Source organism: Agrobacterium sp. rho-8.1, from assembly GCF_033957725.1.
In the GTDB taxonomy this organism is placed as follows: domain Bacteria; phylum Pseudomonadota; class Alphaproteobacteria; order Rhizobiales; family Rhizobiaceae; genus Agrobacterium.
In genome coordinates, this window is record NZ_CP192789.1 from 230,686 (window position 1) to 461,371 (window position 230,686).

General features: G+C 56.5%; 213 protein-coding genes, 2 tRNA genes and 4 pseudogenes (2 of these 219 running past the window's edge). 117 read left to right on the forward strand and 102 right to left on the reverse strand.

Translation table 11 applies throughout. The annotated features are described in order from the left end of the window. The 3 genes from RMR21_RS15900 to iolG all read right to left on the reverse strand — a co-directional run. Nucleotides 1–241 carry the start of an ABC transporter permease gene (locus RMR21_RS15900; RefSeq protein WP_498670447.1) on the reverse strand. The gene continues 866 nt to the left of window position 1, outside the view, so only the first 241 of its 1,107 coding nucleotides appear in the window; its start codon is at nucleotides 239–241; its stop codon lies beyond the left edge, outside the window. Nucleotides 242–302: 61 nt separating this feature from the next. After that, a complete protein-coding gene (locus RMR21_RS15905; RefSeq protein WP_498670448.1) occupies nucleotides 303–1,226 on the reverse strand; it encodes a sugar ABC transporter substrate-binding protein in 924 nt (307 codons plus the stop codon). Nucleotides 1,227–1,371: 145 nt separating this feature from the next. Next, nucleotides 1,372–2,364, reverse strand: coding sequence for an inositol 2-dehydrogenase (gene iolG, locus RMR21_RS15910; protein WP_498670449.1), 993 nt, complete (start codon nucleotides 2,362–2,364; stop codon nucleotides 1,372–1,374). A gap of 167 nt (nucleotides 2,365–2,531) precedes the next feature. Here iolG and RMR21_RS15915 point away from each other — a divergent pair, with 167 nt between their 5' ends. The 18 genes from RMR21_RS15915 to RMR21_RS16000 all read left to right on the forward strand — a co-directional run bounded on the left by RMR21_RS15915 (nucleotide 2,532) and on the right by RMR21_RS16000 (nucleotide 22,565). Beyond that, nucleotides 2,532–3,560, forward strand: a complete 1,029-nt coding sequence (locus RMR21_RS15915; protein WP_498670450.1) for a LacI family DNA-binding transcriptional regulator — start codon at nucleotides 2,532–2,534, stop codon at nucleotides 3,558–3,560. A 264-nt stretch (nucleotides 3,561–3,824) separates the two neighbouring features. Then, on the forward strand, nucleotides 3,825–4,628 hold the full coding sequence (locus RMR21_RS15920) for a GntR family transcriptional regulator (protein ID WP_498670451.1): 804 nt from the start codon (nucleotides 3,825–3,827) through the stop codon (nucleotides 4,626–4,628). Then, complete coding sequence (locus tag RMR21_RS15925; RefSeq protein ID WP_498670452.1) at nucleotides 4,625–6,136, forward strand: ABC transporter substrate-binding protein; 1,512 nt, start codon at nucleotides 4,625–4,627, stop codon at nucleotides 6,134–6,136. The genes RMR21_RS15920 and RMR21_RS15925 overlap by 4 nt, the downstream gene beginning before the upstream one ends. An 82-nt stretch (nucleotides 6,137–6,218) precedes the next feature. Beyond that, nucleotides 6,219–7,724, forward strand: coding sequence for an ABC transporter substrate-binding protein (locus tag RMR21_RS15930; RefSeq protein WP_498670453.1), 1,506 nt, complete (start codon nucleotides 6,219–6,221; stop codon nucleotides 7,722–7,724). 13 nt (nucleotides 7,725–7,737) lie between these two features. Continuing rightward, a complete protein-coding gene (locus tag RMR21_RS15935) occupies nucleotides 7,738–8,664 on the forward strand; it encodes an ABC transporter permease (RefSeq protein WP_498670454.1) in 927 nt (308 codons plus the stop codon). After that, nucleotides 8,661–9,530, forward strand: a complete 870-nt coding sequence (locus RMR21_RS15940; RefSeq protein WP_498670455.1) for an ABC transporter permease — start codon at nucleotides 8,661–8,663, stop codon at nucleotides 9,528–9,530. Before RMR21_RS15935 ends, RMR21_RS15940 begins: the two co-directional genes overlap by 4 nt. Before the next feature lie 4 nt (nucleotides 9,531–9,534). After that, nucleotides 9,535–10,320, forward strand: coding sequence for an SDR family NAD(P)-dependent oxidoreductase (locus RMR21_RS15945; protein ID WP_498670456.1), 786 nt, complete (start codon nucleotides 9,535–9,537; stop codon nucleotides 10,318–10,320). Next, nucleotides 10,317–11,219 (forward strand): polysaccharide deacetylase family protein, encoded by a 903-nt coding sequence (locus tag RMR21_RS15950; RefSeq protein ID WP_498670457.1) that lies wholly within the window; start codon nucleotides 10,317–10,319, stop codon nucleotides 11,217–11,219. The genes RMR21_RS15945 and RMR21_RS15950 overlap by 4 nt, the downstream gene beginning before the upstream one ends. Before the next feature lie 4 nt (nucleotides 11,220–11,223). Next, nucleotides 11,224–12,789 (forward strand): gamma-glutamyltransferase family protein, encoded by a 1,566-nt coding sequence (locus RMR21_RS15955; protein ID WP_498670458.1) that lies wholly within the window; start codon nucleotides 11,224–11,226, stop codon nucleotides 12,787–12,789. Further along, nucleotides 12,789–13,787 (forward strand): ABC transporter ATP-binding protein, encoded by a 999-nt coding sequence (locus RMR21_RS15960; protein ID WP_498670459.1) that lies wholly within the window; start codon nucleotides 12,789–12,791, stop codon nucleotides 13,785–13,787. The genes RMR21_RS15955 and RMR21_RS15960 overlap by 1 nt, the downstream gene beginning before the upstream one ends. Next, nucleotides 13,784–14,767, forward strand: a complete 984-nt coding sequence (locus tag RMR21_RS15965) for an ABC transporter ATP-binding protein (protein ID WP_498670460.1) — start codon at nucleotides 13,784–13,786, stop codon at nucleotides 14,765–14,767. The genes RMR21_RS15960 and RMR21_RS15965 overlap by 4 nt, the downstream gene beginning before the upstream one ends. Before the next feature lie 12 nt (nucleotides 14,768–14,779). Continuing rightward, nucleotides 14,780–15,937, forward strand: a complete 1,158-nt coding sequence (locus tag RMR21_RS15970) for a M20 aminoacylase family protein (protein ID WP_498670461.1) — start codon at nucleotides 14,780–14,782, stop codon at nucleotides 15,935–15,937. Between the two features lie 314 nt (nucleotides 15,938–16,251). Further along, on the forward strand, nucleotides 16,252–16,881 hold the full coding sequence (locus tag RMR21_RS15975) for a hypothetical protein (RefSeq protein WP_498670462.1): 630 nt from the start codon (nucleotides 16,252–16,254) through the stop codon (nucleotides 16,879–16,881). A 223-nt stretch (nucleotides 16,882–17,104) separates the two neighbouring features. Then, a complete protein-coding gene (locus tag RMR21_RS15980; protein ID WP_498670463.1) occupies nucleotides 17,105–17,482 on the forward strand; it encodes a MarR family winged helix-turn-helix transcriptional regulator in 378 nt (125 codons plus the stop codon). Between the two features lie 42 nt (nucleotides 17,483–17,524). After that, on the forward strand, nucleotides 17,525–18,838 hold the full coding sequence (locus RMR21_RS15985) for an MFS transporter (protein ID WP_498670464.1): 1,314 nt from the start codon (nucleotides 17,525–17,527) through the stop codon (nucleotides 18,836–18,838). 23 nt (nucleotides 18,839–18,861) lie between these two features. Further along, a complete protein-coding gene (locus RMR21_RS15990) occupies nucleotides 18,862–19,872 on the forward strand; it encodes an aldo/keto reductase (protein WP_498670465.1) in 1,011 nt (336 codons plus the stop codon). Between the two features lie 3 nt (nucleotides 19,873–19,875). Continuing rightward, nucleotides 19,876–20,781, forward strand: a complete 906-nt coding sequence (locus RMR21_RS15995) for an alpha/beta hydrolase (RefSeq protein WP_498670466.1) — start codon at nucleotides 19,876–19,878, stop codon at nucleotides 20,779–20,781. Nucleotides 20,782–21,323: 542 nt separating this feature from the next. Then, a complete protein-coding gene (locus RMR21_RS16000; protein WP_498670467.1) occupies nucleotides 21,324–22,565 on the forward strand; it encodes a glucoamylase family protein in 1,242 nt (413 codons plus the stop codon). Between the two features lie 365 nt (nucleotides 22,566–22,930). On the opposite strand, the gene RMR21_RS16005 is transcribed toward RMR21_RS16000, so the two are convergent. The 5 genes from RMR21_RS16005 to RMR21_RS16025 are packed head-to-tail and all read right to left on the reverse strand — an operon-like array spanning nucleotide 22,931 to nucleotide 28,042. Further along, nucleotides 22,931–23,671 carry an ABC transporter ATP-binding protein gene (locus RMR21_RS16005; protein WP_498671727.1) on the reverse strand — a complete coding sequence of 247 codons (741 nt, stop codon included), beginning with the start codon at nucleotides 23,669–23,671 and terminating at the stop codon, nucleotides 22,931–22,933. After that, nucleotides 23,671–24,510 (reverse strand): ABC transporter ATP-binding protein, encoded by an 840-nt coding sequence (locus RMR21_RS16010; protein ID WP_498670468.1) that lies wholly within the window; start codon nucleotides 24,508–24,510, stop codon nucleotides 23,671–23,673. Before RMR21_RS16010 ends, RMR21_RS16005 begins: the two co-directional genes overlap by 1 nt. Next, the gene (locus RMR21_RS16015; RefSeq protein WP_498671729.1) at nucleotides 24,500–25,339 is read right to left on the reverse strand and encodes an ABC transporter permease; all 840 of its coding nucleotides are present in this window, start codon (nucleotides 25,337–25,339) and stop codon (nucleotides 24,500–24,502) included. The genes RMR21_RS16010 and RMR21_RS16015 overlap by 11 nt, the downstream gene beginning before the upstream one ends. 56 nt (nucleotides 25,340–25,395) lie before the next feature. Next, nucleotides 25,396–26,424 carry an ABC transporter permease gene (locus RMR21_RS16020; protein WP_498670469.1) on the reverse strand — a complete coding sequence of 343 codons (1,029 nt, stop codon included), beginning with the start codon at nucleotides 26,422–26,424 and terminating at the stop codon, nucleotides 25,396–25,398. A gap of 16 nt (nucleotides 26,425–26,440) precedes the next feature. Continuing rightward, complete coding sequence (locus RMR21_RS16025; protein WP_498670470.1) at nucleotides 26,441–28,042, reverse strand: ABC transporter substrate-binding protein; 1,602 nt, start codon at nucleotides 28,040–28,042, stop codon at nucleotides 26,441–26,443. A gap of 475 nt (nucleotides 28,043–28,517) precedes the next feature. Here RMR21_RS16025 and RMR21_RS16030 point away from each other — a divergent pair, with 475 nt between their 5' ends. Together RMR21_RS16030 and RMR21_RS16035 are read left to right on the forward strand one after the other, a co-directional pair. Continuing rightward, a complete protein-coding gene (locus tag RMR21_RS16030; protein WP_498671732.1) occupies nucleotides 28,518–29,498 on the forward strand; it encodes a mannonate dehydratase in 981 nt (326 codons plus the stop codon). A gap of 301 nt (nucleotides 29,499–29,799) precedes the next feature. Continuing rightward, nucleotides 29,800–30,981, forward strand: coding sequence for a lactonase family protein (locus RMR21_RS16035; RefSeq protein WP_498670471.1), 1,182 nt, complete (start codon nucleotides 29,800–29,802; stop codon nucleotides 30,979–30,981). A 261-nt stretch (nucleotides 30,982–31,242) separates the two neighbouring features. Here the strand turns inward: RMR21_RS16035 and RMR21_RS16040 are convergent, their stop codons facing one another. From RMR21_RS16040 to RMR21_RS16090, 11 genes are all read right to left on the reverse strand, one after another. Next, complete coding sequence (locus tag RMR21_RS16040) at nucleotides 31,243–33,744, reverse strand: ATP-binding cassette domain-containing protein (RefSeq protein WP_498670472.1); 2,502 nt, start codon at nucleotides 33,742–33,744, stop codon at nucleotides 31,243–31,245. A 72-nt stretch (nucleotides 33,745–33,816) separates the two neighbouring features. After that, entirely contained in the window at nucleotides 33,817–34,884 is a 1,068-nt protein-coding gene (locus RMR21_RS16045; RefSeq protein WP_498670473.1) for a substrate-binding domain-containing protein, read from the reverse strand. 23 nt (nucleotides 34,885–34,907) lie between these two features. Further along, on the reverse strand, nucleotides 34,908–35,903 hold the full coding sequence (locus RMR21_RS16050) for an ABC transporter permease (protein ID WP_498670474.1): 996 nt from the start codon (nucleotides 35,901–35,903) through the stop codon (nucleotides 34,908–34,910). Between the two features lie 612 nt (nucleotides 35,904–36,515). Then, nucleotides 36,516–37,577 carry a ketopantoate reductase family protein gene (locus RMR21_RS16055; protein ID WP_498670475.1) on the reverse strand — a complete coding sequence of 354 codons (1,062 nt, stop codon included), beginning with the start codon at nucleotides 37,575–37,577 and terminating at the stop codon, nucleotides 36,516–36,518. A gap of 122 nt (nucleotides 37,578–37,699) precedes the next feature. Continuing rightward, nucleotides 37,700–37,999, reverse strand: a complete 300-nt coding sequence (locus RMR21_RS16060) for a Dabb family protein (protein ID WP_498670476.1) — start codon at nucleotides 37,997–37,999, stop codon at nucleotides 37,700–37,702. A gap of 258 nt (nucleotides 38,000–38,257) precedes the next feature. Further along, complete coding sequence (locus RMR21_RS16065) at nucleotides 38,258–39,316, reverse strand: maleylacetate reductase (RefSeq protein WP_498670477.1); 1,059 nt, start codon at nucleotides 39,314–39,316, stop codon at nucleotides 38,258–38,260. A gap of 2 nt (nucleotides 39,317–39,318) precedes the next feature. After that, nucleotides 39,319–40,233 (reverse strand): intradiol ring-cleavage dioxygenase, encoded by a 915-nt coding sequence (locus tag RMR21_RS16070; RefSeq protein WP_498670478.1) that lies wholly within the window; start codon nucleotides 40,231–40,233, stop codon nucleotides 39,319–39,321. Between the two features lie 92 nt (nucleotides 40,234–40,325). Continuing rightward, nucleotides 40,326–41,309, reverse strand: a complete 984-nt coding sequence (locus RMR21_RS16075; protein WP_498670479.1) for a zinc-dependent alcohol dehydrogenase — start codon at nucleotides 41,307–41,309, stop codon at nucleotides 40,326–40,328. 13 nt (nucleotides 41,310–41,322) lie between these two features. Further along, nucleotides 41,323–42,336: a Gfo/Idh/MocA family protein gene (locus RMR21_RS16080; protein ID WP_498670480.1), complete on the reverse strand. Its 1,014-nt coding sequence runs from the start codon at nucleotides 42,334–42,336 to the stop codon at nucleotides 41,323–41,325. Next, entirely contained in the window at nucleotides 42,333–42,617 is a 285-nt protein-coding gene (locus RMR21_RS16085) for a YciI family protein (protein WP_498670481.1), read from the reverse strand. Before RMR21_RS16085 ends, RMR21_RS16080 begins: the two co-directional genes overlap by 4 nt. Nucleotides 42,618–42,757: 140 nt before the next feature. Next, nucleotides 42,758–43,831, reverse strand: coding sequence for a 2,3-butanediol dehydrogenase (locus RMR21_RS16090; RefSeq protein WP_498670482.1), 1,074 nt, complete (start codon nucleotides 43,829–43,831; stop codon nucleotides 42,758–42,760). 541 nt (nucleotides 43,832–44,372) lie between these two features. On the opposite strand from RMR21_RS16090, the gene RMR21_RS16095 reads away from it, so the two are divergent. The 13 genes from RMR21_RS16095 (at nucleotide 44,373) to RMR21_RS16155 (ending at nucleotide 59,756) form a co-directional block, all read left to right on the forward strand. Beyond that, nucleotides 44,373–45,275, forward strand: coding sequence for an NAD(P)-dependent oxidoreductase (locus tag RMR21_RS16095; RefSeq protein WP_498670483.1), 903 nt, complete (start codon nucleotides 44,373–44,375; stop codon nucleotides 45,273–45,275). Between the two features lie 74 nt (nucleotides 45,276–45,349). Beyond that, nucleotides 45,350–47,071 carry an extracellular solute-binding protein gene (locus RMR21_RS16100; protein ID WP_498670484.1) on the forward strand — a complete coding sequence of 574 codons (1,722 nt, stop codon included), beginning with the start codon at nucleotides 45,350–45,352 and terminating at the stop codon, nucleotides 47,069–47,071. A gap of 35 nt (nucleotides 47,072–47,106) precedes the next feature. After that, on the forward strand, nucleotides 47,107–47,343 hold the full coding sequence (locus RMR21_RS16105) for a hypothetical protein (protein WP_498670485.1): 237 nt from the start codon (nucleotides 47,107–47,109) through the stop codon (nucleotides 47,341–47,343). A gap of 489 nt (nucleotides 47,344–47,832) precedes the next feature. After that, entirely contained in the window at nucleotides 47,833–49,344 is a 1,512-nt protein-coding gene (locus tag RMR21_RS16110) for an ABC transporter substrate-binding protein (RefSeq protein ID WP_498671735.1), read from the forward strand. 81 nt (nucleotides 49,345–49,425) lie between these two features. Beyond that, complete coding sequence (locus RMR21_RS16115) at nucleotides 49,426–50,379, forward strand: ABC transporter permease (protein ID WP_498670486.1); 954 nt, start codon at nucleotides 49,426–49,428, stop codon at nucleotides 50,377–50,379. Nucleotides 50,380–50,382: 3 nt separating this feature from the next. Continuing rightward, a complete protein-coding gene (locus tag RMR21_RS16120) occupies nucleotides 50,383–51,291 on the forward strand; it encodes an ABC transporter permease (protein ID WP_498670487.1) in 909 nt (302 codons plus the stop codon). Next, nucleotides 51,288–52,367 carry an ABC transporter ATP-binding protein gene (locus RMR21_RS16125; RefSeq protein WP_498670488.1) on the forward strand — a complete coding sequence of 360 codons (1,080 nt, stop codon included), beginning with the start codon at nucleotides 51,288–51,290 and terminating at the stop codon, nucleotides 52,365–52,367. The genes RMR21_RS16120 and RMR21_RS16125 overlap by 4 nt, the downstream gene beginning before the upstream one ends. A gap of 2 nt (nucleotides 52,368–52,369) precedes the next feature. Then, entirely contained in the window at nucleotides 52,370–53,341 is a 972-nt protein-coding gene (locus tag RMR21_RS16130) for an ABC transporter ATP-binding protein (protein ID WP_498670489.1), read from the forward strand. A 71-nt stretch (nucleotides 53,342–53,412) separates the two neighbouring features. Beyond that, the gene (locus RMR21_RS16135; RefSeq protein WP_498670490.1) at nucleotides 53,413–54,081 is read left to right on the forward strand and encodes an aspartate/glutamate racemase family protein; all 669 of its coding nucleotides are present in this window, start codon (nucleotides 53,413–53,415) and stop codon (nucleotides 54,079–54,081) included. A gap of 143 nt (nucleotides 54,082–54,224) precedes the next feature. Further along, a complete protein-coding gene (locus RMR21_RS16140) occupies nucleotides 54,225–55,067 on the forward strand; it encodes a MurR/RpiR family transcriptional regulator (protein WP_498671738.1) in 843 nt (280 codons plus the stop codon). A gap of 874 nt (nucleotides 55,068–55,941) precedes the next feature. Beyond that, nucleotides 55,942–57,291 (forward strand): APC family permease, encoded by a 1,350-nt coding sequence (locus RMR21_RS16145; protein WP_498670491.1) that lies wholly within the window; start codon nucleotides 55,942–55,944, stop codon nucleotides 57,289–57,291. A 267-nt stretch (nucleotides 57,292–57,558) separates the two neighbouring features. Further along, nucleotides 57,559–58,218: a hypothetical protein gene (locus tag RMR21_RS16150; RefSeq protein ID WP_498670492.1), complete on the forward strand. Its 660-nt coding sequence runs from the start codon at nucleotides 57,559–57,561 to the stop codon at nucleotides 58,216–58,218. A gap of 155 nt (nucleotides 58,219–58,373) precedes the next feature. Then, a complete protein-coding gene (locus tag RMR21_RS16155; RefSeq protein WP_498670493.1) occupies nucleotides 58,374–59,756 on the forward strand; it encodes a DUF8614 domain-containing protein in 1,383 nt (460 codons plus the stop codon). 85 nt (nucleotides 59,757–59,841) lie between these two features. Here the strand turns inward: RMR21_RS16155 and RMR21_RS16160 are convergent, their stop codons facing one another. Beyond that, nucleotides 59,842–60,135: a hypothetical protein gene (locus tag RMR21_RS16160; RefSeq protein ID WP_498670494.1), complete on the reverse strand. Its 294-nt coding sequence runs from the start codon at nucleotides 60,133–60,135 to the stop codon at nucleotides 59,842–59,844. A gap of 25 nt (nucleotides 60,136–60,160) precedes the next feature. On the opposite strand from RMR21_RS16160, the gene RMR21_RS16165 reads away from it, so the two are divergent. The 4 genes from RMR21_RS16165 (at nucleotide 60,161) to RMR21_RS16180 (ending at nucleotide 63,923) form a co-directional block, all read left to right on the forward strand. Continuing rightward, nucleotides 60,161–60,910: an SDR family NAD(P)-dependent oxidoreductase gene (locus RMR21_RS16165; RefSeq protein WP_498670495.1), complete on the forward strand. Its 750-nt coding sequence runs from the start codon at nucleotides 60,161–60,163 to the stop codon at nucleotides 60,908–60,910. Then, nucleotides 60,907–62,169: a phenylacetate--CoA ligase family protein gene (locus RMR21_RS16170; protein ID WP_498670496.1), complete on the forward strand. Its 1,263-nt coding sequence runs from the start codon at nucleotides 60,907–60,909 to the stop codon at nucleotides 62,167–62,169. Before RMR21_RS16165 ends, RMR21_RS16170 begins: the two co-directional genes overlap by 4 nt. Before the next feature lie 101 nt (nucleotides 62,170–62,270). Next, nucleotides 62,271–63,479, forward strand: a complete 1,209-nt coding sequence (locus RMR21_RS16175) for a nitric oxide synthase oxygenase (protein WP_498670497.1) — start codon at nucleotides 62,271–62,273, stop codon at nucleotides 63,477–63,479. Between the two features lie 42 nt (nucleotides 63,480–63,521). Beyond that, nucleotides 63,522–63,923 (forward strand): RidA family protein, encoded by a 402-nt coding sequence (locus tag RMR21_RS16180; protein WP_498670498.1) that lies wholly within the window; start codon nucleotides 63,522–63,524, stop codon nucleotides 63,921–63,923. Between the two features lie 391 nt (nucleotides 63,924–64,314). On the opposite strand, the gene RMR21_RS16185 is transcribed toward RMR21_RS16180, so the two are convergent. Next, nucleotides 64,315–65,112, reverse strand: coding sequence for an NAD-dependent epimerase/dehydratase family protein (locus RMR21_RS16185; protein ID WP_498670499.1), 798 nt, complete (start codon nucleotides 65,110–65,112; stop codon nucleotides 64,315–64,317). Between the two features lie 145 nt (nucleotides 65,113–65,257). Here RMR21_RS16185 and RMR21_RS16190 point away from each other — a divergent pair, with 145 nt between their 5' ends. Both RMR21_RS16190 and kdgD read left to right on the forward strand, forming a co-directional pair. Beyond that, nucleotides 65,258–66,001 (forward strand): FadR/GntR family transcriptional regulator, encoded by a 744-nt coding sequence (locus RMR21_RS16190; RefSeq protein ID WP_498671740.1) that lies wholly within the window; start codon nucleotides 65,258–65,260, stop codon nucleotides 65,999–66,001. Nucleotides 66,002–66,070: 69 nt separating this feature from the next. After that, nucleotides 66,071–66,988, forward strand: coding sequence for a 5-dehydro-4-deoxyglucarate dehydratase (kdgD, locus tag RMR21_RS16195; RefSeq protein ID WP_498670500.1), 918 nt, complete (start codon nucleotides 66,071–66,073; stop codon nucleotides 66,986–66,988). Nucleotides 66,989–67,619: 631 nt separating this feature from the next. On the opposite strand, the gene RMR21_RS16200 is transcribed toward kdgD, so the two are convergent. Continuing rightward, on the reverse strand, nucleotides 67,620–67,820 hold the full coding sequence (locus RMR21_RS16200) for a hypothetical protein (RefSeq protein ID WP_498670501.1): 201 nt from the start codon (nucleotides 67,818–67,820) through the stop codon (nucleotides 67,620–67,622). Nucleotides 67,821–67,907: 87 nt separating this feature from the next. Between RMR21_RS16200 and RMR21_RS16205 the strand changes: the two genes are divergently transcribed. The 8 genes from RMR21_RS16205 (at nucleotide 67,908) to RMR21_RS16240 (ending at nucleotide 75,044) form a co-directional block, all read left to right on the forward strand. Continuing rightward, complete coding sequence (locus tag RMR21_RS16205) at nucleotides 67,908–68,771, forward strand: amidohydrolase family protein (protein WP_498670502.1); 864 nt, start codon at nucleotides 67,908–67,910, stop codon at nucleotides 68,769–68,771. Between the two features lie 32 nt (nucleotides 68,772–68,803). Continuing rightward, nucleotides 68,804–69,958, forward strand: coding sequence for a mandelate racemase family protein (locus tag RMR21_RS16210; RefSeq protein ID WP_498671741.1), 1,155 nt, complete (start codon nucleotides 68,804–68,806; stop codon nucleotides 69,956–69,958). A 133-nt stretch (nucleotides 69,959–70,091) separates the two neighbouring features. Further along, nucleotides 70,092–70,376 (forward strand): cupin domain-containing protein, encoded by a 285-nt coding sequence (locus RMR21_RS16215; protein WP_498670503.1) that lies wholly within the window; start codon nucleotides 70,092–70,094, stop codon nucleotides 70,374–70,376. Between the two features lie 168 nt (nucleotides 70,377–70,544). Beyond that, nucleotides 70,545–71,537 carry an ABC transporter permease gene (locus RMR21_RS16220; protein ID WP_498671743.1) on the forward strand — a complete coding sequence of 331 codons (993 nt, stop codon included), beginning with the start codon at nucleotides 70,545–70,547 and terminating at the stop codon, nucleotides 71,535–71,537. Beyond that, nucleotides 71,537–72,421, forward strand: a complete 885-nt coding sequence (locus RMR21_RS16225) for an ABC transporter permease (protein ID WP_498670504.1) — start codon at nucleotides 71,537–71,539, stop codon at nucleotides 72,419–72,421. Before RMR21_RS16220 ends, RMR21_RS16225 begins: the two co-directional genes overlap by 1 nt. A gap of 4 nt (nucleotides 72,422–72,425) precedes the next feature. Beyond that, nucleotides 72,426–73,280 (forward strand): ABC transporter ATP-binding protein, encoded by an 855-nt coding sequence (locus RMR21_RS16230; RefSeq protein ID WP_498670505.1) that lies wholly within the window; start codon nucleotides 72,426–72,428, stop codon nucleotides 73,278–73,280. After that, a complete protein-coding gene (locus RMR21_RS16235; protein ID WP_498670506.1) occupies nucleotides 73,277–74,035 on the forward strand; it encodes an ABC transporter ATP-binding protein in 759 nt (252 codons plus the stop codon). Before RMR21_RS16230 ends, RMR21_RS16235 begins: the two co-directional genes overlap by 4 nt. Continuing rightward, on the forward strand, nucleotides 74,019–75,044 hold the full coding sequence (locus RMR21_RS16240; protein WP_498670507.1) for a dienelactone hydrolase family protein: 1,026 nt from the start codon (nucleotides 74,019–74,021) through the stop codon (nucleotides 75,042–75,044). Before RMR21_RS16235 ends, RMR21_RS16240 begins: the two co-directional genes overlap by 17 nt. A 366-nt stretch (nucleotides 75,045–75,410) precedes the next feature. On the opposite strand, the gene RMR21_RS16245 is transcribed toward RMR21_RS16240, so the two are convergent. Together RMR21_RS16245 and RMR21_RS16250 are read right to left on the reverse strand one after the other, a co-directional pair. After that, a complete protein-coding gene (locus RMR21_RS16245; protein WP_498670508.1) occupies nucleotides 75,411–76,085 on the reverse strand; it encodes a class I SAM-dependent methyltransferase in 675 nt (224 codons plus the stop codon). Between the two features lie 88 nt (nucleotides 76,086–76,173). Beyond that, nucleotides 76,174–79,452, reverse strand: coding sequence for a glycosyl hydrolase (locus tag RMR21_RS16250; protein WP_498670509.1), 3,279 nt, complete (start codon nucleotides 79,450–79,452; stop codon nucleotides 76,174–76,176). A 35-nt stretch (nucleotides 79,453–79,487) separates the two neighbouring features. Between RMR21_RS16250 and RMR21_RS16255 the strand changes: the two genes are divergently transcribed. Further along, a complete protein-coding gene (locus tag RMR21_RS16255; RefSeq protein ID WP_498670510.1) occupies nucleotides 79,488–79,649 on the forward strand; it encodes a hypothetical protein in 162 nt (53 codons plus the stop codon). A 659-nt stretch (nucleotides 79,650–80,308) separates the two neighbouring features. Here RMR21_RS16255 and RMR21_RS16260 read toward each other — a convergent pair. Genes RMR21_RS16260 through RMR21_RS16295 form a run of 8 tightly spaced genes read right to left on the reverse strand, consistent with a single transcriptional unit; the run spans nucleotide 80,309 to nucleotide 89,266 of the window. Next, nucleotides 80,309–81,187: an N-formylglutamate amidohydrolase gene (locus tag RMR21_RS16260; protein ID WP_498670511.1), complete on the reverse strand. Its 879-nt coding sequence runs from the start codon at nucleotides 81,185–81,187 to the stop codon at nucleotides 80,309–80,311. Between the two features lie 12 nt (nucleotides 81,188–81,199). Further along, nucleotides 81,200–82,747, reverse strand: a complete 1,548-nt coding sequence (locus RMR21_RS16265) for a gamma-glutamyltransferase (RefSeq protein ID WP_498670512.1) — start codon at nucleotides 82,745–82,747, stop codon at nucleotides 81,200–81,202. After that, the gene (locus RMR21_RS16270; protein ID WP_498670513.1) at nucleotides 82,747–83,424 is read right to left on the reverse strand and encodes an RraA family protein; all 678 of its coding nucleotides are present in this window, start codon (nucleotides 83,422–83,424) and stop codon (nucleotides 82,747–82,749) included. The genes RMR21_RS16265 and RMR21_RS16270 overlap by 1 nt, the downstream gene beginning before the upstream one ends. Further along, nucleotides 83,421–85,067: an ABC transporter ATP-binding protein gene (locus RMR21_RS16275; protein WP_498670514.1), complete on the reverse strand. Its 1,647-nt coding sequence runs from the start codon at nucleotides 85,065–85,067 to the stop codon at nucleotides 83,421–83,423. Before RMR21_RS16275 ends, RMR21_RS16270 begins: the two co-directional genes overlap by 4 nt. Nucleotides 85,068–85,069: 2 nt before the next feature. Continuing rightward, complete coding sequence (locus RMR21_RS16280) at nucleotides 85,070–85,888, reverse strand: creatininase family protein (protein ID WP_498670515.1); 819 nt, start codon at nucleotides 85,886–85,888, stop codon at nucleotides 85,070–85,072. 5 nt (nucleotides 85,889–85,893) lie between these two features. After that, complete coding sequence (locus tag RMR21_RS16285) at nucleotides 85,894–87,471, reverse strand: ABC transporter substrate-binding protein (RefSeq protein WP_498670516.1); 1,578 nt, start codon at nucleotides 87,469–87,471, stop codon at nucleotides 85,894–85,896. Nucleotides 87,472–87,498: 27 nt separating this feature from the next. Beyond that, a complete protein-coding gene (locus tag RMR21_RS16290) occupies nucleotides 87,499–88,335 on the reverse strand; it encodes an ABC transporter permease (RefSeq protein WP_498670517.1) in 837 nt (278 codons plus the stop codon). A 10-nt stretch (nucleotides 88,336–88,345) separates the two neighbouring features. Next, nucleotides 88,346–89,266: an ABC transporter permease gene (locus tag RMR21_RS16295; protein WP_498670518.1), complete on the reverse strand. Its 921-nt coding sequence runs from the start codon at nucleotides 89,264–89,266 to the stop codon at nucleotides 88,346–88,348. Nucleotides 89,267–89,389: 123 nt separating this feature from the next. Between RMR21_RS16295 and RMR21_RS16300 the strand changes: the two genes are divergently transcribed. Beyond that, the gene (locus RMR21_RS16300; protein ID WP_498670519.1) at nucleotides 89,390–90,316 is read left to right on the forward strand and encodes a LysR family transcriptional regulator; all 927 of its coding nucleotides are present in this window, start codon (nucleotides 89,390–89,392) and stop codon (nucleotides 90,314–90,316) included. Nucleotides 90,317–90,454: 138 nt separating this feature from the next. Here RMR21_RS16300 and RMR21_RS16305 read toward each other — a convergent pair whose 3' ends face one another. The 3 genes and pseudogenes from RMR21_RS16305 to RMR21_RS16315 all read right to left on the reverse strand — a co-directional run bounded on the left by RMR21_RS16305 (nucleotide 90,455) and on the right by RMR21_RS16315 (nucleotide 92,207). Continuing rightward, nucleotides 90,455–90,757: a hypothetical protein gene (locus tag RMR21_RS16305; RefSeq protein ID WP_498670520.1), complete on the reverse strand. Its 303-nt coding sequence runs from the start codon at nucleotides 90,755–90,757 to the stop codon at nucleotides 90,455–90,457. 113 nt (nucleotides 90,758–90,870) lie between these two features. Next, nucleotides 90,871–90,998: pseudogene (locus tag RMR21_RS16310) on the reverse strand (IS701 family transposase); the annotation flags it as partial. 219 nt (nucleotides 90,999–91,217) lie between these two features. Beyond that, nucleotides 91,218–92,207 carry a quinone oxidoreductase family protein gene (locus tag RMR21_RS16315; RefSeq protein WP_498670521.1) on the reverse strand — a complete coding sequence of 330 codons (990 nt, stop codon included), beginning with the start codon at nucleotides 92,205–92,207 and terminating at the stop codon, nucleotides 91,218–91,220. A gap of 105 nt (nucleotides 92,208–92,312) precedes the next feature. On the opposite strand from RMR21_RS16315, the gene RMR21_RS16320 reads away from it, so the two are divergent. Then, on the forward strand, nucleotides 92,313–92,687 hold the full coding sequence (locus RMR21_RS16320; RefSeq protein WP_498670522.1) for a winged helix-turn-helix transcriptional regulator: 375 nt from the start codon (nucleotides 92,313–92,315) through the stop codon (nucleotides 92,685–92,687). 235 nt (nucleotides 92,688–92,922) lie between these two features. Beyond that, nucleotides 92,923–93,492, forward strand: coding sequence for a TetR/AcrR family transcriptional regulator (locus tag RMR21_RS16325; RefSeq protein WP_498670523.1), 570 nt, complete (start codon nucleotides 92,923–92,925; stop codon nucleotides 93,490–93,492). Between the two features lie 5 nt (nucleotides 93,493–93,497). On the opposite strand, the gene RMR21_RS16330 is transcribed toward RMR21_RS16325, so the two are convergent. From RMR21_RS16330 to RMR21_RS16345, 4 genes are all read right to left on the reverse strand, one after another. Next, nucleotides 93,498–94,109, reverse strand: a complete 612-nt coding sequence (locus RMR21_RS16330) for a TetR/AcrR family transcriptional regulator (protein WP_498670524.1) — start codon at nucleotides 94,107–94,109, stop codon at nucleotides 93,498–93,500. Between the two features lie 112 nt (nucleotides 94,110–94,221). Next, on the reverse strand, nucleotides 94,222–95,208 hold the full coding sequence (gene acuI, locus RMR21_RS16335) for an acrylyl-CoA reductase (NADPH) (RefSeq protein WP_174155868.1): 987 nt from the start codon (nucleotides 95,206–95,208) through the stop codon (nucleotides 94,222–94,224). Nucleotides 95,209–95,243: 35 nt separating this feature from the next. Next, nucleotides 95,244–96,026 (reverse strand): SDR family NAD(P)-dependent oxidoreductase, encoded by a 783-nt coding sequence (locus RMR21_RS16340; RefSeq protein WP_498670525.1) that lies wholly within the window; start codon nucleotides 96,024–96,026, stop codon nucleotides 95,244–95,246. A gap of 308 nt (nucleotides 96,027–96,334) precedes the next feature. Further along, on the reverse strand, nucleotides 96,335–97,198 hold the full coding sequence (locus RMR21_RS16345; RefSeq protein ID WP_498670526.1) for an alpha/beta fold hydrolase: 864 nt from the start codon (nucleotides 97,196–97,198) through the stop codon (nucleotides 96,335–96,337). Between the two features lie 494 nt (nucleotides 97,199–97,692). Here RMR21_RS16345 and RMR21_RS16350 point away from each other — a divergent pair, with 494 nt between their 5' ends. From RMR21_RS16350 to RMR21_RS16360, 3 genes are all read left to right on the forward strand, one after another. After that, nucleotides 97,693–98,508: an oxidoreductase gene (locus RMR21_RS16350; RefSeq protein ID WP_498670527.1), complete on the forward strand. Its 816-nt coding sequence runs from the start codon at nucleotides 97,693–97,695 to the stop codon at nucleotides 98,506–98,508. 66 nt (nucleotides 98,509–98,574) lie between these two features. Continuing rightward, entirely contained in the window at nucleotides 98,575–99,576 is a 1,002-nt protein-coding gene (locus tag RMR21_RS16355; protein ID WP_498670528.1) for an NADP-dependent oxidoreductase, read from the forward strand. 3 nt (nucleotides 99,577–99,579) lie between these two features. After that, nucleotides 99,580–100,068 carry a PaaI family thioesterase gene (locus RMR21_RS16360; protein WP_498670529.1) on the forward strand — a complete coding sequence of 163 codons (489 nt, stop codon included), beginning with the start codon at nucleotides 99,580–99,582 and terminating at the stop codon, nucleotides 100,066–100,068. Between the two features lie 223 nt (nucleotides 100,069–100,291). On the opposite strand, the gene RMR21_RS16365 is transcribed toward RMR21_RS16360, so the two are convergent. After that, the gene (locus RMR21_RS16365; protein WP_498670530.1) at nucleotides 100,292–101,038 is read right to left on the reverse strand and encodes a glucose 1-dehydrogenase; all 747 of its coding nucleotides are present in this window, start codon (nucleotides 101,036–101,038) and stop codon (nucleotides 100,292–100,294) included. 114 nt (nucleotides 101,039–101,152) lie between these two features. On the opposite strand from RMR21_RS16365, the gene RMR21_RS16370 reads away from it, so the two are divergent. Further along, nucleotides 101,153–101,509, forward strand: coding sequence for an ArsR/SmtB family transcription factor (locus RMR21_RS16370; RefSeq protein WP_498670531.1), 357 nt, complete (start codon nucleotides 101,153–101,155; stop codon nucleotides 101,507–101,509). Nucleotides 101,510–101,642: 133 nt separating this feature from the next. Here RMR21_RS16370 and RMR21_RS16375 read toward each other — a convergent pair whose 3' ends face one another. From RMR21_RS16375 to RMR21_RS16395, 5 genes are all read right to left on the reverse strand, one after another. Continuing rightward, nucleotides 101,643–102,425 carry an SDR family oxidoreductase gene (locus tag RMR21_RS16375; RefSeq protein ID WP_498670532.1) on the reverse strand — a complete coding sequence of 261 codons (783 nt, stop codon included), beginning with the start codon at nucleotides 102,423–102,425 and terminating at the stop codon, nucleotides 101,643–101,645. A 51-nt stretch (nucleotides 102,426–102,476) separates the two neighbouring features. Beyond that, the gene (locus RMR21_RS16380) at nucleotides 102,477–103,265 is read right to left on the reverse strand and encodes an SDR family oxidoreductase (RefSeq protein WP_498670534.1); all 789 of its coding nucleotides are present in this window, start codon (nucleotides 103,263–103,265) and stop codon (nucleotides 102,477–102,479) included. 23 nt (nucleotides 103,266–103,288) lie between these two features. After that, the gene (locus tag RMR21_RS16385) at nucleotides 103,289–104,767 is read right to left on the reverse strand and encodes a sugar ABC transporter ATP-binding protein (protein ID WP_498670535.1); all 1,479 of its coding nucleotides are present in this window, start codon (nucleotides 104,765–104,767) and stop codon (nucleotides 103,289–103,291) included. A gap of 35 nt (nucleotides 104,768–104,802) precedes the next feature. Continuing rightward, nucleotides 104,803–105,732: a sugar ABC transporter substrate-binding protein gene (locus RMR21_RS16390; protein ID WP_498670536.1), complete on the reverse strand. Its 930-nt coding sequence runs from the start codon at nucleotides 105,730–105,732 to the stop codon at nucleotides 104,803–104,805. A gap of 115 nt (nucleotides 105,733–105,847) precedes the next feature. Continuing rightward, the gene (locus RMR21_RS16395) at nucleotides 105,848–106,828 is read right to left on the reverse strand and encodes an ABC transporter permease (RefSeq protein WP_498671745.1); all 981 of its coding nucleotides are present in this window, start codon (nucleotides 106,826–106,828) and stop codon (nucleotides 105,848–105,850) included. A 223-nt stretch (nucleotides 106,829–107,051) separates the two neighbouring features. Here RMR21_RS16395 and RMR21_RS16400 point away from each other — a divergent pair, with 223 nt between their 5' ends. From RMR21_RS16400 to RMR21_RS16450, 11 genes and pseudogenes are all read left to right on the forward strand, one after another. Continuing rightward, on the forward strand, nucleotides 107,052–107,864 hold the full coding sequence (locus RMR21_RS16400) for a transketolase (RefSeq protein WP_498670537.1): 813 nt from the start codon (nucleotides 107,052–107,054) through the stop codon (nucleotides 107,862–107,864). Beyond that, nucleotides 107,861–108,817: a transketolase family protein gene (locus RMR21_RS16405; RefSeq protein ID WP_498670538.1), complete on the forward strand. Its 957-nt coding sequence runs from the start codon at nucleotides 107,861–107,863 to the stop codon at nucleotides 108,815–108,817. The genes RMR21_RS16400 and RMR21_RS16405 overlap by 4 nt, the downstream gene beginning before the upstream one ends. 72 nt (nucleotides 108,818–108,889) lie before the next feature. Then, the gene (locus RMR21_RS16410; RefSeq protein WP_498670539.1) at nucleotides 108,890–110,356 is read left to right on the forward strand and encodes an FGGY family carbohydrate kinase; all 1,467 of its coding nucleotides are present in this window, start codon (nucleotides 108,890–108,892) and stop codon (nucleotides 110,354–110,356) included. Nucleotides 110,357–110,376: 20 nt separating this feature from the next. After that, nucleotides 110,377–111,327, forward strand: a complete 951-nt coding sequence (locus tag RMR21_RS16415; RefSeq protein WP_498671747.1) for a sugar-binding transcriptional regulator — start codon at nucleotides 110,377–110,379, stop codon at nucleotides 111,325–111,327. 20 nt (nucleotides 111,328–111,347) lie between these two features. Then, a pseudogene (locus tag RMR21_RS16420) lies at nucleotides 111,348–111,489 on the forward strand (methyl-accepting chemotaxis protein); the annotation flags it as partial. Nucleotides 111,490–111,772: 283 nt separating this feature from the next. Further along, nucleotides 111,773–112,888, forward strand: a complete 1,116-nt coding sequence (locus tag RMR21_RS16425) for an ABC transporter ATP-binding protein (protein ID WP_498670541.1) — start codon at nucleotides 111,773–111,775, stop codon at nucleotides 112,886–112,888. Further along, on the forward strand, nucleotides 112,885–113,535 hold the full coding sequence (locus tag RMR21_RS16430) for an ABC transporter permease (RefSeq protein WP_498670542.1): 651 nt from the start codon (nucleotides 112,885–112,887) through the stop codon (nucleotides 113,533–113,535). The genes RMR21_RS16425 and RMR21_RS16430 overlap by 4 nt, the downstream gene beginning before the upstream one ends. Next, the gene (locus RMR21_RS16435; RefSeq protein ID WP_498670543.1) at nucleotides 113,532–114,203 is read left to right on the forward strand and encodes an ABC transporter permease; all 672 of its coding nucleotides are present in this window, start codon (nucleotides 113,532–113,534) and stop codon (nucleotides 114,201–114,203) included. Before RMR21_RS16430 ends, RMR21_RS16435 begins: the two co-directional genes overlap by 4 nt. Nucleotides 114,204–114,269: 66 nt before the next feature. Further along, nucleotides 114,270–115,184: an ABC transporter substrate-binding protein gene (locus RMR21_RS16440; RefSeq protein WP_498670544.1), complete on the forward strand. Its 915-nt coding sequence runs from the start codon at nucleotides 114,270–114,272 to the stop codon at nucleotides 115,182–115,184. A gap of 92 nt (nucleotides 115,185–115,276) precedes the next feature. Beyond that, nucleotides 115,277–116,017 (forward strand): histidine utilization transcriptional repressor HutC, encoded by a 741-nt coding sequence (hutC, locus tag RMR21_RS16445; RefSeq protein WP_498670545.1) that lies wholly within the window; start codon nucleotides 115,277–115,279, stop codon nucleotides 116,015–116,017. A 76-nt stretch (nucleotides 116,018–116,093) separates the two neighbouring features. Then, complete coding sequence (locus RMR21_RS16450) at nucleotides 116,094–117,581, forward strand: HAL/PAL/TAL family ammonia-lyase (RefSeq protein WP_498670546.1); 1,488 nt, start codon at nucleotides 116,094–116,096, stop codon at nucleotides 117,579–117,581. Nucleotides 117,582–117,604: 23 nt separating this feature from the next. Here RMR21_RS16450 and RMR21_RS16455 read toward each other — a convergent pair whose 3' ends face one another. Together RMR21_RS16455 and RMR21_RS16460 are read right to left on the reverse strand one after the other, a co-directional pair. Further along, a complete protein-coding gene (locus RMR21_RS16455; protein WP_498671749.1) occupies nucleotides 117,605–118,351 on the reverse strand; it encodes a PhnD/SsuA/transferrin family substrate-binding protein in 747 nt (248 codons plus the stop codon). 20 nt (nucleotides 118,352–118,371) lie between these two features. Further along, nucleotides 118,372–119,412 carry a fatty acid desaturase gene (locus RMR21_RS16460; RefSeq protein WP_498670547.1) on the reverse strand — a complete coding sequence of 347 codons (1,041 nt, stop codon included), beginning with the start codon at nucleotides 119,410–119,412 and terminating at the stop codon, nucleotides 118,372–118,374. A 133-nt stretch (nucleotides 119,413–119,545) separates the two neighbouring features. Here RMR21_RS16460 and RMR21_RS16465 point away from each other — a divergent pair, with 133 nt between their 5' ends. Both RMR21_RS16465 and RMR21_RS16470 read left to right on the forward strand, forming a co-directional pair. Further along, nucleotides 119,546–120,382 carry a helix-turn-helix domain-containing protein gene (locus tag RMR21_RS16465; protein WP_498670548.1) on the forward strand — a complete coding sequence of 279 codons (837 nt, stop codon included), beginning with the start codon at nucleotides 119,546–119,548 and terminating at the stop codon, nucleotides 120,380–120,382. Nucleotides 120,383–120,734: 352 nt separating this feature from the next. Beyond that, nucleotides 120,735–121,055, forward strand: coding sequence for an ArsR/SmtB family transcription factor (locus RMR21_RS16470; protein WP_498670549.1), 321 nt, complete (start codon nucleotides 120,735–120,737; stop codon nucleotides 121,053–121,055). 309 nt (nucleotides 121,056–121,364) lie between these two features. On the opposite strand, the gene lspA is transcribed toward RMR21_RS16470, so the two are convergent. Together lspA and RMR21_RS16480 are read right to left on the reverse strand one after the other, a co-directional pair. Then, complete coding sequence (gene lspA / locus RMR21_RS16475) at nucleotides 121,365–121,802, reverse strand: signal peptidase II (RefSeq protein WP_498670550.1); 438 nt, start codon at nucleotides 121,800–121,802, stop codon at nucleotides 121,365–121,367. Between the two features lie 111 nt (nucleotides 121,803–121,913). Next, nucleotides 121,914–122,585: a L,D-transpeptidase gene (locus RMR21_RS16480; RefSeq protein WP_498671752.1), complete on the reverse strand. Its 672-nt coding sequence runs from the start codon at nucleotides 122,583–122,585 to the stop codon at nucleotides 121,914–121,916. Nucleotides 122,586–122,843: 258 nt separating this feature from the next. Between RMR21_RS16480 and RMR21_RS16485 the strand changes: the two genes are divergently transcribed. Genes RMR21_RS16485 through RMR21_RS16495 form a run of 3 tightly spaced genes read left to right on the forward strand, consistent with a single transcriptional unit; the run spans nucleotide 122,844 to nucleotide 124,903 of the window. After that, the gene (locus RMR21_RS16485; protein WP_498671753.1) at nucleotides 122,844–123,275 is read left to right on the forward strand and encodes a disulfide bond formation protein B; all 432 of its coding nucleotides are present in this window, start codon (nucleotides 122,844–122,846) and stop codon (nucleotides 123,273–123,275) included. Next, a complete protein-coding gene (locus RMR21_RS16490; RefSeq protein WP_498670553.1) occupies nucleotides 123,272–123,931 on the forward strand; it encodes a DsbA family protein in 660 nt (219 codons plus the stop codon). Before RMR21_RS16485 ends, RMR21_RS16490 begins: the two co-directional genes overlap by 4 nt. A gap of 48 nt (nucleotides 123,932–123,979) precedes the next feature. Then, on the forward strand, nucleotides 123,980–124,903 hold the full coding sequence (locus RMR21_RS16495; RefSeq protein ID WP_498670554.1) for a cation diffusion facilitator family transporter: 924 nt from the start codon (nucleotides 123,980–123,982) through the stop codon (nucleotides 124,901–124,903). 76 nt (nucleotides 124,904–124,979) lie between these two features. Here RMR21_RS16495 and RMR21_RS16500 read toward each other — a convergent pair whose 3' ends face one another. Next, on the reverse strand, nucleotides 124,980–125,888 hold the full coding sequence (locus tag RMR21_RS16500) for a LysR family transcriptional regulator (RefSeq protein WP_498670555.1): 909 nt from the start codon (nucleotides 125,886–125,888) through the stop codon (nucleotides 124,980–124,982). 216 nt (nucleotides 125,889–126,104) lie between these two features. Here RMR21_RS16500 and RMR21_RS16505 point away from each other — a divergent pair, with 216 nt between their 5' ends. The 6 genes from RMR21_RS16505 to RMR21_RS16530 all read left to right on the forward strand — a co-directional run bounded on the left by RMR21_RS16505 (nucleotide 126,105) and on the right by RMR21_RS16530 (nucleotide 132,447). Then, nucleotides 126,105–126,797: a hydrolase gene (locus tag RMR21_RS16505; protein ID WP_498670556.1), complete on the forward strand. Its 693-nt coding sequence runs from the start codon at nucleotides 126,105–126,107 to the stop codon at nucleotides 126,795–126,797. A gap of 61 nt (nucleotides 126,798–126,858) precedes the next feature. Further along, a complete protein-coding gene (locus RMR21_RS16510; protein ID WP_498670557.1) occupies nucleotides 126,859–127,149 on the forward strand; it encodes a XapX domain-containing protein in 291 nt (96 codons plus the stop codon). Beyond that, a complete protein-coding gene (locus RMR21_RS16515; protein ID WP_498670558.1) occupies nucleotides 127,149–129,131 on the forward strand; it encodes an amidohydrolase in 1,983 nt (660 codons plus the stop codon). Before RMR21_RS16510 ends, RMR21_RS16515 begins: the two co-directional genes overlap by 1 nt. Before the next feature lie 170 nt (nucleotides 129,132–129,301). Then, nucleotides 129,302–129,742 (forward strand): DoxX family protein, encoded by a 441-nt coding sequence (locus RMR21_RS16520; protein ID WP_498670559.1) that lies wholly within the window; start codon nucleotides 129,302–129,304, stop codon nucleotides 129,740–129,742. Next, on the forward strand, nucleotides 129,742–131,343 hold the full coding sequence (locus RMR21_RS16525) for an MFS transporter (RefSeq protein WP_498670560.1): 1,602 nt from the start codon (nucleotides 129,742–129,744) through the stop codon (nucleotides 131,341–131,343). Before RMR21_RS16520 ends, RMR21_RS16525 begins: the two co-directional genes overlap by 1 nt. Nucleotides 131,344–131,610: 267 nt before the next feature. Further along, on the forward strand, nucleotides 131,611–132,447 hold the full coding sequence (locus tag RMR21_RS16530) for an alpha/beta fold hydrolase (RefSeq protein WP_498670561.1): 837 nt from the start codon (nucleotides 131,611–131,613) through the stop codon (nucleotides 132,445–132,447). 48 nt (nucleotides 132,448–132,495) lie between these two features. Here the strand turns inward: RMR21_RS16530 and RMR21_RS16535 are convergent, their stop codons facing one another. Next, entirely contained in the window at nucleotides 132,496–133,401 is a 906-nt protein-coding gene (locus RMR21_RS16535; RefSeq protein ID WP_498670562.1) for a helix-turn-helix transcriptional regulator, read from the reverse strand. A 173-nt stretch (nucleotides 133,402–133,574) separates the two neighbouring features. Between RMR21_RS16535 and RMR21_RS16540 the strand changes: the two genes are divergently transcribed. Further along, entirely contained in the window at nucleotides 133,575–134,486 is a 912-nt protein-coding gene (locus RMR21_RS16540) for an AraC family transcriptional regulator (protein WP_498670563.1), read from the forward strand. Between the two features lie 109 nt (nucleotides 134,487–134,595). Here the strand turns inward: RMR21_RS16540 and RMR21_RS16545 are convergent, their stop codons facing one another. After that, nucleotides 134,596–136,227, reverse strand: a complete 1,632-nt coding sequence (locus RMR21_RS16545) for a sulfatase-like hydrolase/transferase (RefSeq protein ID WP_498670564.1) — start codon at nucleotides 136,225–136,227, stop codon at nucleotides 134,596–134,598. 71 nt (nucleotides 136,228–136,298) lie between these two features. Here RMR21_RS16545 and RMR21_RS16550 point away from each other — a divergent pair, with 71 nt between their 5' ends. Further along, nucleotides 136,299–137,228, forward strand: coding sequence for a lysylphosphatidylglycerol synthase transmembrane domain-containing protein (locus tag RMR21_RS16550; protein ID WP_498670565.1), 930 nt, complete (start codon nucleotides 136,299–136,301; stop codon nucleotides 137,226–137,228). 51 nt (nucleotides 137,229–137,279) lie between these two features. Here the strand turns inward: RMR21_RS16550 and RMR21_RS16555 are convergent, their stop codons facing one another. Both RMR21_RS16555 and ribA read right to left on the reverse strand, forming a co-directional pair. After that, nucleotides 137,280–137,894 (reverse strand): CDP-alcohol phosphatidyltransferase family protein, encoded by a 615-nt coding sequence (locus RMR21_RS16555; RefSeq protein ID WP_498670566.1) that lies wholly within the window; start codon nucleotides 137,892–137,894, stop codon nucleotides 137,280–137,282. Nucleotides 137,895–138,064: 170 nt separating this feature from the next. Further along, complete coding sequence (ribA, locus tag RMR21_RS16560) at nucleotides 138,065–139,171, reverse strand: GTP cyclohydrolase II RibA (RefSeq protein ID WP_498670567.1); 1,107 nt, start codon at nucleotides 139,169–139,171, stop codon at nucleotides 138,065–138,067. A 365-nt stretch (nucleotides 139,172–139,536) separates the two neighbouring features. Here ribA and RMR21_RS16565 point away from each other — a divergent pair, with 365 nt between their 5' ends. From RMR21_RS16565 to RMR21_RS16580, 4 genes are read left to right on the forward strand one after another with little or no spacing between them, the layout of a single operon-like run. After that, on the forward strand, nucleotides 139,537–140,328 hold the full coding sequence (locus RMR21_RS16565; protein ID WP_498670568.1) for a zinc-dependent alcohol dehydrogenase: 792 nt from the start codon (nucleotides 139,537–139,539) through the stop codon (nucleotides 140,326–140,328). A 10-nt stretch (nucleotides 140,329–140,338) separates the two neighbouring features. Beyond that, nucleotides 140,339–140,737 (forward strand): 6-pyruvoyl trahydropterin synthase family protein, encoded by a 399-nt coding sequence (locus RMR21_RS16570; RefSeq protein ID WP_498670569.1) that lies wholly within the window; start codon nucleotides 140,339–140,341, stop codon nucleotides 140,735–140,737. Further along, on the forward strand, nucleotides 140,734–141,780 hold the full coding sequence (locus RMR21_RS16575) for a glycosyltransferase family 4 protein (RefSeq protein WP_498670570.1): 1,047 nt from the start codon (nucleotides 140,734–140,736) through the stop codon (nucleotides 141,778–141,780). Before RMR21_RS16570 ends, RMR21_RS16575 begins: the two co-directional genes overlap by 4 nt. Further along, a complete protein-coding gene (locus RMR21_RS16580; protein ID WP_498670572.1) occupies nucleotides 141,777–142,580 on the forward strand; it encodes a methyltransferase domain-containing protein in 804 nt (267 codons plus the stop codon). Before RMR21_RS16575 ends, RMR21_RS16580 begins: the two co-directional genes overlap by 4 nt. Here the strand turns inward: RMR21_RS16580 and RMR21_RS16585 are convergent. Then, entirely contained in the window at nucleotides 142,503–143,321 is an 819-nt protein-coding gene (locus tag RMR21_RS16585) for a RibD family protein (protein ID WP_498670573.1), read from the reverse strand. The two genes, RMR21_RS16580 and RMR21_RS16585, sit on opposite strands and share 78 nt — an antisense overlap. Nucleotides 143,322–143,348: 27 nt before the next feature. After that, entirely contained in the window at nucleotides 143,349–143,882 is a 534-nt protein-coding gene (locus RMR21_RS16590) for a cytochrome b (protein WP_498670574.1), read from the reverse strand. 153 nt (nucleotides 143,883–144,035) lie between these two features. On the opposite strand from RMR21_RS16590, the pseudogene RMR21_RS16595 reads away from it, so the two are divergent. The 3 genes and pseudogenes from RMR21_RS16595 to RMR21_RS16605 all read left to right on the forward strand — a co-directional run. Then, a pseudogene (locus RMR21_RS16595) lies at nucleotides 144,036–144,330 on the forward strand (IS3 family transposase); the annotation flags it as partial. Nucleotides 144,331–144,615: 285 nt separating this feature from the next. Beyond that, nucleotides 144,616–144,689: transfer RNA gene (locus tag RMR21_RS16600), tRNA-Gln, on the forward strand. Nucleotides 144,690–144,921: 232 nt separating this feature from the next. Beyond that, nucleotides 144,922–145,503 (forward strand): DUF1349 domain-containing protein, encoded by a 582-nt coding sequence (locus RMR21_RS16605; protein WP_498670575.1) that lies wholly within the window; start codon nucleotides 144,922–144,924, stop codon nucleotides 145,501–145,503. 247 nt (nucleotides 145,504–145,750) lie between these two features. Here RMR21_RS16605 and RMR21_RS16610 read toward each other — a convergent pair. Then, nucleotides 145,751–145,835: transfer RNA gene (locus tag RMR21_RS16610), tRNA-Leu, on the reverse strand. A gap of 253 nt (nucleotides 145,836–146,088) precedes the next feature. On the opposite strand from RMR21_RS16610, the gene RMR21_RS16615 reads away from it, so the two are divergent. Beyond that, nucleotides 146,089–146,604: a disulfide bond formation protein B gene (locus RMR21_RS16615; protein WP_498670576.1), complete on the forward strand. Its 516-nt coding sequence runs from the start codon at nucleotides 146,089–146,091 to the stop codon at nucleotides 146,602–146,604. An 8-nt stretch (nucleotides 146,605–146,612) separates the two neighbouring features. Here the strand turns inward: RMR21_RS16615 and RMR21_RS16620 are convergent, their stop codons facing one another. After that, nucleotides 146,613–147,170, reverse strand: a complete 558-nt coding sequence (locus tag RMR21_RS16620) for an HNH endonuclease (RefSeq protein ID WP_174155615.1) — start codon at nucleotides 147,168–147,170, stop codon at nucleotides 146,613–146,615. Nucleotides 147,171–147,270: 100 nt separating this feature from the next. Beyond that, nucleotides 147,271–147,918 (reverse strand): DNA-3-methyladenine glycosylase family protein, encoded by a 648-nt coding sequence (locus tag RMR21_RS16625; protein WP_498670577.1) that lies wholly within the window; start codon nucleotides 147,916–147,918, stop codon nucleotides 147,271–147,273. A 45-nt stretch (nucleotides 147,919–147,963) separates the two neighbouring features. Here RMR21_RS16625 and gluQRS point away from each other — a divergent pair, with 45 nt between their 5' ends. Next, entirely contained in the window at nucleotides 147,964–148,863 is a 900-nt protein-coding gene (gene gluQRS / locus RMR21_RS16630; protein ID WP_498670578.1) for a tRNA glutamyl-Q(34) synthetase GluQRS, read from the forward strand. Here gluQRS and RMR21_RS16635 read toward each other — a convergent pair. Then, complete coding sequence (locus RMR21_RS16635) at nucleotides 148,834–149,742, reverse strand: YihY/virulence factor BrkB family protein (protein ID WP_498670579.1); 909 nt, start codon at nucleotides 149,740–149,742, stop codon at nucleotides 148,834–148,836. The genes gluQRS and RMR21_RS16635 overlap by 30 nt on opposite strands. Nucleotides 149,743–150,229: 487 nt before the next feature. Between RMR21_RS16635 and RMR21_RS16640 the strand changes: the two genes are divergently transcribed. Together RMR21_RS16640 and RMR21_RS16645 are read left to right on the forward strand one after the other, a co-directional pair. After that, on the forward strand, nucleotides 150,230–150,550 hold the full coding sequence (locus RMR21_RS16640) for a GCG_CRPN prefix-to-repeats domain-containing protein (protein WP_498670580.1): 321 nt from the start codon (nucleotides 150,230–150,232) through the stop codon (nucleotides 150,548–150,550). 161 nt (nucleotides 150,551–150,711) lie between these two features. Further along, complete coding sequence (locus RMR21_RS16645) at nucleotides 150,712–151,005, forward strand: PRC-barrel domain containing protein (RefSeq protein WP_498670581.1); 294 nt, start codon at nucleotides 150,712–150,714, stop codon at nucleotides 151,003–151,005. Nucleotides 151,006–151,988: 983 nt separating this feature from the next. Here the strand turns inward: RMR21_RS16645 and RMR21_RS16650 are convergent. After that, nucleotides 151,989–152,756 (reverse strand): DUF1868 domain-containing protein, encoded by a 768-nt coding sequence (locus tag RMR21_RS16650; RefSeq protein WP_498670582.1) that lies wholly within the window; start codon nucleotides 152,754–152,756, stop codon nucleotides 151,989–151,991. Nucleotides 152,757–153,354: 598 nt separating this feature from the next. Further along, nucleotides 153,355–154,401 carry a substrate-binding domain-containing protein gene (locus RMR21_RS16655; protein WP_498670583.1) on the reverse strand — a complete coding sequence of 349 codons (1,047 nt, stop codon included), beginning with the start codon at nucleotides 154,399–154,401 and terminating at the stop codon, nucleotides 153,355–153,357. Between the two features lie 309 nt (nucleotides 154,402–154,710). On the opposite strand from RMR21_RS16655, the gene RMR21_RS16660 reads away from it, so the two are divergent. The 4 genes from RMR21_RS16660 (at nucleotide 154,711) to RMR21_RS16675 (ending at nucleotide 159,625) form a co-directional block, all read left to right on the forward strand. Then, nucleotides 154,711–156,192 carry a sugar ABC transporter ATP-binding protein gene (locus RMR21_RS16660; protein WP_498670584.1) on the forward strand — a complete coding sequence of 494 codons (1,482 nt, stop codon included), beginning with the start codon at nucleotides 154,711–154,713 and terminating at the stop codon, nucleotides 156,190–156,192. Next, nucleotides 156,192–157,226, forward strand: a complete 1,035-nt coding sequence (locus RMR21_RS16665) for an ABC transporter permease (protein ID WP_498670585.1) — start codon at nucleotides 156,192–156,194, stop codon at nucleotides 157,224–157,226. The genes RMR21_RS16660 and RMR21_RS16665 overlap by 1 nt, the downstream gene beginning before the upstream one ends. A 33-nt stretch (nucleotides 157,227–157,259) precedes the next feature. Further along, complete coding sequence (locus RMR21_RS16670; RefSeq protein ID WP_498670586.1) at nucleotides 157,260–158,303, forward strand: substrate-binding domain-containing protein; 1,044 nt, start codon at nucleotides 157,260–157,262, stop codon at nucleotides 158,301–158,303. Between the two features lie 68 nt (nucleotides 158,304–158,371). Continuing rightward, complete coding sequence (locus RMR21_RS16675) at nucleotides 158,372–159,625, forward strand: LVIVD repeat-containing protein (RefSeq protein WP_498670587.1); 1,254 nt, start codon at nucleotides 158,372–158,374, stop codon at nucleotides 159,623–159,625. 360 nt (nucleotides 159,626–159,985) lie between these two features. Here RMR21_RS16675 and RMR21_RS16680 read toward each other — a convergent pair whose 3' ends face one another. Beyond that, nucleotides 159,986–161,803 carry an ABC transporter ATP-binding protein gene (locus RMR21_RS16680; protein WP_498670588.1) on the reverse strand — a complete coding sequence of 606 codons (1,818 nt, stop codon included), beginning with the start codon at nucleotides 161,801–161,803 and terminating at the stop codon, nucleotides 159,986–159,988. A gap of 56 nt (nucleotides 161,804–161,859) precedes the next feature. On the opposite strand from RMR21_RS16680, the gene RMR21_RS16685 reads away from it, so the two are divergent. Both RMR21_RS16685 and RMR21_RS16690 read left to right on the forward strand, forming a co-directional pair. Then, the gene (locus tag RMR21_RS16685) at nucleotides 161,860–162,027 is read left to right on the forward strand and encodes a hypothetical protein (protein WP_498670589.1); all 168 of its coding nucleotides are present in this window, start codon (nucleotides 161,860–161,862) and stop codon (nucleotides 162,025–162,027) included. 234 nt (nucleotides 162,028–162,261) lie between these two features. Continuing rightward, nucleotides 162,262–162,921, forward strand: coding sequence for a peroxiredoxin (locus RMR21_RS16690; protein ID WP_498670590.1), 660 nt, complete (start codon nucleotides 162,262–162,264; stop codon nucleotides 162,919–162,921). A gap of 337 nt (nucleotides 162,922–163,258) precedes the next feature. Here the strand turns inward: RMR21_RS16690 and RMR21_RS16695 are convergent, their stop codons facing one another. From RMR21_RS16695 to RMR21_RS16720, 6 genes are all read right to left on the reverse strand, one after another. Then, the gene (locus RMR21_RS16695) at nucleotides 163,259–163,540 is read right to left on the reverse strand and encodes a hypothetical protein (RefSeq protein ID WP_498670591.1); all 282 of its coding nucleotides are present in this window, start codon (nucleotides 163,538–163,540) and stop codon (nucleotides 163,259–163,261) included. A gap of 624 nt (nucleotides 163,541–164,164) precedes the next feature. Continuing rightward, nucleotides 164,165–165,058 (reverse strand): DUF4167 domain-containing protein, encoded by an 894-nt coding sequence (locus RMR21_RS16700; RefSeq protein ID WP_498670592.1) that lies wholly within the window; start codon nucleotides 165,056–165,058, stop codon nucleotides 164,165–164,167. Nucleotides 165,059–165,434: 376 nt separating this feature from the next. Beyond that, nucleotides 165,435–166,304 carry a peptide chain release factor N(5)-glutamine methyltransferase gene (prmC, locus tag RMR21_RS16705; protein WP_498670593.1) on the reverse strand — a complete coding sequence of 290 codons (870 nt, stop codon included), beginning with the start codon at nucleotides 166,302–166,304 and terminating at the stop codon, nucleotides 165,435–165,437. Next, nucleotides 166,301–167,380 carry a peptide chain release factor 1 gene (gene prfA / locus RMR21_RS16710; RefSeq protein ID WP_498670594.1) on the reverse strand — a complete coding sequence of 360 codons (1,080 nt, stop codon included), beginning with the start codon at nucleotides 167,378–167,380 and terminating at the stop codon, nucleotides 166,301–166,303. Before prfA ends, prmC begins: the two co-directional genes overlap by 4 nt. Nucleotides 167,381–167,409: 29 nt before the next feature. Further along, a complete protein-coding gene (gene ptsP, locus RMR21_RS16715; RefSeq protein ID WP_498670595.1) occupies nucleotides 167,410–169,677 on the reverse strand; it encodes a phosphoenolpyruvate--protein phosphotransferase in 2,268 nt (755 codons plus the stop codon). Between the two features lie 169 nt (nucleotides 169,678–169,846). After that, a complete protein-coding gene (locus tag RMR21_RS16720; protein ID WP_498670596.1) occupies nucleotides 169,847–171,124 on the reverse strand; it encodes an aspartate kinase in 1,278 nt (425 codons plus the stop codon). A gap of 354 nt (nucleotides 171,125–171,478) precedes the next feature. Here RMR21_RS16720 and RMR21_RS16725 point away from each other — a divergent pair, with 354 nt between their 5' ends. Next, nucleotides 171,479–173,326 carry a DEAD/DEAH box helicase gene (locus RMR21_RS16725; RefSeq protein WP_498670597.1) on the forward strand — a complete coding sequence of 616 codons (1,848 nt, stop codon included), beginning with the start codon at nucleotides 171,479–171,481 and terminating at the stop codon, nucleotides 173,324–173,326. Between the two features lie 54 nt (nucleotides 173,327–173,380). On the opposite strand, the gene RMR21_RS16730 is transcribed toward RMR21_RS16725, so the two are convergent. Further along, nucleotides 173,381–174,211: an SH3 domain-containing protein gene (locus RMR21_RS16730; RefSeq protein WP_498670598.1), complete on the reverse strand. Its 831-nt coding sequence runs from the start codon at nucleotides 174,209–174,211 to the stop codon at nucleotides 173,381–173,383. Nucleotides 174,212–174,416: 205 nt separating this feature from the next. Here RMR21_RS16730 and ubiG point away from each other — a divergent pair, with 205 nt between their 5' ends. Beyond that, the gene (gene ubiG, locus RMR21_RS16735; protein WP_498670599.1) at nucleotides 174,417–175,163 is read left to right on the forward strand and encodes a bifunctional 2-polyprenyl-6-hydroxyphenol methylase/3-demethylubiquinol 3-O-methyltransferase UbiG; all 747 of its coding nucleotides are present in this window, start codon (nucleotides 174,417–174,419) and stop codon (nucleotides 175,161–175,163) included. 4 nt (nucleotides 175,164–175,167) lie between these two features. Here ubiG and RMR21_RS16740 read toward each other — a convergent pair whose 3' ends face one another. From RMR21_RS16740 to RMR21_RS16755, 4 genes are read right to left on the reverse strand one after another with little or no spacing between them, the layout of a single operon-like run. After that, nucleotides 175,168–175,596: a DUF1178 family protein gene (locus RMR21_RS16740; protein WP_498670600.1), complete on the reverse strand. Its 429-nt coding sequence runs from the start codon at nucleotides 175,594–175,596 to the stop codon at nucleotides 175,168–175,170. Further along, nucleotides 175,593–176,453, reverse strand: coding sequence for a carbon-nitrogen hydrolase family protein (locus RMR21_RS16745; protein WP_498670601.1), 861 nt, complete (start codon nucleotides 176,451–176,453; stop codon nucleotides 175,593–175,595). Before RMR21_RS16745 ends, RMR21_RS16740 begins: the two co-directional genes overlap by 4 nt. A gap of 44 nt (nucleotides 176,454–176,497) precedes the next feature. Further along, the gene (grxC, locus tag RMR21_RS16750; protein ID WP_498670602.1) at nucleotides 176,498–176,752 is read right to left on the reverse strand and encodes a glutaredoxin 3; all 255 of its coding nucleotides are present in this window, start codon (nucleotides 176,750–176,752) and stop codon (nucleotides 176,498–176,500) included. A 45-nt stretch (nucleotides 176,753–176,797) separates the two neighbouring features. Then, nucleotides 176,798–177,574 (reverse strand): ComF family protein, encoded by a 777-nt coding sequence (locus RMR21_RS16755; protein ID WP_498671755.1) that lies wholly within the window; start codon nucleotides 177,572–177,574, stop codon nucleotides 176,798–176,800. Nucleotides 177,575–177,635: 61 nt separating this feature from the next. Between RMR21_RS16755 and RMR21_RS16760 the strand changes: the two genes are divergently transcribed. After that, a complete protein-coding gene (locus RMR21_RS16760; RefSeq protein WP_498670603.1) occupies nucleotides 177,636–178,529 on the forward strand; it encodes a methyltransferase domain-containing protein in 894 nt (297 codons plus the stop codon). A gap of 13 nt (nucleotides 178,530–178,542) precedes the next feature. Here the strand turns inward: RMR21_RS16760 and RMR21_RS16765 are convergent, their stop codons facing one another. Then, nucleotides 178,543–178,740, reverse strand: coding sequence for a Flp family type IVb pilin (locus RMR21_RS16765; protein ID WP_498670604.1), 198 nt, complete (start codon nucleotides 178,738–178,740; stop codon nucleotides 178,543–178,545). 227 nt (nucleotides 178,741–178,967) lie between these two features. On the opposite strand from RMR21_RS16765, the gene RMR21_RS16770 reads away from it, so the two are divergent. Then, the gene (locus tag RMR21_RS16770) at nucleotides 178,968–179,708 is read left to right on the forward strand and encodes a FadR/GntR family transcriptional regulator (RefSeq protein ID WP_498670605.1); all 741 of its coding nucleotides are present in this window, start codon (nucleotides 178,968–178,970) and stop codon (nucleotides 179,706–179,708) included. A 12-nt stretch (nucleotides 179,709–179,720) separates the two neighbouring features. Here RMR21_RS16770 and RMR21_RS16775 read toward each other — a convergent pair whose 3' ends face one another. Further along, nucleotides 179,721–180,509, reverse strand: coding sequence for a DUF7402 domain-containing protein (locus tag RMR21_RS16775; RefSeq protein ID WP_498670606.1), 789 nt, complete (start codon nucleotides 180,507–180,509; stop codon nucleotides 179,721–179,723). A 12-nt stretch (nucleotides 180,510–180,521) separates the two neighbouring features. Further along, nucleotides 180,522–182,300 (reverse strand): heparinase II/III domain-containing protein, encoded by a 1,779-nt coding sequence (locus tag RMR21_RS16780; protein WP_498670607.1) that lies wholly within the window; start codon nucleotides 182,298–182,300, stop codon nucleotides 180,522–180,524. Between the two features lie 226 nt (nucleotides 182,301–182,526). On the opposite strand from RMR21_RS16780, the gene RMR21_RS16785 reads away from it, so the two are divergent. The 7 genes from RMR21_RS16785 (at nucleotide 182,527) to RMR21_RS16815 (ending at nucleotide 190,548) form a co-directional block, all read left to right on the forward strand. Continuing rightward, nucleotides 182,527–183,465, forward strand: a complete 939-nt coding sequence (locus tag RMR21_RS16785) for a carbohydrate ABC transporter permease (RefSeq protein ID WP_498671757.1) — start codon at nucleotides 182,527–182,529, stop codon at nucleotides 183,463–183,465. Nucleotides 183,466–183,469: 4 nt separating this feature from the next. Continuing rightward, nucleotides 183,470–184,306 carry a carbohydrate ABC transporter permease gene (locus RMR21_RS16790; protein ID WP_498670608.1) on the forward strand — a complete coding sequence of 279 codons (837 nt, stop codon included), beginning with the start codon at nucleotides 183,470–183,472 and terminating at the stop codon, nucleotides 184,304–184,306. 4 nt (nucleotides 184,307–184,310) lie between these two features. After that, the gene (locus RMR21_RS16795) at nucleotides 184,311–185,483 is read left to right on the forward strand and encodes a glycoside hydrolase family 88 protein (RefSeq protein WP_498670609.1); all 1,173 of its coding nucleotides are present in this window, start codon (nucleotides 184,311–184,313) and stop codon (nucleotides 185,481–185,483) included. Nucleotides 185,484–185,498: 15 nt separating this feature from the next. Further along, nucleotides 185,499–186,608 carry an ABC transporter ATP-binding protein gene (locus tag RMR21_RS16800; protein WP_498670610.1) on the forward strand — a complete coding sequence of 370 codons (1,110 nt, stop codon included), beginning with the start codon at nucleotides 185,499–185,501 and terminating at the stop codon, nucleotides 186,606–186,608. A 17-nt stretch (nucleotides 186,609–186,625) separates the two neighbouring features. Beyond that, the gene (locus RMR21_RS16805; RefSeq protein WP_498671759.1) at nucleotides 186,626–187,309 is read left to right on the forward strand and encodes a DUF624 domain-containing protein; all 684 of its coding nucleotides are present in this window, start codon (nucleotides 186,626–186,628) and stop codon (nucleotides 187,307–187,309) included. Between the two features lie 45 nt (nucleotides 187,310–187,354). Beyond that, the gene (locus tag RMR21_RS16810; protein WP_498670611.1) at nucleotides 187,355–188,635 is read left to right on the forward strand and encodes an ABC transporter substrate-binding protein; all 1,281 of its coding nucleotides are present in this window, start codon (nucleotides 187,355–187,357) and stop codon (nucleotides 188,633–188,635) included. A gap of 65 nt (nucleotides 188,636–188,700) precedes the next feature. Continuing rightward, nucleotides 188,701–190,548 (forward strand): DUF2264 domain-containing protein, encoded by a 1,848-nt coding sequence (locus tag RMR21_RS16815; RefSeq protein WP_498670612.1) that lies wholly within the window; start codon nucleotides 188,701–188,703, stop codon nucleotides 190,546–190,548. 3 nt (nucleotides 190,549–190,551) lie between these two features. Here RMR21_RS16815 and RMR21_RS16820 read toward each other — a convergent pair whose 3' ends face one another. Genes RMR21_RS16820 through kdpF form a run of 6 tightly spaced genes read right to left on the reverse strand, consistent with a single transcriptional unit; the run spans nucleotide 190,552 to nucleotide 198,412 of the window. Then, nucleotides 190,552–191,238, reverse strand: a complete 687-nt coding sequence (locus tag RMR21_RS16820; RefSeq protein WP_498670613.1) for a response regulator — start codon at nucleotides 191,236–191,238, stop codon at nucleotides 190,552–190,554. After that, nucleotides 191,235–193,928: an ATP-binding protein gene (locus tag RMR21_RS16825; protein WP_498670614.1), complete on the reverse strand. Its 2,694-nt coding sequence runs from the start codon at nucleotides 193,926–193,928 to the stop codon at nucleotides 191,235–191,237. The genes RMR21_RS16820 and RMR21_RS16825 overlap by 4 nt, the downstream gene beginning before the upstream one ends. A gap of 5 nt (nucleotides 193,929–193,933) precedes the next feature. Further along, nucleotides 193,934–194,503 (reverse strand): potassium-transporting ATPase subunit KdpC, encoded by a 570-nt coding sequence (gene kdpC, locus RMR21_RS16830; protein ID WP_498670615.1) that lies wholly within the window; start codon nucleotides 194,501–194,503, stop codon nucleotides 193,934–193,936. Between the two features lie 2 nt (nucleotides 194,504–194,505). Then, nucleotides 194,506–196,542: a potassium-transporting ATPase subunit KdpB gene (kdpB, locus tag RMR21_RS16835; protein WP_498670616.1), complete on the reverse strand. Its 2,037-nt coding sequence runs from the start codon at nucleotides 196,540–196,542 to the stop codon at nucleotides 194,506–194,508. A 12-nt stretch (nucleotides 196,543–196,554) separates the two neighbouring features. After that, complete coding sequence (gene kdpA, locus RMR21_RS16840) at nucleotides 196,555–198,264, reverse strand: potassium-transporting ATPase subunit KdpA (RefSeq protein WP_498670617.1); 1,710 nt, start codon at nucleotides 198,262–198,264, stop codon at nucleotides 196,555–196,557. 19 nt (nucleotides 198,265–198,283) lie between these two features. Further along, a complete protein-coding gene (gene kdpF, locus RMR21_RS16845) occupies nucleotides 198,284–198,412 on the reverse strand; it encodes a K(+)-transporting ATPase subunit F (protein WP_498670618.1) in 129 nt (42 codons plus the stop codon). 321 nt (nucleotides 198,413–198,733) lie between these two features. Here kdpF and RMR21_RS16850 point away from each other — a divergent pair, with 321 nt between their 5' ends. From RMR21_RS16850 to ssuD, 5 genes are read left to right on the forward strand one after another with little or no spacing between them, the layout of a single operon-like run. Further along, entirely contained in the window at nucleotides 198,734–199,699 is a 966-nt protein-coding gene (locus RMR21_RS16850) for an aliphatic sulfonate ABC transporter substrate-binding protein (RefSeq protein ID WP_498670619.1), read from the forward strand. 24 nt (nucleotides 199,700–199,723) lie between these two features. Further along, complete coding sequence (locus RMR21_RS16855; RefSeq protein ID WP_498671761.1) at nucleotides 199,724–200,548, forward strand: ABC transporter permease; 825 nt, start codon at nucleotides 199,724–199,726, stop codon at nucleotides 200,546–200,548. After that, a complete protein-coding gene (locus RMR21_RS16860; RefSeq protein ID WP_498671763.1) occupies nucleotides 200,548–201,303 on the forward strand; it encodes an ABC transporter ATP-binding protein in 756 nt (251 codons plus the stop codon). Before RMR21_RS16855 ends, RMR21_RS16860 begins: the two co-directional genes overlap by 1 nt. Nucleotides 201,304–201,335: 32 nt before the next feature. Beyond that, nucleotides 201,336–202,772 (forward strand): FAD/NAD(P)-binding protein, encoded by a 1,437-nt coding sequence (locus RMR21_RS16865; protein ID WP_498670620.1) that lies wholly within the window; start codon nucleotides 201,336–201,338, stop codon nucleotides 202,770–202,772. A 22-nt stretch (nucleotides 202,773–202,794) separates the two neighbouring features. Then, entirely contained in the window at nucleotides 202,795–203,961 is a 1,167-nt protein-coding gene (gene ssuD / locus RMR21_RS16870; RefSeq protein ID WP_498670621.1) for an FMNH2-dependent alkanesulfonate monooxygenase, read from the forward strand. 148 nt (nucleotides 203,962–204,109) lie between these two features. On the opposite strand, the gene atzF is transcribed toward ssuD, so the two are convergent. Genes atzF through RMR21_RS16920 form a run of 10 tightly spaced genes read right to left on the reverse strand, consistent with a single transcriptional unit; the run spans nucleotide 204,110 to nucleotide 214,468 of the window. Next, the gene (gene atzF / locus RMR21_RS16875) at nucleotides 204,110–205,900 is read right to left on the reverse strand and encodes an allophanate hydrolase (RefSeq protein WP_498670622.1); all 1,791 of its coding nucleotides are present in this window, start codon (nucleotides 205,898–205,900) and stop codon (nucleotides 204,110–204,112) included. Beyond that, nucleotides 205,900–206,253, reverse strand: coding sequence for a cupin domain-containing protein (locus tag RMR21_RS16880; protein ID WP_498670623.1), 354 nt, complete (start codon nucleotides 206,251–206,253; stop codon nucleotides 205,900–205,902). The genes atzF and RMR21_RS16880 overlap by 1 nt, the downstream gene beginning before the upstream one ends. Beyond that, nucleotides 206,246–206,914, reverse strand: a complete 669-nt coding sequence (locus tag RMR21_RS16885; protein ID WP_498670624.1) for a cysteine hydrolase family protein — start codon at nucleotides 206,912–206,914, stop codon at nucleotides 206,246–206,248. The genes RMR21_RS16880 and RMR21_RS16885 overlap by 8 nt, the downstream gene beginning before the upstream one ends. Then, nucleotides 206,914–208,464 (reverse strand): ABC transporter ATP-binding protein, encoded by a 1,551-nt coding sequence (locus RMR21_RS16890; RefSeq protein WP_498670625.1) that lies wholly within the window; start codon nucleotides 208,462–208,464, stop codon nucleotides 206,914–206,916. Before RMR21_RS16890 ends, RMR21_RS16885 begins: the two co-directional genes overlap by 1 nt. 1 nt (nucleotide 208,465) lies before the next feature. After that, nucleotides 208,466–209,521, reverse strand: a complete 1,056-nt coding sequence (gene atzD, locus RMR21_RS16895; RefSeq protein ID WP_498670626.1) for a cyanuric acid amidohydrolase — start codon at nucleotides 209,519–209,521, stop codon at nucleotides 208,466–208,468. Beyond that, nucleotides 209,521–210,222, reverse strand: a complete 702-nt coding sequence (biuH, locus tag RMR21_RS16900; protein WP_498670627.1) for a biuret amidohydrolase — start codon at nucleotides 210,220–210,222, stop codon at nucleotides 209,521–209,523. The genes atzD and biuH overlap by 1 nt, the downstream gene beginning before the upstream one ends. Before the next feature lie 10 nt (nucleotides 210,223–210,232). Further along, entirely contained in the window at nucleotides 210,233–211,249 is a 1,017-nt protein-coding gene (locus RMR21_RS16905; protein WP_498670628.1) for a formamidase, read from the reverse strand. A 13-nt stretch (nucleotides 211,250–211,262) separates the two neighbouring features. Further along, on the reverse strand, nucleotides 211,263–212,189 hold the full coding sequence (locus tag RMR21_RS16910) for an ABC transporter permease (RefSeq protein WP_498671765.1): 927 nt from the start codon (nucleotides 212,187–212,189) through the stop codon (nucleotides 211,263–211,265). Between the two features lie 2 nt (nucleotides 212,190–212,191). Next, a complete protein-coding gene (locus RMR21_RS16915) occupies nucleotides 212,192–213,319 on the reverse strand; it encodes an ABC transporter permease (RefSeq protein ID WP_498670629.1) in 1,128 nt (375 codons plus the stop codon). 21 nt (nucleotides 213,320–213,340) lie between these two features. Then, the gene (locus RMR21_RS16920) at nucleotides 213,341–214,468 is read right to left on the reverse strand and encodes a BMP family ABC transporter substrate-binding protein (protein WP_498670630.1); all 1,128 of its coding nucleotides are present in this window, start codon (nucleotides 214,466–214,468) and stop codon (nucleotides 213,341–213,343) included. 315 nt (nucleotides 214,469–214,783) lie between these two features. On the opposite strand from RMR21_RS16920, the gene RMR21_RS16925 reads away from it, so the two are divergent. Further along, nucleotides 214,784–215,470 (forward strand): GntR family transcriptional regulator, encoded by a 687-nt coding sequence (locus tag RMR21_RS16925; RefSeq protein WP_498670631.1) that lies wholly within the window; start codon nucleotides 214,784–214,786, stop codon nucleotides 215,468–215,470. A 64-nt stretch (nucleotides 215,471–215,534) separates the two neighbouring features. Here the strand turns inward: RMR21_RS16925 and RMR21_RS16930 are convergent. From RMR21_RS16930 to katG, 4 genes and pseudogenes are all read right to left on the reverse strand, one after another. Beyond that, nucleotides 215,535–215,817, reverse strand: a pseudogene (locus RMR21_RS16930) (hypothetical protein); the annotation flags it as partial. 94 nt (nucleotides 215,818–215,911) lie between these two features. Beyond that, nucleotides 215,912–217,834 carry a putative bifunctional diguanylate cyclase/phosphodiesterase gene (locus RMR21_RS16935; RefSeq protein ID WP_498670632.1) on the reverse strand — a complete coding sequence of 641 codons (1,923 nt, stop codon included), beginning with the start codon at nucleotides 217,832–217,834 and terminating at the stop codon, nucleotides 215,912–215,914. Nucleotides 217,835–217,843: 9 nt separating this feature from the next. Continuing rightward, the gene (locus tag RMR21_RS16940; RefSeq protein ID WP_498670633.1) at nucleotides 217,844–218,350 is read right to left on the reverse strand and encodes a putative pterin-binding protein; all 507 of its coding nucleotides are present in this window, start codon (nucleotides 218,348–218,350) and stop codon (nucleotides 217,844–217,846) included. A gap of 312 nt (nucleotides 218,351–218,662) precedes the next feature. Continuing rightward, nucleotides 218,663–220,852, reverse strand: a complete 2,190-nt coding sequence (katG, locus tag RMR21_RS16945; RefSeq protein ID WP_498670634.1) for a catalase/peroxidase HPI — start codon at nucleotides 220,850–220,852, stop codon at nucleotides 218,663–218,665. Between the two features lie 201 nt (nucleotides 220,853–221,053). On the opposite strand from katG, the gene RMR21_RS16950 reads away from it, so the two are divergent. Continuing rightward, entirely contained in the window at nucleotides 221,054–221,962 is a 909-nt protein-coding gene (locus tag RMR21_RS16950; RefSeq protein ID WP_498670635.1) for a hydrogen peroxide-inducible genes activator, read from the forward strand. Nucleotides 221,963–221,973: 11 nt separating this feature from the next. Here RMR21_RS16950 and RMR21_RS16955 read toward each other — a convergent pair whose 3' ends face one another. The 5 genes from RMR21_RS16955 to RMR21_RS16975 form a co-directional block, all read right to left on the reverse strand. Beyond that, the gene (locus RMR21_RS16955; RefSeq protein ID WP_498670636.1) at nucleotides 221,974–222,294 is read right to left on the reverse strand and encodes a hypothetical protein; all 321 of its coding nucleotides are present in this window, start codon (nucleotides 222,292–222,294) and stop codon (nucleotides 221,974–221,976) included. A 145-nt stretch (nucleotides 222,295–222,439) separates the two neighbouring features. Next, nucleotides 222,440–222,853 carry an 8-oxo-dGTP diphosphatase MutT gene (gene mutT, locus RMR21_RS16960; RefSeq protein ID WP_183894683.1) on the reverse strand — a complete coding sequence of 138 codons (414 nt, stop codon included), beginning with the start codon at nucleotides 222,851–222,853 and terminating at the stop codon, nucleotides 222,440–222,442. Beyond that, a complete protein-coding gene (locus RMR21_RS16965; RefSeq protein WP_498670637.1) occupies nucleotides 222,853–223,623 on the reverse strand; it encodes a GNAT family N-acetyltransferase in 771 nt (256 codons plus the stop codon). The genes mutT and RMR21_RS16965 overlap by 1 nt, the downstream gene beginning before the upstream one ends. Before the next feature lie 17 nt (nucleotides 223,624–223,640). Continuing rightward, the gene (gene argJ, locus RMR21_RS16970; RefSeq protein ID WP_498670638.1) at nucleotides 223,641–224,882 is read right to left on the reverse strand and encodes a bifunctional glutamate N-acetyltransferase/amino-acid acetyltransferase ArgJ; all 1,242 of its coding nucleotides are present in this window, start codon (nucleotides 224,880–224,882) and stop codon (nucleotides 223,641–223,643) included. 77 nt (nucleotides 224,883–224,959) lie between these two features. Then, the gene (locus RMR21_RS16975) at nucleotides 224,960–225,838 is read right to left on the reverse strand and encodes a peptidylprolyl isomerase (RefSeq protein WP_498670639.1); all 879 of its coding nucleotides are present in this window, start codon (nucleotides 225,836–225,838) and stop codon (nucleotides 224,960–224,962) included. A gap of 241 nt (nucleotides 225,839–226,079) precedes the next feature. On the opposite strand from RMR21_RS16975, the gene secA reads away from it, so the two are divergent. From secA to RMR21_RS16990, 3 genes are all read left to right on the forward strand, one after another. After that, nucleotides 226,080–228,794 carry a preprotein translocase subunit SecA gene (gene secA, locus RMR21_RS16980; protein WP_498670640.1) on the forward strand — a complete coding sequence of 905 codons (2,715 nt, stop codon included), beginning with the start codon at nucleotides 226,080–226,082 and terminating at the stop codon, nucleotides 228,792–228,794. Nucleotides 228,795–229,057: 263 nt separating this feature from the next. Next, on the forward strand, nucleotides 229,058–229,945 hold the full coding sequence (locus RMR21_RS16985) for a DMT family transporter (RefSeq protein ID WP_498670641.1): 888 nt from the start codon (nucleotides 229,058–229,060) through the stop codon (nucleotides 229,943–229,945). 208 nt (nucleotides 229,946–230,153) lie between these two features. Continuing rightward, nucleotides 230,154–230,686 carry the beginning of a GNAT family N-acetyltransferase gene (locus RMR21_RS16990; protein WP_498670642.1) on the forward strand. 745 nt of this gene lie beyond the right edge of the window, so only the first 533 of its 1,278 coding nucleotides appear in the window; the start codon lies at nucleotides 230,154–230,156; its stop codon lies beyond the right edge, outside the window.

The window sequence follows — 230,686 nt, forward strand, 5'->3', positions numbered from 1 at the left end:
ATTCACCGCCGATCATAAGCAGGGCCGCAGCAATGCCAAGAATTCCAAGCTGTGCCGCCGGGGTCATGAAATTCATGATACCTGACAGGGTAAACATGGTGCGGTCGGCAGTGATCATGAAGAAAAGCGTGACGAGGATTACCCCGCCTATTGCGCCGAGTTCCGGCCGTTTCATCAGTTTCGTGGCAACGGATTCAGACTTGATCCGCTCGTCCACATGTCCGGCTGAGTCTATCGACATTGGTTTGTCTCCTGATCGGTGTCCGGACCGCAAAGACGTGTGCGGTCCGGTAACGATGCGATTAGCGAATGCCCTTGGCCGACAGGTCGATGACCTTGGCAGCGGTGTCTTTGGTCACAAGGTTGGGGCCGGACGGTACATCGCCGCCAGGCATCAGGCCGTATTGCGCATTCAGAGCGAGAAAGGCGACCGGCAGATAGCCTTGCAGGTATTGCTGCTGATCGATCGCAAATGCGGCCTTGCCGTCAGCGACATCCTTGAGGAAGCCAGCCGACAGATCGAAGGTCGCGATCAGGACGTCATCGCGGCCAAGCGCCTGGGCTGCCTTGACTGTCGGTTCTCCGACGAGAGATGCATTGAGCCCGAGTACAACGTTGACATCCTTGTCGGAATCGAGCGCCGCCCGAACCTTGGATTCCACTTCAGTCGGGTCGTTGTTGGTTGGAAGAACGCTGACGTCCTTGCCAAATCCCTCCTTGAAACCGGCGCAACGCAGGTCGAGCGAGACGTTGCCGACCTCCTGGTTGACGCAGATGGCCTTTTTGCCACCGAGTTCAGCGAGTTTTTGACCAGCAACCTTACCGGCATCGAACTCGGACTGGCCGACATGCAGTTTTGCGCCAAGCTTGCGCGCGACATCAGAGCCGGAATTCATGGAGATAACCGGTATACCTGCGTCAACAGCACGCTTGATCGACGGGCCAAGCGCGTCCGCATCCGGGATCGACACAACGATACCGTCGGGATCCTGATTGACCGCAGCGTCGATCAATTGACCCATCGCAACCATGTCGAAGGTTTCGGGTGAGCGGAAATCGACGTTGACGCCAGTATCCTTACCAGCCTTTTCGGCACCATTCTTGACGACAGACCAGAATGGGTCATTGGCCTGGCCGTGCGCAACGACGATGATGTCGGTGGCGAGCACCGGGGTGGCGGCAGCAATAAGGGCAGCGGCAGCAGCAGCTGCGAGCAGTTTCTTCATAACATCCTCCCAATTGAGTTACACAGCGTCACTCCCACGACGCTACGTCTACCGGTCGCACGGGGCCGGAACCGAATGGCCGTGACACACGCCTGCGTGCCGCAGCAATCTCCTCTGTGCCGCCTCCAAGCGGCACACCTCATCTTTAAAAGGCAACCGCGACCGGCTGGCCGGACCGAGCCGACTGGGTTGCCGCCTCGGCTAGCGCGAGAGCTGCAACTCCGTCTCGCAGCGTCACAGGCACACTCGCGCCATCAAGTATAGCGGAGACAAAAGCATCCCATTCTGCTGCATAGGCGCGCATGTAGCGTTCAAGAAAAAAGAACTCCGGCTTGGCGCTCAGGACACCTTGGCTGGTCGCCTTCGAGACTGTATTTTCGAGCACGTTTCCGGCCGACAAAAGCCCATCGGAGCCCAACAGCTCCACACGCTGGTCATAACCATAAACGGCGCGGCGGCTGTTTTTGATCACAGCGATGCGGCCATCTGCATAGGTTAGCGTCACCACCGCCGTATCGACGTCGCCGGCCTTGCCAATCTCGGGGTCGACAATCGACGTGCCGACCGCGTGAACCGCTGCCGGCGTATCCCCCATCAGGAAGTTTGCCATGTCAAAATCATGGATCATCATATCGCGAAACAGACCACCCGACACTTTGATATAGGAGACCGGAGGTGGGGCTGGGTCGAACGACGTGATTGACAGCAGTTCCGGCTTGCCCACTTCGCCGGCAACAACAGCCGCTTTGATTGCAGCGAAATTGGGGTCAAACCTTCGATTGAAACCGATCATGACCGGCACGTCTGTCTTCGCGACGACGTCCAGGCAGGCTTGAGCGCGCTTGAGCGACAGATCGACCGGCTTTTCGCACAGCACAGCCTTGCCGGCGGCAGTTGCCTGCTCGATCAGATCCGAGTGCGTATCGGTTGACGTCGCTATCAATACCGCATCGATCGAGTCGTCGTTGAGGATAGCGTCCAGACTGGCGTATGTGGAATTGTGAGCCGCCGCCAGTTGTCTGGCCGCCGCCTCGTTGACATCCGACACGGCAGCAAGCCGACTTCTGGCATGACCAGCAATATTAACGGCGTGAACCCGGCCAATGCGGCCAGCACCCAGCAACCCGACTTTAAGCATGTATATTTCTCCTCAAAGAGGCACTCCCCTGCCCCTGGCTCGAGACAGTACAGTTTTTGCACCCGTGAGCAAGCTAATTTTGCTCACGGGTGCAAATTTTGTTTCAGGTAAAATCGAAAATGCTTATAAGCATTTCAGAATCGATCGACGAAGATCGCGGAGTTGAAATGACTGACGACGAGACGGCACCATTTGCCCACATCACTGCTGACGATGTCGCCGAGGAAGCGGGCGTTTCGCGTTGGACCGTCAACCGGGCGTTCCGTAAGGACGCCTCCATTTCGGCGAAGAGCCTGGAAAAGGTCCATGCTGCAGCAACGCGCCTTGGATACGTTCCTGACTTACGCGCTGCGAGCCTTTCCTCCGATCGCTCCAATTTGGTTGCGCTTCTGATCGATGATTTCGCAAATCCCCACAAGCTCGTGATGATGGAGCGTCTGACCCGCATTCTTCGGCGCGAAGGGTTCGATATTCTGCTCATCAATACGCTGAACCGTGAAGATGCCAGCCGAGCTCTCCTCAATGCCAGCCAACGCCGCGTAGACGCCGTCATTCTGATCGGACTGCAGTTCGATGATGAAATGCTGGAGACCGCCCTGCACGCACGCCGGTTTCGAAAGCTTATCATTTTTGCCCGTACGTCGCGCAATCCCAATACGATCTCGATCGCAGTCGATGATGTTGAGGCCATGAAAAAGATTGCTGATTACGTCAGGGAACAAGGCTATCGCAGACCGATGTTTGTCGCCGGACCAAGCACGTCGTCGGCGCATCTTCTTCGCAAAGAGACTTTCATGGACTACTGGGGCCAGCATTTTGGCTACCAGCCAGAAACAATCGAGGTCGCTGCTTATGATCCGGCCCTCGCTTCGACCGTTGTCGAGATGGCTCTTTCTGGACGTGAGCCAACGTCGCGCCCGGACATTCTGGTCTGCGAGAATGACGCGCTTGCGATCGGCGCCATCGACGTCATTCGTCACAAGCTTGGTTTGCGCATACCGGAAGATATTGCCATTACCGGGTTCGACGACGTGCCCCAGGCGGACAACCCCAACTACAGTTTGACAACCTATCGACAGCCGCTGACCGAGATGGTTGAATACCTCGTCAAAGTCCTGGCAAACCCGGACCGAACAGATCTCGACCGCTTGTTTGCGGGGACGTTGATCCAGCGCGGCAGCGCCAAGGCGCGTTGAAGCCGCCGATCATCCAGACAACGACCGGGCGACAGCCATCTGCCAGTGAGATCAGGCCATCTCTCAGCATCCCCTCGCCTATCGTGTTGATGAGCACGTCACAACCATAGCCGAAGAGAGGAACGACCTATCCGTTCAGGCATAGCCCGCGCCCCTATCCGCCATCTCGTTCGTTTCGAAAAGCGAGATAAAAAATTCCAATTTACTTTTATGAAATGTCAATTTTTGTCTTGTGAAATCTCAGAACGAATATATCGTGATCGCATGCTAGATCAATCCTCGCCGCTCACCCATTCGATCCTGCAACCTGAAGGCAAGAACGCCTTTGCTCTCAAGCGCCTCAGGCGGGCCTTGATTGACTGCGAGCTTCGCCCTTCAGATGCCGTATCGGAGGCTGATGTGTCGGAGCGGTTTGGCTTGGGCAGAGCCGCAGTTCGCAACGCATTTGCAAAACTGGAGATGGAGGGGTTTATCTCCCCGATCCCAAGAAATGGCTGGCAGATCGCCCCGATCACCGGTGCAGCGATTGGCGATGTTCTGGAGGCGCGATGTGTTGCAGACCCGCAACTTGCTACTGGTCCACTCACGCAGCAGGATTTGGGAAATCTCAGGATAATTTCGTCTCAGCTTGAAGCCTTGGCGGGCCGCACAGAGGCTGAGGCCCTCGTCGCTTCAAGAGCCCTTGATCGGTCGTTTCTGAATTTGCTGTCAAAAAGGCGCGGTGAAATCATCGCGCAATGGGTAACTGGCGCACTTGATCATTCCGGGAGACTGCTCTCATACTTTGAAGCCGGGCAGCCGGTTTACGCCCCATCTTTGCGCACCCAGTTGGTCGATCTTCTGGAACGCGGCGATGAGCCCGCCGCACGCGGCCTCCTCTTGCAAGAGGTTTTGCGGTTCCGGGAATATATTGTCGGCCGCATGCTGCGGTCCAGCACATTTGCATCTTCGCTAACTGATGTCACAGGCACCACTGCGATGGGCGATCAGCTTTCTGTCGATCGCGGCACTGCGTCACGCCGACCCACAGCTCCATTGATTTCTAAAGACAAGGGTACTGAGCAATGACCAATTCTTTGGGTAAAAAACTACTGGTTTCAGTCTTTGGCGCCTTTCTCCTGACGGCGCCATTGGTGACCCCTGCGATGGCAAAGGACAGCCTGACGATCGATCTGGTCAACGAGCCTTCGTCGCTGGACCCACACGTGCAATGGAATCCGGACAGCTATTACGTCTATAGAAATATTTTCGACAATCTGGTCACACGTGACGACACCGGCAAGATCATCCCACAGGTCGCCACGGAGTGGAAATATCTTTCCGATACGAAAGTTGAATTTAAGATACGCGACGACATTACGTTTCATGACGGTTCCAAGCTGACCGCAGACGACGTGGCATTCAGCGTCGAGCGCATTACCGATACGAAATTCGGCAGCCCCCAGCTTGGCCAGTTCAACAAGATTCTGGACGCAGAGGTAACCGGGCAAGGGACGGTTACGTTGACAACCGACGGGCCCTATCCTGCGTTGCTCGCCCAGCTTGTCAAACTGTCTATCGTCCCCAAAGCCATTGTCGAGCGGGTAGGCAAAGACGCGTTCAATCTTCAGCCGATTGGCAGCGGGCCCTACAAGTTCGAAGCGTGGCAGCGTGGCGTCTCCGTCACCCTTGCGCGCAATGACGCCTATTGGGGTGAAAAAGGGAAGTTTGAAAAGGCAACCTTCAGGGCTGTGCCCGACGCCTCCACCAGATTGGCCAATCTTCAGGCTGGAACATCGGACCTCGGCGTCACGCTCGATGGGGATCTGGCAGCTCAGCTCGAAGGCTCAGCGTCTGCAACGACATTGTCGGCCTTGACGGAACGTGTTGCTTACCTGCGCCTCAATACGCAAAAACCTCCCTTTGATAATGTGAAACTGAGAGAGGCCGTTGCACATGCCATTGATAAGGAAGGCCTGATCGAGGGTATTCTCGGTGGCCATGACAAGGCAGTCGACGAGCTGGCAACACCAGTTCATTTCGGTTGGGTAGACGGCATCAAAGGTCCGGCATTCGATCCTGATCAGGCTAAGAAAATCGTCTCCGAGGCCGGAGAGTCTGCGAAGGCGAAAATCAATTTTGCGACAGCGCCAGTCTTCGATCAACGCGTGGTGCAAGCCATACAGCAGATGCTGTCCGATGTCGGCTTTAACGTCGAAATCGAAATGACGGATATGGCGACCTATCTGAAACGCTCTCAGGGCGGTCCGGAAACTGCGTCCTTGCTAGGCTACGGCCGCTGGTCATGCGCGTGTCAGGATGTGGACGGTGTTCTCTTCCCGTTGCTAGACTCCAAAAACAGCTGGTCGACCTATCGAAATCCCGCTGTTGACAAGCAACTGGCCGATGCCCGTTCTACCCTGGATGAAGGCAAGCGTCTGGAAAACTACCGGAACGTCCACGAAACGGTAGCAACCGATATCCCTGTGATACCGCTCTATCAAGTCGCCGCAATCTATGGTGCCTCCAAGCATCTCGTGTGGAAGCCGACCCCGAATGAAAGTCTGTTTCTGAATCGCATGACGTGGAGTGATTGAGAAGCCGTATCGCACGCCTTCCAGAGCGTATCTGGCTCTAGCTCAAAGAAGCAAAAAGCTTCGAGTATAAAAGGGAACGAACATGAAAAACGTGAGGAACGGTCTGCTTGCCATGGCCGCAGGTTGGTTGCTTTTTACCACCAGCCCGCAGGCGGCGATGGCAAAGGATATGTTTACGGTCAATCTTGTGAACGAGCCGTCGTCACTGGACCCGCATGTTCAGTGGAACCCGGACAGTTACTTTGTCTATCGTAATATCTTCGATAATATCGTCACACGCGATGACGGTGGCAAGATTGTTCCCCAACTCGCGACAGAGTGGACGTATCTTTCTGATACGAAGATCGAGTTCACCATCCGCGACGACGTGACCTTTCACAATGGCCAGAAGCTGACCCCGGAAGATGTCGCATTCAGCGTGAAGCGGATTATCGACCCAGCTTTCGCAAGCCCTCAGCTGAGCCAGTTCAATAAGATCGTGAATGCGGAAGTGACAGGCCCGTCAAAGGTGACGCTCACAACGGATGGTCCTTATCCAGCCTTGCTCGCGCAACTCGTGAAACTTTCCGTCGTGCCGAAAGAGACCGTTGAAAAGGTCGGCAAGGATGCTTTCAATCTCAATCCTGTCGGCAGCGGACCTTATAGATTTATGCGATGGGATCGCGGCATTGCTGTCACGCTTGAGGCAAATCCGGATTACTGGGGCGATAAGGGACCGTTTAAGGGCGTGACATTCCGTGCCGTACCGGATGCGGCGACGCGCCTTGCAAATATTCAGGCTGGCGCTGCGGATCTTGTCGTGACGCTGGATTCCGACCTCGCTGCACAACTTGAGGGATCGCAGAGCGGCAAGGCACTTTCTGTTTTGACCGAACGGGTCGCCTATTTTGCATTCAATGCGCAAAAGCCGCCGATGAACGATGCCAACCTTCGCAAGGCAGTGGCTTATGCGATCGACAAGGAAGGCATCACTCAGGGTATTCTCGGTGGCTATGACAAGCCAGTCGATCAGTTCATGAGCCCGGCACATTTTGGCTGGGTCGAGGGTATGACGCCAACACCTTACGATCCGGAAAAGGCCAGAGCACTCATTGCCGCCGCCGGTTCTGCGGCAACCCAGCCAATCCCGCTCTTGACGTCACCGGTCTATGACCAGCGCGTTGTCCAGGCCTTGCAGCAAATGCTCACGGACGTGGGGTTGAATGTCGGAATCCAGATGACCGACATGGCCACCTGGTTGAAACAGATGCAGGGAGGGCCGGCAACTGTCCCTGCAACCGCTTTCAGCCGATGGTCTTGTGCCTGCCAGGATGCGGACGGCATTCTTTTCCCCACTCTCAACTCCACAAGTGGATGGGCAACAGCAGGCGACAAGTCGATCGACGATGCACTGGTGGCGGCAAGACAAACGCTCGATGACGCCAAGCGTCTGGAATTTTACAAAACCGTTCAGCAGATCAACTCGGAAAAAAACTATCTTATTCCACTTTATCAGGCAGCGATCATCTACGGCGCTTCCAGCAAGCTTGGATGGCAACCAACACCAAATGAAAGCATGTTTCTCAATCGCATGACATGGTCTGAGTAATGTTGGCGGCAACATGAAACATTTTCTCATCAAACGTCTGGGCGAGGCTTTGGTCGTGGTGTTCGGTGTTACGACACTGATTTTCTTTCTTCAGCGTCTGACCGGCGACCCGACCTTTCTGCTCGTGCCGGAGACCGCATCGCTTCAGGATATTGAAGCAATGCGACGGTCCCTTGGTTTCGACCGGCCGCTTCTTGTGCAATACGCCTCATTTCTCGTGGATTTGGTCAGGCTCGATTTTGGACGATCCGTCATCCAGAATATACCGGTTGTCGATATCATCGCGTCGAGACTGCCATACACGTTGATGCTTGCGGGCGGCGCACTTTTCGTTGCCTGTGGAATTGGCATTCCCGTTGGAATATTCCTGGCCCTGTTTCACCGTAATCCGGTCAGCGTGTTTCTGGCAGGCGTCGTACTGGCCGCCCAAAGCCTTCCCACATTCTGGAGCGGCATCCTGCTCATCATGTTTTTTGCCGTGAAACTCGGTTGGCTGCCGCCATCATCGGCAGGCGGGTTCGAACACCTGATCTTGCCTTCCATTGCCTTGGGCCTGATCAGCATGGCGACGTTTGCTCGCGTCACACGCACGGCCCTGATCGACGAAATCTCCAAAGACTATGTTCGGACAGCACGCGCCCGCGGTGTGCCAATGGGACGTCTGGTCGCAAAACACCTTCTCAGAAATGCCTCCATACCCGTCATCACCGTTGCTGCACTTGAAATCTCCAATCTCTTGGCCGGTGCCGTGATCGTTGAAACGGTCTTTGCCTGGCCGGGTCTCGGATTGTTGACCGTGCAGTCAATCATTTCCAGAGATTTTCTTGTTGTGCAGGGCGTTGTCATCATGGGGGCTTTTGTCACCATCGCGCTGAACATACTGGCAGATATCCTCTACAGCGTGGTCGATCCACGCATCAGGCTGGAGATCAAACGATGAGCGGCGCAGTTTCTGCAGCATCTCCGCGCGCAAACTCAAAGCGCCTGCGTCGCACTGTCAAGGCGCTCCCATTCATCGTCATCATGGCGCTCTTCGTTTCGGCTGCGATCTTTGCACCATTGATCGCGCCTTATGATCCCAACACGCAAAATCTACTGGGTCGCCTGAAAGTACCGGGTACGACCGCACGCAACGTGTTTTATGCGCTAGGTAGCGATGAACTGGGCCGCGATCTCTTGAGCCGTCTGATATACGGGGCGCGGGTGTCGCTTTTTGTCGCGTTCTCGTCTGTCATTCTCTCCGGTCTTGTCGGCACGGCCCTTGGAATGGTGGCGGGCTACGCCCGTGGTGCCGTCGAAACGATCATCATGCGTCTGACCGACATCTTCCTTTCCATCCCTGCCATCCTGCTGGCAATCATCACGGTTGCTATCCTCGGTCCGGGCCTCGTCAATGTCGTGATCGTCCTCGCACTCACCCGCTGGCCACGCTACGCACGGGTTGCCTATGGCCAAACGCTCTCTGTTGCCAACATGCCTTACGTGCGGCTGTCGCGCTTCATGGGGGCAAGCACTTTCCACGTTCTTCTGCGGCACGTTTTGCCAAACATCATGGGCGCGCTGATCGTTGTCGCCACGCTGGAGTTCGGTTTGATGGTGCTGTTCGAGGCCGGGCTGTCTTTCCTGGGACTTGGCGTTCAACCGCCAACCGCCAGTTGGGGAGCCATGCTGAGCGTGGGTCGCAATTATGTGGCAACCGCTTGGTGGATCGCCACTTTCCCAGGCGTCTGCCTTTTTCTCCTTGTCCTTTCCGTCAACATGCTCGGCGACCAGCTTCGCGATCGCTTCGACCCAAAAATGAGGTAGTTTCATGAGTAGCGATTTTTCCGGTAAGAGGGTCGTTGTGACCGGTGCCTGCGGCGTGATCGGTCAGTGGATCGCAGAGGCGCTACATTCAGCGGGAGCGCATCTGTGTCTTACTGATGCAAGAACACCTGAACTTGATGCACTTGCTGCGCGGCTCGGGCTGTCGGATCAGTCATTTGTTCACACCTGCGACCTGACCGATGCGAAATCCATACAGGGACTTGTGGAGGCCGTTGGAGCAACCTGGGGCGCGCCCGATGTCGTGGTGAACAATGCCGGGATCTACCCGAGCGGCTTTCTTCTCGATATCGATGTTGCCGAGTGGGACCAGATATTCGACATCAATCTACGGGCTCCCTTTGCGATTACACGCGGTATGGCTCTATTGATGATCAAGGAGCAGGTACGAGGCAATATCGTCAACATTTCTTCAGGCGCAGCCCGCAAGATGCGCCGTACCGTCGTGCCTTACTGCGTGTCGAAAACAGCGCTTGATCGTTTGACCAAGGGGTTCTCACTCGAGTTGGCAGAATATGGCATCCGCGTGAATGCGCTGGAGCCCGGTTTTGCCGCGGGCAGCGCTGTCAGCAAACTTACCGACGACCACGTCAATACCGTTACCAACACCATCCCTTTAGGTCGGGCATCATCGGCGAAGGATGTGACAGACGCGTTGTTTTATCTCGCTGGCGACAAGGCAGCTTATGTCACTGGTGCTACGCTGACAGTTGACGGCGGCAACTCCGCAGGGGTCATGACGGTCTTTCAAGACAAGAGGAGTGCACTTTGACACCTCTTTTGAAGAACTCGGGCCCATGGCCCGATTATCAGTGGCCCGACAGCAAGAAAAGCGCATTCTCGTTCTCCGTCGATGTCGATGCCGATTCTCCATGGCTATGGCAAAATCGGGACGACGCGTCGCCGCGATACCTGGGTCAACTGGAGCAACGGCGCTATGGTCCACGTGTCGGCATCTGGCGCATTTTCGACCTGCTGGAGAGATACGATATCAAAGGCAGTTTTTTCGTGCCGGGTTCGGTGGCCGAGTTCTATCCGGAGCTGTTGCCAGCCATGGTCGAACGTGGCCACGAAATCGGTCTGCATGGCTACTTTCATGAAATCGTCTCGCAGACCAGTGACGACGAGTTCTCCCAGGCGCTTGAAACATCCCTCGAGATTTTTCAGCGCCAAACTGGGATTAAACCGGCCGGTTTTCGCTCGCCCGCGTGGGAATTGACACCGCATATGCTGGCGGAGATCAAACGGCACGGGCTGTACGATACGTCCCTGTCGGGTTTTGATCATCCATACGTCATCGACGATATGGTTGAGGTTCCGGTGCAATGGGCGATCGACGACGCCATTTATTTCAAGTTTCTCGGCGGTGGAGCCGACAACTGGTCGCCTGCATCGCCACAGGCTGTATTCGAGATATGGCGTGACGAGTGGCAAAACCTGCACCGTTATGGCGGCATGCTGATGCTGACGGTCCATGACTGGATTTCCGGCAGGGCGCATCGGATCCATCTTCTCGAAAAGCTACTCGACCTCGTAACCCGCGAAAAAGATGTCTGGGTTGCCACTGTCGGAGACATAGCCAACCACCACAAGAACTCGCCAAATCACGACAAATATCGTGTCAATGCCGAAATACCCGTGGGGTTCAAGACCCGCACAACTATGGAATGACCTCATGCAGACCTGGACAATACAAAAGCCTTCCGTCGAAAATCGCGCGGGCATCGTCTCGGCCCAGAACCGCTTCGCAGCAGAAGCTGGAGCAGATGTTCTGGCGAGAGGCGGCAACGCCATGGATGCTGCAATCGTCACCGGCCTTGTCCTGAGTACTGTGGAGCCTTGGCTTTCAGGTATCGGCGGAGGTGGGTTTCTGCTTTATGCCGATGTCAAGACGGGCGATGTCCAAGGTCTGGATTTCGGCGTGACGTCATCGCGCAAACTGGATCCAGGAAACTATCCGATCATTGGCGATCATGGTGGCGACTGGTTCAATTGGCCTGGTGTGAAAGACGACGCCAATCTCATTGGTTATCCGTCCATCTGCGTCCCAGGAACAATTGCAGGCTTCTCCGAAGCACTCCAGCGCTACGGAACATTAAGTTGGGCCGAGGCGCTGGCCCCTGCTATGGAACACGCCGAGCGCGGACTGCTGATGGACTGGTATGCCTGTTTCTGCATCGCAACCGAATGGGCAACGCTGTCGAGGTTCCAGACGACATCTGATATTTTCCTGGAAAACGGGAAACCGCCCCGGACATCGGATCGCGCTGGAGACGTTTATCGCCCCATGAATGCCAAGGTCAAGGTTCTGCGGCGGCTGGCAGAGGCGGGTGCGCGTGACTTTTATGAAGGCGATGTCGCTGCAAGTCTCGTGCGTGACCTGAACGCGGGTGGATCGCCCATAGACATGGAGGATCTGGCCTCCTATCAGCCGCGTTGGGTCGAACCCAAGACGATGGATTATCGAGGGTTCGAGATCAACGTCATGCCGGGATTGAGCGGCGGGCCAAGCTTCATCGACGCCATGGAATTGCTTGCAAGTTCTCTTGTGGCTGACGAAATGCCGAATGCGGCGTCTGCCGTTGCCTATGCAAAGGCCGCACGCACATCATATCAAAAACGGTTGACCACAATGGGACAGGCCGCGACACCGGATGGTGATTGTACGAGCCATATCAGCGTGGTCGATGCCCACGGAAACATGGTGTCGCTTACCAACACGCTTTTATCTCGGTTCGGATCAAAGGTCTCTCTACCGGAAACTGGGTTCTTGATGAACAATGGTATGATGTGGTTCGATCCGCGTCCCGGTCATCCGAACTCAATTGCTGCAGGTGTGAAGCCGCTCGCAAACATGTGTCCACTTTTACTGCGCAAAGATGGAAACCCGTTCATGGCCATCGGTGCGGCCGGTGGTCGGCAGATCTTTCCGGCCCTGACACAGCTCGTATCATATGTTGTCGACTACGGGTTAACGCTTGAGGACGCGTTTCATCGCCCCCGCATCGACAGCAGCACGCCGACAATCAAAATTGACCAGCGTGATGCCGACGATATAGCAACTGCGGTGTCGCGACATTATCCGGTGGAGATTGTCGACAATGCCCTCTACCCGGTGAATTTTGCGGTGCCATCGGCAGTTATGATCAGACACGACGGTATGCGTGTCGGGCAAGCACATCCCTACAGTCCTTGGGCCCATGTGGCGGCTGAAAGCAAGACCGGCAAGGAGGTCACGTGATGGTTGGGCAATCGGCGCCACTGCTTGATGTGGAAGGGCTGCGCGTCAGCATCGATGGCGCCACGATTGTCGATGGTATCGAGCTTTCGATCAAGCAAGGCGAAATACTCGCTATCGTCGGTGAAAGTGGCTGCGGCAAGAGCATGACGGCCTTATCCATCCTGGGTCTTTTACCTGATGCGGCAAAAATGCAGGGCCATCTTCGAATCTGCGATGTCGATGTGGGCAATTTGCATCCAAAAGAGCGCCGAGCCTTTCGCAGCGCGAATATGTCCGTGATCTTCCAGGAGCCGATTGCTGCTCTCAACCCCCTGATGCATGTCGGCGACCAGATTGCTGAGGCACTCATTCTCAATCGGGGAACAGGCAAGGCAGAGGCCAAAAAGACCGCCATTGAGATCATGCGACGCGTGGGCATCTCCGACCCTGAGCGGCGCTACAGCCAGTATGCGTTCGAGCTGTCCGGTGGCATGTGCCAGCGTGTCTCGATTGCGGCGGCACTGATCTCGAAGCCGAAACTTCTCATTGCCGACGAACCGACCACAGCACTCGACGTGACGATTCAGGCGTCGATTCTCGATCTTATGAAGAGCCTTCGAGAGGAGACGGGAATGTCCATCCTGTTGATCACTCACGACATGGGCGTCGTCGCTGAAATGGCCGATCGGGTCGCCGTGATGTATGCGGGAAGGATCGTGGAGACCGGGTTGGTTGACGACGTTTTTGCAGCGCCAGCTCATCCCTACACAAAACTGCTGCTGACCACGATCCCCAAGCTTTCGGGTGAACGCAAGACCGAACTCAATACCATAAAAGGCACCGTTCCCGATGTCGGCAACTGGCCTGATGGTTGTCGTTTTCGTAATCGCTGTCCATTGAGCGACGCGATTTGCGAAACACAGCCAGCCATCGAGCCTGCGCTAGGTAGCAGCACCGTCGAGGGATTTACTCACCTGCGTGAATGTTGGCACGCCGAAAGAACGGTTGAACTGGCATGACCTTTCCCATTCTCTCCGTCAAGGACCTGAAAATCCATTTCAACGTGAGCCAACCAGCAGCCTCCGGTGGGCGCGCGGTGCTAAAGGCCGTGGATGGAGTCTCGATAGACATCGAGCGCGGCAAGACGCTGGCGCTCGTTGGCGAAAGCGGATGCGGAAAATCAACTACAGGATACGGAATTCTGGGGCTTGCGTCCGTCACAAGTGGCGAAATCCATTTCGAAGGAAAACCTCTGCATTCCATGCAGCCACAAGCGCGCAATGACCTCATATCAAATGAGATGCAGATTATTTTTCAGGATCCGAGTGCGGCCCTCAATCCGAAAATGACGATTGCAGACAGCATTGGTGAACCCTTGAGGATCCGTAGCTGGTCGCGCGCTGATCGCGCAAAACGAGTAGCTGAGCTTATGGAGATGGTCGGTCTTCCAGCCACGCAGGCAAGCCGATTTCCGAACGAGATATCCGGTGGTCAAAGACAACGTGTTGTCATTGCGAGGGCGCTTGCACTATCGCCCAAACTGATCGTATGCGACGAGCCCGTTTCTGCCCTTGATGTCTCGATCCGTTCGCAGGTTCTGAACATTCTGATGAAGCTTCAACGAGAGCTGAACTTGAGCTACCTGTTCATTTCTCATGATTTGTCCGTTGTTCGTCACATAGCCGACGATGTCGTGGTCATGTATCTCGGCACCATCGTCGAGCGGGGAAGGACGGATGACGTATACGGTTCACCGCGCCATCCCTACACGGAGGCGCTGCTATCGGCTATTCCGCTGGCAGACCCCGTGGCGCAAAGAGCACGTAAGAAGATCGTTCTGTCGGGCGAAATTCCAAGTCCGCTTGCAGCACCTTCAGGGTGTCCTTTTGTTACGCGCTGTCCCATCAAGATTGAGCGCTGCTGGACAGATCGGCCTCAACTCGAGCCTACGAGCAATGGCACCGATGTCGCATGCCATTTGCGACGCGAACAAGCTTAGGATCCATACCCCATGTCGATTATAGATCACATCACAGGATTTCTTCCCGATCTCGTCTCCATTCGCCACGATCTTCATCAAAATCCGGAAATCGGGTTTGAAGAGGAACGTACCTCCCATGTTGTCGCGACCTACCTAGACGCCCTTGGCATAGACGTTCATCGCGGCATCGGCAAAACAGGCCTCGTTGGTTTGCTAAGGAATGGTGACGGCCCGACGGTTGCGCTGCGGTCAGATATGGATGCTTTGCCGATGCAGGAGTTGACCGATCTGCCATACCGATCCCGAATTGAAAACCGGTTCCATGGCTGCGGGCACGACGGACACATGACAATGCTTCTCGGTGCTGCCCGTTACCTTGCTGAAACGAAAAACTTCGCCGGGACCGCGATGTTTGTTTTCCAGCCTGCCGAAGAAGGGCTGGGCGGTTCGCGGGCGATGATTTCAGATGGACTTTTCAAGCGTTTTCCATGTGATGAAATCTACGCGCTTCACAACGCACCCCATCATCCCAAGGGAACGGTTGCCATCTCTAACGGCCCAGCGATGGCGGGAGCAGACTTCTTCGATATTCGTATCCAGGGCAAAGGAGGCCACGCTGCGCTGCCGGACACGACGGTCGACCCTGTCATTGTCATGAATACACTTATTCAGTCCTTCCAGACAATTGTCTCGCGAAACGTCTCTCCCATATCGTCGGCCGTCATTTCGGTGACGAAGATATCCGCGGGATCAGCCTATAACGTCATTCCAGACTTGGTGGAGCTGGGTGGAACGATCCGCGCTCTGGATGAAGGGACGCGAGCGCTTGTGCGTAAAAAGATGCGTCAGGTTTCAAAAGGCTGCGAGGAGCTCTACGGGGTCGAAATCCAAGTCGATATCCGCGACGTCTTTTCCGTGCTTCACAATCATCCTGTTCAAACGCAGTCGGTGGTTGACATAGCGAGTTCGCTTCTGGGGCAAAAACAGGTGGCGGCGAATTGCCCACCTTTCATGGCAAGCGAAGACTTCGCGGATATGCTAAAGATCGTTCCGGGCGCTTATTTTTTCATTGGCCAGGAGGACAGCGCTCCGCTGCATAATCCATCCTACAAGTTTGACGATGATATTATTCCAGTCGGTGCAGCCCTTCTTGCCTCCATTGTGGAAACGAGAAGTTCAGTCCGCTAGCACCGGCTAAAAAGCATCATCGAGAAGCCATGGGGCGCTCGACCCAAGGTGCGCTGAACCGTGTGCCGTTTGCAAAATCCATGATAAACGACTTGAGGTAACAACCCCACACTGGTCACTCCAAGAGGGCCGCTCAGCTTAGAGGCAGGGGGGTGAGATCGCTTTTTCCAAACTGCACGCGGAACAACCGCTGGCCAACAATCTTTACGATCTGACACAGGAATGGTTTCCCTTAATAAGGAAATTACACCGGCAGATTTCCAACCCGCGTTTACCGGTGGTTTGAATCGATAGGGCTTTGAAAGGAAGAAGATATGCTGTCCGTTTCCAAAATCATCGTCGGAACCCGCACATCGGTCATCGCGGGCATGTTGCTCGCCCTATCCGTTGGCTCTGCCACCTATGCTGCCGATCAGGTCCGTGTCCGAGGCACCGTCGAAAGCCTCGAAGGCAAAACCCTGTCCGTCAAGACCCGAGAAGGTAGTGATGCCATGATCGTGCTGAAGGATGACTTCAAGGTTTCGAGCGTCGCCAAGGCATCTATTGATGATATCAAGCCCGGCGATTTTGTGGGCATCGCATCATTGCCTAAGGCAGACGGTGGAGACGGCGCCCTGGAAGTCCTGATTTTTCCGGCAGCCATGAAGGGTACTGGCGAAGGAAGCTATGCCTGGGATCTGAAGCCAAATAGCTCCATGACCAACGCAACGGTCGCAGATTCGGTCAAATCGATTGATGGCCACACCGTTACGTTAACCTATCAGGGAAAAGAGAAAAAGATCACCATCCCTCAAGGCACGCCTATCGTCACATTCGCACCTGCCGTCGTCGCCGACATAAAGGCAGGCGCGACCGTGTTCGTACCATCGGAAAAGGCTGCTGACGGATCGATGTCAAGCGGCCGCGTTGTCGTCGGCACCAATGGCGTTGTGCCCCCGATGTAACGGCCCTGGAATCAGTGCCCGTTGTCTACCTTCACGGGTAAAGACGCGAGCGATGCTGTTCACACCCGCCTGCGAGACGTCGACACTTAGCGGTCCTCGTCTCGCACATTGCCTGCTGGTCAAACATCTGGGTTTGTGACCATGCCCACGGGCATATTCAAAGTATATTGACACAAAAAATTTGGGGGTATATGCACGCATTATGGCCCACTGTTATTCAACAATGCTGCGCGAAGCGACCCGGAAGGTTTCGTCACTCTATGACGAGGCGCTTTCGCCGGTCGGCATTAACGTCGCGCAATTTTCGATGTTGCGGCGTATCGAACGCTTGCAGCCCATAAGCCTCAGTGAACTTGGCCGAGAGGCATATCTTGACCGCTCCACGATTGGCAGAAATGTTAAGGTCATAGAGCGCATGGGGCTTGTTGAAACCCGCCGTGGCGACGTCGATCAGCGTGAGGCACTCATCATGCTGACCCAAGCAGGAACGGAGATGCTGGAGATTGCCGGGCCTGTCTGGGACGATTGTCAGGCTGCGATGGAAAAACGGCTTGGCCCGATCAAGATGACTGCGCTTCAGGATATCCTTCGTTCGATCTGATTTTTAATCAAAATGATGTATATACCCGCATAAGGAAGCTTTATGGCAGACCCAACTCCCGCTGCTTCAAATACGTCGCCAATGGCATACGCCTTGTCGAAGCGCGGCATTCATTATGGCTGGGTGATCGTTGCGGTGACCTTTCTGACCATGATGGTTGGCGCAAGTGCCGTTGGCGCGCCGGGTGTCCTGATCGGCCCATTACAGAAGGAATTCGGCTGGGACGTCGCCGATATTTCTGCGGCTTTTGCCATTCGCTTCCTTCTTTTCGGCGCCGTCGGCCCCTTCGCCGCGGCCTTTATTACACGTTTTGGGGTGAAGCGCGTTTCCGTTTTCGCGCTTGCATTGATCGCGGCTGGTGTAGTCGGATCCTTCGCGATGACCACGCTGGCCGAGCTGTTCCTTCTTTGGGGTGTCGTTGTGGGGCTGGGAACAGGCTTCACGGCAATGGTCCTTGGCGCGACTGTCGCCACCCGCTGGTTTGTCGCCAAGCGCGGTCTGGTCATCGGCCTGCTCAGCGCCAGCGTGGCCACCGGGCAAGTCATATTTCTCCCAGCCTTCGCCACGCTTTCCGAAGCATGGGGCTGGCGCATTGCGCTCAGTCTGCTGCTGGCGTTGCTTGGCCTCAGCGCCGTCGTCGTTCTCTTTCTAATGCGCGACAGGCCTGCCGATATCGGCCTCCTGCCCTACGGCGCGACGGAAGCGCCTGTGCCGGAACCGCACGCACCATCGCTCGCAAAAACGCTTGTCGCACCTATTCGCGTGCTCCGTATCGCTGCCAAGTCCGGCACATTCTGGATCTTATTCGGCACCTTCTTTATCTGCGGGGCAACAACAACCGGGCTTGTGCAGACCCATCTGGTTGCCATCTGCGGTGATTTCGGCATTGCACCTGTCATGGCCGCCGGCATGCTTGCAGCTATCGGGGCCTTCAATTTCATCGGCACCATTGGCTCTGGATGGCTATCAGACCGGTTCGACAGCCGCTGGTTGCTGTTCTGGTACTACGCCCTACGCGGCCTCTCGCTTCTCTATCTGCCTTACACCGATTTCGGGTTCTATGAGCTCACCATTTTTACGGTCTTCTACGGTCTTGATTGGCTGGCGACCGTTCCACCCACTGTCAAATTGGTAGCGGAGAAATTCGGGCCTGATGCGACCATCGTTTTCGGCTGGGTCTTCTTCGGCCACCAGATCGGCGCGGCTCTTGCCGCCTGGGGCGCGGGGCTAACCCGCAGTCTCTACGCCACCTATCTTCCCGCTTTTTATATTGCGGGTTTGATTTGCCTGATTGCTGCCATCGCAGTGTTCGCCATTCAAAAAACGGATCTCACCCACAAACCCAAAATGGCCTGACCGGCCCCTGAAAAGGAAATGTCATGAACTACACCAGCTTTGGAAACACCGGCTTGCGCGTATCACAAATCGCGCTTGGTACTGCTAACTTCGGCACAGGCTGGGGACATGGCGCCACACCGGAAGAAAGCGCTGCAATCTTCAATGCCTATGCCGAGGCGGGTGGCAATTTCATCGATACAGCTGACATCTATCAGTTCGGCCAATCGGAGGAGATCATCGGAGAACTGTTGCGCGATCGTCGTGAAAATTTCGTGCTGACGACCAAATACACCAATGGAGCGACCCCCAATGCGGACCGTCTCATGACAGGGAATAGCCGTAAAGCTATGGTCGCATCACTGGAAAGCAGCCTCAAGCGTCTAAAAACCGAGCGGATCGATATTTTCTGGGTTCATCATCCTGATGGCTTGACCCCGTCAGAAGAGATTGTTCGTGGGCTTGATGACCTCGCCCGCGCTGGCAAAATTCTTTACGCAGGTCTGTCGAATTTTCCGGCTTGGCGGCTTGCGCGCGCCGTGACCATCGCTGAACTCACCCGCGCAATACCGATTGCCGCAGCGCAGTTCGAGCACAGCCTCGTGCATCGCGAACCCGAAGCCGATTTGTTTCCGGCCGCCAAGGCACTTGGTCTCGGTATTGTAACATGGTCTCCCCTTGGTGGTGGTGTCCTGACCGGCAAATATCGAAACGGCGAAATTGGCCGTGCAGAAAAAATGGGGGGGCGCGTCTTCCAGGCCGAGAACAGCGAGCAGCGCACGCGCATTCTCGATACTGTGCTTGAAATCGCCGGGGAACTCGAGACAAGTCCTGACCGCGTCGCGATTGCCTGGGCCGGTATTCATGGCGCTGTACCGATGATTGGCCCACGGTCGCTGGCGCAGTTGCAGGCCAATATCGGCGCGGTCTCGATCCAGCTTTCGCAGGAGCAAGCCAAACGCCTGAACGACGTGAGCGATCTCGTTGGTGTTGCTGTGACCGCTTCAGCCAGTCCACAGGACCGCAGCGTGTCTGTCGACAAGATTGTTGCTTGACCCATGACACTATTTGCGGATTTTGAAAGCGGTTCGCTCTCAGTCAACGGTGTCGAAATTTCCTATGTTGCCGCAGGCATTGGGGATCCCGTTTTATTGCTACACGGGTTTCCACAAAACAAAGCGCTCTGGGCGAAAATCGCGCCAGCACTCGTCTCACTCGGCTACCGGGTGGTGTGCGCGGATCTTCGCGGCTACGGACAGTCATCCAAGCCAGTGGCCGACGCGAACCAGTCAAACTACAGCTTTCGCGCGATGGCTGCGGACCAAGTGGAACTGATGCGTCGCCTCGGTCACCATAGGTTTCATGTGGTTGGTCATGACCGGGGTGCGCGTGTTGCCCACCGTCTTTGTCTGGATCACGAAGGCGCTGTTGCGAGCGTGACGCTGATGGACATCGTGCCCACTGTCGAGTTGCTGAGTGATCTTCGAAAGGAGGTTGCGCAAAGCTATTGGCATTGGTTTTTCCTTGCGCAACCAGCACCGTTTCCGGAGGAAATGATCAAGGCCAATCCGGATCTGTTTTACGAGACCTGTCTTTTCGGCTGGGGCGGGGCGACAGCGACGGATTTCGCAGAGGATCAACTGTTGGCATATCGTGCATCTTGGCATGACCATGATGCAATTTCTGGAAGCTGCAACGACTACAGAGCCGCTGTGAAAGTCGACTTTGCCAATGACCTCCAAGATCGCGACCGGCTGGTAGCAGCGCCATCATTGGTCCTGTACGGAGAGTCAGGTGCCATGGCCAGGCTCTATGACATGCCGTCGGTCTGGATCCCGTTCTGTGCCAACCTTGAGGTTCATGCCGTCCCAGGTGGACATTTCTTTCCCGATATCGAGACTGAGCGTGTCGTCTCTCATGTTTTCCAGTTCTTGCAAAGACATCCACTGTCCAACGAGGGATGAAGGCCGGGCTCCCCGAGCCTGGTTCCGATCTGCTAGCCCATATCGCGAACGATATCTTGCGTCATGGGACTCCGTCTCCAGTGACGCTGAAAAAGCGCGAAATGTTTAGTCACGAGGAGATATTGCGCTCTGTGGGTATTTTTCGAGAAGCCATGGCGGATCTGACACCCATGCCATGAACCCACATCTGCCCGTGATACCCCGCAACGTCGCCGATGACGCACACGCTATCCTCGTCATGGTTCACACAGGGTGGCACATGTCCAACAAGCTCAGCGATCCGAAAACATCAGGCAACTCATGCACGCCAACTGGTTCTCGAACCGTATATTCAAATCCTACGCCGACATCGTTGACTGTTACTGCAGCGCCTGGAGGAGACTGCAAGATCGTCCATGGAAGACCACCTCAATGGGCGACGCAGCTGGGTTCTGATCGATGACGGCTGATATTGGACAATAATCCGATTGGATGGTGTGGAAAAGCCGTACCGCTCCTATATGAAGACATGCAGCGTGTTCTTAAAAGGAGCTGAGCGCTTTATGCCACCGACAGACACTGGTCCCGCGTCCAGTCACTTACTTTCAAAAGATATTGATAGAATTCAATTTCGTACGTTCGAATATTTCTGGCTTGGAAGTCACCCCACATCTGGATTGGCCAGAGATCGCATACGTTCCGATGGAACGGTTATCAACGACATCGCATCGGTATCGGGGACAGGCTTTGCACTGCTTTCTGTTCTGGTTGGCAGTGAGCGACGCTGGATTACGCGCAGCCAAGCGTTGGAACGCGCCACCGCGATCGCGGAATCTTTGCACAGGGCTCAGAGGTTTCACGGTGCATTCTCTCATTTTCTGCACGCCGAAACGAGCGAAGTCATTCCTTTTGGTTCCAAGGATGACGGCGGTGATTTGGTCGAAACCGGTCTGCTGCTGCAAGGCCTGATCTGTGCTCGCCAATATTTCTCCCGCCCGACGATGGATGAAACACGGTTCCGACAAAGAGCCAATGCATTGATCACAGGCGTGGAATGGAAGTGGTACACGCGCGGCGGCGACGGTCCGATGTGGTGGCACTGGAGCAAGAAACACAGGTGGAGCCGCAACATTCCGATCACTGGCTGGAACGAGGCGCTGATCTGCTATGTGCTTGGAGCAGGCGCTGAGCAGCATGCCATCGACCCCGTCAATTATCACGCTGGCTGGGCACGGTCAGGCGATATGAGAAACGGCAACGCCTATTTCGACATCGTGCTTCCGTTGGGAGAACCGTATGGCGGGCCTCTGTTTTTATCTCAATACTCGTTCTGCGCGCTTGACCCCAGAGGCCTGAGCGATACCTATTGCGACTACTGGGCCCAGATCAAGGCTCATACGCAGATCCACTATCGATATGGCTGTGATAAGTACCCGGACCAAAACCTGTGGGGAATGACGGCAAGCGATAGTCCTGGAGGTTACCGGGTCCACTCTCCCACGGACGACAATGACGTGATATCGCCAACCGCTGCCCTGTCGAGCTTTCCATTTCTTCCAGAGGAAGTGTCCCGTGCCGCAACGGCTTTCCTGAATTTCGCAGACGGTAAACTCATGGGGCGCTACGGGCTCGTTGACGCGTTCTCGCCCGGATCAGGGTGGATTGCCGATACTCATCTTGCAATCGACCAGGGGCCAATCGTCGCTATGATGGAAAATTATCGTACAGGCCTGCTTTGGAGACTGTTCATGACCGCGCCTGAAGTTCAACGCGGTCTTGATCGTCTTGGTTTTACGATCGCGTGAAAGCGGCTCGCCTTAGCACCGAGCAGTCTTAGCGCCTCTGCTCTGGCGACATGACGGCGCAGATCGAAAGAGCGTGACCGAGCTCTATGGGGCGATGGCCGTTCTGAAGAACCTCTCGCTATCCCTCAAAAGCAATAAATTCATGGTCTTTCACGCTCCGTCAGGCTGCGGATGGTTGCCCAACTCAAAAGCGCTGAAGAAGGCATGGTGGACTTGCATCGGTAAAGTGGAGAGGTTTCTTGAGTCGACAGGAAGCCGGAATGCCGAAGCATAAGAATTTCACCAAGGAATTGGACAAGAAAGCGGTGCGCCTGGCGCAGACGAGCGACCAGACGGAGCTCGATTGGCCCTTTGCACCGGTCGCCTTACCCGCTGATGGATTCCTCGAAAAGCATCTTCGAGTACGGGACGTTCGTAATGCCCTGTTGCAAATCGGATCGGGTCAATTCGTCGACAAAAGTACCGTCCTTCATCACCAGGACCCGATCGCACATATGCGCGATGACCGATAGATCATGGCTCACCAGCACATAGGTGAGCGCTCGCTCGTCTCTCAAATCGCAGAGAAGATTGAGCACTTCGGCTTGAACTGAAACATCGAGTGCCGACGTGGGCTCGTCCAGAAGCAGGATGTCCGGTTCCAGCATCAGAGCACGGGCGATTGCCACGCGTTGGCGCTGTCCACCCGATAATTGATGGGGAAAACGATCAGCGAAGCTGGTTGGCAATCCGACCTGTTCCAAGGCACTCGCGACGCGGTCAAAGCCGCTCCCCCTGTTCATCGCGCGAATTGGTTCTGCAAGCACGCGTTCAATGCGGTGGCGGGGATGGATAGATCCATACGGATCCTGAAACACCATCTGCGCCAGCAATAAATGTTCCTTGCTGCGTTCGCGATCGACGTTCGTTCCCGCAAGGGATATCGTTCCCTGCCAATGCCGGTCCAGCCCTGCGAGCGAGCGCAGGACGGTGGATTTGCCACAACCCGATTCCCCGATAATGCCCAGAGTCTCGCCCTTGTTGACCGAGAAGGACACCGATTTTACGATCTGTTTGCGCGAATCGCCTTGACCGAACGAAACAGACAGGTCTTTGACCTCAATCATCATAGGCTCCCCGCCGCATTGATTGTTTTCCGGTCCAGAACCTGCAAACGGGCAACAGGGCGCCTGGGATCCGGCATGGCAGCGATCAGACCTCGCGTGTAGGGATGTTTTGCCTCATCAAGGCTGTGCAGTGTTTCAATGACTTGCCCTTGATACATGACGAGGATTCTCTCGCAAAAGGATGCCACCATGCGAATGTCATGGCTGATCAGGAGAAGGGCCGAGTTGTTCTCTCGCACCAGCTGGTCGAGAAGTCGCAGTACATCGCCTCTGACACTGACATCCAGAGCCGATGTCGGCTCATCGGCAATGACGAGGCGCGGCTTGGCGAGCAACATCATTGCAATCATCACCCTCTGGCCCATGCCGCCGGAAATCTGGTGCGGATAAAGATCCATGGTTCGCTCAACATCGGCAATACGCACGTTTCCAAGCATCTCAGCCGCAAGTTCGAAAGCGCGTTTTTTGCCGATCTTCTGATGAAGAAGGGCCGCTTCGGCCACCTGTTTGCCGACCCTCAACACGGGATTGAGGGAATATCTGGGGTCCTGCATGATCAACGCTATGCGGTTGCCGCGAAGGCCTCGCATTGCTTTTTCGCTACGAGACAGCAACGGCGAGGATTCGAAATCAAGTGTCGAAGCTTCGACCCTTGCCGAGGGCGGTAAGAGCCGCATGATTGCACGGCCGAGGGTGGATTTTCCAGAGCCGGACTCCCCAACGATACCGACACGCTCTGCGCCAAGGTTGAAGCTTACGTTCCGAACAGCCGGGATTGCGGCTCGCCCGAAGCGGACGGACAAGTCCTGAACTTTAAGAATGCTTTCGTTATCGGGCATGGCGTGGATCCAGAATATCGCGAAGCGTATCGCCGACAAGATTGAACGCAAGGCTGGTGACGAGAATGGCGATGCCCGGCATAACGGCCACCCACCAGTTATCCAGCATGAATTTGCGCCCGTTGGAAATCATCGCGCCCCACTCAGGATCCGGTGGTTGCGCACCCAGGCCAAGGAAACCCAGCGCCGCAGCCGTCAGAATGACGCCAGCCATGCTGAGCGTCAGCCGAACCACCACAGAGGGAATGCACATCGGTGCGATGTAGAGCAACAGCAGTCTGGTGCTGGATGCACCATAAAGTCTGGCCGCAGCCACATAGTCCGTGTTGCGCACCACGAGCGTCTCTGCGCGGGCCAGTCGTGCAATCGGTGGCCATCCAGTCAGCGAAATGGCAATGATTGCGGTGTTGAGGCCGGCTCCGAGCGCCGCTGCGAACGCGAGAGCGAGGATGAGCGAGGGAAAGCTGAGGACGATGTCCGTCGCCCGCATCAGGAAAGCATCGATACGTCCACCTGCGAAGCCGGCAACAATCCCGATGAACAGTCCAATTGGACCGACGATCAGAGAAACGGCAAGGACTGTCTGGATGGTGATACGCGTGCCGTAGATCAGTCGCGAAAGAATGTCGCGTCCGAACTCATCGGTTCCCGCCCAGTGGGAGAGGCTTGGGGGTTGCAGTGCCTGTGACAGATTTTGTGAGGTCGCACTATAGGGTGCTATCCACGGGGCAAGGATTGCAACGATGACCAGAAGCAGAAGCACGATAAAACCGAACATGCCCAAGGGTTCATCCGCCAGCTTTTTGAAGAAGCTCTTGAGGCTCGCCATAGCGCGACTGAAAGCGCCCGAGGTCTGGCGAGGGGCGGCCAGGATTTGATTTGTGTTCATGTCGTGGCCTCTCGCGTACGGGGATCGAAAATCAGATAAGCGAGGTCGGAGAGGAAGTTGAGCATCATGAAAATCAGTCCGATGATGAGCGTCCCGGCCAGGACCGCATTCATATCGCCCGTCATCAATGCATTGGTCATATACTGACCAATGCCGGGCCATGAAAACACGATCTCCGTAACCACTGCGCCTTCGAGCAAGCCGCCATAGGAGATTGCGAGAACGGTGATGAGCTGTACGGCAATATTTGGCAGGAGGTGGCGCGACACGATTCGCATGCTCGAAGCGCCCTTGGCACGTGCGGCGACCACATAGTCCTGGTTCAATTGCTCCAAGGTGAAGCTGCGGGTCATGCGGGTAATGTAAGCCATTGCTGAATAGGCGAGGATACAAGCGGGAAGAATAATATGATGAACTGCATTCCAGAACACCTCCGTATCGCCTGCCAAAAGGCTGTCGATCAGAAGCAGGCCGGTTCTGGGCTCAACAAGTCCTTCCAGATAGACATCCACACGCCCGGGACTGCCAGCCCACTGGAGCCCTGCATAAAAGATCACAAGGCCCACGATGCCGAACCAGAACACCGGAATAGAGTGACCAACGAGCGAGATAACCCGTGTGAACTTGTCAAACCAGCTGTCGCGAAAGAAAGCAGCGGTCATGCCGAGGGGAACGCCCAGCAGCGTCGATATGATAACGGCCAATGTTGCGAGTTCCAAAGTCGCCGGGAAAGCGTTCTTGAGGTCCTCGGTTACGGGGTTGCCGGTCAGGATCGCGGTCCCGAGATCTCCCCGAAGAAGGGAGGTCATATACAACCAGAACTGATGATAAAGCGGCAGGTCCAGACCTAGCCGTTCCCGCATCGCCTGATAGGCTGCGGGATCGGCCAGTTCGCCGACGATCGCACCGACGGGATCGGTCGGCAAAATGCGACCAATCACGAAGGTAACGATCAGCAGCACGAACAGGCTTATCAGCAGATGTCCGACCCGTTTGGCAAGCTCTATGAGAGTAAACTCTTTCATGTGCGCAGTGGCCTGATTATGGAGCGTCGGATTTTGTTACGCCTTCAACGCGGGTCAAAGACCATGGATGGCCGCTGTAACCCTTCAGCCGGCTAGTCAGCACGATGGGTTCAAAGCGTTCAAACATCGGCAAGACGGCAGGCTTCAACGCGATGAACTTTTCCTGGATCTGTTTGATGAGCTCCATGCGCTTGGTATCATCCCTTTCGCTGTTAGCCTGCTCGCGAAGAGCATTCAGCTCTGGAATGTCCCATGCAGAACGCCAGACAAAGTTGCCTGCGTTGTTAGCTTCCTTGGAGTTGTTGGGATTGGACGCAAAGTTATCCAGCGAACCAAGTGCAGTCGGCATGAACGAGCCGGTTTGCGGAATAAGCAGATCGAAATTGCGCGCCCGGTGTGCTGCGACAATGTCCGCGCCATTACCCTGCTGGATGGTCACTTTGATACCGATGTCGGCGAGGTTGGCCTGAATGGCCGTTGCCATATCCACACGCGGTGTTTGCGAGATTGTTTTTAACGTTACCGTGAAGCCATCCGGATAGCCGGCATCTGCCAGAAGCTTCTTGGCCTTTTCAGGCTGGAAAGACCAATCGGGGTTAGCAATGGCACCTGCCCAGTCTTCTGGCACCGGAACGTTTCGGACACGACCGTATGACCCCAAAATCGTATTCGCTATGCCTTTATAATCGATGCCGTAAGCAATCGCTTCCCGGACGCCAGGCTTGGAGAATGGCTCAGCGCCTGCATTCATTGCGAGGACGTAATAGCCACCGGTCTTGACCTTGTCGATGACAAAGCTTGTGTTCGTTTCGAACGTCTTGACATCCGCGGCGGTCAGGGCACTGGCAATATCGATATCGCCGCGCTCGAGCATCAGACGGGCGGCCTGACTTTCGGGGACATGGCGCATCACAATGCGGCGCATGGTGGGTTTACCGTCGCGATAATCATCATTGGCTTCCAGCAGGACAATGTCATTGGGTGTCCAGCGGCGCAACACGTAAGGACCTGAACCTGCGGTCTTGGTTCTGAGCCACTCATTGCCGTAGTCGTTGTTGTTGACGTGCGTTTGGACCTCCACACTGTCCACGACGGATGATACACCCATGGCGAGACGATAGAGGAGCGCTTCAGGGATAACCTTATCGGTCAGCTCTATCCGAAATGTCTTTTCGTCGGGAGCGGAAACAAGGCCTTCAATATTAGCAGCAGTATACCCGGCCGTCTTGTAATTGGTCGCTGCAGATTGATCGAGCTTCAAAAGCCGGACGATGGAAAACACGACGTCCTTGGAGGTTACCGGATTTCCGGATGAGAATTTCGCATCTTTGAGTTTGAAGGTGATACCCTTGTCATCAACCTGCCAGCTTTCGGCCAGTTGCGGCTTGATTTTGTTACCGTCCTTCTGATCAGCGAAAACAAGGCGATCATAGGTGTTGGCCAATATCTCCTGCGTCTTGACTTCAGTAGCTTGCTGCGGATCAAGCGAGAGCACCTGGGCAAGTGAAGTGCCAATAACGAGTTGATCATTCGGGGTGGCTGCGGTGGCTGCCGTGGCCGTGGCAAGCGCTAAAGAAAGCGTTGCTGCAAAAACACGATTGGAACAAATTAGGGTCATAGGTTTCCTCTCCAAAATGGTCGCTTCGGCGCCAGACAAGTCATACGATGATTGCGTATAATTATCGCCGCCGGCGAGAATCTAGTATGATGTCTTAAGCTTTGGGCCGTATCCTCTGTCCTTAGTGAACCCTAATATCGCTCGACGCGCAAGCTGTGTTTGCGCGCAGATGGAAGTGGAACGCGGCTTTTCGAAAAGCAAGACAGTGGCATTTCCAGAAAAGCATACAATCAAAAAGAAATATCAAATCATGATTTAAACTCAAGGTAATATTAGACATTTTTATATAAATAATATTTTTCAGATAGTTAAAGATCATTGATAAGTGACTTTGGACGCGGACTCTAAATCGTACTCCAGTTGCAACAATATGACAGGGCTTGCTTATGGGAGAACCTCGGATATTGAGAATTATTGCAACTCGACAATTGCCCTAAGAGGTATTATCTCTTTCAGAACAATCAGGAGGAATGACATGTATGTTGGCACGCAACTGGCAGCCCGGGACGATGATGATTATCGGATATGGTCGCAGCTTGGCATTAATAATATCTGTGCGGACCCAGATGGCCCGATGGACAGCTGGAGCCTCGACGACCTCAAACGCTTACGTGAGAAAGTTGAAAGCTTTGGTCTGACACTGGATATGATCCAGCTTCCCTTGCCTTCAAGCCCGATTGAAACAGCCACATATCCAGATATTCTGCTGGCCGGTCCAAACCGTGATCGCCAGATCGATGCAATCTGCAAACTGATTGAAAACCTTGCCGAAGCCGGTATTCCTGCAGCCAAATACAATCTCAATCTCATCGGCATTCCCCGCACCCCCGATGAGCCTGGACGAGGCGGTTCAAGGAATGCATCCTTCCGCTGGGACAAAACTGATCAGAATGCAGCGCCCGGTCAGGCAGGCATTCTCTCGGAAGATGAAAACTGGGAGCGGATCGACTATTTTCTCGAACGGGTCGTGCCTGTCGCCGAAGCGAACCGTATTCGCCTTGCCTGCCATCCGCACGATCCCTATACGCCGCCGGGTTACAAAGGGGTGACCCGCGTTCTTGGAACCGTAGACGGTCTTAAGAAATTCGTCATGATGCGTGAAAGCGCCTATCACGGCCTAAATTTTTGTCAGGGAACTGTCGGCGAAATGCTCGATAATCCCCGTGACGAAATCGATGACGTTATTCGCTGGTTTGGCAGCCGGAACAAGATTTTCAATCTTCACTTCCGTAACATTCGCGGCAAAAAACTTTCGTTCATGGAGACCTTTCCGGATGAAGGCGACATGGACATGGCACGATCGCTGAAAGTCTACAAAGAAGTGGGCTACAAATACATGATCATGCCCGACCATGTTCCCACCATTTCTGGCCGTGATCCACAAGGCGTCGCTTTTGCCTATTGTTATGGTTACACCGCAGCCTTGCTTCAGGCCCTCGATGCCTACAATTCCTAGGCTACGGTCAGCGGGGCAAGGTCCCGTTCTGTTTTCTGTACGAATTGAATCTGCCCGACCTCGCTTCAAAAAGCGTGTTCCGTATATCGTGATTCATGCGTCACTGGCCTCAGGAGCGAATTTTCTGAAGGCTCAATCAGGACAGAATTGGTGCAAGAAACTCTGCACGCTTTGACGTCCATGAAGTCTGATCGCGGACGTGCTGAAGTCTGGTTTTGTCGGGAAGGACGCCTGGGCGTGTAACCGGCTGCCAGACAATGCTGCCGATGAAGCCGATAAACAAGAACGGAGAGTTGATGTAATGAGAAAGATCACATTTTTCGCGGCAACCTCCATCATGGTTGCGAGTAGCCTTTTTGCGAATGCAACCGTAGCTCTGGCTAGAACAATGGTCTATGTGTCCGCGGCAACAGACGGAGACATCAACACCTATAGTATGGATGAAAAAACGGGAGCCTTGACGCCAGCCGGCAAGGTGAAGGCTGGCTTTTCTGTCATGCCTTTGGCCGTCAGCAGCGATGCCACTCATCTTTATGCTGTTGTTCGGTCGCAGCCCTACCGCGTTGTGTCATATGACATCAACCAGGACACGGGTGGGTTGACGGAGAAGGCCGTGGCGGCACTACCAGACAGTATGCCCTATGTGTCGATAGAAAAACGTGGTCGGCTGCTATTCTTCGCATCCTATGGCGGAAACAAGATTGCATCCTTGCCGATAGGTGCTGATGGCCTTGTCAAGGAAGGTGTCAAGCAAGTCATCCTGACAGGGAGAAACGCCCACTCGATCGTGAGTGACAAGACCGGGAAATATGTGTTCGCTTCAAACCTCGGCTCCGATGTCATTCTGCAGTATGTTCTGAATGACGAAACCGGAATGCTTGAACCCAATAAGCCCGCGAGCGTTGCAACAAAAGCGGGACAGGGACCACGTCACATTCGGGTCTCGCCCGACAACAAATCGGTTTATGTCGTCACGGAACTGAGCGGCGATGTCATTCATTTCGCGCTAGACGCCGCCACAGGAACTCTGACAGAAAAAGAGACGGTTACAGTTTTGACAGCCGATGCCGGCCTTGAAAAAGGCGTCGCGCCTCCTGCACCACCCGCGTTTAATGCGCCTGCGACAGCAATCCAAACTCCCGCGCCTGCGGCTGCTCCTCAGCCAAAGATTTGGGCTGCCGATATCGACATCACGCCTGACGGAAAGTTCCTCTACGCGTCAGAGCGTTCGACCAGCACGATTGCGATCTTTGCCGTAGCCGCTGATACGGGCGCGCTGACCCGGGTTGGCTCCATTGCAACCGAAAAACAGCCACGCGGTATTCGCATTGATCCGACGGGTCAGTTCCTGATCGCGGCGGGGGAGAAATCTGAAAAGATCTCTGTCTACAGTATCGGTCAAAAAAATGGCTCACTGCAAGGTGTCGGGCGTTACGACGTTGGCAACGGTGCAAATTGGATCGAAATCGTCCGTCTTCCCTGAAGCCATAGCGGCCTTTACTCAACACTATCTGGCTCTCCGCGATCTTCTGGCAGAGAATGGAAGTGCCCCAACCCCTGCTTATCCATAGCCCGGATCGACACCCCTCGCCGACCGGGCGTATTCTACCGATACGACAAGGAAATGAGCCCCAGAGCGCAACCTGTGGCCAAGCATCCCGGCGAAAACAAACCACAAGCAGACTTTCGGCTTAAGTCACTGGATTTGTTGGGAAAGCAACAATCAAACTAAAATTTACGGACATCAACGTGCACTCCGCTTGCCGACCCCGGCATAAATGAGCGCGGCGACAACGACCAGCATGCCTTGGAAGAGGTATTGATAGGTCTGGGTCAAGCCCAGGAATGTCACCGCGTTCAGCACCTCGGTCAAGAGAACAGCACCGAGCAGGGTTCCGACGAAAGTTCCACGCCCGCCCGAAAGGCTGGTGCCCCCCACAACGACCGCAGTGATGCTGGCCAGCGTGTAGTTCACGCCTTGGCGGGGATCACCCACCCCAATCTGGGTCATCAGCATGATTGCACCCAAGCCAGTCAGCAGCGAGCAGGCAATGTAACCGGCGATAAAGGTCATCTCGACAGGAATGCCAGCGCGGCGGGCGGAGTGCTCATCCGATCCGACAGCGCGCAGGCGCCAGCCAGCCCGCGTCCGGCGCAACACGGCTTCTGCCGCCAGTGCAACAGCGACCAAAACGAGGAAGGCAACCGGGAACGGTCCCCACTGCCAGTTGATCCAGTCTGTAACAGTCGCACTGATATAGCCGCCCGGATTGTCCCGCAGCAGAAAGCTGCAGCCCTGGATCGCGATATACATCGCAAGTGTGGCTGCAATCGGCGTGAAGTTGGCAAAACGGATTAGCATGCCGTTGATCGCGCCGGTGACAAAGGCGCTCGCGAACATCAGCAGGAAACCGGCCAACATCATCGCGGAGGAACTGTCATCTGTGATGAAGAAAGACGCGACCACGACCAGAAAACCGGTAAGGGGGCCGACCGAAAGATCGATGCCGCCCATCAAGAGCGCGACCGTCTGGCCCATGGCAATGAAGCCGAGGGCCGTGGCAAGAAGCAGGATGTTGTAAATATTGTAGACGGACAGGAAGTTCTCGTTCTGGCCATAGACGTAAAGTCCAAGCAGCAGGGTCACGATAGCCAGCGGCACGGCTGGAGCATTGTCGGACCTCAGCAAATCACGCCACCGGCCGCCAGCATTTGTATGAGCAACCGTCGAACTGCTGTCGCCGTGGGTTTCAGCCTTGACGGCGGCAGCAACGATGCGTTCTTCGGTGACGTCGTCACCGGTCAGGATTTCGACCACCTGTCCGCGCGACAGTACCACAACCTTGTCACACAGTCCTTCGAGTTCAACGGCATCGGAGGAGTTGACGACGACCGGTGTTCCCGCCTCGGAGACTTCGCGCAGAATGCGATAGATTTCGAACCGGGCACCGACATCCACTCCTTGGGTCGGCTCGTCGGCGATGATCAGCCCTGGCTCGGACAGAAGTGCACGGGCCATAACGACCTTCTGCTGGTTCCCCCCTGACAGGGCAAAAATCGGCGCCTCCATTCCCGGTGTCTTGACTGCCAGCTCGCTGAAGATCGCACCGACCTGGTGAAGTTCCTTCTTCCGGCTCATGACGCCAGCAACCGCAAACTTTTCAAGTGCCGAAAAGGTGGCATTCTCGCGCACGGTCAGGCTACCTGCGACACCCTCGGCATGACGGTCGGACGGCATGAAAGCGGCTTCATGCAGCAGCTCGGGCTGCGTCAGCTCGCGTCCACGCAGGACAATCTGCCCCTTCACCGGCTGTAGACCGGCAAGCACGCGCATGAGTTCAGGCTGGCCATTGCCCGCAACACCGGCGATCCCGACGATCTGCCCCCGTGGGACGTCGAAACTGACGTTTTTCAGGTCTTTGTTGGAGAGACCACTGACGGAAAAGCCGGTCTCCGACACGGTTGCCGAGGCTTTTGGCGGGAAGGCAGATTCGAGGGTGCGCCCGACAATCATGCCGACAAGATCGGTATCGCTGATCTCGCCAATCAACGCGGCGCCGCGCACACGTCCGTCTCGAAGCACGGTTACGCGGTCTGCAATCTGGCGCAGTTCGGCCAGACGATGAGTGATGTAGATGACCGATGTACCTGCGGCTGCCACCTCGCGGATCCGGGCGAACAGCATGTCTGTCGAGTCCTGGTCGAGCGAGGCCGTCGGTTCGTCCAGGATCAATACCTTCGGATCAAGCGCGAGAGCCTTGGCAATTTCGAGTAGATGTTTCTGGGCAACGGTCAGACCGTCTGCGCGCATGCCAAGGGGAACGTGCAGCCCGACTTTGTCGAGCACGCGTCGACCAACCTTCTCGGGTTTCGCCACAGAAAACACGGATGCAGGCAGCGCGACACGCAGGTTTTCCAGGATCGACAAGTCATCCACGATTGCCGGATGCTGGAAGCAGATGCCGATACCATGAGACTTGGCGATGTCTGGCGTCATCTGCTGGACAGGGTGTCCACCAAAAAGGATTTCGCCACCTGTCGGCTGCAACGTACCCGAAATGATGTTCATCAAGGTCGACTTGCCGGCACCATTCTCGCCGAGGATGGCGTGTACTTCGCCAACGTGAAATTCCGCACTGACGTCGACCAGAGCCGCAACGACAGAGAAATATTTCGAGATACCTGCCAGACGGATCACCACGTCCCGGGTGTCCGGCGCGATCTCTTGACCGTTTCGTGCCAACATTGTCTGCGATCCATCCTGATTGCTAAACCCCGGAGTGTAAGCCCTCCGGGGTCATTGATGCATGGGTTGCGGTTACTTGCCGACAACCTTCGCTTGGTCCTCGGGCTTGAGCTCGGAAGACATGTAGATAGCGCCTGGCAAATCCTTGCGGCACTGAACTCCATTCGGCTTTCCAGAGACAGAATCTTCATAAGCAGGCGCCTTGAAAATTTCTTCCTTCGGCAGTTCGCCGCCGGTTGCCAATGCCCCAGCCCATTGGACCGCCAGGCGAACATTGTCGTTGCCAGTCGCGACGGTGAACAGCTTGAAGTCCGGGTTGGCGGCGTGGTTCTCTTCCCAGAAACAGCTGAGCGAATTGCCGTCGGACGTTGCCAGCGCCGGGATCGACTTGCCCTGCTTGGTAAAAGCGGGGAGCGCGCCGACAAGTGATGGCCCGAAGTCGGAGACGATCACGTCGATCTTGTCATTCTTAGCGATCTCGGCCGTCAGCACCTTCTGGGTGAGAGCCGGGTCCCAGTTGGTCACGGCGAAGGGTGCCTGATTGACGAAGACGTATTCAGGCCCAAGCACGCTCTTCAGGCCCTTCAACTCATCGATGCCCTGGCTGTTGCCGGCGGGGCCGCTGAGAAAGAGGACATTGCCACCCTTGGGCAAGACGCCCTTGATCCAGTTGCCCCAGGTCACGCCGTCGTTCTCGAAGGAGGACCCGATGAACTTGGAATAGTTCATGCCTTCCTTGCCGCCCACCGCGACCCTGTACGGCACGATGATCTTACCCGCCTTGAACACACTAGTGATCGCCGGGAGCATGGCGGGACCTGCATCGCCGAAAACGACGAGTGCATCGATGCCCTTGGCTGCCATGCCTTTGATGTCAGAGATTGCCTTTTGCGTGTCACCTTGGCCGTCGGCATATTCGTACTTTGTAATGCTGGGGCAGAGCTCAACGGTCTGCTTTCCGGATGCCGTCGTGACCTGACGCCAGCTATTGCCACCGTAGCCGTCAAGAAGGGCGAGCGTCGCCTTCTTGGGTCCGCACCAGGACGGCATTTCTGCCTTGGCGACGTTCGCACCTCCCAGTGCGACGAACGCAGTCGCAACCGATACTGCCATGACCTTGGTCAAATCCGCATAATTCATGTCTGCTCCTCCACTTGTTATCGTTAGGTCGTTTTTTTGACGTTTCTGCTCCAGTTGAGCGAGTAAACGGCGATGCCAAAACCCAGTGCCAGGGCCTGGATAATCGTTTGGGCCGAATAGGGTACGCCGACCGACAGCGCGAATTGGCTCAACTGGTTCAGAAAAAAGGCGGCGAGCACCGTCGAAACCGGAAAACCGCGGCCGCCCAGCAGCGAGGTGCCACCCAGGACGACGACAGCGACGGACGGCAGAAGCAAACTGTCGCCCTGAAAGGCTGTGGGCTCGCGGGTAATACCGGCAATCAGGATACCTGCCAGGCAATAGAACAGCTGTGCATAGACATAGGCCATCATCTGGTGCGACCGGACACGCAGCCCTGCCGCCTCTCCAGCGGCCGGGCTGGCGCCGATTGCCTCAAACCGGCGACCACCAACGGTCTTTTTCAGCATGAAAGAAACCAGAGCCGTCGCGCCAAGGGCAAAATAGATCGCATTGGGGAGACCAAAGGTTTCGCCTCCGGCAATCGTAGCGAGGAGATCGGTCGTTACGGAAGGAACCCCGCCCGACATCGCAAAAACGGCTGCGTAGAGAAGTGCATTGGTGCCGATCGTTGCAATGATCGCATTCATACGGAAAACGCTGATCAGGATGCCGTTGAGGACGCCGATCGAAAGATTGAATGCCAGCGCCAGCAGCACCGCCTGATAGAGGAACGCGTCATTCTGATTGGGGAAATGCGTCGACACAACAACCGCCAGAGACACGGCTCCGGGAAGCGAGAGATCGAACCCACCCTGCTGGACGACAAGCAACTGGCCAAGGCCGACAATTGCAATGATGGCTGCGAAAGGAAGACTGCCCGACAGAGCGCCCCAAGACACGCTCGACGGCGCAAAGACAAGAGAGGCGATCAGAAGCAGAACAATCGAAAGGATAACCGTCACGAAACTGCGCGCCAGTTGAAAATGGCCCGCGCTATAGTTGCTCGAACGCGTCGGGGTCGTGGAGATGGCACTCACCAGGGAGCTCCTTTCGGCAAACATGCTGCCGCAAAGCAGACGCAAGCATTGCTTGCCAAGGGTTTCGATCGAAGGTCGGGGTCAGGAAAGTTGCTCAGGAACAAGATTGAAGCGGGTGACGAACCGTCTCGGCACAATACGTCGGCTAAGCCGCCGTACAGGACGTCAAAAACTGACCCCTGCGCCCCTTTTGGATACTTGGTAAGACACGACGCTTTCTCAAAGTTGTCAATCATCGTGCCCTACTCTCGAGACGATCACGGTTCGTTTAAGATGAAGCAGTCAGAAAGACATATCCGAGCGACACGACAGCTAGAGCCCCAAGCTTTGGCAACAATCTAGTTGTCTCCAAACCGTTGAACGGTCAGAACTGTCAAAATCAAAATGATCTACGGATTGCCCAAATTCTTGCTCCTCCAAGAATTTGTCATTGGATCTGCCGCTCGCCCCACCAACCGATGAGTATACAAGGGCTGACCATCAAATCACGTCAGAAAACTTACTCCTCCGAACTCCTCATCAATGACTTTATGCATTTTGAAGACTGCGAAAACCACGAAAATATCCGCTTTGGATAAGTGTGTTTTATTGAAAATATTGGTCGACGCGCATTCAGGGTGCCCGCATTGTGGAGTGATAGGTTTCGATCAGCAATTCAGCGTTTTCCGGCCCCGCGTCTCGTGCGTGCGCTTCGATTTCATAGGCCAGCTCCACCACACGCTCGTTGATCGGGGCGGCAAGTCCGTGGGCCTTTAGCGTGTCGATGACCCAGCCGTTCACTTCATGGATCTCCGCCCGTCGGCCCTTGCGCCAGTCCTGCAGCGAAGTGGTGAGCGTATCGGCCTGCGAGAAGACGGTCAGCACCTCCTCGAATATCTGGTCGACATAGCGCTCCGGATGATTGGTGGTCACCGGTGGCATGCCGATAATCGGTACGATCCTGGCGCCATCGGCAATTGCAGCCTGCATGGCCTCATAGCCTGCAGCCCGCATCACGTCGAGCATTCCTGGACTGCGTGCGGCATCACCAAGCGGTAGATTGACGATCGCGGAAGGAATGAGTTCAGCGGCATTGACGACGAGTTTCATCCATTTGGCAGAGCGTATATCGTTGGTAACCTCGACAGTACCCGTACAGCGCAGAAGTTCGGCCACCGCCTCCACCCTCGTCTGAACATCGGGGTCGAGTGCACCCAGGGCAAACCATGAGGTATCTTGATCGTTTTGCCGATTGGTCACACCCGGTACGAACATATTGGAGGCGATTTCGATGACGGCACCGATGGTGCGTTCGCGCCCGACAATCGCTGCAATGTCTTCATGGGTCATGCCGTTCTGGAGACCGATAACCAGGCCGTCCTTTGCCAGAACCGGCTCGATCAGCTGTGTCGCCCACTTGGTATCGTAGGCCTTGACCACAAGGAAAACCAGATCGAATGGCTCCTTTACCTCGGCCACCTCGCACAGATGCAGTGCGGCAACCTTGGCATTGATCGTCCGGGTCGGCAGATTAACGGTAATTCCGTTCGCCCGGATGGCGTTCACATGGTCCGGCCACTGCTCGATAAAGGTCACATCGTGCCCTGCGAGAACGAAGTCTGCACCAATAGATGCACCTTGGGCGCCGGTTCCAAGAAAGGCAATTCTTGGTTTTTTGCTGGGACTGAATGTCACGCGACCGTCTCCTTAACTATCTTTGCGGGCGAAGATTGCCCCTTCAAAATCGGAACAGTTTCCGGTTGCCATTCAGCGGACGGTTAAATGTGCAGGTCTTTGCAACGCAGGCGACGCTGAAGCTAGCAGAGGTAGTCCACCTGATGGCGGGCGATGCGGATACCTTCCAGATCAGCGCGCACCTTGGTGTGGGCAGGATGCTCCGCGTAGCCCTGGAGTGCGGCTTCATCTTCGAATTCCGAGTAGAGAACAACGTCGCAAGCGTATGATATACGGCTGATATCAAGCCCCACTTCAACCGTTTTCAGGCCCGGTATCTGTCCAATCAGGCTTTCGAACTTGGTCTTGATCATGATGGCGGCATCACGCTTCTGCTCAGGCGTATCCCCGCTGACGTTCCACATGACGATATGCTTGATCATGGCTTTCCTCCTCAAGTCTCTATGGTGCGAGCACGCGAATACAGCATTGCCGCAGATGCGGTATTTAGACGGCTAATATATTCGCCGCGGTGCAAGCTCGGGTTTGCGGACCTGTTTCTTGGCCGCCTCTTCCGGACCACCCAGACCGTCATCGACAACATGGGCCGATCCCAACTCACGCATCCAGTTCGATACTATTTGCAAACACTTACTCAGCCATGGCTTCATCTCGTCCCCCCCCCCTTTCTTTTGCATTCCTCATTCCGGCCGTCGGCCCTCATAGGCGTTCGCCAGCAGGCGACGAATTCCCTCTTCTTCAAGCTCCCGTGGGTTCCAATAGGCATTCGCCATCGCCTGTTCGGCAGCAGGATCAATGCCATCGGCGGGCATGCCCATCGATTTCAGCGCCATGGAGGAACCCAGTTTCTCCGCGAGATCAAAGAGCCCCCCCGCAGCATCCTTTGTGCCCAGAGCGCCCGCGACACGCCGCATTGCTTCGGGAACGGCTGGTGCGTTGTAGGCCACCGCATGTGGCAGAAGCGCCGTGTGCATCGGCGCATGGGGTAGATTGAACATGCCGCCGAGCGTGTGGCAAAGCTTATGGTGCAGCGCCATGCCGACGGATCCCAGGCACAGGCCGCAGAGCCAAGCGCCGTAAAGCGCGTCCGCCCTCGCATCAGTATCCTCCGGCTGAAGGGTGATGATGGGAAGGGCACGAGCAAAGGCCGAAATCCCCTGCTCGGCCAGCAGCGAGATGACCGGATTGCCCTCCCGTGCATAGAGGGCTTCCACCGCGTGGGCCACGGCGTTCATCCCACTGGTAACGGACATGGCAACGGGCAGTGTCAAGGTAAGGTCGACGTCATAGATGATGACTTCGGGCAGGATGCGCGGATCGGATTTGGTCACCTTTCGACCATTCTCCGTCTCGCCCAGAATGGGGGTTGCCTCCGATCCAGCATAGGTCGTTGGCACCACGATCTGTGGCAGATCGGTGCGAAAGGCGATCGCCTTGCCGAGACCGGTCGTGGACCCGCCACCAATCGAGAGCAAGGCATCCGCGCCAACATGCTCAACCATCCTCATTGCATCGACCGTCACGTCAACCGGCGTATGCATCTGCGCCTTGGGGTAAAGACCTGCAAAGCGCGGCCCCAGAACAGCCGCTATGGCTTCAGCCTGCTCTGCTTGCTCGGGCGTCGACAGGACCAGGACCCGGTCGACCGACAGGCGCTCGGCTTCCTGCGCCAGAGTTCCGATTGTGCCGCGTCCGAAGACGACACGCGCGGGCTGGCTACTATAGACAAAATTCTGCATGCCTAACCGTCCAGTTTCTGCTGTGGCGTCACCAGCACGAAGTCACATGTAACGGCCTGGAATGGATTGGAAAAGCCGAGTTTAGACGCTCTTGCCGGATCGTCGACTGCGTGGAAGTCCGCGATGAGATCCTGCTTCACACCAAAGACCGCATCGGAATGCAGATAGGGACAATCCGGCGTGAAAATATGCGTTGTGATCGGCTCGAAGCCAGCAGCACCGACAATAAAGTGGATGTGGGCAGGCCGGTAGGGATGCCGGCCCATCTGGCCGAGCAATTTGCCGACGGGACCGTCATCGGGGATCGGGTAGTATTTCGGACGCACCGATTTGAACCAGTATCGCCCGTCAGCATTGGTCGTGAAGATGCCGCGCAGGTTCATCTCGGGTTGCAAGCCCTTCTGCTGGACATCATAAAACCCGTCTTCATTGGCCTGCCATACGTCAAGCATGGCGCCAGCGATCGGCTGACCCTGTGTATCGGTGACGCGCCCCGTCACAAGAAGCGGTTCGCCCTTGCCGTCGAGGCAGATGTTGGCGCCGTTATCATAGCGTGGCGCATCAGCGACGTGGAAGGGACCGAGGACTGTCGTTTCCGTCGCACCCGATGGTTTTCTATTGTTGATGGCGTCAACGAGCATCGAGACGCCCAGTATATCCGACAGCAGGATGTATTCCTGTCGCCAGTCGTTGCATATCTGCCCGGTCTCGGTCAGGAACGTGATCGCCTTGCCCCATTCCTCCTGCGTCGGCTCCACTTCCTTTACGAACGCATGCAGATGCCGGATGGCGGCGTCCATGATCTCACGCAGACGCGGATCGGTGTCGCTGGCGATCCTTGCGATGACGACCTCAGCGGAATCATCCTCGGAAAAGTAGCCGCTTTCGGCCTCGTGGTTGCGCGGATCAGTGGTCATGTCGTCACCCTTTCCTTATGTCCATTACGGAACCATGTGATTGGCGCAAAGGCGGTCTAAGCCTCGGTGAAGGATTTGGTGGTGCCATGATCTCAACCATTCAACAGAGTGATCTTGATGCTCTTGGTCGCGTCTTTTCCAAAGCCGAATGCCTGAACGGCATCAGTCAGCGCATAGTCGTGGGTCTGGATCGGCGACAGGTCGATGCCGGTACGCTCAAGGAACCGAATGGCTGCGGGCCACACGCCTGGTGACCCGATACACCCCCGGACGGTCAGGTTCTTCATTTGGATCTGCCCGATGACCACGGGAACGCTGCGCCCGATATTGATGCCGACCATCGACATGCGGCCGTCTTCGCGCGCATAGTCAAACGCTGCAGCCAGCGAAGCGTCCTGGCCGGAGGCTTCGACAACCAGATCCGCGCCGTGGCCACCGGTCATCTCACGAATGCGAGCGGCCGCACCGCCATCGCTCGGGTCGAGTGCCGCATTTGCGCCAAGCTTGAGAGCAACCTCCCGACGGGATGCCAGCGGATCGACGACAATCACGCGAGCACCCATGCCGATGGCAGCTGCTGCCGAAACCAGCCCAATCGTGCCACCGCCGGAAACGACCACCGTCTCGCTTGCATTGGTGCCACCGGAACGCAGCACGGCATAGAAACCGCAAGTGAAGGGCTCGATCAGGGCAGCCTTCTTGTCATCGACCGCGTCGGGCAGCTTGTGCAGCCATTCCGGATTGACGTTGAAGAACTCCCGATCGGCACCGCTCATGGAAAAGCCGAAATGGTGGAGACGCTCAGGGGTGCGCACCACGCATTCGCCTACCACCCTGTCACCGATCTTAAAGCCAGTCACATTGCGGCCGACCTCGACAATTTCGCCACTCCACTCGTGGCCTGGGGTCACGGGATAGGAGATCGGTATGATGTATCGGCCCGCGAGGAGTTCATAGTCGGAGTGGCAAATGCCGACCGCCTGGGTCCGTACCAGAACCTCGTTGGGAGAAATCTCCGGCATGTCCAGATCCGCGATTACGGGCTTGTCCGGCGCTTCGAATACCAAGGCTTTCATAGCAATCTTCCTGTCACAGTGTTTCGACCAGCCCCGTACGGGCAGAGCGGATGATGGCTTCCAGCAAGGCGATGTTGTTGATCATGTCGTCACCGCTGATTGGATAGGCGTCCAGTCCGCGAACCGCACGTGCAAAGGCACGCAGGTTGTCCCGAACCGGTTCGGCGGGAGCCACTTCGCGAATGGTAATCTGCTGCCCCTTCCATCCCTCTGTCACGATCCAGCCATCCGGCGATTCGACATGCGCCTTGTCCCGCACTTCGATCCATCCAAGCGTGCCGAAGATGGCAAAGCGGGAGATGAAGGGCGTCGCAAGCGTTGCCGATACATAGGCAGATCCACCGCCCTTGAAGCGGACATGCGCGCTCATCGTGTCCCCCTGTGGGATCTCGGAGGCAAGATTTTCACAGACGACCCGCACGTCTGAAGCCGGTCCCATCAGCTTTACCGACAGATCCGTCAGATGGATGCCGGTGGCCGTCATTCCACCTGCCGGTGCCTGTTCAGCGTTCAACCGCCAATTGGAAGAATCGAGCGTCAGAAATTTGTCGTGGCTGAAATTCGCCTCGATCTGCAACAGGCGACCGAGACGGCCGGACGTTGCCGCCTCGAGGATGTCAATGATTGGTGGCTCGAACCGCCGCTCATGACCCATGCCAAGGACGAGGCCCGCGTTCCGGCAGAGCGCAACAGAGGCTTCGGCCTCTCTGCGGGTCATGGCCAGCGGCTTCTCACAAAAGACATGTTTTCCGGCAGCGACAGATTGCGCAATCTGCTCCTGATGCAGCGCATGCGGCGTTGCCAGGATGACGGCTTCGACGTCTGGATCCGCAAGCGCCGCAGAAAGGTCTGAGGAAAACCGCATGCCAAGATCAGCGGCAAAACCCTGCACGTCGGCATTAGGATCAACGCCATGGACGAAACGCATCTCCGCCCCACCGGCGTTGACGAGGGATGCCATCTTCTTGCCCCACCAGCCAAGGCCGACGATGGCAGCACCGACCGGGCGTTCTTCTTTAGCGCTCATCGATTGTCGACCCGCTTGCTGAAAGGGTGAATATTCACGGATGCCCAGACGCCGGCAGCACTGAAGGGATCGGCCTTGTTGAAGGCCACGACCTCTTCCTTGGTTTCGGCCTCGAACAGGAAGAGCGAGCCGATCATCGTCTCGTTATCGTCCGCAAGGAGTGGACCCGAGATGACGGTCTTCGTCTTGCCAGCAGCAAGATAGGCTTTATGGGCATCATAATGGGAGAGCCGTTTCTCGACGCCGCCAGGGTGATCGAGGCAATGAACGATGTAATGCATGACGAAACCTCTTGGGTTCAGGCGTTTCAGGTCTTGCAAGCAGCCTGGACAGGCAGGTGCCGCATTTCGGTAGTCAGTGCCAAACGTGCCGACGCGTTACACTCTCGTCGCAAGCAGTCTGAGACAGGGCTCGTCGGGGTTCACCCCTTCATGTTGACGAGGATCTTCATGTGAGAGGCGTTCGGATCGAGCAGCGCCTCGAACCCCTTGTCGACCACATCCTCCGGCGCAATCTGCGCCGTAACAATCTGCTCCACCGGGAAAATGCCTGCGCCGATCATCTGTGCAATCCGTGGCCAGATTGTCACGGGATAGCACCATGTCGCCTCGACGGTGATGTCCTTCAATGCCCACAGCATGGCGTCGATAGCAGCGGGTTTGACGTGCAGTCCGACCTGAACGACGGTCCCCTGGCGTCTGACGGCTGCGGCACAAAGATTGAGCGAGGCTTCCGCGCCGACGCATTCGAGCGCTACGTCGACACCCACTCCATCTTCCGTATGCTGACGGAACAGGGATGCCGTATCTGTCTCGCGCGGATCGAAGACGATTGCCTCCGGCACAAGTTTCTTCGCCAGCGCCCGGCGATTGGCGTTGAGTTCGGAAACGAAGATGGTCGTTGCACCGGCCGCGCGGGTGGCGAGCAGAACGAGCGCACCGATCGGCCCCACACCGGACACCAGAACCGTGCTTCCCGCTTCCACCCCGCCGCGATCGACGCCGTAGAGGGCGACGGCCGCCGGTTCGATCATCGCGGCCTGAACGTCACTGACGCTGTCGGGCACCGGAAAAACGTTATAGCCATTGACGACAGCCAATTCGCCCATGCCACCCCAATCCCAGGAGAGACCGACACAGGCCATCTTTTCGCTGAGGTGATATAGCCCGCGGCGCCCGTAATAATCGTCACGCGGCGAGATAAGTGGCTGCACGGACACTCGAGTTCCAGGCGTGACATGGGTCACGTTGCGGCCAACCTCAATCACGCGCGCCGAAAACTCGTGTCCGAGGATTTGCGGCAGGATCGCGCCGGAATAGACATGTGGCGTCATTGGCGTGACAATCGGTCCGGCGACATATTCGTGCAGATCCGTTCCGCAGATGCCGCAGACCAATGGCTCGATGAGCACCATGTCGTCTGCGAGCGGCCCTGAAGGTGCAGGTATATCTTCGACCCGAATGTCCTTGCGCGTATAATAACGAACTGCTTTCACCTGCTTGTCCTTCCCAAACAACTGGCTCAACCTCGCGAACCATGAATACCGTCATCAACCCAAGAAGCGCTCCGATACTCCCTGTTGACTATCGCGCAGGGAGAACCGCACAAGGGCTCTCCATGAGACGGCGCGATCCTTCAGGCAGCCAGCGCTCACGTTTGAAAAAGAGACAATCCCGAAAATGTCGCTGCATCACGAATCCTCCTCCGAGCCTTGATCTGACCTTAGACAACAGGAGGTGCTTGCACGGTGCTGTAAAGCACGCCTGCAACATCCTATTGTTTCTGTCAGCTTTTCCTCCCACGGAACGCTGAACGATCCGATGGCAACGCTAATGGATTACCAAACACCTCACAGCCCAAGATTTATCCGAAACGGATATTTTGTGCAGAGCTTTCGATCGGCAGTTCGCCATAGTGACTGATGGGAGAGCATGGCGCGGCGCACCGGACGCGCAGCCTCAATGCGTGTGCTCCGTATTCGAGAGCCGGTTCGCTGGCTCGCCATGAGTGACTGACGACACGGACGGGAGGATGACATGAACGAAAAGGTTTCGGTCGGATGGGCAGGTATCGGCAAAATGGGGGCGCCCATGAGCCGCCGCGTGCTGGATGCGGGTTATCGGCTTCACGTCTATGAGCCCCTGCCGGAAAACCGTGCAACAATCGTCGCTGAGGGCGCAAACGTCGCCCACACGCTGGAAGACCTCGCCGCCGGATCGGATGTGGTTGTCCTCACCATTCCCAACGATGCCGTACTGCGTGATCTCATTTTTGGTCCCGGAGGGCTCGCCGGCGTAATGAAAGCTGGCCAGACATTGATCGAGATGAGCACCGTATCGCCCGCGATCTCTGCCGAGGTGAACGAAGCCATGGTCGCGCTTGGTGTGGATTACTTGCGGGCACCGGTCTCAGGTAGCACGGCGACGGCGTCCGCTGGTACGCTTTCCGTCATGGCGTCAGGACCGGAACAGGCCTACAAAAATGCCGAGCCGATCTTCGAGTGCTTTTCCGCCCGCCGCTTCTACGTCGGTCAGGCGGAAGAGGCACGCTATCTGAAACTCGTTCTCAACGCGATGGTCGGGGCCACATCAGCGCTTCTTGGGGAGGCACTGACACTCGGTCTCAAGGGCAATCTTTCGCTCGATACCATGCTCAATGTCATTTGCGAGAGCGCGGTCGCCTCGCCCCTGATCGCCTACAAGCGGGATCTACTGGTACAGCGCAATTTCGACCCGGCCTTCTCCGTGGCGCAAATGATGAAAGACTTCGATCTTATCCTCGACGCTGCGCGTGCAGACCATATTCCGATGTACATGGCGTCTATGATCCGTCAGCAATACGAAGCGGCATACGCAGAAGGTTTGGCGGAGAAAGACTTCTTCGTGCTCTTCGAGCAATCCGAACGCCTTGCCGGAATTCTGCCTCCGACTGGCGAATAGCCCCCAACAAACCAGTATGGGACATGGACCGCGCCTAGCCAAAGGGCGCGCCAGCCGCTAGGAACATCGTCACAATGCGCGACGGACGGGAGGCCGACGTGAACGACTACGAAATGCTCCGGGTAATCGAATTTCTGGAAAAGACCCGGCGCCCCTTTCACGAGGTGATCGCTGGCTTCGACGAGGACCCCGTCTGGAAAATCGCGATCTTCCTGATCAAGGCCCACATCCACAGCCAGAGCGTGGCGATCTCTACGCTCGGGCAGGAATCCGGCCTTCCCTATGCCACCTCGATGAGGCTGATCAATCGCATGGTCGACAGCGGCTATATCATCAAGGTACCGAAAGGCTCGTCCGGCAAAACCTTTTCGCTACAACCAAGCGAAAAGCTGCTGCAATCCTTCCAGGCCTATGCCGGCAAGACGAAGTCGCTGCTGGCGCAGACGCTCGGCTTGCGCAGCGGCGAGCAGGAGGACGACTACTACTTCGGCGGCACCCCTCTCGGCTCGCACATCATTCCACCGATGCGACTGGTGCAGAAGCGGGTGGAATCCCACGTCGAGCTGCGCTTCCTTCTCAATGACGACAACTACTTTTCCGCTATGCGGAACATGTGGGCCGACTTCCGCAACAATCTCGCCTCGCGGAAGAACTTCGAGCTTCTGCCCTTGCCCGACCTCTATCGGCGCGTCCTGGAAAATCGCTCCAAACCTGTCTCGGATTACGACGTGCTCGCAATCAACATGCCTTGGCTCGGCGAGTTCGCAGAAAAGGATATCATCCAGCCGATCGACGCGCTGATCCAGAAAACTGGAATCAATCCACTCGATTTCCATCCATCCATCTGGTCGACCGCGCAATGGAACGGTCGGGACTACGGCGTTCCCGGCTATTGCACGGTCGAGATTCTGGCGGCTCGAAAGGACCTATTCGCCGATGCCGGGCTGGATTTCCCCCGCAAATTCGAGGATGTCCTGTCCGCCGGACGCTCCTTCCATGCGCCACAGAACGGCATGTACGGGGCGGTATGGGATGGCGCGCGCGGCATGCCGATTGCCTCCAGCTTCCTGTTTTTTCTCGGTGCATGCGGCCAGCCGGCGATTTCATTGAGACGGTCGCGGGCCGGTTTTACGTTCGAAGGTGTCAATCTTGAGGAGCTTCACTGTACCGTCGTGTCAGACGCTGGCCTTGCTGCACTTGATTTCATGCGCCGGCTGATGGAAATCTCGCCGCCGGACATTCTCAACATGGCCTGGGACAGAACGCTCGACGTCTTCATGAAGGGAAAGGCCAGTCTGGGCTATTTCTGGACCATGCGGGCTGCGCGGTTCGAATACGACGTCCAGTCTGTGGTGAAACGGCGGGTCGAATACCTTCCGCAGCCTGCAGGCCCCGGTGGAACACGCGCCTCGCCAATCGGCGGCTTCCTGTTCTGCATTCCCTCAAACCTGCCGGAAGAACGTGTCGAACTTGCCGCCGACGCGATCGCATGGATGGCATCGCGGGAGGCGATGAAAGCCCATGTGAAGAACGGTTTTCCGATTGCCCCACGCTTTTCGGTGAGTGCCGATCCGGAAGCGGCGGCCAGTTCGCCGATCGTGCGCTTCGTGGACCAATTGGCCAAGAAAAACCTGCTACACACCTGGCAGCGTCCCAACATTCCGCAATATGCCGCAATCGAACGGATCCTTGGCGAAGAGGTACACGACGCCTTGTCGGGCATCAAAACGGACAGGGCAGCGCTCTCGGACGTGGCAGACCGGATAAACCGAGAACTCAGGTCTCCTACCCACTAGCCCCCCCCGTACTCCATAGACAAGGCCGTGAGGGAATGACATCGCCTGACCGTCGACAACTCGTCGTCGTCATCCCGCTCGACCAGGCCTACGTCACCTCAAGTGCTTTCTCCCCACATGTCGGCTCAATAGGTCTTGCTATCTTCAAGCGCGGCTCTGAGCGGCCGTGTGAAAAGGTCGTGATCCGGCGCGGGATCAGAAACGAGTTCACACTCGGATGCCTTTGCAACCCCGTCTTTGTCTATCCAGCAAACGAGCAGTTTCATGTCTGATTTTCGCGTCTTTCCAAAACCCGCGCTTGATTACCGCACACCGATCGCTGGCAAAGACATCGCATTAGAGGCTCTCCCCGAAGATGGTGATCGATTGGAGCCCTTATATAATTATATGTCGTAACGGCGCCACCAAGCGTACGATCGATGCAACCAGTTTATGCATCTGCATCTGAGTTGCGCGCAACGTTTAAGCGGTAAACTCTCATTGCGTATTTTAGTCAAACTCAAAAATGATGATTTAAGATTATGAAATACCTCATGAAAATATAATTTCATGAAAACTGGCATGAAAAATGCCTAGCATATCGCGACCGGTTTCGTGGCCGGCAATAACTCTAAAAAAGAGGGAACGGTATGACGCAGACTTTGAATAAGGCGTCCGCAGTAGGCAGCATTCGGAAATCCATTTTTGCCGGCGTTGCCTTGCTTGCCCTTGTTGCGCTTGGCGACAATACGGCCCTTGCTGCAGGTACGCTTCGGATTGGTATGACGGCATCCGACATCCCGTTGACCACGGGCCAGGCCGACCAGGGCGGCGAAGGCCAGCGCTTCATGGGATACACGATCTACGATTCACTGATCGAATGGGATCTGTCGAGTGCCGACAAACCTTCAGTCCTCACGCCGGGGCTAGCTGTCTCGTGGGAAATAGATGCTACTGACAAGCTGAAATGGGTTTTCAAGCTGCGCGATGGCGTCAAGTTTCATGATGGGAGCGCATTCACCGCCGATTCCGTCGTTTGGAACCTCGATAAGCTCCTCAAAACCGATGCACCGCAGTTCGATCCACGCCAGTCAGCACAGGGAAAATCGCGTATTCCAGCCGTCGCAAGCTACAAGGTCGTAGACCCGCTGACGGTTGAAATCACCACCAAGACACCGGATGCTACGCTTCCCTACCAGTTGAGCTGGATCACATTGTCGTCGCCCGCCAATTGGGAAGCGCAGGGCAAGAGCTGGGACGCCGTCGCCCAGAAACCATCGGGCACCGGACCATGGAAAATGGAAAATGGTTTCACGCCGCGCGAACGCGCTGAACTGACGCCAAACAAGGAATACTGGGACAAGGCCCGCGTGCCGAAGCTGGACAAACTGGTGCTGATCCCTCTTCCTGAACCGAATACCCGCGTCGCGGCACTTCGCTCTGGCGAGGTTGACTGGATCGAAGCGCCAGCGCCGGATTCGGTGGCTTCGTTGAAGGATGCCGATTTCCAGATCGTCACAAATGCCTATCCGCATAACTGGACTTGGCACTTTTCGCGTGTCGAAGGTTCACCGTGGAACGACGTTCGCGTCCGCAAGGCCGCCAACCTCGCCGTTGATCGCGAAGGCCTGAAGGAGCTGCTCGGCGGATTGATGATCCCCGCAGAAGGTTATCTGCCGCCCGGCCATCAATGGTTTGGCCACCCGACCTTCAAGCTCACCTACGATGTTGAGGCAGCGAAAAAGCTGATGGAAGAAGCCGGATATGGACCGGACAAGCCGATAAAGACCAAGGTGATCATCTCGTCATCGGGCTCCGGCCAGATGCTGCCTTTGCAGATGAACGAGTACATCCAGCAGACGCTCGCCGAGATCGGCATCCAGGTGGAGTATGAAGTGGCGGACTGGAACACCGTCATCAACATCTGGCGCGCAGGTGCCAAGGATGCCAGCTCCAAGGGTGCCACTGCCGTGAATTACAGCTACTTTATCCAGGACCCATTCACCGCACTCATCCGCCAGTCCCAATGTAATCTGGCGCCGCCAGCCGGAACCAACTGGGGCTTTTATTGTGATCCGGAAATGGACAAGCTGTTCGATCAGGTTCGAAACAGCTTTGTGCAGGCCGATCAGGACAAGGTGCTCCAGAAGATCCACGAGAAATATGTCGATGAAGCGCTGTTCCTGATGGTCACACATGACGTCAACCCGCGCGCGATGTCCAAGAAGGTCAAGGGTTTTGTGCAGGCGCAGAACTGGTTCCAGGACTTCTCGCCTGTTTCTATCGAAGAGTAACTCAGAGACTGGTGACAGAAGGATGCGCCGGTGTCCGGCGCATCTGGCAGTGTTCCCCCATTTTTTTCCGTGAGGACCACCATGCTGGCCTATACTTTGAAGCGTCTTATCCATCTGATCCCCGTTGCGATCGGCGTCAGTATCGTCTGCTTCCTACTCATTCACATTGCACCCGGAGATCCGCTGGCCGCCATCCTGCCTTCTGATGCCTCCGCTGAACAACAGCAACAGGTTCGAGCCTTTTATGGTTTTGATAGACCGCTCGTCGTGCAATACGGGTTATGGGCAGGGAGGGCGCTACAGGGCGACCTCGGCCAGTCGATTGCCACGGGACGCCCAGTCCTTCGCGAAATCGCCGATGCAGTGGTCAATTCGCTCATTCTCGCCTGTGCCGCCACCCTCATCGGCTTCACGCTGGGTGCCAGCCTGGGTTTTCTAGCAGGTGTCTTTCGCGGCACGTGGATCGACAAGATCGCCTCAGGCATCTCGATGATCGGCGTCAGCATTCCGCATTATTGGCTTGGCATGGTATTGGTTATTGCCTTCTCGGTCACGCTCGGCTGGCTACCGGCAATGGGTGGAGGACCTGGCGGGTCGGATGGCCGAGCCTTCGACTGGAGCTATATCCGCTATCTCATCCTGCCTGCCATCACCATGTCGGTCATTCCGATGGGTATCATTGCCAGAACCATCAGGTCGTTGGTGGCAGATATCCTCGCGCAGGATTTCACGCAGGCTCTGGCTGCGAAGGGTCTGATGACGTCGCAAATCCTGCGCCACGTCATCCGGAACGCGGCACCCACCGCGATCTCGGTCATGGGCCTTCAACTTGGCTATTTGCTTGGCGGTTCGATCCTCATAGAAACGGTTTTCTCCTGGCCCGGAACGGGCTTCCTGCTCAACGGCGCCATCTTCACCCGTGACCTGCCGGTGTTGCAGGGCACCATCCTCGTGCTGGCGATGTTCTTCGTTCTCGTCAACCTGATCGTCGACGTGGCGCAAAGTGCCATCGACCCACGCATCCAGAGGAGCTGAGCCATGTCATCCGCGTCCTCGTTCACCGCACCAGCATCTGCGAACCTTGCAGCGCCTGTGGCCATCGTTCGTTCACCGGGCTTCTGGAACGGTGTTGTCCATCGCCTCTGTCGTGATCCAGTGGCACTGGTGGCACTCGGATTGATCTTCTTCTTGATCCTGATCGCCATTTTCGCTCCCTATCTGGCGCCCTATGATCCCGCCAAAGCCAGCGTTATCCGCCGCCTGAAACCGATTGGTACACCGGGCTTCATTCTGGGAACGGACGAGCTGGGCCGCGATATTCTTTCGCGGCTGATCTACGGCGCTCGCCTCTCGCTGATCATGGGCGTGATCCCCGTGCCAGTCGCCTTCGTCATCGGCTCGGCAATCGGCATTATCGCCGGTTATGCAGGCGGCATCGTCAACACGCTGATCATGCGCACGATCGATGTATTCTATGCTTTTCCGTCAGTGCTTCTGGCGGTGGCGCTGTCGGGCGCTCTTGGTTCTGGGCTCACCAATGCTCTCGTCTCGCTGACCGTGGTGTTCATCCCGCAGATCGCGCGCGTTGCCGAAAGCGTCACCACTCAGGTCCGTCGTCTCGATTATGTCGATGCGGCGCGTGCGTCCGGTGCAGGTCCGGCGACGATCATTACGGTGCATATTCTCGGCAACGTGCTGGGACCGATCTTCGTCTTCGCCACGAGCCTGATTTCCGTGTCGATGATCCTCGCTTCTGGCCTGTCCTTTCTAGGGTTGGGCGTCAGGCCGCCAGAAGCGGAATGGGGGCTGATGCTCAACACGCTCCGTACGGCGATCTATAACAACCCCTACGTCGCCGCTCTGCCCGGTGTCATGATCTTCTTCACGTCGATCTGTTTCAACCTCTTCTCAGACGGCCTGCGCAAGGCAATGGATGTAAAATCATGAGCAAGATCGTCGTATCTCCGCCCATGGTGGATTTTCCGACCGGCGAACGCGGGGGCCCGTCACAGCCGCTGATCTCGGTGCGAGACCTGCAAAGGCACTTTCCGGTCAAAGGTAGCGGCCTATTCTCTCCCAAGAAGAAGGTGCGTGCCGTCGATGGCATCGATTTCGATATATTGAAGGGAGAAACGCTCGGCGTCGTCGGGGAGAGCGGTTGTGGCAAGTCCACCACGGCACGCGTTTTGATGCAACTTATTCGGCAAGACCAAGGCGAGATCCTGTTCGATGGAGAAACAGTCGGTGGCACGCTGGCACTCAGCGAATACCGCAGGCAGGTGCAGATGGTCTTTCAGGACAGCTATGCCTCGCTCAATCCGCGCTTGACGATTGAGGACTCGATCAGCTTCGGGCCGCGTGTGCACGGCGTTTCAGCGCGGATTGCCATGGCCCGCGCCCACGATCTGCTGCACCGGGTGGGGCTCGAGCCTGGCCGGTTTGCGGGACGCTATCCGCACGAACTGTCCGGCGGCCAGCGCCAGCGTATCAACATCGCCCGTGCGCTGGCACTCGAACCGCGCCTCGTCATTCTCGATGAAGCCGTCTCGGCACTCGACAAGTCTGTCGAGGCCCAGGTGCTCAATCTGCTTCTCGATCTCAAACGCGATTTCGGCCTAACCTACCTGTTCATCTCGCACGATCTCAACGTCGTGCGCTTCATGTGCGACCGGGTAATGGTGATGTATCTGGGCAAGGTGGTGGAGATCGGCAGCCGCGATGCGATCTTCGAGCATGCCGGACATCCCTATTCTTCAGCGCTGCTTGCCTCGATGCCGAAAATAGACCCTGCGGAACGCACCACGGAGCCCCCATTGTTTGGCGATCCGCCAAACCCGATCGATCCGCCATCCGCCTGCCGTTTCCACACGCGGTGCAATTTCGCAGAGCCGGTCTGCTCTGCGAAGGCGCCATCGCTGTTCGGCGAAAGTCCCGATCACTCTACGGCCTGTCTGATGCCGGTGCCGGGGTCCGGCCACAGCCGGGCACCAGCGCTGCGCGCACCCGTCCAGATGGAGGCATGAGCATGTCTGAAATCGCACCGATGATCGATATCAAGGATCTCTCCGTCACCTTCCGGCGCGGTCGCAACCCGGTCAGGGCCGTCAATGGTGTAAGCCTGACGGTCCGTCCCGGCGAAGTCGTAGCCCTTCTGGGTGAATCAGGTTCTGGCAAGAGTGTGACGATGCGCTCACTGCTGCGTCTGCATCCGGCCGGAACTCTGATCGAAGGCGATGTGCATGTCGCCGGGCGCGATGTCATGGCATTGTCGAAGCGAGAACTTGGAGATCTGCGCGGTCCGATCGTCTCGATGGTGTTCCAGGAACCGCGTCTGGCGCTGGATCCGGTCTATACGCTCGGTGACCAGATTACGGAAACCATACTGAGGCACGAGAAGGTAAGCCGGACTGAAGCACAGGCCAGAGCGCTGGCTCTTTTCCAGAAGGTGAAAATACCGTCGCCTGAGCGAAGACTCGGTAATTATCCGCATGAGATGTCAGGCGGCATGTTACAGCGTTCCATGATCGCCATGGCAATCGCCTGCAATCCGAAAGTGCTTCTGGCAGACGAGCCGACGACGGCGCTTGATGCAACGGTACAAATACAGATTCTGCTTCTGATCCGCGAGTTGCAGCGCGAATATGGTCTAGCCGTGATCTTCGTCACCCATGATATTGGCGTTGCTGCCGAGGTCGCCGACCGCATCGCGGTAATGTATGCGGGGCGGATCGTCGAGGAAGGCAAGGTTGCCGATATCATCCGCTATCCACGCCATCCCTACACACAGGGTTTGCTCGGTGCACGCGTCGAACTCGCCAATGGCCGAGACAGGCTGATCACCATTCCTGGCTCACCGCCGGATCTCGCCAACCTGCCGCCAGGCTGTGCCTTTGCGCCTCGCTGCGAAAGGGTCTCCGACGAATGCCGCACAGACGTGCCACCGCTCTTTCAGCATTCTGATGCTATGGGCCAGGTGGCTTGCATTCATCCCGGATAGCTGTCTCCGGCATCAACCGACCAACAATGAAAAGGGAGGCGCGCTCTGATCCTCGGTGTACGTTCAAAACAATGCCACTGATCCGACTGATAAACCCGAATACGTCACAGGCAACAACACGGATGATGACGTCTATCGCGCGTTCGACGCTCGATGCTTCGTTCAATCTGGAGGGAGTAACCGCCACGGACGGAGTTCCGATGATCTTGGATGCCATGCAGCTTGCTGCTTCGGAACAGGGTGTTGTCGATATGGCCGTCGTTGACAAGGACAGACTGAGCGGCATCATCATCGGTGCCTTCGGTGATCCGGCCATAGATCGCGTGCGCAAGCGTGTGGACTGCCCGGTGGTCGGTCTTTGCGAAGCGAGTATGCTGGAGGCCTCCGCAGGTGCGCGTAAATTCGGCATTGCGACAGTCACGCCACGGCTCGTGGAAAGCTTTGCCGTCAAGGCGGATAGTCTTCAGCTTGCCCATCTCTTCACCGGAACAAGGCTGACCGAAGGTGATCCCGAAATGCTGGCAGGCTCGCTCGAACGGCTCGAAGAGGCGTTGTTTAACACGGTTCAGGACTGTTTCGAAAAGGATGGTGCGGATACAGTCATCATCGGCGGAGGGCCGCTGGGAAAAGCAGCGCTCGCCCTCACAAATCGGTTCCGAAAACCCGTCATCGCACCCATACCCGCAGCGATAAGGCTGCTGATGCAACGGATGAGAGATTGGACCGTGGATCAAACGTAACAGTCTGATTGCTCTCGCGTTTCGCTCACTGGGCAAGATCAAAACACGGTTCCGCACCCATGAACATGCATACCCGCGTTTCTGTTGCAAACGGTCCTCTTTCGGCAGACATTCCGCAAAACGATAACGTTAGGGAGGTGGAATTGCCCTTGAAAGAACGTTCATTTCTCTATCGGGTCCGGCAGGCTTTACCGACCCTACATCCGGCAGAGCGGCGGCTGGGAGATTTCGTGTGCGATTTTCCCGGCGAACTGGCAAGCTATTCAGCATCTGAACTGGCGCTGCTGGCGCACGTTTCGAAGGCGACAGTCTCTCGCTTCGTCCAAAAGTTGGGTTATGAAAACTATGACGAGGCAAGACGCCATGCGCGCGCCGAAAAACAGACGGGGTCACGGCTCTTTCTGCCGGCGCAGGGCGGCGCCTCGGATGGTCAGTCGATTGCAGCGCATGTCGCACAGAGCATGGCAAATATCGAAACCACGTTTCTGAAGGTATCGGACAGCCAGATCGACGCCATCGCGGAAGCCCTTTCTTCGGCTCGAAAAGTCTGGGTCATGGGGTTCCGCAGCAGTCATCCCTTCGCTTCCTATCTGCAATGGCAATTGACGCAGGTGATTGAAAACATCGTCGCCATTCCTGGTCCCGGTCAGACGCTCGGTGAACATCTGGTCAGCATCGTACCGGATGACGTGGTGGTGTTCTTTGGCCTGCGTCGTCGGATCGCTGGCATGGACATGATCCTCGAGCAGATCGAAAAGGCGAGGCCGAAGCTTCTTTATGTGACGGATGAGGGGGCTCCGCTGCTGGGCGGAGCAACGTGGCATATCTATTGCCAGACACTCGCTCCAGGACCGCTCTTCAATCACACCGCGGTCATGGCCTTGTGCCACCTCATCATAACCCGCTGCCTCGAAAAAGCGCACGTCACAGGCCGATCACGTCTTCGCGCTATCGAGGCGATAAACGACAGCCTGGATGAACTGTAAACGCGTCTGTCGATTTTGGCAGGATGACATAAGGATACCACCCGGCCGCGCGGGCGCTGAATGTACAACCAGACTTGGCCTCACGCGAGAGCGCTACCTAGGCGCGATGACGCAGCGCCTGGCCGAAATCGCCTGCCATGTCGACGAGAATGCGCAAGCTGTCCTCAGCGTATATCAGGGCGGTTGGCATAGGTGCAACGATCTCATCGTGCCTGAAAACATCACAGTCCTGCCACGGCCGCCGAGATCGCCGGAGCTAAACTGATCGCAGACCTCTGGCACGTCATGCCCGAGAACAGGCTCTCGAACCGGATGCTCAGACCCCCAACACGAACAATTTCACCCTCAAGGTTGGATTCGTTACGGTGACGAGCAAGAGCTTATTCAAAACGGTACGACCAGTCACCTTCCGTCGCCCCTTACTGGATCAACCGTCTCGGTGAGGAGGGTCTGCGGCGTCAGGGCACGCTCGTCATGAGTGGCACAATTGGTATGAAAGTTGGCGTTTGGAAATGGCGGACGCTCTGGGTAATGTTAGGGTGTGGCCTACCCTGTCGAAGCTCTAACGTCTCCGTTGGAATGACGATGCTTGCCAGACGCATAAATCTTTGAAAAAGTTACGAATAACCGTCGCGGCGAAGAAGGATTCCCCGAAACCCGTTCTCTATATACATTGACGTTTATATATCTATTACCCCTTACTATTGAGGGAGAAAAATTGATTTTAGAGCATTTTATGCAATTTTCGGTTGACATTATATCTGTTAATCGTATCGTCCGAGCTATAGAATGGTCTATCAATTTCATCTTGCAAAACGCGCCCACAGACATATACGCCAATATGAAAATTTTATTTTTGCAAGAATCGTAAGAGTTGTTTGCTGGTCCGAAAATATGCGAAATTAAATATATAGAAAACCTCATCGTCTCAACGAAGCGATGCGATATTTGGTTGGTTATTATGGCGCTTGTTAGAAATTTGACGTCCCGAAACGGAACTGCCATCGCAATTTCAATGGTCATCGGTTCGGGCTTGTTTGGTTTGCCCGGACTCGTCATTAGTGAGACGGATGCCGTGACGGCGCTTTTTTCATGGGTCGTCGTAGCGCTGTGCATAGCGCCTACAATACATATTTTTTCGGAACTGGGTTACCGACTTGCTTCTTCGGAAGGTGTCGCAGGTTTTGCGACCTATGCCGTTGGCAATTGGAGCCGCGGCGGATTTACGCTTATCGCTTGTGGTGCGTTGGCAGTGGGCATGCCAGCATTTTTCCTGGTCATTGGCGCCTATGCCTCAGAACTTCTCAATTTGGACCCGACCACTTGGCGTGGCCCGATTGCTATCGCTGTCGCGTGGTTCGCAACATTGATGAATCTGCGTGGCGTGCATAACCTCGCTGTCGTCAACCAGCTTATTGTGATCTCTGTCTTGGTCATTATGACCGGAATCGTGGTGCTTTCCCTGAGCAATCTCGGTATCGCTAGTCAAACTTTGACCCGTGAGGTGATGAATTATACTCCAAACATCAATTCACTCTGGGCTGGTTGTGTCATCGTTTTCTGGGCATTTCAGGGTTGGGAAAATCTATCTTTCGGACTGGAAGAAGTACGCGATCCCGAAAAGACAATTCCACGAATCTATTGGTTTAGTTTCGTGATCGTCGTCATTCTCTATCTCGCCTTTGCGTGGGTTGTATCCGCTTCCGTTTACGCTGGGGTGGACGTCACAGGTGTTTCCGGCCTCTCAGCTCTTCTAGGAACCGGCACCGTCAGAACCGTGCTTTTGTTCACCATGGTCGTTGTTCTGATTGCCAATGCTAATTCCTGGGTGTTTGGAGCCAGCCGTGCCTTCTACGCTGCGGGTAATCTTGCTCTTCTGCCGCGATCACTAGGTCGCACAGACGACAAGGGAACTCCTGTCGTGTCGTTGCTGTCCGCTGCGACGATTTACACCCTCTTTATAGGACTGATCGAGATTTCAGGAACCTCTCCATCGACCGCATTCATGCTAACAACGCAAGGCTTCATCATTCTTTTAGGCTTCTCCATCTTGGCTTATCTGAAGTTTAAGCGCCGTGTACCGGGTGCATGGTTCATTGGCGCGTTGGCGATGATTGGCTGGATATTCCTCGTTCATGGGTTCAGTTTATTGCTGCTATATCCCATTTCACTCTTTGCGATTGGTTGCATAAGGCAATCAATGACCGTGCTAAAAAGCCCTTGAATACAAATATATAATTTTTTGATCATGTCATGCTCACTTCATGTGTCTGCCAAATTGACAGACACATGAAGAAATCTCCTAACTTATTCCCGAATAATAATTTATAGATTACATTTTATATTAATTTAACCAATTTTGTATTGACGCAACCGTCTAATGAATTTATGTTTTCTAGTGTAAATATATTTTAAAATGAATCCTTCGATCGACGATGCGTCGTAAAAAATTACATTGCCTTAAATTTCTATTTTGAAAAAGGAAATTGTCATGATTGATATGTATAGGTGGTTTTTTATTGACACATTTATTATGCTTATCTACGGCATGCAGCACACACTGCTGACGACTAAGACGGCTGTGGCTGTATTCGATAGGTTGTTTCCCCCGCAGCTTTGGAACATTTGCTACAGCCTAATGTCTATTATTCTTCTCGTTATTGCGTTCTCATTTTGGCAAAGCTCTGGTGTCGTGATTTACAGGCTTGAGGGTCTGTATTACTACGCCGCCATCGCCGGCATGGGAGCAGCACTTTTCGGTTTCTTTTACTGTTTCAAATACACAACGTCATTCGCACAATGGATTGGCGTGGCCCAAGTCAAATCCATGATGACAAAAAGCAAGCCAGCCGCCTATTATCGCGTTCGGAAAAATGGGCCTAAAAGATACGTTCGATTTCCACATCACACTTGCCTTGCGCTTATTTTCTGGTCTCAGCCGGTTATGACACTTGATACACTTTGGCTGGCTATTTTTGCGACCCTTTACACCTACCTCGGGACTGTGCATCAGGACAGCCGTGGCCGCCGTATTCTCGGTGACGAATGGATTAACTACTCCAAAACTACAAATTTGATGTTTCCCAATCCCGTCAGAATTTTGCGCGACATATTTAACGGCAGATTCGGAAAGGAAATGACCTCCTCTTAACGTGATAAATATATAAATATTCGGTAAGTTTCTTGTAGAGCGCGTAGCCGAAAAATTGATGCCGGTCACTATGAATAGAATTTCGTAAATTTTTAGATTTAATTTTTATTAAAATCAATATTTAGAGTTTTTTCCATTTATGAAGGAGATTTTACATGTCTTTTCATGAACTTGATGCAAATCCTGTACTTCACCCATCACCAATTCCTGGTCTGAATTTGCCCAGTAATCTGGATCAGACCGTCGTTGCCAACGCAAGGTTCTGGCCAGAGCGTAGCAAGCATTCTGTCGCCGCTATCAAACTCCTCAATCCATCAGAAAGTGGTTTATCGGAGGCCGTCATCGCAGCCCTCAAGGAGGCAACCCAGCTTGCTGAAATTATCCGAATTGTCGAGGACCTTGATATCTCAGGCGGCTCGGAAGGCCTCGGCTTCGTTGCAAGGACAAAGACTGCAGATGTGCTTGAAAGGGCGGCCGATGGGATCGAATGTACTGACTCAGCACTCAGCCTAAGGATAAGGGCGCGCATATTACGTCATGGATCCAACAAGGTCCTTCACGATGAGCTGACCGGACTGGACGAGAAGGTGCTGATGTCAGTCTGCGGCCCTCTGGGTACGTGGCTCGGGAAAAGCAAGGGAACCTACCATTCTGCGCTCTTTGCAATTGTTAACACGGAACTGAACGACATCACTGCAAAGGTTGATGCTTGTTATACCCAAAGTGAAGCGTTTCTGAAGGAACTGGTCAATCCGGATCTGGTTCTGGGCGTACCGCCTGCAATCAAGTTCGCGGAATTGATGTTCTGTGGTGGCGAAGCAAACCTTTATCCGAAACACTTTGCCTATTTTCTTCCTGAAGATGAAGGTATAAAGCGGGCGCCGCGCAAAAAGACACTTGTTTTATCGAATGTCTATCGCGAGATGTATTATAGAATCAGCAAGCCTTTCTCGAAGGATATCATTACGCTCATGGCCAATGCCGAAGATGGGGTGATCGATTTGCAGTTGGCCTTGTGGTTTCGGGGACACGATACCGGACATGAAGTGCGATTGGCACAGACCGACTACAAGATCATGCGGTGTGAAGGTCGCTGGCTCTCCATGGTCATGCAGGAGGCCATGGCAGATGTCTTTGGTTTTCTGCTGAGCACAAGCGGTCCATGGAAGAAAGTTGCACCGAATGCTAGTTTACAACTAGCGTCCGATATTTATATACGTGAAATGTTGCGATATCTTTGCCGGGGCGGTGATGATTTTCCGGATGCAGGTGCAGCACTCATTCAGATGAGCTTTTTGAGCCAGCATGGTTTCATTGATATCGATCATGAAAATATTCGAATTAACACGACGCATGACCGCCTTTATGCCGGCATGGTCGCCTTGGCCAAAACCTTTACCGAAACAGCTCTTGCCAATAATGTGGCAGGCATTCAGGCCTTGATTAACGACTATTATCGTGACGAAATGGCTCGTGATTTCGTCAAACGCTGCGGCGTCTGCGATGTTGTTCTCGATTACGCCCCGCATATTTCTTGAGGGGCCATAATATAGTTTTTTTTAACACGACTGAGCTTGTGGACCCTCCAAAAATGAAGAATGAGGGCGCATGCAAAGCATTCGGTTAGAAGAATCCAACCGATGCCAGTTCTTCATTTCGAATGCCAAGAATAAAATAGACTGACGGGATTGTATTGCGCGTAGGCGTAATCGCCCAATGGCTTATGCGTGCCCAAAATAAGCGAAGCCCAATCCATCCGGGTTTCGGACCGGCGGGTTTCAGATCAGGGTTTGGAGATGCTCCAGAATCGAAGATATCGAAATCTAGCATTTTTCCGTAAAAACTAAGAAATTGGGATATTTCGTCAGCGATGAGCCGGGATTCTTCGTGATCGTTCATCACTGTTTTGACAGACATACAAAATGCTTCAGGGAGACAGCACATGGCGGGACGACATCCGGATCTGGCTGAAAAAAAAGTACTTATTACGGGTGCAGGGAGTGGTATCGGTGCTGCGACAGCCCAACGTTTCCTTGATGAGGGAGCTATAGTATTTGCCGTCGATATGAACGCGCAGACGCTGTCGGAAAGTTGGGAACGGTCCCCCGGGGATCGATTGCACCAAATTGTGGGCGACGTAACAGATTACGACGCCATGATTTCAATTTACGACAACATTGGCCGCGACCACGGCGCCATTGATGTTGTCTTTGCCAATGCTGGGATCAGCATTCGCCATGACTTGATTGACATGTCGCATAAGGATTGGCAGCGCGTGATTGATGTAAATCTCCACGGCGTCTTTCACACCGTCATGCCCGCAGCACGGATTATGCATGCCGCTGGCTCCGGATCGATTATCATGATGGGTTCAACCAACGGCATGAGCGCCCATAAATACTATGCGGATTATAATGTCTCGAAGGCCGGCGTCATCATGTTGGCCCGTTCCATGGCGTTGGAGCTTGCGCCGGTTGTCCGCGTCAATGCAATATGCCCTGGCTATGTTCTGACGCCGATGCAAAAGGCGGAATATACCCCTAAAATGCTTCGGGCGGTCGATCAAAAAATACCGCTCGGACGTCATGCCGATCCGGCAGAAGTGGCGGCCTTGGTTGCTTTTCTCGCATCATCCGAGGCGTCTTATCTCACGGGAACCCATATTCCGATCGACGGAGGGGAAACGGCATGATCTCCCAAGCATTTCAAAAGGCTGAGCATGCCAGGATTGTAACGGCCGACCCATTGGCGGCAGCAAGGGCCATTGCTTTACGCGCACGTGATGTACCCGCTTTTCGAGGTGTTCACCCAGCCGATCCAGAGTCGGGACTAAAGGAGGTTTTGGACGCTTTTCCCGTGACAGATAAAGATTTCTACAGCCAACAAGGTGCTCACGCATATCAGGAGAGTGAGCGATCTGTTCTGCTTTTTGCAGAAAGTTCAGGCACCAGCGGCTCCAAGCCTCTGCTTACCCCCCGCGGCAGGACGGACCTGACCTGGAACACCTATAATCAGTCGCTTGCCTATCGGCGTCATTTAATCGCGGGTCAGGATCGAGTCATGCTGCTCAATCCTTCCGTGATGAGCCCGTTCATCGAAGGGTCGGCGCGCGCGCTTTACGATCTAGGAGTGGCCCATATGCGAGCCTTTCCAATTCCGAAAATCTGTGATTGGGCGCGGATTGGCAGGCTCATCAAAGATTATGAGATCACCGCCATTATGTCGACGCCGACACTCATTCTGAAACTGCTCTTCGAACTTGGTAGACTGAAAATTCGCACGCCCAGTCTCGTCAAGTTGCTGGTCACGGGTGAACATCTGTCTCGCCCACTGCTGAAGGCATTCGATGCGTTGCTGGGCGTCCCGGGCGCCGCGCGCCCGTTGATCTACGGTTCCAGCGAAGCTGCGTCAGTCATGTATGGCCGTGAAGATGGCGATTACATAGGGTATACGAGGGACTTTGTGTTCGAAGTTCTTCCAATCGAGGCAGAATGGCAAGGAAGAATCATTCAGGACCTCCCGGCAAATGCTCAATTCGGCAGGCTGGCAATAAGCTGGCTGCGTGATGGGATCATGACTTTGGTCCGCTTCGATACAGGTGACCTATTCTCTTGTTGGCCTGATCCAAACAAGGAAGACATCATCTTCCGTTCCCATGGCAGAGCTAATGTCGCTGGCCTTTCTCCGGTTCAGATAGATCAAATCGAAGGAGTGCTGTGGGCCGGGGAATACACGCTTGGAAAAGTTGTCCATTACGATCTGTTCGTCGGAACATCGGAAGTTGATGTTTGCCTTATAACCCGACCGGACGTGGTCCTAAACGCATCCAGCAATCTTATCACCGAAATTGAAAATATAGTTGGAAAGAAAATCAATCTCAAGGTGAACCCAGCAAATCATTCCTTTCTCGAATTTTCACCATCCGCAAAGACAAACAGGTTTCGGCAATAAAACGCCAATGTATAAAACTAAAATTACGAGCCAAATTTCCAGATAATAATTCTTTGTTTTCAATAAATATTAGAAATTAATAATATATTGAGGAGTTTGATATGGAGTCGATTTCAGATTCGGCGCATGCACGCGACATCGGGGCAGATGAACAGAAAGAAGATACGATAAACAGATGCCCAGTCGTGCATCTGCACAAGCAAGATCAGAGGCCAGTGCAGGCTGATGGTTTTTATATGAAGCCGATCATGGACCCCATAAAGGAGGGCGAAGCTTTTCTTCGGCAAATGTTCGAGGAGGACGGCATATCGGGCGGGCTCGAAGCTAGGCTTACGGAGATGCGCAGCGAGTTCCAGAAAAACGGAACCTGGCATCATAATCTTGACGAGTTGACATTTGGCGCGAGACTTGCGTGGCGCAATAGCATCCGTTGCGTCGGAAGAATGTTCTGGCGATCTCTAACAGTATTTGATGCCAGAGATGCTGAGACGCCCAAGGAAATTTTCGAGTCCATTCTGTCTCATATTGATTGGGGTACCAATGGTGGCAACCTGCGTGCAGCTATTACTATATTTCGCCCGGGTGAACCGCAAATCCGCGTGTTGAACTCCCAGCTTCTGCTTTATGCTGGCTACAAAAACTCCGATGGGACAATTCTGGGCGATCCAAAAAATGTCGCTATAACAGAATTAGCCCGAAAATTTGGCTGGCGCGGACGTGGCACACGTTTTGACATCCTCCCCCTTCTCATCAAAATTGGAGACAATACCCCCGAGATTTTCGATATTCCGCAAGACAAGGTTCTTGAGGTTCCGATATGCCATGCCGAATACGAGGCCGTTGAGGTGCTCGGTCTGAAGTGGTTTGCACTACCGGCAGTGTCCGGCATGTCGCTCGACCTTGGCGGAATTCAATATACTGCCGCACCATCCAATGGGATCTACCAAGGCACGGAAATCGGCAGCTTCAATCTCGGCGATCCCTCGCGTTACAATCAGTTACCCCAGATTGCCGAAGCGCTGCAACTTGATACGAGCCGGAACAATCCGCTGTGGCGCGACCAAGCCATGGTGGAGCTTAACCGGGCGGTCCTTCATTCCTTTAATGGCAGTGGAGTACGGATCATGGATCATCACACGCTGTCCTCTAGTTTTGAAAAGTTCTGCCAGCGTGAAGAGATGCAGAACAGAAAGGTTTACGGCCATTGGCCATGGATTATCCCGCCATTGTCCGCAAATCTATCTTGGGCGTGGCACGAAAAAAGTTTCAGCAAAATTATACTGAAGCCTAACTATTTTTATCAGACGTGAATTTGATTTTGTAATTGAGCCGTCAAGCGGTTTGGAGGAGCGATGCAGCGAATTTCGACAAACTCTCTATGGGAGGCACGCATTGGATATTCGCGCGCTGTGGCGGTGGGCGGGTTGGTTTTCATTTCCGCGACGGCAGCGACAGATAGCTCCGGCGCAGTCGTCGGTAAGGGCGACGTGTACGTCCAGACGCGGATGATCCTCGACAAGCTGGCAGCAGTGCTGATCGAGGCCAACTCGACCCTTGATCGGGTGGTGCAGACGCGTGTCTACATTACGGATGTCTCACTTTGGGAGGAGGTCGGTCGAGCTCACAGCGAGACGTTCGCCGGTCACGGCCCCGCCTTGTCGATGGTGCATGTGAAGCCGTTTGTCGATCCCGACATGCTTGTGGAGATTGAGATGGTGGCCTCAACCGGACTTGTCGCGAATGTTTCTGGTTGACCCAATGCTGACCGAGTGAAGAGTGCGAGGTTGTCCCCCAGTGATCCGGAAAATTCGAAAGGAGTGGGAAATTTGAGGCTCAAAAACGCGGCTGGACTGATGGGTCGTCGGATTAGGCGGATTTCAGGTCGCCTTGCAGGGTTGCTATCGGGTTGGGTGACAGCTAGACGACGCTAGTCCGTACTCCTACCGCGCTCGCTTTTCGGACGCGCGACTGGAAGCCCCGTCGCGTCCGTGCCTATTTCGGTAATCTGATCCCCATGAGCCTTGATTTCGTCTACGATCGTCCCCTTGCAATGCCACGAGCTCGGGCGGGCCGATGGCAAAACCCGAACGCCATTCGATTCACGGACCAGCAATAGGGCGGCAGCCGTGAGGCGTAAAACTCATATCAATCGTCCTTAAAGATCGGGTCTTGAGTGAACGGTCCGCCCATATAGATCGCCAGAGGAGAATTCGGTTCGGGCCGCGCCACCGTTTTCTCCAGTTCGACGCGATAACGCTCTGCATTGTCTTTCGGCCTCCAGCCGAGAAAGCGTGCCTTGCTGTTATCCCACCATGCAGAGTCGTTGTCCGAGACGCCCCAAATCGTCGGGCAGCCAAGCATCGGCGTTCTGAATACGCATTCTGTCAGAGAAACAAAGTCGTCATAGGACAGCCAGCTCGAGATCATTCGGTGATTGCGCGGCTCCTCGAAACATGAGCCAATACGAACGATGGCGGTCTCCTGACCGAACTTGTCGAAATACAGCCGGGCCACCGCTTCGCCGAAACATTTCGACGCACCGTACAGACCATCTGGACGAATAGGAGCATCGACGTCGATATATTCGTCCTGCCGATAGAAACCGACGGTGTGGTTAGAGCTGGCGAACAAGATACGCGGTTGGCCATGCGCCCGTGCTGCCTCGTAGAGATTATAGATGCCAATAATGTTGCCATCGAGAATCTTGCTGAAAGGCGCTTCCACTGAAATCCCGCCGAGATGGAGGACGGCGTCGCATCCTTCAACAAGTCGATGAACGGCCTGTGCATCGGCCAGATCACATTGTACGATCTCTTCATTCAGACTGGGCGTTCCGAGATCCGATATGTCAGACAGACGCAGGACATCGAAATTAGACGCCAGCCGCTTTCGCACCATCCGACCAAGGCCGCCTGCTGCTCCAGTAATCAAAAGTCGCTTCACGCTGAAAGGCTCCGATGCTCATTCTTTTCAAGATCAAGCCTATCATACATGTTGGTCAGTTCCGGTCAATCTGCGCACAGGATACTAACAACTTGACTTACGACACGCCCCCGGATTGTCTACAGTCTCATTCGATAATGGAAAGATCACCTTGACCGCGCATTCCGATGCCAAAACCCCTCGTTCCTCAGAGAATCTCGTTGCGCGCGTAAGCAAGATTCTCAGGGACTCGATCCAGTGCGGCGAGTTCAAGCCAGGCGAAAGACTGCCCAGCGAAGCCAAGCTTACGCGAGAACATGGCGTTAGCCGCACCGTAGTGCGTGAGGCAATCTCAGCGCTCCGCTCGGATGGGCTGGTGAAAGCAAGGCAGGGCGCTGGCGTCTTCGTTCTCGAGACTCCTCATCAAGAAATTTTTCCATTTCAGAACCTTAACTATGAACGCATATCTTCGGTAATCGAATTGCTGGAATTGAGAACGGGCGTCGAGGTGGAGGCCGCAGCGCTTGCAGCCATGCGCCGCTCACCGCAGCAGGAAGAAAAGATCATCGATTGTCATCGAGAGATTCTCGCACGGCTTGAGCGAGGAGAACCGACCACTGCGGCTGATTTTGCGCTCCACCTGGCCATAGCAGATGCTGCGAATAACCCGCGCTTCCGAGAATTTCTAGCGATGATCGGCAGCGGCGTGATACCTCGCGCTGCTTTGCAGGCTGGCAGGGACACCAGTTCAGGTGGCTACATTGCCAAGCTCCATGGGGAACATAGCGCCATCATCGATGCTATATCGAACGGTGATGAAGACGGCGCCAGAGAAGCTATGCGCCGGCACCTCAGAGGAAGCCAAGCGCGCTACCGCGCAATTCTGCGCCAACCGCAGCAAAACATATAATACAACTTATTGACAGACATATGCTGACTCTTGTAAACCATTCGGAACGTCCCGGATGAGGTCAGAAACGTGAATCCTTCAGAAATCAAGCAGCGGCTCGGCTCGGGCCTTCTTTCCTTCCCCATAACCCACTTCGATGTTGAGGGGCGTTTTGCGCCGGAAAGCTACAAGGCGCACGTCGAGTGGCTTTCGAGCTTCGACGCTCCGGTGCTGTTTGCAGCGGGTGGAACGGGCGAATTCTTTTCGCTTTCCCCATCCGAGATTCCTTTGATCGTATCTGCGGCCAAGGAGGCTGCTGGTGACACGGCTATCGTATCGGGTTGCGGCTACGGAACCGATATTGCCATCGATATCGCAAAATCTGCAGAAAAGGCCGGCGCGGACGGAATTCTGATGCTGCCGCATTACCTGATCGATGCACCACAGGAAGGTCTCTACAACCACGTCAAGCGTGTCTGTCAGTCCGTTGGTGTGGGCGTTATGGTCTACAATAGAGACAATTCGGTATTGAACGCAGACACTTTGGCTCGCTTGTGCGACGAATGCCCCAATCTTATCGGCTTTAAGGACGGCACGGGCGATATCGGGCTTGTCCGCCAAATCACTGCAAAGATGGGTGACCGTTTGATGTATCTCGGCGGGATGCCGACTGCCGAGTTGTTCGCCGAGGCGTATTTGGGCGCGGGCTTCACAACCTACTCGTCGGCCGTCTTCAACTTTGTTCCTGGTCTGGCGGTACAGTTCTACAAGGCTCTGCGTGCCGGTGAGCGGGCGACCTGCGAGCGCATCCTAATCGACTTCTTCTATCCCTTCATGGCGATCCGTAACCGTAAAAAAGGTTACGCGGTTTCGGCCATCAAAGCAGGCGTTCGCCTTCAGGGCTTCAATGCCGGCAAGGTTCGCAGTCCGTTGGCGGACCTCAGCCAAGAGGAAGAAGGCATGCTCGACGCGCTGATTCAACCTTACCGTCGCGAAAAAGCAGCCTGATGACAATTGCCTCGATCTGCACCCATCTTCTGAAACACAAGCTGGCAACGGCCTGTGAAAGCGCATCGATGCGTTTAGACAGAAGTCGCTGTGTGTTGGTCGAGGTCATTTGCGACTATGGCATCCCGGACGTCGACGCATGCGTCGGTCCCGACCGTGAGACGACTATCGAGACAGATGCAAACTGTCTTGTCTGTCAAACCGCGCTAGAAACAAGCAAAATCTGGACGCCATTTCACAATTCGTGGCACCACAAAGGCCCAACGATCATGGCGCGTGACTGTAACGACATCGCTCCTTGGGATATCGAGAGAAGACACTTCCGCGTTAAAATATCCTCTTACGCTGGCCGTCCTCGACAGCTAGCCAAGACCTACGGCTCCGGACGCATCAACAAAAACAGTTTTGGCTGGCCTGGGGACCACGCATCTAAGATGGCTGGCCATGAGATAGACCGGTTCGAAGGACCAGCCGTTCTAGAGTACCTCGGTACTAACCGCTCTGTTCGCGCGGGGCAGCCAATAGTGATTGGGGGCCGAAAAATCTGGCGCACCCGCAGGCACATAAGCGAGCCGATCAAAACGCGCAGCGTGACGCTTATACAGCCGGATTTGTGCGGTACAGCGCCTTTTCAGAAGCCTTTGAGAATATCGCATTCGCGACGGTTACCGGAATTCGTGCCGTTCCGCTTGTCTGGGGCACGGCGGTCCACATTGTCGTCGCCCTTTAGCCCATGCTCGCCAAACACAACAGCGGTGTCGATCCCCTCCTGGAATGTGACTAGAACTATAATTCGCTCTGACAGGAAGTGGCCAACCAGCCGCGTTGCCATGAGGGTACCGTCGCGGTGCCCGACCGTACAGGTATCGGCCTCGGATATCGACCTTGCTACCCGCAAGGAATTCAGGATGAAAGACGCATGACGATAATTCGCAAGCTCTCCGGTGACCCACCGAAAACGAAATTGCCGCGTGGCGCGGTCGATGCCCAGATGCACCTATATCTGCCTGGTTTCGAAGCGCAGGCGGGCGGGCCTCCCCTGCCCGGCGGCACTCTGCCCGACGCTGCACAATACAGACAGTTCGTGCAATGGATCGGCATCGAGCGCGTCGTCATCACTCAGGGAAATGCCCATCAATCCGACAATGGCAATCTGATCGCCTGCCTCCGGGAAATGGGCGGCTTTGCTAGGGGCGTTGCAGTTATCAGACCGGACGCGCACGACGCTGAACTTGCCGAACTCGCAGACGAAGGTGTCGTCGGCGTACGCATTATGGATCTCCCAGGCGGTGCCATCGGCCTTTCTGGCCTTGAGGGTGTTGATGAACGCGCCAAAGCGCAGGGATGGATGATTGCGGTGCAGTTTAATGGCAGCGATCTGCTTACCCATCTACCCCGGCTCGAGAACATCAAATCGAATTGGGTTTTCGATCACCACGGTAAATTTTTCGACGGCGTGACGGATGCTCACATCGGTGCGCTGAAAAATCTAATCGATCGAGGCAATGTCTGGTTCAAGTTTGCAGGCTGCTACGAGTCTTCGAAGTCGGGAGGGCCGGACTATGAAGACATAGCTGTTGTTGCTCGCGAGATCGCGGCGCACGCGCCAGAACGGATCGTCTGGGGCTCCAACTGGCCTCACAATCTCGCCAAGACAACCGAAGAGTACCCGGATGACGCTGCGCTGACGGACACCGTTCTTGGCTGGTTCCCTGATGAGCGTTCTCGCAATCTTGCCCTCGTGGAAAATCCACAGCAACTGTTTGGCTTCCCCGCTTTGTAAGACGCCTGCACATCCATACGAAAGACGACATGATGATCATTACAGACGTTTCCGTCAAAACTTTCCTTACCACGACGCGCCGCCATTCCGACAGCGCGGGCCACGCTCATCCCGGCCCTGCCCATCAGGTCCAGCAGGCCATGCTCACTATCCGCACAGAGGACGGGCATGAGGGTTACAGTTTCACGGCACCTGAAATCGTCCGGCCGCACCTGATCGAAAAGTTCGTCAAGAAGGTATTGATCGGTCAGGATCACCGGGACCGCGAGCGGCTATGGCAGGATCTCGCTCACTGGCAGCGTGGCTCGGCAGCGCAACTCACGGATCGCACGCTTGCCGCCGTCGATGTGGCGCTCTGGGATCTGGCTGGCCGCGCGCTTAATCAGCCTGTCTACAAACTGATCGGTGCTTATCGCGACAAGATCCGGGCCTATGGGTCGGTTATGTGCGGCGACGAGTTGGAAGGCGGCCTCGCGACACCTGAAGACTATGCTCGTTTCGCCGAAAAGCTGGTCAAGCGTGGTTACAAAGGCATCAAGCTTCACACGTGGATGCCGCCCGTCAGTTGGGCCCCTGACGTGAAAATGGATATCAAAGCATGTGCCGCAGTGCGCGAGGCGGTTGGTCCGGACATTCACCTGATGATTGATGCGTTCCACTGGTATAGCCGGGTCGATTCCCTCGAACTCGGTCGCGGACTCGAGAAACTCGGTTTCGACTGGATCGAGGAGAGCATGGACGAGCAATCCATGTCGTCCTACAAATGGCTGGCCGATAATCTCGATATTCCGGTTCTTGGACCGGAGAGCGCAGCCGGAAAACACTGGCATCGCGCCGAATGGATCACCTCCGGAGCAGTCGATATCCTGCGGACCGGCGTGAATGATGTCGGCGGGATTACGCCTGCGCTCAAGACAATGCGGCTGGCAGAATCCTTCGGCATGGATTGCGAGGTCCACGGCAACACGGCCATGAACCTGCATGTGGTCGCGTCCGCAAAGAATTGCCGCTGGTACGAACGCGGGCTACTGCATCCCTTCCTCGAATACGATGACGGTTTCGATTACCTCAACGCACTGTCGGATCCTATGGACGCCGACGGTTATGTGCACGTGCCGAACCGCCCGGGTATTGGTGAAGATATTAATTTCGAGTTTATTGAGAATAATTTGGTCAAAACTGCTTAAATATCGACAGAAAAAGTAAAAGCAATGGGACGGATCAGTATCGTAAAACTCGATCCGTGATGGAGGGCATGTGATCATCATCGCGGAAGAAGATATGCGGTGTGAGGAACCCACCCCGCACGGAAAGATTGGAATGTCGACGGCATTCCGTCTGACGGCGGATATTCCTGGCCGTACGATGGAATTCAGGAAGCGAATTCTTCATCCTAGAGCCGCGATCGGCGCGCATCTGATCGACCATGACGAGGTCTATTACGTTCTGTCAGGTGAAGGCGAAGTGCATTCCGGTGATAAGAAGCAATATCTCGGCGCAGGCATGATGGCTTATCTCCACAGCGGCGATACGGTGGGCATCCGCCAAACCGGGTCTGCGCCCCTCGAATTGATCATATCTTATCCCGCACCTCCATTGGATTGACAATCCATCTGTTTTATATGACAAGTAAACTAATATGTATGATGAGATAGCGTGGCTGTCATCATGCGGGAGGAGTGTATGTCAGAAAACCCGAAGACTGCCGGCTGGACCTCAAACCCGGCTGCCCCACCTGCCACGAAGCTGCGGCGACAATTCAACTGGCGTCCAATGACCTCGCAGCTTCTCACCGTCGCCGTAACCCTTTTCGGGCTTCTGGTGCTGACCTTCGTGATCGGCCGCATGATGCCATCAGATCCTGTCCGCGCCATTGTCGGTGAAGACGCCACGCGGGAAACCTATGAGATGGTATTTCACCAGTTGGGCCTCGACCGGCCGATATGGGAGCAGTTTTTCATCTATCTGCGCGACGTACTGACCGGAAACTTTGGGGTATCGATCCGCACCGGCCAGCCCGTCATAACCGACATCCTTCACGTGTTACCGGCAACGATCGAGCTGGCCACTTTCGCTATCCTGATTGGCGCGACACTCGGTGTTAGTCTGGGCGTCCTTGCTGCAGTCAACAAGGACCGTTGGCCCGACCACGCCATTCGCGTTTTCAGCCTCATGGGCCACTCAATGCCGATCTTCTGGACCGGTATGATCGGACTTCTGTTGTTTTACGCAGCGCTTGGATGGGTGGGCGGAAGCGGTCGCATGGCCGATTTCTACATCGGCCTGGTCGATGAACGCACCGGCTTCCTGCTGATCGATTCCGCTATCGCGCAGGACTGGGAAGTGTTTCGCTCGGCGCTCAATCACCTGATCTTGCCCGCCACCATTCTCGGCTATTCGTCTTCGGCGTATATCACCCGAATGACGCGCAGCTTTATGCTCGACCAGATCAATCAGGAATATATCACGACTGCCCGCGTAAAGGGTCTATCCAATAGACAGACAATTTGGCGTCACGCATTTATGAACATCCGCGTCCAGCTCGTTACCATCGTGGCTCTTGCATATGGCTCGCTGCTTGAAGGCGCGGTTCTTATAGAGACGGTTTTCGCTTGGCCGGGGTTCGGGCAATATCTGACCAACAACATGCTGATCGGCGACATGAACGCCGTGATGACGTGCGTGCTGATCGTCGGCGTCATTTTCATCGCTCTCAACCTGATATCCGACATGCTCTATCGCATCTTTGACCCGAGGACGCGCTGATGACTGCTCAAGCCACAAAATTTACCCTTCCCGGCCCGCTTCTCGCGCTCGGAAATATTGTCCGCTTTCTGCTGAGAAGTCCTACTTCTGCTTTCGGAGTTCTGGTCATCTCCGTGCTGATCGTTGCTGCGATTTTCGCACCCTTGATCGCTACACATGGACCTTATTCCCAGGATCTCAATAACACGCTAGCTCCACCGGGAGGAGCACACCTGTTTGGCACCGACGAATTGGGTCGCGATATCTTCAGCCGCCTCGTCTACGGAACACGTATCACGCTCACTATTATCTTCCTGGTCTCAATTGTCGTCGGCCCCATCGGCGTGTTTGTCGGCACGACTGCCGGTTACCTTGGTGGTCGTTACGATACCGTGATGATGCGCATTACCGACATCTTCCTGTCGTTTCCGAGCCTCATCCTCTCGCTAGCCTTTGTCGCGGCCCTCGGACCAAGCCTAAACAATGCCATCATTGCAATCGCCCTGACCTCGTGCCCACCAATTGCCCGTCTGGCACGTGCTGAAACTCTAACCTTCCGCAGTGCCGATTACGTGGCAGCCGCACGCTTGCAGGGTGCTTCTACGATACGCATCATCGTTAAGTCGATCGTGCCCATGTGCCTGCCATCCGTCCTAATCCGGCTTACCCTCAACATGGCAACGGTTATCCTCACCGCAGCCGGACTTGGCTTCCTTGGTTTAGGCGCGCAGCCGCCAACTCCGGAATGGGGCGCAATGATTGCCATGGGTCGTCGCTACATGATCGACAGTTGGTGGCTCGTTACCTTTCCCGGCCTTGCTATCCTTCTGGTCAGCCTTGCCTTCAATCTTCTCGGTGACGGCTTGCGTGATGCGCTTGATCCCAAACAGATGAACCGGAGATAGACCTATGACCGGTGAACCTATTCTGAATGTGAAAAAACTCTGCGTCAGCTACCGTAGCGATGGCGCCTATATGGATGCCGTTCGCAATGTCTCCTTCACACTGGGTCGCGAAAAGCTCGGAATCGTGGGGGAGAGCGGCTCTGGCAAATCAACGATCGGCCGCGCCTTGCTGCGCCTGCTGCCAACTGCGCGTATAACTGCCGAAAGTATTCGGTTTGAAGAGCTGGATCTCCTCAACATTTCCGAACGCGAGATGCTCAAGGTTCGCGGTCGTCGCATGTCGATGATCCTGCAAGATCCGAAATTTTCGCTCAACCCTATCCGCTGTGTCGGCACGCAAATCTCCGAAGCCTACCTGACGCATTTCAAATGTTCCAAATCCGAAGCCCGCGCTAAGACCATCGACATGCTGGAAGCGGTGCAAATCCGGGATCCCGACAGGGTTTACGATCTCTACCCCCACGAGGTTTCCGGCGGCATGGGCCAGCGCATCATGATTGCGATGATGCTTTTAACGGACCCGGATGTCGTCATTGCAGATGAACCCACATCTGCGCTCGACGTTACCGTGCGGTTGCAGGTTCTCAACATTCTAGACAAGCTGGTGAGCGAGCGTGGCATTGGGCTTATTATGATCAGTCACGATCTCAATCTCGTGCGTAATTTCTGCGACCGGGTATTGATCATGTATGCCGGGCAAGTTGTTGAAAGCCTCAAGGCGTCGGAACTCTCAAACGCTCAGCATCCTTACACTCAGGGGCTGCTTGCCGCACAGCCCCGCATCGGTGGCGGACGCAAACCACTAAAAGTTCTTGATCGTCGGCCGGAGTGGGAAGACCTTCTGGAGGCGCAGACATGAAGTCGGTTGATGTAAAAAACCTTAGGATCACGCTTGGAGAGGGACTGAAAGCCGTCACGATCCTTCCCGACGTCTCGTTCTCTGTCAAATCAGGCGAGTGTTTTGGACTTGTCGGTGAAAGCGGGTCAGGCAAATCGACGATTTTGCGCTGCATGTCACTGCTTTTTACACAATGGGAAGGCGAAATAAGGATTGGAGATGAGTCAATTCGCGATCTGCCGCTGATTGAACGTTGCCGCACCGTCCAGATGGTATTTCAGGACCCCTATGGATCGCTCCATCCCCGCCAATCAGTACGCACCGTTTTGTCCGAACCTCTCCATATCCACAAGATGGACCGTCAAGCGGAACGCATGGAACGGGCGATTACCGAAGTCGGCCTGCCAATGGAATTCCTCGACCGTTATCCGCATCAGCTTTCCGGCGGCCAGCGTCAGCGTGTCGCAATCGCCCGTGCCCTAATCCTTGAACCATCGATCCTTTTGCTAGACGAGCCTACCTCCGCGCTCGATGTGTCCGTTCAAGCTGAAATTCTCAACCTCCTCTCCGACCTTCGCGCTCGCAACGGGTTCACCTATATAATGGTGAGCCACGATCTGGCTGTCGTGGATTATATGTGCGACCATTTTGCCGTAATGCAGGCAGGTAATATTGTCGAAATATTAAGCCGTGATGCACTCTCTGGCAACAAGGCCACCCACCCCTATGCCCGACAACTGATCGAGGCGTCGCTGGAATATGATAACGCCATCTGACGCACTCCCCGTTTTCCTTGCAGAGCGGATTGCAACGCACAGCCATACGCTGTCTTTCCGCGAGCCCTTCGCAGAATGGCAGGGCGAATTGCGCAACATCTGGCGAGCAAGCTTGCCGCCATCAGGCATCCTGCGCTACGAGTGCCTGAACCATAACAGTAACCGCAGACATCTGCGTATGCATTACGCGACCGGCGACAGCGGAGATGCCATACTGATAGTGCCCGAGGAAAACGGGCCGCACCCAGCCGTTATTCTGATGCACGACCACGGTGGTATTTTCGATATTGGCTGGCAAAAGATGGCCTCTGACGAGGCAGGAAAGGCACATGTCGCGCAGCACTACGACGGACATTTTCTGGCCGATGATCTCGTAGAACGCGGCTATGCCGTTCTTATCTGCGACGCGCTGGGTTGGGGCTCGCGATTTGCCGGCGGGTACCACGAGCAACAAGCACTTGCGGCTCAAACGATGCAGGCTGGCTGGAGCCTTGCCGGTCTGGTAGCCGCAGACGATCTTGCTGCCTTCGAATGGCTGAGTCGGCAATCGGAAATCGATCCGACGCGCATCGGCACACTCGGCTTCTCTTTCGGCGGCTTTCGCGCCTGGCAACTTGCCGCACTTGAACAGCGGACAAAAACATGTGCAGCCGTTTGTTGGGCCGGGACGAGACGTGGGCTGCTCATGCCCGGCGCAACACTCCTGAAGGGCCAGTCAGCTTTCTACACCCTTCATCCCGATCTGGCCGCTTTCGCTGACTTTCCCGACATGGCGGCTCTAGCAGCTGACCGCCCGCTTTTCATGCGGGTTGGGTCGCAAGACCGCCATTTTCCTGAAGTGCCAGCGGAGCAGTTTTTTGATGTGGTTCGGAAAGCAGGACTTTCTACCGGAACGGCACCCGACATGGGTCTTTTTCCATGCGCTCACAGGTTTCCGCTCCCATTGCAGGAAATGGCCGCGAGTTATCTGGACAGACATCTCGGCTGCCCAGTGCATGCCAATGTCTAAAGAGATTTCTGGGCTGGTCGCATTTTTTCAGGCTAAGACGTTGGCCGCGGCCCACACCTCTTTGGCCCCTCCCCAAACGCAATAAATCCAAATCTCCGGCGTCAAGAAGAGGGTTAAGATGCTGCCAGGGAGGGTCATTACGTAAAGATTTTGATGGAGAAAGTCTCAGCACCCTTCGGAGTCTCATACCATCCAAGTTCGTTTGCGAAATCTGGACAACAGAGCTGAAAAGATCCATGATTTTCCTATAAGCTTAATTTCATCTCTATAGAAAGAATTTCAATTTTAGTTTAATATACATTTATGGTTACGACAGATTTTTTTGCTTTTTTTACGATCGAATAATATTTGCACCACTAAAAAAATCTATAAATTTATCTGATTTTTGATAATTATTGATTTCGGATTTATGGTTTCGATTGAACATCTACGCGACGATGCGAATTTGTCTACTGCTGCCACCACGCTGGGCCATTCGTCACAGTAGTCATCAATCACCATGGTTCCTTGGATTTTGAGGATAGGCCAGTATCTCTCCATATCATCTGTTACCGATTTTTCGTCATGACCAGCATCAATATGTATCAGATCCGCCGTTATCGACAGTTCTGATAGAATGTCTGCCGCGTTTGATGAGGTTTGTTGAAAAGGCAGGATATAGTCTTGCATGCCGGCGTGGGCAACATTGCTCAAAAACTGCCAGTAAAGCTGAGGAGAGCCGTGCCGGATACGTAGATCTTTTCTATAGTCACCGAATTGGTGAGGGATCCAGTGCTCCGAGCTGCCCAAGAACGTGTCTACAGCGATGACGACGCCGTCTATCGCTTGATCCCTGAGACGTCTGGCCAAGGCCAAGGTTGATCCACCCTTCCAGACGCCAACATCAATGATCGTCTTCGGCCCGGTCCGTTCGAATGCCTTGTCAAAGGCGAGACTATCGCTATTCCAGCCCTGCAGGTCCTCATCATACTCTGGCGTGTAACCTTGAAACGGATCTTCCGAATGTATCATAGAAGTAATACGATCGCGTTCGGCTGTCATTCACTGTTCCTTTTGGCTTGGTTTGTGGCGTTTCCGCCAGGTTCATAAAACGGTTGAGGGGCACGCGATGCTCGCTTTTCGTCTATTTCTATGCGCTCAGAGCAAGCTTCGGTTGCCATCCTGTTACGACAATGCCGGGACTTGCAGTCAGGTGAAATCCGTCCGAAAAGCGGGCCTCGAATGGCTCCTCATCAAAATTGAACACGCAGTAGCTGCGAGCTCCCTCTTGTTCAAAGACCGCATAGAATGGAGCGTTGCAGCTGACGTCCTCTACGGGGTGGCCAATGGCAGCAAATGTTTCGATCCATAACCGAACGGTTGTCGGATGCAGCGACCATTCGGTCAGCGCCTTATCAGGCAAGGTTTCCAGCAGTCTTTCGGCCCTTGTGGGGTCGGTAAGCGCCTGCGCCATAGCGATCAAACCGCCCCATCGTGGACCGGCGCGCTGCCAATCCTCATAAATACTGTCCAGAACAGCCTGCAAGTTTGGATTGCCGGAAAGGTAGATTGAGCTTGCCTGAATCGGCAGAAGATTGACTCCCAACGCTTCAGTTGGGCGCACATCAAACCAAGATCTGCAGCTTCCACCGCTCCCCCATAGCATTCCCACAAAAGGCTGGCGGAAGTTGTCGGGAAAGGCGTCGTCCCAGCGATTGAACCAATAGTCGAGAGTCGCTTCGCATTCCGCGGTGTAGAGCATGATCCCCAGATCACGGACAGCTGGTTCTTCGATCAGGCCTCCAAGCAACGCAAGTGCCGCTGCGAAATTGATAGATTCGCTTGAGGGCTCGGCATTTAGACCTTGTGAATAGGCTCCGTTTCCGTTGCCCCATGAATGACCTGCGTAGGAATCAAAGCAGCGGAGAAACGGGAACCTTTCACTCTCGCGATCAAAATTGGCAACGTCGGCGGCGATTTCCAGCAAGCCATTCTTGATATCGGGTCGATTGATCCACTCACGGTCAACAAGCCCTACGGCAACAGCCGCACGGAGAAAATATCCGTAATAATAGACGTGGTCGTTCATCTGTTCGGCTACACCGTGCACTTGGCATGGTACGAAGAGCAACGTCGCCCATTCTGGGTCGTAATAGAATCCGATGTCGTGACCCTTTGCCAGATACGCCTCGGTTTTGGTCTTGATTAAATCGAAGCATCTTTGCATCACGTCGTTATGCCCGAACTGTCGCGCGGTGTTGGCCATATCCGCCAATCGCACGAGTGCCTTACCTGCCCAATATCCGTCATCGACAGAAGCACCCTCCAGGGGGCGCTGCCACAGTGCCGCTTCGTCCAGGCTTGCAAAAGACTCACTGATTGTCTGCCGGAGCGTTTCAGAAACATCAGTGTCTTCAGGTAGATACGGAAGGAATCCCCGCTTTTGCATGGTAACCGAAAATTCGCTGGCATTTATGAGAGTCATCGCTCCACGCGGTGAACGATAATGGCCAAGCGAGACGAGATCGCTCGTCCGGCGCCATTGGTGCGGCATAAGGGTTTGCATCAGATTGTCGGCCAACAAGCCGTGCTCATTGTGCATCGTAAAATGCATATCAACGCGGTTTTGGTCATGATCGACCGTCCAGCGAAAGGTTCCTCCAACTGGCTTTCTTGTTCCCTGAGCGATGAACTGTCCCAGTGCCGCCTCGCTATCGTCTGGAAGGAGGTGGATGGAGATCGCCAGTCCGTCCGAGACATCCTCTACAGTCATCAGTTTGCTGTCCAACACCTGTAAATGACAGTTGCTGTAGCAGATCAGATACCGCGCGCCATCAACTGACGCGATAACGCTGCTGCGATCGGGTATGATTTCAAAACTGGCATCGTCTTCGAACGCGATTTCCAGATTCGAATGTCCTTGAGCCCAAAAGTGTACGGAGGGGCACCCCTGAATCGCGCGCATGTGGAGTTCGCCGTCACATCCCGACCATGAAACATCCACGGTGCGGTCCGAATAACCATCGACACCAAAGTGGCTGTCGGACAGTTTGTCCTTGGAACGAATGGTAAGGTCATGGCGGAAAGGCAGTTCAAAAGTTCGATTGTCGGGACTGACCTGTGTTTCACGCGGGTAGCCGACCTTCATCCCGTCTGGAATCGCCTGAAACGACAGGGGAGCAGCATACATGTACTCGCAGAATCGCTCATCGTCCGCCTGCCACAACATGGGTGTCCACCACTTGTGAGTGATCGGCAGATCTTGCATCCGCCGCGTTGCGCGGGGCGTTGCCGGTCGCAAGCGGCCGTCGGTCTGCTGGGTCGCAGGAACCGGGCGAAGCTGATTTTCCTCGTCCTGCCAGATATAGTCCTGCACCGTATCTAGCGAAACGAGATAATTTCCCGATACAGCCCGGAGCTCATTTGACTTTCCGCTTGAGAACGTCTGCTGCGCGTACAGAATCCTCAGTTCTTCGGCAACAATACCGTGTTTGTCCTGAAACGCATGATTCAGAATTTCTGCGGCATCGTTGGCATCCATCCCCTGTTGAACGCGGCGAAAAAGGTGTGCCTCCAACGTCCTGTGCTTTTCGCAGAAGTGATTGAGATTTATGTTTGCTTGACGCATGCGGTCGGCCTTGGCGTCCCGCAATCCCACATCGCCCAGGCGATGGATCTGATGGTAGTTCAGCGCGTCGTTCGTAAACTTGATATGATAACCTTGGTTCACGAGGCCTAAGCAGAAATCGACGTCCTCTACGCCCCATCCCTTATAAGCCTCATCGAAAAATACGGGCTCACCCTGATTTCGTCTGAATGACAGGTTGGCGGTCGTTCCCCACATCCAAGGCATCAATTGGGCCGATGCGGTTTGAGCGCCCGGTTGGTTGTCTATTTCGTCTCCGATTACGCAGCGTTTCCTGAAGGTCTCAAAGTCATGAACCACCGTGTCAGCGCTGATAAGCGGCTGCCATTTATCGCCCAGCATGTAGGGCAACCCGAAGCCGGTAGAGGTTCTTATAGTTTCGAAGTCGTTGGGCGTCATGGGAAGAAAATTACGCCAAATCGTCAAGGCGCGCTTTTTCCAGCCGATACACACCGCGAGTGGATCATACTGTAAAGCGTCAACATGCTGGGAAATGAAGTCAGGTGCCGCGATGCGATCATCGTCGCAGAATATGATGATGTCGCCGGTGGCTTTTCTCAGTCCTGCGTTGCGTGCCCGTGCGCGACCTTCGCATTTTTGAACACAGGCATGGATTGGAAGTTTCTTCTCATATTGCCGAATGACATCGCCAGTGCCATCGCTCGATCCGTCGTCTACCACGATAATCTCGTCAGCCGCTCTTGTCTGGGCAAGGAATGACGACAAAGTCAGATCGAGATATTCCGCCTTGTTATGGGTCGGCACGATCACTGATATTTTCAACTCCAATCTCCCTGTATCTGAGATGATGTGCTTGCATGCATTGGTCCATCCCGTTTTGGCCGGGATGCGGTGATGTCCTGACGATCATGAAAGCTGAGGTGATCACACAGACCGGTATCGACGCGATGGAGTGGGCCATTTGCGCCGTTGATTCCGAACGCTTCTCCTCGCGCCGTTACCTCAGGGTTGCCGGATAAGGGAAATCGCATTGCCTTCGTCAAAGACATCTGCCATTGCAATTTTATGGATACTAAGTGCTTATTTGACACCCGAAATCATATGAATACCATTGAGATCCGAGGTCTGTTCTGGGATCAGCCGTGGGAGAAACACCATCGCCTCAGCTTGATGCTCAAGCCGTGAACCCGAAGACCACCAAAGCGTAACGTCCTTCTCACTCGGTTGCCATGACGCGGGCCCAAACGCGGCTCACACAGGCAAACCATTACAGCACAACAAAAAATTCTTGCGAGAGATCAGCATTTGCCCTCGCCAATATTCGATGAAATATGAGATCATAAGAAAACCTGAATATAACTTGGTTCAAATCAGTAAAATTACTTTAAGTTGCATATATTTTTATAGTACCCAATGATTGTATTTATGCAAGGGTGCAGTTCAAAAAAAATCTGTACTGTCACGCGGGGAACAAAATGTGGTCCACTAAATCATTGTTTTCGCAAGTTTTTTACCGAATTTTGCCTGCGACTGATGTGGTTTACGAGACGGGCTTGAGCACCGACATATAAGGCTAAGGGCCAGCGCTCTGAGACAGAGCTTTGGTCAATTTCAGCGCTGTTTAAAGCCGAAGAATGCGCCAATTGCTGCCGATATGCCCGCGCGTTAAATGGACGCGCTATGGCTTTCCCGACTTTACATAGTCTTTCAAAATCGTACCCAGCCTGGCAAGATTTTCCTTCAGCTCAGAGTAACCTCCACTTTTCTCTCGGGTCACCTCATCCATGTAGAGGCTCCGATTGAGTTCGATCTGAATGCTATGGCGGTTTTTCGCAGGTGCGTTGTAGGCCGAGACAAGCTCGGCACCACGGAACGGAACGTTCAGAGAAACGGAATAACCGAAGCTTTCCAGTGTTTTGATCACCAGTTGGACGAATTCCGGTTCACTGCTTGTGCCATCGTAGTCGCCAATGACGATGTCCTTGCGGATCGTCCCGGCGGGATCGGGAGACAGGACATGACCGAAGGCTGGCATGGAGTGACAATTCACGTGATAGACACGCTCGAACGTATCATATGTCTTGTCCAGTAGATGAACCAGCGCCCGGTGGTATGGACGCCAATAGGTGTCGATACGGTTTTCCAGCTCAGCCACACTGAGCTTGCGGCCATACATGGGCTGATCGCCCCAGGCGAAGCGCCAGATCAGTCCCATGCCGCGTCGGGCAGACGCGCTTTCTCGCACGGCGTGCGGCCATGTTCCATCGACCAGTTCCAGATCGACATCTTCCAAGGAGCGATTGAGATCGAGAAAACTCCGTGGGAAATGCGCCAGAAGCATAGGCGCACCGATCGCAGGTGCAAAGTCGAACAGGTCATCGACATATGTATCGGAAGCAACGAGCACCAAGTCGTCCGGCGCTATTTTTTCAAAATCCTTCGGGATGGCCAAGCCGCTGTGGGGCGAATCGAACACCATCGGTATGGGCGGCGCTGTCGCCGGGATTATGGAGAGTACGCCGTCGATATCGAGAGGCGAAATAGAAAATTCCGTCATGTGATCTTCCATTTATGCGACAGCGGCGAAAGCGGCTGGATAGCTAGTGTCAGCCATACCGATAAATCTTTCACCGCGACGACCAATCATACCGGGTGCAGCGAAAGGTCTGGGGAAGACGACTTGCGCAGCGGGCTTGACCTTGGCGATTTCTGCCAGCGCCGCGATATAGTCAGCCCGCATATCGACATTGACGATGATGTCACTGTGCGGGCCGGTGGTCATGCGCGGCATGTTCATCGCGTCTTCGATATCCATGCCGGCGTGAACGATCATTCCTGTCAGTTGCGCGAGGGATGGGACAATCTGGTTGCCACCTGCGGCGCCATAGGCGGCGAAGGTGCCGTTTGCATCGGTAACGACGACAGGGCACATATTGCTGGACGCATAGGCATTGGGAGTTAAGGAATTTGCGCGGCCCGGCGTCGGGTCAAACCACGACATGCCATTGTTGAGGAGAATGCCGGTGGAAGAAGACAATGCCCTTGCGCCGAACCGATTGAGCAGCGTGAAGGTGATCGCGACCATCCGCCCTTCAGAATCCACGGCATTCACCTGGGTCGTGCTGGTCTTGTTGGTTGTTTCTGCGGGATTGAGCCTGCGGCGATGGGCGCCAAAGGCCTCCCACAAGGCGTAGGACATCGTCGTGAAAAAACTTGCATCAACAGGGCCAACACCACGCTTCTCGTCAAAGAATGACAAGGCGTCAAACAGACGCTGTCCAGCACTTGTGTCCCCCGCCACATGAATGGTCTTATCCTGTAACGACATCTGCCGCGCGGTGTAGATCAATGGTTCGTAAGCCACCAGATCCTCAACTGTCATGAAGCTTCCGTGAGCCTGCATATCCTCGATCAGACGTTTCCCGATTGGACCTCCGTAGAGCGCATCCGGGCCTTCATTTGCCAGCGTTTCCAGTGTTTCAACAAGCGCTTTCAACGGCAGAACGGTTCCAGGTTCCGGGGGATAACCATCCGGCAGGAACACAGAACGCGCGCCTTCGTCTTTTGCGAGGCCGGATGCGGCGATGGCGATAGCCAGCGTGGTATGCCAGTCCACAACAAGGCCCTTGCGTGCCCTTTCGATGGCTGGTGCAAGCGCTGCATCAAAGCCGATTGTGCCGTAGCGCTTCAGCGCCTCCGCGAAACCGCGCACGCATCCCGGAACAACAGCCGCCGTAAACCCGTCAACGTTACGATTTTCTACCGATGCCGGATGTCCGATGAATGTCTTTATGTCGGGGTCTGGTCTGTAAAAGTCGGCGTCGAAGGATGACGGAACACGCCCGGTGAATTCAATTGTATCAACCGTGCCATCCGGTTGCGCCACCAGCATATAACCGCATGCTGCAAGACTGGTCATCCACGGTTCGACCGTCTGGAGAGTGAACGCTGCTGTCACCGCCGCATCGACAGCGTTTCCACCTGCGCGAAGCACAGCAGCCCCGGCTTCTGCCGCGACGAAATGCTGTGAGGTCACCACACCGCGTTCGCCAACGCCTGCAGTCTTGCGTGTGATACTGCGTTCTACGCGCAAGTGATCGAACTGCGGATTTTCCATTACTTAGTCTCCAGCGCTGTCGCCACCATCCGGCTGGCGCCCGAAAGGTCACCCAGCTTTTCGCCGGCTTCGATCTTGCCCTTGTTGCGACCGGCGCGCGCTTGCCTGATCATCGCCTCGGCGACGACCTCCTCTGCCTCATCGATTGGGATGACAACAATGCCGCTGGCATCGGCGATAACGATATCGCCCGGCATGACAGGCACGTTGCCGCAGGAAATGGGAAGGTTCAGAGAGCCGCCCAGATCATTCAGCCGGGTTGTTATGCCCGAGACACCGCGAGACCATAGGGGCATATCAAGTTCGATTATTTCTTCGACATCGGTACACGGTCCGTCAATGACGACGCCGATTGCGCCCGCAGTTTTGATGGCGAACGCAACGCCGCCGCCGATGCAGGCATGCCGATCATCCCCCAAACGATCAACGAACAGAAAATCTCCGGGACGTATGACGGACACCGCATGATGAAGCAGCGTCGAGTCCGTTGCCGGAATGGCGACAGTGACGGCGGTGCCAACTAGTGTGCGTCCTACCTCGACAATGGGCCTGATCGCGTGGTGAACGAAGCCACGGTGACGGAAATGCCCGATAGTGGCGACCTCGACACTCTCAAATCGCGCAACCAGATCTGGATCGACTTGCTTCGGTTGGGTGCCAATATGATATTTTTTCATGATATATCCTCTGCGGCTATGCTGGCATCCTGCATCGCTGGCTTGTGCTGCCAGCCTTTGCCCGGAACCGCTGCAAGCAGTTCTCTGGTGTAAGCCTCTTTCGGCGCCCCAAACAGCGACGCGGGATCGCCGCGCTCGACGATGCGGCCATGGCGCATGACCGCGATGTTGTCGCAGATCTGGCTCGCTACTCTCAGATCATGCGTGATGAACAGAATGCCGAAGCCAAGCCGCGCCTGCATTGTTGCCAGAAGTTCGAGAACCTGCGCTTGCACCGACACGTCAAGGGCGGATACGGATTCGTCGGCGATCAGCAGCTCCGGTTCCACCGCGAGCGCACGGGCAATGCAGATACGTTGCCGCTGTCCGCCGGAAAACTCATGCGGAAACCGTGTGGCCGACGCGCGATCAAGACCACAGGCCTCCAGCAAATTAAGCGCCCGGTCCATGGCCGCCTTTGCGTCAAGACCGTGGACGATAGGCCCTTCGGCGATGGCATCACCGATCCGTTGGCGAGGATCGAGCGCCGTATAAGGGTCTTGAAAAACGATCTGGACCTTGCGTCGTGCCTCGCGCAGCGATTTGCCGCGCAGACCGGAGAAATCACCATCGGAAATGACGATATCGCCGCTTTCAGGCTGGACGAGACGGATCACACATTGCGCTAGCGTTGATTTTCCCGAGCCGGATTCACCAACCAGTCCAAGCGTTTCACCTCTACGAATGGTGATGTCGACATTGTCCACGGCCTTGACGACACGACCTGAGCCAAACACGCCCGACATTGAAAACGTCTTGATGATGTTTTTGGCAATCAGAACAGGCGTGCCCAACCCTTCGCGTTCTTTTCGTGGCGTCAGAGTAGGAACCGCCGCCAAGAGTCGTTTTGTATAATCCTGTTGCGGATGATTGAGGACGTCATCGCGGGTTCCGATTTCGACGAGTTTTCCCTTTTGCATCACGGCCACGCGGTCGGCAATCTCCGCAACCACACCAAAATCATGCGTGATGAAAATGATGCCCGTTTCATGCCGCTCCCGCAATTCAAGCATCAGCTTTAGGATTTGCGCTTGCGTGGTGACATCGAGTGCCGTTGTCGGCTCATCGGCAATCAGGACGGAAGGATTGAGCGCCAGTGCGGTGGCAATCATCACACGCTGGCACTGCCCACCGGATAGCTGGTGTGGATAAGAATGGAAGATTTGCTCCGGGTTAGGCAAATGCACTTCCTCAAACAGCTTGATGACCTTTTCTTTGATCTGCGATTTCGACAGTGATGTGTGAACGCGAAACGCCTCGGACACCTGTTCGCCAATTCTGAAGATGGGATTGAGTGCCGCCGTGGGTTCCTGAAAAATCATGGCAATGCTGCGACCGGTTATGCCGCGCCGCGTTGCATCGTCTATCGTCAGGAGGTTCTTATTTTCAAACATGACCTGACCAATCGGTTTGCCGAGATTGCTGGGCAGTAACCCCATGGTCGCCAATGCCGTCAGGGATTTTCCCGACCCGGATTCTCCGACGATGCAGAGGATTTCACCCTTGGCGACGCTGAGAGACAAATCTTCGACGGCAAATCCGCGATCCGCGCCTTGCGGCAAGGGAACGCTCAGATGATCGATCGATAACCTTACGTCACTCATGGTCACATCGCCTTTTGTGTTTGCTGGGATGGGGAACGCATATCCCACACGCGCATGTGGTCGACAAACCGGCTGCAGAAACCGACGAGATGTTCGACGATACGTTGGCCATTTTCGGCGCTTGCCAGTTCGGGATTCCCACCCAGCATGCCATCGGCGTTCACTTCATGGCAGTTGAGCGGCACATGAACCGGCATGCCCTCGAACTGCACATTGTTGACGCCACCGGTGGAAAGTCCGAATGCCTTGGCACGGCCTGCCGGTTTTCTGAGGTCCATCCGCAGCAAATCCGGGAACAGATGCATGTAGACGGAGGTCAGAGGTTCGCCACCGTGACCGCGTGCCTCAGCAACGGCAGAACCATAAAGATCTTTCCACAGGGTTTCCGGTATGGACTGCCACAGATTAATCGACGCTACCGATACACCACGCTCTGCTCGAATGCGGCGAACAACCTGATCGATCAGCGACGCGTTGGTCGTGTGACCGTTAAGGATCAAAATGTGCTCTATACCGTGGTCCAGAAAGGCGTTGACCATATCCTCAACGACAGCCGAAAATGTCGATGGCCTCAACTGGATGCCACCGGGGATGGTTTTGAAAAAGTCCGCATAACCAAACGGAATGGTCGGAGCGGCGATAGCGCCTGACAGTTCGGCGACCTTGAGAGCGATCGCCTCCGTCAGCATGAAATCGCCCATCGGAGCATGAGGCCCTTGCTCTTCCTGACTACCAAATGGCAGCAGTATGACGGGTTTTTCAGGAAGGCGTTCGCGAAACTCCGCGAACGTCATATCCTTGAGGGCATTCTTGCGCATCATATTCATCATACGAACTTGAAGTAATCGCCGTAGATGCGCATCTCGCCGTTCGGCTTCAAACGAAACTCGATCCCGGCCCGATGCGCGCAATTATAGACGCTCTTCCAGAGGTAATAACCGGGCGTTACGCGCTGCCACTCATCCGAAAGCGCCAGATACGCCTTTTTGCGGCTTTCGAAATCAGTCGTGGCATCGAATTTCTTGCCGAGTTCAATGAACTCAGGCGTTGGATCCCAAGTCTTCCAGGTTGCTGTCGAACGAGACGCCGTTGGGCCCCAATCGAGCCACAGCGGCTGATAAGGATCACCTGGAATGAAGTCCGAACTCATCGACATGTTCATCATGTGGTACGGCCTGCGATAAACCAGTTCGAAATTGTCCAGTACCTGAGCCTGAACATTGACGCCGATTTCACGCCATTGCTCAATCATGATTTCAGCTGCAGCTTCGTAGTTCGGGTAGAACTGGCGCGTGATGTGCCAGAGCAACGGTTCGCCTTTGTATTTTGTCTTCGCGACCAGCGCCTTGGCAGCTTCCACGTCATAGGGCAGCTTGACCGGCAAATCCGGATCGTAAAACTTGCCATATTCTTTGAAGTTGAACGGTACTGCCGGATGCTCGGTCGTTCCGTTGAACAGCGCCTGCACGATGGCGTTCATGTCGATCGCCTGAACCATCGCATAACGAAGGTTGGGATCGACAAGCGGATTGTCGACCGGATCGGCCCGTGTATTGAATGCAAGTGCGGGATAATTATCGGCCAGCACACGCTTCAGCGTTACTCCTTCATAGCCCTCCAAAGAGGCTTCCTGATCGGTGGGTATGTTGACGATGAAGTCGAATTCCTTGGACACGAGACCTGCCATGCGGGCGGCAAATTCCGGGATGATTTTCCAGTTGATTTTCTGTGCCGGCGGCGGACCAGCCCAATAGTCGTCAAACGCGTCCAGCACCATGATTTCGCCAGACCGAAACGTCGTAACCTTATAGGGTCCTGTCCCGATGGGCTTCTGGCCGAAGGCATCGACGCCCACTTCGAGATAGTATTTTTTCGGAACGACGAAGCCGACGTAACCCGTCAGTTTGGCGGGGATATTTGGGTCAGGTGCTACGGTCTCAATCTCGAACGTGTATTTTCCGGTTGCTTCGACCCGTTTGAATCCAGCAGTGAATGTCTTACCGCGCGGTTCGAACGGTTTTTCACCCCAGAGGCGTTCAGGCGACAGAGTAAAGACCGCATCTTCCGCTGTCATTTCAGTGCCATCGTGGAATTTAACGCCTTCGCGCAGCGTGAATGACCAGACATTTCCCTTCTGCTCCCATTTTGTCGCAAGCTTGGGAGCGAAGATCAAACCGTTCTCGTCATTGATATAATCGCGCTCGACGAGCGTGTCGTAGAAATTGGGGAAAATGCGACGCGATGTCGTGGAGATGCCGTTGATGGGAGCCATCGTCGCCCATAGATTATCAACTGCGATGTTGAGGGTTGGTCGCTGCTGGGCCTGTGCCAACGGCACACGGCCCGCGAGGGTAACTGCGCCTGCTGCGAGAAAAAGACTTCCAACTTCACGCCTGGTAAACATATTCTACGCTCCTTGGTCGCGTTCTATTTATGCGTTTCGGCCCTGCAGCATCGGATCAAGCCGGTCACGCAGCCAGTCGCCAACGATGCTCATTGACAGTGTTACGAGGAAAATGACTGTGCCGGGCCAAACCGAAATCCACCAGGCAGTAGAGAGATAGTCGCGGCCATCGCCAAGGATTTGACCGAGGCTTGTCTGAGGTGCCTGAATGCCAAGACCCAGGAAACTGAGGGATGTCTCAAGCAGAATGATCTGCGGAAATGTGAGCGTCACCTGCACGATCAGCGCGCTGGCGACATTTGGCAGCACATGCCGCAAATACAGCCTGCTGTTTCCAGCCCCAAGCGCGACGATTGCCTTGGCATAGGGTTGATTGACCGCCGAAAGCACCACACCTCTGGCAAGACGGGCGTATTTTTCCCACCCAAACAGTCCCATCAACAGGATAAACAGGGTGAGGCTGTTACCGAAGAATGCCAGCAAGGTCAGTGTAATCAGGATGAACGGAAGCGATGCCTGAAAATCTACCAGCATCATCAGCACTTCATCGACCCAGCCCCGAAAATGTGCGGCAACAAAGCCGATCAGCGAGCCGAATACAGCTCCGATAATGGTGCCTGCGACCGCCACCGTCAGAGACATCTGCAAACCGGCGATAATGCGGGCCACCATATCGCGACCAATACGATCGGTGCCAAGTGGAAAATCAGGGTTCCCGCCTAGAAACGCTGGTGGTTTCAGGCGCGCCAGCAGGTTTTGCTGCGTGACACCGTGGGATGTAAAGATATTGCCGACAATTGCGACAAATGCTGCCAGTACCAGGACAATCACAGCAAATATGAGAATGGGAGAATGGCGCTTCATCGTGTTCGTCCTAGTTCGAGACGCGAATGCGCGGGTCGAGCAAACCGTAAAGCAGGTCCACAATAAGGTTGGCCGTCACCATTGTTACCGCCATGACAAGGACAAGGCCCTGTACGACTGCGAGATCACGAGATGAAACCGCAGTGACAAGCAATCTCCCAACGCCCGGCCACGCAAACACGGTTTCGACCACAATCGCACCGCCGATAAGTTCGCCGAGATTGAGCCCCACGATTGTGATGATGGGAATGCCTGCATTGGGGAGGGCGTGGAATACGATACGTTTCCAGTAGCTTACACCCTTGGCGGCCGCGGCGCGTATGTAAAGCTTGTCGAGCACCTCCAGCATTGCCGCCCGGGTAAAACGGGCAAGTGTGCCAGCCGTAAACGTTGCAAGGGTGAGAGCGGGCATCAGGATGTGCCAGACCGTTCCGGTTCCGGAACTCGGCAACCATTGTAAGGCCAGTGAAAACAGAAGGATCAGAAGAATTCCAAGAAAGAAATTCGGGATGGCAAAACCGAACACGGCAGTGGCCATGATCAGGTTGTCAAACGGAGATCCACGTTTGATAGCAGCGACGATGCCAGCGGGGATGCCGATGAGAATTGCACCGGCATAGGCGAACAGGCCGAGCATGATCGTCCATGGGACGCGTTCCGCAATGATATCGATAACCTGGCGACCGTCGCGATAAGAGATACCGAACTGCCCGGTCGCCATCTGCCCGACATAACGCAGATATTGTATCCACAGCGAGTCATCGAGACGCCAAAGCGCACGAAACTGCTCGATTTCGTCAGGCGTGGCGTCGGCTCCGACCAGTGCCACCACCGGGTCGCCGGACGTTCTCAGAACGACGAATGTGAATGTAACGACAAACCACAGCGTCAACGCCGTGCGCAATATCTTTAGCAACCAGAAGCGTGTCATTGGGCTCCGTTTTCTGGAACTGATGTTTCAGCTATTCCCGTTTTTCTATATTTTTTTTAAGATAATCACGGGAATAGATTATTATCTATTACAAAATAAGCCGGGTATTGATATCTACAGGATATGAAATATGGCATCGAATTTCGTCACCTACATTATTTTGCCTGCGTTGCTGAGGAACTGCACTTCAGTCGCGCGGCGGACAGGCTCGGCATGGCCCAAGCACCTCTCAGCCAGCAGATCCGTCAACTTGAAGACCGCATCGGAACGCCTCTTTTCCTCCGGACGACGCGGAGCGTGAAACTGACACCAGCGGGGGAAATCTTCCTGCGGCACGCCATGGAAATCCTAGGGGGTATAGATCGGGCGGTCACGCACACCCGTTCTATTTCTGGCGACGATAGTGGAAAGATTTACGTCAGCGGCGTCCATGTCGCTTTGTCCCACGTATTGCCAGGCGTCATTGCTCAGTTTCACACAAAATATCCTGCGATACAGGTGGACGTGCAACTATTGGGAACTGCGAGCCAACTGGAAATGCTTCAGAAAGGAAATGTGCAAGTCGCTTTCATTCGTCCGACAAACCCTGCCGGTTTTTTGAAGACAGAACATCTGCTCAGGGAGGGTTTCGTCGCCGTATTGCCCAAGCATCACAGACTTGCGGAGCAGACCAATATCAGCGTCAAGGATTTTGCTGGAGAACCCATCATCACCTACGCACCAACAGTCGGCGCAAGTTATCACCACGTCATCATGGACGCATTTCGTCGCGCAGGCATTTATCCGATGGTGGTTCAGGAGGTATCTCACACCCTCGCAATCGCGACACTTGTCGCGGCGGGCGTTGGTATCGCAATCGCGCCTTCGTGGCTCGCCCATAATCTCAGCCCACATCTGGTCTACCGCGCGCTGACGGAGATACCGGACGAGGTGGAACTCGTCGTTGGCTGGCAGGCCAATGAAAAATCGAAAGCCGTGCTGGATTTCGTCGAATTTTCAAGGCGACAATTTTCCGGCCGAAACCGTCTCTTGCCTGCAGATGTCGCATAGCCGTGCAATATCCGAGAAGGAAGAATCGATGGGTACGTCTGGGAACGAGATCGTGGGATAAACAGTGACTGCCATCCGTTTTCACCCTCTTGGACTTGCCTCGGAAAAGTGGTGGCATGTTTCAGATCATGCGGCCAGTCACTCGGCCTGTGCTTGGCTTAAACAGTCAAGCGCCTTTCGAAGCGTGGCGAAATCAATTAGAAGACTGTCGGGCCGAGGCTGCGGAGAACGAAGCCACGCCCCGCCGACAATCCTGCCGCGACGCTGAATGAAATACAGAAGCCGATTATCGATGCCCATCTTTCCGGCTTGCCCGACGGGCGAACAATCCGCATTCTGGGTTCCCACAGCCTGTTTTTCGCCGATGACCGAAAACGCGCACCTGCCTATGCGGAGGTCGGTTTGCGCCGCGTCGCCGACCGTTTTGCCGCCGCCGGTCATCGCATTCCGGGCAACAGCCTCGAGGATTTGATCAAGGCCCTAACATTACAGTTGCATTTTAGATTTCAAATGAGCGCGTCGTGCGATGGCTTGCTGTCGCCACGGACCACGATCGCCGATGCCGCAACGCGCTCCTGCGTAACAATCCGCGCATACGCGCCTTAACGTCACGCAGCGACGAAGCCCAAAGCTCCAAAGTTTGCTCGATCAATGCACCCGTTATCCATGACCTCCGAAGCATGAAGACCGATAGATTCAGAACCTGTTAAAATACGCAACTTCAGCACTATCAGTCTACGGGAATACAACCAAGATGCCGCACACACATCTCTCAACCGGTGACAACCCGATATAGTCGTCAACTCAGATGCGCTAACGACCCCGCATGTTGTGTACGCAGATAAGACTTTCCACATAAAAATGGCGTTGGAGGGGAACAATTATTCCCCTCCTCCAAGCGTTAAATGGCATCCCAAGGCTTCAGCACAACCTTGCCAGTGGTCTGCCGGCTTTCCAGCAAACGGTGCGCTTCTGCGGTCTTTGATAGAGGGAGCACGAGTCCGACCTGAATCTTGACCTCGCCGCTCATGACCAAGCCGATCAACGAACCAATTTCGGACATCAGCAAGGCTGGGTCGCCCGCAAAGCCGTTGACGTAAAAGCCGGTAACGCTGTGGTTCATCGATGTCAGACGCCACGGATCGATCAGCGCCGTCTGTCCGCTCGATTGGCCGAGAAAAATCATTCGGCCGAATGGCGCCAAAGCGTCCAACGCCTGATTCACTGTCTCTCCACCGGTGGTCTCGACGACGATGTTGACGCCGTGACCGTCGGTCAGTCGGAGAACCTCTTGCGCCCAGTCAGGTTTGGTATAGTCGACCGTCGCGTCAGCGCCGAGCGCTTCCGCTTTCGCGCGTTTTTCGGGCGTACTGGCGGCCGCAATAATTTTGCCAGCCCCGTAGTGCTTGGCAAGCTGGATGGCGAACGAGCCGACACCACCAGCCGCACCTTCGATGAGAATGGTTTCGCCCGGCTGTATCTTTGCCACGTGCTTCAACACGATCGATGCGGTCAGGCCGTGTGCCAGCAGCGCTGCGGCATGAACGAGATCAAAACCCTCGGGCAGCGGAATGACTGTCGCAGCCGGAACGGTGATATATTGGGCGTAGCCACGGGATCCCGGCACTGCGACAACTGGCAGGCCGACGGGGATATCGTTTACGCCTTCGCCGAGAGCAGCGACCGTACCCGCCACTTCAATGCCCAGAATGAACGGCGTAGGCGAGGGATCGGGATAGTCGTCGCCGCGGCGGCGCATAACATCCGCATAGTTCATCCCGACCGCCTCTACCTTGATAAGAACCTCGCCTGGTCCCGGCGTTGGATCGGCAACATCCTCATAAACGAGAACCTCAGGTCCACCGGTTGCGTGGAAACGGACTGCTTTCATGATGCGTACTCTCTGTTTGTAAAACGGATGAACTTAAGGTATAAAATGTAAACCAAGTGTCAATTAGGTACTTTAAGTACACCAGGTATAAAGAAGTAAACCACGATGACCGATGCAAAATGCCCGACAGAATTGAGCGATCATCTCAGCCGGATGATCCTTGACCAAATTGCTGATAAGTGGTCGATCCTCATCGTTGCGGAATTGTGCTCAGGGCCAATGCGCTTTAATGCGCTGAAGCGTGAGTTGAGGGGTGTTACGCAAAAGGCGTTGACCCAGACGCTACGCCGTCTGGAGCGTCTGGGTCTCGTAGAACGCCGCGTCATAACGGCATCGCCGGTGGCGGTGGAATACAGCGTCACGCCGCTCGGAGATTCCTTGAAGGCTCCCTTTCAGGCAATCTTCCAGTGGTCCGTTATCCATGCCCCCGAAATAGAAGCGGCGAAGCAGAAATTTGACGAAGACCACGAGGGTATCTGAGTGGGGTCCGATCCCAGAAATAAGGGGAAACCCGTGTCGGGTCACGTCGCATCGGCCAGCGACAGTCCGCGCTTCACTGCGTGTATCCTGCGATAAATCCGCCACGTGACGTCCAGGAAACGTCTGATTGAACTTTTGGCTACTTTCTTCCGATACGGATTCGCTTCGCGACAGCTATTGAGTAAGATGCCGTTCATCATATATAAGTGGCATTCAATGAACAGAGATCAAAGCCATGAAAGTTACAAAGGAAAAGGCCGACGAAAACCGGCACAATGTTATCGAGACTTCCAGCCGATTGTTTCGAGAAAAGGGCTTCGACGGCGTTGGCGTCAGCACGCTGATGCAGGCAGCCGGCCTAACCCACGGTGGTTTTTACAAGCAGTTCAAATCGAAGGATGACCTCATCGCCAAAGCGACACAGGCGGCGCTGGATCAGACAGTACAGCGCGTGTCGTCGTTGATCGGGAAAGACAAGCGCGCGGCGTTGGAAAAGACAGTCGGCGTTTATTTATCCGACCAGCATCGTAATGGCGTGTCGGAGGGCTGCGCTTTTGCGGCGCTTGGGCCGGATGCGGCGCGTCATGGCCCCGAAGTTCGCCAGGTCATGCAGCGTGGCGTCGAAGATCAACTCGCGTTGCTTCAGACCATCGTCAACGCAAACCCCGAGACATCCACCCGGGAAGCAGCGATTGCGACAATGGCCACAATGGTCGGTGCTTTGGTGCTGGCGCGTGCTGTGGAAAATAGCGCTCTGTCGGGGGAAATTCTGGATGTCGCCGCTAAGTCCATTCTGGCAAAATAAGGATGTCAGCCTCGCTGTGAAGGGGCATGCGATTTACTGCATGCGATCTCAGGATCGGCATTGACAACCTGTGTTATGCTGGAAGCAACAAACCGGCGTGTCTCTTCCAGTATCCTGTCTGAAAGTTCCGTGTCATCGACAGCCCTGGCAAGAATCGTGGCTCCGACCATTGCCGCCCAGTGCCCAATCACTGTCTGACTGTTTGCCGCTTCAGCAGATGGAGACACCCCGGTTGACATCGTGTCTATGATCTGACGAGCACCTGCCGTCATTACCGCCCGAGCTTGCGGACTCTGATGGCGCATTTCGGATGCAAGTGCCGCGAACGGGCATCCTTCTCCAGGATTATCTCGATGTTCGGCGGAGAGGTAATGCTTCAGGTAGCCAAGAAGACTAAACGGACCTCCAACGTCAGATGTCAAAATATGCAAGAGTGCCTGCGCGACCAGATCGTCCTTTGAGGAAAAATGGCCGTAAAAGCCACCATGCGTCAAGCCTGCGCATTGCATCACTTCCGCCACACTGACAGCATCTACCCCCTTGCTTCGGAAGAGCCTGCTCGCCGAATCGAGTATGCGCCGCCTGTTTTCCGCGACCTGTTCACGCGTAACCTTCATGGCGCTTTTCGCTCCGTTCTCGTATGTCGCAGCGGATGCCCCGCAAATTATCGCGACTGTAAAAAGGCGCGGGGAGACAAGTTTCCCTTGCACCATCCCGCGCAGCCTGCCTTCACGCGTTCACGTCGACAACGGTTCGGCCTTTTACGCCGCCCTGCAGAATTTTTGGAGCGAGCGCGACGACATCCGAAAGTCCGACCGTCGTCACGGTTTTGGCCAACTTCTCAAAGTCAAGATCGAGGGAAAGGCGACGCCAGGCCTCAAGCCGGACCTCTTGAGGTGCGTTGACGGAATCAATACCGGCAAGCGTGACGTTTCTCAGAATGAACGGCAGGACCGTTGACGGGAGATCCAGCCCTTGCGCGAGGCCGCATGCGGCGACGACACCGCGATACTTTGTCTGCGCGAGTACGTTCGCAAGTGTATGGCTTCCGACCGAGTCGATAGCGCCTGCCCAGCGCTCGGAGGCGATTGGACCGCCGGGTTCCGAAAGCGTCTTACGATCGATGATGTCTGCGGCACCGAGTGCGCGCAGGTAGTCGGCCTCCTGTGGCCGCCCGGTCGAGGCGATAACGCGATAACCGAGCTTTGACAGAAGGGCGATCGCAATCGAGCCGACCCCGCCATTGGCGCCCGTCACGAGGATATCGCCCCGCTCAGGTGTCAGGCCACCATGTTCAAGCGCGATAACGCAGAGCATCGCTGTGTAGCCGGCCGTTCCAAGCGCCATTGCGTCCTTCGTAGAAATATTCTCCGGCAGCTTCACGAGCCAGTCGCCGCTCACCCTTGCCTTTTGGGCATATCCACCATGATGGGTCTGGCTCAGGCCCCAACTGTTGGCGACGACACGGTCGCCAACAGTGATGCCTGGATAGGTCGAAGCCTCAACGACGCCGGCGAAGTCCACACCAGCGATAAGGGGAAAGGTCTTGATGATCGGCGGAGAACCTGTCAGGGCCATGCCATCCTTGTAGTTGACGGTGGAATAGTCCACCGCCACGGTCACATCGCCGGCCATCAAGTCGTTTTCATCGAAATCAACAATGCTTGCCGAAATCGCATCGCCAGCTTTTGTCGCCAGCAGAGCTTTGAAACTCATACCTTTATCCTTTCCGTTGAGAGCTTGTGTTCGCGTTACTTCGACGCGAGGTATCGACTGGCGGCCGTGGTGTGACCCGTATCCTGTACAAGCGACTTTCGGGCGTTCTCCATAGCCTGCCAATGGGCCTCCTCATGCAGATGCGGGATTGTCACGGCCTCACGGCGATCAAAACCTTCAAGGGCGGCATCGACCAAATCGGAGACTTCCATCATCGGAGGATGCTTGTCCTGGTCCAGGAAATTCCAGATGTCGGTTCGCGTTGCCGCAGGAGCCACAGCCTGAACGTAGACGCCCTGAGGTCCGAGCTCGGTTTGCAGGGCTTGCGACAGAGACAAAACGAACGCTTTCGTCGCCGTATAGACGGATGTTGCCCATTCGGGAGCCCACGCCAGCACCGAGCTGATGTTGACGATAGCGCCTTCACCCTTTTCCGCAAAGCGTGGCGCGACCGCATGAGCGAGGCGCAGCACGCTGGTGGCGTTCAAGGTAACCAGCTTCGTCAGATCATCGATATTCTGCGTGACGAATGTGCCGCCGACATTGCCACCTGCATTGTTGACGAGAATGCCGATCGAGGAATCATCGCGCAGTCTCTTCTCGACAGACAGAAGCTGGGTTGCGTCGGTAAGGTCGGCAGGCAACAGCTCAACTGACACGCCGGTCTTCTCCCTGAGCAGTGCTGCATTCGCCTCAAGCTTTTCAACATTTCTGGCGACAAGCACAAGATTGTGTCCACGCTCTGCGAACCGCTGGGCATACATTGCACCGATACCGGTGGAAGCGCCGGTGATGAGGACTGTAGGTTTGGAAGACATGCATAAACTCTCTGTATGGTTTGGATTTAATGATCTTTATCTCGATCGTAATTATAGATGATGATCGTAATCATCGCTGTCAAGAAGGAGACAGAATAATAAGGTTCCTGCAATCGGGGTGCGGGCAACGTGCCATCTATTTGCCAGACGTAGCTGCTTGCGGATTAATCCAGCATTTTTCGAGTTCGTGGTTGTGGCGACTGTCGCATCCACGTGTTTGGCAAGCTGAATAGCCAGGTTCCCGACCCCGCCGAAGCCCCCTGCCCCTTGCGGATCTTCCCGAGTTCAATCAACGCCTGCATGCGCAGTCAAGCGGCAAGGAAAGTCAAAGCGGTTTTGCTGAAGGCGTCATGATTTTGGAAGATGCCGCCATGTCCCGCATCTGGATAGACAATGAGTTCAGCACCCTCGATACGTCTCGCCATGTCGACGCTGTTTGCAGTCGGCACCATGATGTCATTATCGCCGTTGGCTATCAGGACCGGGATCTTGAAGGCGCCTAGGTTCTGCGGTGCATGCCGACCCCAGGCGGTGATCGCCTTGAGTTGCCTCAAAAACGCCTTCGGCGTTGGAGCTTTGTCGCGATCGGCTTTGCGCTCTTTAAGGCGACTTAGAAATGCCGCCGCGGCCTGACGACCGTTGGCCGTAGAGGTAAAAAACAGGTATGTCTTGGGATCACGCATGGTCAACATTCCCTTGAGGATCAGCGGCCAAGAAATCTTTCCAACCCGGTCTATGCCTTTGCCTCCAGCAGGACCAGTGCCAGCAAGGATCAATTTTCGCACCAGACCTGGAGCGTTGAGGGCGACATCCTGTGCGACGAAACCTCCCAGCGAAAAGCCCATGAGATCAACGGTCTCGAAACCCATTTTCCGTATCAGATTGATCGTGTCCTGCGCCATCTCGCCCACGGTGAGTGGTGCATCTCCGCCCGACCCGCCGATACCACGATAGTCAATCGCGATCACCCGATGCTGAAGCGCTAGCGCATCAACGATGCGCGGGTCGAAATTGTCGAGCACCGCACCCCAGTGATTGAGGAGGACAATCGGAATACCCTCTTTCGGCCCGAGCTCCCGGTAGGCAAACGGGACCCCACCGACCGCAATCCTTTGATTTGGCGCATGGATGTAAAGAACGCTGGCTCTTGCAATATTGGTATTGTTCGACATGTCTTGCCTCATATGAACTGCAGACTTTGCGTGATAATTTTGTGCAGACACGATTATCGGCCTACGACTTCTTCTGGTCGCGCCTAAGCCCAAGTCTGATGATGTTCGTCATCTTTATATATGACGGTCATCATCATTAAGTCAAGAGGATCGTGTTTACGGTTCTTCGACCCTCTCGTGATTTTGGCTAGGTCGTTGAACTCTAATGAGAACTGAACCGGTTGGCGATGCACCGGCCCCAGTGCCTGACGCGCGTCGGCGTCCTGACGGCTGAAGTGGTCACGGACTACCGGCGAAAAGCGCGGGAAGGTCTTGATAGCCCCTCAAAACCCAGATCTTGCAGCTTGCATTTAGATATTTGCATCACGCCGGCTTGACATTTTTGAATTCAGACATCACCTATAAATTAATAATTATGAACGTAATCAAAAATATCCGGCGTTCTCTTGCACCCATGCAAACGGACAGTTCGGACAGTTGAAAGGCAGGAAGTGATGATGAACGAAAAGCAAAAGACAGCGTTTTTGACAGGCGCGTCGAGCGGGATTGGTAAAGCCGCAGCCGCAGCACTGATGAAAGCCGGTTACCGTGTAATCGGAACAAGCCGCACGGCAAAGCCTGACGAGATACGCGATGGCATTCGCTTGATCGCGTGCGATGTGACATCAGATACATCCGTCGCTTCGGCCGTAAAACAAGCCTATGCAGAACTCGGCAGGATAGACCTTTTGATCAACAATGCCGGGTTCGGAATTCTGGGGGCTGCCGAAGAGAGTTCGATCGATCAGGTCCGCGCGCTTTATGATACCAATGTCCTCGGGGTCGCACGGGTGACCAATGCCGTCTTGCCCATCATGCGTGCCCAGGGTAGCGGTCGTATCCTGAATGTCGGCTCCGGGCTTGGCCTCATCCCCGCGCCGTTCAATACTCATTATTCCGGGACCAAACATGCTCTCGAGGGCTACTCGGAATCGCTGGACCATGAGGTTCGAGGCTTCGGGATCAGGGTTGTTGTCATAGAGCCGGGCGCAACGAATACTTCGTTCGAGTCCAGTGCCATCCCTGCGGATGCGCCGCTCAGCAACTACGATGCATTGCGTGCCAAATATGACGTCGCCTATGCCAAGGCGATGAAAGTTGCGGATTCGGCCGAAGACGTCGCGAAAACCATCCTTAAAGCAGCATTGGCCAACAAGCCGGACCTGCGGTATGCTTCCGGCAAGTCCGTACAGCAAGGCGCATTCGCCCGCCGGTTCCTGCCAAGGTCGCTTTTCGACAAGGTTCTGCACAAGCAGTTCGGTCTTGATTGAGTTGACCAATCCCTCGACGTATTTCGAGAAACCGACACAGCAAATTCCGAAATTGGAGAAAAGCCGATGAAGGCTTTCATGGTTGAAAAGTACAAAAAGAGCGGGCCCCTGCGCCTGGTTGAGACGGCAGAGCCCGTTGCAGGGCGCAACGACGTTCTGGTCGAAATCAAGGCTACCGGCGTGAACCTGCTGGATTCCAAGCTTCGCGACGGGGAGTTCAAGCTCATCCTTCCATACAAACCGCCGTTTATTCTGGGCCACGATGTCGCCGGAACCGTTACCGCCATCGGCCCTGGTGTGCGACAGTTCAAGGTAGGAGACGAGGTTTACGCCCGTCCGCGAGACCATCGCGCCGGCACCTTCGCGCAGCGTATCGCAATAGATGAAAGCGATGTTGCGCTGAAGCCCAACAACCTCAACTGGGCGGAGGCGGCATCCATTCCGCTTGTCGGCCTTACGGCCTGGCAGGCGCTGGTCGAAATCGGCAAGCTTCGCAAGGGACAGGAAGTCTTCATTCAGGCCGGTTCAGGCGGTGTCGGTACGTTTGCCATTCAGCTTGCCAAACATCTCGGTGCAACGGTCGCGACCACCACCAGCGCCAAGAATGCCGAGCTCGTCAAAAGCCTGGGCGCGGATGTCGTCATCGACTACCAGACGCAGGATTTCGAAACCATCCTTTCGGACTATGATCTCGTCTTGAACAGTCAAGACCAGAAGACACTTGAGAAATCGCTGCGCGTGCTCAAGCCGGGCGGTCACCTCATTTCCATTTCAGGCCCACCGGATCCCACCTTTGCAACAGCCATGAAGCTGAACCCCTTCATGAGACTGGTGATACGCCTCATCAGTGCTGGCGTGCGTCGTAAGGCTGCGAAACGCGGCGTTCGTTTTGACTTTCTGTTCATGCGTGCCGATGGTCGCCAACTGGGAGAGATAACGAGCCTGATCGAAAGCGGCACCATCAAGCCGGTGGTGGATAAAATCTTTCCCTTCGAAAAGACGGGCGAGGCCCTGGCTTATGTCGAGGGCGGCCGCGCCAAGGGCAAAGTCGTCATAGAGGTACAATAGGCCATGAGCGTATCCTCCGAGCCAGTATTCGGTATCGCGACACTGGAACAGATCGCGGGCATGACCGGCAAACAGCACCTAAAGGCAATCATCGATGGCAGATTGCCTGCGCCGTCGATTGCCAGAACCATGTCGTTCCGGATGATCGAGGTCAGCGATGGCGAAGTTTTGTTCGAAGCCACACCGGGAGATCATCTGCTCAATCCGCTGGGCGGTGTGCATGGCGGGTGGGCGCTGACACTCATCGATACGGTCACAGGCTGCGCCGCGCACTCCACCTTGCCTGCCGGTGTCGGCTTTGCCAGCATCGAAACGAAGGCCAATTTCTCGCGCCCGATCGGAGTAGACACTGGAACGGTGCGCGCCGAGGGACGTGTCGTCAACAAAGGACGCACGATTATCTCGGCAGAAGGCAAGATTACCGATGCCAACGGGCGTGTACTGGCCCATGGCACATCGACCATTATGGTGTTGCCGCAACAGGCGAAATAGTCGCCGAGCGCGGTTCAATTCTAGAAACATAACAATACGCGCTAAGCAAGGCGATCATCATCGATGGGTCGAAACCAAACGCCTCCGTCCTGATCGCCGCTGCATCAATTCTCATCGGCACGGCCGGGCTTGCTAAAGATTTTCCGATTTATTTTCATGCCCTTAAAAGCGGGTATGACCTCCGGCCGACAGGCGACTGGTCGGCCGGAGGTCTCGACGGTGGTTAGCGAAGACCACCACTTGCAAAAATGTTTTCACCGGTCAGGAAGCGCGCATCGTCAGATGCCAGGAACGCGACAACCCTTGCGATGTCGTCGGGCGCACCGGCGCGACCGAGTGGGGTCTGCGAGACGATCCCTGCCTCCATATCCGAGCCGGCAATACCAGCAGTCTTGGTTCCCTCCGTCACCACAAAGCCGGGGCTGACCACGTTGACTCGAATTCCGCGCGGCGCAAGCTCCTTGACGAGCACGTCCGAGATCGCGTTCACCGCCGCCTTCGTCGCAGTGTAGACCGCAGTGCCCGGCGAGCGCAGGCTTGTGATCGAAGACGAAATATTGATGACGCTTGCGCCTTCCTGCAGATGCTTCGTCGCCGCCTGCGTCATCAGGAGGACGCCCAGAACATTGATATCAAACTGACGGCGGTAGTGGTCTTCGGTTACCTGTTCGACCGGGGAAAATTCAAAAATGCCCGAATTGTTAACCAGGATGTCGAGACGGCCGAAGTTAGATATGGCTGCATCAATAAGGCCTTGGGCATCACCAGCTTTGGAAACGTCGCCGTGAACCGCAACCGCTTGGCCGCCGGCCGATGTGATCGCTTGGACGACAGCGTCTGCGCCTTCCCTGCTCGATGCGTAATTGACGACAACGGCCGCGCCGTCCTGTGCCAGCGCCTTGGCAATTCCTGCGCCAAGACCCTTCGAGGCGCCGGTTACAATGGCAACCTTACCTTCAAGCTTTGTCATTTCTGCTACCTTCTCCAATTGGATTTAGGCCCGCATCGGTTTGATGCATTAGTCCTATAGTTCGGGATAATAGAACTATTGAACAATGCGTCAAGCTCCTATATGATTTGCCTCATGAGACCCATTTTTCACCCTGCTATCGAAGACGTTTCACCAGAAGCTATTCTCCACGCATTGTCCGATCCCAATCGCGCGGCAATTCTCGTCAACATCATGCAGGAGGGTGGTGGCAAACCCTGCTCGTCGGTTGCTTCCCTGGGTGATCGGGTCATCCCCAAATCGTCGCTGTCGAGCCATTTCAAAATTTTACGCGAGGCCGGACTTATTCGCAGCGAACGTCACGGCGTCGAGATACGCAACCATCTGCGGCTTGCGGAAGTCAATTTGCGCTTTCCTGGTCTCGTAGGTGCGATCATCGACGCATACGCGTCGAAGCCGGGGCGGGACAGCAACCCATTGCAGGAAGCGTAACAGCAACGAGGGCAAGGCCGAGGGATCGGTCAGAGCCACCCTTAGCTCAGAAACGGTGAAGGCTGCATGATGCGAGCCCGTATTGTTGGGAATCATCAGCGATGATATCGAGTGCGTGGGGCTTCTCAGTGGATCAGGACATGATCAAACCACCATCAACATTGATCGTCTGGCCTGTGATATAGGCGGCATCATCACTTGCGAGGAACGTTACGAGACCGGCGACATCTGCGCCTGACCCTGCGCGCTTCATGGGAATGCCCTGGACCCATTCCTTCATAAGCTCGCCGGGCGCATAGCTACCCAGCAACTTACCCCATACTTCGTCATTATAGGCCCACATATCGGTTTCGATGATGCCCGGGCAGAATGCGTTGACGGTGATGGCTTCTACTGCCACCTCTTTCGCTAAGCTCTGAGTAATGCCGACGACACCCATTTTGGATGCCGCGTAGTGAGGCGTATAGATGAAGCCATCGCGTGCCTGCCCGGACGCCGTGTTGATGATGCGACCGCCGCGCTTGTGTTTGCGCATGCGGGCAATGGCTTCCTGGGCGCACAGGAAAACTCCCTTCGTGTTGACCGCCATCACCTTGTCCCACTCGTTTTCAGTCATGTCTTCGACCTTGGCGATGGTGATGACGCCAGCATTCTGGATCGAGACATCAACGGACCCGAACGCTGTCTCGGCCGCGTCGTAAAGGTCAACGACACTTGTCTTGCTGGTCACATCGCCAACGAAGGATATGGCTTTGCCGCCATCCGCCTGGATCTGCTTTGCAATGAGGTGGACGGCCTCTTCATTTGCGGAGACGACCAAATTGGCCCCCTCCTCTGCAAAGCGCTTTGCAATTGCAGCACCAATGCCGCGACTAGCGCCCGTGATGACGACCGTCTTGTTATGAAACCGGGCCATGCGACCTCCGTTTGAAGTGTACGTTGAATGACGACAGAACGAGACGCCACATCACCAGCAGCAAAAGCCACCATCGACCAGCAGATCGACACCCGTTACGTAGCTGGCGGCATTTGACAAAAGGAAGACGGCGGGACCGACCATTTCATCAACGCTTGCCATACGCTGCATCGGCGTCTGCTCTTCGAAAAGTTTTGTCTGATGCACCATTTCCGGGCGGGTGTTCATGGGTGTTGCGGTGTAGCCGGGGGAAATGGTGTTGACGCGGATGCCACGGTCAACCCATTCCATCGCCATCGATTTCGACATATGGATCACGCCAGCCTTGGAGGCATTGTAATGCGCTTGGTTGAGTCCGCGATTGACGATGACGCCTGACATGGAAGCGATATTGACAATAGAGCCTTTGCCGTGTCTGAGCATGGCGCGTGACTGCGCCTGGCAGGATAGAAAAATCCCCTTGAGATTGATATCCATCAGGGTCTGATACTGGTCTTCTTCCATATCCTCGGCGCGGTTGGCATTGGCAATGCCGGCAGCGTTAACGGCAAGCGACAGATTTCCAAGTTCGGCTTCCGTGCGGCCGACAGCGTCGGCTAGGGCAGCTTTGCTCGTCACGTCAGCTGCGATCTGGATCGACTTGCGCCCAGCAGACCGGACGAATTCAGCCGTTTGAGCCAAGCCATCGTCAGTACGACGATCCAGCAGGGCAACGTCTGCACCGCATTGCGCCAGACCGATGGCAATTCTCTGGCCGATACCGCTGCCGGCACCGGTAACGATAGCGACCTGTCCGGACAAATCGAAAAGCTTGGGAGCATTGAGCGTGATCTCGGCCATCGCTCTTCCTTTCATTTATGTATTTAGGTTGTTGCGAGTTCCATGACGGAGACGTCATTGGCCTCGTCACGGTTGAGAATTCCGGCCTGATTGCCCTGTGCGAGGACAAGGATGCGGTTCGAGACACCGAGCACCTCTTCCAGATCCGAGCTGACGACGATGACCGCGACACCCTGTTTGGCGAGATTGGCGATGATATCGTAGATACCAGCGCGGGCTCCCACATCGATGCCGCGTGTCGGCTCATCAAGCACCACCACCCTCGGGTTTCGGGCAAGCCATTTGGCGATGACAACTTTTTGTTGATTGCCGCCGGAGAGGTCGGAGGCATATTGGTCGCTGCGCCCCTTCACACCGAACTTGGCAATGGCCGCATTCGCGAAGTTGCGCTTCATGCTACCAGTCAGCCAGCGGCCGCCCAGCTGGTCGAGATTTGCATAGATGAGATTTTCACCGATGCGGTGCTCAACAACCAGACCTTGATCCTTGCGATCCTCCGGTACCATGACGATGCCGGTATCGATGGCATCGGACGGGCTGCGCAGCGAAAGCGCCTTGCCATCCAGCCGGATCGTGCCGGAACGGATGGGATCTGCGCCAGCAATCGCGCGGACAAGCTCGGTCCGACCCGCACCAACAAGTCCGGCAATGCCCAGAATTTCCCCCGCATGCAGATCAAACGTCACGTTGCGGAACGAGTTCTCCGCCGACGTCAGGCCCTCGACTTTCAGGACGACCTTGTCGGTCGGCTCAGGCAATTGCGGAAATAGTCGTTCAAGAGAGCGACCGACCATGCTTTCGACAATCGTTCTGACGGGTGTTGCGCTGTCGGCAAATTCATTGACGCGCTCACCATCGCGCAAAACGATGATACGGTCGGTGATCTTGCGGATTTCTTCCATGCGATGGGAAATGTAAATGATGCCCACGCCTTCAGCCCGCAGCTTGCGAACCTGCTCGAAAAGAGCCTCGGTTTCCGCGCCACCAAGCGCAGCCGTCGGTTCATCGAGAATAAGCAGTTTGGCATCGAGCGCCAATGCCTTGGCAATCTCGATAAGCTGCTGGTTGGCTGTAGACAGGCCAGCGACCTTGCGGGTCGCAGGGATGTGAAGGTTGAGGCGCGACATCTGTTCCTGCGCACGGCTGACCATCTGCGCCCGGTCAACGACACCGTTGCGCGTCGGCCAACGTCCCAGAAAGACATTTTCGGCTATCGTCAATTCCGGCAGCAGTTGCAGTTCCTGGTGGATCAGCACCACGCCCTTGTCGATTGCCTCCCTTGGAGAGGCCGGGGCATAAGGTTGCCCCAGCCATGTCATGGAACCTTCGGAGGGAATGCGAGAGCCGGCAATGATACCGGACAAGGTAGATTTGCCCGCACCGTTCTCGCCGAGAAGTGCCACGACTTCGCCGGCATAGACGTCAAGGCTCACATTCTTGACGACTTCGAGAGGACCATACCGCTTCGATATGCCCTTCAGTGACAACACCGGTTCAGTCATGTCGCACCCTCCGCTGATTGCTTGTGAAGTAGAGATTACGGATGGTTGGCGATGAAGCCGTCAACGTTGTCTTTCGTGGTCAAGGTGGCATCCAGCAACTGCACCGCTGGCACCTTTTCACCGGCAACGATTTTCACCGCGGAATCGACGGCTTCGCGTCCCATCTTTTGCGTCTGCTGTGTCGCGGTCACATCGAAGACGCCGTTCTTGAGAGCTTCGAGAGCGGCGGTGTCGCCGTCAAACCCACCCAGCGTGATCGTCTGCGTCGGCTTGGCTACCTTGATGGCCTGAGCCGCGCCGAGCGCCAGACCGTCGGCTTGGGCAAAGACGATCGAGACGTCGGGATTGGCTTGCAGCATGTTCTGCATGATCTGGAAGCCTTCATCCTGGCTCCAGAGGTTTGACCACTGCTCCGCAACGATCTTGACGTCCGGATAGGCCTTCACAGCCTCCATGCAACCTTTGGTGCGGTCGACTTCCGGCGTGGTTCCCTTCTGGCCGTGAATCATAACCATCTTGCCCTTGCCGCCAGCCTTTTCGAGGATGTGCTTGCAGACGGCGTTGGCCGAAGCCACGGAATCTGTCGCGAGGAACGTATCGCCCGGAGCGCCGTCGGCGTTGCGGTCGATGTTGATGACCGGTACGCCTGCTGCCTTGGCCAGCTTGACAGGAACCGTCGCGGCAGCGGCACCCGCCGGGATGTAAATAAGAGCGTCGATGTTCTGCGTGAGAAGATCCTGGATTTGGTTGACCTGTGTCGGCCCATCACCCTTTGCATCTACGGTGACGACCGTGATGCCGCGTGTTTTGGCTTCGGCTTCGACAGCTTGCTTGATCTGGTTGAAGAAGTTTGCCTGAAGATTGGCGACCGCGAGGCCGATCTTTTTCACGTCCTTGGCCTGCACGGCACCGAACGAAAGCGAAAGAAGGGCAGCGGACGTCATCAGAATACGAGCTAGTTTCATTATTTCCTCCTGGGTTAAACCTGACCTTTTGGTACGTCCTCCGCCCTCAGGTCCTTGCTCCGCTTCAAATGTATCGAAGGGGAATTCTTCTATCGGGCCGTGAGGCCCGGAGGTATCAGCTCCTGCGGCGGCGAAGCGTTTCCGCGCCCACGGCGAGAACGATGACGACACCGATGATGACCTGCTGCAGGAATGGCGACACGTTGAGCAGGTTGAGGCCGTTTCGAAGCACGCCAATGATCAGCACACCGATCAGCGTTCCGCCGATACCACCCGAACCACCTGTCAGAGACGTACCGCCGATGACCACCGCTGCAATGGTGTCAAGTTCGTAACCAAAACCGCTCGACGGCTGAACAGAGTCCAGGCGTGCGGCCAGCACGATGCCTGCAAGCCCTGCCAGCATGGCGCACAGGACATAGACACTGATGGTAACAATATGAACCTTGATACCGGCAAGACGCGCGACTTCGGGATTGCCACCCACCGCGTAGACCATGCGGCCTTCGGCACGAAACTGCAGGAAAATCCAGGCCGCGATCAGCACCGCGATCATGACGAAAACCGTTGCGGTCAGCACCCCGAAGTGGCGGTCGATGGCCAGCATCATGAACCAGTCCGGGAAACCCACGATCTGCTGGCCGTCGGTAATCATGTTGGCGACACCACGCGCAGCTGACATCATGGCAAGCGTCGCGATGAAGGCAGGAACCCTGAAGGCCGTTATCAGGATTCCCACGATTAAACCGCTGATGCCAGAGGCAATAAGCGCCAGAACAATCGCAAAACCCATCGGCAGGCCAGCCACGTTGGCCGTCCACCCCATGATCATCATCGACAGCGCAAGAACCGAGCCGACCGAAAGATCGATGCCGCCGATCAAAATGACGAACGTCATGCCGACCGCCATGATGCCGATGACCGTGATCTGGTCGAGTATGTTCAACCCATTGCGGACGGAGAGAAATGTATCCGTGCCGAGACTCAGGAAGATGCACAGCGCCAAAAGGCCCATCAGCGGGCCAGTGGCCCCCTTGAGCTTGGCAAATGGATTTCTGGACGAGCGGCTTTGCTCTTTGAGATCAATCGCAGCCATCATTCCTCCCAATGATCGGCACAAATGCCGGTAAAGTAGAATAAATATTCACCTTTGCTGGAAAATTCATTAGCAATGGCTTTACCTGCTGTCAAGAGCGTATGTCGGCTCTTAGCTTTTAGTTAGAGGTTTAGCTATGAACAAACCGCATCCCGCCTCTTGACTAATTTTGGGGATGTGCAAATATATCTCATTATGAATATTTATTCAGGAGAGACATGCTATGCAGCTTAAGGAGCTTGAGCTCATTGCTCGCCAGATCCGCCGGCGCGATTTACAGGCCGTATTTGAAGCTGGCGCGGGACACATTGGCGGCGAGATGTCGGTGATCGACATGCTGACGGCGCTGTATTTCCATGTTTTACGTGTCTCCCCGGATGCACCGCACGACCCCAACCGTGATCGGTTCGTTTTGTCCAAGGGACACACCGCTTGTGCGCTCTATGTAACGCTCGCTAAACGCGGCTTTATTCCGGAGGACGAAATTTCGACGTTCCTTAAGCCGCACTCCCGTCTGAACGGCCACCCGAACCGCAACAAGGTGCCAGGCGTCGAGACGAATACCGGCCCACTGGGTCACGGTCTTCCGGTTGCCGTCGGAATGGCGAAAGCGGCGAAACTGTCCGGTGCGGATTACCACACCTATGTTATCACCGGCGATGGAGAGATGCAGGAGGGCTCCAACTGGGAAGCCATCATGGCCGCCGCGCAATTCGGTCTCGACAATCTGACGCTGGCAATCGATCACAACCGTTTCCAACAGGGCGCGGCCCTGTCCGACACCAACGATATTGCGCCCCTACGCCCCAAGCTGGAAGCGTTCGGTTGGGACGTCACGGAGATCAACGGCAACGACATGTCGCAGATCGTGCCTGCATTCGAACATCGTGGCTCTCGTCCCCATTGCATCGTTGCCCACACCAACAAGGGCCATGGCATTTCCTTCATGCAGGACCGGGTCGACTGGCATCACAAAGTACCGAGCAAGGAACAATATGACATCGCCATGCTCGAATTGTCGGAGGCATCATCATGAACGCACCTGTATCAAGCACGAAACTTTATGACTGCCGCGATGCCTTTGCAGAAACTCTGGAAAAACTGGCCGCCAAAGACGATACGGTGGTCGCTGTCTGCAACGACTCGGTCGGCTCTTCCAAGCTCGGAGGCTTCAAATCCAAGTTCCCTGAGCGCCTGATCAATGTCGGAATCGCCGAACAGAATATGATCGGCGTCGGTGCCGGCCTTGCCAATGGCGGCCGCCTTCCCTTCGTGTGCGCCGCATCCTGTTTTTTGACGGGTCGAGCACTGGAACAGATCAAGGCCGACATCGCCTATTCAAACGCCAATGTGAAGCTGGTCGGCATATCCTCAGGCATGGCTTATGGCGATCTGGGGCCGACACACCATTCCATCGAAGACTTTGCCTGGACACGCGTGCTGCCGAACCTGCCAGTCATCGCACCTTGCGACAGGATCGAGACGGCAGCAGCCATCGAATGGGCTGCCAGCTATGCCGGCCCCTGTTTTCTGCGCCTGTCGCGCGTTGGCGTGCCAGACCTTCTGCCGGAGAATCACGTCTTTGAACTTGGCCGTGCCAACGTACTGAGAGAAGGCTCCGATGTCACGCTGATCGCGAACGGCACTCTGACCCACCGAATGATGAAAGCTGCAGACATTCTGGCGACGCGCGGCATTGAGGCGCGCGTTCTCAACATGGCAACCGTCCGCCCGATCGATGAGGACGCCATCATCGCGGCGGCCAAAGAAACAGGTGCGATCGTAACGGCTGAGGAGCATTCGATCTATGGTGGCCTTGGTTCGGCGATTGCCGAAGTCGTAGTCGATCACGCTCCGGTTCCGATGAAGCGCCTCGGCGTTCCAGGCATTTTTGCCCCCACAGGTTCGGCAGAATTTCTTTTGGACGAATTCGGCATGGCACCGGCAGCGATTGCCGATGCGACTGAAGCGCTTCTCAAGCGAAAGTAAGTCATTCAAACTATTGGCCGGGCCGTCGAAAGGTGGCCCGGCTTTTTGATGAGGACGGGGAGAGAGAGTATCATGCGGGCAATTCTTGCCATTGATCAGGGCACCACAAATTCCAAGGCATTGCTCGTTTCGGAATCCGGTGCCGTACTCTCGCGTGGTGCATCTCCCGTTGGCATATCCTATCCACAGCCCGGTTGGGTCGAGCAGGGTGCCGAGCGTATATGGCATTCCGTTTGCGAAGCGGTCGACGCCTGTTTGAAAGGCGTAGCAAACGTTAAGATTGATGCTCTAGCGATCTCCAATCAGCGTGAATCCGTCACCATGTGGGATGCGGAAACGGGTGAGCCGCTCGGGCCCGTCATCAGCTGGCAATGCCGCCGCACGGCGGCTGACTGCGTCCGATTGATCGAAGCAGGGCATCTTGATCACGTCCAGTCCGTCACAGGCCTGCCACTGGACCCCATGTTTCCAGGCCCTAAAATGCGATGGCTGCTGGACCGAGCACCGGCCGGACGGCGCATCCGTCTTGGCACAATCGACAGCTGGCTTATTCATCGTTTGACCGGCGGAAAATTGCATGTTTGCGATGCCTCGAATGCGGCGCGCAGCCAGCTGTTCGATCTCAAACGCCAGGTCTGGAGCGACGAACTCTGTGCTTTGTTTGGCGTAACAAAAGAGACCCTGCCCGACGTGCGCGACAGTTCAGGCGACTTCGGGGTTACACATGGCTTTCCCGGTGTGGCGGACGGAACACCCATCCGCGCAGCAATCGGTGACAGCCATGGCGCATTGTTTGGACACGGCGCATTCAATCCCGGTGATGGCAAGGTCACATTCGGCACGGGCTCCTCGGTGATGACAACCCTGCCGGAATTTCTTGCACCCGATCACGGTGTCACCACCACCGTTGCCTGGCGCATAGGCGGCGTGCCGACATTCGCTTTCGAAGGCAACATTCTCGTTTCGGCTGCCAGCCTCCCTTGGATGGCCGACATTCTTGGCCTGTCCGATGTCGCGGCTCTCGTCGATCTCGCCGCCACTGCCGAGCCCGGCGGACCGGGATTCGTTCCCGCCTTTGTTGGTCTCGGCGCTCCGCACTGGGACTCGGATGCACGCGCTTTGTTCTCCCAGATCAATTTCAGCACCACGCGGGCGCAGATGGCACGGGCAGTGACGGATTCCATCGGATTCCAGGTTCGCGATGTTTTCGCAGCGATGCAAAGCCTGGCCCAGACCAACTTTGGCGCGCTCTATGTGGACGGTGGGCCAAGTCAGAACCGGTTTTTAATGCAGACGGTGGCCGATGCGTTGGCACACCCCGTTATTCAATGCGAAGCACCTGAAGTGTCGGCACTGGGTGCTGCACACCTTGCCGGGCTGTCGATCGGCATGTGGCCAGATCTGGAAGCCATCTCGGCCCTTGCCCGCACCACATCCCGCATCGAACCCGCTGCAAACAGAAGCGGTGACGATATTCAGACTTGGAAAGATGCAATTGCTCGCTCGACGTTTCGACCGGCACTCGGTAAAGGTGAATAAAAATTCACCATGGAGTGATGATGGGACGCCTCAATGAACTCCGTCTGATTTCGCGCGTGGCACAGATGTATCACATCGAGCACAAGCGGCAGGCTGAAATTGCGAAACATCTGCGCCTGTCACAGGCAACGGTGTCACGAATGCTGAAACGAGCCGAGGCGGAAGACATCGTGCGCACGTCTGTCATTCCGCCAGCAGGAACATACGCGGATCTGGAGCAGGCTCTGCGCGAGCGCTACAATCTTCCAGAAGCCGTTGTCGTCGACTGTTCCGAGGACCGAGACGGCGCGATCATGGCGCGGATCGGCGAGGCCGCCGCTCATCTTCTCGAGATTACCCTCACACCCGGCGAGATAATCGGCGTTTCGAGCTGGAGCCAGACGATCTTTAAGATGGTCGAGAACATCCACCCCCAGAAAAGCGCACAGGCAAAATATGTCGTGCAGACTCTTGGCGGGATGGGCGACCCCTCGGTGCAAACTCATGCCACGCAGTTGACGACGCGACTAGCGAAACTGACCGGGGCGGAGCCAAAGCTTCTCTCGGTCCAAGGGGTCACCACGTCCCGTGAAGCCAAGCTGCTGATGATGGGCGACCCGTACGTGCGGGATACGCTTGATCTTTTCGGCAGCATTTCCCTGGCGATCGTCGGCATCGGGGCCGTCGAACCCTCAGAGCTTCTGGCTCGCTCGGGAAATATTTTCTCTGCGCGAGAACTGGCGGATCTGGCCGAGGCCGGTGCCGTGGGCGACATATCCCTGCGCTTTTTCGACAAGGATGGAAACCTCGTCAAAACACCGCTTGATGAACGCGTCATCGGCATTTCGCTGGAGGACCTTTCAAAAGTCGAACGGGTCATTGCTTTGGCAGGCGGACAGGAAAAAACCGCCGCTATCGCCGGCGCACTCCGCACCGGCGTCATCGACATGCTGGTGACAGACAAGTTCACCGCCGAGCGGCTCACGAGATAAAGCCCAACGGACATCCAAGCCAAATTTCATCCCTTCTTCTCTGTGACGATGAAATCACGTTCCAGACCAGTCTCCCGGCATTGAATGCCGGTGTCGAAGCTACTCGCGCTGGTGAAGCCGTAAAAGGGTTTTGCGGTGGTCGCGCAGGAGGTTCGTGAGCTCGGCAACGGTCCGTATCTATCAATCCGCATTCCACCGCTGATAGTCTGCGATCGCTCGCGGAGGGACGGAGCCACATGAATGCCGGCTCGTATGGCCGCAGATTCTTATCCTAACACAGCGCGCAAACCTGCGTCGCCGCCTAAATTATAATCAACGTAGCGATACGCAGATTTTATAAGCACCCCCACTTGCGCTTCCCTGATCTCCATGCTTGTATAGACAACTACGGGGTGGATGTATTTCGGTTGAGGCTGCGGATGTCTGGAAAAAAGGGATTGCGCATATGATTACCTTCGATCACGTCAGCAAGCACTATCGCGGCCCGACGACAGCAGTCGATGACCTTTCGCTGACCGCACCCAGCGGAAAGCTGACCATTTTCGTTGGCCCTTCCGGCTGCGGCAAGACGACTTCGCTCCGCATGGTCAACCGACTGATCACACCGTCGTCAGGACGGATTCTTCTTGATGGCGAGCAGACGGACGCAATGGATGTCGCCCTGCTGCGCCGAAAGATCGGTTACGTCATTCAAAACGCCGGGCTCTTCCCGCATCGAACGGTCGTCCAGAATATTGCGACGACGGCGCGGCTCAACGGCACGCCAAAAGAACAGGCTCTGCGCATCGCAAAGGATCTGCTCGAACGTGTCGGACTTTCGGCAAGCTTTGCAGACCGCTATCCTTGGCAGCTTTCGGGTGGCCAGCAGCAGCGCGTGGGGGTTGCCCGCGCGCTGGCTTCGGATCCGAAGTTCATGTTGATGGATGAACCTTTCAGCGCTGTCGATCCGGTTGTTCGTGGGCAGTTGCAGGATGAATTTCTGAGGCTGCAGCGCGAAATCGGCAAGACGATCATCATGGTCACGCACGATATCGATGAGGCATTGAAGCTCGGTGACCAGGTCGCCGTTTTGCGGACAGGTGGTACGCTCGCGCAGATTGCCACGCCGCAGGAACTTCTCGCGAGGCCAGCCGATGAATTCGTGGCGGACTTCATCGGTCGTGACCGCGGTTACCGTATGCTTGGTTTTTCAGAATTCAAGAACAACGGCATACCGCTGGGCATCGAGCCGACAGCGGCACTCGGCGCCAGTCCAGAGGCCCTTCGTCAGATTGCAACCGACAGATGGGTCCTCGTTGCGGATAACGAAAAACGCCCCCTCGGCTGGGCGGATGTCGAGAGCGTCAAAAGCCCCCTGCGTGACAGCGACCTTAATCTCAGCGGGACGCTGGCTGTCGAAGGGAGCAGCGTGCGTCATGTTCTCGACGCTGCACTCAGCTCTCCATCGGGTCGCGGCGTCATTGTCGGGCAGTCCGGCGAACTGAGGGGCACGGTCACCTTATCCCATGTCGCCGCCGCGATCGAAGCGGCACGAACGGGGCGGTTGGGGGCGCAGCCATGAGATTTGACTGGCTCTATCGTGAATCGGGCCGGATTGTCGAACTGTTCGTCTGGCATCTCGGTCTCTCTGTTCTCCCCGTTCTCATTAGCCTCGTTGTCGCATTGCCGCTCGGCTGGCTGGCACAACGTGCTGGTTTTTTCCGCTCAACCCTGCTCGGCGCAGCTGGCCTGCTCTATACCATTCCGTCTCTGGCGCTCTTCGTGCTCCTTCCCCTCGTTCTTGGCACGCGCATACTCGACCCTCTCAATGTCGTCGTCGCACTCACGGTCTACGCGCTGGCTCTTCTGGTTCGCACAGTTCATGACGGTCTCGAGTCCGTGCCAGCCGATGTGATTCAAGCGGCGAATGCGATGGGATACCGCACGCCGGCCCGGCTTTTGCTTGTCGAACTTCCCCTTGCCGTCCCGGTCATCGCGGCAGGGCTACGTGTCGCTGTGGTTTCGAATGTCAGCATTGTCTCGGTTGCAGCACTTGTCGGAACGCCGCAACTGGGTCTTCTTTTTACGCAGGGGCTTCAACTACGATTTCTCACGCCGATCATCGCCGGGATCGTTCTGTGCGTGATCCTCGCTGCACTGCTTGACGGCATTGTATTATTTGCCGCCCGCCGCATGACACCATGGCAACCAAGAGGTGCAGAGCGATGATCGCGTGGTTTTCAGACCCGATACACTGGACAGGCGCCGATGGCGTGTTCGCACTCATCGTCCAGCATCTGATCTACAGCGGCATAGCCCTGTTCTTCGCGTGCCTGATCGGCTTGCCGATCGGCCTCTATGTTGGTCACACAGGTCGCGGCATTGTCTTTATCGCTGGCCTTGCCAATGCGTTGCGCGCCCTCCCCAGCCTCGGCCTGATCGTTCTCCTGGTGATCCTGTTTGGACCAGTCTTTGCCTCCGATATGGCATTCGTCGTTCCGAGCATCATCGTTCTCGTGCTGCTTGCCGTTCCACCTATCATGAGCGGAGCCTATGCCGGTGTCGCGGCGGTGGACCCGGCAGCTGTGGACGCGGCGCGCGGAATGGGCAAACGTCCACTCGATATCCTCCTGGATGTGGAGCTTCCATGCGCTCTGCCGCTCATTTTCTCAGGGCTGCGCAGCGCGACGCTACAGATCATATCCACGGCAACCATTGCCGCTTACGTATCACTTGGCGGGCTTGGGCGTCTCATCATCGATGGTCGTGCGCAGAACGATTATTACCAGATGGCAGCAGGGGCCGCGCTCGTTGGCGCTCTGGCTCTGGCTGTCGACTTGGCGATCGGCATCATATCTCGGCTTACGATCTCACCGGGACTGTCGCGCCGCCTATAAACAAACACCGATCAATCAAACCCGCGTCTCCATTCCAACACCGTAAAACCTCAAGGAGTAGCTTGCATGGCATACAGGATTTTCAAAGCAGCTGGCGCTTTTGCGCTCATGGCGCTTTCCGCCACCACGACGCTTGCCCAGACCGACCCTCTCGGGGCTGCTCCGGTTGCACGAACGGATACGACCACCATCATTGTCGGTTCAGCCGATTTCCCGGAAAGCCAGCTTCTGGCGACCATTTATGCCAAGGCGCTTGCTGCGAAAGGCATAAAGGTAGAAACGAAACTGAGCATTGGCAGCCGAGAGGTCTATATGCCAGCGCTACTGGACGGTTCAATCGACCTTCTACCGGAATACGCGGGCGCAACGCTGAGCTATCTGGACAAGAATGCAACTGCCCATTCGCCGCAAGACGTCGCTGCGGCCCTCAAAGCCGCTTTGCCAGAGGGCGTTTCGATGCTCACCCCTTCTGAAGCGCAGGATTCCGATGGCGTTGCTGTCACGCGGGCAACGGCAGAGAAGTACAAGCTCAAGACTATTGCCGACCTCGCACCGGTCGCCTCGCAGCTCGTGCTGGGCGGTCCTCCGGAGTGGAAGACCCGCAAGGAAGGCATTATCGGTTTGAAGGAACTTTATGGTCTGGAGTTCAAGTCTTTCAAGTCGCTCGATGTCGGCGGGCCCCTGACGCTGTCGGCACTGCTGAATGATCAGGTTCAGGCAGCAAACCTGTTTTCGACCGACCCGACTATCGCCGCCAACGATCTTATTGTTCTTGAAGACGTCAAGAACCTCTTTCCAGCCCAGAATATCGTCCCGGTCCTTGCAAAATCCAAGGTCAGCGATGTCGTGACAAAAACACTTGATGCCGTATCGGCTGCCATGACGACCAAGGACCTGATCGTCATGAACGGTCGGCTGGCCAATCATGACAGCTTCGATGTTGTTGCCGGTGAATGGCTCACGCAACATAAATTGAACTAACTGGCGTGTGCGGGTATGACACTGACCATACCCGCACACCCTCTTCGGAACCGTCACATGCCGAACTGTCGAAGTTCGCTTTTTGGAGCCCTATGCCAACGGTGCAGAAACAGGTCGAAAAGAGACAGGACGAGCAGGCAACGGACAAGCCGCTTTACGTCACGCTCAAGGATTATGTTCGAAGCCGGGTCGAAACCGGAGAGTGGTCCATCGGTCAGCGGGTGCCGTCGGAGAATGAGCTGGTCGAATTGCTGGGCGTAAGCCGCATGACGGCCAATCGCGCCTTGCGCGAGCTGGCCGATGAAGGGTTCGTTGTGCGCGTCCAGGGTAAAGGATCGTTCGTTGCCAGCAAGAAGCGAACCTCCCGGTTTCAGAGCGTTCCCAACATCGCCGACGAGATCACTCTCAATGGTGGCACCCATACGGCAAACGTAATCGCGCTGGGGATGGAGACATGCGATGCGGAGCTGGCAGACGCTCTTGCCGTAGAGGCCGGCAGCCCGGTTTCGCACTCGATCATTGTCCACGCCGAAGATTCCGTCCCGATGCAAATCGAAGACCGGTTTGTCAATCATGTGATCGTTCCGCAATATATCAATCAGGATTTCGTCAAGATAACGCCGAACGGATATCTCACAGCCGTCGCGCCGATCGTGAGGGCCGAACAGCATATTGAGGCTGTGACGGCGCAACCGTGGGAGTGCAAACTGCTGGCAATCTCCAAAACGGAACCCTGCCTTCTGGTGCGTCGGCGGACATGGTCGCAGGCGGGTGTCATTTCCTCTGTTCGTCTGCTGTACCCAGGAAGCCGCTATCGTCTCTACAGTACGTGATGACCTTGGCGAGATGACCGTAAGCTGACCTCGAACGGAGGCGCTTCTCCACCCTATCAAAAATCAGGACACCCTCATGACCGTGTTGCTGGATGACAAGCTGACTTGGCAGGACGTGGCCAAGGTGAGCACAAAGGAAAGTCTCGCCCTATCGGACGTCGCATACAGCCGGATCGAGAAAGCGCACAAGATCGTCAAGAGCATCGTTGACCGTGGTATCCGTGCTTATGGCATCAACACCGGTGTCGGTGCATTGTCAGACACGGTCGTTGATCGCGCTGCACAGGGTAAGCTGTCGCGAAACATCATTCTGAGCCATGCCTGCGGAATAGGCCCCCTTCTTGATCGCCGTATCGTCCGCGCCATCATCGCATCACAAATCGCAAATTTCGCGCATGGGCATTCCGGCGTTCGCAAGGAGGTCGTCACCCATCTGGCAATTTTCCTCGAGCGTGACTGTATTCCTGACGTACCCTCCCGTGGTTCAGCCGGATATTTGACGCATAACGCCCATGTCGCGCTCGTGCTGATTGGGGAAGGGTCGGCTCGTATTGGCGATCGAGCTTTTTCCGGGAGGGATGCCCTGGCTGAGATCGGCCTTCAGCCTCTCATTCTGGAAGCAAAGGAAGGGCTGTGTCTCGTCAACGGTACGGCATGTGCGACGGGTCTCTCGAGTGTGGCTCTGGACCGCGCGGCCCATCTGCTCGAATGGGCAGATGCCATTGCGTCGCTGACATTGGAGGCAACAGGATGCCAGATGCTGGCGTTCAGTGAAGCCGCACTTTCCCTTCGCTCCTCCCGAGGCATTGCTACTGTCGGGGCAGCGTTGCGAGCGCGCCTCGATGGCAGCGACCTTATCGCCGCGGCGCAAGGCAAGCGGACACAGGATGCGTTGAGCCTCAGGTCCATTCCACAAGTGCACGGCGCCGCCCGCGACCTGTTTGAGAATTGTGCCGCCGTCGTTGATCGTGAGCTGGCATCGGTCACTGACAATCCCGCTGTTTCCGGCACGCCGGAGGAACCATTTGTGTGGTCGGAAGCCCACGCGGTCGCGCCTGCACTTGGGCTGGCAGCCGATGGCCTTGCTATCGCCATGACGCAGATCGCGGCCATGAGCGAGCGACGGATCGACAGGCTCGTCAATCCGCTGGTCAGCGGGCTGCCACCCTTCCTCGCGTCAGACGCGGGAAGCCATTCCGGTTACATGATTGCGCAGTATACGGCAGCGGCTCTTGCTAACGAGAACAGGCGGCTTGCGGCACCTGCTTCCACGGATGGCGGCCTGACATCCGGGCTTCAGGAGGATTTTCTGGCCCATCCCACAGCCGCTGCCAACAAGCTTCTCGCCGTGCTCGACAACGTCGAATATATTCTGGCGATCGAGTGGATGGCCGCCGCGCAAGCACATGATTTCCTCGCAGCCGTTGCTGGACGGGCGTCTGGCACAAACGCGATTTACAGCCTTCTTCGCTGCCACGTGGCCCACTATTCGGACGACCGACCAATCTCATCCGATATGGAGACCATTCGATTGCTTTTGTCACAGACCCCGACACCGAACTGATCCTCTTTGACGCGACAGTACCGCTACATCAGAAATCCGATATCGATGTGTTTGGCGCGGATGAAGGGAAGCCCCTTCCGCTGACCCGTCCAGCCAACAACATGCAGGGCTTCGGCAGCAGGTTCGTATCGTTTGGCCAGCATCCACGACTTGCAATCGATTGCGGCAAAATCGGCGTCACCTCTCGCAACGGCGATTACCGAGGCGCGATGCGCTTCGGTTTCAATCAGCTGATCAAACAGGCCAAGATTTTCGCCCATGGTTTCCAAATCGCGCCTCAGGCTCAGATAGCCGGACATCGACCGGTGTTCGTTGAACGCTAGTCTGCTTTGACGGAATAGATTGATCGGCAGGGTCGATTCGCCAGTCTCGGGCGCGATGACTGCGCTGCCATCTTCACCCTTGCGAGCGATGATGGCACTGGAATAGAGCTCACCGGCACCACCCATAATGCCGTCATAATTGCTTTGACCTATCACCTGCACGTGCTCGCGCAGTCCAAGCTCCATCGGTCCCCAACAGGTCATGGAGAGGAGCAGTGAAGGATGGCGCCACAATACGGCAAGATCGAACGCGTCGGGATCAAGCGTTGCCGGATCCGGCGCGATGATCGCACCGTCGTCCGCACAAATGCCGCCGGGAACGGGCGGCATATCGCCGTTGCGTCGGACGAGATGTTCGGGAGCGTCGATCCCGTTCTGGATAAAACGCGCGCGCATATTCGCCCAAATGGCATCCGTTTCGGCGCGCAATTCCGGCCAGTCATACATGGGAAGCGCTGCAATCCACCTCACGTTTGCATATCCGAGACGACGGCGTTGCCGGGCATGAGATAATCAACAAGGTCGACCGCCTCCTTTTGCGCAGCAATCGTCACAACAACAGGTTCATTGCGTCGCAGAACGGGGTGCACCACCGGCTCCTTCGCCTTGAATGCAAAAGCACGGAATACCTCGACATAATTGGCGAACACATAGCCTTCATTCATCCTATGCCACTCGGATCGTTTGGCCCTGTAGAGTGATGGCAGCCTATACCATGCCACAGTTGGCAGCTTGTGATGAATGAAGTGCAAGTTGTTGTAGAGAAAGAGCGGCGCAAGAAGCGAATTCTCAACGATAATCGTCCGTCCGTCCGGATGCTCCGACCATTGGTGCTCACAGTAGGAGCGAATGGCGATAATGGAAATTCCAAGATAGGCGGCGACGCTGATATAAAGCCAGACCGGAATACCAAACAGCAGGGAAATCACCAGCAGGGTCGGGATCAAGCCCGCAATGTGGAGGCTCCAAGCAAGGATGACCTTTCGATCACCCGTCATGATCTTGCTCCATTCCGACGCCGTGAAACCAACGACCATCAATGGAGGACCAATCAGCATACGCCCTGTAAGGGTATTGTTCCAGGAAAGCAGCCGCTTTAAAAATGCTGGCATCGTCTCCCAGTCCTTCGCGGCGCGGTAATAGCTTTCAGGATCGTCGAACGGGTCCGTCAGGCGTTCATCCGCATGGTGTTGAAGGTGTGTGCGCCGGTAGCTGCGGTAGGGGTAGAATATCCCCAGAGGAGCGAATACGAGCGCTTCATTCAGCCGGGCGTTTCGGGTCGGATGTCCATGAAGAACCTCGTGCTGCAGCGACGAATGCAAAGCAACCGCGACACCCATGATTATCAGCGCTACAACCGGGTGGCCGGGATAAAGAAGATACCCGGCAGCACCCCATAGACCATAACATCCGATCAGCAATGCGACAGTCGGCCACTCGATCCTGAGCGTTCTTGGCGGTTGCAGCCTGAAATGACGGTGAAGTCGTTTGATGGAAATGTGGTTCATGCTGTCCTCTGAAACGTATCGGAATCAGAGTTCCATCAAGTCATCCGCCGTACAACGGGATCTTGGTGACCAACTGTTGATTTTGATCACAAAAAAAGCGATATGTTTACTTTAGTAAACATTGAGGTCTTTTATGGACAAACGTGCGCTGGCGAACCTGTTCCGAACGAGGCTCATGGAACTGGTTACGCGCTCAGGCGACAGCCACGCAGCGTTTGCAACCGGAGTTGGCATCGACCGCTCGGCACTGTCTCAGCTTTTGTCCAGTGATTCGGCCCGTCTGCCGCGTGTGGAAACGCTCCTTAACATCGCTGAACGTCACTCGGTATCGCTGGACTGGCTTCTCGGTGTCTCACATGATCCTGGCCTGACAGGAGAATTGCGGCCGAGTTTCGAAATCGAAGAAGGTGGCGAGGATTATACCGATACGCTCCTGATGAAATGGCATGCCGAAGCGACCGGCTCCAAGATCCGATACGTTCCGGCGCGAATCCCCGACCTGCTGCGTACGCCTGAGATAATCGCGTTCGAGGCCAATGCGGCCCATCAGAGCGTAAAAGCGCAAGCGGTTGAAACAGCGTTTCGTCTTGACTACAACCGGAAGCCCGGCACGGACATGGAGGTTTGCATGCCGCAAGAGACCCTGGAAGCGCTGGCCCAGGGAAGCGGGATGTGGGCTGGCCTAGACCGTGAATTCCGGGCGTTTCAGTTGCAGCATATGGCGAGCCTTCTGAACGAGCTTTATCCTTCGTTCCGCCTTTTTCTGTTCAACGAAAAGGAGCGGTTTTCCGTGCCTTATACGATTTTCGGATCCCAGAGGGCAGCAATCTTCGTGGGCGGAATGTACCTCGTACTCAATAATGCCGAATCGATCCGGAAGATGCAGCGTCATTTTGATGAGCTGATCAGGTTTACACGCGTTCATGCCCATCAAAGTGCTGATTACGTGAAGGCTCTCAAAGTATCATAACCTGATTGCAGATAAAATCTTTCCGCAAGCCAGCTCACGGTACACAACGCGCGATCGTGACGCTTCAGCATGACGTGCGATGATTTCATCCAGTGGATTTCAGGCGTAGGCGTCTCATTCTACCAGGCCCCATACACACATGACACACCTCGGAACCAGTTGGCGTTCCCTGGATAAAGGCTATCAGAATAAACACGATAAAATCGTGATCTGCGTGCAAGATGTGATGCTTTACAACTATATTATAACATAACGAATGTCTAATTTGCGTCGTAATGCTCGAATATGCTGTTCCCTGGGGATGATAAATACGTAGACCGGCTTAAGCGGTCCCACCGGGAAATAATACATCGTGCTAGGTTCACACGTTAAACAATATACGTTCGACGTCGACAAAGCAGCCAAGCTGTTGACGATCATCTCGAGTCCCGTTCGGATTGAAATATTTCGTCGGATTCTAGTTGCGGAATGGGATGTTAATGGTCTTTGTGAAGACATTGGACTCTCACAATCGGCGATGTCTCAACATTTGGCCAAACTGAGGGAAATGAATCTGGTCGTCACCCGGCGACATGGGCAGCAGATATTCTATTCCTCCGCGTCGTCGCCCATACGGCAGGTTCTGTCGGACGTTGATGTTATAGAAAGTGCCACGGACGAGACAGAAAATTAAAAGCAACTGGCGACCGATTTTGTCCTTCCAGAGCCGGCCAAGTTCGGCTTTCATACATAGTCTGTTCTTCTCTCGTTCTAGGTGAATTAGATTTATCTAATGTAATTTCTCGCTTTAGTAAAAGCTTGCGGGCCATCACGGCACATTCCGACCATAAGGTCTGCGTCCATGGTGTTCACATCGTGCGACTTCCCACCGAAGGCACCCAACGTTTATTTGGTCGAATGGACCTGATACGAGCCAGTTCGCCATAGCCAGCGCGGGCCATTCCAGCGGCAAGGCGCTTTGCGGCTTTGCGAGAGTTTTCGATCAGGTCTCAGTCACGGCCTTCCGGTTGGCAACTGAAGAGAAAACGATCAGCATGAAGGCCCCGCTGAATACGGCTACATCTGCGAAATTGAAGGCTGGCCAATGGTTGCCGGACCAGTGAAAATCCAGAAAATCGGTCACAGCTCCACTGAAAAACCGATCCGAGATGTTACCGAGGGCGCCGCCGGCCATCACGCAAAGAGCGAGGCGCTCAACGAACAATTCCGCTCTGTAGGCCCACACCAACAGACCAACCACGATCAGGATTTTCAAGCCTGCAAACACTTGCGGCATACTCCCGACAAGGTCCGACATCATGCCGAAGCTTATCCCAGGATTATAGACCAGTACGATATTGAAAAATGACGTTACCTGAATAACGTCAGGCGGCATCATCACAAAATTTACGATCAGATATTTGGACACCTGATCGATCACAAAGGCGCACCCACCGATAAACAAGGGCAACATAAATCCAAGCGGCTTTGGTTCGTCTCTACGATGCGGGGCCGGTTTTTCAGTGTGCCGATCAGCGTCATGCATCTGGCGTCAAACCTCAATCGGCGGTGAAAGTTTCGTGACGACGATAGGCGCCTTGTCCGGAACCCGATTGTAGAGGTCTATAACGTCCTGATTGATCATCCGTACACAGCCGGACGATACCGCCTTGCCGATTGTCCACCATTCGGGCGACCCGTGTATGCGAAATATGGTGTCCTCGCCATTCTGAAAAATATAGAGGGCGCGTGCTCCCAAGGGATTGCTCAGGCTCGGACCCATTCCTCCGTTCTTGATACTGTACGGCTCCAGTTCGGGTTGACGCGCAACCATCTCGTCGGGAGGCGTCCATCTCGGCCACTGCCGCTTGTACTGAATGACGCCTCGACCCGACCACTCGAACCCCTGCCTGCCCAAGCCGACCCCGTAACGCATGGCTTGGCCGCCGCCCTGCGTGAGATAAAGAAAAAAGTTCGCGGTATCCACGACAAGCGTGCCGGGTCGCTCGCCGGTGGGATCGTTGACGAGCTGGCGATAATACCGGCTTTGCAATTTCTCATAAGGAATCGCAGGCAACGGAAACTGCTCGTCTGGAACAGCCGCATACATTGAAGAGTAGATTGTTTCAGCGGGAAGAGCGGCTGTTTTTGTTTGAGGCACCACAGGTGTTGTTGTCGCGCAGCCTGTCAACGTGACCAGCGCAAGACCTGAGCCACCCGCCATAAAGCCGCGTCTCGTCAATACTCTCTTGTTCAATTTTTCCTCGATTCCAGAGTGGGTTATTGCGGCGATATGCTTCCTCTAGCGACTAGAGGGTCAAGCCCCCTTCGGTTGATGCGACATTATCGCGCACCTGCATTCAGGTTCCGCGTTGCCGACAGAGCCAGTGTCAAAAAATACGTCGGTAGCCCTCTTGACCCTCTACCTACTAGAGGTCCCAAGATTAAGTGTGGAACACTCTTGGAGAGAATTTTGAAGGACGTGAATACATCGGCAGCCGACCCGTCATTTCGTCTTCTGTTTGCCGCCTGGATCGTAGCACTGGCAGCAACGGGTGGCGCTCTATTCGTTGGCGAAGTCATGGGCCAAGCACCATGCGATCTCTGCTGGTACCAGCGAAGCTTCATGTTCCCGCTTGTCGCTGTTCTGGGCGTTGGTGTCTATCGGTCCGAGCTTGTCGCGTCGCTCTACGCTCTGCCTCTGGCCATGAGCGGATGGCTTGTCGCAGCATTTCACAACCTGCTCTATTTTGAAATCATTCCAGCTGCCATCAAGCCATGCAGTCAGGGGCCTTCCTGTTCCGGCGATGGGATGACCATCTTTGGGACACTGCCGTTGCCAACCCTTTCGCTGGCTATGTTCACAGCTATTGTCGCGCTTCTTTTCGTTGCGTACCGGAGACATCATCGATGAAGAGACGAACACTCATGGTCGCCACAGGTGCCATAGCCGTGACGGTTTTTGCAAGTGGCGCAGCCATCTACAAGGCCAATCAGCCGCAGACCGTACCTGCGCAGGCGCCGGCTCCGGCCAACACCCTTGTGCGCATGCATTCGCCAGTAATCGGTCCCGTCGACGCGCCAGTGACGATCGTCGAATTTTTCGACCCGTCATGTGAGGCGTGCCGCGCTTTCTATCCCATCGTGAAGCAGCTTCTTGTCCAAACGGGCGACAAGGCCAGGCTCGTCCTGCGGTACACACCACTCCATGAAGGATCGGATGAGGTCGTCAGGATCATCGAAGCCGCACGCCGACAGGACAGGTTCCAGCCGGTGCTTGAAGCTCTGCTGGAGCGACAGCCCGAATGGGCAGTCCACGGTGCGCCGGATATCGAAAAAGCATGGCAGATTGCGGCCAGTGCGGGGATGGATCTGACGCGAGGGAGGCAGGACGCCATGACACCCGTTGTCGATGGTATCCTTGCGCAGGACATCGCCGATGTGCAGGCAAACAGGATTGAGCAGACACCGACATTCTTTGTCAACGGTCAGCCCTTGACGGATTTCTCACCACAAGGTCTTTTCGATCTCGTCAAAAAAGAATTTGACGCGACCCAGCGCGGTTCATGATCCATCACCTTTGACAATCGGTAGCCAAAACAGGGAAGTTTCGACGCTATGAGCGGTCATCACCATCACCACGATCATGCGGGGCAAGGGGGTGACAAACGCATCGCGTGGGCTATCTTCGTCAACTTTCTGCTGACATTTGCCCAGATCGTCGGTGGTGTCATATCGGGCAGTCTGTCGCTGATTGCCGATGCCATCCATAACTTCAGCGACGCAGCGTCACTCGTTATCGCATTCGGTGCCCGCAAAATCGCCCGTCGGCCAGCAGATCATCGCATGACGTTCGGCTATGCGCGCGCGGAGATCGTCGCCGCTCTAATCAATTACACGACGTTGATCGTCATCGGTGTTTACCTCGTCTACGAAGCTATCATGCGCTTTTTCCAGCCGGAACCCGTAAACGGATGGATCATCGTCATCATTGCAGGCATCGCGCTGGTCATTGATCTGGTGACCGCAATGCTGACCTATGCGATGTCAAAAGACAGCATGAACATTCGCGCTGCATTTCTGCACAATGTTGCAGACGCTCTCGGGTCCGTCGGTGTGATTGTCGCGGGAACGCTGATCCTGTTGTATGGCTGGACATGGATAGACCCAGCAATCACCCTCCTGATCGCTGGCTATATTTTATGGCAAGCGTTCACCGAGATCGGCGGATCTGTCCGCATTCTGATGATGGGTACACCCGACGGCACGGATATTGAAAAGATCCGTCAAGGCGTACTCGCAATCCCCCAGGTTAGCGATGTCCATCACGTCCACGTCTGGGCACTGGATGAAAAACGCCGGGCGCTTGAAATGCATGTCGTGATCACTGAGCTTACGCTCGAGGGCGCGGCGAAGATCAGGGAAAACATTCGTGGGTTTCTCTCGCTCGACCATGGCATTGCTCACTCCACTATCGAGTTTGAAACTCCGTTTGACCACTGTAAGGCGAGCGATGTGAAAATAGGCCATGCGGAACGCTAAGCGCAAGTCGGGCACGCCCGACAGCCAAGCAATTTCGCCGACTAAAGATGCGCCATATCGACATGTTTGCCTCACATCATTCATGGATGTGTCCTTGGACCATCAGGGCAGGAACATGCTCTTCGAAGAACTTGGAGAACGAAGCGATCCGCGGGGGTATGGCTTGGTAAGGCGGGTAATAGAGTGTCAGCCACAAGTCTGGCGGAGCCCATTCCTGTAGAACGTGCCGGAGCTGCCCTGATTGCAGATATGCGTCGACATGAAATTTTGGAAGCAATGCTACGCCCTTGCCTTTGGCTGCCATGCTTGCCAGCAGTTCACCGCTGTTGGCGCTAAAGGCTCGACCCGCAGAGATGCTGACGCTTCCACTACCGTCGGAAAGTACCCAGTTTTCCCGCCTGCTTTCCCCACTGTAACCAAGGCAATCGTCAGGCGTCAGTTCGCTTGGATGCAGCATATCTGAAAAACGGCTACTGGAGGCCGCAACCAGAATGCGCTTCACCACGCTGATTTTCCGCCAGATCGTGAACTTGTCAGATGGTGCCGCCGATATGCGGATCGCCAGATCGAAATCATCATCGATGATATTGACCAGTCCATCGCCGAGAGAAACCTCAAAACTGATCTTCGGGTAACGCTCCTGAAACCGTGACAGAATGGGCGGGAGAATTTGCTGGCCAAACCAGGTCGGCGCGCTGATCCGCAGACGGCCATGGTCCGCCTTATGGGTGTTCATCACATCTTTTCGGGCATTCTCCAAGGCCTCGAATGCGGGCTGTATCTGCGCCGCATAAATTGCGCCGTCTGTTGTCAGAGAAACCTGACGCGTTGTGCGAACGAAAAGTTGAACGCCGAGATCATCCTCCAAGGCGGCGATGGCACGCGTGACGGCGGCGGGCGTCATGTCCAGTTCGCGCGCAACCTGAGCGAAATTGCGTTTTTCCGCCGCCATCAGAAACGTTCGGAGCGCCTTGTAGTCGTTCATGGATTATTTCACCTCAAGCAATTCAATGACAATAATTATTGCAATTCTCGCGCATCGGCAACTGGCATAAATTTCCAATCACACCAGCCAACCAACGCACCGAAGGAAAGCCAACTGCATGATGTCACTTTCAGACAATCGGTCGGCATAACCTTCAAGACTTCACGCCTCCCCTCCTCCATTCCCTTACTCAACACACATCAAAAGGAATACGACATGTCCAGCAAGCTTCAGGTTCTTACACCCCAAAACAGCCAGATCATCTTCATCGACCAGCAGCCACAGATGGCCTTCGGTGTTCAGTCCATCGATCGGCAGGTGTTGAAGAACAATGTCGTCGGCCTCGCCAAGGCCGCCAGGATTTTCAACGTTCCGACCACGATCACCACCGTCGAGACGGACAGCTTCTCAGGCAACACCTTCCCTGAATTGCTGGCTGTCGTGCCAAACAATGACATTCTCGAGCGGACCTCGATGAATTCCTGGGATGATCAGAACGTGCGCGATGCGCTTGCCAAGAATGCAGCCGACGGTCGCAAGAAGATCGTCGTCGCCGGTCTTTGGACCGAAGTTTGCAACACGACGTTCGCGCTCTCCTGCATGCATGACACCGACTATGAAATTTACATGGTTGCCGACGCCTCCGGCGGCACCTCTGTCGACGCGCACAAATATGCGATGGACCGTATGGTTCAGGCCGGTGTTATTCCCGTCACATGGCAGCAGGTTCTTCTTGAATGGCAGCGCGATTGGGCTCGCAAGGAGACTTACGATGCCGTGACCACTCTGGTGAAAGAGCATTCCGGCGCTTACGGCATGGGCATCGACTACGCCGTTACACACGTCCACGGCGGCGCCGAGCGCGTGACCCATGGCAAGCGCATTGGCCCCAACCCAGCCGCCATCTGATTTGAGGCAGCCCCGTCTGAGTTATCGGGCGGGGTGACCAACTTGGAAAAGGAATGCTTCCATGAAAATCTACCTGCTTTCGCTTGCCGTCGGTCTTCTCGTCGGTGTCATCTATGGCCTGCTCAACGTCCGCTCTCCGGCCCCACCGGTCATTGCCCTTGTCGGCCTTCTTGGCATTCTTGTTGGTGAACAGATCGTGCCGCTTGCAAGGACGATCTGGAACAGGGAGCCAGCGGCGGTGTCGTGGCTGAACCACGTCAAGCCGCACATGTTTGGTCACATGCCGAAGGGCGGCCATACCAGTGTCGATCTTGCCGCCTCCAAACAAGATGCTCCAGAAGGAAACGGCTGATGACGACACGCCGCACATTTCTGGGTGCGGCTTCCAGCCTCGCCTTGTCCAATCTCTTTTCGTCGGCCAGCGCCGCAGATCCAAAAAAGACCGGAGCAGATACCATGCATCCTGATATCATCCTTCACAACGGCCGCGTCACGACGCTTGACCGCGCCAACCCCAACGCAACAGCTATCGCCATCAAGGACGGTCTTTTCACGCAAGTGGGTAGCGATGCCGATGTCATGGCGCTTGCCGGATCGAATACCAGGATTATCGATCTCAAAAGCAAGCGCGTTCTGCCCGGCCTGATCGACAACCACACCCACGTCGTGCGCGGCGGGCTGAACTTCAACATGGAACTGCGCTGGGATGGCGTTCGCTCTCTTGCCGATGCGATGGATATGCTCAAGCGACAGGTGGCAAATACTCCCGCCCCGCAATGGGTGCGCGTGGTCGGCGGTTTCACCGAACATCAATTTGCAGAAAAGCGCCTGCCGACGATCGAAGAGATCAACGCGATTGCCCCGGATACGCCGGTATTCCTGCTGCACCTTTATGATCGGGCGCTTCTCAATGGCGCGGCCCTTCGCGCCGTGGGCTATACGCGCGATACGCCCAACCCACCAGGCGGCGAGATTACCCGCGACATCAACGGCAATCCCACGGGGCTGCTGCTGGCGAAGCCGAATGCAGGCATTCTCTATTCGACGCTTGCCAAGGGCCCAAAGCTACCTTTGGACTATCAGGTCAATTCAACCCGGCATTTCATGCGGGAACTCAACCGCTTGGGCATTACAAGCGTCATTGATGCCGGTGGTGGTTTCCAGAATTACCCTGATGATTACGAGGTCATCCAGAAACTCTCCGACGAAAACCAGATGACGGTTCGTCTCGCCTACAATCTGTTCACACAAAAGCCCAAGGAAGAGAAAGAAGACTTTCTCAAATGGACCCAGTCGGTCAAATACAAGCAGGGCAACGACTATTTCCGTCACAATGGCGCAGGTGAAATGCTGGTCTTTTCCGCGGCCGATTTCGAGGACTTCCGCCAGCCAAGGCCTGAGATGGCACCGGAAATGGAAGGCGAGCTGGAAGAAGTGGTGCGGGTTCTGGCCGAAAACCGTTGGCCATGGCGCCTGCACGCCACCTATGACGAGACGATCACCCGTGCACTGGATGTTTTCGAAAAGGTCAACAAGGACATTCCGCTGGAAGGACTGAACTGGTTCTTCGACCATGCAGAAACGATTTCGGACCGCTCCATCGACCGGATCGCAGCGCTCGGCGGCGGTATCGCCACCCAGCATCGTATGGCCTATCAGGGAGAATATTTTGTCGAGCAGTATGGACACGGCGTAGCAGAAGCAACACCGCCAATCCGCAAAATGTTGGACAAGGGCGTCCATGTCTCAGCCGGCACCGACGCAACACGCGTGGCTTCCTATAATCCATGGGTATCGCTGTCCTGGATGGTCACCGGCAAGACCGTTGGCGGCATGCAGCTTTATCCGCGCGCAAACTGCCTCGACCGTGAAACGGCGCTGCGCATGTGGACGGAAAAGGTCACGTGGTTTTCAAATGAGGAAGGCAAGAAGGGCCGCATTGAAAAGGGTCAATTCGCTGATCTCGTCGTGCCGGACAAAGACTTCTTCTCCTGCGCTGAAGATGAAATCTCGTTCCTGACTTCGGACCTCACCATGGTCGGCGGTAAAATCGTCTACGGTTCGGGTGACTTCAAGGCATTGGATGAAAACGACGTGCCGCCTGCGATGCCGGACTGGTCTCCCGTTCGAAAATTCGGCGGTTATGCCGCCTGGGCAGAGCCGGAAGGTGCCGGTCAACGATCTCTGCGCCGAACCGCCATCACCTCTTGCGGCTGCGCCAGCGATTGCGGCGTTCACGGCCACGACCACGCAGGTGCATGGACCTCGAAACTGCCGATTGCCGATCTAAAGGGCTTCTTCGGGGCGCTGGGTTGCTCGTGCTGGGCGGTGTGATCGTCGTTGCTCTGGCGAACGGGCATCACAGCCCGTTCGCATCTCATAATTACAAAAAACGCAATTAAATCGAAACTATTGATGCAATTGTTGGCGGCAATGTTTCGGCCCAATATCACTCCATCGCAAGACGGATGCCCAACATACCGGGCCAACCTGCAGGAGCAATCATGACGTATCAAAGCCCTACCACCAGCCGACTGAAAACAGGTCTGGCGGATATTATCGCAAAGCCAGCAACGCGGACCATCGCACTGCTTGCGCTGTGCGCAGCCTATATTCAGGGCCCCCTGACCAAGATCTTTGATTTCAATGGCGCGATTGCAGAGATGGACCATTTCGGCCTGCATCCGTCCGCCATCTTTGCCGTCATCGTCATCGTTTTCGAACTAACGGCATCTGCGATGGTGGTTTCAGGCGTACTGCGATGGGCGGGCGCCGTGGCGCTTGCAGGCTTCACGCTGATCGCCACATTCATCGCCCTTCGGTTCTGGGAAATGGCGCCCGGTATGGACCGTATGATGGCAACCAACGCCTTCTTTGAACATCTCGGCCTTGCCGGAGCATTCGTCTTCGTTGCCGCCGTCGATATTGCCAAGGGAGCGAAGTGATGAGCGCCAGCATGTCTAGAGGTGGAAGCTTTGCCCCGCTGCGCCAACCTGTCTTTGCGGTCCTTTGGGCGGCAACGGTTCTCGGCAACACCGGCAGCTTCATGCGCGATGTCGCCAGTTCGTGGCTGATGACAGACCTTTCCGCAGCGCCCGCAGCCGTCGCACTCGTACAAGCAGCCGGTACACTGCCGATCTTCCTTCTGGCGATCCCGGCAGGCGTCCTTTCCGATATTCTTGACCGCCGCAAGTTTCTGATCGCCATCCAGCTTCTGCTCGCCAGCGTCAGCATCTCACTGATGACTCTGTCCTATTTCGGCATGCTATCGGTCAGCGCATTGATCGGCCTGACATTTCTGGGCGGCATCGGCGCAGCGCTGATGGGCCCCACATGGCAGGCCATCGTCCCTGAACTGGTACCACGCGAAGATGTCAAAGGCGCGGTCGCGCTCAATTCGCTCGGCATCAACATTGCCCGTTCCATAGGACCGGCGGCAGGCGGCCTTCTGCTTGCTGCCTTCGGTGCTGCCGTCACTTACGGTGCCGATGTTGCCAGCTACATTCTGGTCATTGCAGCACTCATCTGGTGGCCTCGCGCCAAAAATGCGGATGATGCGTTGTCCGAAAGTTTCTTCGGTGCGTTTCGGGCGGGCTTGAGATATACGCGAGCCAGTAAACCATTGCATGTCGTGCTGCTGCGCGCTGCGATCTTTTTTGCCTTTGCCAGCGCGGTCTGGGCGCTTCTTCCCCTCGTCGCCCGTCAGCTTCTCGGCGGTGACGCAAGCTTCTACGGGCTTCTACTCGGCTCGGTCGGTGCCGGTGCCATTGGTGGCGCGCTGGTCATGCCGAAACTGCGAGAACGTTTCGATTCCAACAGCTTGCTTCTCGGCTCTGCCATCGTGACGGCTCTCGTCATGGGCGTTCTTTCACTCGCTCCACCGCAATGGCTTGCCATCGTTATCCTCCTGTTTCTCGGGGCGTCTTGGATCACGGCACTCACGACCTTGAACGGTGCTGCGCAGGCTGTTTTGCCGAACTGGGTGAGAGGTCGCGGACTGGCGGTTTATCTGACGGTTTTCAACGGCGCGATGACCGCAGGCAGCCTTGGATGGGGTACCGTGGGTGAAGCCGTTGGTATATCGGCAACGCTGCTCATCGGCGCGGCTGGACTGCTGGTCGCCGGCTTCATCATGCACCGCGTCAAGCTTCCCGCAGGCGATGCGGATCTGGTATCATCCAACCATTGGCCGGAACCTTTGGTTGCCGAGCCTGTCGCGCATGATCGTGGTCCCGTTCTGATCCTGATCGACTACAATGTAGAGAAGCATAACCGCATCAAGTTCCTGCATGCGCTCGATGAAATGTCGTCCGAACGCCGTCGCGATGGCGCCTATGGTTGGGGCGTCACGGAAGACTCCGCCGATCCCGCTAAAATCACGGAATGGTTCATGGTCGAATCCTGGGCGGAACATTTGCGCCAGCACAAGCGCGTGTCCAACGCGGACGCAGACATCCAGAGCAAAGTCATTGCATTCCATACCGGTCCGGACAAGCCCGTGGTTCGGCACCTTCTGGCAATCAACAGGCCGGGCAAGGCAGCATGAAAAGATTATTGCAATAATCGAAATTTAATCGACATTTTTATTGCAATTGTTCGCCGTGCATTTTCCCAGCATTCTCATCACATAGACAGACAGCAGAACCCGCACAGAGAAAAAGGAGCCATCGTGGCACACCATAATTTTCCCCTAAGTCGCCGTGATGCACTCCTTGCCGGGGCAGCCGTAACTGCCGGGATGCTCCTTCAAACCCGCTCACTTCACGCAGCACCTACTGCTCAACATTCAAATCCAACCTCAGGAGACAAGACAATGGGCTTTGTTAAAACAACAGACGGCACAGAGATTTTCTACAAGGACTGGGGTCCGAAGGACGCGCAGCCGATCGTCTTCCATCACGGCTGGCCGCTGTCATCCGATGATTGGGATGCGCAGATGCTGTTCTTCCTCTCCAAGGGTTACCGCGTCGTGGCCCATGACCGTCGTGGCCATGGCCGCTCGGCCCAGGTCTCGGAAGGCCACGATATGGATCACTACGCCTCGGACGCCTTTGCCGTTGTCGAAGCACTCGATCTCAAGAACGCCGTTCATATCGGCCACTCCACCGGCGGCGGCGAAGTCGCCCGCTACGTTGCAAGGCACGGTGAGCCTGCTGGCCGCGTCGCCAAGGCCGTTCTCGTATCCGCAGTCCCGCCGATTATGGTGAAGACGGATGCCAACCCCGAAGGCCTGCCCATGGCGGTTTTCGATGGTTTCCGCTCCGCACTTGCCGCAAACCGCGCGCAGTTCTTCCGCGACGTTCCGGCTGGCCCCTTCTACGGCTTCAACCGCGAGGGCGCGACAGTGCACGAAGGTGTCATCCAGAACTGGTGGCGTCAGGGCATGATGGGCGGAGCCAAGGCACATTATGATGGCATCAAGGCCTTTTCGGAAACAGACCACACCGAAGATCTGAAGGCGATCAGCGTCCCGACGCTGGTTCTGCATGGCGAAGACGACCAGATCGTGCCAATCGCCGATTCAGCGCACAAGTCGGTCAAGCTGTTGAAGAACGGGAAGCTGAAGACCTATCCAGGCTTCTCCCACGGCATGCTGACGGTTAATGCCGGGGTGCTCAACGCAGATCTCCTGGCCTTCATTCAGGCCTGATACATGCCGACAAGTTGCCGACGGCCAAGTGTCGTCGGCATCGCCGGGCTAATGGCGATTGCGGGAGCGCCATTCGTCAGGCGTAACACCGACTGCATGATTGAAATTTTCGATGAAAGTCGCCCGATCCTTGAAGCCGCAGACAACCGCAACATGGTCAACGCTTTCGCCTGTCTTGGTAAGATAAGATTGCGCTCTGGCGATCCGGGTTGCCAATAGCCAACCCTTTATGGATTGGCCGGTCGTCTCTTCAAAGCCGAACAACAAATCCTCCACCAGAAACCCACTCGCAAGAGCAATATCCTCAACGTCGATATCGCGAGACAAATTGGAGTTGATGTAGGTCTTGATCCGTTTCTCCTGCATCTCGGTGAGTTGCCGGGAAGACGAAAGCTGTTGAGCGGGAGACCGTCCATATTTGTGGGCAATATGCGCGATGAAGGCGAGACCGATGTGGGGAACAAGCGTATCGCGAACCTCACAGGGCATGTCGAACATCGGCATCAGTGCTGCGCCGATATTACGGACGACCTGATCGTGCAAACCACGACAGATCAGAAAATCATCAATATGGGGCTCGCCCGCTTCCTCGGTGAGCTCAACAAGATGCGCGGTCGGGATGTAGAACGCGAGCACATCGATATGACCATTGATGGAGATCGCAGCGCCCTGCTTAAGGCTCACCAGACAGATTGATGACTTGGGAAAGGTTTTGACTGGGCCTAAGAGATCGTCAGGTCCGATATCGGAATGGTTGGTATCCTCCAGATACAGCAAAACGAGGAAAGCGTTATCAGGCTCCAAGATAACACGGCTATTATCAGGTTTGTAGCATTTTTGAAGATGGACAACCGTGAGCTCAGCATTCCGTAACGGCTTGATGACCAATGCCCTCACCGCTCCGACACCAAAGCTTGCCGCAATTTTTTCGCTGACTTCCAACCATTCACTCACATGTGTTTTGTTCTTGCATGCACTACGTCGCAGGCAGGATTGCGGATCATCGATTGCAGTTTCCTACACATCATTTGTCGCGGTATCTTGTATAAAAGCGTTCCTGTAGATCGGTTGGGTAAGTACTGACTGTGATATGGGAACGGTCGCGATTATCAGGAAGGTAAGTTTTCATGAGTACCGGTTCTACCGATAGAAGCCTTCCGACCACTGGCAAACCATCGGACAAGTTCGGTTGCACTTTGACGCAATTATCGATCAACCAAAGTCTGTCATCCTCAAATATCGATATTTTCCGCAAGGCAACACGATCCACTCGGCTCGATCAGGTGAGCACACCGCCAAGCGACCAAGGTTTTGTCATCGGGGTCTCCTTGTCTGAAGGTCACCATCGCCGGATCTTTCACGGGCATCACGCCACCGACCACGGCTTCTGTGAAAATGCAGTCTACGTTCGCAACCTCTCCGAAGATTACAAGGCCGACCTCAGCACGCCTTTCGATTTTATGCTGTTTCAGATTTCGCCATCATCACTTGCGAAAATAGCCGACGATGCGGACGTAAGTGGCGTCAACCTGCTGACGACGGAAACGGCATCAAAGGATATCGTTCTCGCCAATCTCGCGCGTGCTCTGCTCCCTGCCCTCCAAAGACCTGAAGAGGCGAACGCCTTGTTCGTTGACCAGATGACAACAGCAATCGGCAGCTATCTGGTTCAGCGTTACGGAGGAAAGACTGTCCGGACTGTCAAAAAGACACCGGCATTGTCCCGCGCGCACGAAATCATGGCCAAAACGATCCTTCGGGACAGTCTGGAGGGTGAGGTATCGATTGCAGAGGTAGCAGAAGCCTGCAATCTGTCGCGGGGATATTTCATCCGTGCTTTCCGTGAAGCCACAGGGATGACACCGTATCAATGGCTTTTGAACCAGCGCATCGATCGCGCCCGGGACTTGATCAGGGCGTCCAATATATCTCTCGCCGAGATCGCCGTTGCCTGTGGCTTTGCAGACCAAAGCCACTTCACGCGTGTGTTTTCCAGTGTTGTTGGAACGTCTCCGGGAAGTTGGCGCCGCAACGCGTGACATCTTTTCTCAAGAGCTTTCGTCCCGGGTTATCGCAAGGCGAGGACCGAGCCAGAATTATTTATCAGACGTTTTGAAAGCCTGAGCGTCGGATTTCGAGGGAACACGGTCAGGGGCTATTTGCCTTGCCGCTGAATGCATCGATCAACACCTGACGGAGTTCGTTCATCGGCCTCTCCTGCGTTGAGTTGGGCGTCATTCCCCAAGAGAAACCGCCCTCCTGTAAGCGCATAAGAAGTTTTGCATCATCTGTGACGATATGCACCGGCACCGCCCTGGAGGCATCTGACCCGGTTATGATGGACGCCGGCTGGTGATCACCCAGGATGATGTAGACCGCGCCTTTCCCCTGTCGTGCCATGAAATCCCCCAGCGTTGCCAACGAATAATCAATTGTCTGGATGTACTGGTCGCGAACCCGTTCGGGATTGGCCCAAACCAAAGAAGGGGGATCGCCGCTGGTAGCCTGACTGTTGAAAATTGTGCCATCACCGATGTCGTCCCAGTCAACGAGTTTTGGCACGGGCGTCCATGGGGCGTGGCTGGAGATGAGGGCAATTTCTGCCATTACGTTTTGTCCGCGTCCATGGGCGGGCTTCAACGCAAGTCGGTCAAAGGCAGACAGGGTGTACTGGTCCGGCATCGTGACCCAGTTAAAGGGCTTTCCGTGGTATTCCAGGTCGGATTCCGAAAGGATCTGATCGTAGCCGAAATAGTCTGCCTCCGGCCACGCCATGGTGATGGCCGGCATGACAGCGACGGTCTGCCAGCCCGCCTGCAAAAACAGCCGGTTCAAGCTCGGCTGGTGGCTGATCATCAGACGGTCGTAACGGGCCTGGCTATCTACCCATAGGCCGGAAAGCAACGTGCCATGAGCCAGCCAGCTCAGTCCGCCAACAGTGGGCGATGTGACCCAGCCGCTTGCAACATTCAGGCCTGCTGTCTCGATCTGCTTCTGCATTGCCGACAGCCGGGGTATGGTGATGCTTGAATATCTCTGATCCTCGATTGCAGAACGCCCGTAGGATTCCACGAAGATGAGGATCACGTCCTTGTCTTTTACGGCCTGGAAGAGATCCTTTCCACTCTGCGGACCAAGGCCAGTATCGAGTTGTTTTTCGAACACCTGCATGTCTGCGAACGAGCGGACGATGAGGCCAAGCCTTCCAGCCAGAAAGTTGGGTGTTCCCAACTCGACACGCGTCTTGTCGAGCCAGACAAGGATTCCAGCGACTGCAATTACGGTCGAAAAAACGCCGATGAGCAGTCTTCGAAGCCCTGCACCGGCCTCGGCCATCTGCCGAAGCGATTTGAGAAAAACCGTGACGATCAGCAAGATGAGGATGATACCGCCGGCCAAAGCTACCAAAGCAGCGGGCGTTCCGATCGTGCGGGAAATCAGATTCCAGCCATCGGTCAACATTTTCATATCCAGATAAGGATTGAACGGCCGCTGAAACGCCGTCTGCACACCGATGTCTGCAATTTTCAGGAAGAGGACGATAAAGATCAACAAACTGCAAAGATAAATGATGAGACGCCTGAGCAGACCTCGTGTCATCAACACGACGATGGCGATAACAGGCCATTCAAGCGGGATGCGCAAAAAGGCGTTCAGCCCAAGAGATTCGGGGTGATCGGGGAGAGTGAAGGCCATAAATGCGGTGACGGAGAAAAGCGCTGCGCCAACAGCGGCTTTCAGGTTAACGTGTTTGATCTCAACGCATTTTTTTCCAGTCACTTCAATCTGCCCCCATCGATGGCACGTACAACGCTCTTGGAAAAACAGACAAAACACAGAGGCGGCTGCGATTGAACAAACTGCGAATCTTCGTATCCATTATTGCCCTAGCGTTCCTGGGAACCATCATTCTTCGAGCCGACTTGGCGGCACTCAAACAATCGCTGTCCCGCATTTCTTGGACTGCGGCTCTATGTTGCCTTGCGCTCGTTCAGGTGCAAATCGTGCTTTCGGCGTTGCGGTGGCGTTTCACGTCCCGGCGTCTCGGCCAGGACATTGCACTTTTTACAGCAATCCGCGAATACTATGTCGCCAGTCTGTTGAATCAAACGTTGCCCGGCGGCATGGGTGGTGACGCTTTGAGAGCGTGGAGAATGCGCAGCGAAGAGCATGGCGGATGGAAAAAATCCGCTAAAGCCGTTATTTTCGAAAGGCTTTCCGGCCAGATTGCCCTTTTTGTCATGGCTTTCATTGGTCTGTGTATTTGGCCCTTCATCACGAAGGCTGATCTCTTCCAATATTCGTGGCATGACGTCGTTCTCGGCATGGCCGTCGTCGCAGCCATCATGCTGGTCACCATTTGGGCCAAGACGTGGAAGGCAGTTGAGAGGGAGTTTCTCGAAAGCCTGCTGACCGTCTTTGTCCGGGAAAAGGCATGGCTGTTCCAAGCCTCGACAAGTGCCGCCATTCTTTGCTCCTATATCGCAGTGTTCCTGATAACAGCAAACACTGTGGGCTCCAATCTGCCATGGATCGCGGGGCTTACAATCATCCCGTTCTGTCTGGTGGCGATGCTGATCCCGACTGGGTTTGGCGGATGGGGAACGCGTGAAGCCGCAGCGATGGCGCTGTGGCCCCTGCTCGGCGCCTCTTCTGTCGATGGTCTTGCCGCAAGTATCACTTATGGCTGGCTCTCTCTTGCCGGTGCTGCACCCGGGGTCGTCTTTCTCGTCGCTCCCGCGCTCCTCAAGCGGCAAAACCGCCAGGACGGACCGGCGTAAAGGGAAAAACGTCGAATGAAAATGTACGATACAAGCCCCCGCCAAAGATGGTCATACGGCACCTCTCCGTCGCAGAAGATAGACGATGTCAATGGCAAAAGACATTGTCAGCATGGCCAAAGAAACCGCCGCAAGATAGCCGGACACTGGCACGGTGACAGAGGGAACGAGGATCAGGCATAGCGCTGACACCTGAACCACACAAACAAATTTGCGCCTCATCGACGGGGGCAAATCAGCCGACAACGCTGGGATAAACCAGCCTGCGGCTACGAACCCGTAACGCATCAAACCAATGAGAAGGACCCATGCCCCTGCCTTTGCCAGCACAGCAGCGGCCACGGAAAGAATGAGGATGAGGAGGGCATCCACTTCCATATCAAAACGCGCTCCAAGCTCGGATTCCTGGCGGTATTTACGGGCGAGATAGCCATCGATACCATCCAGAGCTAGCGCAAGAACGACGACCCCTACCAGTACCCATAAAACAGTATCGGCTTGATGCAAGCTTTCGAAGCAAATCACCGTCGCGCCCGTCAGGCTGACAAGCGATCCTCGAAACGCCGTGACCAAATTGGCATAACCGAACCGGCGGTGTGGATAACTCGGCAAAAGATACATGACGAAGCCGAAAATCAGGGAAAGGGACAGGACTGATACTGCCACAAAATCCCAACCCAACGTCGTTTTCGATCGCACGACGATCGCAAGGATGATCGTCCCAAGCATAAGACAGGCGAGGTTCGCTAGCGTGTTATAAATAAGGGGCCACCGATCCCTTATTTTGTCAGGGAAATAACTTGGAGTCAGTGCCATTTAATCCTCCTTGGTCGGCATCACTCTGCAGCAATCAGAGCGTTGATGTCCATAAGATGCCCGGCACGAAGCGTCTTGGTGCGGAGGTAATTCTGGTTCTCGGTTGTTACGGTCCCGTTGACCGCTGCACGCGCATGGACCTTGATCCCAGCGGCTCTCAAAGCGCTGATCTTTGTCGGGTTGTTGGTAAAGACCGCAACGTTCGAGATCTTCATGTGAAGCAGCATCGCAACTGCCGCTTCATATCGACGATGATCCTCCGCAAGGCCAAGCTCAGCATCAGCGTCGATGGTGTCTAAACCAAGATGCTGATATCCATAAGCGCGCATTTTTGCACCAATACCGGTGCCTCTACCTTCCTGATCAAGATAAAAAAGAACACCGCCGCCGGCCTGTTTGAGAAGAGCAAGTCCGTTTTGAAGCTGATCGCCGCAATCGCATTTCAGCGAACCACAAAGATCCCCGGTAATGCAGGAGGAATGGATCCGGATCGGAACGGTGCGCGATATGTCAGGCTTTCCAACGATAATCGCGACCTGATCCTTCTGCGCGAGCCCGCCACGGAAAACGACGAATTCGGCATCCCCAAGTCCTTTAAGAGGAACACGGGTGCGAGCAACCTGTTCAAAGCGCTGGCGAGCAACATCAGCGCCCTTCAAATGGGCAGCAGATAACTCGCAACATCCCGCGAAGTTTTTGCTTGTGGCAGAGATATCAGCGATGACCATCGCGGGGAGCAAAAGAGCAATCCTCGCCAGTTCTGCCGATTGGCAAGCAAGAGCGTCCGCTGCGATCCACTGTGGGGGTTGCTCGGCACCAAGAGCATAGGAAAGCCGCGACGCGGCCTCGAAATTCACACCTGCAAGAGGTGTCAGCACGTCTCCGTTGCCTGTGATCCCGAGGCGCGCGGCGCGAGGGGCTGTCAGCAGAAGCGAATGTCGGTTTTCTGTCGCCGCTGCGAACTGGTCGTAAAGTGATGGCGCGACGGCATCGAGAGCAAGAACGGCAATCTTTTGGTCGTTGGAGGAAAACAGAATGGGGCGGCCATACCGGAGCTCTGAAGCGGCACGCTCTACGTCGATTTCTGGCTTGCAGAACTGAAAAGATGGCTCGGCGGCATGCGACATCTAACATGGTCTCCCTATACATTTTCGTTTTTTACGAGCAAAATCGCAGGCTGGATTTCTTACAGACGTAAATTTATTGACTGCCGCTCAGGGAACAAAACGTCGCTCCCGGTCATACGCTCCACTGACACGCACATATTGGGATCACTCTTTTGGCACCTGCTTCCGGCACGACGACAATCTCCGACCGAAAATCATCCCGAGCGTTATGGATAGAAAGCGAAGGTCAGTGTGCCATAAGGGAGGAAATCCTGAGAACGGCAGCTCCTCACGAGGTGCTTGTTCGAAGCCTGTACAGCGGTATCAGTCGAGGAACGGAATCCCTTGTCCTCAACGGTTGTGTTCCACGAAGCGAGTTCGAGCGGATGCGCGGGCCTCATATGGAGGGCGATTTTCCGTTTCCTGTAAAATATGGGTACTCCTGTGTCGGGCTGGTGGAAATGGGGCCATCGGAATTGCTTGGTAAGACGGTATTCTGCCTCCACCCCCATCAGGATGCATTCATCACGACATCGGACATGGTTTCTCCGTTGCCTGAGCAGCTTCAGCCAGAGCGCGCCGTACTCGCCGCGAATATGGAAACCGCTCTCAACATTGTGTGGGATGCTCTCATTCAGCCCGGTGATCGCGTTGCGGTCTTCGGCGGCGGCGTTGTGGGAACACTTGTGGCCAGTCTGTCCAACAAAATAGCAGGAACAGAAACCGTTCTCGTTGAGGTGAACCCTGATCGCTGTGCCCATGTGGAAGCCATGGACATCCGCTTCATTCAGGCCGGTAATCTGGACGGCGAGTTCGACGTGCTCATAAACGCGTCTGCATCCGCCGCCGCTCTTTCTGATGCCATTCAGCACGCAGGCATGGAAGCGCGGATCGTAGAAGCAAGCTGGTACGGCGAGAAAAGCGTCACGGTTCCGCTCGGCGGCGCGTTTCACTCCAGACGACTGTCATTCATAAGTTCACAAGTCGGGTCCATTCCAGCGTTTCGTAAAGCGCGCTGGACGTTTGGGCGCCGTATGGCAAAAGCTCTCGATCTTTTGCTGGACGACCACCTGGATCACTTAATTTCCGGGGAGACGGCATTCACTGATCTGGCCGGTGAGTACCCACGTATTTTGTCATCGAAGCATACGCTTTGCCATCGCATACGCTACCCATGAAAGAGAGACGATGTTCGCAGTTGAAGTCAGAGACCACATTATGATCGCCCATAGTCTCCCGCGCCCGGTCTTCGGTCCAGCTCAGGGCATGCACGGTGCGACCTTCGTTGTCGACGCAGCCTTTTTTACCCGCGATGTGGATGAGGACGGTCTGGCAGTCGATATCGGCGCAGCCACCACAGTTCTTTCTGAGGTCCTCAAGCCGCTGAACTATCAGAACCTGGATGAGGTCGACGTCTTCAAAGGCAAGATCACAACGACGGAAGTCATCGCGAAACATATATTTGATGAGCTTGCCTTAGCCGTCGCAGCCAAGCGCCTCGGACCAGGTAGCCACCGGATTTCGCGCCTCAAAATTACCTTGCATGAATCTCATGCGGCTCGCGGATGGTATGAGGCAGACCTTTGAATCAAAGCCTTATATTCGCTTACCCCGGAGACCTCAAACTGAGGACCGGCGGCTATGGCTATGATCGGGAAATTATCAGGGAGTTGAGACATCTCGGTTGGGAAGTCACACTTCTCCCTCTGGGGGACGGCTTTCCGTCCCCCAGCCCGGAGACACTGAGAGAAGCAGAAAGACGGCTGTCCGCTCTGGAGGACAATACGCTTGTCATGATCGACGGCCTGGCTTTCGGTGTCATGGACGCCTGGGCAGCCCGCGAGGCTGACCGCCTGCGGATCATCGCGCTGGTCCACCACCCGCTGGCACTCGAAACTGGACTCAGCGAAGAGCAGCAGACACAGGTGCGGCAAAGTGAAACCAGAGCGCTGAGTGCCGTACGCCACATTTTCGTTACCTCACCGATGACGGCGGGCGAACTTAAAAAGACCTTCGGCGTGTCTGGTCTCAAGATCACCGTGGCTTTGCCGGGAACTGTGAAGCCACAGGTATCGCGCAAGGTTGAGAACGACATCCCTCAAATCTTGTCCGTGGGTTCGCTGACCCAACGCAAGGGGCATGACATACTGATTTCTGCGCTCGCCACAGTCCGTGAGCTTGATTGGCGCGCAACGATTATCGGCAGTCCGCATTTAGACCCCGGGGTAGCGGACAGGTTGGAAGACCAGATCAGGACGCTCAACCTTTCAAGCCGCATTGCTCTTGCTGGCGAATCGGATGATCTGGCCGCGGCCTACGCGAAAGCGGACATCTTCGCGCTTGCAAGCCGTTATGAGGGCTACGGCATGGTTTTTGCTGAAGCTCTGTCGTTCGGCCTTCCGATCGTTGCCTGCAAGGCAGGAGCCGTGCCGGACGTGGTCCCGAGTGAGGCGGGCTTGCTGGTTCCGGTGGATGACGTCGAAGCAATCGCATCCGCGTTGAGACTGTTGTTGACTGATCGCCAGGAACGCGGCCGTCGCGCGGAAGCAGCGGCACGCGCCGGTGCGTTGCTTCCGGGCTGGAAAGACACAGCGAACATCATTTCGACCACATTGAAAGAGGTGGCATGAGCGGTTTTGACAAGGAATGGCTGAAACTTCGTGAAGCCGCAGACGGCCAGGCGAGATCGGAGCCGATCCTTGCAAGGTTTCGGCAGCATCTCGATGCTCTTCCAGAGCCGCTTGTCATTATGGACATCGGTTGCGGCACCGGATCGACCTATCGCACGCTCTCCCCGGAACTGCCACACTCGAATTGGAAGCTTCTGGACCACGAAAGCCTGTTGCTGGAAGAGGCACAGCGCCTGATCGGCCCGCACGACAATATCGAATTTCACTGCCAGGACCTGAACGACCTCGATGAGACGCTTCTGGACGGCGTCAGAATTGTCACCGCGTCGGCTCTTTTCGATCTCTGTTCCGCAGATTTTTGTGACCGGTTCGTGGCGCGGCTTGCCAATCGACGGATTGGACTGTACGCCGCACTCACCTATGATGGTTTTATGGAGTGGTCGATCAGACACCCGCTCGATGCGCAGATTGCCGCAGATTTCAACCTTCACCAGCGCTCCGACAAGGGGTTTGGGCAGGCCCTCGGGCCGGCCGCAGCCGGTTATCTCTCCGACAGATGTCAGGCATCAGGTTTCTCGGTGGAGATCGCCGACAGTCCTTGGCGGCTGGGGCCGTCTTCGGCAAAACTCCAGAAAGAATTCCTGGCGGGTCTTCGAAAACCAATCCACGAAATCGGTCATGTGAATGAGATCGAATTCAAAGAGTGGCTCGACTTCCGCCACTCACACATTGACCTGGACGGCAGCCTCTGCGTCGTTGGACATACAGACCTTCTGGCTTTTCCCCGCACAGAGAGATGAGCCTGCCTTCATGTGGCAATCGAACAATATGTCGCGTCCAAGCACATAGACATCGGCAGAAGGACGTTGAGCATTGCAAAGCTCCGTGATGGGCGCAAGCGATATGCCGCAAGGTCCAGAGCCGATGATCAAAGGCGAGATGGTCACATGGAGACGATCCACAAGCCCTGCATCAATGAACCGGGCAATCGTTTTTGCGCCCCCTTCCACCAGTATCCGCTTCAAACCACGGGCTGCCAGACAATCGAGAATGTCACGGGGATCGAGGCCCGACGAACCCCGCTGAAGTCTCACAACGTCACACCGATGTGCGGATTGAGGTGCATCATTGCCTTGAATGACGATAACCGGCGCCATGCCGTCATGAAACAGGCGCTCGTCTCCGGTCAATTCGCCTCGACAGTCAATGACCACGCGCGCCGGGCTTGGGCCTGTGACCTCACGCACGGAAAGACGTGGATCGTCATTCTGAACGGTTCCAATTCCAACGATAACCGCGTCAACGAGAGCGCGACATCTGTGGAGGTGCGCAAGTCCCTCCGCTCCGGAAATGTCGCGCGCATCTCCACTCGGGGTGGCAACACGTCCATCAAGAGACTGACCAACCTGCGCCAAAACGAAGCTTCCCTTGGCTGAGGCGACTGGTCCGTAAAGGGAGAAGGCGGGGTCCGTCTCCTGTCTGCGAAACACGTCTTTCCCACCGCGCATCGAAAGAAGTCGCGTCCAAAGCCTGTCAGTCATGTGGAGGTTGTTCATCGACGTCCTTGTCTAAAGAATTCGGTAAACCGTGGTGTCTCGGCGGATCAGATGATGGAAAATTACTGCCACCATGTGTAACGTGAAAAGCGCTAAAACGATCCATGCGCTCCACTCGTGAACTGCGGAGAGCATCGACGCGACATCTGGCGATTTGCCGAGCGGACTCCAGATTGGTAATATCCCGAACCACTCGAGGGGAAACCCATGGGCATTTGTGGCCAAAAAGCCGGAGACCGGCATGATGATCAAAAAGATGTAGAATAGCCCGTGAACCGTATGCGCTGCTCGGCGCTCGATTGCAGGTCCTTCTATTGGAGGGGCTTGTTGATAAAGCCGAGCTCCAACTCTGAGCAGCATGAGCCAGAGTACGAGAAAGCCGACGCTTTCATGCAAGAGATAGAAGTCTAGCTTAACGTCGTCCTTGACGAAGCCGATCATCAGTCCCAGCGGCCAGGTTGCGAAAACAAGGAGTGCCACGATCCAGTGCATAGCTCTGGATGCACGGCTGTACTTCTGGAAATCTGGTGTCGCGTGATAAGCCATCCTCGTACTCCTCCGGGAGAGATATTATCATACGTTCATAGAAGCGTGAACCTTAGCAGGTGCGACATAGCGCTACGGCGATGCTGGAGAGAGGTTGGCTCGGGACATTTGAACAGCGAAGATAAGTGGAATTTCTCCCAGACTTCGGCTTCGATGTCGCAAGCCGGCGAAACCATGACGAGACGACCGCCCCGGAACAATCGCCCGGCAGTTCGACGTGCATGCCAACCAGATCATGCGACGGAAGGATCAGCTTATCCAGGGGCGACAGGCGTTTTCGGCGATGAAGCGAAGACTGAACCAGCAGGACCAACCGTGTTTGCACAGAGATAGGCGAACTGACACTGGAGAACGTTTTTTTACCCGGAGCGCTCGGCAAGGCGGGATGGTTGGGCGTAAAGAAATGATATACCGCGAGCACAGGCTGTCGGTCTTAAGGCAAGCCAAGGCTCCCTGGCAGCGGCCCCTATTCGCCGCGTCTGGTAAACTCGTCGCTGAATTTCGATTGCGCATGATGCTGTTCCTGCCTCAAAATTAGGAAGACGGCATCTACAAATCGTGGGGCAATCCACGGTGCCATCATCTCCTTCTTTCAATACGAACATCACTCGATCACGTCCGCGTCGCCACCACGCATAAGAATAACTGCCTAAGATCGCATTTTACGACTTGCATAGCCGATCGAATCATTTATATGACGCCTAGCGAAGCGGCGTAGCCACTTTTCTTGCGTTGGGGAATAGTTCAACGGTAGAACGACGGACTCTGACTCCGTTAATCTTGGTTCGAATCCAGGTTCCCCAGCCAACTCTCCCTAAATACCCGTAGTCCATTGATTTTCCAGTCATGTCGGATATCGTTTTGGCATAATTGGCGACATGATGCCCAGAACTGTTGCCCATAGGTGATGCACACGCGCAATATGCGTGCTGGCACGCCTGTCAGACCTTGCCTATTGGTAGCAATTGGGTGTTCTGGACGTTAACGCTTTACAAGAGATGCGGCTGAGCAAGTCCGCTCGTTGTTATGGGAGACGCAGTTGCAAAGTCTTAAAAATGGAACTTGGCTCAATGAGCCCGCCAAAGCAAATGTTTCGGATATCGAACTTTTCATAACGACAGAAGCAAACACGGATTTTTGGCGTGAGACACATTATGGCTTTGTGCGCGACAGCGGCCATTTCTACGCATTCCAGGCAGAATGCGATTTCACCGCCCAGGTTCGTGTCCAAGCACATTTTAAAGATCTATACGACCAGGCAGGCCTCATGGTCAGGATTGACGAAAGCCGGTGGGTCAAGACCGGGATCGAGTTCTCAGACGGGTACGGCTTGCTCGGCAGCGTGCTGACGGATGGAACCTCCGACTGGGCAACGGGGCGTTATAACGGCGATCCGTCAGATTTTTGGATAAGAGTGACCGTCCAGAAGGGCGTCCTGAGAATACAAGCTTCAGGCGATGGGCAGACTTGGCCACTGGTTCGCCTCTGCCCATTCCCCAAAGCCGATCAATATCTCGTTGGCCCAATGTGCTGCACTCCCGAACGTGCAGGCTTGGAGGTGCGATTTAGCGAGTGGCAATTCGGGCGGGCCTTGGCCAAAGACCTGCACGACCTGACCTAGGGTCAGGACTGTTCATCTTCATCAAATTCCAATGCCGTGTCTTTCAACTGAAGCTGCTCATGTTGGACGCGGCGTCCTCAACGAGACATAACATACAAAGACCGCAAACCCGGCAAGTGATGCAATTCCTGCCACTGCCCAAAGCTCATTGCGCTTACTGAGAATTGGTATCTTGATCGTGCCGATCGCCAGAATAAAGACACTTGCGGGAAACAGCCCAGCAAAAATAACGTCTATTTTGAAATGATGGTGCCCCTTGCCGGAATCGAACCAGCACTCCTCGCGGAACCTGATTTTGAGTCAGGCGCGTCTACCAATTCCGCCAAAGGGGCAACTCTGGAATCTTCTTCCTTGGTATGCGGCGGACTATACGAACCGGCGGCATGACGTCAACCGATTTCTGTGAAAATTTCGATTTCACGAAACTTTGTTTGTCGCAGATATGCCCGTCCTCGATGAAGGATTTGCAAGCGGGATGAGACTGGATTAGAGGCTGTGCGTGGCAAGCCATAAATGCTGCCTCCCGCCTCGTTTTCCACCTGATCAGGTGCTTCTAAATCTCGCGTCGAATGTTAAGGACAGATCATGGCACGTTCAGTTTCCGCTGATAAGACCCGCAGCACGTCAGCCGTTCTGGTGACGGCAGGTATGATTTTCACTGTGGGATCGGCGCTCGGCTTCCAGCACATCGGCGGCTATACACCTTGCGCGCTCTGCCTGTTGCAGCGGGACCCCTACTATTATGCCATTCCCGTCGGAATCCTGGCCATTGCTGCCAGCCTTTTTAAAATGCCTGTCTGGATCACGCGATCAGCACTGATTCTTGTGGGACTTGCCATGGTGATTGGAGCCGGTCTTGGCGTCTATCATTCTGGGGTGGAATGGGGCTTTTGGCCGGGCCCGATCACCTGCTCCACGGGCGCGCCATCGATTACCACCAATGCCGGGAGCTTGCTGGGCGACCTCAACGCCATCAAACCACCATCATGCAATGATGCGGCACTTCGGGTTCTCGGGTTGTCTTTCGCTGGCTGGAACGTGATTGCCAGCATCGTTTTAGCCGGCATCGCGTTCTTTGGCGCCAGCCGCAGAAACGCCTGAGCCGACGATCAAGGCTGCAATTCGGTATCCCAGTAGAGATAATCCATCCAGCTTTCGTGCAGATAGTTGGGCGGAAAGGAGCGGCCGTTGTTGTGCAGGTCCTGCACCGTTGGCTGAAACGGCTTCTGGTGAGGGATCATGCCGGCAATTTTCGGCAGCTTGCTGCCTTTTCGCAAATTGCACGGCGAGCAGGCCGCAACGACGTTGAGCCATGTCGTTTCCCCACCATGCGCACGGGGAATGACGTGATCGAAGGTCAGATCGTCGTGTGAACCGCAATATTGGCACTCGAACTTGTCCCGCAAAAACACGTTGAAGCGCGTGAAAGCGGGATTTCGTGTGGGCTGCACATAAGTCTTGAGGCTGACGACACTCGGCAGCCGCATGGAGAAACTGGGCGAACATACCGCGTGATCATATTCCGCAATGATGTTTACGCGGTCAAGAAAAACGGCCTTGATCGCGTCCTGCCAGGACCACAACGACAAGGGATAGTAACTCAATGGCCGATAGTCTGCGTTCAAAACGAGCGCAGGCAAGGCCTGTGGTGAAACGGCAATCGTCAAGGGCGTCTCCTGACCGATTCTGCATCTACATCTTGTATATTAGGTCTGTTGTTACAGGATTGTGAAGCCCATAAATGAAGCGCTGAAAGAAAGGCTAATTTCAGGCGATCGGAACGGCTTCCCGACGTGTCGTGGACGCAGAGTAAGACCAGAAAAGCCGTGCCGCGACGGATCGCCATGGCGCCCACTGGCAGGCGATTTCGCCCAGCATTTTCGCACTCGGGCGGGTCTGAATGTGGAAAGCCTGCGCCACAGCCGCTTGCAAAGCGACATCTCCGTCTGGAAAGATATCGGCATGCCCGCAGCAAAACATCAAATAGACCTGCGCGGTCCATGGACCGACGCCATTGAGCGCAATCAACTGGGCAAAAGCTTCGGCTTCATCGAGAGTGTTCAAGGCATCGAGGTCAAGCCTTCCCTCGACAATGGCCATTGCTACTCCGTGCAATGTTCTGGCCTTGGCGCGCGAAAGGCCAAATTGCGGGATCTCTGGCGTCACGACCGCCAGATAGGTTTGCGCCGTGATATCGCCGACAGCGTCCCCAATCCTTTGCCATATGGCATTGGCGCTGGCACGGGACACGACCTGGGAAACGATGATGTGGGCCAGCCCTGCAAAGCCCGGCTCACTCAACCGCGATGGCAGCGGCCCTGCCTGACGGGCAATCTCTGTGAGGCGAGGGTCGATCCGCAAGAGGGCGGCTAAGCCCTCCTCGATATCAGCGACATTTCGAATGATGTTTACCACCGCACCCCAACACCCTGACTTCGTCTTGGCGAAGCACCGGAAACCATGGCAGAAGAAACCATGTCTTTGCTTTCACGTCAAAAGCCGGTTTTTCGCTTTGCGCCAAGTCCCAACGGGCGGCTTCATCTCGGTCATGCGCTTTCTGCCATCCTCAATCATGATATGGCGCAAGCAAAGGGCGGACGGCTCTTGCTGCGCATCGAGGATATCGATCTGGCGCGCTGCACGCGGGAATTCGAACAGGGCATTTATGAAGATCTCGCATGGCTTGGCCTGACGTGGGAGACCCCAGTTCGTAGACAGTCGGAGCATTTCGACTGGTATCGCGCGGCGTTGGAAAAACTGGTTGAGATGGGGCTGGTCTATCCCTCGTTCATGAGCCGCAGCGACGTGAAGACTTTTGTGAATAGCTGTGAGGCTAATGGAGAAATGTGGCCGCGCGATCCCGATGGAGCGCCACTGTACCCACCGCTCGACAAACTTAAATCGGCGCAGGAGGTCGCGGCCCTTCTGTCCTCTACTAGCACAAAACATGCCTGGCGTCTGGACATGGACAAGGCGATGGCAAGGCTTCGGCAGCCGCTTTCGTGGACCGAAACGGGCAGCGGCTTGAACGCAGTTACCATTGCTGATCCTGCGGTGTGGGGTGATGTGATCCTGTCGCGATCCGATGCTGCATCGAGCTACCACCTTTCGGTCGTTGTGGATGACGCCTTACAAGATGTTTCTCACGTCGTTCGTGGCATGGACCTGTTTCACGCAACGTCGGTTCACCGGTTGCTGCAGGAATTGCTGGGATTGCCCGTGCCGGAATATCATCACCATCGCCTCGTGCTGGATGGCGACGGAAGAAAGCTCTCGAAGAATATAGGCAGTCCGTCCCTGAATGCTTTGCGGGACGACGGCGTCTCGCCGTCAGATGTCCGCAGCCTCCTCGGCATCTAGCGCTTCCCTCAGACTACCGTTGTGGATACCGGCCTTGATGATGTGCCTTATGCGGTACTTCATCAGCGCAGCATTCACCTCGGCGCCCAGCATGAAGATAACGCCCACCATATAAAGAAAGACCAGGACGATCATGACGGACGCAAGACCAGCATAGGTGGCCGCATAATTGGCAAAGGTTGCGAGATAATAGGCGAATATCCCAGCGCCGATGATCCAGAAGAGCAAAGTGAGGACAATACCGGGAAGCACGTCCCATATGCGGCGACGTCCCGCCGGCAGCCAGAGATGCGCAGCGGCGAGCCCGACCGCCAGAACGATGATCGTTCCGTAGAGACCAAGATTGGAGACCGTCTCGAGGAATCCTTTCAGCAAAGGAAAGCGCGTTTCTGCAAAGGAAAGCGCGACAGGAACGGCGACAAGCACGATGCTGATGACAGTGAAGATCGTCACCGCGATAATAACGTAGAAAAGGCTGAGCAGCCGTGTGACGTACCACCACCGAGTTTCGCTCACCCGATATGCCCGGTTGAGAGAAATCCTGATAGCTTCGACGCCGTTGGATGCGAAGTAGGCAGCAGCCAGAACCGAGATGGTCAGCAATCCTCCACGCGGAATGGTCAGGACTTGCTGGACCTGAGCAGCCAGCGGCGCTGCAATGGCCGCTGGCCACGTATCGAAAATGATATGGACCGCCGTTTCGGCAAATTGGTCGGCACCGAGGAAACCGGCAAGCGCCGTTCCGAAAATCAGAAAAGGAAACAAGGCAAGCAGAATGGACAGCGCCACGTGACTGGCCATGGCCCAGCCGTCATCTTCGGCAAAATGAAAATAGGCATCCAAGGCGACTTTGCGGACGATGTCCAGTGCGGCAACCATGTCACCTCCTCAATCGACAGTTCATTTGTAACCCACGTCAAGATATGGGACGCAGAGTACCGCTTGTACAGCGCGTGAGACCATGCCCCGGTTCCATAGCATCCAAGAAGAATTGCGCGCGACCGAATTCGACTGCGTCGATTATGCGGTGCCCCAATCAAAACGAATTTCGGTTGGGAAATCACTCGATGTCTGCGCAGACGCAAATGTCGACGGGACAGGCGATGCAAGTACAAGACCGGACACACCGCGTTTAAGGGCGGCCCGACGAGACTATCGATGGTTCGTATTCAACTCATTTTATTGAATTGATTGAATATTATTTAGAGCGATCGACTGCGCGCGGTGAAGAACACCGTTCCATGCGGGTTCATCAGCATTTGGAAATTTTCCGACCTCAAAACGCCACGAAAACGTCAAGGTTCATTCAGGCATGGTTCACGAGCTGAACTGCTAAATCACGTCACCGTCAACGGAGTGATGTGAGATGCGCAACATAATTATAGGCGCGGGAATAATTCTAAGCACTGTCTTTGCAGACGCGGCTAGCGCGATGCCGGTAGTTCCACCATCCATCCCGTCGGTATCAGACGTGCAGAATGTAGACTACGCGTGTGGACGCGGTTTCCATCTGTCTCCACGAGGCCATTGCCGACCAAATGGGCCGCCGCGTGAATATCGAGATCGGTGGGATCGACGTGATCGCTGGGAAGCAAGACGAGAATGGCGTGATAGACGCGATCGTCGTGACTTTTACGACCAACGCGAATGGCGTGGGCGGCAGGAGTATCGTGACTATCGATGGTGATGGTCGTATCCTCTCATGAGAGGAGAGACCTCCGATTGGACAACGCAAACTGCGGGGGCGCAGCTTGGCCATTGTTTAGCGATTATTAAAGCTCGGTTTTAATGAGGGAACCAGGGCGCTCGTGATTCCGTTAAGTGATTATCCAACAAGGAGGAAAACCAATGGATCATACAAATCACGTTCGCCTTTCGACGACCGAGTTGACCCCGGAAATCCTGGAGGGCGCCACCGTCTACGGCGCAGATGACCATAAGGTCGGCAAGGTGGATCATGTCCATGGCGGAGCAGGCGGCCAGGCCATCATCGACGTCGGCGGGTTCTTGGGAATTGGCGCGAAGCCTGTTGCCGTTTCCCTCAGCGACCTTGACTTCATGCGTGACGAGGACGGCGATGTTCATGCTGTGACGTCATGGACGAAGGACCAGTTGAAAGACATGCCCGAACACAAGCATTGATGAGTCCAGGGCCCGGTTGCAAAATCGGGCCCTCAACAACCGGCGCTTCGATGTAATGACATAAGATTCAGGCACCGCATTATTGACGCAGATTTTCAATGTGATCGACTAACCTGCACTTTAATAGTCTCCCGCGACGTTTTCAATTTCGACACTGTTTATCAAATCTGGATCCTGGTCGCGGATCGTCTGACATTCGGCGATCTCCCCGTCGACAGCGCGGCGAGCACTGTTTCGCTAGCAACTTAAACACAATTGCTCGTTTGTCCGGTGCGAATAGTCACTTCACCAAGGTATGGCCGTCAAGAGGCCTCATAGCTTCGGTTGTTGGCAAATGTGTCTAAGTTTGCCAACATTCCCTTATCCACCCATGCCTTCGCCTTGCTTCAACTCGCTGAGAAAAACCGAAGCGGGATTCGTGTCCTGTGACGTTTGTTTCCCTTGCTCGCCATCGATCCCGTTGACGGCGGCCAAGGCTGTGCGGCAGATCGCGTTCCGAACCCTTTCCGCCAGCCCCATCGATTCACACCTGCTCGCGATGAGAGCGACCACGGATTTGGCTGGAAGTTGGAGCGAATCCGCCTCCAAAAAGAAATCGGCTTGTTCAACTCATATCTTGCTCTGTTCAGTCAGCGCGCTCTCCTACGCGGCCTTTCGAGCAACCTCGTAGCCGCCGGCAGCACCGTCTGGTATTCCATCGGCCGACGCGCGGTGTGCACATTCGGTTTTCCGCGCTTGGCACGCCCATCAAATGCCTTGCTCCGGATCAATCTTCGGATGGTGGCCGAAAACAACCAACGTTACGTCCCGCCAGATCAAATGGGCAGAACTAACATACGCGCTGAAAGAAAAATTCTGGTCTTTCTCGAAGGAGAGCAGCGCTACAGGGAAACACCACCGACATCTGCGATTTCCGTCCGCATCACATGAGGCGCTTGCGTTCGTCCTTTTACGTCTTGTGCCCAAAAGCGGACGCCATGCGGTTATGACAGGAAAAACTGCCGCTTGAATGCAAACATGTCCTTCAACACGCAGTATTCTGGGTTGCCGAGTTCGATGATGGGAACACGCTTTGCAATCGCTGCCTTCCAATTCGCCAGTGATTGACGCCAGGCTGCGTCTTCGTCTGGCGAGAGGGATGCGACCTGATAGCCCAATGTGATATGAAATCTGTAACTGTCATGGTTCGGTTCACGAATGCCCAGTGTTTCCGCCAGCCGGTTTCGAAGCCGGCGCAGCCGCGTCTCGGTGTCTTCATCGGCGATCAAGAGGCGAAGGGGCAAAGGCGCATCTTTTTCCGACGGCGGATCCATGTCGACACGCATCCGGTATGGAGCGGCATCTTCACCCAGTCGAAACGCGCGCAAGCGCTCCCCGAGAATACGGTTGCACTCGGCTATCGGCACATCAAGCGGAAGGTTGGCAGGCCATATGGGGTAACGCCGCGTCTTGTCATTGGCACCGCCAAAGATGGTCATATGATAGCTGGATGGTGGAAGGGCCGTAAGCTTACGCGCCCATGGCTCTGAGGGAAATGCGCGATAGATATCGAGCAGTGCATCAAAGGCAGCAGACCCATCGCCTTGTTGTGGCAGGTGGCAGATGATCGTATTGCCTTCAAACGGAAGAACGCGACCATCTGTAGCGAATTTCCTGCCAAGATCAGGTGGCTGGCGATCTCCGGCGAAACTCTCAGAAGCAGCCAAGCCTGCCAGAGCAGTTCCCTTCAAGAAATTTCGACGCGAAGTCATGAGCTTCCCTTCCGTTGCGTACGATGTCTTCTCCATGCGGACACTCTCTGGTTTGGCGCCACATTCCAACGAGCACGAATGTACGGGGGTCGCATTACCGTAAGATGTCAGCAGGTCAATCTGGGCGTCTCGTTGGTCGTCTTATCTTCTGCCCTCTCTGAGAGCAGATTCGAGGAATGGCTCCCGTCCTTTGTGGGGCGTGGGGGATGCCGAGACGCCAGCGTTGCTGTGATTTTGGTTCTCAAATGAATGCTCAGGCGCCGATCTGGAGAACGGTGTTTCTTTTTTCGCACTTACCGTTTCCAGAGCATGTGAGCACGACACAGACACTCTCGTCGTTATCGAAGAGCGCAAGGCTCGGCGGAGATCACGGCGTGGAAGCTCCTCGTGGTAATGTCCCCTGTCGAAACCAGCGTCCGACAGGATGGTGCGCTCCCGATCCCGTCAACATCAGAAAGCGTAAGCCGATCCGTATTTTACGCGACGCAACCCAGCATGATTCCTCCGCGTCGAAAGGGGGCCGACGGGTGATATTCCGCGTCATGCCCGAAGCCCGAATATTCCGCGTATGTCTGCCTGAAGCAGGATCAGCGGACGATTAAAACGCTGCCGGTGGGATCCAGCTTGCCGTTGCAACACCACTCGTGGAAAAAGCCGGAATTTTATTGGCCAGATCCTCCATTGTCTTTACGTCAGCATCGCGCAACTGTTTTTGCGTCACCAGAACAGGATCGACGACAACCTTGGCCGGCACTTGCTGCCCAGCGATCTGGAGTGCTGCCGCACGAACCGAAACCGCGCCGACGACAGCCGGGTTGGTTGCCGCTGTTGCGACCCAAGGGCTGCCGATTTCTACGATTTCCTGAATATCGGCGGTGGAAATATCCGCCGAATAAATCTTGACCTTGTCCGATATCCCAAGATCCGCTGCGGCCAGTTTCACTCCGCGGGCAAACTCGTCATAGGGTGCAAAAACGACCGAAATATCCGGGTTTGCGCGCAATATGGCCTTGGCCTGATCGGCGGTTGCCGTCGCGGTCGTGTCGCTGACCGTTCCGAACCGGGCCTTTTCGACGATACCCTTATTCTCCGTCTTGACCTTGTCCCAGATCTCGTTGCGACGATCCAGCGGTGCGAAACCAGCAACGTAGGCATAACCTGCATTAAAGCTGGTGCCGTTGTCCTTCAATGCCTGTTCCAGCGCCAGTTCAGCCAGCCTGTGGTCCGACTGCTCGATCTGCGGTATTTTCGGATTGTTCAAATTGACATCGAAGGCCACGACCTTGATGCCCTTATCGAGTGCCAGTTGCACCACGTCACTCAGAGATTCAGGTTGTCCATGGTCTACAATAATGGCCTCGACGCCTAGATTGATGGCCTGCAAAATCTGCTCGCGCTGCTGGGCAGCATCCTGACGGCCCGGAAACACCCGCAAGTTCACGCCAATGGCTTTTGCCTGCGCAACAGCGCCTGCCTGATAGGCTTGGAAGAAATCACCCGCCGAGATGTAGCCGACCAAGGCGATTTTCACGCCGCCCCTGTCAAAAGGTGAAGGCGCACCGGCAAGCCCCTCCGCTTGCGCGGCTGCAAACGGAAAGATTATGGGCAATAGCGCCGAAGAGACAGCACGTGCTCTGAAAGACATGATATTTCCTTTGAAGATCGAGCAGAATTTTCTGACAAGATATCATCATTAATTCGATGAAATGGGTGGACTACTTTGTGCCAAATTCGGCACCTCTCGAGGTTTTGTTTATCGTTGCAACAGCCATAGACAGAACGTTTTGCTCGGCCGGCTCAACACCTGCTTAGGAGTAAGACTACCCGCCTCGATGAGGGGCGCGTGAGCGATGGAAATTTATTCCATTCATTAGAAATTCTATAGAAACGGCATCCTTGTTTACACCAACAGGAGGCTTACCACACTGGATCGTCATCCACAGGCGCTCCCGCTATGCCAATCCTAGACGTACAGAATGTCTCGCTCGCCTTCGGTTCGACCCAGGCACTCGTGAACGCCAACCTCACAATAGAGGCAGGTGAAGTCGTCGCTTTGATGGGAGCGAATGGCGCGGGCAAATCGACCCTCGTTAAAATCCTGTCGGGATTGTATCGACCCGATGCGGGCAACATTCTATGGCAAGGCGAAGCGTTTGCGCCGAAAACGCCCGCCGAGGCTGCGACACGGGGTATTGTCACCGTTCATCAATCCACCGATGTGGTCGGCGTTCCCGGCCTGACGGTCGCGGACGCTCTTCTCCTCAATCATTTCGTGGATGGACGGCATCCGTTTTTCCTGTCGCGCACATCCATCCGCAAAGCTGCAGCCCATATCCTGTCAGATGCCGGTTTCGACCTGCCGCTGGATCGGGATTTCGAAGACCTCAGCGCCGCAGACCGTCAGTTGCTGGCTATTGCGCGTGCCTTGGCCAACAAAGCGCGCCTGCTCATTCTCGATGAACCCACGGCCAGCCTGTCATCGCGCGAATCCCTGCGGCTGTACGATCTGGTTCGCGGGTTGAGACAGCGCGGTATCAGCGTCCTCTACATTTCCCACCGCACCGCCGATCTGGCTGCCTTGGCAGACCGGGTGGAAATTCTGCGTGGGGGGCGCAATGTCGGTTCATTCAGGCAGCCCATCGATTTCGATCCGGCCATCGAAACCATGATCGGTCGTTCCCTCAAGTCTGCCCGACCGGATCGCCGCGAGAGATTCGGTCGAACGGTTCTTGAAATCGAAAACGCTCGTCTTCTGCCCGATGCCAAGCCGTTTTCGCTTTCGCTGCGGGAAGGAGAGGTCGTTGCCATCACCGGCGTTCTGGGCGCTGGCAAAAGCCGGTTGCTGTCATCCCTTTTCGGGCTGGGCGCCTTTGCTGATGGAACGGTAACACTGGATAGCAAACCCTATTCGCCGCGCAGCCCTGCCGATGCCATATCATCCGGCGTTGCCATGGCGGCGGAGGATCGGCACCGCTCTTCCTTCATCCATGCGGACTGGCCGGGCGAAAGCATTGCCGCATCCATCAGCCTGCCGCATCTCAAGACATGGTATCCCTCGGGTTTTCTGTTTTCCAACCGTGAACTGAAGGAAGGCGATGACGCGATCCAGCGGCTGGCGATCAAGGCATCTTCCGCCTCGGCGTCCGTTTGGTCGCTGTCCGGCGGCAATCAGCAAAAGACGGTGATTGCCCGCTGGGAGGCAGAACCCAGCCGCCTGCTTCTGCTGGATGAGCCGTTTCAAGGCGTGGATGTCGGTGCGCGGCAAGACATTATCGCAACCATTCGCCGCCATGCGGACCGCGCGACATTGATTGCGACATCAGACCGGGAAGAGGCCTTCGAAGTGGCAGACCGGGTTCTGGTCATGGAACATCACACCCTTCTCGAAAGCCCGCTTGATGCGGACGCGACGCAGCCTGACAAGGAATTTGCCTGATGGTCGATGGCACGCAACAGATCGCTGAAAAGCCAACCTATACTGCAACAGCGGAAAGCTTCAGAAACGCCATAAGACGCGGTGCGGTCTTTCTGCTTCTTGCGGCGCTGGTGATCGGGTTTTCGACAGCGCAACCCGCGTTCATCAATATCAACAATCTGATGAGCATTTTGCAGGCGGTTTCGGTTGTTGCCATCATCGGCGCGGGCGTGAGCGTGACGCTTGCCATCAATGGCTTCGATCTGTCCGTAGGCGCCGTTGCGGCCTCCAGCGTCATGGCAGCCAGTTACCTGATGATCGTTTTGGGACTGAACGCCTATCAGACGGTGCCGCTGGTGCTGGCGTTCGGCGCACTCGTCGGCCTCGCCAACGCGTTTTTGATCGTCAAACTGAAAGTGCCGGATTTGCTGGCAACGCTGGCCACCATGTTCCTGCTGACAGGTCTTCAGCTCATTCCAACGGCAGGGCGTTCCATCTCCGTTGGTCTCATTTTACCGGATGGCTCCACCGCGACAGGCAAATACGATCCTGTCTTTCTCACCATCGGTCGCTCCAGCCTGTTCGGCCTCATTCCGCTGCCGGTCATCCTCATGGCCATCGTCGCCGTCATTCTCTTCATCCTGACGGAGCGGACGCGGCTTGGACGGCTGATCTACGCGACAGGCGGCAATGAGACGGCGGCTCGTCTGGCGGGGGCAAATGTCGATCGTATCAAGACCTTCGCCTATGTGCTGTCCGGCACGCTTGCCGCACTGGGCGGCATCATCGTCGCGGCCCGTGTCGGTCGTGGGGACGTGTCATCGGGCGCGTCGCTGCTGATGGATTCGGTTGCTGCGGCACTGATCGGCTTTGCCGTTCTGGCACTGCGACGTCCCAACGTTCTCGGCACGGTCGTCGGTGCTGTGTTCGTCGGCGTGCTGCTCAACGGTCTCACAATGTTGAATGCCCCTTATTATACGCAGGACTTCATCAAAGGCGCTGTTCTCGTCGGTGCCTTGGCGCTGACCTACGGCGTTGCTCGTTCGAAAAACTGATCTTTCCAACCCTCATCCAACGAAGTGGACGTCATGTTCAAAGCCCTCAAAACACTTGCAGTCGCCACCGTCTCCAGCGCCATCGTCGCCACGAGCGCATTCTCAGCCGGCATGGCAGGCGCCCCCGCACCTTTCGACGAGAGGACGGTGAATGTTGCGGTTATCAGCCTCCTCGGCAGTGGCGATTGGCTTCAGGCCTTCGAGGCAGGCGTCAAGCGCCAAGCCGATGCTCTGGGCATCAAGCTTACCGTCTCGCAGGCGCGCAATGATAACGATGCGCAGCGCAATCTGGTTGAGCAGGCAATTAATCTCGGCGTGGATGGCATCGTCATCAACAATGGCCGCCCGGAAGTGTTGAAAGACGTCGCCCAAAAGGCGCTCGACAAGGGCATCAAGGTCGTTGCCTACGATGTGAACCTTGACAATCCGCAGATACCGCAGATCGAGCAGAGCGATAAGGATATGGCGAAGCTCGTTCTGGATCAGGCAATCAAGGACAATGGCGATGGTTTCGTCGCCGGTGCTGTTTATGTTGCTGGTTTCGCACCGCTGGACCGCCGTTATGCGGTCTGGAAGGATTTCGTGGAAAAGCACAAGCTGACTGAAAAAGCCGTATGGGGCGTGGTCAACGACACGGTGCCTGCTTCCGTGGCCGACCAGACCAAGGCCGTTTTGCGCGCCAACCCGGATATCAAGGTCATCTTCACACCGTGGGATGAGTTCGCCAAGGGCGTGAAACTCGCCGTCGATGAACTCGGCCTTTCGACACAGGTCAAGATTTACGGCGTCGATATCTCGACCGCAGATATCCAGCTCATCACCGAGCCCGATAGCGCCTGGGTGGCGACAGCGGCAACCAATGCCGCCGTGGTGGGTGAAGTCTCGGTGCGCGCCGTCTCGCTCGATGTCGCCGGCCAGTCCCCCGGAAAATCGGTTCTTCTCCGGCCAACCCTCATCACGCGCGATGATCTGGTGAAAAACAAAATTGGCACCATCGAAGAGCTTCAGCAGAAATTCCCTGCCTTCCTGAAAAGCGATGCTGCCACCGCAAGCTGGATACCATCCGCCACGAATTGAGGTCCGCTCGATATTCGGCACCGCTTCCTGCGCGGTGCCTATTCCGTTTCCAGCATCAAGAGACAGACATGACCAGCCCAGACCTGCCAACGCCCGATTTCGCCCGCAACATGAAGCTCATCGGCCACAGCGATATCGGCGGCAGGGGAGACGGGCTGCAATTGATGGTGCATCGCGGTCATGCCTATGTGGCCCATCCCTGGTCGCAGGGCTTTTCGATCGTGGATGTGCGCGATGCCAAACATCCCAAAACCGTCAATTACATCAAGGCCCCACCCAACACCTGGAACATCCATCTCCAGACGCATGATGATCTCCTGCTGGTCATCAATGCGCTCGATCTGTTTGCCGATGTGGAAAGCTTTACCGACGAAAAGGCCTATTACACCAAATCAGTCGGCGAAACCGTTGCTGCGGAGAAGCGGCAGCGCAGTTGGACGGCGGGCATGAGCGTGTTCGACATCTCCACACCGGATCGTCCGAGAAAGATCGGCCAGCTGGATGTCGATGGGGTCGGCCTTCATCGCATCTGGTATGTGGGCGGCCGCTATGCCTATGCCTCCGCGCTGCTGGATGGCTTTTCCGACTATATCTTTGTCACCATCGATCTTTCAGACCCCACCAAACCCTTTATCGTTGGACATTGGTGGCTGCCGGGCATGAACCTTGCCAAAGGCGAAGTGCCCGACTGGGGTGAAGGGAAGCGCTACGCCTTGCATCACGCGCTGGTTCAAGGCACCACGGCCTATGCCTGCTGGCGCGATGGTGGGCTGACACTGCTGGATATCTCCGACCATTCGGCACCCAAGCTGATCAAGCACCACAACTGGTCGCCGCCCTATGGCGGCGGCACGCATTCTCCGCTGCCACTGCCGGGCCGCGATCTGCTGGTCGTTGCTGATGAGGCGGTACTGGACAATGAAGAGGATGGGCGAAAGCACACCTGGGTTTTCGATATTCGCGTGCCGGAAAACCCGATCAGCATATCCACCTTCCCGATTCCCGATGAGATCGACTACACCAAAAAAGGCGGCCATTTCGGCCCACATAACCTGCATGAGAACCGCCCCGGCTCCTTCGTGTCGGAGACGCTGATCTTCGCGACATGGCAGAATGCGGGCATTCGCGCCTTCGATATATCCGATCCATACCATCCCATTGAAAATGGCGCGCTGGTACCAGCGGGACCAACTGCGATGACAGACCGCCGGGCCGGACGCCCGAAGGTCATACAATCGGCGGATGTTTTTGTGAATGCCTCTGGCCTGATCTACGCAACCGACTACAATGCCGGGCTCGAAATCGTGGAATATGGCGGTTGACTGAATGCCCAAGACAGAAATTTACCTGAATGCCTTCAGCATGAATTGCGTCGGCCACGTCAACCCATGGCGTTTGGGCCCCCTCAGGATCGCTCTCAGACGTTGCCTCGCGGCCGACGCCCCTTTGACCCTTCCCCAAACGCAGTGAACCTATATCTCTGGCGTCGACAAGAGGTTTAAGGTGGGATCCAGGGAGGGGCATCACGTAAAGATCTTGATGCCGCCCGTCTCGCTCGTGTCACGCTCCAGATCATTAGGGACTGGGTCATGCGCTTTGACGGGTGCGGCCCCGACCCCCTTTCTCAACGGCGCTAATGGTGCAGGATCCACGGCATCTGTGGATGCCGTGGATCATCGTCGTTACTCGGCGACATCCAGAACCAGTCCCTTCGTCAGTTCCAGTGCCTGGCGCTCGAACAGACCGCGATAGATGCCACCCTTCTTCTGGATGAGGCTGACATGCGTGCCCTCTTCGGCAATCGTTCCGTGGCTGAACACCAGCAACCGATCGAGCGAGCGGACCGTCGATAGACGGTGCGCGACAACCAGTGTCGTCCGCCCCAGCATCAACCGTTCCATCGCGTTCTGAATCAGCATTTCCGATTCCGAATCCAGGCTGGACGTGGCCTCGTCGAGAATGAGGATCGGCGCATCCGCCAGAAACGCTCTTGCGATTGCGATCCGCTGGCGCTCCCCGCCTGAAAGCTTGACACCACGCTCACCCACCAGCGTGCCATAACCCTTCGGCAACGCGGTGATGAAGCCGTGTGCGCTTGCCAGTTTTGCGGCGTTCTCGATCTCGACCTGCGTGGCATTCGGCCGCGCATAGGCGATGTTTTCCGCAAGCGAGCGATGAAACAGGATCGGTTCCTGCTGCACGATGGCGATCTGCTGGCGTAGCGATGCCTGCGACACCTGCGAAATATCCTGCCCGTCGATGCTGACAATGCCATCGCTGACGTCATGCAGCCGCTGGATCAGCTTGATGAAGGTCGTCTTGCCCGAACCGGAATGGCCCACAAGACCCACCCGCTCACCCGGCTTGATGGTGACGGAAAAGTCCTTGTAGAGGGGTGCGAGATGTTTGCCGTAGTGGAAGCTCACCCGTTCGAATTCGATTTTCCCCTCATCGATGACAAGCGTTTTCGCATGGGCGACATCGTCGATGCCAAGCGGCTGCGAATGGATGGAAACCAGCTCCTCCATATCGTTGACCGAACGCTGCAAGTTGCGGATATGCATGCCGATCTCACGCAGGTAGCCCTGAAGGATGAAGAAGGCCGTCAGAACGAAGGTGATGTCACCAGCATTGGCATTCCCACTGGCCCACAGCAACAGCGCAAGGCCGATGACCCCTGCCCGCATGATGCTGAGCAGGCCCGCTTGCAGGGTGCCGTTGATGGTTCCGCGCGTCCATGTTCGCTTTGTTCTGTCCTGCCATTTGTCCATGACACGTGTCAGGCGCGAGTCCTCGCGTTCCTCGGCACCGAATGCCTTGACCACCGCATTGCAGGTCACGGCATCGGCCAGCGATCCGCCAAGCCGGGTATCCCAGGCATTGGCAAGACTGGCCATCGGCGCAACGTAGCCAAGCGCCATGCAGACGGTGATGACCACAAACAGCACGGAACCAAGCCCGACGAGCAGACCCATCATCGGCCAGTACCACGTCATCAGAACGGTCGAGCCGATCAGCATGATAATGGAAGGAAACAGCGCAACGAACACCGTGTCGTTCAACAGATCGAGCGCCCACATGCCGCGCGTGACCTTGCGCACGGTGGAACCCGCAAAGCTGTTGGCGTGCCAATCGGAGGAAAAGCGCTGGATGCGGTGAAACGAGTCCGCTGCGATGTCCGTCATGGATCGCAGCGTGAAGCTGATGATCGTCATGAAGGTCGCGTGACGCAGGATGACCGCCAGAACGGCAAGGCCCATGAGCCATGAGAACGCAGTGAGCGCATTGTTCCAAATAGCCGGATCACTCGCCGTACCGGATACGACGGCATCGACCAGCTGTCCGGCAAACATCGGCGTCAGCACGTCAGCAAGCGTTGAAAACAACACGGCGACAAGCATGAAGGCGACGCGACCGGGCTGCCTTCGCCAATGCTGCCAACAGAAGCGAAAAACGCTGCGGAACGCCTGACTTCGGCGTAATTTCAAACCAAATGACATTATAAGCACCCGGCGGCGGCCGGTCCCATGAAAAGAATGAAAAGGGAATTCGCGCTATGTCGTTGCGCGAAAGGAATTTAGAAAAACACGGAAAGAACCGGGCCTGCCGGATGGTACGTGCAAATCTCTTGATGGAAAGAGATAGAGAGCGTCAGCTCTTTGAGGCTGAGGCCACCGGGGAGTTTGAAAAATATGCCATCGAATACCTCCCTCGTTCACGTTGATGCGAACACATTACGCAGCTCGTATCAAAACGCCAACCCCGTTTCATGCATCAGGCTTCACTAAACCTTTAGGTGCGGCAGAGTTGCAACAGAGTGGCACGCGCAAAATGATTGCCGGCAGATATCCGCAAGCGAATATTTCTCCTAGATATCGGCACTATTCTGGATGATTATTTGGCGACTTCTGTTGGATAAAAAGGGAAGATCGGCCCATAACTTATGCTGGAGCATGCCATGACGTTGCGTATCAATCAGACCGCCCCCGACTTTACAGCAGATACAACGCAGGGATCGGTGAGCTTCCACGAGTGGATCGGAGACAGCTGGGCCGTTCTGTTTTCCCACCCCAAGAATTTCACGCCCGTCTGCACCACGGAGCTTGGCGCGATGGCCGGTCTCGATGGTGAGTTCAAGACGCGCAATGTGAAGGTCATCGGCATCTCGGTCGATCCGGTGGAAAGCCACTCGAAATGGAAGCAGGACATCCAGACGGCAACCGGCTTCGAGGTTGGCTACCCCCTGATCGGCGACAAGGACCTCAAGATCGCCAAGCTCTATGACATGCTGCCGGATGATGCCGGCGAAAGCTCCGAGGGACGCACGCCTGCCGATAACGCCACCGTGCGTTCCGTCTATGTCATCGGCCCTGACAAAAAGATCAAGCTGATCCTCACCTATCCGATGACGACAGGCCGCAACTTCGATGAGATCCTGCGCACCATCGACTCGATCCAGCTGACGGCAAAACATCAAGTCGCCACGCCTGCCAACTGGAAACAGGGGGATGATGTGATCATCACGGCTGCGGTTTCCAATGAGGATGCAATAACGCGGTTTGGATCGTTCGAAACGGTGCTGCCATATTTGCGCAAGACGAAGCAGCCACAGGCCTGATGGTCGCGGCAGAAAATCCATGTCGGCGCAGCAGACGGCATCTCTAGCCGCCTGCCTTCCAAGTCGTCGGAAAGTCGGTCCCCATTATCAAAAATCCGGCCAGCCTTTTGCGCGGGCTTCGCCGTTCACGCGGCAGCATCTGCCCGTGGCTTGCTCTCTTCTCAGGGTCCACAGCCTTGTCGGCCATGGTATGTCGGACGGGGCGCTGCAAGCTGCCTCGTTGGGGTAGAATAGAATTGGCACCTCTCAGCGCCCCGTTCAGCGGTTTGTGCCCGCCTGCGATCCTCTTGCCACGGCTGGCGCATCCCGGATGGCGAAGGGGCGAAACCCTGCCGGTTCACCGGTCGGACATGTTCAAGGTCCAACCCTTCACCTCCGGGCAGCGGGTGCTTCGTTGCCGAAACGCCCCGCCTGCCAGTTCGGCCACATCTGCCTTCGCTCCCTTGCGAGGATGCCCGGCAGATGCAGCGTTTGCCTGTGTACCGCCTGACTTTCGCTTCAAACTCCTCGCGGTCGCGTTCGACCAGGAGCCGATGAGCTGTCGGTACACCCGGCGGCGGGCGGACAGGAGCGGCAGTGCCTGGATCTCGAAACCCGTCAGGATATTCGAGGCAGGCATGCCGATCCGGTCCGAACATCGGGAGCGGTGCACCGGCCGGTCCGAAACCGGTGCCACGCCCCACCCGTTGCCGCCGGGGGGATTCGCTGCCGGACCCCGGCGATGAGAGGTTGCGTACCCCCTCACCACCAGCGCCGGTTCCGCCTCGCCGCAACGCCTTGCGGTGTATCCGAGGGCGGAACGGGGAGATTGTGCGGGCGATTCGCACGCCGTGGAGAAAACTGCGGCGTGTTTTTTGCTGTTTTTTCGCGATTTTCGGGTAAGATGTTGATTTGGTTGGGAAGTATTTTTGATGTTGGCGTCGGAGGGGGGGCTTACCCCCCCTCTGCCTACCGGCATCTCCCCCCCAAGGGGGGAGATTGGCTGGGGGGATCGCTCGGCCATCTTTACCGTTGCAGATGAGATGGGGGCATGCGGTTTGCCGATCTCCCCCTTGAGGGGGAGATGTCCGGCAGGACAGAGGGGGGGTGAGTGGCAAGCATTGACCTCTCGATAGGGTACGTGTCACCACACCCGCTACCCGCTACCCGCATGCCGCGCAGGCTCTTGAAGCATCCCACCCCAAACGAAAAAACCCCGGCGAACCGGGGTTTTTCAATTGTTACGCTGATGAAGCCGTTCGATTTACTCGGTTACCTTTTCGAGCGTCGGGGCGTCGCCGCCCTCTGAGCCTTCCGGCGCGGCTTCGCCATCTTCGCTGCCTGCCGTGCGGCGGGGGCGACGGGGGCGCGGTGTCGTGCTGCGGGCGCGGCGTGGGGCCCGCTCGGTCGCAGCAGCATTTGCCTGCGATTCCTCTTCGACGGCGACCTCTTTCGGTGTGCCTTCGATGATCGGCTGCGGAGCAGAGCTCGCGTCGTAAACCGGTGCACTCACGACCGGAGCGGCGACAACGGGAGAAACAGCGTTCTCATCCTGCTCTTCGCGCGGCTGGCGTTCCTGGCGGGCGGGCCGCTCACGACGGTCGCGACGTTCGTTACGGTCCTGGCGCTCAGGACGATCCTGACGCTCGGAACGCTCAGGGCGATCCTGACGTTCGGGCTGGTCGTTGCGCTGGGGCTGATCGTTACGCTGCGCGCGCTGCTGGTCTGGCTGATCATGCGAGACGGGCATGGAGATCATGACGTCGTCGTTGTCATCGCCATCCATATCGTCGCCATCACGGTCCCGCTGGAATTCGCCGCGCTCATCGCGCTGGAAACGCTCCTGCATCTGAGCCTGCGCGGAGGCAATGATGCGGTTATAATGCTCAGCGTGCTGCAAATAATTCTCAGCCATGACGCGATCGCCGGAGCTTTGGGCATCACGCGCGAGTGTGGCGTATTTTTCGGCTATATGCTGGGCGGTACCACGGATCTTAACGTCCGGGCCGGAACTGTCATAGCTTCTGGTGAGCGGATTGCCGCCCTTGCGGTTGAAGTTGTTATTACCGCCACCATTGCTGCTGCCGCCACCACCGCCGCCATTGTTGTTGCTACCACGCCCCCGGCCGCGCTTGTTTTGCTGCTGTCCTGGCCTCATCAATTGCTCACCTGAATTCTGTTTTGCTGATAATTTCGTTGTTACGATGCAATGACGGAAGGACACATATCAAAGTCCGGTTTTCCGAAATTGCTCCCATTACGCGACTTGGACAAAGTGCCAAAACCTCGCGTATAATGCCCGGATGCGCAAATGCTGCATCGAGCCGCCTGCGAACAAAGTTTCCTGAATCACATGCCGGGAATGCCCAGCCTTCAGGGTTTCCACAAAAACCCGCTTCGGGACTGATCCATACCCAGGCGAATCTAAATCCGCCCTCACCACCCAACATGTTGCGGCAAACTAGCCCGCTTCCTGCGGAAAACCAAGCCTTTTCTTTTGCTGTGCAAAATATCCTTGCACAAAACCAGTATCGCTATTGCCCATTCCGTCTGGAAAAGATCAAGACGCGGTCGTTACTGCCATAGTCCTTCACCGCTTCCAGACATTGATAGCCGTGAGCGGCAAAAATGGTTGTGACATCGGCTTTCTGAGCATAGCCGATTTCCAGCCCGATCAACCCGCCATCTTCTAGAAAATCCACAGCTTTTTCAGCAATGGCACGGTAAGGCTCAAGGCCGTCCTCGCCACCATCGAGTGCGGCCACAGGATCGAAATCGCGCACGTCCCGATCCAGAGTTTGAATGACATCACGCTTGATATAGGGCGGGTTCGACACGATGATGTCAAAGCGTCCATCGATGCGCTCGAACCAGTTGCTTTCGACGGTCTGGAACCGCGCGTCCAAGCCGTGACGCTGCGCGTTTTGACGCGCCGTCTGCATGGCATCCTGCGAGATGTCGCTTCCGATACCCATCGCGTCGGGGCATTCGTGAAGCAGTGCCAAGCAGATGGCGCCCGTGCCGATGCCCATGTCCAAAATACGCGCATGGCGCTTGTGCTGAACGATGCGCCGCAGATGGGGCAGAACGGCATCCACCAGCACTTCCGTATCCGGTCTGGGTTCCAGCGTGCCAGGAGACAGAATGAAATCGAGACCGTAAAATTCGCGGTGCCCGAGAATGCGGTGAACAGGCTCGCCCGTGGACCGACGCTCGACCATGGTTGCGACCTGCGCTGCCTCATCGTCGCTCACCATGCGGCTGCCGTTCAGCACGAAATCCGTCAGTGAAAAGCCGATGGCTTCGCCGATCAGCAACCGGGCATCGATGAGAGGATCGGAGATGGCCGCTGCTTCCAGGCGCGTTCGCGCCCGTGCGACGAGCGTATCGACCGTCAGTGTCACTGTTGCTCGCCCAGTTGGGCCAGTTGGCCTGCCTGATAATCAGCGATCAGGGCGTCGACCATTTCATCGATATCGCCTTCGATCATGCGGTCGAGCTTGTAGAGCGTGAGATTGATGCGGTGATCCGTCACGCGGCCCTGCGGGAAATTATAGGTGCGGATGCGCTCTGAGCGATCGCCCGAACCGACCTGGCTCTTGCGATCGGCGGAGCGTTCATTATCGACCTTCTGGCGCTCGATATCGTAGAGACGCGAGCGCAGGACCTGCATGGCTTTCGCCCGGTTCTGGTGCTGCGACTTTTCCGATGAGGTGACAATGAGGCCGGTGGGCAGATGGGTGATGCGTACCGCGGAGTCCGTCGTGTTGACGTGCTGGCCGCCGGCACCCGACGCGCGCATCGTATCGATGCGGATATCATCGGGCCGGATTTCGATATCGATCTCTTCGGCTTCCGGCAGAACGGCAACCGTAGCCGCCGAGGTGTGGATACGTCCGCTGGCCTCCGTATCGGGCACACGCTGGACGCGGTGAACGCCGGATTCGAACTTCAGTTTGGAAAACACGCCGCGCCCGGTGATGGTGGCGATGATTTCCTTGTAGCCACCCGCCTCGCCTTCGCTGGCAGAGAGCGTCTCCACCTTCCAGCCCTTGGTGCTGGAGAAGCGCTCATACATGCGAAACAGATCGCCTGCGAAAAGGGCGGCTTCGGAACCACCGGTTCCGGCGCGGATTTCGACGATGGCGCTTTTCTCGTCGGCGGCATCCTTGGGCAGAAGAAGGATCTGCATGTCTTTTTCGAGCTGCTCTATGCGCTCGTTGAGCTCAGGCAGCTCTTCTTCGGCCAGATCGCGCATGTCCTTGTCGACAGACTTGTCGGCGAGGATCGCTTCCAGATCGGATGTCTCGGCCAGCGCCTTTTCGTATTCGCGAATGGTTTTGACGACCGGCTGCAGTTCCGAATATTCCGAGGCGAGCTTGACGTAGACGTCCGCCGCCGGGCCGGACGCCATGCGCGCTTCGATTTCACCGAAGCGACGCTCAAGCTCACGCATTTTTTCGACGGGGAGCTTGGCCACCTGTCATGCACTCCAATTTCTGTTGGCTCTCAGATAGGGATAGAATGGGCCGCAGCAAAGCGCAAAAGCAGCTGGCGCGGACTTTCCACCGACTTTTGGTCGTCCAGAGCAGCCTCCAGCGCCTCTGACAAGGTCGCCACATCCAGCCCGAGCAACATCGCCTTGACCGGGCCGATGGAGGTGGGAGACATGGAAACCGAGCGGAAGCCCAGCCCGATGAGTGCCATGGCAGACAACGGTTTGCTGGCCATTTCACCGCACAGCGTCACCTTCGTGTTGTTGCGAATGCCGGCGCGAACGATATCGCGCAGGATCCGCAGGAAGGGTTTGCCGAGATTGTCGAAACGATCCGACACGCGCGCATTGCCGCGGTCCACCGCCATGGTGAACTGGAACAGATCGTTGGAACCCACAGACACGAAATCGACTTCCGCCATCAGCTCATCCAGCTGCCACATCAGCGACGGCACTTCGAGCATGGCCCCGAATTGCAGCTTGCGCGGCAGGGAATGGCCGAATTTGGAGAGGTGCTGGACTTCCTTCTGGAACAGCTCGCGTGCGGCACGGATTTCGGCGACTTCGGTAATCATCGGCAGCATGATGCGCAGTTCGGCACCCGAGGCGGCGCGCAACAGCGCCCGCATCTGGGTGCGCATCAGGCCGGGACGGTCCAGCGACAGGCGGATGGCGCGCCAGCCGAGGGCAGGATTTTCCTCTTCCTGACCACGCATATAGGAGACGACCTTGTCGCCGCCGATATCCAGCGTGCGGAAGGTGACCGGCTTGCCCTTGGCATTGCGCAGAACGCTGCGATAGAACGCTTCCTGCTCCTCGCCCTTGGGCATGGTCGACGCGATCATGAATTGCAGCTCTGTGCGGAACAGGCCGATACCGTCGGCCCCCGACTCTTCCAGTTGCGGCAGATCGACCAAAAGCCCGGCATTCATTTTCAGATCGACGCGCACGCCGTCCTTGGTGACAGGCTCGACATCGCGCAACGCCCGGAACTGTTCCTGACGCTTGGCACGCAACCGCACCTTTTCCTCATAGGCGCGCTGCAAATCCACGACGGGGCGCAAATGCACCTTGCCGTCATCGCCATCGATGATGATCGGGTCGTTGTTTTCCGCCAGCGCCACGATGCCCGCGACCTGCCCGATGATGGGAATACCCATCGCACGGGCAACGATGACGACGTGGCTGGTGACCGCACCGTCTTCCAGGACGAGACCGCGCAGCTTTTCACGCGGATAATCCAGCAGTTCGGCAGCGCCCATGGCGCGCGCCAGCACGATGGCATCGGCTGGGAAGTCCTGTTCGGGACCACGTCCGCCGTAGCCGATCAACTGACGCAGAAGGCGGTTGGCCAGATCGTCGAAATCGTGCATCCGCTCGCGCAGATAGGGGTCCGTCAGGCGCATCATCCGCGCCTTGGTATCGCTCTGGACCTTTTCGACCGCCGCTTCCGCCGTCAGGCCGTTGCGAATGGCCTCTTCCATGCGCCGCACCCAGCCCTGGTCGTGGGCAAACATGCGGTAGGTTTCCAGCACTTCGCGGTGTTCGCCTTCGGTGGCGACATCGCGGCGCTGAAGCATGTCGTCGATGGACAGGCGCAAGGAGCCGATCGCTTCCGCCAGGCGACGGGTTTCCATCTCGGCGTCTTCGTTCAGGAGATTGGTGACGACGATGCGCGGATCATGCAAAACGACATGACCGAGGCCCAGACCTTCGCCATAGGCGTCTCCATCGATGGAGACGGCCCGCGTCAGGTCCAGCTCGACGCCGGGACGAGTGATGGTTTTCAATTCACCGCTCGCTACGATTTCAGCAATGAGCATCGCGGTGGTTTCGAGTGCCTCAACTTCATCCTCCCGGTATGTTCGGCTGGTCTTGTTCTGAACGACAAGAACGCCAAGAGTGCGACCGGATCTCAAAATCGGCACGCCCAGGAAGGAATGATAAATTTCTTCACCGGTTTCAGGGAGATAGCGGAAAGCTGGATGGGCCTGCGCATCGGAAAGATTGAGCGGCTGGGCGGATGCGGCGATGGTGCCGACAAGACCCTGCCCCATTTTCAACTGGGCGAGATGGACCGCGTCCTTGTTCAAGCCCTCGGTGGCGTATAGCTCGAGCACGCTGTCGGAACGCAGCACGTAAACGGAACACACCTCCGCCACCATGTTACTGGCAATTTGCCGGACAATCTGGTCGAGGCGCTCCTGCGGCTCAAGATGCTCCGCCATCATTTCGCGAAGCCGCTTGAGAAGAACACGTGGACCTGCAGATAGGTCTCTCATCGCGTGTGCTCCCTGACACCTTCACATGCGGGGCGAGATGACCCGCGTGGAAGAACCCACCAAAACAAAGCCTGCACAGCAAGCCGTAAGGCAGGGATGCGCAGTCGATGCACCGTCAACCCTCCAACGTCATCTGAAGAATCGGATGACGTGTATCGACGTTACAGAATCAACTCTTATCCAGACCGTAAGCAGAATGCAAAGTACGAACTGCAAGTTCCGCGTAGGCACCGTCAATAAGAATGGAAATCTTGATTTCCGACGTCGTGATGGCCTTGATGTTGATGTTTTTTTCAGCAAGTGCCTTGAAAGCGCTTGCGGCAACACCGGCGTGGCTGCGCATACCGATGCCGATGACCGAGACCTTGGCAAGACCGGTCTCGTTCTGAACGACATCAAAGCCGATCTGGCTCTTGTTGTCTTCCAGAACCTTGATCGCCTTTGGCATATCGCCCGAGGGAACGGTAAACGTCATGTCGGTGCGCGAGCCATCTTCCGAGATGTTCTGCACGATCATATCGACATTGATATGGGATTCAGCCAATGGCCCGAAGATGGCAGCGGACACGCCCGGCCGGTCCGACAGGCGGCGCAGCGAGATTTGTGCTTCATCCTTGGCATAGGCGATGCCGGTTACGACTTCCTGTTCCACGATTTCTTCCTCGTCACAAATCAAAGTACCGGGCGGATTGATAAGGTCACCCATGCCCGGCGCATCGGGATCCTCGAAACTGGAGCGCACGAAGGTCCGAACCTTGTGCACCATGGCAAGCTCGACAGAGCGAACCTGCAACACCTTTGCGCCCAAGGATGCCATTTCCAACATTTCCTCGAAGGCGACCTTCTTCAGACGGCGTGCTTTCGGCACGATGCGCGGATCCGTGGTGTAGACGCCGTCGACATCGGTGTAGATATCGCAACGATCCGCCTTGACCGCAGCTGCGATGGCGACGGCTGAGGTATCCGACCCGCCGCGACCGAGTGTCGCAATACGGTTATCCGGGCCAAGCCCCTGGAAACCGGCGACGACAGCGACCTGTCCCTCGCCCATGCGGCGAACGATATCGGAGCCATCAATGTCGAGAATGCGGGCAGCGCCATGGGCATTATCGGTGCGGATGGGAATCTGCCAGCCCTGCCAGGAGCGGGCATTGACGCCCATCGATTGCAAGGCGATGGCCAGAAGACCTGACGTGACCTGTTCGCCGGAGGCGACGATGGCATCGTATTCGCGCGCATCGTAAAAGGATGTTTCCTTGGAACCGGCAACCTTGGGCGTATTCTGAACCCACTCCACCAGCTCGTTGGTCTTGCCCGACATGGCGGAGACGACAACCGCCACTTCATGGCCAGCATCCACTTCGCGTTTCACATGCCGTGCGACATTATGAATGCGTTCGAGATTTGCGACGGATGTACCGCCGAATTTCATGACAATGCGAGCCATAGTGTGACCAGTACCATCCCATTTTGCCGCCTGATATGACGGACAAGAGCACAACCCAGTCGGCCCTTCGTTAAAGAGACCTCAAGTTGCGGGTCTCATAGCGAAAAGGCATGGGCCACGCAATGCCGTTTATGGACCGCACGGTACGCCTTTTTACCGAAGCTTAAGCCTCGCAAGCACGTTTCGATCCGGTTGGCGTACCGCTTTGGCCTGTACAAACGAAGCTAATCGCAGTAAGAGCGCGTCAATTCAACTGGCTGAATGGCCGAAATGGCCGGTATCGGCTGCTTTATGACCCTTATGATTTAATGGTTTCGAGCGGATGCAGGCAGCCCAATATCCGAAAGACGGTAGATGACAGAAACCCAGGGTATCGCCCCGGCGATTGCACAGGCGTTGGAAAAACGCGGCTACAAAGATTTGACCCCCGTTCAGAAGGCAATGCTTGCCCCTGAGCTGGACGGACAGGACGCACTGGTTTCCGCCCAGACAGGCTCTGGCAAGACCGTTGCCTTCGGCATGGCCATCGCGCCGACGCTGCTTCAGAAGAATGGCCGTTTCGGCCAGGCCGGAGCGCCGCTGGGCATCGCCATTGCCCCGACCCGCGAACTTGCCATGCAGGTGATGCGCGAGCTGGAATGGCTCTACGAATTCACCGGCGTTTCCATCGCATCCTGCGTTGGCGGCATGGACATCAGAGCCGAGCGCCGTGCGCTGGAGCGTGGTGCCCATATCATCGTCGGCACACCGGGACGCCTTTGCGACCACATCAAGCGCAAGGCGCTGGACCTGTCGTCCATTCGCGCTGTTGTGCTGGATGAGGCCGACGAAATGCTCGACCTCGGTTTCCGCGAGGATCTTGAATTCATTCTCGAAGAATCGCCTGCCGAACGCCGCACACTGATGTTTTCGGCAACCGTTTCGCGCAGCATCGCCAAGCTGGCCGAAAGCTACCAGAAGAATGCCGTGCGCGTTGCAACGACATCCGAGCAGAAGCAGCACGTCGACATCGAATACCGCGCCATGGTGGTTTCGCCATCCGACCGCGAAAACGCCATCATCAATGCACTGCGCTTTTACGAAGCCCGCAATGCCATCGTGTTCTGCTCCACCCGTGCTGCCGTCAACCATCTGACAGCGCGCCTGAACAATCGTGGCTTCTCGGTCGTGGCGCTGTCTGGTGAATTGAGCCAGAACGAACGGACACACGCACTGCAAGCCATGCGTGACGGCCGGGCCCGCGTTTGTGTGGCGACCGACGTTGCTGCTCGCGGCATCGATCTGCCGGGTCTCGAACTCGTCATCCACGCCGACCTGCCGACCAATTCCGATACGCTTCTGCACCGCTCCGGCCGCACCGGCCGTGCCGGACAGAAGGGTATCAGCGCCATCATCGTGCCGATGAGCCAGCGCCGCAAGGCCGAACGCCTGCTGGAAGGTGCCAAGGTCAGCCCAGCCTGGGTTCGCCCACCGTCTGCCGAAGAAATTACCGACCGGGACGGCGAACGCCTTCTAGCTGATGCCTCGCTGACGGAGAACGTTGGCGATGACGAACGCGATTTCGTCAACAAGCTGCTGGAACAGCACGGCCCCGAAAAGGTGGCTGCAGCTTTCGTGCGTCTCTACCATGCGGGCCGTTCCGCACCGGAAGACATCGCCGAGGTTTCGCTGGATGGTAGCCGCAAGCCTCGCCGTGACGGTTTCGAGACCGTTGAAAACAACGAGCCACGCCGGGATCGCTCGGACTTCTCCGACAGCGGATGGTTCACGCTTTCCGTCGGTCGCAAGCAGAATGCCGAACCACGTTGGCTTATTCCCATGCTGTGCCGCTTCGGCAAGCTGACGCGTCAGGATATCGGCGCGATCCGCATGCAGCAGACCGAGACCTATGTGGAACTGGCTGCCGATGCGGTGGATCGTTTTACCTCGGCACTCGGCAAGGACATGATGCTGGAAAAGGGCATCCGCGTGAAGGCCATGGACGGCAAGCCCGACATGACCGGCGGTGCACGCGAAGACACGCGGCCGTCAAAGCCGCAGCGGAAGTTCGCGGCCAAGCCCGCGTCCGGTGGCGAGCGCCGCACGGACGACAAGCCCTGGAAAAAGAAGGCGGCGCCTGCCGGTGATAGACCGGCGCAGTTCGATGGCAAGAAAGACAAGCCTTTCGAAAAGCGCGCTCCGAAGAAAAAAGATCGCACCTAACAAAAACCCGGCGGAGATGATCCGCCGGGTTTTTTCGTTAAAGTGTCGGAACGATCAAGGCTGCGGGCAACCGGGAGAACCGACGATGCAGCCGAACTGCTGACCACCCTGTGCGGGCGGCTGGGGCTGCGGAGCCTGTGGCGGCTGCTGAACCTGATTACCGTCAGGGCGTCGTCTGCCCTCGTCGTTCTGACGGCGCTGCTGGTCGTTCTGGTTGAAATCGCGGTTACGATCCCGGTTGTCATCCCGATTGCGGTCACGGTTTTGATCCCGATCGCGATTGTCGTTGTCCCAACGCTGGCGATCGTTATCCCGATCACGCGTCTGCGGACGCTGGCGGTCGTTCTGGTTCCAATCGCCGTAGCGCTCTTCCCAACGGCCGTCATTCGGTCCGCGGCCCCGCTGGTTGTCGCGCCAATCGTCGCGCGGACGCGGACGGTCGTATCCGCCGCGTGGTGGCGGGGCGTTCCAGTAACCACCGGATGGGCGGCGCCAGCGATCGCGCTCGCGGTAGAAATCGCGGTCGCGGTAGTTCTGATCCCAGTAGCGTCCTGCTTCGAACGTGATGATCGGTACACCGAGATCACGATAATAGCGTGGTTCTACATAGACGCGGTTCTGCCGGTAGATGGCCTGAACGTAGCGTCCGGCAACCCAGCCACGACCATAGCTGAACGACACATCGCACCATGGCGTATCCGACAGGCAACCGTGGATCGTCAGCGGTGCGCCATTGGGAATGACGACAACGGCCGGATATGCGGTACTGGGGCCGGAACGCATATTGACGTTGGCGGTGGAAAACCCTTGCGTCGCGGCTTGCGCGAGTGCTGGTGCGGCGACGAGCGCGAGCAGCGCAAAGGCACCAAACAGTTTCTTCTTCACGTTTATTCTCCCTCAAGCAAAGGCTTGGTCGCCGTTACAGGCATTTAACTCTTTGAAAATACGCGACCCATGATGAACGCAGCATGAAACGAAAATCCCGTCATATCGGTTCCTTGATGTCGCACACGAAGCCTTGCAGGTTCCGCCCCTTGACTTCGCCGGTCAAGCATCCGACTTCAGGGACAGATCAGAAGGAGCACGACCCATGAGCGAAGCCGCAAAGACGACCGTCGACCAGAGCGAAGTGGACAGGTTCTCCGCCATGGCTGCAGAGTGGTGGAGCCCGACCGGCAAGTTCCGGCCTTTGCACAAATTCAACCCCGTCCGTCTGGAATATATCCGCAACCGCGCCTGTGAAAATTTCGGCCGTGACCCCAGGGCGCATCGCCCGCTTGAGGGCCTGCGCGTTCTCGACATCGGCTGCGGTGGCGGTCTGCTGTCGGAACCCCTGGCGAAAATGGGTGCGACCGTTGTGGGGGCCGACCCGTCTGAAAAGAATATCGGGATTGCCTCCACGCACGCACGGGAAAACAACGTCGATGTCGATTATCGTGCCGTGACGGCAGAGCAGCTGTTCGAGGCTGGTGAAACGTTCGACATCATTCTCAACATGGAGGTGGTCGAGCATGTGGCCGATGTCGATCTGTTCGTCGGCACCTGCGCCAAGATGGTGCGCCCCGGCGGGCTGATGTTTGCCGCCACCATCAACCGGACGCTGAAGGCCCGCGCGCTGGCGATCTTTGCGGCAGAGAACGTGCTGCGCTGGTTGCCGCGCGGAACGCATCAATATGAAAAGCTGGTGCGCCCCGATGAGCTGGAAAAGCCGATCGTTGCCAACGGCATGCAGGTCATCCACCGCACGGGCGTGTTCTACAACATGCTTCAGGACCGGTGGAACCTCTCGCCCGACATGGACGTGAACTACATGATCCTGACGAAGCGTCCCGACTGACGCCTCAGTTGACATCATCCGGCAGGACGGGGAGCGGCGCAACCGCGATGCCCTCCTCGATCAGCGCCTTGGCTTCCTGCGGCGATGCCTGCCCGATGATGCCGCGTTCTTCCGTTTCGCCATAGTGGATCTTGCGCGCTTCCTCGGGGAACTTGTCGCCGACGTCTTCAGCATTGGCACGAATGCTGGCCAGCGTTTCCTTGATCTTGGCAAAGGCCTGTTTCTGGGCCGTATCCATGGCCAGCGTCCGTGTCGCTTCCTTCTCCCGTGCTGTGGAGACGGAAGGGGCCATCAGCATCTTGCCGACCTTGGGCGAGCCGCAGACCGGACAGGTGATTAAGCCGCGCGCCAGTTGCGCGTCGTAATCTGCGCTACCGGAAAACCAGCCTTCGAACTCATGTGCCTTTTCGCAACTGAGCGCGTAGCGGATCACTGCGCCTGCGCTCCCAGCACAACGGTATTTCTCACCATATCGAGATCGAACTCGCGGGCGTTCTTGAGATTGGGGATTTTGCCCCGCGCGCCGGAGACGGCGGTCGGATCGATATCCGCCAGCACGATCTCCTCGCCCTCACCGCCTGCGATCGCCAGCACCTCGCCCCAGGGATCGATGATCATGGAATGGCCGAAGGTCTCGCGTCCGTCCTCATGCACGCCGCCCTGGGCAGCGGCGATGACGAAGGCACCGTTTTCGATGGCACGCGCGCGCAGCAGAATTTCCCAATGCGCTTCGCCGGTCTGCTTGGTGAAGGCAGCGGGAACGGTCAGGACCTCTGCCCCGGCCAGCGCTTCTGCGCGAAACAGAGCCGGGAAGCGGACATCATAGCAGATGGCAAAGCCGAACTTTGCCAAGGGCAGATCCGCAACGCGGGCTTGCGTGCCGGGTTCATAGGCCGAACTTTCGCGCCAGCTTTCGCCATTGTCGAGATCGACGTCGAACATATGGATCTTGTCGTAGGTGCAGATGCGCTCGCCGTCGGGCGCAAACAGGAAGCCGCGATTGGCGATCTTACCATCTGTTCGGGCAATGGCCGTGGAGCCGACATGGACGTAGATGCCGAGTTCACGCGCAAGCTTTGCCGCCGTCAGAACGATGATGTCGCCCTTTTCGTCCTTGAGGCAAGCTCGAAGAGCATCGCGGTCCTTCTGGATCGCGCCGGTCATTTCCGGTGTCTGCACATAGACGGCGCCCTGTTCAGCCGCCGCGCGAATAAGGCGCTCCATCGTGTCGGCGTTGGCCTTGGGGTCTGTGCCCGAACACATCTGGATTGCGGCGGCCCTGAAACTCATCTGCGTCTTTTCCTGTTCGTCTTTTCTCAAATGTCGTCGCGCTGTCAGGCGGCCAGAAACGCGTCCAGCTTGCCATCGCGGTCCAGCGCGTGGAGATCATCGCAGCCGCCCACGTGTTTTTCGCCAATGAAGATCTGCGGGAAGGTATTGCCGCCGGATTTGTTCATCATCTCCTGACGATAGTCGGGATTTGTGGTGGCATTGTATTCGGTGAAATCAACGCCCTTGCTTTCCAGAAGAGCCTTTGCACGGGCGCAAAAGCCGCAGAAATCGCGTGTGTAGATCGTGACGGAAGCCATTGTTCTCAACCTTTGCCATATCCGAGGAAACCCAATTGGTGCGTTTCATATAGGACCGGAAATCGCCATTGCAAAGGTCAAAACGGTCACATCGCTAGCACCCGCCTTCCTGAGCCTGCGGGCAGCTGCTGCGACCGTGGCACCTGTCGTGTAGACGTCATCGACTAGCACGACGCGCTTGCCGATGATGTCGGGCTCACGGCCCGCCGCAATCACAAAGGCACCACGCACATTCTGCTTGCGCGCCTTTGCCGATAGCCCGACCTGTCTGCTGGTGGGTTTGATGCGGACCAGAGTGGAGGCCAGAAACGGTTTGCCGGACAAGGCCGAGAGATGGCGAGCGAGTTCGGCGGACTGGTTGAACCGCCGGGCGAGAAAACGACGCCTGTGCAGGGGAACCGGCACGATGCAATCGCATGCTGTCACCGCACCATCGCTTGCGCGCAGCATCCAGGACGCCATGAGATGGGCAAGGTCGGTGCGATCAAGATATTTAAGCTGGTGGACAAGCCTTCTGGCGGGTCCATCATGGACGGTAGCGGCACGCAGCCGCGCAAAGGGTGGCGGTTCGGCGATCGCTTCCGCGCTGAGGATGCCAGGTCCATGATCCACAGCGAAGGGAATGCCCAGAACTTCGCAATAGGGGCGTTCGATGAACTGCACGCCAGCCCAGCATTCCACACACAGCGCACCGCCCGACGTCGTTTTGCGCCCGCACCCCACACAGGACGGCGGATAGACGAAGTCGGCCACCGCACGCCAAAGGCCACGCAGTATGCCTACGCCGGCAGTGCTCGAAAATGGCTTTTCCCAAGGGATCATGAGGTTGACAATAGGCGCGAACGGGTGCCTTTGCGACAGCAAAGTTTGGATGGATGACGGCATGGACATTGTTTTCGACGCGGCGCTAATCGAGAAGAACCGCAAGCGCGCATGGCGCTCGCGCGACGACAAGGCGCTGTTCCTGCTGGATATTGCCGCAGACGAGCTGGCCGACCGGATCGCCATCGTCGAGCGGCATTTTGATAGCGCCGTCGAACTGCATGGTGCGACGGGCATAACGGCACGGCGCATTCTCGACACAGGCAAAGTTGGAGCCGTCAAACGCGTCGAGATCGACGCTGCTTTTGCCAATGGTAACGAACCACTCGAGATCGCGCCCATCGAGCATCTGCCGCTTGAGCCATCATCGGCCAATCTGATTGTTTCGCCGCTCAGCCTTCACCTCACCAACGACACGCCCGGCACGCTGATCCAGATTCGTCGCGCCTTGAAGCCCGATGGTCTGTTCATGGCCGCCATTCCCGGTGCAGGCACCTTGCAGGAGCTGCGCGACGTGCTTCTTTCCACCGAAGCGGAGTTGAGCGGCGGGGCAAGCCCGCGTGTCATTCCTTTCGCGGATGTGCGTGATGTCGGTGCATTGCTCCAACGGGCCGGATTTGCCCTGCCGGTCACGGATACGGAAACCTATACGGTGCGGTACGACTCTGTCCTGCCTTTGATGCGTGATCTGCGCGCCATGGGCATGTCCAACCCGCTGATCGGACGCAGCAGAAAACCGCTAAACAGGCGTTTCTTCCTGCGTGCTGCCGAACTTTATGCCGAGAAATACAGTGATCCCGACGGTCGCATCCGCGCAACCTTCTCGATCATCTATGTCTCGGGTTGGGCGCCGCATGAAAGCCAGCAGAAACCGCTGAAACCGGGCTCTGCGAAGGTAAGACTAGCGGACGCGCTGAAGACGGCGGAAATCAAATTGCCGTCGAAAGACGAATAAATTGCGGACGTGATCAGGCCATTGCGTTGGTGAAAGTGTCCGACAGCAACTGAAAGACTGCAGTGATATTGGTGCCGATGGTTTGCATGCCGAGGACGATGGCCGAGGCGATGAGAGCGATGATGAGCCCGTATTCGATGGCGGTGGCGCCACGGCGATCCGCGTAAAGCGTGACGAGCTTCTGCATCAGGAATTCCGCTCTGCCTGCCATTCCCAAATCCTTTGATCCGTCCCGTATCCGCAACGGGATGAATGTTACAGCAATTGTGTGTTCAATTGGTTACGTGCTGAAAGCAAAAGCACACACGGACAACGAGCGTTCCAAAGACGGAAAAGCATTCAATCATCTGACAAATAGAACAATGATTGATATTGATCAAAATTCATCATATGTATTTAATATAAACATCCATCTTCAACGCCGAGCGATCCTTAAACATGCGTCATATTGGAAAAGAGCGCCCTAAGAACGGGGCCTCGCTCGTCAGCCAGCTCAGCGGCATTTTGCGCGAGGTGATCGCGTCCGGGAGATATGGACCTGGCGACAGATTGCCGAGCGAGATTGAACTGACCGAAGAGCATGGCGTGAGCCGCACGGTTGTGCGGGAGGCGGTTGCAGCGCTGCGCCATGACGGGCTTGTCGAAGTTCGCCAGGGAGCAGGCATCTTTGTTTTGAAGACGGAAAAGAGTGCGCGTCCCGCCACGGTCGTGGATAAGGCGAGATTATCATCGGATCTGGAAGTGCTGGAGATCCGCACTCCGCTTGAAATTGAGGCCGCGGGACTTGCTGCACTTCGCCGGTCGCCTTCGCAGGAAGAGGCGATCTTCGATTGTCATGCCAAGGTGCTCGGCTGCATCGAGGCAAACCAGTCCATCCGCGAGGCGGATCTGGCTTTGCATTTCGCGATTGCGGCAGCAACCAACAATCCCCTCTTCACGCAGTTTCTGGAACTGCACGGACCGGCAGCCATTCCGCAATCCAAATTCGTCCCCAAGCAGCAAGAGGTCGACCAAACCGCATACCGCCGACTGATTCACAGGGAACACGAGGCGATCATCGTGGCGATTTCAGATCGCAACGAGCAGGCGGCAAAGCTTGCCATGCAGGAACACCTGCGCGGCAGCCAGATTCGCTACCGCGAGATGATGCGCGATCTGCGTGGTATCGCCGCCAATTGAAACGCTGCGGGATTAAGGCACATCAGCGCCCCAGACCTCCAACTGTGTCAGCGCCGGAAACGGCGACGGGTCGTCTGCCTTTTTCAGGTCGTGCAATCGCACCCATTCCACCACGCGCGGCGGCATGGGAAAAGCCTGAGCTGCACCTGATTTCACCAACGGGACGGTCAGTACATGGCCGTCTGAAAACGTCATGCTGGCCTCGTTCCACCAGGCATCATGGGGAAAATCTGCCCTGAGATAGAGCGTGATCTGGTCAACGAGCACGGGCCGGCCGAAGGCCAGGGTGAGCGTTGCTGCCGGGTCCTGATTGATGCCCCAGCTCGTATATGGCCAGAAGCCGTGGTCCGTATTGGCCTTTTCGCCGTCGATGGCATTGCGGGCCGCAAAGACGGCCTCGCCGCGCGTTTCCACATTGGCCCTGGCATGCGGAAAAAGGGTGGTGTTATCGTGATGGTCGAAAGGATTGAGCGCCAAATTTCGACGCATCGACACCTCTTCGGGATGGACGCAACAGGCGGACATGCGGTGGAGATTTCCGAGAAATGCCTGCGGCGGATAGGTCTTGCGCGTCAAGCCGGAGGGCACAGGGAGAGCGAAATTCGTAGCCGCCATGAAGAGGCGCGCGGGCGGCATGCCCGCATCGAGGCTGAGATCGATATGGACGGGCTCTTCCGCTTCGACAACGATCCGGTCACCTTCAGCATAGTCGTTGCGGTAGACCAGAAAGACCTCGTCGTCACAACTGGCTTGCGACAGGACGGCACCGGCTGCGTTGACGACTTTGAGTGTGAGCTTCATCGGCATTCTCCCTTAGCGGATGACGAGGCGAAGGCGTTTGCCTTTCAGCGGAATGAGGGTGCGGTGGATGGTATCGGGCCATGACTGGCGCAGGCGCGGATCATCGATCCGAATGGTTTCGATGGTGGGAACGCCTGCCCCCTCGATATCAATCGATCCGAGATCGCCGACGAAGAGACTATCGCCATCGATGCGGGGCCTTTCGACCGTCATGAGCGACAGGCCGGCCTCGCGCTCGCCCTCATGGTCGTCTACGATCTCAACATGCTGGCCGCGGACGAGCCGGACGGTTCTGGTGTAGCTGCGGACGCCAGCGTCGGGCGCATAGGCGCTGGCAAGATCCAAAGATATTTCGGCCTTTTCTTGCGCAAAATCGACTTTGAAATCACGGGCCGCGAAGGCTTCACCATCCATTTGCATCACACCGCCGAAGCTGGGCAGATTGTGGAAGGCCGATTGCATGGTCCAGATGTCGTAGCGCTGCGGCGAGAAGGTTTTGGCCGTGTAGGTTTCCACGCCGACATCAATGAGGAAGGGGCGACGGTTCTTGTAGAGCGTGATGCTGCCGACATCGTTGTGGTTATGGCTCTCGCCATTGTTGCCACCCTTGACCGCCAGATCGAACACATCGTCGCGCGCAATCGCAAGCTCAATGCCGGGATAAAAGATATCACGCTTTTGAGGCGCCGGAAGGGTGACCTCGGCCAGTTCCCGTTCCGTCAGAACCGCCTGCACGCGATACCAGAGGTTCCACTCATCCTGCATCAAGCGCCTGGACGAGTGTTGCCATCGATCTGATGCGAAGGCGTGAAGCTCAGGCGATGCGATGGTTTTACCGACAAGATATTCGCGCAGGCCGCTGGTTTGAAACCGCGCCGGGGCATCTGCGAAATTGAAGAAGCTGTCATCTGCCACATGCATGTGACCGATGAATTCGGCCATGTTTCGCAGCTTGTCTTCGTGCAAAAGTGCGTCGGTCACGCCGGGGGCAGCCTCACCCAGAACGGCAAGGCCCGCGAACATGCACAGCGTCGCGTGTCCGTAATACAGCGCGCCTTCTTCGCAGGCGCCGTCATCCGCATAACCTTTCTGGAAGGCATCGAGGCTATTCAAGGCTTGCTCGACCACGGATCGGCGGGTGGGCTGATCGGTTTTGCTCAGGAAGGTCGAGAGAAGAATGTTCTGCGTGATCCACGCCGTCCAGTTGTTCATTCGTTCCCCGCCATTTCCCATCCACCAGAAGTGGCGCGACAGGTATGGCACCAGGATGCGCTGATCGATTTCGTGCGATATCCGCGTGACAAGGGAGGTGTCCAGTTGGGACGAAAGCAGATGCGAGACCAGCGCCAGATTGGCTGCCGTCTCGGCTGCGAAGAGATCGATGACGGGGTTTTGCGGATCGGGTAACGGGGTGCGCGGACCACCGCGAACGTGGGAATTATGCGCCGGCAACTGCCAGCCGCTTTCCTCGCAGATGAGCCACAGGCCATCAATGATCTCGCCTAAGAAACGCCCCTGCCCTTCCATACATTCGCCCAGAACTAGCGCGTTCAGCTTGAGACGGCGCGAAAAATAGAGCGTCTCAAAGCGGGACCGGTTGCCGTTCTGCGTATATTCCAGGTAGTCGCCTGCAAGGATAACCGACCAAGGCTCATCAAGCGCCGTTACTGCGGCATCAACAAGCTGGGCCTGGGTCGCCTGCGACGCAGCAGCGCGAAGACTGTCCGCGGTGACATCCGCCGCAAAATCATCCAGCCGGTGCGGTAGGCGCGGTATCAATTCTACAAACACGCCCTCGACCTCCCGCGCGTTTAATATTCAGTAGCAAGGCTCCTATCATACGTCTTTTGCAATCTCCAGAGAATTTGTCTGACTTTATGTGAAGTTGTTTGACCAATGCAGATTTTATGATATCAAAACGGCAGGAGGCGTCAGGTGAAAATCTGATTGCAGGAGATACCGAGGTCCGCGTCGATGATGACGATGGCTGGCCGACAATGGGAGGAATGCCGTGGCCATCGTGACCGCGTCCGACACACAGGCGGCCCCATACCGCAAGAAAAAGGTGCGGATCGTTTCGAAGAAACGACGCCGGATCGAAAATGCGCTGATCGCCTATTCCTTCATAGCCCCGAATTTTCTCGGCTTCGCCATCTTCACGCTCGGGCCCATCCTGTTCGCCTTCGCGCTGGCCTTCATGCATTGGGATGGCTCCAATGCCATGAGCTTTGCAGGGCTGGACAATTTCTGGCGCCTGTTTGACGACAAGGCGTTTATCTCAGCCTTCTGGAACACGATCGTCTACACCGTCGTCTCGGTGCCCGCGACGCTTGCCTGTGCTTTGGGGCTGGCGGTGCTGCTGAACCAGAAAATTCTGGGCCGCGACTTCTTCCGCACCGCCATGTTCTTTCCCTATGTGGCCTCGCTGGTGGCTGTAGCGGTTGTCTGGAACATGATTTTCAACCCCGAAATGGGGCCTGTGAACATGCTGCTCTACACGCTTGGCATGGACCCGGCGAACATGCCCGGCTGGGCCGCCGACCGGCACTGGGCGATGGTGACTGTCATTCTCTTCGGCATCTGGAAGAGCATGGGTTATTACATGGTGATCTATCTGGCCGGGCTTCAGGGCATCAATGCCGAGCTTTACGAGGCCGCCGGGCTTGATGGCGCCAATGCCTGGCAGAAGTTCATCCACGTCACGCTGCCGCAACTGGCGCCAACGACATTCTTCGTCACCGTCATGCTGACGATCCAGTCATTCAAGGTGTTCGATCAGGTCTACATGATCACCCAAGGCGGGCCCGGCACATCGACGCTGGTTCTGGTCTACCACATCTACAACGAAGCCTTCATTTCCTGGGATCTCGGCTATTCCAGCATGATTGCGCTGGTTCTGTTCTTCCTTGTGCTGGCTGTTACCGTCGTCCAGTTCAAACGTCAGCGGGAGGACTGAGAAGATGCGGATCATGGGCCGGAAAGTCACCGTTGGAACCATTGCCGTCTACGCCACGGTTATTGCGATAACCATCATCATGCTGCTGCCGTTTGCGTGGATGCTGTCGGCATCGCTCAAGCTGAGCCGCGATGTCTTCGCCTTTCCTATCGAATGGATACCGGCGCATCCACGCTGGGAAAACTACACCGAGATCTGGACGAAGATTCCGCTGGCGCTGTTCATCTACAACACGTCCAAGCTGACGATCATCGTCACGGTCATGCAGTTGCTGACCTCCAGCTTCGCGGCCTATGCCTTCGCCAAGCTGCACTTCCCCTACAAGAACACACTGTTTTTGGGATATATCGCCACCATCGCCATGCCATGGCAGGTCTATATGGTGCCGCAGTTTCTGTTGATGCGGGAATTCGGTCTCAACAACACGCATCTGGCGCTGATCCTGTTGCAGGCTTTCACCGCATTCGGCGTGTTCCTGATGCGGCAGTTCTATATGTCGATCCCCAACGAGCTGTGCGAGGCAGCGCGCATCGACGGCATGAACGAGTATCAGATCTGGGCGAAGATCATGTTGCCCTTGTCCAAGCCAGCACTCTCGACACTGACGATCTTCACCTTCGTCACGACCTGGAACGACTTTCTCGGGCCGATGATCTATCTGACGAAAACCGAGCTGAAGACCATCCAGATCGGGCTTCGCATGTTCATTTCGCAATATTCGGCGGAATACGGGCTGATCATGGCCGCCTCCGTGGTGGCGCTGATCCCGGTTCTGATCGTTTTCCTGGCACTGCAACGCTTCTTCGTCGAAGGCGTCGCCTCCTCCGGGATCAAGGGTTGATACCATGCTGAATTTTACCAACACCCAACCCAACCCGATGACAGCAGCCGAAATCGATGCCGCGATGGCAACGGCGGTCGAACAGGTGCGGCGCAATCTACCTGAATTTACGTACAAGGCGCAGAACCATTCCAGCGTCGGCAATGTCTACCCCGCCGTTGCCAACGACCAGTGGACCGCAGGGTTCTGGCCGGGACAGATCTGGCTCGCCTTCGAGCATACCGGCGACCCAGTGTTTCAGCATGCGGCGCAGATACAGGTGCAGAGTTTTCTGCACAGGATCGAAAACCGCATCGAGACCGACCATCACGATATGGGCTTTCTTTATTCTCCCTCCTGCATTGCCGCCTGGAAGCTGGTGGGCGACGAGGACGGTAAGCGTGCTGCCCTGATGGCCGCCGATCAGTTGATGGAGCGGTTCCAGTCTGTCGGGCAGTTCATTCAGGCATGGGGTCGCAAGGGCAATCCCGACGAATATCGCTATATCATCGACTGCCTGCTGAACCTGCCACTGCTCTATTGGGCCGCCGAGCAGACGGGGCGCGGGGACTACCGCGACGTCGCGCTGGCCCACGCTCGCACCACGCTTGCCCATTCCGTCCGGTCTGACGATTCCACCTACCACACCTTCTATATGGACCCTGACACCGGCGCGCCGGTGCGGGGCGTGACGAAGCAGGGTTATAGCGACGAAAGCTATTGGGCGCGCGGACAGGCCTGGGGCATCGCCGGAATGGCGTTTTCCTATCGCTACGAGCGTCTGCCAGCCTATCGTGACGCGTTCGAGCGGCTGCTCGCCTTTTACCTGAAGCGCCTGCCGTCCGATCTCGTGCCCTATTGGGACCTCGTCTTTACCGAGAAGGACAACGAACCGCGCGACAGTTCGGCAGCGGCCATCGTTGCCTGTGGCCTCCTGGAAATGGCCGATCTGGAAGACCCGGAAAAGGCCGAAGAATACCGTGATCTCGCCCGGTGCATGGTGAAAAGCCTTGTCGATACCTATTCGGTCAAGGATCCGGCTGTTTCCAACGGACAGCTTCTCCACGGCACCTATTCGAAGAAGACGCCGCACAACACCTGCCACGGCGAAGGCGTCGACGAGTGCGTGTCGTGGGGCGACTATTATTATCTGGAAGCTCTGACGCGACTGTCGCGCAACTGGGCCTCCTACTGGTAAGCGCGTGAGGGAAATATGGCAAGCATTTCGCTGAAAAAACTCAACAAGACCTTTGGTGCGCTCAAGGTCGTCCACGATATCGATCTGGAGATTGCCGACAAGGAATTCATCATTCTGGTCGGCCCGTCCGGCTGCGGCAAATCAACCACCTTGCGCATGATTGCCGGGCTGGAGGAAATCTCCGGGGGCGAGCTTCGCATCGGGCAGGACGTGATGAACGACGTGCCGTCGAAAGACCGCGACATTGCCATGGTGTTTCAGAACTATGCGCTCTATCCGCATATGACCGTCTACAAGAACATGGCTTTCGGCCTGCAATTGCGAAAGGCGCCGCGCGATTTCATCGATGAGAAGGTGAAGGAAGCGGCCAATATTCTCGACATCACGCATCTGCTGAACCGCAAGCCGAAAGCGCTTTCTGGCGGGCAACGGCAGCGCGTGGCGCTCGGCCGCGCCATGGTGCGCAACCCGGAAGTGTTTCTTCTCGACGAACCGCTCTCCAACCTCGACGCCAAGCTGCGTGGCACGATGCGCGCCGAAATCAGCAAGCTGCACAAGCGGCTGGATGCCACCTTCATCTATGTCACCCACGACCAGATCGAAGCGATGACGATGGCGGACCGGATCGTGGTCATGAAGGATGGCCATATCCAGCAGGTGGATACGCCGCAACAGCTATACGACCGCCCCGTCAATATGTTCGTTGCCGGTTTCATCGGCGCGCCGCAGATGAACATGCTGCCGGTGACGTTAAAGCGCGACGGTGAGCGTTTCACAGCCGTCTTCGATGGCAAGCCGATGCCGCTGCCAGCCAGCATTGATGCCGAGCGGCTGCGCCCTTACGAAAACAAGGACGTCATCCTCGGCATCCGCCCGGAGAATTTTCACGAATTTGCGCCTGCCGATATCGAAGCGGCAAACACCGTGCCCTTCAACGCCACACTGGAACTGGCGGAGCCGATGGGATCGGAGGTTCACCTCAATCTCCTCTCAAACGGCAAGGCGCTGATCGCGCGTGTTTCGCCGCGTTTCAAAGCCAGAATAGGCGATGACATCACCCTGATTGCCGACCTGACGGGCGCGCAGCTCTTCGACCCGGAAACGGAACGTTCCATTCTCTACTGAACGCTGGGAGGCGCATGATGCAGTGGCTTGAAGGATTATGGACGAGGGAGGGAGCCGGGATCGACAAGGATGCCCCGCGCGCGACCGGCCTTGCCCTGTTCTTCGACATCCTCAAGCGCGAATGGTGGGAGCTGGTGAAGCTCAATCTGCTGTTCCTGATTGCCAGCCTGCCACTCGTTACTATTCCTGCGGCAACACTCGCCATGGCGCGGGTGTCACGCTCCATCGTTGCGGATGAAAACACCTATCTGCTGCGCGATTTTCTGGAGGCTTTCCGGCGCTATACGGTACGCGGCACGTTGCTGATTGCGGTTTGCGCCGCCATGACAGCGGCCAGCACATATGCCGCCATGACCTACGCAAAAGCGGTGCCGGAAGCTTTGATCTATAGTCTGCCATTGGCGATCAGCATCGTCATCACGCTGTTTATCGGCCTGGCATCGGCCTATGCCATCGTTTTGGCCGTGACACGCGACCTGCCGTTTTTCGCTTTGCTACGGCAGGCGGCATTGCTGGCCTTGATCAAACCACTTCCGATGCTCGCCGCACTGGCTTTCATAGCAGCGCTTTGGCTTGCGCATATCCTGCTTTATCCGGTGTCGGTGTTCATGCCTGCCACCATCAACTTTTCGCTTGGCATTTTCACTATGTGCTTTGCGGCGCGGCATATCAAGGTCGTTGACCTGAAAGAGGCGCGCTGACCGACAAGATCAAGAAACCAAACACAGTCCGGGAGGAAACCGACGATGGAATTCAAGACAACACGACGTGCATTCGCTTTGGCCACCGCAGGCATCGGCCTTGCCATGGGCATGGGAGGGGCCGCCTTTGCGCAGAGCGATGCACCGGTGACCCTCAAATGGGCACTCTGGGATCTCGACAAGGGCGCCTATTTCAAGCCGCTGATGGATGCTTACAAAGCCAAGCATCCGAATGTGAGTTTCGAGCCTGTCGATCTGGGCTCGCAGGACTACACGCAGATGATTTCGACGCAGCTGACCGGCGGTTCGAAAGACATCGATATCGTTACCATCAAGGATGTGCCCGGTTACGCCAACCTCGTGCGGGCCGGAAACATTGCCGATCTCAGCGGCTACATGAAGGACCAGAAGATCGACTCGGCAGGCTATGGCGGGCTGATCGAGGAGTTGACGGTGGATGGCAAGATCTACGCCTTGCCGTTCCGTTCCGATTTCTGGATCGTCTATTACAATAAGGACATCTTCGACAAGGCAGGCGTCCCCTACCCCGCCAATGACATGACATGGGCGCAGTTTGACGAGATCGCCACCAAGCTCAAAGGCGGCATGGGCCAGAACCGTGTCTATGGTGCGCTGCTGCACACATGGCGCTCGACTGTGCAACTGCCCGGCATTCAGGATGGCAAGCAGACGCTGGTCGATGGCAAGTATGAATTCCTCAAGCCCTGGTACGAGCGTGCGCTTGCCCTGCAAAAGAGCGGCGCGATCCCATCCTATGCATCGCTGAAAACGTCCAACACCCATTATTCCGCCTTGTTCTTCAATGGCACCATCGGCATGTTGCCAATGGGAACGTGGTTCATGGGAACGCAGATCGCCAAGGTGAAATCGGGCGAGTCCAAGAGTGCCAATTGGGGTATCGTCAAGTTCCCGCATCCCGATGGCGTGGAAGCAGGCACGACGGCGGCGCAGATTTCTGGCCTGTCGGTCAACTCCAATTCGGCACACAAGGAAGCGGCGCTTGATTTCATCAAGTTCGTGACCGGCCCGGAGGGCGCCGAAATCGTTGCCTCCACCGGCACGTTCCCGGCATTGAGATCGGACACGGTCGCCCAGACCATCGCAGCGCTTCCCGGCTTTCCGCAGGACCAGAACAGCAAGGATGCGTTGAAGGCTGGCAAGGCCTATCTGGAAATGGCGGTCAACCCGAATGCCGCCCGTATCGAGGTCGTGCTGAACCGCGTCCACGATGCGCTGATGACCGACAACATCTCCATCGATGACGGTATCAAGGACATGGACGACGGCGTCAAAGCCATCAAATAAGCATCGGGCGGTCGCGGGTTTCTCGCGATCGCCGTCTTTTCTGACCTGTTTTTGGAAGACATGCCGTGCATCACGATAGCGCCAAGGCCAATCCGCTTTTCAACAATCCGCTTCTAACGCGGGACGATCTTGCCAAAGCGGTGATGGACCTGTTCAACCCGCTTCTGCCGTATTTTTCCGAAGGAGGAGCGCGTGTCCGGTTGAGCGCGACGGGTGCGATCTTCGATTATCCGGCTGCGGAACTGGAAGGGTTTGCACGGCCGCTCTGGGGCATTGTTCCCTTGGTTGCTGGCGGATATGACTTCCCACATTGGGAATTGTACCGGCGCGGTCTGGCGAACGGGACAAACCCCGAGCATGCCGAATATTGGGGCGATGTGGCAGACCGTAACCAGAGGCTTGTGGAACTGGCGGCCATCGGCTTTGCGTTGGCCATGGTGCCTCAACACATCTGGGAGCCGTTGAGCGAGGCCGACAAAGCGACCGTCGCCGCCTATCTGCTGGCCGCGCGTGAACGCGAATTCGTCGACAACAACTGGAAGTTCTTCCGGATTCTGATCGATCTGGGTCTGGAGCGTGTGGGTATCGCATTCGATACCACAAAGACCCACGCCTATCTTGATGATCTCGAAAGCTTCGACATCGGCGATGGCTGGTACCGCGATGGGCCGGTACGGCGGGTCGACCACTACGTACCCTTTGCGATGCATTTCTACGGGCTGATCTACACGGTGCTTGGCAAGGGTGACGATGCCCGAAAGGCGCGTTTGCTTCAGCGCTCCAAACGCTTTGCCGGCGATATCCGTCACTGGTTCGGGCCAGATGGCGCTTCGCTCGCCTTCGGTCGCAGCCAGACCTATCGCTTTGCCGCAGGGGGTTTCTGGGGCGGGCTTGCCTTTGCCGATCTGGAAGCGCTGCCATGGTCTCAGGTCAAAGGCTATTATATGCGCCATATCAGATGGTGGTCGAAGCTACCGATCTGCGACCGTGATGGCGTCCTGTCTATCGGTTACGGTTATCCCAACCTTTTGATGAGCGAGAGCTATAATTCCCCGTGCTCTCCCTATTGGGCGCTCAAGTTCTTTCTGCCGCTGGCACTACCGACTGACCATCCGTTCTGGACCGCGCAGGAAGCCGATGCAGAGACATTTGCCGAGCCGATCCCCTTGCCGAAACCCGGCATGGTCGCGTTCCACACGCCCGGCAATGTCGTCGTGCTCTCCTCCGGTCAACAGCATGACAAGATGCGCGGCGCGCAGGAGAAATATTCAAAATTCGTCTATTCGACACGCTATGCCTTCAACATGGAAGCGGACGACAGGCATTTTGCAGCAGCGAGTTTCGACGGGATGCTTGGCCTATCCGACGATGGCACGCATTTCCGCACCCGGGAGACGATGGAGGAGGCGTTGATCGCAGGCGATTGTCTCTATTCCCGTTGGCGTCCCTGGCGCGACGTCGTGGTCGAGACCTGGCTGGTACCGCAAAATCCATGGCATATCCGGGTCCACCGCATCGCCACGCCGCATGCGCTGGAGACGGCCGAAGGCGGATTTGCCATCGAGCGCGCCGATCTCAACCGCGATACCAGCGAGATTGGCGAAGGGCGTTCCGTCTGCTTCGGGCGGCAGGATACAAGTGCGATCCTTGATCTTTCATCCGGCTCGCAACGGGATGGCATAGCGCATCAGGCCATTGCCAACACCAACCTTATCCACGCCCGAACTCTCGTGCCGCAGCTGCGTGGCAAGATCGCCGCTGGTGAGACGGTTCTGGTGACGGCCGCAATGGCGCTGCCTGTTGGGGACGGCGCGAGAGCGGCGCTCGGCACGGTTCCGCAGGCGCCGAATCTTGAGCTACTGGAGGCGCTTTTTCGCGAGGAAGGCAAACGCGTGGATGCATTTGCGCTGTAGCGTTTAATCGCTGATCAGCCGATAGCCGACGCCCGGTTCGGTCTGGACGATTTTGGGCTGGGCCGGATCGCGCTCGATCTTCTGGCGAAGCTGGCCGATGAAGACGCGCAAGTAATGCAGGTCTTCCTCATGGGCAGGCCCCCAGACCGAGGTCAGCAATGTGCGGTGGGTGACCACGCGGCCTGCATGGTGTGCGAGCAGCGTCAACAGGTCGTATTCTTTCGGCGTGAGCCGAATGGATTGACCGTCGCGTGACACGATGCGCTTGATCACGTCAATGACAAGACCATCGGCCGTGACGAGCGATGGCGCTTTGCCAGCATTTGCGCGGTGGCGCATGGCGGTTCTGATGCGGGCGGTGAGTTCACCGATGCCGAAGGGCTTTTCGATGTAGTCGTCCGCACCCAGATCGAGCGCTGCGATCTTTTCCACCTCGCGATCGCGTGCCGACAGGATGATGATCGGAATGGTGGACCAGCCACGAAGGCTTGAGATGACATCTTTGCCATCCATATCCGGCAGACCGAGATCGAGAATGACCGCGTCAGGTGCAGCGGTTGCCACCGCTTTCAGCGCATCCGCACCATTCTCAGCCTCGATGACATCGTAACCCGCAGCGACGAGCGCCGGGCGAAGAAAACGCCGGATCTGTGGTTCGTCATCAACGACGAGAATGCGGGCTAGTGTCATGGTGATCCCAAGGTCTGGTCTTTCTCCTCTACCGGGAAACGCATGACAATACGAGTGCCTCTCTTCCTGACCGCAGGGCTTTCAGCATGGATGCGCCCGCCGAGAGCTTCCACGAAACCACGGGCGATGGACAGTCCCAGCCCCGTGCCGGGCGAGCGGCCATCGGTCTTGGACCGGCGGTAGAATTTCTCGAAGATACGGTCGAGATCGATAGCGGGAATGCCTTTGCCCATATCGGTGACGGACAGGACCAGTTCTTTTCCATCGCGACGGGCATAGATGTTGACCGGCTCGCCGCCACCATATTTGGCGGCATTGTCCAGAAGGTTGAACAGGACCTGTTCCAGAAGCACGCTGTCTCCCCGAAGAAGCGGCAAATCCGTCGCTATCCCTGTCTCGAATGTCTGCGCTGGAAAGTATTTGCGGGCGCGCTCCGTTGCGGACCGCACGACATCGCTCACATCCACCCATTCGCGTTTGGCTTGCAGGGTGCCCGTCGATATCCGCGTCATATCCAGAAGGTTGGCGACGAAACGGCTGAGCCGCGCGCCCTCTTCCTCTATGGATTGCAGGAGGTCGTCACGGCTTTCCGGCGTCATTCGTTCGCCCAGTTCGCGCAGGCTGGTGACGGCACCGGTGATGGTGGCGAGCGGTGTGCGCAGATCGTGCGAAATGGACGACAGCAACGCCTCGCGGTATTTCTCGCTTTCCAGACGCACAGCCTGTTTGGCACTTTCCGACGAAAGGCGTGCTCGGTCGATGGCCGTCGCCGTCTGGTCGATGATGGCGGAAAACATGCGCTCGGCATTGGAATCCAGCGCCTCGTCGCCAACCTCATAACCGCAGACGCCGACCACACCGTGAGGGGTGGTGAGCGGCCTGAACTGGAACCGGCAATTGGGCAGAGTGCCAGTACCGGCACCGGCCGGTTCTTTTCTGGTGTTGGCCCAGCGGGCGGCAGCGATTTCGGAAATGCCCAGCTCCGTATCGGGCGGCCAGGCGGCGGCCGTTTCCAGCGAATCGCCATTGGGGCGAAGAAACACGATGTTGCGATTGATCCCCGCATGCAGCTGCGTGACCGAGGCCCACAGCACCTCATCGACATCGACGGTGCCGGACAGCTTACGGGCGAAATCATAAAGCGCCTGCATGGCGGTGGCACGCGCACGCGCCGTTTTCGCCTGCTCGCGAATGCGCGAACCGAGACTGCCCGCCAGAATGGCCGCCACCACAAAGGTGAAGAGCGCAAACACCTCATGCGGTGAGGCGATGGTGAAGGTATAGAGCGGCGGAATGAAGAAGAAGTTATAGGCGAGCGCGGATAGAAGCGCCGCCATGAGGGCAGCGGCAAAACCGGCATAGACCGCGGATGTTAGCACGGCGATGAGAAACAGAAGGGAAATGTTGGGGAGGTAGACGATGCGGTCGATCAAAGCCCCGATCAAGGCGGCTGGCAGGACGCACGCGAATGCGATGCCGAAGGGTTTGGCGAGCGTGGGAAGGCGTGGCAGGACCGGCTTGGCGCGCGTGCGATGTGGCGTCTTTTCATCGGCGGTGACAAGGTGAAGGCCGATGCCGCTCGTTTCCTGCGTCAGCGCATCGGCAAGGCTGGTGCGCAGCGGATTGCGCAGCCATTTTCGACAATGCGATCCGATGACGATCTGCGTGGCATGCTCTCGCTTGGCAAGCTTCATGATCTCGGTGACGAAATCGCTGCCGGTGACGCGCCGGGTTTCGGCACCCAGTTTTTCAGCAAGGCGGAACGTGTCGTCGATGCGCCGCAGGTCCTCGTCATCAAGGGTTTCGCGGTCGGAATGGGAAATGTTGACGACCAGCCATGGTGCATTCAGACCGGAGGCAAGACGGCTGGCGACGCGAACGACTTTCTCCGACAAGCCATCGGACCCTATACAGACCAAGAGACGTTCGGCTGTGGCCCACGGGCCTTCGATGGCGTTCTGGCGCAGATAGTCGATCATCTGATCGTCCACCCTGTCGGCGGTCCTTCGAAGTGCCAGCTCTCGGAGTGCGGTGAGATTGCCCAGACGAAAGAATCGATCGGCGGCACGGCGCGCGCTGGCCGGCAGATAGACCTTGCCATCCTGCAAGCGAGTAATCAGTTCCGCAGGCGGCAGATCGACCAGCAAGACGTCATCGGCTTTTTTCAGAACCGTGTCGGGAATTCTCTCTCGAACATTGACGCCGGTGATCTGGGCGACGAGATCGGAGAGGCTTTCCAGATGCTGAATGTTGAGCGCCGTCCAGACGTCGATACCGGCGTCAATGAGTTCGTCGATATCCTGATAACGCTTGGGGTGCCGGAAGCCTTCCGGGTTGGAATGGGCCAGTTCATCGACGATGATGATCGCGGGTTTGCGGGCCAGGGCGCCGTCGAGATCGAACTCCTGTAGTTCCTTGCCATGATAAGGCACCGACAGGCGCGGCAAAATCTCCAACCCTTCCAGAAGAGCGGAGGTTTCGCTGCGGCCATGGGTTTCGGCAAGCCCGACGACGATCTCGGCGCCATCCGCGCGCAATCTCTGGGCGCGGTTCAGCATCGCATAGGTTTTGCCGACGCCGGGGGCCGCGCCCAGAAAAATCGTCAGCTTGCCCCGGCGGTCTCTCTCCGCCAGGGCAAGCAATGCATCGGGATCGGGACGGTTCGTCTCGTAAGGGTCGTTTATCGGCATTCGTATCAGCTCTTGAGCGCATCCAGCGCAAGGTTCAGCTCTAGCACATTCACGCGCGGTTCACCGACAATTCCAAGCGCTGCATTCTGCATGTGTTTGAGCAACAGATCCTGCACCTGCGGCACGGACAATTGCCGGGCCGCTGCGACGCGATTGACCTGCGCCTGGGCAAAATCCGGCGAGATATGCGGATCAAGACCGGAGCCGGATGTGGTGACGGCATCGGCTGGAACAGCGCCCGTCACGCCCACCGATTTGAGACGCTCGATATCACCAGCCACACGGTCCTTAAGCTTTGCCGATGTGGTGCCGAGATTGGAGCCGGATGAGGCAGCAGCATTATAAGGATCCGGCGAGGTTGCCGAAGGGCGCGGCCAGAAGTAGCGCTCGGAGGTGAAATTCTGGCCGATCAGGGCGGAGCCGACAACGGCATCGCCGCGACGGATGACGCTGCCATTGGCCTGCTGCGGCATGACCAGCTGGGCGATACCGGTGACAGCAAGCGGATAGGCAACGCCCGTAATAAGCGTGAGCAGAATGAGAACGGCAAAGGCGGGTCTAAGAAGTTTGAACATGATTACACCAGATGCAGGGCCGAAACGGCGAGATCGACAATCTTGATTCCGGCAAAGGGCAGCAGCAACCCGCCCAGACCGTAAATCAGGAGGTTACGACGCAGAAGCGCGGCAGCGCTGGATGGCCGGTAGGCGATGCCCTTCAGCGCCAAGGGAATGAGCGCGATGATGATGAGGGCGTTGAAGATGACGGCTGACAGGATCGCCGATTGCGGGGAGGACAAACCCATGATGTTAAAGGCGGCCAGTGCCGGATAGGTGGTGACGAACAAGGCCGGGATGATCGCGAAATATTTGGCGACATCGTTGGCGATGGAAAACGTCGTCAGCGAACCGCGCGTCATCAGAAGCTGCTTGCCGATTTCGACGATCTCGATGAGCTTGGTCGGGCTGGAATCGAGATCGACCATGTTGGCGGCCTCTCGCGCTGCCTGGGTGCCGCTTTGCATGGCAACACCGACATCGGCCTGCGCCAGCGCTGGCGCATCGTTGGTCCCATCGCCACACATGGCAATCAGGCGACCGCCCTGCTGTTCCCTACGGATGTAAGCGAGCTTGTCCTCCGGCGTTGCTTCGGCCAGGAAGTCATCGACACCGGCTTCGGATGCGATGGCAGCGGCGGTAACGGGATTGTCGCCGGTGACCATGACGGTGCGGATGCCCATGGCGCGCAGAGCGGCAAAGCGTTCCTTGATGCCGGGCTTGACCACGTCCTTCAGATGAATGACGCCGAGCAGACGCTTGCCATCGGCCACACCCAGCGGCGTGCCGCCCGATCGTGCCACGCTTTCCACCGCCTGCAGGAATTCGCGCGGGGCATCCTTGTCGGTCAGGCCGGTGAATTTCAGCACGGCATCGATGGCGCCCTTGCGCAACTGGTGAGAACCCATATCGACGCCGGACAGGCGGGTCTGCGCACTGAACGCAATCGTATTGTCCACGACAGCCTTCGGTGCCTGAAGGCCGAATTCGCCGGTCGCAAGGGCCGCGATGGACCGGCCTTCAGGCGTTTCGTCCGACAGACTGGCCAATAGAGCGGCCTCTGCCAATTGCTGCTGGGTGACGCCGGGTGCCGGAATGAAGTCTGCGGCCATGCGGTTGCCGAAGGTGATCGTACCGGTCTTGTCGAGAAGCAGCGTATCGACGTCGCCTGCCGCTTCGACAGCACGTCCCGACGTGGCGATGACGTTGAAGCGAACGAGCCTGTCCATACCGGCGATACCGATGGCCGACAGCAGACCACCGATGGTGGTGGGAATGAGGGTGACGAGCAGAGCCGACAGAACCGTAACGGTCAGAACCGTCCCCGAGTAGCCTGCAAGACCCCAGATCGTGACGACGACGATGACAAAGATCAACGTCAGGCCGGAGAGCAGGATCGAAAGAGCGATCTCGTTGGGGGTCTTCTGACGTTCGGCCCCTTCGATGAGGGCAATCATCCGGTCCACGAAGCTTGCACCCTGTGGCGTGGTGATGCGGATTTTGAGCTGGTCGGACAGAACCTGCGTGCCACCTGTCACCGCCGAGCGGTCGCCACCGGATTCGCGGATGACGGGCGCGGATTCACCGGTGATGGCGCTTTCATTGACGGAAGCAACACCCTCGATCACCTCGCCATCGCCGGGGATGAGTTCTCCGGCATCGACCACGACGACATCGCCCACGGCCAGCATGGTGGCGGGAACGGCCTGTGCCACGCCATTGGCATCAAGGCGACGGGCCGTGAGATCGGAGCGACTGCGCTTCAGGCTTTCGGCCTGCGCACGACCTCTGCCTTCGGCAACGGCTTCGGCAAAGGTGGCAAACAGCACCGTGAACCACAGCCATGCGGCGATCTGCCCGGAGAAACCGGCCGTGCCGTTGCCGGTCATGAGATCGCGGACGAAGATGATGGTCACCATGGCGGCCACCACTTCAGTCACGAAGATGACGGGTGTGCGGTAGAGTTGTCTGGGATCGAGCTTGACGAAGGCCTGCCGGATGGCGGGACCGATGATCGCTGGATCGAAAAGACCAGGTTTTTCTGGCTTTTGTGACATGAAGAGTTTCCTTTAGAAGGTCTGACCGGCCAGCATCGCGAAATGTTCGACGATGGGTCCGAGCGCCAGAGCCGGGAAATATTGCAGCCCGCCGAGGATGATGATGATGCCGATGAGAAGGCCGACGAAGAGGGGGCCATCGGTCGGGAACGTACCGGTGGAAGCGGGAACGCGGACCTTTGCAGCGAGCGAACCGGCAATGGCCATGACGGGAATGACATAGGCGAAACGACCCAGCAACATGGCTAAGCCAAGCGTCGTATTATACCAGGTCGTGTTGCCGGACAGGCCACCGAAGGCAGAACCGTTGTTACCCGCAGCCGACGTGTAGGCATAGAGGATTTCCGAAAGACCGTGCGGGCCTGCCGTGCCGATGCTGGCAACCGCCATCGGTAACATGGCCGACACCGCCGAAAAGCCGAGGATGGCGACAGGCAGGATGAGAACGGCCAGCATGGCGCATTTCATTTCCCGTCCTTCGATCTTCTTGCCCAGAAATTCCGGCGTTCTTCCCACCATCAAACCGGCGACGAAAACAGCGAGCAGTGCAAAGACCAGCATACCGTAGAGGCCGGAGCCGACTCCACCCGGCAAGATTTCGCCAAGCTGGATCAGGAACATGGGGACCAAGCCACCGAGCCCGGTGAAGGAGCCATGCATGCCGTTGACCCCGCCGTTCGACAGACCAGTCGTTACCGCTGCGTAAAGTGCCGTCATGGCCTGGCCGAAGCGGACTTCCTTGCCTTCCATGTTGCCTTGTAGGGCATCGACACCCAGCGCGGTCAGAATGGAATTACCCGATGCTTCCGCCAAGTAGATGACCGCAACACCAGAGATCAGCAGGATGGCCATGGCCGAAAGCAGCACCCAGCCCTGGCGGCGGTTGCCGACCATCTGGCCGAATGTATAGACCAGCGCCGACGACACGCACAGCATGGCGAAGATGTTGACATAGTTCGAAAATGCCGTTGGATTTTCAAACGGATGAGCCGCGTTGGCGTTGAAGAAACCGCCGCCATTGGTGCCCAGTTGCTTGATGGCTTCCTGGCTGGCAACGGGCCCGAGCGAAATGACCTGCTGAGCGCCTTCCAGCGTGGTTGCGGTCACACTGGCATCCAATGTCTGTGGCACACCGGTCCATACGAACACGAGTGCAACAACAATGGCCAGGGGTACCAGAACATACAATGTGGCTCTGATCATATCGACCCAGAAGTTGCCCAGCGTGCTGGCCTGCGAGCGCATGAAGGCACGGGTAAAGGCCATCGCAAGTGCAATGCCCACGGCTGCCGACAGGAAGTTCTGCACTGTAAGTCCGGCCATCTGGCTCAAATGGCTCATGGTTGCTTCACCGGCGTAGTTTTGCCAGTTGGTGTTGGTGATGAAGCTGACCGAGGTATTGAACGCCAGATCCGGTGGCACGTTGGCAAAGCCCTGCGGATTGAGCGGCAGATAGGCTTGCAGACGCAGGATGGCGTAAAGAACGAGAAAGCTTGCCAGTGAAAAGGCGAGCATGGACAGCGTATAGGCCAGCCAGTTCTGCTCCTTGTCCATACTGGTCCCGGCAGCGCGGTAAATGCCGCGCTCGATGGGCTGGAGGACGGGAGACAGAAATGTTCTTTCGCCCGAAAAAACCTTCGCCATGTAAAGCCCCAGCGGTTTGACGACGCAGAGCACGGCGAGGAAAAGGAGGCTGATCTGCAGCCACCCGATGATGGTCATGGATATTCTCCCCGAAAGGTCAGAAGCGTTCGGGACGCAACAGCGTCACGACGAGGTAGACGACAAGAGCGCCGGCAACGGCCAGCGCGAGCAAAGCTTCGATCATGCCGCCCTCACAGCTGATTGAGGGCGCGTGCGTAAGCGGCAAAGCCGATCAGCACCGCGCAGCCGCCAAGGACAAAGACAAGGTCGGACATATGGGTTTCTCCGTTTGGTTGAGAAGGCCACACTACGCCCTGTCTGCGTCAGGGTTCGATTGGGAAGATGAGAGGATCACATAAGGAAAACATAAAGACCTCGGCCTGAAAGCGGAGCACCGGAGCGGATCGTGCCATGTCGGAATATTCCGCTACGCAAGCCCATCGCGGCAGGGGCGATATTTCTCCAAAGGGCGCAAATTTGGAAAGCGGGCGGATTACAAATGCGGTCGATTTGCTGGAAGCTAAGCACCTAATCTGGAGATCGAGACATGAGATCATTGATTGCGTCCGCCTTGGGTGCTTTGGCAGGACTGGTGGCGCTGGGGCAGGCTCATGCTGCGGACATTTCTGAAATCCGGATCGATTGGGCGACCTACAACCCGGTCAGTCTGCTTCTCAAAAGCGATGGATTGCTGGAAAAGGAATTCGAGAAAGACGGCATCAAGATCACCTGGGTACAATCTGCCGGTTCCAACAAGGCGCTCGAATTCCTGAATGCCAGCTCGCTCGACTTCGGCTCCACGGCCGGTGCCGCCGCCCTCGCCGGTCGCATCAACGGCAACCCCATCAAATCGATCTATGTCTATTCGAAACCCGAATGGGTGGCATTGGTGACCCGCAAAGATACCGGCATCACCAAGGTCGAGGATTTGAAGGGCAAATCGGTTGCCGCAACCCGCGGAACCGACGCCCATATCTTCCTGGTTCGGGCGCTTGCCGAAAAGGGTTTGACGGAAAAAGACATCAAGCTGGTGCTCTTGCAGCATGCGGACGGCCGTCTGGCTTTGCAGCGCGGCGATGTGGATGCCTGGGCCGGTCTTGATCCGATCATGGCGTCTGCCGAAATCGAAGATGGCGACATCCTGTTTCATCGCAATCCTGCCAACAACTCCTGGGGTGTGTTGAATGTGCGCGAAGAGTTTGCCAAGGAACACCCTGAGATCGTCAAACGCGTTCTGGCAACATACGAGCGCGCCCGCGACGAGGCCCGCAAGGACCCGGCCAAACTGAAGGCAGCACTTGTGGCCGCAACGAAACTGCCGGATGCCGTGATTGCGCGTCAGTTGGAGCGTACCGACCTCAGCCAATCCAAAATCGGCGACGAGCAGGCGCAGACCATCGAGGCGGCAGGTCTCGCGCTTCAGCAGGCAGGTGTCATCAAGGCGGATGTTGACGTGAAGGCAACCGTGGCAAGCCTGATCGACACAAGCTATGCCCCTGCGGCGGGTCAGTGATATCCCATGGCCTTTCTGGATACGATGCTGCTGAAGCGGCAAGCTGACATTGACAGACCTGCAAACCGGCAGCGCCGATTGTCGCCGCTTGATCACCCTGCTGTTGGCATCGTCTTTCCGATTGTCGTCATCCTTGGATGGGAGCTCCTGGTCCGCGCTGGCGTCATCGGCGGGCGACTGATGCCACCGCCGTCGCGGGTCCTGGCGACGGTTCAGGAGCTTGCGACCTCAGGCGATCTCCTCACCCATATATGGGTCACCTTGCAACGTGTGCTGTTCGGGTTTGCACTGGGTGCGGTGGCAGGAACGGTTCTCGGTGCGTTGACGGGTTTTCTGCCAAGGGCTGCCCGAATTCTCGACCCCACCCTTCAGTCGCTGCGCGCCATCCCCTCCATCGCCTGGGTGCCTCTGTTCATTCTCTGGTTCGGTATTTTCGAAGCCTCCAAGATCGCGCTGATCGGCGTCGGAGTGTTCTTTCCGGTCTATCTCGGGGTGTACGGCGCGGTCGTGGGCGTCGACAGGCGGATCGTTGAAGTCGGCCGCATCTACCGCCTGTCCGGCTTGGACCTCGTGCGCCGCATTCTCCTGCCCTCCATCCTGCCCGGCTATGTCCTGGCGCTGAGATCGGGCCTTGGTCTTGGCTGGATGTTCGTCGTCGCCGCCGAATTCATGGGCGCATCCGAGGGACTGGGATACCTCTTGGTCGATGGTCAGCAGTTGGGAAAACCAGACCAGATTCTGGCTGCGATCCTGATTTTTGCCATCGTAGGAAAAGCAACTGACAGCCTTGTCATCGTGGTAACGGCTCCTTTCCTGCGCTGGCAGGACACGCATGGTGGGCAGCGATGATGATGGATATCCGCAATCTCTCCAAGGTCTACCCCAACGGCACCCATGCGCTGGAAGGCTTTTCCCTCAGCGTGCACGAAGGCGAGGTCGTTGCCGTCATTGGTGGTTCCGGTTGCGGCAAAAGTACGCTTCTGCGCCTGCTATCGGGGCTGGAAAGTCCAAGCAGTGGAGAAATTCGTCTCGATAGCAAGCGCCTTGTGAAGCCCGACCCGCTGGTCAACATCGTCTTTCAGGAGCCCCGGCTGTTTCCCTGGCTGACGGTTGCCGACAATATCGCCTTTGGCCTGTCGTCCCTCGACGCCGACCAACGCCGCGACCGCGTGGAACAGGTGTTGAAGAAAATCGGCCTCTCAGGTTACGAGACACGATGGATCAAGGAGCTTTCGGGTGGTCAGGCGCAGCGCGTTGCACTGGCGCGGGCGCTGGTTACGGAACCATCCGTACTTCTACTGGATGAGCCGTTCTCTGCCCTGGATGCGATGACCCGCGCCGACCTGCAGGATCATCTCGTCGATCTGTGGAGCGAGGCGGGTTCGACGCTGTTGCTTGTCACACATGATATCGAAGAAGCCATCATCATGGCAGACCGCATCATCGTCATGCGACCTTTTCCAGGCCGTATCCTTCAGGAAGTGACCGTTGATCTGCCGCGCAAGCGCGAACGGACATCGCCGGACTTTGCGGCCCTGCGAAAGCATCTGTCCGAGCTTTTGGCCTTGTCTCTTTCCGAGACAAAACACAGTGCGAGCGCATGAGCAAACCTTTAAATTCGAGGGTCGAGCGTAAAATGCCGCAAGTGTCAGAGTTGCCGGTTGTCGCCGTCATCGGCGGTGGTTTTAGCGGCGCGGCTTTCGCGTTGCACTTGAACGCTCTGAGCGCGTGTGACGTGCGGATCGTTGTCTATGAACCGCGCGAACGCCTGGGCCCAGGCCTCGCCTACAGCACAAAAGACGCAGCCCACCGCATCAACGTACCTGCCGGGCGGATGTCGGTTTACCCCGACGATCCCGAAAGCTTCCTGCGGTATCTCGCAACGACTGACGAACACGTGACAGATCCGACGTTGACCGGTCGCGATGGCCTGCCTTATCCGCGCCGTCAGGTCTTTGGGGACTACATCGCCTCAGAAATCGCGCCGCTATTGGCATCGTGTGCCGTGGAGCATCGCCAAGCCGAGGTTACCTCTATCCTGGCCTCGGGTCAGGAATGGGACATCCGCGATAGCAGTGGTGGCACCTTGCGAGCGCAGTTCGTGGTTTTGGCTGCCAGCCATCCATCGCCTGCACTTTTGCGCCCACTGGTGCCCTTCGCAAACCACCCGAAACTGGTTGCCAATGTAACGGTTACCGACGCTCTCGGCCCGATTGCGCCAGATGATCGGGTGCTCATCCTCGGAAACGGACTGACCTCGGCCGATGTCGTCGCGTCACTGGAGAAGCGAGGCCATCGCGGTAACATCCTGTCGGTATCGCGTCGCGGTCTGCGCTCGCGTGGTCACGCGCCGAATGTGCAGGAACCGTTCGGTAATTTTTCGTCCCAGCCTTCAACAAAGGCCTCGGCGCTGCTGCATAGGATCCGACGGTCGATCACAGAGGCACAGGCGCACGGCTTGACCTGGCATGCGGCACTTGATGCCGTTCGCGCGCAGGCCTTTGCCATCTGGCGAGCACTTCCGGTCGCTGAGCGGCGGCGCATCGTGCGGTTTGCGCGTCCGTTCTGGGATGCGCACCGTTTTCGCATTGCGCCCCAGGTGGAAGACACGCTGGATCGGGCCATTGCTGCGGGGCGTTTGAGCATCCGCGCGGCGCGGCTGAAGCAGGTGGCACAAGCGGGAGATGCATTCCGCGTTACGCTATCTGCGCGCGACAAACCCGGCTTCGAAGACCACCTCTTCGACGCCATCGTGGTGACGACGGGTCCCGCACACGAGCATATTCTCCAGTCTCAACCCTTTCTGGCCGGGCTTGCAGAGAAGGGTCATATCAGCGCCTGCGAAACCGGTCTCGGCATCGCCTGCGATCTCGACGCGCGTGCGCTGGACCAAGAGGGAGAGCCGCTTGGCAACCTGCTGATCGCAGGACCGCTGGCGCGTGGAACCTTCGGGGAACTGATGGGTCTGCCGCAGGTGACAGAACATGCCGTCTTCGTCGCCCGGGAAGTGGCCGACGCCATCAGCACACATCATAAAGTTTCAGAACCACATGCACGCCGTCTGGCGGTTTGACTGACAATAAGGATCGCGAACAATGGCCAACACCCCTCCCCTTGATTTTCTCTGGTTCATTCCGTCGTCCGGGGACGGCTCCTACCTCGGGTCGGACGATCTGGCCCGACCTTCAGACCCGGCCTATTTCCGCGAAATCGCACAGGCGGTCGATCGCCTCGGCTATTCTGGCGTGCTCATTCCCACCGGTGTGGCATGCGAGGAGTCCTTCATTCTGGCCGCCAATCTTGCTGCCTATACCGAAAACCTCAAATTCCTCGTCGCCATCAGGCCCGGCGTCGCCTCGCCCGCCTATTATGCGCGTCTCGCAGCAACTCTGGACCGCGTTTCCAACGGTCGGCTGCTGCTCAACATCGTGGTTGGCGGCAGTGCGCAGGAACTGGCGGGCGACGGCATTTTCCTGCCGCATGACGAGCGCTACGACCATGCGGACGAATTCTTCCAGGTCTTCAACACGCTGATCGAGACCGGCAGCGCCCATCTCGACGGCAAATATATTCAGGCCCACAATGCCGAGCTTGGCCTTCCGCCCGTACAGGAACCACGTCCACCGATCTATTTCGGCGGCTCATCCGATGCTGCCATCGATTTCTCGGCTGGCATCATCGACAAATATCTCACCTGGGGAGAGCCGCCCGCACAGGTGGCCGAAAAGATCGAGAAGGTGCGCAAGGCAGCCGCTGCTGTCGGTCGCGAGGTCACGTTCGGCATTCGCCTGCATTTCATCGTGCGCGAAACGGATGAGGAAGCCTGGGAGGCCGCAGATCGTCTGATCTCCAAACTCTCCGATGAAACGATTGCCGCTGCACAGCAGGTGTTCCTCAAGAACTCCGATTCCGTCGGGCAGGCCCGCATGGTGGCCCTTCACGGCGGACGCCGCGACAAGCTGGAAGTCTCACCGAACCTCTGGGCTGGGATCGGCCTTGTCCGCTCCGGCGCAGGCACGGCCCTGGTCGGCTCGCCCAAGACCATCGCCGCGCGTCTGCGTGAATATCAGGAAATCGGTATCGATACGGTCATCGCGTCAGGCTATCCCCACCTGGAAGAAGCCTACCGCGTTTCCGAGCTTCTGTTCCCCGAAATCGGACTGGAAGGTCCGCGTGGTCAGATCCGCTCGTCGTTCGGCAAAACCCAGGTCTTTGGCGGCGGCGGCCATGGCGGCAACGTCAAGGTTGCCTCAGGCTCCTGAAAAAGGGAGCCTGGGATGGCGCGAACGTAAGGCGGTCGCGTGTTTCCTAATCGAAATCAGGGGCGACCGTCGCCATCACGGTCGCTCCGACCAACGTCAATCGTCTCGACCCGCAGACGCGGTTCGAGACGGCCTTGGTAGGGCCGCTTCAACCCGCACGATATGTGCGCCAACTTCCGTAATCCGTTATGTCCAGCGCGCCTTTTAGCGCAATCGGTTCCACAAGAAAACCTTTTGCAGACGTCCCATCGGCCAAAGAGACGGTTCCGACGCCGAGTGGCGCGGGGATGGCTGCAACGAACGTGCCAAAGGCCGAAGGTGTGAGCTTCCAGACCTCAACCTCGATTTCACCGCCATCGCTTTCATCGACACGCACCATGCCCGGCTTGGGCGGTGTCGTGCCTGAAAGGGCGTAGAGACGATAGCAATCCTGCGTCTTTGCTTTGCGGCTGAACACCGCGTTCAAATCCTTGAGCTGATGGTTGAGGGGCATGCCTGAGAGATGTGCACCGACAACGACCAGATCAATGAGATCTTCGTCGGCTTCGACCCATGATTTGGGCGCGGTTTGCGGCCAGCGGGTTGCTCCCAGTGCACGGCCGCTGGCGCTATGAAGCTCCCGTGCAAGCGTTGCGGCCAACCCGTCCTTGCCGGATGGCGCAAGCAGCGTGACGCTTGCCGGAAGGCCATCGGTCCGCGTGCCGGTCGGCGCGGCGATGCCGCACATGTCGAGCAGATTGACGAAATTCGTGTAGATGCCGAGGCGAGAGTTTTCACGGATCGGCTCCGCTTCCAGTTCTGCAAGCGTGTAGTGACGCGGTGCCGTCGGCACGCAGATCACATCGACCGAAGCGATGACGGGGGCCACCTTTTTCTTAAGCGCTTGCAGGGCATAAAAGCCTTTGAAGGCCTCGGCGGCGGTGAGGTTTTTTGCGCCGTTATAGATTTTGCGTGTGACCGGATGAAAGCTTTCCTCTTTTGCATCCATGAACGCCTGCACGGCGGCGTAGCGTTCCGCGACCCAGGCTCCCTCATAGAGCAGGTTTGCCACGTCGTAGAAGTCGGCGAATGGCATTTCAATAAGTGTGTGGCCAAACCGTTCCAACGTTTTCAGGGCATCGGAATAGGCCGCCGCCATGGCCTCATCGCCGAAGAACTGCAAATCCTGCCGAGCGGGCACGCCGATCTTCAGAACCGGAGGGGCAGACCCATATCCGGTGGCTGTCAGCACTTTTGAATAGGCATCGCTCTCATCATATTGCGCAGTCACAGAAAAGACCGCAAAGGCATCATCCACCGTCAGGGCGAAGATGGAAACGCAATCTAGTGTTCGGCATGCTGGCACAACGCCTGTTGTCGAAAGCGCTCCGACACTCGGCTTCAAGCCAACGATGTTGTTGAGACCCGCAGGAATGCGCCCAGAGCCGGCCGTATCGGTGCCCAACGCGAAGCTGACGATACCGTGAGCCGTGGCAACGGCTGATCCGGATGACGACCCGCCCGGAACGAGCGATGGGTCGACGGCATTTTTGGGGATGGGATAAGGTGAGCGAACGCCGACGAGACCGGTGGCGAACTGATCGAGATTGGTTTTGCCGATGACGATTGCGCCGGCCTCTTTCAGCAGTCGAACGACGGTCGCATCCTTTTCCGGATGATAGGTATAGTCTGGGCATCCCGCCGTGGTCGGCATCCCAGCGACATCGATGTTGTCCTTGACGGCAAAGGGAACACCGAAGAGCGGCTTGTCGGGATCGTAATCACCCAGCTTGGCCGCCTCTAAAAGCAAAGCTTGCTTGTCCGCAATATGGATAAAAATGCCGGGATCGTTTACCTCGGACATGCGGGCAAAAACCGTCTCCACGATTTCGGCAACGCGGCCACCCTGTTTGTAGAACGTCTGCAACGCGCTGATATCGAAGGAAGGTGTCGTTTGCATCAAGCCATATCCTGTTTCAATAGTGTCACCGGCCGATCCCATTGGATCAGCACCACACATCCCGTTGTGCTCCAAACGGAGTGCTCCGAACCCTGTTCGTTGACGATGTAACTGCCGCAATCATAGTCGCCGGTCGCATCGGACTGGATGCCATCGAGCACCAGAATGGTCTCAAGGCCTTCGTGGCGATGAAGCGGCACGGTTGCGCCCGGCTCATATTTCAGAAGCGCCACACCCGGCTGGTCGCCCTCGAAGCGACGGATCCAGTGGATCGTCACGCCATCGCGAAAGGCTTCGAATGGCAGATCTTTCCATCCGCCCGATGTCAGTGACGGGCGTGTTGTCTCAGGCATGGGTTATCCCTTCCAGAATGTCGTCTATTCTCGCTGTCCAACCGACGATGCCGCCCTGCGCGCAGATCATCGCGATCGCAGCGGCCTTGAATTCGGGGAAGTAGCTTTCGGTTGCGTCCTCTGCCAGCAGGCACTCAAAGCCGCGATCGTTCGCCTCACGCATCGTCGTCTGCACACAGACCTCCGTCGTCACCCCGGCAAAAACAAGCTGGGTAATACCTTTGGATCTGAGTACATCATCCAGATTCGTTGCATAAAATGCACCTTTTCCGGGTTTCTCGATCACGATCTCACCCTCAATCGGTGCCAGTTCCGGCAGGATGGCGGTGCCCGGTTCACCCGAAATCAGGACACGCCCGAGCGGGCCATGGTCTCCAATTCTGAGGGAGGGATTTCCGCGATCGCGCTTGGCTCTGGGCAGATCGGAGAGGTCTGGCCGGTGGCATTCCATCGTGTGAATGACGGGAAGGCCAGCTGCGCGGAAGCCCTCGATCAGACGCTTGACGTCCGGTACGATCTTCGCAATGGCACTCACATCATTGCCGAGGCTTGCCCCGAAGCCTCCCGGCTCGGCAAAATCGCGCTGCATGTCGATAACGATAAGGGCTGTTTCTGCGCGTCTGGCAGGAAAAGCAAAAGGTTCGGCTTTAATCTCGACCATTAGTGATGTCCCGCCATGTGAGCGCCAATGACAGCCGTATCTGCACCAAGCGCCGGTGTTTCATAAACCAGCTTGCCTTCCGACATGACCATGATGCGATCTGACATTTCCAACAATTCGTCGAGATCTTCGGACAAGAGCAACACCGCGGTTCCTGCATTACGCGCCTTCATGATGCGCGCACGGATTTCGGCCACGGCCGAAAAATCGAGTCCAAAACAGGGATTGGAAACGATCAAAAGGTCCACATCACCGGTCAGTTCACGCGCCAGAACAGCGCGCTGGACGTTGCCGCCGGAAAGCGCTGCAATGGGCGAAGAGGACGAGGCGGTCTTCACCTTGAAATCGGAGATCAGTGCACCCGCCTGCTTGCGCATGTTGGCCCCGTTCAGCCACAGGGCGTTCTTGCCACTGGCTTTCAGATCGAAGCTTCGAAACGCCAGATTTTCGCTGACGGTCATTTTCGGAGCGCAGGCGTTCTGCAATGGTTCTTCGGGAATGAAGCGGACATTGTTCTTGCGCGTCTCAGCGCGTGTCGCACCGTAAGTCTGACCGTTGACGATGACGCGACCGGTCGTGGTCGGTCGCTGCCCAGCCAGAATTTCGCCAAGCTCTTTTTGTCCGTTACCTGAAATGCCAGCGATGCCGACGATTTCGCCGGAGTGAACGGTCAGATTAGCGATTTCGATGGTCTTCAACCCCGAACTATCGGGTGCTCTGACGCCATCGACCTTCAGCACGGGTTCAGCTCCTTTACGTACCGGTAGTCGGCTGTCGAGTTCGGCCAGCTTCACATCGCCAATCATCATTTTTGCCATATCGGCCCTGGAAAGTTGATCAATCTGAGCGGTTCCAACAAGCTTGCCCCGTCTCAGGATGGAGACCGCATCGGCAAATTTCGTCACCTCATGGAATTTGTGGCTAATCATCAGGACGGTCAGTTCGCCCCGTTCAGTCATCGCGCGCACCAGGCCCAGCGTCTCATCCGCCTCTGCGGGCGTCAGCACAGATGTGGGCTCGTCCAGGACAAGAAAGGATCGACCGAGATAGAGCTGCTTGACGATTTCCAGCTTCTGCTTCTCGCCAGCGGCAAGCTCGCTCACCGGGCGCTCCAGCGGAATATGGAAGGGCATGCGCTCCATGAAGGCGGCCAGATCTCGCCGCTCTTTCGCCCAGTTGATGACCGCAGGCACTTCCGCGCGGCTGATGACGAGATTTTCCGCACCGGTCAGCGATGGCACAAGCGTGAAATGCTGGTAGACCATGCCCAGCCCGTAGGCAGCGGCATCCTTGGGCGAGACGATGGAAACCTCGCGACCATTGACGGACAAAGAGCCTGACGTCGCGTGGTAGAAACCCATGATACACTTGACCAGCGTCGACTTACCCGCGCCGTTTTCACCCAGAAGCGCATGGAAGCTGCCAGCCGGAATATCGATCGAAACGTTGTCGAGCGCGGTGAAACTGCCAAAGCGCATCGTCATGCCAAGGGTCTGGATGCCAACAGCGCGGCCAGCCTGAGGAAGGGGCGTATCGCGAATGACGCTCAACTCAACTCTCCTTTTCAACAATTATGGCGACAGGGCCGCCGCCGGGTGGCCCCTGATGTTCGGCGCCGCCGGACACATAGAGGTCGGTCATGCCGAAGACACCTGCCAAAACGCCACCGACGAAAGCGCGGGCATGGCGGGTGCCGGAAATGTCTGAATCGTCCAGCATCGTGTGCCGCTTGCCACCGACCTTGCCGGAAGGATCGGGCTCTGCCTTGGCAAGAACCGCCGCGAGCCTCGCACCGCTTGGCAAACGCTCGCGTGCCGTGCGCACAGAGGCCGTGTCGATCGCGCTCTGCATGACTGCGTGGTCCATGACGAAGGGACCAGACCACCCGTCCGCCATGCCCATCACGATAATCTCGTGATCCGTCAGCTCGACGCCCGCCGAGGTCGAGGCACAACCGGAAAACAAGTCTTGGCGGGTGCAAATATCCGCGTCCGCGATATCGGCAAAATCGAGTTCGCCCAGCGCGACCGCCACACCGAGTGCGGACGCGCCCCGCGAAAGCCCCATGGATTTCAGCGTATCGCGTGTGGCGACCGTCTCTCCGGCGGCATTCGCTTCTTCGATACGGCGAAGGGTGAGGAGCGGGCATTTGATCTGGACGAAATGAACGTCGGCAACGTTCTCGATACCAGCTTGGTGCATGGCGGCGTGCACAGCGTCTGCCACCATCAGCACCTGTTCACGTCGGCCAAGATGATGAAACGGCAGGTCCGGCGTTCGGGATGTGCCGATAGCAAGCGCCCGTTCGCCCGGGGCGTCAACCCTCTCGCTGGTGAAAACCGTCCAATGTGGCGACAGCGCGCCCTCCGTGCCGCCTGACATGACGGTCGTGACGCCTTCGACCCCATAGCGGCGAAACAGAGCCTCGAAACTCTGGCTGGCATAACCACGGGTGAAATCGTTGACGCAACCGTTGCCTTCGGTCTTACCGAGAACCGCAACGACGGACTGAGGGGCAAGCCCTTGAGCGAACAGAGCCTCGACACCGGAAACGTCGTCCGGCCCGTCTGCCGACACACGATAGACATGGGCACGCATGGATGACATCAGGGCAGTGCCTCTACCAGAGTTTGCGAATTGGAGACAGCGCCGAAAACCCCGCCCTGCATCTTGACCATCTTGATGGCTGCCAAATGGTTGCCATGGTCGGTCGCGCCACAGCAATCCTCCAGCAACAGGCATTCGAAGCCGCGATCGTTCGCCTCGCGCATCGTCGTCGATACGCAGACATCGGTGGTGATGCCGGTGAGAATGAGGTTCTCGATGCGCTTCTGGCGCAAAATCAGGTCGAGATCCGTGGCACAGAAGGAGCCCTTGCCGGGCTTATCGATGATGGTCTCGCCTTCAATCGGGTAGAGTTCGGGAATGATATCCCAGCCCGGTTCGCCGCGCGTCAGGATGCGACCGCAGGGCCCTGCATCGCCGATGCCGGCACCAATACGCTGGGAGCGCCAGCGCTTGTTGGCCGGAAGATCGGCAAGATCAGGCCTGTGTCCCTCGCGGGTGTGGATGATGTGGTAGCCTTTTGCCCGCATGGCGACGAGCACTGTCCTGATCGGCTCGATCGGCGCCTGCACCATGGCAAGATCATAGCCCATATGATCGACATAACCGCCCTTTCCGCAAAAATCGGTCTGCATGTCGATGATGATGAGCGCTGTGTTTTCCGGCCTCAGCGCGCCGTTATAGGGCCACGGATAGGGATCGGCATCGATAAAGTGCCTCGCGGTTTCAACCATCGCATCCATGATGTCTCTCCTATTTGCCATCGGGTTTCGAGGTTTCGCCATAGCGCCGGGTGGGCTTGTCAAAACCGCAGGAGGTGCCATCCGTCACTTTCACGGCGTCCTCGTAGGGAAGGCGGTATTGTCCGGCGATGAGGTCGTGCATGTAGGTGTAGGGCGCATCCTGAGCGCCGCCCGCAACGGCCACGAAGCCGCGATGCCCGAACTGGTAGAGGTTGTTTTCGACGCCCCACCCGAGCCGGGCCTCGCGCACGAGGTCCGGTCGAACCTCCGCCGTAATGATCTCGTTGACGCGGCCCGAAGTGCCATGGGCGATGATCGAACCGTCGAAATTGCAGATCATGCCTTCGCCCATGGAATCGAAGGTGCCGTCCGAGCCGCACATGCACACATTGGCCGTGACCATCAGATTGCAGAACGCATTGGACTGGTTGGTAAAACGCCAGCTGTCGCGGATCGGAGCCGTATAGCCCGCCGTGCGGATCATGATCTCGGCTCCCTTGTAGGCGCATTCGCGGGCCATTTCCGGGAACATGCCGTCGTGGCAGATGATCAGCGCCAGCTTGGCACCCCTTGGCCCGTCGATGACGGGAATTCCGAGGTCACCCGGTTCCCAGGGCTCGACCGGCACCCAGGGGTGCATCTTGCGATAATATAGCTTCACCTCACCGGTATCATCGATCACGATGCCGGAATTGTAGGGCATGCCGCCGGGGTTCAGCTCCATGATGGAGAAGCAGCCCCAAATCGCATTGTCGCGGCAGGCTTTCTTGAAGGCCGCGACCTCGGGGCCGTCAAGCGTGCACATGATATCGGGATTGATATCCATTGACAGGCCGTGCAGGGCATATTCGGGGAACACCACCAGATCCATGCCCGGCTGGTTCCGTCGGGCCTTGGCGACGAGGTCGACGATCACCTGCGTTTGCGCGGCAATATCCGCCTTTGTCACCGTGAGGGGCAGTTGCAGCTGGACAAGGCCGATACCGACGCCGTGTTCCGATTTGTTGAGACCACCAAGACCGTTCATGAACGTGTTCCTTTCATTTTGTCAGGGATAACGCACCCGGCGCACCGACCATGGACCGCACGGGCGACGATGTGACGATCAGAATGACGAGTGTGAGAACGTTGGGAGCGGCGTAAAACAGATAGTAGCCTTGTGTGACCCCCACCGATTGCAGCGCCGGGCCCAACGCGCCCGCGCCGCCGAACAGGAGGGACGCCAGAAAGCAGCCCATGGGGTTCCAGCGGGCGAAGATGACAAGAGCAACGGCCATGAGGCCCTGCCCGGACGATATCCCCTCGTTCCAGGAGCCAGGATAAAACAGGGAGAGATACGCGCCGCCGATGGCAGCCAGTGCTCCACCCGCAGCCGTCGCGAGCAGGCGGACACGATCAGGGTTGATACCCATGGCGCGGGCCGCATCTGTGCTGTCGCCGACGACGCGCAGAATGAGGCCTGTTTTTGTGTTCTTGAGGGCCCAGTGAAGAAAAAGGGCAAGCGCCGCGCCGATGAAGAACAGGACGTTGATGTTGAGTGCCGCCTGTACCTGCCCCAGCGAAGACCAGCCACCCAGCGGGATCGATGGCAGTTTTGGCGCTACGGGCTGAATGAAGGATTTGCCGAGGAAAAATGCCAGCCCGAGCCCGAACTGCATCATCGCAATACCGATGGCGATGTCGTTGACCTTCGGAAATTTGCAAATCCAGCCGTGCAGCAGCCCGAACATGGCACCGGCTACCATGGCGGCGAGAACCCCAAGCCATGCCGAGCCGGTCATGACGGCAACACCATAGGCGGTCATGGCGCTGAAAACGAGTGTACCTTCGAGCCCCAGATTGATGCGACCGGAGCGTTCGGTGATCGTCTCGCCGAGGCTGACGAAGATGAAGGGCGTCGAGACACGGATCGCCCCCGAGAGGATCGCCAGTGGCACGCCCCATATGCCGATACCTGTTTCGTCCATCATCAGCTCCTTTTCCAGAGGTCGGGATTGAAGACTTTGAACCGGCCGTAAAACATTTCGCACAACAGGATGACGACGAAGAGTGTCCCCTGCAAAACGAGAACCGTCGCATCGGGCAGCCCCATGCGCCGCTGGATCAAGCCGCCTGACGCATCGATGCCACCCAGCAAAATTGCGACCGGTATGATTGCCAGCGGGTTGTGGCGGGCGAGGAAGGCAACGAGAATGCCAGTATAGCCATAGCCGGCAGCAATCGTGGCATTGGCGCTGCCTTGAACCGCTGCAACCTCGATCATCCCGGCAAGACCCGCAAAGGAACCGGCAATAGCGGTGAAGCCAACGATGAGTTTGCCGACCGGCAGGCCTTGGATTTGCGCGGCCCGCACATTTCCCCCGGCAATGCGGGCTGCGAAACCGACGCTTGTGATTTCAATGAGAACCCAGGAAACGATACAGGCGACGACGCCAATGACGAGCCCCCAGTGAACATCCATGCCCGGAATATGTCCCATCATGTAATCGGCTGGCAGGGGCGCTGTCGAAGGTTTGTTGAGGCTTGCCGGATCGCGCAACGGCCCCTCGACGAACTGGTTCATCAGCGCAATCGCGATATAGGCGAGAAGCAGCGAGGAGATCGTCTCGTTGACACCGCGATAGTGGCGCAGGAAGCCTACAAAACCGATCCACAAGCCGCCCATGGCCATGGCAGCGATTGCCATTGCCGCGAGCGCGACGGCAGGTGGTGCGACCCCTATGAGTGGCAAGGCCGCAGCGGCTGCTGCCACGCCACCCAGAACGACCGCCCCCTCACCCCCGATGATGGTCAGGCCCAACCGGGCGGGCAGCGCCACACAGAGCGCCGTCAAAAGCAGCGGTGCTGCGCGACTGAGGCTGTTTTGAACCGAAAACCAGCTGCCAAAACCGCCGGTATACATCAGTTGAAAGAGCACGAGCGGCGATTTGCCGATCGCGAGAATGAAAAGCGAGAAAAGCGCCAGCCCGGCAACGACCGCACAGACGGTAATCGCCACGGGCTCGGCACTCCGCGCCAACCAGGCGAGAAGCGGCCGCAGCGCGGAGGGATGTTCGGGCGTTGTGGACACAGCCCGATGGTTCGCCTCTAAGGTCATAGTGCTTTCCCCGCTTGCCAATCAGGAGGTGGAGCCGATAACGCCTTCCACCAGATAGGCCATGCTTTCCAGTTCAATCGCGTCCTCGGCAAAGGCCTTTCCAGCACCCACGACCTCGTTGCCCTTGTTGTCCTTCAATGGGCCTTTAAAGACGGAAAACTTGCCGGTTTTGATCTCAGCGAGTGTCGCTTCGAATTGAGTCCTCGCTTTTTCCGAGACGCCGGGCCCCAGCGGGCTCATCTTGACGAAACCGTCCTTGATGCCCCCGCGAACGAAGTTCCCGAGCGGTTGACCGGCCTGCGCCTGCTGAATGAACTTGCTGTAGACGTTGCCCCAGGCCCATTCGGCACCGGTCAAGTATTTTTCCGGGGCCAACGGGCTTTGGTTGGCATGGTAGCCGCAGACGAAGGCGCCACGTCCTGCCGCCGTCTCTACGACGACCTTGGGACTGTCGACATGGCAGGTCACAACATCGGCGCCTTGATCGATCAGAGCATTGGTTGCTTCCGCTTCTTTAATGGCAAGCGACCATTCGCCCGTGAAAATGACCTGGCAGGTGATGGCCGGATCGACGGAACGTGCTCCCAGAAGGAAGGAATTGATATTCTGCACCACCTGCGGGATGGGCTTGGCAGCAACGAAACCGATCTTCTTGCTCTTGGTAGCGTGGCCGGCAGCAATGCCGTTCAAATACTGGCCCTGACTGATATAGCCGAAAAAGGAGCCGGTATTTTTTGGATGTTTGCCCTCCTGCCACAAACCGCCGCAATGGCGAAACTGAACATCAGGGTATTTTGCAGCCATAGCCAACATATGCGGGTCGAAGTAACCAAAGGATGTCGGGAAGAGAAGCGTCGCACCGTCGAGATTGATCATCGACTCCATGGTCTTTTGAACATCGACGGTTTCCGGAACATTTTCCTCTTCGATCAGCGTAACGCCAGGCATTGCCTTTATGACCGCAGCGCCTTCGGCATGGGCCTGATTGTAACCATAGTCGTCCTTCGGACCGACATAGATGAAACCGACCGTCAATGCGGCCTGGGCAAAGGCAGAGGTGCCAAGAAAGCCCGGTGCCAATCCGGCGACAGCGCCGGCAACCGAGGTCTGGAGAAAGTGGCGGCGATTGATGGGCAGGAATTTGGTCATCGAGATGCTCCCTGGGGCTACGGCGAATTATACACGCATAAAAGTGCATGCAATGTGCGTGCCAGAATCCAAACAGCTGAAATTGATGGATAAATTTCTGTAGATTGCGACGAATACAAAAAGTGCATACAGATTAATCATGATCAAAGATGAATAATTAGGCGGCTCACTGGTTCAGCTTGAATCAAAACCCGTACACCTGTCGCAAGGAACTGGCTTGGTTTTTGCGTGCACCCTCGCCGATGCCCCCATCAGATTTGACATCTCAGGTAGCGGGCTTCATGTGTGTGCCCAAAGGGAAGGCAGGCGAATGTCGTGAAACAGATCAGACGCAAAGAGGTCATTCGAACCGGAACCACCGTCGAGCAGATGACGCGCTCGATTGCCGACATGATCGTCACCGGCAAAGTACCGCCCGGAACGAAATTGGACGAAGGGTCATTGGCCGCCCGTTTCGAAGTCTCCAGAACACCGGTACGCGAGGCTTTGAGAGAGCTGGGCGCGATGGGTCTCGTCGAACGCGAACCGAACAGGAGCGCGGTCGTCACCAATGTGACCGGTGTCTATCTACATTCCATGTTCGAGGCGATGGCTGAACTGGAGGCTATCTGCGCTCGGCTGTGTGCGGAACGGATGACAGCCGAAGAACGGCATATTCTGGAAACCGAGCATCACCAGTCGAAGCACATGGTTTCTGCCGAAGCGGATGAAGACTATGCGACATACAACATCGAATTTCACAACCGTCTCTATCGGGGCGCTCACAACGATCATGTTGCGGACATGGTCATGCAGACGCGCGCGCGTCTCGCTCCCTTCCGCCGTGCCCAATTCCGCCTGCCCGGGCGCCTTGCCAAATCCTATGAGGAACATGCGACTATCGTCGCTGCGATCCTGGAAGGCGACAGCGGCAAAGCCGGCCAATCAGCCTATCACCATGTCGAGATCGTCAGCGACGCAAGCTCGGTCTTCATTGCACATCAGGCGCCTCATCCCGCTTAGATGTGGATCCTCAACACGGTGTCCCGGTTTAGAGCGAGGCGACTGATTGTCGTTTTTGATTTTAGAGCGCCGTGAGGGCGATGCGAGAGGCGTCGTCGATGCAAAACATGCACGTATTCCCAGCCGATGCCACGTGAGTCGCTCTGGCCGGTCCTGTCGCCGGTGATACGCGGTCGGCCATCGCAGCACGCCCCCCTGCTTGAAGCACTCAACCCAGCGCGACATGATCTTTGGACTAACGGCATAGACGCGGGCCGCTTGCGCTCTCGTGAGCGCGCCACCGAGAACGGCGACGGCCATTTTCTCCCGACGCAAGGGGGCACTCGGACATTCCTGTGAATGTCCATTCGGATCGCTCCTGAAAAACTGAGCTGTGGTAACTCCAGTCTCCTAAATCCACTCCGAATGGACAACCTTCTGAAAGCTCACATCTAGCGTCAGCTATCTGAAGGGAGCAAGTTTCTCAGCTGGAGCAGGTCTGCCGAGCAGATAGCCCTGCATCTGGTCGCATCCGAGCTTTGTCATGCAGTCGAACTGCTCCTGCGTCTCGATACCCTCGGCAATCGTCTTCATGCGAAGGCTTTTGGCCATGCCGACAATGAATTCGACGATGGCGAGCGCGTCCGGATCGGTGGTGACGTCCCGCAGAAATGACTGATCGATCTTGATCTTGTCGAAAGGGACGCCCTTGAGGTTGCCAAGCGAAGAGTACCCGGTTCCAAAATCGTCCATGGCAAGCTGTATGCCGACGCCCTTCAATTTCCCCAGCGTCTCCATTGTCTGGTCACTCTTGTTCAGCAGAACCGACTCGGTAATTTCGAGTTCAAGCCTGCCGGGATCAAGACCGGTCTTGTCAAGCGCATCGACAATGTTCTGAATAAGGGTGGTGCTACGGAACTGGACCGGGGAGAGGTTGATCGCAACCTTCATGTCGCCCTTCCAGGTCATCGCTTGCTGACATGCGGTATCCATCGCCCATTTGCCCAGGGAGTGGATCAGTCCCGTGCGCTCTGCGACCGGGATGAAGGCGGATGGCGGCACTTTCCCGCGCACCGGGTGCGTCCAGCGCAGCAAAGCTTCGAAGCCGCAGATTTCGCGTGTCCTCGTCAGAATTTGTGGCTGGTAGTAAACTTCCATCTCGTTGTTCTGGATGGCCAATTGCAGGTCGGCCTCAAACGAGCGCCGCTCCATCAACTGCTGTTGCATGTGCGCCTGAAACAGGCATGCACTCCCGGGGCCCTGCGCCTTTGCTTCGTAAAGTGCCAGATCGGCGCGCTTGAACAATTCGTCGGCATGCGTGACATCTTTGGAGACCGCAATACCCACGCAGGTCCCGATCTTGATTTCCATTTCGCCCAGGATATATGGCTCGCTGATGGCATCGATCAGCATTGTCGCAAAGGCCATCGAGTCATCTTCGCTCATCCCGCTGGAGATGACCGCAAACTCATCGCCACCCAGACGGCAGACGACGTCGCCTGCCTTGTTCAGCGAGGAAAGTCGCGACCCGATGGCCTGAAGCAGCGCATCTCCGACATCGTGGCCCAGCGTGTCGTTGATGTCCTTGAAGCCGTCGAGATCGAGTAACAGGACCGTGGCCGCGCTGGACTTCGAAGCGGAAAGTCTCAGATCCAGTTCCTGGCGAAACAAGGCGCGATTGGGAAGTTCGGTCAGGGCGTCGTGATACGCATCATGGGCAAGGCGAACATTGTTTTCCTGTAATTCAAGCGTAGCCGAACGAAGTTCATCCGTGAGTCCACGCATGTCTTTTTGCGCCCGGTCCAGCAGATTGTTGTGACGGTTAAGCAGCAGGATGAGGGCGATGCCGCAGATGATGAGGCCTCCTGCGAGGCCGGTGTAGATCATGTGCAGTTGGCGCACTTCGGCCTGGGCAGAATCGATCAGGTCCACGTCAAATTCCAGAGACGACGATGCAAGCGTCGTCAACGGCCCGTCAAGCGCGCCCATAACCGGCAACAATGCGCGCACATAGTCTGGCTGCATCTGATCGACGTTCTTGTCGAGGTCGACCAGCACGTCGCTCAGCTTTTTGACGAGATCACGCCACTCCCGGCGCGCGGCAATGAATTCGCCAAGCTTGCCATGCTGCAAAAGCTCCACCCTGCCGAGCATGATGTCGAGGCGCAGGTTCAGGTCATCGCGGCTGACACTGTTGGGGTCCAGAACAAATCCATAGAGCGTGTTTTGAAGACGCAGATATTCAGCAACCGTCTGACTGACCGCCCAGGAATCATTATAACGCGAGAATTTTTGAAGAGCGTTTTGCCGCTCGGTGATAACATAGGCAATGTAGCCCGTCGCCAACACGAAGCAGCAGATGATGACCGCCAGTACCTTTCGCAATGTGCACCTTTACTCGACGATCAGCTTTGCCACCTGCCAAGCGGAACGTGCATAATATGTCTGGGTCTGAAGCTCAGGCGTGCTGTCATAGGGATAGATCACGAACAGCGGCCCTTTTTCACGAACCTCCATGTAAGTCCCGTTGCGCTTCATGGCGAGAATGACATTGAACTTCTGAAAGTCCGCCAGCGGAAGCGTGCTCATGTAGTCGTTCAAGGCCACGGCCGTTACCGTAGTACCACCGGCCCCGACATATTCCATCAGTTTTTTAAGTGAAACCCCGTCGAAACGCGTAACCCCGTCATACCATGGCGACTTCGTCTCTACTGTGACAATGCCCAATCCCTCAAGCATGGCGCGATCGAATTTTGCGGCACCGTCCACATTGGTATTGGTGATGTTGCCGGAAATCGTCAGGATGGTCTTGCCGGACGGGGTAGGCAGCGAACCCGCGCTGGCGCCTGAAAGCCATGCGAGTGACAAAAAGGCACTGAGAACGAATTGCGCAGCACGCATTTTAGGTGTCCTTTGAAAGACGACGGCCAACCACTCGCCGATATCACGATCTCTTCAAAAACCTTATATCAGAACTTGATACAATACTCCCGCTGCATTTTTTTAGTCGAGGCGTGGCGGGGCTGGATCCAGAGATAAAAAGCGGCGCCTAATGTTACAGAGATTGGCGCGTAACACCGGTTTATCCAATGTTTTTAAGGATCGTTAGCAAATTCGGTAAAATATTTAGAAATGGTTTCAAATTTTAGAAGGACCATATACCGGGCGTGGCAGAGGCCACGCCCGGTTCTATCAGTGGTTCATATGGGTGTATCAGACCAGATCGAAACGGTCGGCATTCATGACTTTGTTCCAGGCCGAAACGAAGTCGTTGACGAACTTCGTCTTGGCGTCAGAGGATGCGTAGACCTCCGACAGAGCACGAAGCTGGGAGTGCGAACCGAAGATCAGATCGACGCGGGTGCCCGTCCACCGGATCTCATTGGTGGTGCGGTCACGTGCCTCATAGGTACCATCCTTGCCGGAAACAGGCGCCCATTGCAGGTCCATGTCCAGGAGGTTGACGAAGAAGTCGTTCGTCAGCGTTTCAGGACGACGGGTGAAAACGCCATGCTCGGTCTCGCCAACCTTCAGCACACGAAGGCCACCGACCAGAACCGTCATTTCAGGACCGGTCAGCTTCAGAAGCTGGGCGCGGTCCACAAGGGCTTCCTCCGGCTTCATGAACTGGTGGCGTGTCTTGCTGACATAGTTGCGGAAGCCGTCGGCACGAGGCTCAAGCGCCTCGAACGAATGCACATCCGTCTGCTCCTGCGAGGCGTCGGTGCGGCCAGGCGTGAACGGAACGGTGATATCATGTCCCGCGGCCTTCGCCGCCTTTTCGACGCCGGCGGCACCGGCAAGCACGATAAGGTCGGCCAGAGATATCTTTTTGCCACCTGTCTGGGCAGCGTTGAAGTCTGCCTGCACGCCTTCGAGAACGCCGAGAACCTTGGCCAGCTGCGTTGGCTGGTTGGCTTCCCAGTTCTTTTGTGGCTCCAGGCGAATGCGGCCACCATTGGCACCACCTCGCTTGTCGGAGCCACGGAACGAGGATGCTGAGGCCCAGGCTGTCGAAACCAGTTCCTGCACCGTCAGACCCGTGGCAAGAACCTTTGCCTTCAAGCTGGCGATATCGGCATCATCAACGAGCGGATGATCGACAGGTGGAATGACGTCCTGCCAGATCAGGTCTTCGGCCGGTACTTCAGGTCCAAGGTAGCGAACCTTTGGCCCCATATCGCGGTGCGTCAGCTTGAACCATGCGCGCGCAAACGCATCGGCGAACTGATCCGGGTTTTCCAGGAAGCGGCGAGAAATCTTCTCGTAAGCGGGGTCGAAACGCAGCGCCAGATCCGATGTCAGCATGGTTGGAAGATGCTTCTTGGATGAATCGTAGGCATCGGGGATGGATGGGTCGGCATTCTTCGCCACCCATTGCTTGGCACCGGCCGGGCTAGCCGTCAGTTCCCATTCGAAAGCAAAGAGGTTTTCGAAGAAGAAGTTGCTCCACTGTGTCGGTGTCTGCGTCCAGGTGACTTCAGGACCACCGGTAATCGTGTCCTTGCCGATGCCGGTGCCGAACTTGCTGTGCCAGCCAAGACCCTGCGCTTCAAGTTCGCCGCCTTCAGGCTCGGCACCGATCAATGACGGGTCGCCTGCACCATGCGTCTTGCCGAAGGTGTGACCGCCTGCGATCAGAGCGACGGTTTCCTCGTCGTTCATCGCCATGCGGGCAAAGGTCGCGCGGATGTCGCGCGCGGACGCCAGCGGGTCGGGGTTGCCGTTCGGACCTTCCGGGTTGACGTAGATGAGACCCATCTGAACGGCACCCAGCGGTTCGGCCAGTTCACGTTCGCCGCTGTAGCGTTCGTCGCCCAGCCACGTGCCTTCAGGACCCCAGAACAGCTCTTCCGGCTCCCAGACGTCGGCACGACCGCCGGCGAAACCGAACGTCTTGAAACCCATCGATTCCAGCGCGACGTTACCGGTCAGAATCATCAGATCCGCCCAGGAGATGCTGTTGCCGTATTTCTGCTTGATCGGCCACAGAAGACGACGGGCCTTGTCGAGGTTGGCGTTATCAGGCCAGCTGTTGAGCGGTGCGAAACGCTGCTGACCGGCGCCGGCGCCGCCACGGCCATCAGTGATGCGATATGTACCGGCACTGTGCCAGGCCATGCGGATGAAAAGACCGCCATAGTGACCGAAGTCAGCTGGCCACCACTCCTGAGAATCTGTCATCAAAGCGTGAAGGTCGGCCTTCAACGCATCCAGATCGAGCTTCTCGAACGCTTCTGCATAGTCAAAATCGGGTCCGAGCGGGTCGGACAACGACGATCCATGGTGAAGGATCTGAATATTCAACTGGTTCGGCCACCAATCCCGGTTCGTGCGAACGGATTTCGGGGTCTGGCCGTGCGCGACGGGACATTGGCCTGCGCTATCGGTTTTCTGGTCCATTTTAGTCTCCATGTCACTTAATCAGTGGCGATTTCAAAAGAGGATCGTACGGTCAAAAATTGCGTCATGTTGGTCAGCCTCGATCGCAGCCTTATAAAATCGGGCGCGACCAGCGAGATATAATCTCTCCTCAAGACCTTTTAGCGACTAGCTGCCATAAATTTAAGTTGGATTTACTGATCGTTACGATAAGCTGTGGTTATGAAGAACATCACCTTGAAACAGCTTCGTTATTTCGAAGCGCTGGCCCGCCACAAACGCTTCAGGATCGCCGCCGATGCCTGCGCCATTTCGCAGCCCGCCCTATCGATGCAGATCAAGGAGCTGGAACAGGAGCTGGGCAACGATCTGTTTGAACGCAGCGCGCGCGAAATCAAGCTGACGGCGTTCGGCCAAGTCTTTGCCGTTCGCGTTCGCCAGATATTGCAGGGAATGGACGAACTGGGTGAATTGGCGCGAACGTCGAAGAACTCGTTTCTGGTGCGGCTGCGCATCGGCGTCATACCAACGGTCGCCCCCTATCTGTTGCCCACCATCATCAACGATCTGAACAAGGCCTTCGACGGGATAGAAATCCAGATCCGAGAAACCCAGACGGCAAAGCTCATCGAGGAACTCAAACAGGGTTCTCTCGATCTCGCCATCGTCGCCTTGCCGATCTCCGAACCGTCACTGACGGAGTTGAAACTGTTCGACGAGAAATTCGTGCTGGTTCGCCGGCTAGAGGATGAGGGCAGGCCCGTACCGGAGCGCTCGACGCTGCCAAAAATGCGGCTTTTGCTTCTGGAAGAAGGGCACTGCTTCCGCGACCAGGCCCTGTCGTTTTGCCAGGTCGGCTCGGCCCAGCCGCGTGAGGTGATGGAAGGCAGTTCACTATCGACACTGGTCCAGATGGTCAGCGCCGGTATCGGCATCACGTTGATCCCGGAGATGGCGGTCCCCATGGAAACGCGCTCGGCACAGGTATCGGTGTCGCACTTCGAGGCACCCGCACCGGTTCGCTCGATCGGCATGATCTGGCGCAAGGCAACGCCGCTGGCCAAACAGCTTCTTCAAATTTCCGAGGTTATTCGTCAGTCAACAGAGCGCGTCAGGGCCGTATCGGTCTAAAGGAAACGCAATCAGCAATTCGGCTCGTTGGCATAGCCCTCGACGATGCAGACGGAGCCGGGCATTGGCTGCGTGACGCTGCGACGAATGCTGTAGGTCTTGTTGGACGGCTCGTTGCGCTGGACAGAACCCGTGCTGAGCATATCGAAATTGTCAGGCACCTGTGCAAAGCGCGCTGGCGGCATTTTGCCTGCAAGCATGGGGGTAACGATCAAGGACAGGGCAATCGCGATCATGCCAAACAGCAGCGCGACATTCACAACGCCGATCCTGCGCGATTTTTCGGAATAGGTTTTGCGATCCTCTACGGTTTTCCAGAAATCCTCGTTCATGTCAGGCCTCGCTACGCGCCATTTACCAATTGTTCAGCCTGTAACGTTGACAGAGGGTACTGAACGAAAGGTTAATGACGCCCCATTTCGAGACAAACGAAGCTGTGGAAATCCCGTGTTTATCGAATTATTTTAAAAACAGCTTTCAAAGCAAGTCTTGGAGGTACGGGATGAGCGGCTCATCGGCAGGCGGCATGGGATAATCTCGCAATGCCTGCGGCTTGACCCACTTGATGGCCTGCCCCTCCGCTCCGCGCGGAATGCCCTCGTAGCGACGACAGACATACAGCGGCATCAGGAGGTGAAACGTCTCGTAGCTGTGGCTGGCGAATGTCAGAGGCGCGAGACAGGCAACCTTCGTCTTGATGCCCAGCTCTTCCTCGAGCTCGCGCACCAGCGTTTCCTCAGGCGTTTCCCCGCTTTCTACCTTGCCGCCGGGAAACTCCCACAGACCGGCCAGCGATTTGCCTTCGGGCCTTTGCGCCAGCAGGATGCGACCATCCGTATCGACAAGAGCACAGGCTGCGACGAGAAGAATATTTCGCCCGGCGTCAGTCATCAGACAGCGTCCTTGCGCCAGTAACGGTAGGTGTAGGCTGTGGAAAAGCCGAATTTCTCGTACAGCGCGATTGCCTCGACATTGGTCGAAACAACCTGCAACCAGGCGGTCTTTGCACCAGAGATGCGCGCCCAGCGGAGGGCCGATGTGAGGATCTGCGTGGCTACTCCCTGACGCCTGATCGACGCTGCGACCTCAAGCGCCAGAATACCGGCCAGGTCATTGTCCTGAACGCAGATGACGGTCGCCTGCGGCTCGCCTTCCACCTCTTCCTTGGTGAACAGACCAAGGGTGGGCTTGATGGAGCTGACGATCTCGGCGATGGCGGAACGCAGCGACGGATCGTCGCCGCTCACCTTCAGGCTCGCCTCGACGAAGCGGCCGATGTCGTGGCTGGGCAGATGTGCTATCGTTTCGGGCAGTTCGGCGGATGCGATATCCGAGGTCATGACATCGACCTCTTCAAACACCGTCCAGCCATCATCGAACATATGCGCGCGCAGTTGCGGCGGCATCAATGTCGTTTCCCGCACGATCAACGACCGCCCGAAATCTTCGAAACGCTTGCGGGCCTTTTCCAGCCGCTGATCGCAATTGCCGTAATCTGATGGGTCGAGCGGCACGACGCAATTGATCCGCTTGGAGGGGTGCGATCCCGTCAACCGGATCTGCCAGCTACCGTCATAGAGCACCGATGATGCAGGCCATGCCCGAAAGCTAACGGCTTCCAGACGGCGAACAAGAGGAAGATTGGCAGGAACGCTGCGCATATCGGATGTCTCCACCATCAGCTCCGGTAGTCGCCGTTGATTTCGACATACTCCTTGGTCAGATCGCAGGTCCATACCGTGGCGGTACCGCTGCCCAGACCAATATCGACCTTGACCGGAATATCCTGCTGTTTCATCACCGCGCTTGCATCGGCTTCAGAATAGTCAGCATCGCGTTCGCCGTTCACCGCCACACGCACATCGCCAAACCAGATGGCGAGCCGATCACGATCCGCCAGTTCGCCGGATTTACCGACAGCCATCACCACGCGACCCCAATTGGCATCTTCACCGGCAACGGCCGTCTTGACCAACGGAGAGTTGGCGATGGAAAGCGCAATCGTCTTGGCCGCAGCATCGCTCTCGGCACCCGTCACAGTGATTTCCACCATCTTGCGCGCGCCTTCGCCATCGCGAACAACCTGCAGCGCCAGATCCTTCAACAGATCGTTCAACGCCTCACGAAAGGCGCCGAGTTTGGGGTCGTCGGCATGATCGATGCGCGCCTGTCCGTCCTCACGGGCCGCACCCGTGGCAAGCAGCATCAGCGTATCGGATGTGGACGTATCGCTATCGACCGTGACGGAATTGAAGGTCGGACCGACGCCCGCCGCCAGCAGGGCCTGCAAGGCAGGTGCCGCAATATCGGCATCCGTGACCACGAAGGACAGCATCGTCGCCATGTCGGGCGCGATCATGCCCGCACCCTTGGCGATGCCATTGATGGTGACGGTCACACCGTCGATCTGCGCCGTGCGTGTCGATACCTTCGGATAGGTATCGGTGGTCATGATCGCCTTGGCAGCTTCCTGCCAGAAATCGCCTGTCGCATCCGTGTTCATCTGGCCGAGGACGCCTGCGAATTTCGTTGCGTCGAGCGGCTCTCCAATGACGCCGGTGGAGGCGAGAAACACTTCGCTGGTCGAGCATCCCACAGCGTCTGCGGCAGATTTTCCCGTCAACTCGGTCGCAGCCCGGCCTTTGACGCCGGTAAAGGCGTTGGCATTGCCTGAATTCACCACAACGGCGCGGGCAATACCGCCCGGCAGATTGGTGCGGCAGAAATCCACAGGGGCGGATGGGCATTTCGATTTGGTGAAAACACCTGCGACAGAGGCAGGCTTGTCGAACACCATCAGCAAAACATCGGTGCGGTTCTTGTATTTGATGCCTGCGGCAGCCGTTGCCATTCGCACACCGCGAAGCGCGGGCATATCGGGGTAGGATTTCGGGGCGAGTGGAGAAACGGCAGCGGACATTGGCGGGGAACCTGCATTTTTCGAAAAGAAGGACGTGAAACAGGGCGACTCATCGCCGCCCTGTCCAGTACAGAGACTTACGGCTGTGCAGGGGCCGCGGCAGGCGCTTCTGCCTGCTGCTTGCTGGCTTCTTCGTAAGCCTTGCGCATGGCTTCGTCAGGAATGTCGATCTTCTGTTCGGCCTTCGCCTTTTCGATCAGGGCAACATATTTGTCGCGCATGACGAGCTGGCGGACCTGGGCTTCGACCTGCTCATAGGCTGGAGGCGGTGCAACGCGCTTGTCTTCCAGCTTGATCACGTGGAAGCCGAACTGCGACTTCACGGGCACCTTCGTATAAGCGCCCTTTTCAAGCTTGAAGGCTGCCTCTTCGAACTCCGGAACCATGCGGCCCTTGCCGAACCAGCCGAGATCGCCGCCGTCATCCTTGTTGGAATCGGTCGACTTTTCCTTGGCCAGCGCTGCAAAATCCTTGCCGCCGTCCAGCTGCTTGATCACATCCTTGGCTTCCTCTTCGGTCGCGACCAGAATATGGGCAGCTTTGATTTCTTCTTCCTGCGGCAGCGCAGCGACTTCCTTCTCGTAGCGCGCCTTGACCTCTTCATTGGTCACGGCATCAACCACGTGCTTGCGGAAATATGCGTTGTGGAGTTCGCGATCCGTGATGAAAGCGAGGCGCTTCTTGAAGTCTTCGGTCTTTTCGAGACCTTCCGCCGTCGCGTCCTTCACCAGGAGCTTCACGTCGATTGCGCCGGACAGCGCCGCAACCTTCTTCTGTTCGTCAGGAAGCTGGGCAAGCTGCGGATCGAGGTTGCTCATGGCAAGATCGAGTTCCGACTGGCGGATTTCGAGATCGCCGACCTTTGCGACAACGGCATCTTCCTGCGCGAAAGCAGGAAATTGAAGACCAAGCGTTGCCACGATGACAGCAGCCGCAATTCTATTATAGCGCAACATATTAAACCTTTCGGAGACAATGCCGGCTCCAGACGTGGTTTTCCGGCTGAAAAAACTTCCAAACACCGGAATGTGGCCATTCTGTAACGGGCAGAACCGTTGACATCATTTGCCCCCCCTCTTATCTGTCGCTCAACCTCGCGTCCAGATACGTTTAAGGGTCAAGTCTGTCATTTGTACGTAAATGCGATGCCAGACCGCAACGCCTTGGCAAAACGGAATTTCAGAAAGGGCCACTAAGATGGTCAGTCTCGGCGGAATAGCCCGCAAGTTGTTCGGTTCGGCAAATGAGCGCCGTGTCCGCTCCTATCGTAGCAATATCACGGCAATCGGTGCACTCGAGGAAGAGATGAAGGCGCTCTCCAACGAGGCGCTGAAGGCAAAGACCGTCGAATTCCGACAGCAACTGGCCGATGGCAAGACGATCGACGACATTCTCGTCCCGGCCTTTGCCGTTGCACGCGAAGCGTCGCGCCGCGTTCTCGGCATGCGCCCCTTCGACGTTCAGCTCACGGGCGGCATGATTCTTCACTCCGGCGACATCGCCGAAATGAAGACAGGTGAAGGCAAGACGCTTGTCGCGACCCTGGCAGTCTACCTCAACGCGCTTGAGAGCAAGGGCGTTCACGTCGTGACCGTCAACGATTATCTGGCACAGCGCGACGCCGCCACCATGGCGCGCCTCTACAGCTTCCTCGGCCTGACGACGGGCGTCATCGTCCACGGTCTTGATGACGACCAGCGCCGCGAAGCCTATGCCTGCGACATCACCTACGCGACGAACAACGAACTCGGCTTCGATTATCTGCGCGACAACATGAAATACGAAAAGTCACAGATGGTGCAGCGTGGTCACCACTACGCCATCGTCGACGAAGTCGATTCGATCCTGGTGGATGAAGCGCGTACGCCGCTCATCATCTCTGGCCCGCTGGACGACCGCTCCGATCTCTACAACACCATCGACGCCTTTATTCCGATGCTGTCGCCGGAAGATTACGAGATCGACGAGAAGCAGCGTTCGGCCAATTTCTCGGAAGACGGCACCGAAAAGCTCGAAAACCTGTTACGCGATGCAGGCCTGCTCAAGGGCGAATCACTCTACGACATCGAAAACGTCGCCATCGTTCACCACGTGAACAACGCGTTAAAGGCCCACAAGCTGTTTCAGCGCGACAAGGACTACATCGTTCGCAACGATGAAATCGTCATCATCGATGAGTTCACCGGTCGCATGATGCCGGGTCGTCGTTATTCGGAAGGTCAGCACCAGGCGCTCGAAGCCAAGGAAAAGGTGCAGATCCAGCCGGAAAACCAGACGCTGTCGTCCGTCACCTTCCAGAATTATTTCCGCATGTACAAGAAGCTCTCCGGCATGACCGGTACGGCATCGACGGAAGCGGAAGAATTCAACAACATCTACACCCTCGACGTGATCGAGGTTCCGACCAACCTGCCGATCCAGCGTATCGACGAAGACGACGAGGTCTACCGGACCGGCGAAGAGAAGTTCAAGGCGATCATCGAACAGATCAAGGTCGCCCATGAGCGCGACCAGCCTGTCCTCGTCGGTACGACGTCGATTGAAAAGTCCGAACTTCTGGCCACCATGCTGCGTCAGTCCGGGTTTGAGAATTTCCAGGTTCTGAATGCCCGCTATCACGAGCAGGAGGCCTATATCGTCTCGCAGGCTGGTGTTCCCGGTGCGGTCACCATCGCCACCAACATGGCCGGTCGTGGTACCGACATTCAGCTCGGCGGCAACGTCGATATGCGCCTCGAGCGCGAGCTTGAAGGTGTCGAGCCCGGCGACGAACGGGACGCCATGGAACGAAAGATCCGCGAAGAGATCAAGGTCCTCAAAGACAAGGCGCTGGCCGCCGGCGGTCTTTTCGTCATCGCCACCGAACGTCACGAAAGCCGTCGTATCGACAACCAGTTGCGTGGCCGTTCCGGTCGTCAGGGTGATCCCGGTCGCTCGAAATTCTATCTGTCGCTTCAGGACGACCTGATGCGCATCTTCGGCTCCGACCGTATGGATTCGATGTTGCAGAAGCTTGGTCTCAAAGATGGCGAGGCCATCGTCCATCCCTGGATCAACAAGGCACTGGAGCGCGCCCAGAAGAAGGTCGAAGCCCGCAACTTCGAAACGCGCAAAAACCTTTTGAAATACGACGACGTTCTCAACGATCAGCGAAAGGTCATCTTCGATCAGCGTCTGGAGCTGATGGAAGCCGATAATATCGGTGAAACCGCTGCCGATATGCGCAACGAAGTCATCGAAGCGCTCGTGACCAAGCACGTGCCGGAAAACGCCTATGCGGAGCAGTGGGACATTGCTGGCCTGAAAGCCGGGCTCGAGCGCTTCCTCAACCTTGACCTGCCCGTCGACGAGTGGGCCAAGGAAGAAGGCATCGCCGAAGACGATATTCTGCAACGCATCACTGAAGCCGCAGACAAGACCATGACGGACAAGGCCGAGCGTTTTGGCCCCGAGGTCATGATCTATGTCGAGCGTTCGGTCATCCTTCAGACCATCGACCATCTGTGGCGCGAACACATCGTCAACCTTGATCACCTGCGCTCCGTCGTTGGTTTCCGCGGTTATGCTCAGCGCGACCCGTTGCAGGAATACAAGGCCGAAGCGTTCGAGCTTTTCCAGGCGCTGTTGTCCAACCTGCGCGAAGAAGTGACCGCCCAGTTGATGCGCGTTGAGCTGGTGCGCGATCCTCCGCAGCCTGAATTGCCCGAGATGACAGCCCATCATCTCGATCCGGTGACCGGTGAAGACGAGTTTGCCATGCAGGACGCGGCCTCATCCGCAGCCTTCGTTCCGCCAGAGCAACGCGACCCTAACAATCCCGCCACATGGGGCAAGATTGGCCGCAATGAAGCCTGCCCTTGCGGTTCCGGCAAAAAATACAAGCACTGCCACGGCGTTTTCGATCAAGCTTGATTGAACCTCGCGCCGTGAAGCAATGGGACCCGCAAACAGTGTTTGCGGGTCTTTTCTTTGGGCCGATCGTTGATCGCTGCGCTTGCCCAAAAATGGTCGCCTCATCGGTCGATCCAGTCTCTTACCAAGACGCGGTTTTGCGTCTAAAGAAGCGCGACCTGCTCGCAGCCGGTCGCCTGGGCGAACACACCACCATGAAATCCATTGACGCGTCGTCGGCGCTTTCGTAACGCTCGGCAAAGTTTCCATTCTGGATCGACCCCATGAAACCCGCAGAACTCGCCGCCTATACGTTTCTTGCCGTCGCATGGGGATTGTCGTTCATGCTGGTGTTGCATGTCGTGGCCGCTTTCGGGTGGATCGGCGCTGTGACGTTGCGGTGTTTCATTGCCAGCTTCACCCTGCTCATCATCGCGCGTGCGACCAAGCGAAAGCTGAATTTCAGCGCCGGATGGGGTGCATTTGCCGTTGTGGGTGCAACGACGGTTGCAGGCCAGCTCATTGGCCTCTCCTACGCCACGCCGATCATCGGCACCGCCATGGCCGCCATTCTGGTGGCGAGCATTCCCCTGTTTTCGATGCTGATCGGCCAACTCTGGGGATTGGAGAAAATCTCCTTGCAGAGCCTCGTCGGTATGGTGCTGGGCTTTGGCGGCATTGTCATTCTCGTGGGCTTCCCGGCCGTTCCGGCTACCCCGGCCTTCATCATCGGATGCGCCATCTGCCTGATCGGCTGCATCTGCGCGGCCTTCGGCAGCAATTATGCAAGCCGCCACCTGAGAGGGTCTGGGGCCTGGGAAATCACGATCGGCGCGTTTCTGGCCGGTGGCATCATGACGCTGCCTTTGCTGTTCGTCGTCCCCGTCCCTTCGACACCCCGGCTGATTGATTTCGTCTCCCTGTTCGGGCTCGCCATCATCATGAGCGCGCTGACATACGTCACGTATTTCAGGCTTGTCTCGCTCATCGGCGCAACCAAAACCATCAGCGTGGAGTTTGTGGTAACCGTAATCGCCGTGATTGTGGGTGCTGTGGTACTTGACGAGCCACTGTCGCAGCTTCAGTTCATCGGCGCTGCAATCATTATTCTGGGTTGCGCCCTCGTTCTGGGTCTTTACCCGAAGCGCAGAATAACCCCTGTTCTTCCATAGACATGGCGCGGTTGTGTGTTTTGAAATAGGTTCGCATCGTATTTGGTTAAATCTGTTCACGTTTCGATGTATGATTGAAATCCTATGAGCAAAAGCTGATAGATATGATACGATCGGGCTCTCGCCAAAAAAGTCCATCCTGACGGATGGGTCATGTGAGGCAGAGACGTGTCACGAACAGGCGTAGGAAAGACGGTTCAAGACGAGAATGGCAAGCGATCCGAACGATCCAGATATGCGAGATGACCGTTTCGCAAGATTGATAGCAAAAACAATGCCTGACCGTCCCGCCGCCGATAGCAGTGTTCGCGTGGGCCGTTCCGGGCGCGAATTCTGTATATACCCAGCCCAGCTTGGATATGATCTCCAAGAGGAATTGGACTTTCTGTCGAACCGGGTCGTCGAGCCCAATATTTTCTTCACCGGAAAGCTGCTCGCACCGGCCATGCCCCGTGTCGATAACCGCGCCGTGCGGTTTGCGCTGATGCGCGATGAAAACGGTATTCGCTCACGCATGCGTTTTCTCATGCCATTCACGGTCGAAAAGCCGGGCTTTTCGGTCGGGCCGTCTATTTTGCGCGCATGGTCAAATCCATTTGGACCGCTTGGCACGCCTCTGGTTGATTCTGAGGGAGCCGCAGAAACCATCGATAATCTGCTGGATGCGCTGTCGCAGCCGGAATTGCGCCTGCCGGATGTCCTGGTGCTTCCAACCTTGCGGCTGGATGGCGCGTTTACGCG

Bases quoted from the DNA above. Each gene is read 5' to 3' on its own strand.
- RMR21_RS15905 (WP_498670448.1), bottom strand. From the start codon at position 1,226: ATGAAGAAACTGCTCGCAGCTGCTGCTGCCGCTGCCCTTATTGCTGCC.
- iolG (WP_498670449.1), bottom strand. From the start codon at position 2,364: ATGCTTAAAGTCGGGTTGCTGGGTGCTGGCCGCATTGGCCGGGTTCAC.
- RMR21_RS15915 (WP_498670450.1), top strand. From the start codon at position 2,532: ATGACTGACGACGAGACGGCACCATTTGCCCACATCACTGCTGACGAT.
- RMR21_RS15920 (WP_498670451.1), top strand. From the start codon at position 3,825: ATGCTAGATCAATCCTCGCCGCTCACCCATTCGATCCTGCAACCTGAA.
- RMR21_RS15925 (WP_498670452.1), top strand. From the start codon at position 4,625: ATGACCAATTCTTTGGGTAAAAAACTACTGGTTTCAGTCTTTGGCGCC.
- RMR21_RS15930 (WP_498670453.1), top strand. From the start codon at position 6,219: ATGAAAAACGTGAGGAACGGTCTGCTTGCCATGGCCGCAGGTTGGTTG.
- RMR21_RS15935 (WP_498670454.1), top strand. From the start codon at position 7,738: ATGAAACATTTTCTCATCAAACGTCTGGGCGAGGCTTTGGTCGTGGTG.
- RMR21_RS15940 (WP_498670455.1), top strand. From the start codon at position 8,661: ATGAGCGGCGCAGTTTCTGCAGCATCTCCGCGCGCAAACTCAAAGCGC.
- RMR21_RS15945 (WP_498670456.1), top strand. From the start codon at position 9,535: ATGAGTAGCGATTTTTCCGGTAAGAGGGTCGTTGTGACCGGTGCCTGC.
- RMR21_RS15955 (WP_498670458.1), top strand. From the start codon at position 11,224: ATGCAGACCTGGACAATACAAAAGCCTTCCGTCGAAAATCGCGCGGGC.
- RMR21_RS15960 (WP_498670459.1), top strand. From the start codon at position 12,789: ATGGTTGGGCAATCGGCGCCACTGCTTGATGTGGAAGGGCTGCGCGTC.
- RMR21_RS15965 (WP_498670460.1), top strand. From the start codon at position 13,784: ATGACCTTTCCCATTCTCTCCGTCAAGGACCTGAAAATCCATTTCAAC.
- RMR21_RS15970 (WP_498670461.1), top strand. From the start codon at position 14,780: ATGTCGATTATAGATCACATCACAGGATTTCTTCCCGATCTCGTCTCC.
- RMR21_RS15975 (WP_498670462.1), top strand. From the start codon at position 16,252: ATGCTGTCCGTTTCCAAAATCATCGTCGGAACCCGCACATCGGTCATC.
- RMR21_RS15980 (WP_498670463.1), top strand. From the start codon at position 17,105: ATGCTGCGCGAAGCGACCCGGAAGGTTTCGTCACTCTATGACGAGGCG.
- RMR21_RS15985 (WP_498670464.1), top strand. From the start codon at position 17,525: ATGGCAGACCCAACTCCCGCTGCTTCAAATACGTCGCCAATGGCATAC.
- RMR21_RS15990 (WP_498670465.1), top strand. From the start codon at position 18,862: ATGAACTACACCAGCTTTGGAAACACCGGCTTGCGCGTATCACAAATC.
- RMR21_RS15995 (WP_498670466.1), top strand. From the start codon at position 19,876: ATGACACTATTTGCGGATTTTGAAAGCGGTTCGCTCTCAGTCAACGGT.
- RMR21_RS16000 (WP_498670467.1), top strand. From the start codon at position 21,324: ATGCCACCGACAGACACTGGTCCCGCGTCCAGTCACTTACTTTCAAAA.
- RMR21_RS16005 (WP_498671727.1), bottom strand. From the start codon at position 23,671: ATGATTGAGGTCAAAGACCTGTCTGTTTCGTTCGGTCAAGGCGATTCG.
- RMR21_RS16010 (WP_498670468.1), bottom strand. From the start codon at position 24,510: ATGCCCGATAACGAAAGCATTCTTAAAGTTCAGGACTTGTCCGTCCGC.
- RMR21_RS16015 (WP_498671729.1), bottom strand. From the start codon at position 25,339: ATGGCGAGCCTCAAGAGCTTCTTCAAAAAGCTGGCGGATGAACCCTTG.
- RMR21_RS16020 (WP_498670469.1), bottom strand. From the start codon at position 26,424: ATGAAAGAGTTTACTCTCATAGAGCTTGCCAAACGGGTCGGACATCTG.
- RMR21_RS16025 (WP_498670470.1), bottom strand. From the start codon at position 28,042: ATGACCCTAATTTGTTCCAATCGTGTTTTTGCAGCAACGCTTTCTTTA.
- RMR21_RS16030 (WP_498671732.1), top strand. From the start codon at position 28,518: ATGTATGTTGGCACGCAACTGGCAGCCCGGGACGATGATGATTATCGG.
- RMR21_RS16035 (WP_498670471.1), top strand. From the start codon at position 29,800: ATGAGAAAGATCACATTTTTCGCGGCAACCTCCATCATGGTTGCGAGT.
- RMR21_RS16040 (WP_498670472.1), bottom strand. From the start codon at position 33,744: ATGTTGGCACGAAACGGTCAAGAGATCGCGCCGGACACCCGGGACGTG.
- RMR21_RS16045 (WP_498670473.1), bottom strand. From the start codon at position 34,884: ATGAATTATGCGGATTTGACCAAGGTCATGGCAGTATCGGTTGCGACT.
- RMR21_RS16060 (WP_498670476.1), bottom strand. From the start codon at position 37,999: ATGATCAAGCATATCGTCATGTGGAACGTCAGCGGGGATACGCCTGAG.
- RMR21_RS16065 (WP_498670477.1), bottom strand. From the start codon at position 39,316: ATGCAGAATTTTGTCTATAGTAGCCAGCCCGCGCGTGTCGTCTTCGGA.
- RMR21_RS16070 (WP_498670478.1), bottom strand. From the start codon at position 40,233: ATGACCACTGATCCGCGCAACCACGAGGCCGAAAGCGGCTACTTTTCC.
- RMR21_RS16075 (WP_498670479.1), bottom strand. From the start codon at position 41,309: ATGAAAGCCTTGGTATTCGAAGCGCCGGACAAGCCCGTAATCGCGGAT.
- RMR21_RS16080 (WP_498670480.1), bottom strand. From the start codon at position 42,336: ATGAGCGCTAAAGAAGAACGCCCGGTCGGTGCTGCCATCGTCGGCCTT.
- RMR21_RS16085 (WP_498670481.1), bottom strand. From the start codon at position 42,617: ATGCATTACATCGTTCATTGCCTCGATCACCCTGGCGGCGTCGAGAAA.
- RMR21_RS16095 (WP_498670483.1), top strand. From the start codon at position 44,373: ATGAACGAAAAGGTTTCGGTCGGATGGGCAGGTATCGGCAAAATGGGG.
- RMR21_RS16100 (WP_498670484.1), top strand. From the start codon at position 45,350: ATGCGCGACGGACGGGAGGCCGACGTGAACGACTACGAAATGCTCCGG.
- RMR21_RS16105 (WP_498670485.1), top strand. From the start codon at position 47,107: ATGACATCGCCTGACCGTCGACAACTCGTCGTCGTCATCCCGCTCGAC.
- RMR21_RS16110 (WP_498671735.1), top strand. From the start codon at position 47,833: ATGACGGCATCCGACATCCCGTTGACCACGGGCCAGGCCGACCAGGGC.
- RMR21_RS16115 (WP_498670486.1), top strand. From the start codon at position 49,426: ATGCTGGCCTATACTTTGAAGCGTCTTATCCATCTGATCCCCGTTGCG.
- RMR21_RS16120 (WP_498670487.1), top strand. From the start codon at position 50,383: ATGTCATCCGCGTCCTCGTTCACCGCACCAGCATCTGCGAACCTTGCA.
- RMR21_RS16125 (WP_498670488.1), top strand. From the start codon at position 51,288: ATGAGCAAGATCGTCGTATCTCCGCCCATGGTGGATTTTCCGACCGGC.
- RMR21_RS16130 (WP_498670489.1), top strand. From the start codon at position 52,370: ATGTCTGAAATCGCACCGATGATCGATATCAAGGATCTCTCCGTCACC.
- RMR21_RS16135 (WP_498670490.1), top strand. From the start codon at position 53,413: ATGCCACTGATCCGACTGATAAACCCGAATACGTCACAGGCAACAACA.
- RMR21_RS16150 (WP_498670492.1), top strand. From the start codon at position 57,559: ATGATTGATATGTATAGGTGGTTTTTTATTGACACATTTATTATGCTT.
- RMR21_RS16155 (WP_498670493.1), top strand. From the start codon at position 58,374: ATGTCTTTTCATGAACTTGATGCAAATCCTGTACTTCACCCATCACCA.
- RMR21_RS16160 (WP_498670494.1), bottom strand. From the start codon at position 60,135: ATGTCTGTCAAAACAGTGATGAACGATCACGAAGAATCCCGGCTCATC.
- RMR21_RS16165 (WP_498670495.1), top strand. From the start codon at position 60,161: ATGGCGGGACGACATCCGGATCTGGCTGAAAAAAAAGTACTTATTACG.
- RMR21_RS16170 (WP_498670496.1), top strand. From the start codon at position 60,907: ATGATCTCCCAAGCATTTCAAAAGGCTGAGCATGCCAGGATTGTAACG.
- RMR21_RS16175 (WP_498670497.1), top strand. From the start codon at position 62,271: ATGGAGTCGATTTCAGATTCGGCGCATGCACGCGACATCGGGGCAGAT.
- RMR21_RS16180 (WP_498670498.1), top strand. From the start codon at position 63,522: ATGCAGCGAATTTCGACAAACTCTCTATGGGAGGCACGCATTGGATAT.
- RMR21_RS16200 (WP_498670501.1), bottom strand. From the start codon at position 67,820: ATGGCAACGCGGCTGGTTGGCCACTTCCTGTCAGAGCGAATTATAGTT.
- RMR21_RS16205 (WP_498670502.1), top strand. From the start codon at position 67,908: ATGACGATAATTCGCAAGCTCTCCGGTGACCCACCGAAAACGAAATTG.
- RMR21_RS16210 (WP_498671741.1), top strand. From the start codon at position 68,804: ATGATCATTACAGACGTTTCCGTCAAAACTTTCCTTACCACGACGCGC.
- RMR21_RS16215 (WP_498670503.1), top strand. From the start codon at position 70,092: ATGTCGACGGCATTCCGTCTGACGGCGGATATTCCTGGCCGTACGATG.
- RMR21_RS16220 (WP_498671743.1), top strand. From the start codon at position 70,545: ATGACCTCGCAGCTTCTCACCGTCGCCGTAACCCTTTTCGGGCTTCTG.
- RMR21_RS16225 (WP_498670504.1), top strand. From the start codon at position 71,537: ATGACTGCTCAAGCCACAAAATTTACCCTTCCCGGCCCGCTTCTCGCG.
- RMR21_RS16230 (WP_498670505.1), top strand. From the start codon at position 72,426: ATGACCGGTGAACCTATTCTGAATGTGAAAAAACTCTGCGTCAGCTAC.
- RMR21_RS16235 (WP_498670506.1), top strand. From the start codon at position 73,277: ATGAAGTCGGTTGATGTAAAAAACCTTAGGATCACGCTTGGAGAGGGA.
- RMR21_RS16240 (WP_498670507.1), top strand. From the start codon at position 74,019: ATGATAACGCCATCTGACGCACTCCCCGTTTTCCTTGCAGAGCGGATT.
- RMR21_RS16245 (WP_498670508.1), bottom strand. From the start codon at position 76,085: ATGACAGCCGAACGCGATCGTATTACTTCTATGATACATTCGGAAGAT.
- RMR21_RS16255 (WP_498670510.1), top strand. From the start codon at position 79,488: ATGCATTGGTCCATCCCGTTTTGGCCGGGATGCGGTGATGTCCTGACG.
- RMR21_RS16260 (WP_498670511.1), bottom strand. From the start codon at position 81,187: ATGACGGAATTTTCTATTTCGCCTCTCGATATCGACGGCGTACTCTCC.
- RMR21_RS16265 (WP_498670512.1), bottom strand. From the start codon at position 82,747: ATGGAAAATCCGCAGTTCGATCACTTGCGCGTAGAACGCAGTATCACA.
- RMR21_RS16270 (WP_498670513.1), bottom strand. From the start codon at position 83,424: ATGAAAAAATATCATATTGGCACCCAACCGAAGCAAGTCGATCCAGAT.
- RMR21_RS16275 (WP_498670514.1), bottom strand. From the start codon at position 85,067: ATGAGTGACGTAAGGTTATCGATCGATCATCTGAGCGTTCCCTTGCCG.
- RMR21_RS16280 (WP_498670515.1), bottom strand. From the start codon at position 85,888: ATGATGCGCAAGAATGCCCTCAAGGATATGACGTTCGCGGAGTTTCGC.
- RMR21_RS16285 (WP_498670516.1), bottom strand. From the start codon at position 87,471: ATGTTTACCAGGCGTGAAGTTGGAAGTCTTTTTCTCGCAGCAGGCGCA.
- RMR21_RS16290 (WP_498670517.1), bottom strand. From the start codon at position 88,335: ATGAAGCGCCATTCTCCCATTCTCATATTTGCTGTGATTGTCCTGGTA.
- RMR21_RS16295 (WP_498670518.1), bottom strand. From the start codon at position 89,266: ATGACACGCTTCTGGTTGCTAAAGATATTGCGCACGGCGTTGACGCTG.
- RMR21_RS16300 (WP_498670519.1), top strand. From the start codon at position 89,390: ATGAAATATGGCATCGAATTTCGTCACCTACATTATTTTGCCTGCGTT.
- RMR21_RS16305 (WP_498670520.1), bottom strand. From the start codon at position 90,757: ATGACCGGCGGCGGCAAAACGGTCGGCGACGCGGCGCAAACCGACCTC.
- RMR21_RS16315 (WP_498670521.1), bottom strand. From the start codon at position 92,207: ATGAAAGCAGTCCGTTTCCACGCAACCGGTGGACCTGAGGTTCTCGTT.
- RMR21_RS16320 (WP_498670522.1), top strand. From the start codon at position 92,313: ATGACCGATGCAAAATGCCCGACAGAATTGAGCGATCATCTCAGCCGG.
- RMR21_RS16325 (WP_498670523.1), top strand. From the start codon at position 92,923: ATGAAAGTTACAAAGGAAAAGGCCGACGAAAACCGGCACAATGTTATC.
- RMR21_RS16330 (WP_498670524.1), bottom strand. From the start codon at position 94,109: ATGAAGGTTACGCGTGAACAGGTCGCGGAAAACAGGCGGCGCATACTC.
- acuI (WP_174155868.1), bottom strand. From the start codon at position 95,208: ATGAGTTTCAAAGCTCTGCTGGCGACAAAAGCTGGCGATGCGATTTCG.
- RMR21_RS16340 (WP_498670525.1), bottom strand. From the start codon at position 96,026: ATGTCTTCCAAACCTACAGTCCTCATCACCGGCGCTTCCACCGGTATC.
- RMR21_RS16345 (WP_498670526.1), bottom strand. From the start codon at position 97,198: ATGTCGAACAATACCAATATTGCAAGAGCCAGCGTTCTTTACATCCAT.
- RMR21_RS16350 (WP_498670527.1), top strand. From the start codon at position 97,693: ATGATGAACGAAAAGCAAAAGACAGCGTTTTTGACAGGCGCGTCGAGC.
- RMR21_RS16355 (WP_498670528.1), top strand. From the start codon at position 98,575: ATGAAGGCTTTCATGGTTGAAAAGTACAAAAAGAGCGGGCCCCTGCGC.
- RMR21_RS16360 (WP_498670529.1), top strand. From the start codon at position 99,580: ATGAGCGTATCCTCCGAGCCAGTATTCGGTATCGCGACACTGGAACAG.
- RMR21_RS16365 (WP_498670530.1), bottom strand. From the start codon at position 101,038: ATGACAAAGCTTGAAGGTAAGGTTGCCATTGTAACCGGCGCCTCGAAG.
- RMR21_RS16370 (WP_498670531.1), top strand. From the start codon at position 101,153: ATGAGACCCATTTTTCACCCTGCTATCGAAGACGTTTCACCAGAAGCT.
- RMR21_RS16375 (WP_498670532.1), bottom strand. From the start codon at position 102,425: ATGGCCCGGTTTCATAACAAGACGGTCGTCATCACGGGCGCTAGTCGC.
- RMR21_RS16380 (WP_498670534.1), bottom strand. From the start codon at position 103,265: ATGGCCGAGATCACGCTCAATGCTCCCAAGCTTTTCGATTTGTCCGGA.
- RMR21_RS16385 (WP_498670535.1), bottom strand. From the start codon at position 104,767: ATGACTGAACCGGTGTTGTCACTGAAGGGCATATCGAAGCGGTATGGT.
- RMR21_RS16390 (WP_498670536.1), bottom strand. From the start codon at position 105,732: ATGAAACTAGCTCGTATTCTGATGACGTCCGCTGCCCTTCTTTCGCTT.
- RMR21_RS16395 (WP_498671745.1), bottom strand. From the start codon at position 106,828: ATGGCTGCGATTGATCTCAAAGAGCAAAGCCGCTCGTCCAGAAATCCA.
- RMR21_RS16400 (WP_498670537.1), top strand. From the start codon at position 107,052: ATGCAGCTTAAGGAGCTTGAGCTCATTGCTCGCCAGATCCGCCGGCGC.
- RMR21_RS16405 (WP_498670538.1), top strand. From the start codon at position 107,861: ATGAACGCACCTGTATCAAGCACGAAACTTTATGACTGCCGCGATGCC.
- RMR21_RS16410 (WP_498670539.1), top strand. From the start codon at position 108,890: ATGCGGGCAATTCTTGCCATTGATCAGGGCACCACAAATTCCAAGGCA.
- RMR21_RS16415 (WP_498671747.1), top strand. From the start codon at position 110,377: ATGGGACGCCTCAATGAACTCCGTCTGATTTCGCGCGTGGCACAGATG.
- RMR21_RS16425 (WP_498670541.1), top strand. From the start codon at position 111,773: ATGATTACCTTCGATCACGTCAGCAAGCACTATCGCGGCCCGACGACA.
- RMR21_RS16430 (WP_498670542.1), top strand. From the start codon at position 112,885: ATGAGATTTGACTGGCTCTATCGTGAATCGGGCCGGATTGTCGAACTG.
- RMR21_RS16435 (WP_498670543.1), top strand. From the start codon at position 113,532: ATGATCGCGTGGTTTTCAGACCCGATACACTGGACAGGCGCCGATGGC.
- RMR21_RS16440 (WP_498670544.1), top strand. From the start codon at position 114,270: ATGGCATACAGGATTTTCAAAGCAGCTGGCGCTTTTGCGCTCATGGCG.
- hutC (WP_498670545.1), top strand. From the start codon at position 115,277: ATGCCAACGGTGCAGAAACAGGTCGAAAAGAGACAGGACGAGCAGGCA.
- RMR21_RS16450 (WP_498670546.1), top strand. From the start codon at position 116,094: ATGACCGTGTTGCTGGATGACAAGCTGACTTGGCAGGACGTGGCCAAG.
- RMR21_RS16455 (WP_498671749.1), bottom strand. From the start codon at position 118,351: ATGTATGACTGGCCGGAATTGCGCGCCGAAACGGATGCCATTTGGGCG.
- RMR21_RS16460 (WP_498670547.1), bottom strand. From the start codon at position 119,412: ATGAACCACATTTCCATCAAACGACTTCACCGTCATTTCAGGCTGCAA.
- RMR21_RS16465 (WP_498670548.1), top strand. From the start codon at position 119,546: ATGGACAAACGTGCGCTGGCGAACCTGTTCCGAACGAGGCTCATGGAA.
- RMR21_RS16480 (WP_498671752.1), bottom strand. From the start codon at position 122,585: ATGGCGGGTGGCTCAGGTCTTGCGCTGGTCACGTTGACAGGCTGCGCG.
- RMR21_RS16490 (WP_498670553.1), top strand. From the start codon at position 123,272: ATGAAGAGACGAACACTCATGGTCGCCACAGGTGCCATAGCCGTGACG.
- RMR21_RS16495 (WP_498670554.1), top strand. From the start codon at position 123,980: ATGAGCGGTCATCACCATCACCACGATCATGCGGGGCAAGGGGGTGAC.
- RMR21_RS16500 (WP_498670555.1), bottom strand. From the start codon at position 125,888: ATGAACGACTACAAGGCGCTCCGAACGTTTCTGATGGCGGCGGAAAAA.
- RMR21_RS16505 (WP_498670556.1), top strand. From the start codon at position 126,105: ATGTCCAGCAAGCTTCAGGTTCTTACACCCCAAAACAGCCAGATCATC.
- RMR21_RS16510 (WP_498670557.1), top strand. From the start codon at position 126,859: ATGAAAATCTACCTGCTTTCGCTTGCCGTCGGTCTTCTCGTCGGTGTC.
- RMR21_RS16515 (WP_498670558.1), top strand. From the start codon at position 127,149: ATGACGACACGCCGCACATTTCTGGGTGCGGCTTCCAGCCTCGCCTTG.
- RMR21_RS16520 (WP_498670559.1), top strand. From the start codon at position 129,302: ATGACGTATCAAAGCCCTACCACCAGCCGACTGAAAACAGGTCTGGCG.
- RMR21_RS16525 (WP_498670560.1), top strand. From the start codon at position 129,742: ATGAGCGCCAGCATGTCTAGAGGTGGAAGCTTTGCCCCGCTGCGCCAA.
- RMR21_RS16530 (WP_498670561.1), top strand. From the start codon at position 131,611: ATGGGCTTTGTTAAAACAACAGACGGCACAGAGATTTTCTACAAGGAC.
- RMR21_RS16540 (WP_498670563.1), top strand. From the start codon at position 133,575: ATGAGTACCGGTTCTACCGATAGAAGCCTTCCGACCACTGGCAAACCA.
- ribA (WP_498670567.1), bottom strand. From the start codon at position 139,171: ATGTCGCATGCCGCCGAGCCATCTTTTCAGTTCTGCAAGCCAGAAATC.
- RMR21_RS16565 (WP_498670568.1), top strand. From the start codon at position 139,537: ATGCGCGGGCCTCATATGGAGGGCGATTTTCCGTTTCCTGTAAAATAT.
- RMR21_RS16570 (WP_498670569.1), top strand. From the start codon at position 140,339: ATGTTCGCAGTTGAAGTCAGAGACCACATTATGATCGCCCATAGTCTC.
- RMR21_RS16580 (WP_498670572.1), top strand. From the start codon at position 141,777: ATGAGCGGTTTTGACAAGGAATGGCTGAAACTTCGTGAAGCCGCAGAC.
- RMR21_RS16585 (WP_498670573.1), bottom strand. From the start codon at position 143,321: ATGACTGACAGGCTTTGGACGCGACTTCTTTCGATGCGCGGTGGGAAA.
- RMR21_RS16590 (WP_498670574.1), bottom strand. From the start codon at position 143,882: ATGGCTTATCACGCGACACCAGATTTCCAGAAGTACAGCCGTGCATCC.
- RMR21_RS16615 (WP_498670576.1), top strand. From the start codon at position 146,089: ATGGCACGTTCAGTTTCCGCTGATAAGACCCGCAGCACGTCAGCCGTT.
- gluQRS (WP_498670578.1), top strand. From the start codon at position 147,964: ATGGCAGAAGAAACCATGTCTTTGCTTTCACGTCAAAAGCCGGTTTTT.
- RMR21_RS16635 (WP_498670579.1), bottom strand. From the start codon at position 149,742: ATGGTTGCCGCACTGGACATCGTCCGCAAAGTCGCCTTGGATGCCTAT.
- RMR21_RS16640 (WP_498670580.1), top strand. From the start codon at position 150,230: ATGCGCAACATAATTATAGGCGCGGGAATAATTCTAAGCACTGTCTTT.
- RMR21_RS16645 (WP_498670581.1), top strand. From the start codon at position 150,712: ATGGATCATACAAATCACGTTCGCCTTTCGACGACCGAGTTGACCCCG.
- RMR21_RS16650 (WP_498670582.1), bottom strand. From the start codon at position 152,756: ATGACTTCGCGTCGAAATTTCTTGAAGGGAACTGCTCTGGCAGGCTTG.
- RMR21_RS16655 (WP_498670583.1), bottom strand. From the start codon at position 154,401: ATGTCTTTCAGAGCACGTGCTGTCTCTTCGGCGCTATTGCCCATAATC.
- RMR21_RS16660 (WP_498670584.1), top strand. From the start codon at position 154,711: ATGCCAATCCTAGACGTACAGAATGTCTCGCTCGCCTTCGGTTCGACC.
- RMR21_RS16665 (WP_498670585.1), top strand. From the start codon at position 156,192: ATGGTCGATGGCACGCAACAGATCGCTGAAAAGCCAACCTATACTGCA.
- RMR21_RS16670 (WP_498670586.1), top strand. From the start codon at position 157,260: ATGTTCAAAGCCCTCAAAACACTTGCAGTCGCCACCGTCTCCAGCGCC.
- RMR21_RS16675 (WP_498670587.1), top strand. From the start codon at position 158,372: ATGACCAGCCCAGACCTGCCAACGCCCGATTTCGCCCGCAACATGAAG.
- RMR21_RS16680 (WP_498670588.1), bottom strand. From the start codon at position 161,803: ATGTCATTTGGTTTGAAATTACGCCGAAGTCAGGCGTTCCGCAGCGTT.
- RMR21_RS16685 (WP_498670589.1), top strand. From the start codon at position 161,860: ATGTCGTTGCGCGAAAGGAATTTAGAAAAACACGGAAAGAACCGGGCC.
- RMR21_RS16690 (WP_498670590.1), top strand. From the start codon at position 162,262: ATGACGTTGCGTATCAATCAGACCGCCCCCGACTTTACAGCAGATACA.
- RMR21_RS16695 (WP_498670591.1), bottom strand. From the start codon at position 163,540: ATGCCTGCCTCGAATATCCTGACGGGTTTCGAGATCCAGGCACTGCCG.
- RMR21_RS16700 (WP_498670592.1), bottom strand. From the start codon at position 165,058: ATGAGGCCAGGACAGCAGCAAAACAAGCGCGGCCGGGGGCGTGGTAGC.
- ptsP (WP_498670595.1), bottom strand. From the start codon at position 169,677: ATGAGAGACCTATCTGCAGGTCCACGTGTTCTTCTCAAGCGGCTTCGC.
- RMR21_RS16720 (WP_498670596.1), bottom strand. From the start codon at position 171,124: ATGGCTCGCATTGTCATGAAATTCGGCGGTACATCCGTCGCAAATCTC.
- RMR21_RS16725 (WP_498670597.1), top strand. From the start codon at position 171,479: ATGACAGAAACCCAGGGTATCGCCCCGGCGATTGCACAGGCGTTGGAA.
- ubiG (WP_498670599.1), top strand. From the start codon at position 174,417: ATGAGCGAAGCCGCAAAGACGACCGTCGACCAGAGCGAAGTGGACAGG.
- RMR21_RS16745 (WP_498670601.1), bottom strand. From the start codon at position 176,453: ATGAGTTTCAGGGCCGCCGCAATCCAGATGTGTTCGGGCACAGACCCC.
- grxC (WP_498670602.1), bottom strand. From the start codon at position 176,752: ATGGCTTCCGTCACGATCTACACACGCGATTTCTGCGGCTTTTGCGCC.
- RMR21_RS16755 (WP_498671755.1), bottom strand. From the start codon at position 177,574: ATGATCCCTTGGGAAAAGCCATTTTCGAGCACTGCCGGCGTAGGCATA.
- RMR21_RS16760 (WP_498670603.1), top strand. From the start codon at position 177,636: ATGGACATTGTTTTCGACGCGGCGCTAATCGAGAAGAACCGCAAGCGC.
- RMR21_RS16765 (WP_498670604.1), bottom strand. From the start codon at position 178,740: ATGGCAGGCAGAGCGGAATTCCTGATGCAGAAGCTCGTCACGCTTTAC.
- RMR21_RS16770 (WP_498670605.1), top strand. From the start codon at position 178,968: ATGCGTCATATTGGAAAAGAGCGCCCTAAGAACGGGGCCTCGCTCGTC.
- RMR21_RS16775 (WP_498670606.1), bottom strand. From the start codon at position 180,509: ATGAAGCTCACACTCAAAGTCGTCAACGCAGCCGGTGCCGTCCTGTCG.
- RMR21_RS16790 (WP_498670608.1), top strand. From the start codon at position 183,470: ATGCGGATCATGGGCCGGAAAGTCACCGTTGGAACCATTGCCGTCTAC.
- RMR21_RS16795 (WP_498670609.1), top strand. From the start codon at position 184,311: ATGCTGAATTTTACCAACACCCAACCCAACCCGATGACAGCAGCCGAA.
- RMR21_RS16800 (WP_498670610.1), top strand. From the start codon at position 185,499: ATGGCAAGCATTTCGCTGAAAAAACTCAACAAGACCTTTGGTGCGCTC.
- RMR21_RS16805 (WP_498671759.1), top strand. From the start codon at position 186,626: ATGCAGTGGCTTGAAGGATTATGGACGAGGGAGGGAGCCGGGATCGAC.
- RMR21_RS16810 (WP_498670611.1), top strand. From the start codon at position 187,355: ATGGAATTCAAGACAACACGACGTGCATTCGCTTTGGCCACCGCAGGC.
- RMR21_RS16820 (WP_498670613.1), bottom strand. From the start codon at position 191,238: ATGACACTAGCCCGCATTCTCGTCGTTGATGACGAACCACAGATCCGG.
- RMR21_RS16825 (WP_498670614.1), bottom strand. From the start codon at position 193,928: ATGCCGATAAACGACCCTTACGAGACGAACCGTCCCGATCCCGATGCA.
- kdpC (WP_498670615.1), bottom strand. From the start codon at position 194,503: ATGTTCAAACTTCTTAGACCCGCCTTTGCCGTTCTCATTCTGCTCACG.
- kdpB (WP_498670616.1), bottom strand. From the start codon at position 196,542: ATGTCACAAAAGCCAGAAAAACCTGGTCTTTTCGATCCAGCGATCATC.
- kdpA (WP_498670617.1), bottom strand. From the start codon at position 198,264: ATGACCATCATCGGGTGGCTGCAGATCAGCCTCCTTTTCCTCGCCGTG.
- RMR21_RS16850 (WP_498670619.1), top strand. From the start codon at position 198,734: ATGAGATCATTGATTGCGTCCGCCTTGGGTGCTTTGGCAGGACTGGTG.
- RMR21_RS16855 (WP_498671761.1), top strand. From the start codon at position 199,724: ATGCTGCTGAAGCGGCAAGCTGACATTGACAGACCTGCAAACCGGCAG.
- RMR21_RS16860 (WP_498671763.1), top strand. From the start codon at position 200,548: ATGATGGATATCCGCAATCTCTCCAAGGTCTACCCCAACGGCACCCAT.
- RMR21_RS16865 (WP_498670620.1), top strand. From the start codon at position 201,336: ATGCCGCAAGTGTCAGAGTTGCCGGTTGTCGCCGTCATCGGCGGTGGT.
- ssuD (WP_498670621.1), top strand. From the start codon at position 202,795: ATGGCCAACACCCCTCCCCTTGATTTTCTCTGGTTCATTCCGTCGTCC.
- atzF (WP_498670622.1), bottom strand. From the start codon at position 205,900: ATGCAAACGACACCTTCCTTCGATATCAGCGCGTTGCAGACGTTCTAC.
- RMR21_RS16880 (WP_498670623.1), bottom strand. From the start codon at position 206,253: ATGCCTGAGACAACACGCCCGTCACTGACATCGGGCGGATGGAAAGAT.
- RMR21_RS16885 (WP_498670624.1), bottom strand. From the start codon at position 206,914: ATGGTCGAGATTAAAGCCGAACCTTTTGCTTTTCCTGCCAGACGCGCA.
- atzD (WP_498670626.1), bottom strand. From the start codon at position 209,521: ATGTCATCCATGCGTGCCCATGTCTATCGTGTGTCGGCAGACGGGCCG.
- biuH (WP_498670627.1), bottom strand. From the start codon at position 210,222: ATGGATGCGATGGTTGAAACCGCGAGGCACTTTATCGATGCCGATCCC.
- RMR21_RS16905 (WP_498670628.1), bottom strand. From the start codon at position 211,249: ATGAACGGTCTTGGTGGTCTCAACAAATCGGAACACGGCGTCGGTATC.
- RMR21_RS16910 (WP_498671765.1), bottom strand. From the start codon at position 212,189: ATGGACGAAACAGGTATCGGCATATGGGGCGTGCCACTGGCGATCCTC.
- RMR21_RS16915 (WP_498670629.1), bottom strand. From the start codon at position 213,319: ATGACCTTAGAGGCGAACCATCGGGCTGTGTCCACAACGCCCGAACAT.
- RMR21_RS16920 (WP_498670630.1), bottom strand. From the start codon at position 214,468: ATGACCAAATTCCTGCCCATCAATCGCCGCCACTTTCTCCAGACCTCG.
- RMR21_RS16940 (WP_498670633.1), bottom strand. From the start codon at position 218,350: ATGCGTGCTGCGCAATTCGTTCTCAGTGCCTTTTTGTCACTCGCATGG.
- katG (WP_498670634.1), bottom strand. From the start codon at position 220,852: ATGGACCAGAAAACCGATAGCGCAGGCCAATGTCCCGTCGCGCACGGC.
- RMR21_RS16950 (WP_498670635.1), top strand. From the start codon at position 221,054: ATGAAGAACATCACCTTGAAACAGCTTCGTTATTTCGAAGCGCTGGCC.
- RMR21_RS16955 (WP_498670636.1), bottom strand. From the start codon at position 222,294: ATGAACGAGGATTTCTGGAAAACCGTAGAGGATCGCAAAACCTATTCC.
- mutT (WP_183894683.1), bottom strand. From the start codon at position 222,853: ATGACTGACGCCGGGCGAAATATTCTTCTCGTCGCAGCCTGTGCTCTT.
- RMR21_RS16965 (WP_498670637.1), bottom strand. From the start codon at position 223,623: ATGCGCAGCGTTCCTGCCAATCTTCCTCTTGTTCGCCGTCTGGAAGCC.
- argJ (WP_498670638.1), bottom strand. From the start codon at position 224,882: ATGTCCGCTGCCGTTTCTCCACTCGCCCCGAAATCCTACCCCGATATG.
- RMR21_RS16975 (WP_498670639.1), bottom strand. From the start codon at position 225,838: ATGTTGCGCTATAATAGAATTGCGGCTGCTGTCATCGTGGCAACGCTT.
- secA (WP_498670640.1), top strand. From the start codon at position 226,080: ATGGTCAGTCTCGGCGGAATAGCCCGCAAGTTGTTCGGTTCGGCAAAT.
- RMR21_RS16985 (WP_498670641.1), top strand. From the start codon at position 229,058: ATGAAACCCGCAGAACTCGCCGCCTATACGTTTCTTGCCGTCGCATGG.